The sequence below is a fragment of the Sulfuriferula plumbiphila genome (assembly GCF_009938015.1).
In the GTDB taxonomy this organism is placed as follows: domain Bacteria; phylum Pseudomonadota; class Gammaproteobacteria; order Burkholderiales; family Sulfuriferulaceae; genus Sulfuriferula; species Sulfuriferula plumbiphila.
This window is the reverse complement of the sequence record NZ_AP021884.1, coordinates 2790414-3019578: the sequence shown is the minus strand read 5'-3', so window position 1 is coordinate 3019578 and position 229165 is coordinate 2790414. Positions and strand designations below refer to the sequence as shown.

Sequence of the window (229165 nt, the reverse complement as noted above, 5' to 3'; positions counted from 1 at the left end):
CTGCGCACTGTGTCGCCCTGGGTATCCCGGCGCTGGCGCTATTCCCGGTAATCGATCCGGGATTGAAAACGCCGGGTGCGGAAGAGGCGTTTAACCCCGACGGCCTGGTGCCGCGCACTGTGCGTGCACTCAAGCAACAATTTCCCGGACTGGGCGTCATCACCGACGTCGCGCTCGATCCCTACACCAGCCATGGCCAGGACGGCCTGATCGACACACAGGGTTATGTGATGAATGATGCGACCATCGCCGTGCTGGTGCAGCAAGCCCTGGCTCACGCCGAAGCCGGAGCCGATGTGGTGGCACCATCCGACATGATGGATGGCCGGGTGGGCGCCATCCGTAATGCTCTCGATGCTGCGGGGTACATCCACACGCGTATTCTGGCGTATGCTGCCAAGTATGCTTCCAGCTTTTATGGGCCATTCCGTGATGCGGTGGGGTCCACCGCCAATCTGGGTGCGGGCAGCAAGGAAACTTACCAGATGGATCCCGCCAACAGCGACGAGGCACTGCGTGAAGTGGCGCTGGACATTGCGGAAGGGGCGGACATGGTCATGGTAAAACCGGGTATGCCCTATCTGGACATCGTGCGCCGGGTAAAGGATACCTGCGGTGTGCCGACCTATGCTTATCAGGTGAGCGGCGAATACGCCATGCTCAAGGCAGCCGCCGCCAATGGCTGGCTGGATGAAAAAAAATGTGTACTGGAATCTCTGCTATCCTTCAAGCGTGCCGGGGCGGACGGCATCCTCACCTACTTTGCCATGGATGCAGCAGCGTGGTTAAGGCAGGCCCAATCCAAATAGAAGGAAGCATGGCGTCAGACGCGGGTTGGGTCGCCAGCATGCGCTGCTAACTTTTTGTTCCATTGCCGGTTTTTCGCTAAACAATCTACATTTTTATCCGTTAAGCTCAATAGGCATTGGTAATTTGTGTTTCGTCAATCGGCAGTTGGTACCACGGATGGTGGAATGATGGCTATTCAACGCAGAAAACCGGCAGATGAGTGGTCCAGGACCATCGTGGAGTTTCAGTCTCCCCACAAACTCAGAGAGTTGTGCATCCCGCAAAGCGGTGACCGGGTCGGTGCCCAAAATATCCCGGTTGACCAGCAGAAATTCAAGATTAGACTGGCAGCCAACGAGGACAGGGTGCAGTCAGCCAGCCTGCTGATTCAAAAAATGTATTCCTGGCGCGGTTATCAGGCCGGCGAGATGGGCCAGGACCCGAATCGCATCACGCTGCTTGCATTCGATATTGACAAGATCGTCGGAACGCTCACCCTGGGCCTGGATTCCCAGGTTGGCTTGCTGGTGGATGAGCTGTACAAGCCGGAAGTGGATGGTCTGCGTGCCCAGGGGCGGCGTGTATGCGAGATCATCAAGCTTGCCCTGGATGAAGGACTGGGTTCCAAGCCCGTTCTCGCTGCGCTGTTTCATATCTCTTTCATCTATGGCCACAATATCCACCAGGGAACTGATTTTGTGATCGAAGTGAATCCCCGCCATGTGGGATTTTACCGGCGCATGCTGGGTTTTGAACTGTTAGGCGGGGAGCGCATGTGCAATCGCGTCAATGCGCCGGCAGTGCTGCTGCGACTGGATTTGTCCTATGCCAGGCAGCAGATCGAAAAGCTGGGGGGGGTGGCGCACAAGCCGCCCGGCGAAAAATCCTTGTACCCGTATGGATTTTCAAAGCTGGATGAAGAGGGAATCACCCAGCGCCTGTTGCACGGAACCGATAGCTGACACCCGGGCGGGCGCACTCTATACTGTCCCGTTATGCAACGGTTCTGGCTATGTCCGGCTTCTCCTATCAAACTGCATTTTCACGCAATATCGGCTGGGTTACCCCTGATGAACAGCAGCGCTTGCGGCACAAGCGGGTAGCCATCGCCGGTATGGGTGGCGTCGGCGGTTTCCATCTGTTGACCCTCGCCCGGCTAGGCGTCGGAAAATTCAATATCGCCGACCTCGACACGTTCGAGCTTGCCAACTTCAATCGCCAGGCCGGCGCCGGCATGAGCAGCCTGGAACGTCCCAAAGTTGAAGTCCTGGCCGCAATGGCGCGGGACATCAACCCCGAATCCGACCTGGCCATTTACCCGCAAGGCGTGAACGAGGACAATCTCCAGGCCTTCTTCCGGGACGTGGATCTCTATATCGATGGCCTCGACTTCTTCGCCTTTGACGCGCGCGAGCGGGTTTTCGCGCATTGTGCCCAACACGGCATCCCTGCGGTTACCGTCGCCCCCCTCGGCATGAGCGCCGCACTGCTCAATTTCCTGCCCGGCGGCATGAGCTTCGAAGACTACTTCCAGCTGGACGGTCGATCCGAACTGGAAAAAGCCGTGCGCTTTCTGGTCGGCCTTGCCCCCGCCCTGTTGCACCGCCATTACCTGGCGGACAAGACCCGCGTCAATCTCAAGGAACGTCGCGGCCCCTCCACCATCATGGCCTGCCAGCTCTGTGCCGGCGTGGCTGCCAGCGAAGCTCTCAAGATATTGCTCGACCGCGGCAAGGTCTGGGCGGCTCCCCACGGCATCCAGTTCGATGGCTACCGCAACAAGCTGGCGCATACCTGGCGGCCGGGCGGCAACCGCCACCCTTTTAACCGGCTGGCCATTGCCATCGCCCGTCATCAACTGGGAATCTAGGATGAATGCCATTGCGCAACACCTTGAACGCATCCTGGATCTGGCACGCTGGGCACCCAGCGGCGACAACACTCAGCCGTGGCGTTTCGAGATTCTCGGCGACGAACACATTCTGGTACACGGTCTCGATACCCGCGACCATGTGGTTTATGACCTGGATGGTCACGCCAGCCAGCTGGCCATCGGTGCGCTGCTGGAAACCATGGCCATCGCCGCCAGCGCCACGGGGCGCTCAGCCACCATCCAGCGCCGGCCCGACACGCCGGAAACCCACTTGTTGTTCGATGTGCGCTTCCGGCCAGAAGCGGGCATGACGCCCGATCCCTTGCTGCCCTGCATTGAAACGCGCGTGGTCCAGCGCCGCCCCATGTCCACCCGGCCCCTGAGCGGCGAGCAAAAACAGGCCCTCGCCGGTTCCTTGCCTGAAGGCTATTCCGTGATCTGGTATGAAGGTTTTGCCCAGCGTTGGCGCCTGGCCAGGCTCATGTTCGACAACGCCAAGGTGCGCCTCACCATCCCCGAAGCCTACGCAGTCCACAAGTCCGTCATCGAATGGGGAGCCCAATTCAGCACCGACAAGATTCCCGGCCAGGCCGTCGGGGTTGACCCGCTGACAGCACACTTCATGCGCTGGGTCATGGCCAGTTGGACGCGTGTCGGGTTTTTTAACACTTATCTATTCGGGCATCTGCCGCCCCGGCTTCAGCTGGACCTGCTTCCCGGTCTGCGCTGTGGTGCCCACTTCGCTCTAATCGCTCCCGCGCCACTCCTCTCCGTGGACGACTACATCGCCGCCGGCCGGGCCATGCAACGCTTTTGGCTAACTGCTACCCGCCTCGGCTGGCTGATCCAGCCGGAGATGACGCCGGTGATCTTTACTCGCTACCACCGTCAGGGTTTGATCTTTACCGAGACACAAACCGCACTGGGGGAGGTGGGGTGGTTGAATGAACGCTTGGATCGGTTGCTCGGGACAGGGAGGATTGAGCGGGTATTCTTCATGGGACGGATAGGCGCGGGGCCCAGACCTTGGGCGAGGTCGACGCGCAAAAAAACGGACGACCTGATATTGAACAGTGGCTGAATCTTGCGCAGATCATGCCTGTCGATAATTTTTACATAAACTTTTTTGTTTCATTTAAAAAGCGGAAATTTACGCCAAGAATATTTATAACTATATGTATTGTATATTGTATCTGCATTTGTTGTTTTGATGGCATGAGTCGTGCTTTATGCTGACTAAGTTTGATGCGAGAGAAAAAATGCTCTGAAAGTCGTGTCTGACCAAAATTTTCCCATTCGCTTACGGAGATTTATCATGAAAACAATCAAAAGCACTCTTGCAGCTCTGGCAGCCGTATCTGGCCTGGCTGTTGCAGGTAACGCAAATGCAACGCTGACCAACTGGTATCTGGACACCGATGGTGCCGGTGGCCATGCGCCTACCCTTGTCAAGGACTGGGTCGATCTGACTGGCTCCGCGTACGTTCATAACACCTTCACTGGTGGCACTGCATTCTCTTTCAATGAAGTTGGCAGCTTTACGGCGTTTTCGACTGATGGTGGATCAAATGTAGGTGGTGTAGATCTCAGTCCTGTCTTGACTGCCAATTTTGTTGGCTCGGGTACCGGAAATACGGGGGGGCAATTGACCTTTGCCCCTGGCGGTACACTGGATGTTTTTTCGGGTGCAACCAACATCGCGGCGTTTAACCTGCAAACTGGTAGCGCCAACCTGAATGCAAACAGTACGCTGCCGAATGGTACGGTATCGCTAATTTTCAAAGCAAGCAACATTTTACCCGGCTACTTCTTTGACAGTGGCATGACCGACTTGTCCACTCTTTTATCCGCCCCGGGTGGCTTTGTCCTCGGTTTTGCGACTACCAACGCGCTTCCTCTTTCCGGAACGGTCCCCGCTAAATACGTGACCGCATATAACAACGCATTCACCCCCAGTGTGGGGCCTACAGTCACCGCGAACAGTACCACCGACCTCTATTTTTCGAACAATGGTCAATACCGTTTGTCTGTTCCAGAACCTGGCTCACTGGCTTTGATCGGCTTGGGATTGGTCGGTCTGGCTGCTTCGGTTCGCCGTCGCAAAGCGTAATAGATGGGCGGACGAGTAGTTTTTTAAACGCGACTACAGCAGTAGAGGCAGGATTAAGCCCCATGGAAACATGGGGCTTTTTATTTATGGCAACAGACTGGATAAATTGTGTTCACAAACTGTTTAATAACCTGCTGGCTGCCATCGCCTCCCGGAATTTCGGATGATCTGCAAGCAGTTGTGTCAGTTCTTTGCGAGCTTGGGCTTTATCTCCAGTGTTCACTAAAGCCGTTGCGTAATGATAACGCACGTTGGGATCGTCGGGCATTTTGGCCAGGGCCTTGCGTAATAGATCCAGCCCGCGCACCGTTTGGCCTTGTGTCACAAGTATCCAGCCCAGGGTATCCTGTATGGCGGGGCTGTTTGGGGAAAGTTTGAATGCTTGCTCTGCGGTCGGCAGTGCACGGGTATCTTGTTCAAGCTGGAACAAGTTGGCAAGGTTGTTGAGAATTGAGGCGTTATTAGGAATCTGTTTTCGGATTTCCTGGTATTCAGCTATAGCGTCTTTATTTCGGCCCGTGCTCATGTAGTATTCGGCAGCGTAGGCGCGTACAGCGTTATCCCCGGGATGTTGTTTGAGCCAGTCGCGAAGACGCTGCTCCGCTACTTTGATCGTTCCCGACTCGAATTGAGTATTCAAAAGCTTGATAAACGCCGTGGATCCTGCGCCTTTTTCAAGTGCCTGCGCATAAGCTTCGATGGCTTGTGGCAGGCGCTTCTGCGCGACCAAAATGTCCGCCTCACGTTCATAACCCAAGGGCATCTCTGGGTGCCTTGCTTCGATTTGCCGGGCAATTTGCACGGCGGGTTCAAGTTTCTTTTCAGCCAGATCCAAACGCAGCAAGGTGTCCAGTATCTGTATGTTGCCCGAATCGAGTTCCAGCCCTGTCTGCAATGCGGTGCGAGCCTGGTCTGGGTTCTTGTTTGCGATTTGGGCAAGCGCCAAGTGCAAGTAGGCATCTGCGGTGGGTTGCCCTTTAGCTACCAGCTTCGTGTAAGTGCTGATTGCGCCGGCTCTGTCGTTAATGGCCAATTGTGTGGCGCCTAACAGGGTAAGCGCAGCAGGATTATCCGGGTTGATATTGACGGCATCATTTGCCAAATCCAGCGCTTTCTGGGATTCGTTTTCGGTAAGGTAAAGACGAGCGAGGGCAGTGCGTGGCGGGATGGCTTCAGGGTGTGTTTTGACTGCTTTTTCCAACCAAGTGACGTAGTCCTTTTCCTGTTTGTTGATGGAGGCCAGTTCGGCTAGGGCCATCATGGCTGGTAAGTTGTTCTTGTCTATGTTGAGGATGCTCTCGAAGCGTTTGCGTGCGGCGGCGGGGTTGTTCGCCTGCAGATCCAGCTGCGCCAGATTGGCTGCCGCGGGGAAAAAATCCGGTTTGATTGCCAGCGCCTGCTCGAAACTCTTGCGCGCATTGGCCAGATCATTTTTTCCTACATAAGCGCCCCCCCGGAAATTGTAGGTGAGAGGGTTGTCAGGTTGTTTCCTGTCCAGATCGGCGATGGCCTGCAGGGCGCGGTCAAATTGTTTGTCGCGTAGCAGCGTCAGGATCAGCAGCGTGTCTGCATTGCGCGCGCCGGTGCCGGTATCCAGCGCTGCAGCGGATTCCAGGTCGGCCAGCGCGCGCGCTGTTTCGCCGCTGGCGAGGAGGCTTATGCCCAAGCCGGTACGGATCGCAGCATTTTTTGGGTCGATCGAGGCGGCTTTCTCCAGCAGCTGATTGGCCTTGGTGTATTCCTTGGTGTGCAGATAAATATCACCCGCCAGCCCCAGTAATTGCGCGTCGTTGGACTGCTCCGGATTAAGTGGTTGCAGGGTGGCCAACGCCTGTTTGTCCTGGCCGAGCTTGGCCTGGGTGGCAGCTAACAGCTTGCGTGCATATGCGCTGCCGGGTGCTTTTTCGAGTGTTTTTCCAAGTTGGCTGGCGGCTTGCTCATACGAACCCATTGAATAATTCACAGCACCAGACAACAAAAGGCTGGGTAGGTGATCCGGTGCAATTTGAAAGACTTCTTGAAGCGAGTCACGGGCTGCAGAAAAGTCACCTTGTTTGAATGACAATAATGCGTGAGAGTAATTGGCTAGCAGCGAATGGGGCGCAAGCGAGCTGATTTTTTCAATATCTGTTTTGGCCGAATCCAACTGACCGAGGCTAATGTCAAGAGTGGCGTGCTTGTTGAGTGCTTCCAAACTGTTCGGATCGGATTTCGCTGCATTTGAATATGCAGCAAGGGCAGCTTGCGGGTTGTTATTCAGTTGTTGCCAATCGCCCATAAATATCCAGGTTCTGGCTTGCTGGTTGTTGATCTTGAGTGCGGCATCCAGCCATTCTCTGGCTTTGGTCATGTTGTGATCCGCTGCAGCGCATTGCGCCAGGCCCCAATAAGTAGGTGGGTTATTGGTATCGGTATCGAGCGATTGCTGAAACAGATTGCACGCCTCCTGCAATTTACCCGTTTTGAGTAAAGCATCGGCGCGCATTTGATAGATACGCGCCAGGTTTGGCCTGGAGGTTTGCTCGCTGGGCTGAATTTCATCCAGCACTCGTTTGTATTCGCCCATCAGCAACAAGGCCTCGCCCAGTGGGGGTTTGACGATTTCCTGATTTACACCCAGTTTTTGAGCTTTTCTGAGTTCGCTTTCAGCTTCTGCGCCCATGCCGGCTTTTAGATAAATTTGCCCGAGTAGCAGCCTGGCTTGAGGACTGTCAGGGTTTTTCTGGAGCGCGTTTTTCAATTCTATGACGCCCGCCTTGATATTGCCCTTATCCTCAAAATCCTTGGCGCGCCGGATGAGCTCCTGCTCGGTCAGGTTGGCGTTATGGTCGCAGCCTTGCAGGGAAGATGTGGCCAGTAATGCAAGGATCAAGGCGGAGCGGATTGGTTTGAGTAACATGGTTATTCCCTGAAAAGGTGCTTGAATCTCGGAGGTTAATGTCCCTTGTCCTGCAATTGCTTGAGTAGCGCACGTGCTTCAGCTTCCTGGGAAAACGCGGCACCACCAGCGAGCAGGCGCTCAAGCTCGCTGCGGGCGCGCGTGTTGTCGCCGGATTTTGTCAGTGCCTGCGCGTAGTGGTACTGGATTTCGGCGTTGTCTGGCGTCCTGGATAGCGCCTGCTGGAGCAGTTGCAGACCGCGCGAGGTCTTGCCCTGCGCGACCAGGATGCCGGCCAGCGTGTCCAGCACTGCGGGATTGTCCGGCGCCAGCCTGTAGGCTTGCTCTGCATAGGTCAGCGCGCGGGGATCGCCGGCGCGTTGCAGGCTCCATGCGTAGTTGTTGAGGATCATCATGTTGTTGGGGGATTTTTGCAGCAGCACGGCGTAGTTTTCGTTGGCCAGTGCGTAGTTGCCGCGTTGCATGGCGCTCTGTGCCAGGTAGAGACGGCTTGCGGCATCATCGGGGTGCGCCTTGAGCCAGTCAAGCAGCCCGGCATCCGCTTCGGCGGCTTTGCCGGACAGCACTCTGGCGTTATGGAGTTTAACCGCCAGCGGACCACTGTTTTGCAGGCGCCAGGCGGTTGCGTATTTTTGTAGCGCGTGAGCGGGTTGTTTTTGCATCAACAGCGTATCGCCTTCCAGGATCCAGCCGACAGGGGCTCGCGGCAGCTGCTGTTGCACTGTGTGCGCCATCTGGATGGCCTGGTCATAGTGTCCACTTTGAGTATCGAGGGCAATCAGTGTGGCCTGGGCATCAAGGAAATCGGGTTTGAGCTGGAGTGCGCGCTTAAGCGATGCCCGTGCCTTATCGGTCTGTTTGAGTGCGAGCTGTGCATTGGCGAGCCGGATCTGAACGGCGGGTGATTGCGGCGCCATTTCGGCCAGTTTCTGAAAGCTGGCGAGCGCGTTGTCTTTGTCGCCTGCCGCCAGTTGGGCGCTGCCCAGCATGTCCAGCGCGGCGGGATTGTCTGGGTTGGCGGTGCGGGCTTCTCTGGCCAGCACCAGGGCTTTGGCGAAGTCGTTTTTGCGCAGGTAGTAACCGGCCAGCAGCAGACGCGGCTGCAGCGCAGCGGGCGCAGTCTTGGCAGCCCGTTCCAGCCAGTCCAGGTAATCCTTTTCCCGGCCTGCACAGGCGGACAGTTGAGCCAGCGCCAGCATCGCCTGGGTGTTGCTGGGGTCGTGCTGGAGCAGCGTCCCGAAGCGCTGGCGTGCGGCGGCGGGGTTGTTCGCTTGCAGGTCGAGTTGGGCGAGATTGGCGGCAGCCGGAAAAAAATCCGGTTTGATTGCCAGCGCCTGCTCGAAATTCTTGCGTGCATTGGCCAGGTCTTTTTTGCCCAGATACGCGCCGCCGCGGAAATTGTAGGCGATCGGGCTGTTGGGCTGTTTTCTGTCCAGCTCGGCGATGGCCTGCAAGGCGCGGTCGTACTGCCTGTCACGCATCAGTGTCAGGATCAGCAGCGTGTCGGCCTGGTGCGCGCCGGTTCCCGTATCCAGGGTCGCGGCGGACTCGAGGTCGGCCAGCGCGCGTTCGGTGTCGCCGCTGGCGAGACGGCTCACGCCCAAACCGGTGCGGATGGCAGCACTCCTGGGGTCGATCGAGGCGGCTTTTTCCAGAAGCTGGTTGGCTTTGGTGAAATTATTGGTATGCAGGTAGAGGTCGCCGGTCAGAGCCAATAGCTGCGGGTCATTCGATTCCTCGGGCCGGAGTGGCTGCAGGGTTGCCAGTGCCTGCGCATTCTGGCCCAGTTTGGCCTGGGTGGCGGCAAGCAACTTACGTGCATAAGCGCTGGCAGGGGCTTTTTCCAGCGCTTTGCCGAGCTGGTTTGCGGCCTGTTCGTATGAGCCCTGCGCGTAGTTTAGCGCCGCAGACAACAGCAGACCTGGCGGGTACTCTGGCGCGGCTTTCAGCACCTCTTGCAGGTTGTCGCGCGCCGCGTTGAGCTTGCCGCCACGGAAGTCCGCCAGCGCCTGCATATAGCGTACGGCAAGATTGTTGGGACTGAGTGTGCGCGCCGCTTCGATTTCCTGCCGGGCTTGCGAGAATTTATTGTTTGCCAGATAAATTGAAGCAATGCTGAGATGAGCGGCGGAGTTGGCGGGATCGTTTCTGAGCACCTCGCGGTAGGCAGCGAGCGCGGCTTCGGGCTGGTTTTTCAGGCGCAGCAGGTCCGCTTTCATCAGCCAGGCGTCCCGATCTGTGGGTACCAGCTTCAAGGCATTTTCGATTTCACTGAGGGCGCTATCCAGGCCACCTTTGGCAGCAGCGAGGCGAGCCAGCCCCAAATGCGCCGATGCGGAGTTGGGTGCCGCCTTGAGGGCTTCATTGAACAGTTCGGTGGCTTTGTCCGGTTCATTCAACCCCAATTCCGCGTTGCCGCGGGCGACGAAAATCTGCGCCCGGAGTTGCCCGGAGGCGCCAGCAGGCAGGGTGATTTCCTCAATCACGCGCTGGAAAGCGCCTTGTCCCTGCAGCGCTTCGGCCAGCGCCACCACCACCTTGTCCGGGGCGTAGCCGGCAGCGCGCGCGCGGCGCAGCTCTTTTTCCGCTGCGGCGTAATTGCCGCTGCGGTTGTAGGCAATGCCTAGCAGATAGCGTGCCTCGGCGTTCTTGTCATCTTTTTGCAGGGCATTCTTGAGCTGAATGATGGCGGCTTTGGCGTCGCCCTTTGCCTGCAACTGTTTGGCTTCGGACAGGTATTTTGAGGCGGAATCGCCGCAGCCTGCTGTTGCGCATAGGGCCACCAGCAGGGCAATAGGGAGGCGAGGTATAGAGGGCACGCTGATATCTCCTGGTTTTTTGTTTTTGAATGCCGTGTGGCTACCAGTGCTGTGAGATGGGCTGCACGAATTGGCTGATTGGTGTGGGCAAAACAGCAGGCCGCTGCGCCCCGATAATGCAGCGCGGGCAAATAACAACAGCGAGGTCACCTGCAGCGCACGCATGATATCCCTTCAAAAACCCAGATTATGCTACCACGCGCCAACAAACAGCGTTATCGGCCAATCTGGATGAACGTCGGCTGATTTATTTCAGGCCACAGCGATTGATCAGGTCATACAGCGTGGGCCGGCTCACGCCCAATAGCTCAGCGGCCTGCACGATATTGCCATTGGTACGGCCCAGGGCGCGAATCACTGCACGGCGGTCGGCTTCTTCACGCACCTGGCGCAGGTTGAGGGGTTCGGATTCGGCGCTGCCGGCTTTCAAGCCCAGATCCTGGGCGGTGACCTGCGCGCCCTCGGCCATGATGACCGCGCGTTTGATGACATTCTCCATTTCGCGCACGTTACCCGGCCACGAGTGGGCTTCGATGGCTTCGATGGCGTCGGTGGTGAAACCTTTCAGGTTGCGGTTTTGCTGAGCGCAGAATTTTTCCAGGAAGGCATGGGCGAGCAGGGCGGCGTCGCCTTGACGGTCACGCAGCGGCGGGATCATCACGCTGATTTCACTCAGCCGGTAGTATAGATCCTGGCGGAAACTGCCGGCCTGGATCAGGCCTTCGAGATTCTGGTGAGTGGCGCCGATCACCCGCACATCGACTGGCACCTCGCCGCGTCCGCCCAGGCGCTCGATGACGCGCTCCTGCAAAAAGCGCAGCAGCTTGGCCTGCAGTGGCAGCGGCAGGTCACCGATTTCGTCGAGGAACAGCGTGCCCTTGCTGGCGTATTCAATTTTGCCGATAGTCTGCTTGGCAGCGCCGGTAAATGCACCTTTTTCGTAGCCGAACAGTTCCGATTCGAGCAGGGCGTCCGGAATGGCCGCGCAGTTGATGGCGACAAAACGTTCACTGGCCCGGGTGGAGAGCTGGTGCAGGGCGCGTGCCAGCAATTCCTTGCCGGTGCCGGATTCGCCCAGTAGCAGCACGGTCGCGCCGGAAGGGGCGATTTTTTCCACGGTACGGCACACGCGGACCATGTCAGGTGCGCTGGTGATAATGCCGTGCATGACTTCACTTGGCCGCTGCTGCTGGAGCGCGCGGTTCTCCTGCTCCAGGCCATGCACGCGGAACGCGCGCGCGATGATCATGTCCAGGATTTGCGGGTCGAACGGTTTCTGGTAAAAATCGTAGGCGCCCAGACTGATGGCTTTGACTGCGTTGACGCGATCCTGATTGCCCGTCACCACGATCACCTTGGTGGAGGGCGCCATGGACACGATTTGCTGCAACGTGGCGAGGCCTTCTTCGGCGCTGTCCGGGAAAGGCGGAAGGCCGAGATCAAGCAGCACCACGGATGGTTCAAAGCGACGAATCTGGTTGAGTGCGGATTCACGGTCGGCCGCCAGTTGCACGTCATAACCGTGCAGGCTCCAGCGTATCTGTTTTTGCAGCCCGGGATCGTCTTCGACCACGAGCAGGGTGGGTTTGCTATCGCTCACGCGATTTCTCCTTGCGTCAAATTGCCTGTTGTCTGCCGGCCGCTTTCCACAGGGATATGGATGCCGAAAGTAGTGCCCTGCCCTGGCGCGCTGGCCACGTCGATTCTGCCGCCCAGCTCGCGGATGTATTCGCGGCATTCGTAGGCCCCGATACCCATGCCCGAGCCTTTGGTGGAGTCGAACGGGCGGAACAGCCGCTCGCGGATGAAGGCGTCATCCATGCCGCAACCCGTATCGGTAATGTCTATCACCGCGTCGTTGCCCTGGCGCGACAGGCGCACCTCGATGTGGCCATCGTAGGGTGTGGATTCCAGCGCATTTTGCAGGATGTGGCCGAGCACGCGTTTGAGGCGTTCGCGGTCAGCACCCACTTCAATCGAAGCGGCATCCAGCTGCAGCGCGGGTTTGAGCCGGTAGACATGTTTCTCGCCGATAATCTCGGAAAGCAATCCGCCCAGCTCGATTTTCTGCTCGGCCAGCACTGCCGGCTGGCCACCCTTGAGCTGTTGCAGCAGCCGATTCATGCGCGCCACCGAGCTTTCCACGGTGCTGATCATGTCGTCCACGAACTCCGGGTTGTGCTTGTATTTCCCGGCATTGGACACCAGCAAGGATTGCTGCGCGATGAGGTTTTTCAGGTCATGCACGACAAACGCCGCCATGCGGTTGAACGATTCGAACTGGCGCGCAACGGTAAGCGCTTCCGAGGCCTCCATCTGTGCCAGGTTGGCAGCGGCCTGGCGCGCGGCGGTCTTGACCAGGTCGCTGACTTCCCAATTGAATGAAATCTTCCCCAGCGAGTGGCCGATAATCATGAAACCGATCAGCTTGTCGCGCACCAGTAGCGGCGCCACCAGCCAGGCATCGGGGATGGCGCTGATCCAGGCAGGCAGTTGCAGGTCTTCGTAGAGCTCGGGCTGGCTGCGATATTCATCCAGATTGATGACCCATTCGCGCTCGGTAAGAAATTCCGCCAGCGCGCCGTCGGCGGGTTCTTCGCCATCGGCGTGGTGCAGGTTCCAGCTGACGATGCGGGTGAAACGGTGCGGATCGCGTGCCAGCCACAATGCGCCGGACTGGCTCTCCACCAGCCCGGCGACTGCCTGGATGGCGCGCGTGCACAACTGTTCGCCGGGGTTCCCCTGCGACAGGATGCGGGTGAAATTGAGCCATTCGTCGCGATAGTCGTAGGTGTAACTGAAAAAATGCTTGCTCAAAAACACCCGCACCCGAGCCCGCAGTGTGCCGGAGAACAGAATCGACAGCAGCATCACGAACGCGCCGAACAGGAATGCCGCCTGCAGGATGCTGCCCCATTCGCCACCAAAGGCGCGGATGTAATAGCCTGCGCCCGCCATGATCAGCAGATACACGCCGGCACCGAGCAGGGCAGCGGTATGGAAGAACAGCCGGCGCGATACGGTCACGCGCAAATCCCAGTTGGGATTGCGCTTGGCGGAAATGGCGATAAGCGGTACCGCCAGGGCGTTGACAATGCCGCGCCCAGCCCATATTTCCGCATCGATATGCTGGAACAGCATGGCGTCGGAGTACAGGTAAAAATCATAGACAAACACACCGCCCAGACCAAAGCACAGGTATTTGATGCTCCAGCGATCCTCGCTGCGGGTGCTGCGGAACAGTTGCTCCACCAATGCCATGCCCAGCACCGCCAGGATAACCCGGCTCACTGCGCCGCCGGCCAGGGTATCCAGTATCGATACGCCGACGGGGCCGGGCAAAACAGTAAACATATCTGCCACGATACGTATTATCAGCAGTGCACAGTATGCCAGCATCACATATCCGGCCACGCGCAGCATGAACAGGATTTTAGGCTGCATGCCCTGGCGCTGGGCCACCAGGTCAAGCAGGAAATACAGCCAGGCAGCGTTGCGCAGCAGTTCGGCAATCGCAGTGAGCGACGAAATATGCTGGCCGTAGTGGTAGGCATCCAGCGCGGCCAGCCCTGCCCACAGCGCAGACACCAGGCTGGCAGCCACGAGCATGCCGGTGCGGCTGGGTCCGCGCCGCGACAGCAGCATTGCGCACAGTGCTGCGAAGGCAACAGTTGCGAGACTGTAGCTGATCAGGGTGGCATTCATGCTGGCAGCAGGCGCGCGTTACCGGCCCTTGCCCCAGAGTACGACCTGAACTGTCTGAAACAAGACCATCATGTCAAGGAACAGGGTATGGTTTTTGACGTAATACAAATCATATTGCAGCTTTTCCACGGCATCCTCGACGCTGGCGCCATACGCGTAGCGCACTTGCGCCCAGCCGGTAATGCCGGGTTTGACGGTGTGACGGCTATTGTAATAGGGAATCTGCCGGATCAGTTCGCCGACGAAATAGGGTCGTTCCGGACGCGGGCCGACAAAGCTCATATGCCCCATGAACACATTAAATAACTGCGGCAGTTCATCCAGACGCACGCGCCGGATGAACTGCCCGACACGCGTGGTGCGGTCGTCGTCCTTGCCGGCCCAGCGCGGCTTGCCGTCCTGTTCCGCGTCGCAGCGCATGCTGCGGAATTTCATGATGGTGAATGGCTTGCCATGCTGGCCGACGCGTTCCTGGCGATACAGCACGGGGGCGCCGCTTTCCAGATAAACTGCCAGCGCAGTCAGCGCCATGGCGGGCAGGGAAACCAGCATGATGACCAGGCTTACCACCAGATCGAAGATGCGTTTGACGGTGTCACGCGCGAGTCCCTGCTTGAAGCCTTCCGACAGGATGATCCAGCTGGCGTTGAGCGACTCCAGCTGCAGCTGGCCATTCTCGCGCTCGAAGAACGACGACAATTCCATGATATTGATACCGCGCAGCTTGCATTCCAGCAGCTCGCCCACCGGCAGGCCGCCATCACGGCGGTCGCGCACCGCGATGACGATTTCATGGATATTGTATTTGGTGACGATTTCACTAAGGCTGGCAGTGTCATGCAGTACGCGCGAATGCTCCACATAGTGGTGGCTGCCCTGCAGGGGCAGATAACCCACTATCTGCAGGCTGCGTGCCGACGACATCGACTTGATCAGGTGATCCACCTTGGCGGCACGACTGCCGCTGCCCAGCACCAGGACGCGCTTCTTGAAGGCGTCGAGATTGGACCATTTGACGAACGCAATGCGGGTAAGCGTTACGCCAATCAGGGCGAACAGCAGTGAAAACAGAAATGCGCCGCGCCCCAGCAGTATATCCGGGAACAAATAAAACAGCTGGCTCATGACCACGAAACCCAGAGCAAAACTGGCAATCATGCGGATGGCAACGGCGCGCGCCCCCGCCATCCATTCGCCGCTATACATGCCAAATGCCGTCATGATCAGCATCATCACCAGTGCAAACAGGCTGGCTTTGGGCAGTATCGGCCCGAGCGAAGAAGGCAGGTTGCTGTCGCTCTCGATGAAGCGCACGGAGATACCCAGGTAGATGGATGCGATCATGACGGCAATGTCCAGCCCCATCATCAAGATCAGATGTGCGGGTATGTAATGTCTGAAAAATCGAATCATGTCGTGCCTGTCGCCCTCGGATTGTTGCGTTTATAGTGTGTCGGGCTGCCGATTGGTCTGTGCAGTACGTTGGCTTTCCAGGCTGACTACGCAGAATGTGTGCCAGGTATCAAAAATTGTGGCTTGATCTTGTCCTATAGGGTGTTCAGGAGGCCTGGTAATCTTGTCACGGGCAGAAGTCTAGCGGTCTGGCGTCGTGTTCTCAACTGCGTGTCGGATTTTTTGACACTGGGTGGCGGGGCCAGGAGAGGGGCGTGCCCCATGTTGGGCTATTCAATGGCGGGCAAAACAGGGGTTGCGTCGTCCAGCAGTGCCTGTACCTGTGCCAATTTGGCGCGTCTTGGCGAGCGCCCTTCGGCTTGGCCACGTGGCACGCTGCGCAATTCGTCTTCAGGATAAATGGCGATTTCCACATCCGTGGCGTCCAGGTTGAGCGTGAAGCTGGGGATGTTTTTCGTCCCCCCCTGCCGGTGCACCTGGCGTTGGCCCTGCTTGAACGGGATGTTGCGTTGCATCAAATACAGCTCGAATTCTTTTTCGTTGTCGGTGAATAGCTGCAGATTGATGTCGGAGTGCGGCCCGGCAGTGCCATTGAGTACCGAACCGGTTAAATAGGGATGGTAATCGGCGAGCATGCGCATGGTGTCCAGCGCGATTTCACGCAACAGCCGCAATCGCGCCGGGTGCGACTCGCCATGGTAGAGCGCCTGATACGATTTGAGCGCCAGCTCGATTTCCTGATTGCCCGGCAAATTGTGTCCGTCTTCCACGCCCATCTGGCGTGCAGCTTTGCGTTTGGCCAGACCGAAATCCTGAATGCCGTGCTCGGCCATCAACTGGGCAGCAAGTTGCGCCACGCGTTCACGCAGCTGATTGCGTCGGCTACTCATCATGCTTAAAACACCGGGCTGGAGTTGGGTTGTTGGGAATCGGGCTGTTGTTGGGCGTCCGGTGTGGCAGGGGCCGCATCCGGTACGGCAGGGGCGGTGGAGAGCACCGGCACGGTCTCCTGATAAAAATATTCGTTGTAGCCTTGCTCGCCGTCTGCAACCGGCAGGCCGGTGAGCGGATTGATGGTGGCAGTGACAATACCATTGGGCATGGTGTAGCCGGTTTGCGGTACATCACGCAATACCGTTCCCATGTATTTCATCCAGATCGGCAGTGCGGCCTGGGCGCCGGTTTCACCTCTGCCAAGCGAGCGCGGCTGATCAAAGCCGATCCAGGCGACGCCAACCACGCTGGGCTGGTAACCGGCAAACCACGCGTCGCGCTGGTCGTTGGTGGTGCCGGTTTTGCCAGCCAGATCGCTGCGCCCGAGTTGCATGGCGCGCGCTGCGGTGCCACGCCGCACTACGTCCTGCATCAGACTGGTCATGATAAAGGCGTTGCGCGGGTCGATCACCTGGTGCGGTTTTTCCGGGATGGCCTGGCTTAGTACCTGCCCGTGCTGATCCACCACGCGGGTAATCAGATAGGGTGTGACCAGCTGGCCGCCATTGGCAAACGCGGTGTAACCCGTGGCCAGTTGCAGCGGCGTGACCGAGCCCGCACCCAGTGCCAGGGTGAGGTAAGGCGGCTGGCGCGCGGGGTCGAAACCGAAGCGTTTGACGTAGTCACGCGCGTAATAAGGACCAATCGCCTGCAGGATGCGAATGGTGGGCAGGTTGAGTGATTTGGTCAGCGCCTGACGCACGCTGACTATGCCCGCATAAGTATCTTCATAGTTTTTGGGCGTCCACGCCACACCGCCGGCCTGGTCGGCGGGTATCGTGAGCGGCGTGTCTTCCACCAGCGTGGCGGCGGTAAAACCTTTTTCCAGCGCGGCAGAATAAATGAAGGGTTTGAAGCTGGAGCCGGGCTGGCGCCAGGCCTGGATGACATGGTTGAATTTGTTGTGGTTGTAGTCGAAGCCCCCAACCAGTGCGCGAATCGCGCCGGTTTTCGGGTCAATCGAGATAAACGCGGCTTCCACGGCGGGTAATTGGACAATACGCCAGGCGCCGGTCTTGGCATTTTTCTGTACCCGGATCAACGCGCCGCGCCGGATGTCCAGGCTGGCGGGGAGGCCGCCGGTCAATGCGCGCTGGGCGAATTTGAGTCCGGCGCCGGTGATGGCAAGCGTGCCGGAATCCTTGCTATAGGCACGCACCAGCTTGGGGCTGGCTGCCAGCACCACGGCAGGCTGCAGGTCGTGGATGACGGCGATGTTCTGTAGCGCATCATCGAGTGCGGCTTGCGGATTCTGGCTGTCGGCAGGCATCGGCACGCTCCCTTCCACACCGCGATAGCCGTGGCGCTGGTCGTAATCCATTACGCCCTGCCAGAGCGCCTGATTGGCGGCTTCCTGATCGTGTTTTCGTATCGTGGTATAGACCTTCATGCCACTGGTGTAGATGGCGTCCTGATAGCGGTCGTACATGGCCTGACGCACCATCTCGGCGACGTAGTCGGCGCTGACATTGGTCGCGTTCTGCAGCGTATTGCGGATTACCAGACGCTGGTTTTTGGCCTGCTCGTATTGTGCGTCATCAATGTATTTGAGTTCATGCATGCGGTGCAGTACATATAACTGGCGCTGGCGCGCACGCTCAAAATTGACCACCGGGTTGTAGCGCGATGGCGCCTTGGGTAGCCCGGCCAGCATCGCCGCCTCGGCAATGCTGACTTTTTGCAGCGGTTTGCCGAAATAGGCATAAGAAGCGGCACCGAAGCCATATGCGCGCTGGCCAAGGTAAATCTGATTGATATACAGAGTGAGGATTTGATCCTTGGACAGGGTATGTTCAATCTTGATTGCCAGCAGCGCCTCATTCAATTTGCGTGTGAACGTTTTTTCACTGGACAGAAAGAAATTGCGTGCCACCTGCATGGTGATGGTGGAAGCCCCTTCCTTGGCGCCACCCGATAGCACGTTACTCAGCGCTGCACGCAATATGCCCAGGGTGTCCACTCCGCCGTGCTGGTAAAAGCGTTCGTCCTCCGCTGCCAGAATGGCCTGCGGCACAAAATGCGGAATGTTGGTGAGGCTGACCACGGCGCGACGCTCCTCACCGAATTCGGCAATCAGCGAATTGTCGGCGGTATATATCCGCATCGGTACTTTGGGACGGTAATCGGTGAGCCTGTCCAGACTGGGCAGGTTGGGGTAAATCAAAACGGCAGCGAGTACTCCCAGGGCGGCGAAGAGCAGAAAAAAAGCGACGAGCGCAACGACGAGGTAGTGCCAACGAGATTTGAACATTTTGGGATGAGGTAAAAATCTTGGGTGAGGAATCTAAAGTTCCCGACATTATAGGCGTTATCAGTATGCAAGATAAAATGCGCCCGGTCTGTATACCGGTTTGGATTGCTGGTGGCGTAAAAATCTTTACAGCATAAAAACTTGTTGTTAGCATTTAACGCGAATTGTGTATTTGGTTCCTAACTACTACATTAAAAAAGGGATTTCCGTTGCAGTTCGATTTCTTCAAAGCGAAGTCTCCCCCTCTGATTGGCGTCGATATCAGCACCAGTGCCGTGAAGATGGTGGAAGTCAGCGATGCCGGACGTGGCCTGTTTCGCATCGAGCGCTATACGATCGAGCCCTTGCCCAAGGAGGCCGTGGTCGATGGGAATATCGCCAAACTCGACGAAGTGGCCGATGCCATCCGGCGCGCCTGGAAAGACATGGGCAGCCGCGCCAGGCATGTTGCCCTGGCGTTGCCGGCGGCGGCGGTCATTACCAAGAAAATCATCCTGCCTGCCGATCTGCCCGAGCTTGAGCTGGAATCGCAGGTCGAGGCAGAAGCCAACCAGTCCATACCGTTTGCGCTGGATGAGGTGAATCTGGATTTCCAGATACTGGGTGCGGCGCCCAATAATCCTGGCGAGGTGGAGGTGCTGCTCGCCGCCAGCCGCAAGGAAAAAGTCGAAGACCGGGTGGCCGCAGCGGAAGCAGCCGGCCTCAAGGTGCTGGTCATGGATATGGAATCCAACGCCAGCCAGACAGCATACGAAGCCATGACCCACATGCTGCCCGATGATGGACGCGGGCAGACCGTCGCGCTGATTGACATTGGTGCGGCAACCATGCACATCATGGTGTTCGTGGACGGACACATGATGTACCAGCGTGAACAGTCGTTTGGCGGCAACCAGCTTACCCAGGAAATCCAGCGCCGCTATGGCATGTCCGCCGAGGAAGCAGAAAAAGCCAAGCGTGGCGGTGGCCTGCCGGAGAGTTATGAACCGGAAGTGCTGGAGCCATTCACCGATACCGTCGCGCTGGAAATCAGCCGCGCGCTGCAGCTATTCTTTACTTCCACGCCGTATAGCAAGGTTGATCACATCGTGCTTGCGGGTGGTTGTGCGGCCATCCCCGGTCTGGATGAAACGGTCGCCGGGCGCACCCAGGCCAGCACCATGGTCGCCAATCCGTTTGCCAATATGGCGGTTTCAAACAGAGTGCAGCCGGGCCGGCTGGCACTCGACGCGCCTGCCCTGATTGTGGCCTGCGGTCTGGCGATGAGGAGGTTTGACCCGGCATGATACGCATCAACCTTCTCCCGCACCGTGAAGTCAAGCGTGCAGCACGCCAGCGCCAGTTCAATCTGTTGCTGGGGGCGGTTGCCCTGCTGGGCATTGCAATCGTAATTCTGGGCTATTTGGCCCTGGATGCGCGTCAACAGACCCAGGCAAAGCGTAATGAGTATTTAAAAGTAGAAATCGCCAAGCTCGACAAGGATATTGTTGATATCAAGAAGCTCAAGGAGCAGACCCGGTCGCTGCTGGCACGCAAGCAGGCAGTGGAAACCCTGCAAACCAACCGTTCCAACGAGGTGCATCTGCTCGACCAGCTGGTGCGGCTGTTGCCCGAGGGCCTTTACCTGAAGTCCATCAAGCAGACCGGCAATACCATCAATCTGCAAGGTTATGCCCAGTCCAGCGCACGCGTTTCCACCCTGATGCGCAATCTGGAGTCATCACCGTGGCTGGAATCGCCGGTACTGATTGAGATCCATGCGGCTACCGTACAGGGCCTGCGCGCCAATGAGTTCAATCTCAATGTGCAGCAAAAACAGCCGCGGGACAGCGCCGATGAGCAGGAAAAAAATGGCGGAAAATCATGACCCTGGATGACCTGAATAACCTCAATCTCAAGGATCTGGCCAATGCGCAGATGAGCGTAAAGGTGGCCATCCTGGCGGTGCTGTTTGCGGCTATCGTGTTCGCCGGATACTGGTTCGCCTGGAGTGGGCAACTGGCTGCACTGAACACCGCCAAGCAGGAAGAAATGTCCCTGCGTGACACCTACCTTAGCAAAAAGCGTCAGGCCATCAACCTTGATGCCTATAAACAGCAGCTCAAGGATATCGAGCGCTCGTTCGGCGCGCTGCTCAAACAACTGCCAAACAAGTCGGAGATGGACGCGTTACTGACTGACATCAATCAGGCTGGACTGGGGCGCGGTCTGCAATTCGAATTGTTCAAGCCGGGCACAGAAAAAATCGGTGATTTCTACGCCGAATTGCCGATCAGCGTGCGCCTTACCGGCAGTTATCATGACCTCGGCGCCTTTGCCAGCGACATCGCGCAACTGCCGCGTATTGTTACCCTGCACGACATTGAAATCGGCCCGGAAAAAGACGGCACCCTGTATATGAATGCCATCGTGAAGACCTATCGTTACCTGGACGATGACGAAATCGCGGCGCAAAAGAAAAGCGCCAGGGAGGCGGCTAAAAAATGAAACGGCTCGTTTCCCTTATCCTGTTGTTGAGCCTCGCCGCGTGCGGCGGTAATGGCTACGAAGACCTGGAGCAGTTCGTCAAAAACTCGGGCAACAATCTGCGTGGCAAGGTTGATCCGCTGCCTGAGGTCAAGCCTTACCAGCCGTTTACCTATGCGGCGTTTGACCTGCCCGACCCGTTCAAGCCGCGCAAGCTCAGGCTTACCCAGGGTGGCGGCGGTCTGCAGCCAGATATGAACCGCCCCAAAGAACCGCTTGAATCCTACTCATTGGAAAGCCTGAAAATGGTGGGTGTGCTCAAGCAGAAAGGGAAGACTTTTGCGGTCATTAAAGCCCCGGACAACGCTATTTACCGGATCCACAGCGGCAACCATATCGGGCAGAATTTCGGCCTGGTAACCGCAGTGAATGACACCGCGGTGAAAATAAAAGAAATCGTGCAGGACAGCGCAGGCGACTGGGCCGAGCGCGAAAGCAACCTTACCCTGCAGGAACAGTAAACATGAGGTCCACCATGAAAAACAAACTGGCTCGTTTACCCCAACAATTACTTGCCTGTATCGCTCTGGCCATGTTGCTGGCAACGGGTATGCAGACTGCACGCGCAGCCGGCAGCGACGCCAACAGTGTAGAGACACTGGATTATTCCACCCTGGAAGGCGGCAAGCTTCTGATCAAAGTGGGCTTGAAACAGACCCTCAGAGCCAGCCCGGCCGGATTTACCATCAACAACCCGCCGCGTGTGGTGCTCGATCTGGCCGGAGCCGCCAATGGCCTTGGTAAAAATACTGTAAACGTCAATCAGGGACCGCTACGCAGCATCAATATCGTGCAGGCAGGCGACCGTACCCGCCTGGTGATGAACTTGTCCAAGGCGGCTCAATATACCACGCGCATCGACGGCAATGCCCTGCTCATCACCCTGCAGGAATCCGACAGCCAGACCACCAGCAACGTGACGCCGCGCTTCGCCGAGGGTGCGCCGAGCGCAGCCAAACACAGCGTGCGCGACATCGACTTCCACCGGGGTGCCAGTGGCGAAGGACGCATCGTCACCACCTTGTCCGATACCACCACCGGCATTGATATCCGCAAGCAGGGACAGCAGCTGGTTGTGGATTTCCTCAATACCGACGTGCCACGCAGCCTGCAGCGCCGCCTGGACGTCAATGATTTCGCCACGCCGGTGAAATATATCGAAACTCAGGGCAGCGGCAGTAACGTGCGCATGACCGTCGAGCCTAAAGGCGACTACGAATACTCCGCTTATCAGGCTGACAACCAGTTCACCATCGAAGTGCGCGCCAAGCCGGAAGACACCGGTAAGGCCGCCGCAGGCAAGCCAAAATATACCGGGGAAAAACTCTCGCTCAACTTCCAGAACGTGGAAGTACGCTCTGTGCTGCAAGTGATCGCTGACTTTACCGGTCTTAACATCATCACCAGCGACACGGTGAACGGCAACCTTACCCTGCGCCTGAAAGATGTGCCCTGGGATCAGGCGCTCGACATCATCATGCAAAGCAAGGGGCTGGACAAACGCGTCAATGGCAATGTGATCTGGGTGGCACCCAAGGATGAGCTGATCGCCAAAGAAAAAAGCGAGCTGGAGTCGCGCCAGGCTACGCAGGCACTGGAGCCGCTGGTCGTGCGCAGTTATGTGCTCGACTACATGCGCGCTGATCAGGCTGCCCGGGTACTGCAGGGGCTGGCGGCAACATCCGGCGATAACGGTGAAGACGTGACGTGTTCGGCACAGGCTCAAGGCGTCAAGGCGACCCCGGTGGCAACCACCGCTGCGCCCATCTCGGCAGCGCCTGGTTCGCTTGGTACGCTGACCCGGATACTTTCCGCACGCGGCAGCGCCTCGTCCGAGCCGCAGACCAACAGCCTGATTGTCAGCGACACGCCCAGCAAGCAGGACGAAGTGCGCGAATTGCTCAAGTTGATCGATATCCCTGCCAAACAGGTCATGATCGAAGCGCGCGTGGTGGTGGCGGATGACGGGTTCAGCCGCCAGTTGGGCGCGCGCTTTGGTGTCCAGCATGGCCGGAAAAACGACAGCGTGGGTTTTTCCAATACCGCAGCTAACGCAGCGAACGGGATAGTCTCCGGCGTGAATGGTGCGGCGCCATTTAATGTGGACCTGCCTGTTTCCGGTGCAGCCGGCACGCTCGGGTTGTCGCTTATCAATCTGGGCAGCGGCAATCTGGTGAGCCTCGAGCTGTCCGCATTGGAAGCGGACAATCGCGGCAAGATCATCTCCAATCCGCGTGTAGTGACTTCCAACCAGAGACCTGCGGTCATCTTGCAGGGCACGCAGATTCCCTACATTACGCCTGGCACCGCGAACTCCCCGGCCACAGTGACGTTCAAGGATGCTTTCCTGTGTCTTTTGGTTAACCCGCAAATCCTGAACAACGATTCCGTGATCCTGAATGTTGAAGTTCAGAAAGACGCGGTTGGTGCGTCTACAGCGGGGAATCCGGCCATTAATACCAAACGGGTTAAAACGCAGATACGCTTGAAGAACGGTGAAACGGCAGTGCTGGGTGGTATCTTCGAACAAAGCACCCGCAATGATACTAACAAGGTGCCCCTGTTAGGGGATATCCCGATCTTTGGCAATCTTTTCAAAGACAATTCCAGGGTTGATCAGAAAACTGAATTGCTGATATTCCTCACTCCGCGCATTATCAAGGACAATCTGGAGTTGCATTAAAGGTCTCATCCAGCTATACAAAGGCGGGCATTGCCCGCCTTTGTTTTGTGCGCTGGTTCAAAAGCGCCGGGCTAGGTGGCAGCACCAGCTTTCGCTACAATCTCGCCCATGACTGATAAACATACCAATATTATTCTGGTCGGCCTGATGGGCGCGGGCAAGACGACGGTGGGCAAGTTGCTGGCCAGGCACCTGGACAAATGCTTTTATGATTCCGACCATGAACTCGTGCGCCGCAATGGCGTAACCATCCCGGTGATATTTGAGGTGGAAGGTGAGGCGGGTTTTCGCAGGCGTGAAGAAGCCGTGATTGACGAATTGAGCAGCCTCGACAACGTGGTGTTGGCCACCGGCGGTGGTGCGGTGTTGAGTGCGCAAACCCGGGCCTTGCTCAAGTCGCGCGGTACGGTCGTGTATCTGCGTGGCACGGTGGAGGAATTATGGCAACGCACGCGTCATGACCGCAATCGACCGTTATTGCAAACCGCCGACCCCAAAGCGCGCTTGCGCGAACTGTATACCCAGCGCGACCCGCTGTATCGCGAAGTGGCCAACGTGGTGATCGACACCAGCCGCCAGAACGTCAATACCCTGGTCCGCCAGCTTGAGCAGAAACTTGCCGGCATGCCGGATTAGCATCGTGACTGTGGCCTGGCGCTATGCGTGGCAGGTGGTATTCAACGTCTGGGCGGGACTGGCAGGCACGGCTGATGCACGAATAATCAGCGCCAATCCTGTCAATGATCACGCTCTGGTGCACACCCTGAAGTCCGGCGCGCGACTATGTCGGACAACGCCGCAACCCGGATGATATGGGCGCATTGTCCAGTGTGCAACCACCTGCCGGCGCGCCGCTGCTGCTGGCACGCCCACGCCGCAAATAAGGGGAGATTCATGAACAACAAGCCCGAGCGCAGTACATCGATCACCTATGCGGCGCTGGCCTACCTGTGCTTTGTGATTTACGGCAGCCTGGTGCCGCTGGATTTCCATGCCGTGCCGTGGAACCTGGCGTTACAGCATTTTGGCGCGATTCCCTGGCTGGCGATGGACAGCATTTCGCGTGCCGACTGGGTTGCCAACCTGGTGCTGTATGTGCCGCTGGCGTTCCTGCTGATGTGGGCGCAGCGGCCGCGCAGCAGTGCCGGCTACTGGGCGGCGGGCAGCGTCACCCTGGCGGTGTGCGTAGCGCTGGCGCTGGGCATCGAGTTTACCCAGATGTACTTTCCACCACGCACGGTGTCGCTCAATGATATCGTCGCCGAGATCATTGGCAGCGTGCTGGGTGTGGGGCTATGGCTGCTGATCGGGGAGGGCATCGCGCGCCGCTTTGCGCATCTGGGTGAGCGGGGCGATGGGGCGCTGGCTGCGGCGTTTGTGCTGTACCTGATGGGCTACCTGGCGGTCAGTTTTTTTCCGTACGATTTTGTGCTGGCGTCGAATGAACTGGCCGCCCGGCTTGCCAATGGCCGCGATGGCTGGCTGTTATCGCCTGCTGTCTGTAGCGGTGCAGCACGTTGCACCGCCAAGCTGGTGGAAGAGGCGCTCGCGGTGGTGCCGCTGGGCGCATTACTGGCGTGGCGTTGGCTACGCGTGCCGGGTACGGCACGGGTGGTGGTTGCCATGGGCGCAGGCGCGCTGTTGGGAGTGGCGATCGAACTCACCCAGCTGTTTCTGGAGTCCGGTATTTCGCAGGGCGCATCGGTATTGACCCGCGCGCTGGGCATGGGGTTGGGCGTAGCGGTGTACCAGCGCGTGCTGGCGCAGCCCATGAGTGCCCGGGCGTGGCGCTGGACCCGCGTGTTGGCGGTGCTGGCGTTACCGTTTTATCTGCTGGCCCTGGCGGTGCTGCTAAATGGGCATCGCGCCCACTGGCTGAGCTGGCATGACGGCCTGGCGCGATTGCAGGAGGTGCATTTCCTGCCGTTTTACTACCACTACTACACCTCGGAGGCCGTCGCGCTGACCAGCCTGCTGTTTGTGGTTGTGGCTTATGCGCCATTCGGCATGCTGGCGTATTTGTGGCGGCTGGGCGCCGTGCGCCGCATGGGCGCAGCCATCCCGGCATTGCTGGCCATGCTTGTCGCAATGGTGGCCGAGTTCAGCAAGCTGTTTCAGCCCAGTGAACACCCCGACCCAACCAATGTGCTATTGGCAGCCCTGGCGGCTGCGGCGGCGTATCGCGTGCTGGCCTGGATGAGCGCATTGAATGCGCCTTCCACGCAACTGCATAGCGCGCGGCAACGGGCGCCCGCAGCGCTGGCAACGGTCTCCGCGGCCGAGTCACAACCCCAGCCGGGCGTTGCACGCGCGCGCAGCCGCATCAATCCGCTGGCGCTGGTGAGCGCCGGCATCCTGGCATGGGCGGTGTGGCGCTATCCACTGGGCAGCCTCTGGCTGGCCGGCGCCTTGCTGGCGTATGCAGTGCTGTTGCGGCGCTGGCCGCAGGCATGGCTGGTGGCGCTGCCGGCGATGTTGCCGGTGCTCGACCTGGCACCATTCAGCGGCCGCTTTTTCTTTGATGAATTTGATTGCCTGATACTTGCCACGTTTGCCGTTGTGGGCTGGCGCCGCAGGGGCGGCAGATTGGCATGGCGCCTGAGTGCCGCCGCATGGTTGCTGTTGGCACTGTTTACACTATCGGTGGCCGCTGCCGCGCTGATCGGTGCGTACCCGTTCCCCGCGCTGGATGCCAATTCATTCAGCAATTACTACAGCCCATACAATGCGCTGCGCGTTGCCAAAGGCTTGCTGTGGTTGCTGTTATTGCTGCCTCTGCTGCGCCTGGAGCTGGACCAGGATGCCGCCCGCAGTCAGCGCCTGCTCACCCTGGGTATGACGCTGGGCGTACTGGCAGCGGGGATTTCGGTGCTTTGGGAGCGTGCCGCGTTTACCGGGCTGCTCAATTTCAGCAGCGACTATCGTGTGGTGGGCATGTTCTCCGGGATGCATACCGGCGGCGCATATATCGAGGGTTATTTCGCCACCGCGCTGCCGTTCGTGGCCTGGTGGGCGTTATACAGCCGGGGTACGCTGGCGCGCTGGTTCGGTATGGGCGTGTTTGCGCTGGGTGTATATGCGCTGATGGTGACATTCGCGCGTGGCGGCTACATTGCGCTGCTGCTGGGTATGACGGTGCTGGGGGCAGGGATGTTGTTGCGGCGCAGCGGGTCGCTGCGCACCACCCGGATAATGGGCGGATTGGCGCTGCTCCTGGTACTGGGCGGGATTGCCTGGCCGGTGGTAGAAGGCAGTTACATGCAGAGCCGTTTTGCCACCGTGCAGCGGGACGTCCACATCCGCACCGCGCACTGGCAAGAAGCTATCGGCATGATGAATGACGGTATCGCCACGCAGCTATCCGGCATGGGGCTGGGGCGCTACCCGGAGACCTATTTCTGGCGCAACACCCAGGGTGTGCGGCCTGCCAGCTACCGATTCGTTACGCAAAATGACAACACCTGGCTGGAACTGGGTGGGGGCGACGCGCTGTATTTTGAACAAATCGTTGCCGTGCGGCCGGACCAGCACTATCAGTTGCGTTTCGCCGCGCGCGCGCGCCAGGACCAGGCGGAGCTGACCGTGCCGGTGTGCGAGAAATGGATGCTGTATTCATCTGCCTGCGTGTGGCAGACCGTGCATGTCGGCAATACCGGCGGACAGTGGCGGCATTTTGTACTGGATGTGGATACCGCCAGATTCTCGAAGCATCCCTGGTATGCACAACGTAGCGTGAAACTGAGTTTTTACAACCCGAACCTTGGCACGCGGCTGGATGTTGACGATGTGTCCCTGCGCGACGCAGCCGGGCGCGAATTGGTGCATAACGGCAGCTTTAGCGCCGGCATGGACCACTGGTTCTTCGCCACCGACAACCATTTACCCTGGCATTTCAAGGATCTGTGGCTGCAGCTGTATTTCGAGCAAGGCGGCATCGGGCTCGCGCTGTTTGCTGCGCTGGTGGTTTATGCCTTCATTGCACTGGCGCGGCGCTGGCGCGAAGCCGAGTTTCCGGCGCCCGCGCTGGCAGCAGCGCTGGTGGCATTCCTTACCGTGGGCGTGGTGGACAGCCTGTTTGATGTGCCGCGTATGGCGCTGTTGTTTTACCTGTTGTGGGCCTGGACGGCGTTGCGAGAACGGCACCACTTACGGCGCTCTGTGCGCGCCAGCCAGCGGGCGCAGCCATAGCAGCATCAGTACCAATAGCGGCCACACCAGCGCCACCCAGGCTGCGAGCGCGGTAATGTTGAGGGGGACAGCCCCGCTGCCCCCTGAAAAAGTGCGCATTGCGCTGCTGTGCAACAGGAATTGCAGTACCCCTGCCAGCGTCAGCAGCAAGGCCAGAAGCTGTGTATGCAGACCAGCGGGTTCGCGCCTTGCCCAGATAATCAGCAGCACCGCCAGCACCATGCCGCTCATCATCTCCACAGATAAGAGTCGTGGCAGCACCCAGCCCTTTAACAGCAGAGCAGCGGCGAGCAGTTTACATACCAGTACAAAACCAAAAATTCCCGCCCAGCCAGCAAATTGCCTGGGCGGGTGGCGCATCAGACTGGCAATCAACAAGCTCGCCAGCGCACCTTCCGCGCCAAATATCAGCACCTGCAACGGGTGAAACCGGTAGCCGTCGCCGGGTAGCTCCCAAAATGGCACAAAGTGGGTCTTCAGATTACCTGCCACCAGTGAGGGCACATCCAGGCTCAGTTGCGATAGCCCCCACAGCGCCAGCACCAGCAGGCCGAAATTGCTCCACAGCCCAGCTGCCAGCCAGCGTCCGCGCCAGCCGGGCAGCAGCCGCCCGGGCCACTTGCTGCCCTGCAACAGGCGGTAGAGCAGCACGCCCAGCATGGCACCGGCCGCATTGGCCGCAATATCCAGGGTTGCCGCAATGCGGCCGGGCAGGAAAGTCTGCGCCCATTCCATCAACAGGCTGAACAGGGCGGCAGCCAGGATTGCCCACAGCGCGGCGCGCCAGCGTGGCAGGTATTGGCGTAGCCATGATGCAAGCAGATAGCCCAACGGCAGATAGGCCAGCAGGTTGGTAATCAGGTCGGTGCGGGTAATGTGGCGTGGCCAGGGTGCCGACAAAAACGCCAGGCTGCCATTCAGCGGCGCGCGCCAGCCGCTGAATGGATACAGGCTGCCGTAACCAATCAGCAGCAGGTACAGCAGCGCCGCGCCGAGGCGCATCAGGCGGGTCAGGGTTGAGGATGAAATGGCGTCAGGCATGGGGTGATGGTAGCAGAAGCAGGTATGATATAGCGCTGCTGTAGCGTTCCAGAACAACTCAGGGAGACAGCAAAACGTGGCACAGTATTTCGATGTATTCAACGGTGATGCCGACGGTATTTGTGCTTTGCACCAGTTGCGTCTGGCACAGCCGCTGGACGCTACCCTGATTAGCGGGGTGAAGCGCGATATCGCGCTGCTCGCACGGGTGCGCGCAGCAGCCGGGGATGAAATTACCGTGCTCGACATCGCCATGAGCAAAAACCGCACGGCGCTCGTCGCCCTGCTGGAAGCCGGTGCGCATGTGCGTTATTTCGATCATCACATCCCCGGAGACATTCCCCGCCATCCGCATCTGGATGCGCACATCGATACCGACGCCAATGTCTGCACCAGCCTTCTGGTGAACCGCTATCTGGGCGGCAGCCAGCTGGTCTGGGCGGTGGTGGCCGCGTTCGGCGACAACATGGCCGGCGCCGCGCGTGCGGCTGCCGCAGCGCTGAATTTGAGCGAAGCGCAGCTGGATGAGCTGCGCAGCCTCGGTGAATGCATCAACTACAACGGCTACGGCGACGCACTGGCGGATTTGTTCTACGCTCCTGTGGCGCTCTACCGCATCGTGCATGGTTACGCCGATCCATTCGAGCTCATCCATGCCGAGCCGGCTTACCGCGTGCTGCGTGACGGTTACGCCGAGGACATGGCACGGGCGCAGGCGCTGGCGCCCATCCAAGAACGCAGCAGCGGTGCTGTTTACCTGTTACCCGATGCGGCCTGGAGCCGGCGCGTATCCGGGGTGTTCGGTAACCGCCTGGCAACCGACCATCCCGAGCGCGCCCATGCTGTGCTTACCCACAAACCCGGCGGCGGTTATGTGGTGAGCGTGCGCTCACCGCAGGCAACCAGGACCGGTGCGGATGTGCTGTGCAGCGGCTTTGCCACGGGCGGCGGCCGGCGCGCTGCGGCGGGCATCAATCACCTGCCCGAGGCGGAGCTGGATGAGTTTGTGAGGCGTTTTTATAAGCTGTTCGGGAATAATTAAGGGGGGTGCTGTGGAGCAGTTAATCACGCCTTACGGCGGCGAGCTGGTGAATTTATTGGTGGGCAGCACGCGTGCCACTGAACTCAGGCGCGATGCTTTTCACCTGCCGTCGCTGGATTTGAACTGGCGTCAGCAATGCGATCTGGAATTGCTGTTGAATGGCGGCTATGCGCCGCTTACCGGCTACCTCGGACAGGCCGATTACCTGAGCGTGCTGCACTCCATGCGCCTTGCTGATGGCCGTGCCTGGGCACTGCCGGTGGTGCTGCAAATCAGCGCAGCGCTGGCACACAGCCTGAAACCCGGAGAGCGACTGGCATTACGCGACGCCGAGGGCTTCATGCTGGCGGCGGTCGCGGTGAATGAAATCTGGCAGGCGGATACGGCGCTCGAAGCCGCGCAACTGGGCCTGGCAGCCGACGCACCGGCCAAGTGGTATGTGGGCGGCGCGGTTGAGGGCTTGTCGCTGCCGCTGCGCCACGACTTCATGGCGCTGCGCCTTACCCCGGCCGAACTGCGCGCCGGGTTCATGCGGCGCGGCTGGCGCAACGTGATCGCCTATCCGGCGCGCACCCAGCTGCAGCGTGCCCAGTACGAGTTTATTCTGCGCGCCGCAGTACAGAATGAGGCCAACCTGCTGATCCATCCGATGGCGGGCGGCGACCCGGTGGAGAGCGCCGATTATTTCGCCCTGGTGCGGAGTTATCAGGCGGTGATCGGGCGCTTCCCTTCTGCAACCAGCCAGCTAGGGTTGTCGCCGGTGTATGCACGTGACGGCGGCGTGCGCGACACCCTGGCGCGCGCCATCATCCAGCGCAATTACGGCTGCTCGCACCTGATTGTCGGCGGTGAACACGACGCACACGGCCAGCGCCGGCGTGGTACCGACATCGTGCAACACGCGGACTATCAGCGCGTCGCCGACCACATCGCTGAAATCGGCGTGGGACTGATCCCGTTTCCGCGCATGGTGTACGTGGAAGAACGCGCCCAGTTCATGCCGCTGGAAGAACTCCCAAAAGGCGCGCGGGCGCTGACCCTGAGCGGTGCAGAAATTCAGCGCAGACTGCAGGCGGGCGTGAATATTCCGGACTGGTACACCTTCCCCGAAGTGCTGGCGGAGATGCGCCGCAGCTACCCGCCGCGCGACCGGCAGGGTTTTACCGTGTTTTTCACCGGCCTGTCCGGGGCTGGCAAATCCACCATTGCGCGTGCGCTGAGCACGCGCCTGATGGAGTTGGACGGGCGCTCGGTCACCCTGCTTGATGGCGATATCGTGCGCCGCCACCTGTCATCCGAACTCGGCTTCTCGCGCGAGCATCGCAACATCAATGTGCGCCGCATCGGCTACGTGGCGTCGGAAATCACCAAAAACCGCGGTATCGCCATCTGTGCGCCGATTGCGCCTTATCGCAATACGCGCCGCGATGTGCGCGCCATGATCGAACCCCTCGGTGGCTTCTTTGAAGTCTTTGTCGCCACCCCTATCGAAACCTGCGAAGCGCGCGACCGCAAGGGGCTGTATGCCAAAGCGCGGGCGGGGCTGATCAAGGAGTTCACCGGGGTGTCTGACCCCTACGAGGTTCCGGAGCGGCCGGAATTGTCGATTGATACCACGGACTTGACAGTGGACGAAGCGGTGCAGCGGATATTGCTCAAGCTGGAGCATGAGGGGTATTTGCGCTAATCGGATGAGTGGTGATGCCATAAGGGCAATAAAAAAACGGCGGCCTCGGCCGCCGTTTTGCTGTCAATTAATCCGACAGATCAGGTTGTTGCCTTGCGCCGGCGCACAGCCAGTCCAGTCAGACCGATGCCGAGCAGCGCCAGGGTGGCGGGTTCGGGCACGGTGTTGCCGCCTCCTGTAACAGGGGGCGGTGCGGTGAAGCTGATCTGATCTTCCAGCACGAACCAGGCGCGGCCACCATCGGTCAGCCCGGCGAAATCAACCGTACCGGTCTTTTGATCGAGACTGATGGCCGAAAAGGAGGTCGTGCCGAGCAGCGTATTGTTAGCGTCAAAATACTGACCAAAATAGGTATCGCCGGGACCAGTACCAGGATTGGTGATAGAACTCTGGCCATCGCCATCAAAAGCGAAAAGCGGAGTGCCATTAATCCCTACGCCACTCAATGTGATGAAATCTATGCTATGCCCGGATAGATTCATTACGCCTGCCAGCGTATCTTCGATGTTGTCCGTCGATTTAATGGAGGGATCAACAGAAGTAGAAACAGAGCCGTCAGCGTTGAATGTGTACAGCACGGCACAGCTGTTTGCATAACCGACAACCGGGCACTGGTTAAATGGCACTGCCTGCGCGGCGCCAGCGGACAGCAAAACTGCGGCGGCTGCCAAGCCACTTAATTTAGGCAAATAGCTTGATTTCATTTGTGCTCTCCAATAAATGGGGTCAAATAAAAATAAATGGGCCAGACACGATTTCTGTATTTCCCTAAATCTCTATCGTAGCGCCCTTGCCAATTGGGCATGCATTAGCCATGCCAGCAGAAAACATAAAAATAAAATTACATTTAACTTCATTATGTTAATGAATGCATGGCAAGGGGGGAAGCAGCGCGTGTGGAAAGTTCCCCGGCGCGACTGTAAAAATTTTCGACATTCAGGCGCTATGCTTCCGGCTTATCAAGGACCCCACCAGCATCCCCGCCAGACTCATCAGCAAGCCGAACAATTGTGGCGGCCATAGGCCATCCGGGTGGAAGATCTCCAGCAGCAGCCAGGAGGATACGCCCGCCACAATGGCGAACAGCGCGCCCCGGGTGTTGGCACGTTTCCAGTACAGGCCGAACACCAGCGGGACGAACGCTGCCACCAGGGTGACCTTGTAGGCGTTTTCCACCATCTTGTAGATGCTGGCGCCGGAGTTGAGCGCGAATACGGTGACGATGCAGGCAAAGCCGACCACTACGGCGCGCATTGCCCACAACAGGTGGCGGTCGCTGAGATGGCCGATAAAGGGCTTGAGGATGTTCTCGGTAAAGGTGACCGAGGGTGCCAGCAAGGTGCCGCTGGCGGTGCTCATGATCGCCGACAGCAGTGCGCCGAAGAACATGACCTGGGCGAATACCGGGGTGTGGTTGAGGATCAGGTCGGGCAGGATGTGCTGCGGGTCTGTGCCGAGCAGCGCGCTGACCGAAGCCGGATCAATCAGCAGGGCGGAGTAGGCCAGGAAGATGGGGATAAAGGCGAACAGGAAATACAGGCTGCCACCCAGCACGGCGCCCGTCACCGCGATATTTTCGCTGCGTGCCGACATCACGCGCTGGAATACGTCCTGCTGCGGGATCGAGCCGAACATCATGGTCACCCAGGCGGCGCTGAAAGCCAGTATGTCGCGCGTTTCCAGCCTGGGCCAGAACTGGAATTTGCCCGCCGCCTGCGCGTGGCCGACTACGTTGCCGACGCCGCCGGCGTAGCCGCTCACCACCCAGCCGATGTAAAGCATGCCGACAACGATGATGATCATCTGGAAAAAAACGGTGAACGCCACCGACCACATGCCGCCGAACAGGGTGTACACCAGCACGATGCCGGCGCCGATGATCATGCCGTCATGGGCGCTGATGCTGCCGTGGGTGAGCAGCGAGAACACCAGCCCCAGTGCGGTGATCTGCGCCGAAACCCAGCCCAGGTAAGACGCCACAATCGCCAGGCTGGTCAGCAGTTCAACCGTCCGGCCATAACGCTGGCGGTAATAATCGCCGATGGTGAGCAGGTTCATGCGGTACAGCCTGCGTGCAAAAAACAGCCCGACCAGCACCAGGCACATGCTGGCGCCGAACGGGTCGGCGACAATGCCCTTGAGGCCGCCCTGCAGGAAGGTGGCGGAGGTGCCGAGCACTGTTTCCGAGCCAAACCAGGTAGCGAACACGGTGGCGGTGACAATGTACAGCGGCAGCGAGCGCCCGGCGACGGCATAGTCTTTGGCGCTATGTACGCGGGTAGCGGCGTATAGGCCGATGCCGATGGAGATGAGCAAATACAGCATCACGAACCAGATCAGCATAGGCGTCCCTCAATTTAATGTCTGAATAAGCTATACCCGGCCAGCACGGCCAAAATGGCGAGCAGCAGCGCAATCAGCGCCAGAATTTTTTGCTGGCGCGCCTGAGCGGCAGCCAGCTGTCTGGACAGTGCCGCCAGATCAGCGCTGCGGTTGTGCCCGAGGTAGGCGTGCGCCAGACGCGGCAATTGCGGCAACAATACGGCCCAGCGCGGCGCTTCCTGTTTGATGGATCTGATTGCGCCGCGCCAGCCCACCTGCTCGTTCATCCAGCGTTCCAGAAACGGCTTGGCCGTTTTCCACAAATCCAGGTCGGGATCGAGCTGGCGACCGAGGCCTTCGATGTTGAGCAGGGTTTTTTGCAACAGCACCAGCTGTGGCTGGATTTCCATGTTGAAACGGCGCGAGGTCTGGAACAGGCGCAGCAGTACCTTGCCGAAGGAGATTTCCTTCAGCGGCCGGTCGAATACCGGCTCGCACACGGCGCGGATGGCCGCCTCGAATTCGTCCACGCGGGTGTCAGGCGGCGTCCAGCCCGCATCCACGTGGGCCTGCGCCACGGCACGATAGTCGCGCTGGAAAAATGCGAGGAAATTTTGCGCGAGGTAGTTTTTGTCCACCTCGGTAAGCGTGCCCATGATGCCGAAATCGAGTGCGATATATTGCCCGCGGGCATTGACCTGGATATTGCCGGGGTGCATGTCGGCATGAAAAAAAGTGTCGCGGAAAACCTGGGTGAAGAAAATTTCCACTCCGGCCATGGCGAGCCTGGGGATGTCCACGCCCATCGCGCGCAGCGTGTCAATCTGGCTGATGGGCACGCCTTTCATGCGCTCCATCACCATCACCTCGGGCTCGCAATAATCCCAATAAACTTCCGGCACGATGAGCAGCTCGGAGTCTTCAAAATTGCGCCGCAACTGCGAGCAGTTGGAGGCCTCGCGCATCAGGTCGAGCTCGTCGGCAAGGGTTTTGCGGAACTCCGCCACCACTTCGCGCGGATGCAGGCGCGGGCCATCGGCAAACAGTTTTTCCACCAGCAGGGCGCCGGCTTCCAGCAGGCCGAGGTCATGCTCGATCACCGCGCCGATGCCGGGACGCAGCACTTTGACGGCGGCCTCGGTGCCGTCCTGCAATACGGCAAAATGCACCTGCGCCATGGAGGCGCTGGCCACCGGCTCGGCTTCGAACTGCGCGAACACCTGCTCCACCGGCCTGCCGTAGACGCGCTGCAGGGTGGTGCGCACCAGCCCGGCGGGGAAGGGCGGTACACGGTCCTGCAGGCGTGCCAGTTCGTCAGCAATGTCCGGCGGCATCAGGTCGCGGCGGGTGGACAGCATCTGGCCGAATTTGACAAAAATCGGGCCGAGTGCTTCCAGCGCCTGGCGCAGCCGCACTGCGCGCGGCTCGGACAGGTTGCGCCAGAACAGCGTGGTCTTGACCAGCCAGCGCAGCGCACGCACGCGCTCGTGGCCGAGAAAAAATTCATCCAGGCCAAAGCGCAGCGCGACCCAGACGATGGTGATCAGACGCAGGATTCGCATCAGTTCGGGTTGCGGCGCGCGGCGCACAACTGCAGGCGTTTTTCCAGGCGCGCCACATCGTCGCGCACTGCATCCACCTCAGCGATAAAAGAAGCGACATGACGGCGACCGGCAAGCAGCGGGCGTTCCTCGATGGCATATTCGGCAAGGGTTTGCAGCGTGCTGTCTGCGGCGTGGCGCTGCCACTCATGCCAACCGCGTGCGCCACGCACGATGCGATGTGCGGCAACGTCACCCACCACGCGCGCCAGCTCCGCCTCCACATCCCAATCCAGTTCACGGAAAACGCTGCCCAGCGTAGCGGCAAACTGGGCATCGCCTTCGATGACTACAGTGCGGAATACTGCCGGGTCTTTCATCGCCAGGCGCGCGGCCTGCAGCGGGGTAAGCCGGATACGGGCGTCGGGCGCTGCGCTGGCCTCGGCAGCGGCAAACGTGCCCGCTGCAGTGACAGCCAGGGTGAGGCGCAGCGGGAATAGCTCGATGCTGACGGTTTTGCCCGCCCACGCCAGCAGGCGCTGGCGCGCCCACGGTGCGCCGTGCAACAGGTGATTGAGCAGCGGCAGGCCCGCGCTGGCAGCCAGACCGGACAGCATTAAAACTTGTAGCCTTTGTGCAAGGCAACCACGCCGCCGCTGAGGTTGTAGTAATCCACTTTGGCAAATCCGGCGTGTTCCATCATGGTCTTGAGTTCTTCCTGGCCGGGGTGCATGCGGATGGATTCAGCCAGGTATTGGTAGCTGTCTGCGTCCCTGGCGACCAGCTTGCCCATGAACGGCAACAGCTTGAACGAGTAAGCGTCGTAGAGCGGCGCCAGCGGTTTCCATACCTTGGAGAACTCCAGCACCAGCAGCCGCGCGCCGGGGCGCAGCACGCGATACATGTCGGCCAGCGCGAGGTCTTTGTGGGTCATGTTGCGCAGGCCGAAGGCCACGCTCACGCAGTCAAAATAGTTGTCCGGGAACGGCAGTTTTTCGCCGTCGCACTGTGCCACCGGCACCGCCTGCCCTTCGTCCAGCATCCGGTCGCGTCCCACGCTGAGCATCGAACTGTTGATGTCGGTAAGCCAGACCTGGCCCGAGCCGCCCACTTTTTTCAGGAACAGCCGGGTGAGGTCGGCGGTGCCGCCTGCCACGTCAAGCACGCGATTGCCGGGCCTTACACCCGAGGTCTCGACGGTGAAACGCTTCCAGGCGCGGTGCAGTCCGGCTGACATAAGATCGTTCATGACGTCGTAGCGCTGTGCGACGGAATGAAAAACCTCGGCGACCTTGCCGGCCTTTGCGGATTCGGCAACCGTCTTGAAACCAAAGTGGGTGGTGGTGTCCATGGCGCGAAAACAATCAGAGAAAACAGCCAGAATCATAACCGACACGGGGGTTAAACAAAAGGCGATGCGCTATGTCCCGTTGTCATGAGTTTGTCACAAGGCTGTCATAACATGCATTAATATTGAACATGCTAAATGGGAGCGCATATGGCTGCGACGATATTGTTGGTAGAGGACGAACCCGGCATTCAGGAACTGGTGAAGTTCAATCTGACGCAGGCCGGTCACAGCGTGCTGTGTGCCGATTCGGCCGAGATGGCGGCAGGTATGGTGAAGCACAGCTTGCCTGATCTGGTGCTGCTGGACTGGATGTTGCCCGGCATGAGCGGGATAGACCTCGCCCGGAAATTTCGCGCGGACGGGCGCATGAAAAATGTGCCCATCATCATGCTCACTGCCCGCGGCGAAGAGCGTGACAAGGTGCTCGGCCTGGAAACGGGCGCCGACGACTACATCACCAAGCCGTTTTCCCCGCGCGAATTGTCGGCGCGCATCAAGGCCGTGTTGCGCCGCCGCGCGCCGCAGATGACCGAGGACAAGGTGGAGATTCGCGGCCTGAGTCTGGACCCGGTGAGCCATCGCGTCACCGGCAACGGGACGCCGGTGGAACTGGGGCCGACCGAGTTTCGCCTGCTGCATTTTTTGATGACCCATCCGGAGCGCGTGTATTCGCGTTCACAGCTGCTCGATCAGGTATGGGGCGACCACGTGTTTGTGGAGGAGCGCACCGTGGACGTTCACATCCGCCGTCTGCGTCTGGCGCTGGAGCCCACCCGGCATGAAACCTTGGTTGACACGGTGCGTGGTGCGGGCTATCGCCTGTCGGCGCAGCCTGCGTGATCGGGTTGCGCCCGGCACTGTCTGATTTCAAGCATAATTGACCCCTTTTAAACGACGGGGATTGCCTTGTTTGATTTCTGGTGGCGACCGGTGCTGGTGCTGGGGGGAAACCTGTTTGCTGCTTTGCTGGTGGCGGTCATGTTCAGTGTCACCGCTGGCATCATCCTGTTCATGCTGGGAGTGCTGGGCTATCTGATTTACAACCTGCGCCAGATGGCTGCGCTGATCCATTGGCTGGAACGCGGTGAGCGCGGCGGCATTCCCCAGGCGCGCGGCGCGTGGGACGACATTTTCTATGGCCTGGAGCGCCTGTTGCGCCGGCAAAAGCGCAGCGCGACCAAGCTGTCTGCGCTGCTCGATCGCTTCGAGCATGCCGCCCAGGCCATCCCCGATGGTATCGTGATGCTCAACGGCACCGACCAGATCGATTGGTTCAACCCCGCAGCCAGCCGCCATTTCAGTCTGGATGACGCAGCTGACCGCGGGCAATTCATCGGTTATCTGATCCGCCAGGCACCGTTTCATGAGTATCTGGCGGGGCACGATTACAGCGAGCCGCTGGTGATGAAATCCCCCGCCAGCCGCGATGTGACCCTGTCGGTACAACTGGTGCCGTTTGGCGACAAACGCAAGATGCTGATCTCCAGGGACATTACCCAGATCGAGCTGGTTGACGCGATGCGCCGCGATTTTGTCGCCAACGTTTCGCACGAGCTGCGTACCCCGCTTACCGTGGTAGGTGGTTTCCTGGAAACTTTTGCCGACATGGAGCACATCAATCCGGTGGATTTCCGCCGCTACAGCGATTTGATGCAGCAGCAGACCGAGCGCATGCGCATGCTGGTGGAAGACCTGCTCACCCTGTCGCGTCTGGAGAGCCCGCAAAACCGTCTGCAGGAATCCGCGACAGACGTGCCTGCGCTGGCGCGGCTGTTATTTCAGGATGCGCAGAGCCTGAGCGGCGAGCGCCACCGTATCGAACTGTTCATCGATTCTGACCGCTGGGTTAAAGGCAACCCTGATGAACTGCGTAGCGCCTTCGGCAATCTGGTCAGCAATGCCGTGCGTTACACTCCCAAGGGCGGCAACATCAGCCTGCGCTGGGCTGCGCGCGCGGGTGAAGTGTGTTTCAGCGTGAGCGACACCGGCGAAGGCATTGAGCCGCACCATATCCCGCGCCTCACCGAACGCTTCTACCGGGTCGACCGTGGCCGCTCGCGCGAAACCGGCGGCACCGGCCTCGGCCTCGCCATTGTCAAGCACGTGCTTACCCGCCACCAGGCGCGGCTGCTGATAGAGAGCCAGGTCGGCAAGGGCAGCTGTTTTGCTGCGTGTTTTCCGGCCAGCCGGGTGATTGCGCCGCCGGCAGCTTGATTGTTTCCCCCCGGGCTCCCCATGGGTAAGCGATTTTCCCGGGGTTACAGCCGCTGCGCCAGCGCAGATTTCAGAATTCCGGCGATCAGGTTGAGCTGGCCTTGCGGGCGCGATTCGCGCTGCGGCGCGCCCCAAATCGGGTTGGGAAAATGGCGGTCGCCGGCAAAACGCGGGATGACATGCCAGTGCAGGTGCGGCGTCATGTTGCCGAGACTGGCGAGATTGATCTTGTCCGGCCTGAGTACCTCACGCAGCACCGTTTCGGTGGCAAACACCGCGCGCATCAGCTGCGTCTGGCGCGCCTCGCTCAGATCACTCATCTCCTTGACATGCGCATTCAGAATCACCCGGCAAAAGCCGGGGTAGTCCACGTCGTCTATCAGCACCACGCGGCATAGGTCATTGCGCCAGAGCACCTCGCCGCCGGGGGTGTCGCATAATTCGCAAGGGTTCATGCCGGGTATCGGGATTGCCGGACGGATGCAATCAGGCGGCTGCGCGCATGCATGCTGTGCGGTGTCGCCATGTCAGAAATCCTCCTCTTCCATCTCCCTGAAAATAAAGTTTGAGTTGGGCCTGTGATTCAGCCCATACAGCGGATCATTCTTGAATTCGGGCAGTTCCGACTGGTTCACCGCATCCTGCAAGCCCAGATTCCGCTCCCTGGCGGATTTTATTTTGGCTTCCAGCGCCTGGATGTAATGCATGGTGCGCGCGACCATCGGGAAAGGCGGCGTCTGCGGGGCGCCATGCCCCGGCACCATCAGACGTGCATCGGGAAACGTTTGCAGCAGCCATTTTTGCCCCTCAAGCGCGCTCTTGTAATGGCCATCGCCCATGAAGGTGATGCGGCCGTTGAATGCCAGGTCGGAAATCCACACGATGTTGTCCTCTGCCTGATGCAGCACCAGGTCGCCATGGGAATGCTGGTAGTCCACATTGTAAAGATCGAAGGTTTTTGCGCCGAGCTTGAATGTCGTCTTGCCGAAACGGGGCGCATCGATCAGCACGTTCGGCACCACTGCCTTGAATCCCTTCATGTCCGTGGGAAGAAACACCTTGCGGTAGGCTACGGAGCGCTGGATCGTGGAGGAATAGGCATAATCCACCGAGCCCTTGTGGCTGATCACCTTGATATCCGGGAAGGCTTCCACAAAAGCCTGGGCGCCGTAATAATGATCGGGGTGGGTATGCGTCAGGATGAGATAACGGACGGGCTGCCTGGTGACTTTGCGGATGGTTGCGATCATGCGCCGGCCCAGCGTCGGCGTGCCCAGCGCGTCGATCGCCACCACCCCGTCATCGGTCACCACAAAGCCCGCATTGCCGTTGAAACCACGGTTATTGCCATCCACCTCGGCGATGTTGGCAAACAGGAAATAGGTATCCGGGCCGATGGCGTAATAGGGCAGCGGTTCGTTGTCCCCGGCATGCCGGGATATCGTCAGATGGGGTGGGCGAGGACTGTCGACTGCCTTTTCAGGCAGATATTTCTTGCCGGGCTGGGTGCCAAACAATTGTGGGCCCACGCCCTCGAGCGGCGGCGGGTCAATCTCGACCATTTCCACGGCATGGCCGGAATTTGCAAGAGCAAACGCTAAAAGAAAAGTCAGGTTTTTCATGCTTACCTTCCATGGAAATTCAAGAATCGGAAAGTCTGTTCATCGGCCGGCCGGGGAAAATCCTGTCCAGGCCATGGCGCGGTCATAACAATACACGCTCGATGCCGCCGTTGCTGGCCTTGTCGATGTAATTCGCCATCCAGTCCGGCCCCAGCAGGTGCCTGGCCATTTCCACCACGATGTAGTCCGCAGAGGTTGCAGCGTCGTCATCGTAGCGGGATAAGCCCTGCAGGCACGACGGGCATGAGGTGAGGATTTTCACCGGGGCAGCTTCGCCCGATCCGGCGCGCAGTTGTCCGGCCACCTTGCGGATTTCTTCTTCCTTGCGGAAGCGGATCTGAGTGGAGATGTCCGGGCGCGACACCGCCAGCGTGCCGGATTCGCCGCAGCAGCGTTCGGACAGTTTTACCTCATCGCCCATCAACTGGTTCACTACCTTCAGCGGCTGGTAGGTCTTCATCGGCGTGTGGCACGGGTCGTGGTACATATAGCGCGTGCCGTTCACTCCTTCCAGTTTTACACCTTTCTCCAGCAGGTATTCGTGGATGTCGAGCAGGCGGCAGCCGGGGAAGATTTTCTCGAACTGGTACTTCAACAGTTGATCCATGCAGGTGCCGCAGGACACGATCACGGTCTTGATGTCGAGGTAGTTGAGGGTGTTGGCCACGCGGTGGAACAGCACCCGGTTTTCGGTGGTGATGGCCTCGCCTTTATCCGCCTGCCCGCTCGAGGTCTGCGGATAGCCGCAGCACAGATAGCCGGGCGGCAGCACGGTTTGCGTGCCGAGTTCGAACAGCATGGCCTGCGTCGCCAGCCCCACTTGCGAGAACAGCCGCTCCGAACCGCAGCCGGGGAAGTAGAATACCGCGTCGGAATCCTCGCTGAGTTTGGCCGGGTTGCGGATCACCGGCACAATGCTGGCATCTTCCAGCCCCAGCAGCGCGCGCGAGGTTTTCTTGGGCAGTCCGCCGGGCATGGGCTTGTTGATGAAGTGGATGATCTGCGCACGCATCGGGGCGGTGCCGAGAGTGGCAGGGGGGTGAGCGGTCTGCGCTTTGACCAGACCGAGTTTCTTCGCGCCCTGGTAAGCCCAGCGCTGCGCACTGTAGCCCCAGTCTATCATCACTTTGCGGGTGAGCTTGATGGTGGCCGGGTCGGTGGCATTGAGGAAGAACATCGACGCTGTCGTGCCGGGGTTGAACTTTTTCTTGCCCTGCTTGCGCAGGAAGTTGCGCATGGCGATGGAAACGTCGCCGAAGTCGATGTTGACCGGGCACGGGTTGAGGCACTTGTGGCACACGGTGCAGTGGTCGGCCACATCGCCGAACTCGTCGAAGTGCCGGATGGAAACCCCGCGCCGGGTCTGCTCCTCGTACAGAAAAGCCTCGATCAACAGCGAGGTGGCGAGGATCTTGTTGCGCGGGCTGTACAGCAGATTGGCGCGCGGAATATGCGTGTTGCACACCGGCTTGCACTTGCCGCAGCGCAGGCAATCCTTGATCGAGTCGGCGATCTCGCCGATCTCGGACTGTTCCATGATCAGCGACTCGGTTTCCAGCAGCGAGAAGCTGGGGGTATAGGCGTTGCGCAGATCCGCGCCGGGCATCAGCTTGCCCTTGTTGAAGCGGCCTTCCGGGTCAACTTTGGTTTTATAGCGCACGAAGCTCTGGATCGCTTCATCTTCCAGGTATTCCAGCTTGGTGAGGCCGATGCCGTGTTCGCCCGAAATCACCCCGCCCAGATCCCGCGCCAGCTGCATGATGCGCGCCACGGCGGCGTTGGCTTCCTGCAGCATGGTGTAGTCGTCGGAGTTGACCGGCAGGTTGGTGTGCACGTTGCCGTCGCCGGCGTGCATGTGCAGCGCCACGAAAACGCGGCTTTTCAGGGTTTGTTTGTGCAGGCGGTCGCACGCGTCCAGTACCGGCTGGTATTCGCGGCCGACGAAAATGCGCTGCAGCTCCCTGCGCAGTTCACGCTTCCACGACACGCGCAGGGTGTGATCCTGCAAGGCCTGGAACACCGTGGTGTGGCCGTTGGACGCGACCAGACCGGTGTTGGCGATGGCGAGTTCGGCGCGGGCCGGCGCGGCGTCGAGATTGTCCAGCAGCCAGCGCCAGCGCGCACGGGTTTTTTGCAGCAAGGCCAGCGCCCGGCTACGGCGTTCCTCGGTCATCTGCGGATCGGCCACCGTATCTTCATCCTGGAACAGCGGCAGTGCGGCGCGGAAAAACGGCTCCAGTGCATCCAGCAATTTCAGCTTGTTGGCGATGGATAGTTCGATGTTGATGCGTTCCACGCCGTCGGAATAATCCGCCAGCCGGTCCAGGGGGATCACCACGTCCTCGTTGATCTTGAAAGCGTTGGTGTGGGCGGCGATGGCGGCGGTGCGGGCGCGATCCAGCCAGAATTTCTTGCGCGCTTCGGCAGTCACGGCGATGAAACCCTCGCCGCCGCGGGCATTGGCGAGCTGCACGATGTGCGAGGCCGCTTCGCCGCAGGCGGCCTCGTCATCCGACACCACGTCGGCCAGCAGGATCATTTTCGGGCGTTCGTTGCGGTGGGCCTTGGTGGCGTAGCCCACCGCCTTGATGTAGCGCGCGTCCAGATGTTCCAGTCCGGCGAGGATGGCGTGGGGGTGGGCATCCAGATAATCCTTCACTTCGACGATGGCAGGCACTGCGTCGCGCACCTGGCCGAAGAATTCCAGGCACACGGTGCGCGTGAATGCGGGCAGCTGGTGCAGAATGAAGCGGGCGGAGGTGATGATGCCGTCGCAGCCTTCCTTCTGGATGCCGGGCAGGCCGGCCAGGAACTTGTCGGTGACGTCCTTGCCCAGCCCCACCTTGCGGAAATGCTGGCCGGGGATTTCCAGAACCTCCGGCCTGGCGATTTCGGCTGTGCCGTCAATGGCGTAGCGCCGAACCTCGAACCGTGCCATTGCGGCATCGTGAATCTTGCCCAGATTATGGTCGAGGCGGGTGACTTCCAGCCATTCCGCGTCCGGTGTCACCATGCGCCACGACACCAGATTGTCGAGCGCCGTGCCCCACAGCACGGCCTTTTTGCCGCCGGCGTTCATCGCCACGTTGCCGCCGATGCACGAGGCGTCGGCCGAGGTGGGATCGACTGCGAACACAAAGCCCGCTTCATCCGCCGCGTCCATCACCCGCCGCGTCACCACCCCGGCGCCGCAGTGGATAGTGGCGTAGTCGCGATCCACGCCGGGCAGGCGCGTCATCTCGGGCGCGGACAGCGCCTCCAGTTTTTCCGTGTTGATGACGGCGGAATGCGGTGTGAGCGGAATCGCACCGCCGGTGTAGCCGGTGCCGCCGCCGCGCGGAATGATGGTCAGCCCCAGTTCGATGCAGCCTTTGACCAGGTGGGCGATTTCCGCTTCGGTGTCCGGGTTGAGCACGACGAAGGGGTATTCCACGCGCCAGTCGGTGGCGTCGGTGACGTGGGAAACGCGCGCCAGGCCGTCGAACTGGATGTTGTCCTTGCGTGTGTGGCGGCCCAGTTTTTTTAGCGTATCGCGGCGCAACCGGCGCGTATGGGCAAAATCCGATTCGAAATTTGCCACTGCCCGGCGCGCGGTTTCCAGCAGCGGCGCAACCAGCGGATTGTCCTGCCGGCGCGCGTCGATTTCATTCAGCCGATGATTCAGCGCCTCGATCAACGCCGTCTGGCGCCTGGGGTTGGCGAGCAGGTCATCCTGCAGATAGGGGTTGCGCGATACCACCCAGATATCGCCCAGCACCTCGAACAACATGCGTGCCGAGCGGCCGGTGCGGCGTTCGGCGCGCAGCTGGTTGAGGATTTCCCATGCTTCCCCACCCAGCAGGCGGATGACGATTTCGCGGTCGGAAAACGAAGTGTAATTGTAGGGAATTTCGCGTAGGCGGGGGGTGTCCATGAGCGGCACGGCGATTACCAAAGCGCCATTTTATCAGTAACTACCCCGGGAAATAAGCCTTTACTTTTTCGGGATTGATGAAGCAGGGAAAATACGACGCCAAGGAGAAGACTGATACCCGGCTGGTACATTTGGATTTGAATCAGGCGCAGGGGGTGCCGCAGACATCCTTGTCCAGGCTGCCCATTTTTTTGAGCCGGCGCGCCATGGCAAAAGCCAGTTTTTCGACTGAGGCCGGATTCTGGCCGGTATGGAGCTGGCGGTCGATGACGACATGCTCGCCGCCCGGCGCGCCAAAACGCAATTCCCCGCCCAGGCTGGCGAGGCGCTCTGCCAGCAGGAAGGGCAGCGCGTCGGCGAGTCCGGCGTGCTGTTCTTCCTGCGGGCTGAAGCAGGTCAGCTGATACCCTGCAAACAGCCAGTGTCCGTCCTGCTGCGCCGTTACCAGACCCGCCGGGCCATGGCATACCGCACCGATCAAACCGCCGCCTGCCAGGGTGCGCTTGACCAGATTGCCTGCCGCCGCGGAGGTGATCAAATCGACCATGGGGCCGTGTCCGCCAGGAAAAAATAGCGCGTCGTATCGGGTCCCGGTCAGCGCCAGCCGCTCCAGTGACAGCGGTGTGTGCCAGGCTTCGATCCCGGACAACTGCTCGCGCAGGTTGGCGATGCGGCCGGCGTCTTGGTTATGAAACGCCGGGGAAAAGCAGTTTTCGTCCAGCACGGCGGGCTTGCCTTTGGGTGTGGCGATGTCGATCGTGTGCCCGTGTTCGAGAAAGATATGGTGTGGCGGAACCAGCTCCTGTGCCCAGAAGCCGGTCGGAATCCGGGTGCCGTCCTTGAGCGGGAGCTCGCTGGCGGCAGTGAGGATGAACAGGACTTTGGCCATCAGTAGGCCTGTTCGCCCAAGGCGCCGAATACCGATTTCGGCAGCGCACTCCCGAGGTGCGGATTATCGAGAAAGCGGTTGGCTTTACCCGGCCTGGCCAGGGCATTCAGGGAACCTTGTTCCAGCGTTTTTTTCAAACCGCAGCTGGCCTGATGATCGGTAAAGCCGTCCAGCGCATCTGCGTGGGCAGCGGCGCTAATGACAAGGGCAGCGAAAAACATGACAATCCCGTGCATGGCGGTTCCCGGATGGAAAGAGGAAAATGGGCAACAAACAATATCACAAGTATGTTCTGGTTGGTGTAGTGCTGATCGCGCTGGCAGGCGCATTGTTCCTGGGTTTGACGCAAAAATCCCCGGCCCCGCAAGTGACCTTCACCGACCTCACCGGCAAGAAAATATCCATGCAGAGCCTGCGCGGGAAAATGGTGCTGGTGAATTTCTGGGCGACAACCTGCCCGGGCTGCGTGGAAGAAATGCCGCATATTGTTGAAACCTACAAGCAGTATCATGACAAGGGTTTCGAAGTGATTGCGGTTGCCATGAGTTACGATCCGCCCAGTTATGTGCTCCAGTTTAACCGGCAGCGCGCTTTGCCGTTTCCGGTGGCGCTGGATGTGCAGGGTGATCTGGCGCACCAGTTCGATGATGTAAAACTCACCCCCACCTCATTTCTGATCGACAAGGATGGCAACGTGGTGGAACAGACCATAGGCTCGCTGGATTTCGTCAAGCTGCGCAGCCGTCTGGATAAGGCGCTCATTCAAAAAGGTTGATCATGCAAAACCGCTATTCGTGGAAAAGCTATTTCGTGGTGCTGTCGGATTACCAGCAGTGGGCGAACGACCGGCTGTTCGCAGCTTTGGGCGGGATTGACCACGCTTTGCTGCAAAGCCCGCAGGGCCTGTTTTTCGGCACTATCCACCACACGGTGGATCACATCATGCTGGTTAACCGCTTGTGGCTGGGGCGGCTGCGTGGCGACATTCCGGAGGTTGATTTCCAGGCGGTCACTTATCCCGACTGGAACCAGTTGATCGAGGCTACCCAGCGTCAGGCCGAGGAACTCACGCTGTGGCTGGAAGCATGCACGGAAGACTGGTTTGATGGCCGTCTGGATTATGTGTCTTCCAAAGGCGAAGCACGCTCGATGTGGATGCGCGATGTGCTCACCCACATGATGAACCATCAAACCCATCATCGCGGCCAGATTTCTGCCGTCATCACCCGCCTGGGCGGTGCGGCGCCAGAAATGGATTATGTCTATTACAAGCGCGAGATGGAGGGTTACATGGAAACCATCCGTGACGATCAGTCCTTAAGCAGCGGCGCCACCAGCCCCTCCAGCCTGGCGTAATAAACCTGTCCGCTGATTTCCTGGCGGATCACGCCGTGCTTGTCGACGATGAATGACTTGGGCACGGTGCTGACGCCACCGAACGCCTGCCGGGTTTCTGCTGAGGCAATGCCGGCGGCAAAGGTATAACCCTCTTTTTTCATGAATGCTGCGATCAGTGCGGGGTTGTCCTCGATCGACAATGCCAGGATTTCAAAGCCGCGCTCATGCCAGTCGCGGTAGAATGACTGCATTTCCGGCATTTCGTGGCGGCAATAGGGGCACCAGGTTGCCCAGAAATTGACCAATACCACCTTGCCGCGCAATTGCGAAAGTTGCAGCGTGCGACCATCGGTGAGCGTCACCTGAACATCCTGGACGGCGCGGTTTTCATCAGATACCCAGGCTGGCGGACGGAACCACACGTAAACAATCAGTCCCAGCAACAACAGTGTAATCGGACTCGGCGTCAGTTTTTTCAGCCAGACTCGGGCGGCGGGACTCAGGTTGATTTTCATTCGGATAGATACATGCTGTGGATTAAGGCATTACACATTATTTTTGTTACCAGCTGGTTTGCGGGGTTGTTCTACCTGCCGCGATTATTCGTCAATCACGCCATGATCAGTGATGCCGCCACTTCGGAGCGGTTCAAGCTGATGGAGCGCAAGCTGTATCGTTTCATGACGCCGCTCGGCGTATTGGCGCTGCTATTCGGCACTTGGCTCTGGCTGGGCTACGGCTACGCGGGCAGCTGGCTGGAAATCAAGCTTGCCCTGGTGGGCGTGCTGGTGGCCTACCACCTCTATTGCGGCCATCTGGTCAAGGTGTTTGCCGAAGACCGCAACCGGTTGGGCCACGTATTCTACCGCTGGTTCAATGAAGTGCCGGTGCTGGTATTGTTTGTTGTGGTGTTTTTGGTGGTACTGAAGCCTTGAGTGTTATGGACAAGAAAAAACAACGATTTTTTGCACCTTGCCCGCGCGGTCTGGAGGCTTTGCTGGCCCAGGAATTAACCGGGCTGGGCGCGCAGGATATTGCCAGCGGATTCGGGGGTGTCGCCTTCGCCGGTGATTTCACCCTGTGCTATCGCGTCAACCTGCATTCGCGCATGGCCAGCCGGGTGCTGTGGCGGGTAGGCGGCGGCGCGTATCGCGACGAGGAAGATGTCTACCAGGGCGCGCTGTCCTTCAACTGGCCGGATTTTTTCAGTGTCGACCGCAGCATCGTGGTGAAAATGACGGCGCAGAAATCGCCGCTGAAAAGCCTGGAGTTCACTACCCTGCGCATCAAGGATGCGGTGTGCGACAGCTTCCGCGCGGCCACCGGCGAGCGCCCCAACGTCGATATCCGTGAACCCGACGTGCGCATCTACGCTTTTTTGACCAGTGACACTTGCACCCTCTATCTCGACACGTCGGGCGATTCCCTGTTCAAACGCGGCCTGCGCAAGCAGGCCGGCGCTGCACCGCTGAACGAAAATCTGGCGGCGGGCATGCTCATGCTGTCCGGCTGGCAGCCCGGTACGCCCCTGTTCGACCCGATGTGCGGCAGCGGCACCATCCTGATGGAAGCCGCGCTGATGGCGCTGAATATTGCGCCAGGCAGCCGGCGCAGCTTCGGCTTCATGAAGCTCAGCAACTTCGACGCTGCGGCCTGGAACCGGCTGCGCGACGCCGCCCTTGCGGCCCAGCATCCGGCACAGCCGCAAGCGATTTACGGTCGCGACCTGTTCGGTGATTCGCTACGCGATGCCCAGGTAAACCTCGAAGCAGCCGGGCTCTCCGGTGTGGTGCAACTGAAACAGGGCAACGTGCTGGAAGTCCCGGCCCCGGCTGAATCCGGCACCATCGTTACCAATCCGCCGTACGGCATCCGTATCGGCGAACAGGCCGAACTGGCCGAGTTTTATCCCCGGCTGGGCGACTGGCTCAAGCGCAAATGCGCCGGCTGGAACGCCTACATTCTGTCTGCCGACATGCAGCTTCCCAGGCTGATCCGGCTCGCCGCGAGCAGGCGCACGCCGCTGTTCAATGGTGCGCTGGAATGCCGCCTGTTTGAATATAAAATCGTGGCGGGGTCGGCGCGTAAATAGACGAGATTGGCTTGACCTGACGCTTTTGGCATTTTAGTGCGATCACCTTACAGGCGTCGTTCTTGTTGCAGGAGTCTTTCCATCTCTTCGGCTGGCAGCGGTCTGCTGAAATGGTAGCCCTGGATTTCGTCACATTGCATCTCGCGCAATAACGCCAGTTGTTCTGCAGTTTCCACCCCCTCGGCAATCACGTTCAATTTCAGGCTGTGCCCCAATGTGACGATGGTGGCGGCAATGGCGGCATCGTCGGCATCGGTCGTGATGTCGTGGACAAAGGACTGGTCGATTTTGAGCGTATTGATCGGAAAACGCTTTAAATAGCTCAGGCTGGAGTAGCCCATGCCGAAATCGTCAATGGAAAGACGCACCCCCATTTCATGCAGTTTGTTGAGTGTGTTAATGGTTCCCTCCATGTCCTTCATGATGACGCTTTCGGTCACTTCCAGCTCCAGACTGTCTGAATAGGGGTCAAGGCCCGCATCCTCCATGGCCTTGGCCACCACTACCCGCAGATGGGGCTGCCGGAATTGGCGTGCGGACAGGTTTACCGCCATGCGGATATGCGGCAAACCCATATCCTGCCAGACTTTGTTTTGCCGGCAGGCGGTGCGCAATACCCATTCCCCGATGGGCACGATCAGGCCGCTTTCTTCCGCCACCGGAATGAATTTGTCGGGCGGGATCAGGCCTTTTTCAGGATGCGCCCAGCGCAGCAGTGCCTCCACGGCGACCATTTTCCCGCTCCCGATATTCACTTGTGGCTGGTAGTGCAACACCAGCTCGTCTCTTTCCAGCGCATGGCGCAGCCCGTTTTCAATTTCCATGCGCTCACGAATGCGCAGATTCATTCCCGCCGTGTAAAACTGAAAATTGTTTTTTCCGTTTTCCTTGGCGCGATACATGGCGGTGTCGGCGTTGCGTAACAGATTCTGGATATCGGTGTCATCAAACGGAAATATGGTGATGCCGATGCTCGCCGTCATATGCATTTCATGGTTGTCTGCGATGAAAGGCCGGGAAACCGCAGCAAGTATTTTCCCCGCGATCTGGATAATGTTATCCACGACCGAAATGCCTTGCAGCAGGATGGTGAATTCGTCGCCGCCCTGGCGGGCGACAAGGGCATCGTCGCGCGCGATCAAATCATCCCTGCGCAATGTCGCAGTCAGCCGTTGCGCCATTTCCTTCAGCAGGATGTCGCCGTATTCGTGACCGAGCGTGTCGTTAATGTTTTTGAATTCGTCCAGATCAAGAAACAGGATCGCCAGCAGTTTTTCCGTGCGCAGGGCGCGGGTCATGGCGTGAGCAAGAATGTCGTGGAACAGGATACGGTTGGGCAGGCTGGTCAGCGGATCATGGGTCGCCTGGTGTAGTATGCGGGTCTCGAATTGTTTGCGCTCGCTGACGTCGCGTACCGCGCTAATCACGAAATAGCCATCTTCCGTCTTTAAGGGGCCCAGACTGATTTCAGTGGCAAATTCGGTGCCGTCCTTTCTGCGGGCGAACAGTTCCCGCCCTTCTCCCATGATTCTCACTGCGGGCGTTGCCAGCGTTATATATGCGCTGCGATGAGCGGTGTGTGCGGCGCGGAAGCGTTCCGGCACCAGGGCTTCGATCGATAGTCCGATCATTTCACTGCGGGTATAACCGAATAATTTTTCGGCCTGGGCGTTGACCGTCACGATCTTGCCGCTGCTGGCGGAAACAATGACGGCTTCCGGCATCACCTCCATGACGTGCTGGCTTTGCTGGAACAACAGCTCCAGTGACTGCGCCATGCTGTCAAAAGTCCGCGCCAGTTCGCTTAATTCGCCTGATCCCTGGATTTGGGTGCGCGTGCTGAAATCGCCGTGTGCAATCCGTTTGGTGGCGTGAATCAGCGCCTTCATTTTGCCCAGTACCAGAATGTTGGTGCCAAACCATACCAGGATGAATATCAATGCGGTTGCCAGCCCCAAAATGACTATATCTCTGGCAAACAGGCGATTGCTTCGGGCAAACAGGATATCGGTCGGGGTGGTGACACTGACGTAAGCGGAAGCTGTCGCGGGGTTTTCGAACAAACGATGATAGGCAAACAGCCGGGTGATGCCGTCTATCCCCTTTCCCTGGCCGATGCCCTCTTCTTTCCTTGCCAGGATAGCCAGAACCAGCGCGCCTAGCGGATTGAGCTTGCCCGCGAATTTCTGTCCATCCGGGTGCCGCGCCAGGATGACGCCATTGGCATCCATCACGCTGACTGCCGTGCCTGCGGGTAGCCTGACCTGTTGCAGGAGGTGCTCGAGCCATCCGATATCGATAGAGGTGAAAATGATCCGGTGCGCCGCCCCTTGCGTATCGAATATCGGCAGGGCGGTTACGATGACGGGTTTGCCGGTGGTCCTGCTGATGGTGAGAGTGCCGATGACAAAGCGCCGGGTTTTGAGTGCCTCACGGAACCAGCCGCGGTCGCTATAATTGATCGGTTTCCGGGTCGCTATGGCGTCACACAACAGGTCGCCGTGCGCGTCTGCTACGCCGATATTGGCGTAGCTTTGCGTGCTGTCGAGCATGTGTGCCAGCCGCAGCCGACACTCAGCCGGTGCGCCATCCCTGATTTCCGGAAAAGTGGATAATGCCTGCAGAAGGCCGCGCGAACGGCTAATGGTTTCCCGCTGGTCGAAGGAAATGAGACGCGCCAGCTGCAGTGCGTTTTCCTGCGCGGCATCGACCGCAAGGCGGCGTTCTTCAACAGCATGGTAAATGGTGATCGCCAGCCATGGCGCAACCGCGAGTGCCACCAGGAGCAGTACCCGTGCCCGAACTCCGGAAAACGTAAATTTTCCCAATGTGATATTCCTTGTTAATCGTGCAGAGGCTTAAACCTAAAAACCGTAGTTGACCGCTCATTTCCCTCATGAGAGCCGCATGAATACTGAGTGTTCCGCCTTCGTTCGCATTCACCTTCTGGGTGACATCGCTACGCGCCCGCCGGTACGTCCGGTCGCGCGCCTGCCTTTGTCGCGCCTCGTTGCAGGCCCCGGCCTGCCGCCTCGTTGCTTCGCGGCAGCCACACGCCCAGACGCACCATCGGGCGCGTCCAACTGCGGTTTCTAGGTTAAATCAGCAGCTATGCTATCCACTGCTTTTCACTGATGCCTGTGTGCCAAGTCTTGTATTGCAACATTTTTATCCTGCCATGTGATGACTGGCGCTGCCTCACGGCTCGAGACAAACATCCGTTATAGCAGTCTATCGAACACCAGTGTTCGCCAGGCGACACCCGAGGATGGCGCGGGAGCATCGCCACAAAATTTCCAACACAGGATTTGCAATAGCGGCTGGCTATACGATGTCCAGGTGATCCAGTCCCGACATAATGTCGCGCTCTCTGGATTCCTGGCCTTGCAGCTTGATCTTCAGCCTGAGGTCGTTGAGGGAATCGGCGTTGCGCAGGGCATCCTCGTAGCTGATCATGCCCGCCTCGTAGAGGTCGAACAGAGATTGGTCGAAAGTCTGCATGCCCAGTTCGCGCGACTTTGACATGATCTCCTTGATCTCGTGAACCTCGCCTTTGAAAATCAGTTCCGAAATCAGCGGGGAGTTGAGCAGAATCTCGACTGCGGCGACGCGTCCCGGCGTGCCTTTTCGGGCGATCAGGCGCTGCGAGATAAACGACTTGAGGTTGAGCGACAGGTCCATCAGCAACTGCTGGCGGCGATCTTCCGGGAAGAAGTTGATGATGCGGTCCAGCGCCTGGTTGGCGCTGTTGGCGTGCAGCGTGGTCAGGCACAGGTGGCCGGTTTCGGCGAAGGCGATGGCGTATTCCATGGTTTCCCGGTCGCGCACCTCGCCGATCAGGATTACGTCGGGTGCCTGGCGCAGGGTGTTTTTCAATGCGGTAAACCAGTTATCGGTATCCACGCCGACTTCGCGCTGGGTGATGATGGATTTCCTGTGTTCATGGACGTATTCCACCGGGTCTTCGATGGTAATGATGTGATCCTGGGCGTTCTCGTTGCGGAAGCCGACCATCGCCGCGAGCGAAGTGGATTTGCCCGAGCCGGTGCCGCCGACAAAAATCACCAGGCCGCGCTTGACCATGGCCACATCCTTGAGCACCGGCGGCAGGTTGAGTTCCTCGAACTTGGGAATCCGGGTGGTGATGGTTCGCAACACCAGCCCAACCCGAGCCTGCTGGACAAAGGCATTGACGCGAAAGCGGCCGATTTCCGGCGGTGAAATGGCGAAGTTGCTCTCATGGGTCGCTTCAAAATCTGCCCACTGACGATCATTCATCAGCGCGCGGGCAAACTCGCGCGTGTGTGCCGGGGTGAGGGTCTGGTTGGATACCGGCGCGATCCTGCCGTCCACCTTGATGGCGGGAGGAAAGCCCGCCGTGATGAATAAATCCGAGGCTTTTTTGCTGAGCATCAGGCGCAGCAGATCGTGCAAGGCTTTGAGGGCGTCCATAATATTTATCCTGCGTTATCGAGAAAAAGCAGTTAGCCACGGAGAGCACGGGGAATGCGTATCAAATCTGGGTGTTGCCAGGTTTGCTCATATCCCCAGTCGGGTGCGGTACTGATTCAATTCATCGGTTTTGCGAGTTGGGCGACGCGTCACCCATCCCTGCGAACCCCATTTCCCCGTGCTCCGTGGTGAGTGCCGTTTTGGGGCTTATCCGGCAAACATGTCTTTATTCGCGGCGCGGGCACGCGCTTCACCCACTGATACCGTGTTGCGCCGTACCAGGTCCTGCAGGCACTGGTCGAGGGTTTGCATGCCGACGTTCTGTCCGGTCTGGATGGAGGAATACATCTGTGCGATTTTGTTCTCGCGGATCAGGTTGCGGATGGCCGGGGTGCCGATCATGATCTCGTGCGCCGCCACGCGGCCATTGCCGTCCTTGGTTTTGAGCAGGGTTTGCGCGATCACCGCGCGAATCGATTCGGACAGCATGGAACGCACCATCTCTTTTTCTGCCGCCGGGAACACGTCCACAATACGGTCGATGGTTTTGGCTGCGGAACTGGTATGCAGCGTGCCGAACACCAGGTGACCGGTTTCGGCGGCGGTGAGTGCCAGGCGGATGGTTTCCAGGTCGCGCATCTCGCCCACCAGGATCACATCCGGATCTTCGCGCAGTGCCGAGCGCAGCGCGTTGGAGAAGCTTTGCGTGTGTGTCCCCACTTCGCGCTGGTTGATCACGCATTTTTTGCTCTGGTGGAGGAATTCAATCGGGTCTTCCACGGTCAGTATGTGGCCGAACTGGGTTTCGTTGACGTAGTCCACCATCGCCGCCAGCGTGGTGGATTTGCCCGAGCCGGTGGGGCCGGTGACCAGCACGATGCCGCGCGGCTGGTCGGAGATTTCCTTGAAAATTTTCGGTGCGTTGAGTTCTTCCAGCGTCAGCACCTTGCTGGGAATGGTACGGAACACGGCGCCCGAGCCCCGGTTCTGGTTGAAGGCGTTGACGCGAAAGCGCGCCAGCGTAGGGACTTCGAAGGAAAAGTCCACCTCCAGCGATTCTTCGTAAATTTTGCGCTGGCCATCGTTCATGATGTCGTACACCATGTCGTGCACCATGTTGTGATCCAGCGGCGGCAGGTTGATGCGGCGGATGTCGCCGTGCACCCGGATCATCGGCGGCAGGCCGGCTGACAGATGCAGATCGGATGCTTTGTTCTTGACGGCAAAGGCCAACAGTTCGGAGATTTCCATTTGTTATAATTCCGCGATGAATTTCAGGCCATTATGGACACACTAAAAAACGCTTTGCAAGCCGTGCGGACACGCATTGCCGCGGCGGCCTGCGCTGCCGGGCGGACGCCGGATGCGGTCGAATTGCTGGCAGTCAGCAAAACCTTTGGCGTCGACGCGATACGCGCAGCGGCAGCCGCGGGGCAGCGTGCATTCGGGGAGAGCTACGTCCAGGAAGCGCTACTCAAAATAGCGGCGCTGGCTGACTTATCTTTAATCTGGCATTTCATCGGGCCGCTGCAGCGCAACAAAACACGCGCTGTGGCTGAGCATTTCGATTGGGTGCATGGTGTGGATCGTGCCATCATTGCGCAACGTCTGAACGATGCCCGGCCGGCTACGCGGCCTCCGCTGAATGTGTGTGTGCAAGTGAATGTCAGTGGTGAAGCCAGCAAGAGCGGTGTGGCGCCGGCAGATTTGCCGGCACTGGTGCAGGCGGTGGCGCAAATGCCCCGGCTACGTTTGCGCGGCCTGATGGCGATTCCAGCGCCCGGCGCAAACCCTGACCGGCAACGCAGCCAGTTCCGGTTGCTGCGACGGTTGCGGGATGGTCTGGATATCCCGCTCGATACGCTGTCCATGGGCATGTCGGATGATCTGGAAGCCGCCATTGCCGAGGGGGCAACCCTGGTGCGTGTGGGGTCAGCCATTTTTGGGTGGCGCCAGGCCAAAACCTAACTTCTTGGGAGTACAAATGCGTATTACATTCATCGGTGGCGGCAACATGGCGACCGCCCTGATTGCGGGCCTGCTGCGCCAGGGGCAGGCAGCTGAACAGATATCGGTGGTCGAGCATAATGCAGACGCGCGCGCGCGGCTGGAGGCAGATTATCGGGTGAACACCTATGCTGAACTGGGTCCTGATGCAGTGATCGCGGATGCCGTGGTACTGGCGGTCAAGCCGCAACAGCTCAAGGAAGTGGCACAGGTACTGTCGCCGCTGCTTGCCATGCAGCTGGTGGTATCTATTGCTGCCGGGGTGCGCGCGCGCACTTTGTCGGCGTGGTTGATGGGTTATGCCAATGTGGTGCGCGCGATGCCCAATACTCCGGCCATGATCGGAGCGGGTGTCACGGCGCTGTATGCATTGCCTGCAGTGCAGCCGTCCCGGCGGCAGATGGCGCAGACCATTCTTGAATCGGCGGGCAGCGTGCTGTGGGTGGAAGACGAGGCGCTGATGGATGCGGTCACGGCAGTGTCCGGCAGCGGTCCGGCCTATGTATTTTATTTTATCGAGGCTCTGCAGCAGGCAGCACTGGAACTGGGGTTGAATGCAGACGCCGCGCGCCAGCTGGCACTGGAAACCATGCTGGGTTCCGCGCAACTGGCTGCCAGTAGCAGTGAGGACGTCGCCACCCTGCGTGCGCGCGTCACCTCCAAAGCCGGTACCACCGAACGCGCCCTGCAGCGCATGGATGAGGCCGGCGTAAAAGCCGCCATTGTCAGCGCCATTCATGCAGCGGCGGCACGCTCCAAAGAGCTGGGCGAAGCGCTGCAATAATATCCGCCTCTCGCGTCCAAAAAATGCAACAATAACAAGGTGTTTTTACGGTAAATCATCATGTTGAACCAAGCCTTGCAGTTTGTCCTGCAAAACCTCGTCAATCTGTTTTTGATCGCCCTGTTGCTGCGCTTTTACATGCAATGGGCGCGCGTTCCATTCCGCAATCCGTTTGCCCAGTTTGTGGTCAAACTTACCGATTTTGCCGTGCGTCCGTTGCGTCGTGTCATACCGGGCCTGTTCGGCGTGGATATGGGTACGCTGTTGCTGGCACTGGCGCTGGAATTCGTATTGCTGCTGGCGCTGTTCGGCCTGGATGGCTATCCGTTCGCAGCGGCAGGGAGCAAGGTGCTGCCGGGGTTTGTGCTGTTGGCAGCGGTGCGCTTGTCCAGCCTGGCGGTATACACCTTGATCGGGCTGGTGGTGGTGATGGCGGTATTGTCCATGGTGAATCCGTTATCGCCGCTGATGCCGGTGTTCGCGGCGCTGGCGGCACCGCTGTTGCGGCCGTTCCGGCGCCTGATTGCACCGGTTGCCAATTTCGACCTCTCCCCCCTGGTTTTTCTGCTGGTGTGTCAGCTTGTCATCATGCTGCCGCTGGCGTGGCTGGAGCGCGTGGCGCGCAGCATGATGTAACGGCGCAACCACATGGCTTTGACCTGGTTCAAAACGAGTGGCGACTCGGTACAGCTTTTTCTGCATATTCAACCCGGCGCAAAAACCACTGAAATAGCGGGTGTGCATGGCGACGCGCTCAAGATTCGCATTGCCGCCGCCGCTACTGAAGGGAAGGCGAATGCGGTATTGCGCACTTTTATTGCCAGAACACTCGGTGTATCCGTCAGGTGCGTGCAGATTCGGAGCGGTGAAAAAGGGCGCCGTAAAATACTGGAAATCGCATCGCTGGATGACGCGGCCATTCAAAAACTCGAGCAAATGGGAAGTGGACATGGCGAATCGGCTTGAGCAGGAAATCGTGAATTATCAGCAGCGCCGCGATGTGGTGCTTGGCGCGCTGGAAGCCTATCGCGGCTGGCTGGATCGCTATGCCAGTATTGAGGCACAGCAGACCCTGCGTCTCTACGACCTGGCCGAGAGCCTGAAACAGGATCGGCTGGTGCTGGCGTTTGTGGCCGAATTTTCGCGTGGCAAGTCGGAACTCATCAACGCACTGTTTTTTGCTGACCTCAAACAGCGCCTGCTGCCCTCTGACGCAGGCCGCACGACCATGTGCCCGACGGAAATTTTCCACGATGTCGACAGCAAGCCCTACGTCCGCCTGTTGCCCATCGAGACGCGCTTGCGCGACGCAAGTATCGCCACTCTGAAACGCATGCCCATCGAGTGGAGCACGATTAGCCTCGATCCCTCCAATGCCATGCAGATGAGCGCTGCCTTGCGCTCGCTGGCAGAGGTCAAGCGTGTGTCGGCGGCCGAGGCGCGCGCCATGGGCTTGTGCGATGAAGATGATGCCGGGCTCGCGCGGCAGGGTGCGGCTGACGGCAGGGTGGAGGTGCCGGCCTGGCGTTATGCCCTGATCAATTTCCCGCATCCGCTGTTGAACGGGGGACTGGCAATTCTCGACACGCCCGGGCTTAACGCGCTTGGCAACGAACCCGAGTTGACTCTCAACGCCATTCCCAATGCCCACGGCGTGTTTTTCTTACTGGCGACCGATACCGGCGTTACACGTTCCGATCTGGATATCTGGGAGAACACGGTGTACCGCCGTGTGCACCATCACATTGCGGTACTCAACAAGATTGACATGCTGTGGGACGAACTCAAATCCGAAGCAGAGATCGACGCCATCATCCAGCGCCAGATCGAGCAAACCGCGCAGCAGCTCAGAATTCCGCGTCACCAGGTGTTTGCCGTCTCGGCACAGAAAGCGCTGGTTGGCAAAATCCGGGAAGACCCGGCGCTACTCGAACGTTCCGGGATTGCTGCGCTGGAGACCTTGCTCGCCGATAAAATCATTCCCTCGCGCCAGGCGCTGCTGCACCAGTCGGTGCATCGCGAGGTATTGGCCATGCTGGAGACCTCGCGTCACGGGGTGGTGTCCAGACTCGAAGCCATCAGGGGCGATGCCGAACAGCTCGGCGCTTTCACCGGCAAAAACCGCGAAGTCGTCACCAAGCTGCGCGACAGGCTGGTGACCGAAAAGCGGGGTTATGATGCGGTTGCGCTGAATTTCAAGATTACCCGTAACCTGGTACAGCAGCAGGGACGTTCCCTATTGTCCGAGCTATCGGGCGACGTGCTTGACGCCTTGTTGGAAAAAAGCCGCGCACACCTGGATGAGAGCTGGACCACGGCCAGCCTTACACGTGGCATGAATCACCTGTTCGGGCGCATCAATGCCCAATTCGCGAGGGTAGACACGGCTGCCGCTAATATCCTGGCGCTGCTCGACTCGGCTTATCGGCGTTTTCAGGAGCAGCATGGATTCCCGCAATTGAACCCGCCCCGGCTGGATCTGGAGCGCCATCGTGAACGCCTGGCGGGTCTGGCCCGGAGTACCGGGATGTTTTGTCGTGATCCGCTTAATCTGATGCTGGAAAAGCGCTTTATGGTGAGCAGGTTTTATCAAAGCCTGGTGGCCGAGGCGCGCACAGTATTCGAGATGGCGCGCATGGAGGCCGATGCCTGGCTGCGCATGACACTGGATCCGCTGGTCATACGCATCCGCGACCATAAAACCCAGCTGGAGCTGCGCGTCGAAAACATCCGCAAGGTGCACGACAACCTGGATAGCCTGCAGGCCAAAGTGGCAGAATTAAAACAACAGTTTGATGACCTGGGGAAACAGCATCAGGAAATCAACGCAATCCTGCGCGCGCTCGCACCCGATACAGCCGGCGCAAGCGCGGATAAAACGTCACCGCCTGCGTTGCGCGTGGTTCAGGCTGTGGCCTGATCCTGATCGAAAGCTGGAGATGAAATCCCAATCATCCTCGCAATGGCTGTTAACCACTGCCAGGCTCTAAATCAGAATCACGTCGTATTGCTCCTGGGTATACAGGCTTTCCACCTGTAGCGATACCGGTTTGCCGATGAAATCGCCGAGCTGGGCGAGGCTCTGCGACTCTTCATCCAGAAACAGATCAATCACTTGCTGTGACGCCAGTATCCTGAATTCGCGCGCATTGAACTGGCGCGCTTCGCGCACGATTTCGCGCAGGATTTCATAACACACGGTTTGCGCGGTTTTGACTTCGCCCCGTCCCTGACAGGTCGGACAGGGCTGGCACAAAACGTGGGCCAGGCTTTCGCGGGTACGCTTGCGCGTCATCTCCACCAGCCCCAGCGGGGAAAAATCATTCACCGTCATGCGCGTATGGTCACGCGCCAGCGCCTTTTTAAACTCGGAAAACACTTCGTCGCGATGACCGCGATTGTCCATGTCGATAAAGTCCACGATGATGATGCCGCCCAGGTTGCGCAGCCGCAACTGACGCGCAATAGCCTGCGCGGCCTCCAGGTTGGTCTTGAAAATGGTGTCGTCGAAATTGCGGACGCCGACGAAACCGCCGGTGTTCACGTCCACCGTGGTCAGTGCTTCGGTCTGGTCGATAATCAGGTAGCCGCCGGATTTCAGATCCACGCGCCGCGCCAGCGCCTTCTCGATTTCATCCTCGATGGCATACAGGTCAAACAGCGGACGCTCGGCAGCGTAGTGGCTGAGCTTGTTGACCACAGCTCCGCTGTAGCTCTCGGCAAAGCTCAGCATTTTCTGGTAGGTTTCACGCGAATCCACCAGAATGCGGTCGGTTTCCTCGTTGGCGAAATCGCGCAGCACGCGCAGCGACAGGTTCAGTTCCTGATACAGCAGCGATTTCAGCGGCGCGGTTCTGGCCTGTTGCTGAATATCCGCCCACAGTTTGCGCAAGTACCCGATATCCGCCTGCAATTCGCGCTCTTCAGCCTGTTCCGCCATGGTGCGGATGATGAAGCCGCCGTGTTCATCCTCGGGCAACAGCTGTTGCAGTTTCTGGCGCAGCGACTCGCGTTCGGCTTCATCCTCGATTTTTTGCGAGATGCCGATATGCGTTTCCTGCGGGAGATACACCAGAAAACGCCCGGCAAAACTCACCTGGGTAGACAGCCGCGCGCCCTTGGTGCCGATTGGATCCTTGATGACCTGCACCAGTACACCCTGTCCCTCAAACAGGATGCGTTCAATCGGACGTTCCTCGCCCCCGGCATGGCGTTCTTCCCAGATGTCGGCGATATGCAGAAACGCCGCGCGCTCCAGGCCGATGTCAATAAACGCCGACTGCATCCCCGGCAATACCCGGCACACCTTGCCGAAGTAGATATTGCCCACCAGGCCAAGCTGGCTGATGCGTTCGATGTGGAGTTCCTGCACCACGCCCAGATGCATCACCGCGACGCGGGTCTCCTGGGGAGTGACGTTGATGAGAATTTCTTCGCTCATGGTGTGCGGTTTACCAGTAGGGCTTATTCGAATAATTTCATGTTGTAGCGTTCCAGCAGCTGCGCAGTTTCATACAGCGGCAGGCCCATCACGCCGGAATAGCTGCCCTCCAGATGCTCGATGAAAGTCGCTGCGCGTCCCTGGATGGCATAACCGCCAGCCTTGTCGAAGGGCTCGCCGCTGCTTGCGTAGGTGTGGATTGCGCGTTCACTGAGGGGTTTGAACCTGACCGTCGACGTGCTCAGCAGTACCTCGCAGCGTGTTTCGCATGCCAGTGCCACTGCCGTCATCACCTGATGGCTGCGCCCCGCCAGCTTGGCGAGCATGGCAATGGCAGCGTCCAGACCCAACGGCTTGCCGAGGATTTCGCCATCCACGGTCACCGTGGTATCGGCGCCGAGCACCGGGTAGCGCGGGATATGGCGTTCCATTACACATTGCCAGCCGGCGGTGGCCTTGCCACGCGCAATGCGCAGTGCATATTCCTGCGGTGGTTCGCCGGGCTGCGGCGTTTCATCTACGTCCAGGCGATCGCCGGATTCACGTAACAGTAGCACCTCGTGGCGCACGCCAATCTGGCGCAGCAACTCGCGGCGACGCGGCGAGCGTGAGGCCAGATAAATGCGTGGATCGGTATGCGCCATGTTGGTTTATTCCCGGTGGTAGGGGTGGTTGTGTGTCACGCTCCAGACGCGATATAGCTGTTCGACCAGCATCACCCGCACCAGGCCGTGCGGCAAGGTAAAGCGTGACAGTGCAAGCAGTTTATCGGCACGCTGTTTGACATCTTGATGCAAGCCATCGGCACCGCCGATGACAAAAGCCGTGTCGCGCCCTGTCCCCTGCCATTCACGCAGCGCGCCGGCCAGTTCCAGGGTGGTGAGCTGGCTGCCGTGCTCATCCAGTGCCCACACTGTGGCGTGTCGCGGTAGCGCGGCGAGGATGCGGTCGCGCTCGGCTTCCTGGATCTGCCCGCTGGTTTTGCCGCCGCCGCGTTTCTCCGGCTTGAGCTCGACCAGCTCGATACTGTTCTCGCGTGGCATGCGCCTGGCATATTCGCTAAACCCGGCCTCGATCCACGCCGGCATTTTTTTCCCTACCGCGATGATGCGCAGCTTCATGGGGGAGATTCAGCCGGTTGCGTTGCGTTTATTGCGCTGATCCTGCGCCGCGCTCCATAGTTCTTCCAGGTTATAATACTGGCGCACTGCAGGCTGCATCACATGCACTACCACGCTGCCCAGATCAAGCAGCACCCATTCGCCCGAGGCCAGGCCTTCAATGCCCTGGTCGGGCACGCCTTTTTCCTTGAGTTTTTCCTGCACGTTGTGGGCCAGTGCCTTGGTCTGGCGCGTGGAGTCGGCGCTGGCGATGACCATGCGGTCAAACATGGACGTGAGCGGACTGGTGTCCAGGACCACGATGTCCTGGCCTTTGATGTCTTCCAGCGCGTCCACGACAGCGGCGGTGATTTCGTTGATATCCATTAATTTTCCGGTAAATACAGTTGGTTGGCCTGAATATAGTCGAGAACCGCGTTAGGCAGCAAATAACGTGGGCTACGTGCGGCACGCAAGGTGTCGCGGATGTGCGTGGCGGAGATGTCCAGCGCGGTGATCGGGCGGGTTGCAAGCAGCCCCGCCGCAGCGCTGGTGAGGTCGTGCGGATGTGCCATGCGTGCTTCCAGTTCGGCGCGTAATGCTTCGGGCATGGCGTCCTTCCAGGCGCTTTGCGGAAAACCGGGACGGTGCGCCACCGCGATATGCGCCAGCGTGAACAAGTCCTGCCAGCGGTGCCAGGTGGTCAAGCCCAGAAACGCATCGGCACCCAGCAGCAGGCACAAGGGCTGCCTCGCACCCAGTTCGTCACGCAGTGAGGCGAGCGTTTCCACTGTGTAAGACAGACGCGGCAAACCCACTTCGCGGTCATCCAGCACAAAGCGCGGATTACCGGCGATTGCCAGCCGCACCATCTGCAACCGGTGGTGCGCGTCGGTGCGCGGGCGCGTGCGATGCGGCGGCGTGCCTGCCGGGATGAGGCGCACCGTGGTGAGCTCAAGCGCCTCGGCCATTTCCTCCGCCAGTCGTAAATGGCCGAAGTGGATCGGGTCGAAGGTGCCGCCGAAAATGCCGATAGGTTTCAATGCGTTGCCAGAGGCTTATTCCCGGAATTATCCGCGCACATGACCATCGCCTAACACGACCCACTTTTGCGACGTGAGCCCTTCCAGTCCGACCGGGCCACGTGCGTGGATCTTGTCGGTGGAAATGCCTATTTCAGCACCCAGGCCGTATTCGAAGCCGTCGGCGAAGCGGGTGGAGGCGTTCACCATCACGCTGCTGGAATCCACCTCGCGCAGGAAGCGGCGCGCGCGCGCATAGTCCTCGGTGACAATCGCGTCGGTATGCTGCGAGCCATAGGTATTGATGTGCTCAATCGCCGCATCCATGCCGTCCACCACGCGGATGGAAATGATGGGCGCGAGGTATTCGGTGACCCAGTCCACATCCGTCGCCGCATTCATTGCCACAATCTGGCGCGCTGCGTCGCAGCCGCGCATTTCTACGCCCTTGGCGGCGTAGATATCGGCGATCCTGGGTAATACTGCCGGCGCGATGTTGTTTGCCAGCAGCAGGGTTTCCATGGTGTTGCAGGTGCCGTAGCGGCTGGTTTTGGCGTTGTCGGCGATGCGCACCGCCTTGTCCACGTCGGCGCGGTCATCGATATACACATGACATACGCCATGCAGATGCTTGATCACCGGAATGCGCGCATCGTTCATCACGCGCTCGATCAGCCCCTTGCCGCCGCGCGGTACGATCACGTCCACATAGCCCTGCATGGTAATGAGTTCGCCCACCGCCGCGCGGTCGGTGGTTGCTATCACCTGTAGCGCGGTTTCCGGCAGGCCGGCCGCGGCCAGCCCTTCGCGCACGCAGGCGGCAATCGCCTGGTTGGAGCGGATCGCCTCGGAACCACCGCGCAGGATGGCGGCGTTGCCGGATTTCAGGCACAGCCCGGCGGCGTCGGCGGTCACGTTGGGACGCGCTTCATAAATGATCCCGATCACGCCCAGCGGCACGCGCATCTTGCCCACCTGGATGCCGGACGGGCGGTATTTTAGATCGGTGATTTCGCCCACCGGGTCGGGCAGCGCGGCGATTTGCAACAGCCCTTCTGCCATGCCGGCGATGGATTTGGCATTCAGCGCCAGCCGGTCGAGCAGCGCTGCGTCCAGTCCGGCGGCGCGCGCGGCGGCCATGTCCTCAGCGTTGGCAGCCAGCAGCTTGTCGGCATCGCGCTGGATAGCCGCAGCCATGACGTTGAGCGCCCTGTTCTTGGCGTTGGTATCGGCGCGTGCCACGGCGCGCGAAGCGGCGCGGGCAGCGCGTCCCCTGTCCTGCATGTAGGTTTTGATGTCCATATCAAATCCAGTGGTGAAATTGTTAAAGTCGGATTCTAACCCGGAACGACGGCAGGATGCTTGCGTGGCTTGGACATGGGCAGAGCCTGAGGACGTGCACGCTGCGCCGGATCGTGCCGGGTTACTCAAGCAAAAATACGGGTTCCTGATCGGCGGGCATCTGTGCGAGTTCCGCGGGTGTGAGCCGTGCATAACCACGGAGTTGCTCGGGGCCAACCTGCTTTTTCCAGAATTAACGGACAGAGGAGGGGTGCGCCGTGCTGCCCGGCAGCGCGATTTTCAACGCCAGTTGACTGAGTGCATCCCATACGTCGCCGGTTTGCAAACCCTTGATGGTGCGGTCTATCCCGGCCGCATCGCGCAGCGCCTGGGTGAGCGCGCTCAGGCTGACGCGGGCGAGCGCTTTTTCCACCAGCGTCTGGCGCGACTCCCACACCCCGGCTTCGCGCATCAGTTGGGCGGCGGGCTGGCCGCTGGCCTGGCCGGCTTTGATGCGGGTCAGGATGCGCAGTTCGCGGGTGAGTGTCCACAGGATCAGTACCGGGGTTTCGCCTTCATTGCGCAGGCCGTCGAGCATGCGCATGAGGCGCGGCACATCGCCGGTCAGCAGTGCGTCGGCAAGCTTGAAAACATCGTAGCGGGCGACGTCGAGTACCGCTTCGCGCACGTTGTCGAAGGTGATTCTGCCAGGCGGGAACAGCAGCGCGAGCTTGCGGATTTCCTGCTGGGCGGCGAGCAGGTTGCCTTCCACGCGTTCGGTCAGAAAGCGCAGGGTCTGGCTGTCGGCTTGCAGGTTGTGTGCGGCCAGCCGCGCGCCGATCCAGCGTGGCAACTGGTCGATGGCAACCGGGTTAACGCCAATCACGATACCGCTGGCTTGCAGCGCGGTAAACCATTTGGCGTTGGTGGCCTGGCGGTCGAGCTTGGGCAGGGTGATGAGCGTGACGGTGTCTGCGGGCAGCCTGGCGCAATAGGCCTGCAGTGCCTTGCCGCCTTCCAGCCCGGGTTTGCCGGAGGGAATGCGGATATCGGCCAGGCGGCGGTTGCCGAACAGGGAGAGGTTGTCGCCGGCAGCAAGCAGCTCGTTCCAGTTGAAGCGTGCTTCCACGGTGTGGACTTCACGCTCGCTGTAGCCCGCGCAGCGGGCGCTGGCGCGCACCAGATCAGCGGCTTCCAGAGCCAGCAGCGGCTCGTCGCCGTACACGGTATAGAGCGGCTGGATACCGCGTGCCAGGTGCTGGGCGAGTTGCTCCGGCTTGATGCGCATGGGTTAATGGGCGCTGGCGATGCGCCGCAAAATCTGTTGCGCGGCGTCTTTCTGCATGTCGCGGTAAAGCAGCTGTTCTTCTTCCCCTTTGGCCAATACCTGGGCATCGTTGTAGGTCATGTCGCGCGCCAGCAGCAGGTTGGCCGGGGCGAGGATGACTTTGCCCTTGGGCGTGATGAGCTGGTATTGCACCCGGTATTGCAGCTGGTATTCACGCACCCTGCCGATGCCGGACAGGGACAGGATCACCTTGCTGTTCTGCTCCGACAAAATCTGAATCACGCTCTCGGCTTTCGCGGCACTGGGAGCCAGGCGCCCGGCATGTCCGAGACGCAAGGCGGCTTGCAGCGCAGTCGTCAATCCACCCTGACCGCCTTCCACATAAACGGATCGATACGGCAGTTCGACCTGCCCGCGCAGGTGAAAGCCGCAGCCTGCGGTGAGTGTGACGCCAATGAGTGCCAGCCATAGCCAGTGGGTGAGGATGTTTTTCATGTTGTCTCCGTTGTGTTCAGACCACGATATTGACCAGTCGCCCAGCTACCACCACGATTTTTTTCGGAACCTGTCCGGCCATGAATTTTTGTGCAGCCTCGTGAGCCAGCGCCAGCTGTTCGATAAGCTCGCGGCTGGTGGATTGGGCGACGGTGATCTCGCCGCGCAGCTTGCCGTTGACTTGCAGCATCAGGGTGATTTCATCCTGCACCAGCGCGCTTTCGTCCACCTGCGGCCAGGCCTGATCGAGTAGCTGCGTATCCGGCCGGAGTGCTGTCCACAGCGCTTCGCACGCATGCGGGACAATGGGCGCGAGCATCAGCACTGCGCGCTCCAGCACTTCCTGCGCCACGCTGCGTGCGGCCAGGCTGGTGTCGCTCATTTTGCTCAATGTGTTGAGCAGTTCCATCACCGCGGCAATCGCGGTGTTGAAAGTCTGGCGGCGGCTGTAATCATCGCTGATTTTTTTTACTGCAGTATGCAGCTGGAAGCGCAGGGCCTTCAACCCGGCGGATAACTCGCCGCCCGTATACGCCGGCACCACGCCGGCGCTGACGTGATCGTGCACCAGCTTCCACAGCCGCTTCAGAAAACGGAACGCGCCCTCCACCCCGGCATCCGACCATTCCAGGCTTTGCTCGGGCGGCGCCGCGAACATCATGAACAGGCGCGCAGTATCGGCGCCGTAGCCGTCGATCAGGAGTTGCGGATCGACGCCGTTGTTCTTGGATTTGGCCATCTTTTCGGTAGCGCCGATGGTCACCGGCAGGCCGTCGGCCTTGAGCAATGCATCGAGCGGACGGCCGCGCTCGTCCATGCGCACATCGACCTCGGCCGGGTTGAACCAGTCTTTCTTGCCTTCCCCGGCGTCGCGGTAAAACGTCGGTGCGACGACCATGCCCTGCGTGAGCAGGCGCACAAAGGGCTCGTCAAGCCGGTTTTCTCCCCGCCCAGGGTCACCGAACAGCCCTTCGTCGCGCATCAGCTTGTGGAAGAAGCGCGCGTAGAGCAGGTGCAAAATGGCATGCTCGATGCCGCCGATGTACTGATCCACCGGCAGCCAGTGAGCCGCGCGCTGGTCCACCATGGCGCTGCCGCAGTCGTGGCTGGCGTAGCGCGCGTAATACCAGCTTGACTCGACGAAGGTGTCCATGGTATCGGTTTCGCGCCGTGCCGGCTGGCCGCATTTCGGACAGTCGCATTGGTAAAACCCGGGCATTTTCGCCAGCGGCGAGCCCGCGCCGGTGACCACCACATCTTCCGGCAGCACCACCGGCAACTGGTGGTCAGGCACCGGCACATCGCCGCAGGTGGCGCAGTGAATGATGGGAATCGGGCAACCCCAGTAGCGCTGGCGCGAAATGCCCCAGTCGCGCAGGCGGAACTGGGTGCGTTTGCTGCCCAGTCCTTTGGCCTGCAAATCGGCGGCGATGGCTTCCAGCGCGGCATCGAAATCCAGGCCGTCGTATTTGCCTGAATTGATGCACACGCCATGCTCGGCGTAAGCATCCTGCCACGGTGCAGCTACGGTTTCATAAGCGCCGCTGCTGGATGCGATGACGGTTTTCATCGGTAGCCCGTATTGCGCGGCGAATTCGAAGTCACGTTCGTCGTGCGCCGGTACCGCCATCACCGCGCCTTCGCCGTAGCCCATCAACACATAGTTGGCGACCCATACCGGGAGTTTTTCGCCGGACAGCGGATGCGAGACGAACAGGCCGGTGTTCATGCCTTTTTTGGCTTGTGTGGCGATGTCGGCCTCGGCCACGCCGCCGCGCTTGCATGCGGCGATGAACTCGGCCAGCGCCGGGTTGTTGGCAGCAGCCCGGGCGGCGAGCGGATGTTCGGCGGCGACCGCCACATAAGTCGCGCCCATCAGCGTGTCCGGGCGCGTGGTGTAGACCTTGAGCGCGCCGGCCGCACCGATGCTGGCGGCATCGTAAGGGAAATGCACTTCGCAGCCGAAGCTCTTGCCGATCCAGTTGCGCTGCATGATTTTGACCTGCTCCGGCCAGTGCGGCAGGGTATCCAGACCGCCCAGCAACTCGTCGGCGTAGGCGGTGATGCGCATGAAGTACATCGGGATGTCGCGTTTTTCCACCAGCGCGCCGGAACGCCAGCCGCGCCCGTCGATCACCTGTTCGTTGGCGAGCACGGTGTTGTCTACCGGATCCCAATTGACCGAAGCGGTTTTTTTGTAGATCACGCCTTTTTCAAACAGCCTGGTGAACAGCCACTGCTCCCAGCGGTAATACTCGGGCCTGCAGGTGGCGAGTTCGCGATCCCAGTCGATCGCCAGGCCGAGGCTCTTCAACTGGCTGCGCATATGGTCGATGTTGGCATACGTCCACGCGGCGGGCGGCACGCCATTTTTCAGCGCAGCGTTTTCCGCGGGCAGGCCGAATGCGTCCCAGCCCATCGGCTGCATCACGTTATAGCCCTGCATGCGATGAAAGCGGGCCAGCACGTCGCCGATGGTGTAGTTGCGCACGTGTCCCATATGCAGCCTGCCGGAAGGATAGGGGAACATCGACAGGCAGTAGTACTTGGGCTTGTCCGTGGTCTCGACGGCTTTGAATGCGGCGGATTCAATCCAGCGGCGCTGGGCATCCGCCTCGATTTTCTGGGGTTGGTATTGGGCTTCCATGAGGTGCGATAAACGGCGCTGGCAAAAGCCCGATTATACTCTGCTGCACAGGCGGTGCGTGGACAGCCGGACTGCTTAAAAGTTATACTGCCGCGATTGTATTTCGGCTTTTTATGGTTCTTAACTGGAGCGCATCATGTCCAAGAAACACCCCGTTATCGCCGTGACCGGTTCTTCCGGCGCCGGCACCACCACTGTCAAGCGTGCGTTTGAGCACATTTTCCGCCGCGAGAACATCAGCGCCGCCGTGGTTGAAGGTGACAGCTTTCACGGCCTGAACCGTGTGGAATTCAAGGAGGCAGTGAAAAAGGCCGAAGCCGTCGGCAATAACCATTTCAGCCATTTCGGCCCGGAAGCCAACCATTTCGACAAGATCGAAGAACTGTTCAAGAGCTACGGCAAGAACGGCAAGGGCAAAAAACGCTTCTACATTCACAGCGACGAAGAAGCGGATTTCCACAACAGGCGCCTGGGGACCCAGCTGTCTGCCGGTGAGTTCACCCCATGGGAAGAAGTGCCTGCAGGTACCGATCTGCTGTTTTACGAAGGACTGCATGGCCTGGTTTCGCACGGCAAGATAGACGTGGCCAAATACGTGGATCTGGGCGTAGGCGTGGTGCCCGTGGTCAACCTGGAATGGATCCAGAAAATCCACCGCGATGCCGCCGAGCGAGGCTATTCCGCCGAAGTCATTGTGGACACCATCATGCGCCGCATGCCGGACTACGTGAACTACATCACGCCGCAGTTTTCCCGCACCCATGTCAATTTCCAGCGTGTGCCCACGGTGGATACCTCCAACCCGTTCATCGCGCGCGACATCCCGACCCCGGACGAGAGCCTGGTCATCATCCGCTTCAGCGAGCCCAGAGGCGTGGATTTCCCGTACCTGATCAACATGATTCCCAACTCCTTCATGTCGCGTGCCAACACCCTGGTGGTGCCCGGCGGCAAGATGGGTTATTCGATGGAGCTGATCCTGGGGCCGATGATCGAAGACATGATTGCTGCCAAGAAAAAAGCCTGATTGGCTTGATTAATCGCAATAATAAAAAAGCCGGGTGAGCCCGGCTTTTTTATTGGGATGGTGAAGGTGCCTAACAACGCCCGCTGGGTTGGCCGCGGGTGTGTCCAGGTTGAAGCGGGTGAGCCTGGCGGATCCGTAACGGACGGTCGCATTCCCCGATAGCGGACACTCGACATTGCGCATCAGCGGCGTGGCTGGCCCATGTCCGCCGCATGCCATTGTTATGTGTGGTCAGGCATGAATTAGCGCTGCAGCACAATGCGATAGTGTGCCTGGCCACTCCTCAATCTTTTGATAGCCTCATTGATGTCATCAAAGCTGAATTTCTCGATGACCGGCCTGACGTTGTGGCGCTTGGCGAATTCCAGCATCCTGGCAATCGTTAATGGGCTGCCGACCGGAGAGCCGGATACCGCATGTTGACCCATGATGAGTGAAAACACATTGATATCGAGCGGATCCAGTGTCGCCCCGACAAAGTGCAAACGGCCGCGCGGCTTCAGTGTGCCGAGATAGAGATTCCAGTCCAGCTTGACGTTGACCGTGGAAATGATCAGGTCAAAACGTCCTGCCGCCGCCTCGATTCCTTTCTGATCGCGGGAGTTCAGCGTATGGTGGGCGCCCAGGCTCAGCGCTTCTTTCCTTTTATCTTCGCTGCTGGTAAATGCCGTCACTTCGCAGCCCCATGCATTGAGGAACTGCAACGCCATATGGCCCAGACCGCCGATGCCAATCACCGCCACTTTGTCGGTGGGTTTGGTATCAAACTGGACCAGCGGATTGAAAACGGTAATCCCGCCGCAAAACAGGGGGCCGGCGGACTCCAGGTCAATCCCATCGGGAATGGGAACCACACTGTTGGCAGCCGCACGCACCTTGTCGGCAAAGCCGCCATGATGGCCGATGATGGTCGCCTGCGCATTGGCACACAGGTTGTGGTCGCCTGTGTGACAAGGGGTACATGCGTTGCAGTAGCCGGAATGCCAGCCCAGCCCGACTATTTGACCGACCGTCAGATGCTTGACGTTATCTCCCGCCTTGGCAATCGTTCCTACCACTTCATGCCCGGGAACGACGGGATACTGGGTCATTCCCCATTCATTGTCGAGCACGCTCAGATCACTATGGCAGATACCGCAGTACTGAACATCAATTTCTACCTCATGGGGCCTGAGCGGGCCCGGATCATACTCGAACGGTTTAAGCTCCCCCCCGGGTTCAAATGCAGCAAAGGCTTGTATCATGCTTGATCTCCTTATGGTAGCGTTGAGTACCGGTGTTAAGGTTTTTGCTTAATGTCGCATAGTGGATATTCACCAGACTGGCCGGTCAGGTCTGTCAAAATTCTCAGAACATGCCAGTGCGCAATAACTGCTTGATTCGTTGTGGGTGCTCTGAGGTTGTCTGTCCGCATATGCAATATTAATACGGATTGATGATCGAGTGACTGCCATGGGAGAAATACCCGACCGCCTTCTTCTGGCGTGCGCCGTCCTGGATGTTCTCTTATGCCCGCCGGCTTGCATCCGACCCGCTCCGCGCCAGCATGAACACCAGCGTCACCAGCAGCGCCGCTGCGCCGCCGTTGTGGACGACGGCGATGGGGAGCGGCCATTGCAGCAGGATGTTGGATAGCCCGCTGGCGAATTGCAGGGCGATCAGCGCCAGCAGCACGAGGGCGGGCCGGGACAGCGTCAGATTGTGGCGGGCGCGCAGGCCGAGCCAGCCCAGGTAGGCGATGACGACGAAGGCGAACACGCGGTGCGTCCAGTGGATGGCAACCAGTGCGTCGTGACTGAGCAGTGCGCCGCTGGCGGTTTTGCCGAGGGCGCGCCACAGGGTGAAGCCGTGCCGGAAGTCCATGGTCGGGATCAGCTGGCCGTTACATAACGGGAAGTCGGTGCAGGCGAGTACCGCATAGTTGGTGCTCACCCAGCCGCCCAGCGCGATCTGTACTGCGAGCAACACGATGCCGAGCATGATCCACGGCCTCAGCCGGCTGGCTGCGGCATCGTGCGAAGCTGCCGGCTGGCTGCGCGCGGCCAGCCAGGCCAGCGCGCCCAGCAGGGTCAGCCCCAGCAGCAGGTGCAGGGTAACGATTACCGGCTGCAGTTTGAGCGTGACCGTCCACGCGCCGAACGCGCCCTGCACGCACACCAGTACCAACAGCGCAGTGGCCGGCCACGGCGATTGGCGCAGCTCGCGCCGCTTGAACCAGGCCAGCCCCATCAGCGCGATGATCAGCACACCCACCATCATCGCCAGGTAGCGATGAATCATCTCGATCCAGGCCTTGGCCCAGGTGACCGGCCCGCTCGGCATCAGCGCCTCGGCGGCGTGGATGCTGGCATGGGCAAGGGAGGGATTGGCGGTGCCGTAGCAGCCCGGCCAGTCGGGGCAACCCAGGCCCGAGTCGGTGAGCCGGGTGAAGCCGCCGAACAGGATCAGATCGAAGGTGAGGAACAGGGTCAGCCACACCAGCTGGCGGTAGCGGTTGCGGCGGCCCTTGACCCAGGCGTAACTCAGCGGCAGCGCAGCAATCATGAGTCCGGTGAGTGCCAGTTGCAGCCATTGCAGATCCGATGCCATGCCCATGCCTGAGCCCATGTTCAACCTACCATAAAAGCGACAAAGGCGACTTCGTCACCGTCCTTGAGCAGGTTGTCCGTATCGACGAACTGTTTGTTGACGGTGATTTTGAGCGATTTGTTGCCGATCAGTGCTTCATGCCAGACGGCGCCACGCTCGGCCAGGATGGCGCACAAGCCCGCCACGGTGGTTTGGGTTTGCGGCAGTTCGAAATCTTCAGAGGCGGTGCCCAGCGCATCGACCAGATGACCGAAATAAAGAATGTGCAGCATGTTATGTCTCCAGTTCCAGGCCTTCGGCCTCCCAGCATTCCAGTCCGCCCGCCAGATTATAGACGTGGGCATAGCCCATCTGCTTCAATACCCACGCCGCCATCGCCGAGCGTCCGCCGGACTGGCAGTAGAGCAGGATGGTTTTGTCGCGGGCGTTGCACAGGCGCGGGTCGCGGTGCTTGTAGCCGGGGTCGGCAGCGCCTTCGAGAATGCCGCGCGGGATATTGATGGCGCCCTGCACGTGGCCTTGCTTGAATTCGTCGGCTTCGCGCACGTCCACCACCAGCACGTCGCCGGCTTGCAGGTTTTCATGGGCGGATTCTGCATCCCACTCTTCGATATGACTGCGCGCTTCTTTTATAAAACAGCCGAGTTGCCTGGGCATATATAATCCTTCGTTACTGAATGAAGCTGAAACGGCTTTGGCCACGGAGAGCACAGAGAACGCGGAGAAAACATTCTTCCCCGAACCGGTGTCCGCTCCGTGTTCTCTGCCCTGCGTGGCGAATTTTCCAGAATAATTGCCATCTGAAAGTTTAACATGACCTCCCTACTCGACGGGCTCAACCCCGAGCAACTTGCCGCCGTCACCCTGCCGGGCCAGTCGGCGCTGATCCTGGCCGGGGCCGGCAGCGGCAAGACGCGCGTGCTCACCACGCGCATCGCCTGGCTGATTCAAACCGGACAAGTCTCGCCGCTGGGCATCCTCGCGGTGACCTTCACCAACAAGGCGGCGAAGGAGATGCTGACCCGGTTGACCGGGATGTTGCCGATCAACACGCGCGGCATGTGGGTGGGTACCTTTCACGGCCTGTCCAACCGCCTGCTGCGCACCCATCACCGCGAGGCCGGGCTGCCGCAGTTGTTCCAGATTCTGGATAGCGCCGATCAGCTCTCCGCCGTCAAACGCCTGCTCAAGGCGCTCAACGTGGACACCGAGAAATTCGAGCCGAAGAAGGTGCAGTACTTTATCAGCGGCAACAAGGAGGCCGGCCTGCGTCCACAGCAGGTCGAGGTGTTCGACCCCTACACGCGGCGCCTGGTGGAGTTTTACGCCGCCTACGACGAGCAGTGCAACCGCGAGGGCGTGGCCGATTTCCCGGAACTGCTGCTGCGTTCCTACGAGTTGCTGGCGCGCAACGACGCGTTGCGCGCGCATTATCAGGAGCGCTTTCGCCATATCCTGGTGGACGAGTTCCAGGACACCAACCGTCTGCAGTACCGCTGGCTGAAACAGTTCGCCGGGGCACAATCGGTGCTGATGGCGGTGGGTGACGACGACCAGTCGATCTACGCCTTCCGTGGCGCGCATACCGGTAACATGAATGAATTCCAGCGCGACTACGCAGGTGACAACGTCATCAAGCTGGAGCAGAACTACCGCAGTCACGGCAACATCCTCGATGCCGCCAACGCGCTCATCACACAGAACCAGTCGCGCCTGGGCAAGAATCTGTGGACGGCAGAAGGCAAGGGCGAACCGATCCGCGTGTACGAGGCATACAATGACCAGGAAGAAGCCGGCTTCATCGTCGAGGAAGTGAAAGCGCTGCAGCGCGAAGGCACGGCGCTGATGGACATGGCGCTGCTGTACCGTTCCAACGCGCAATCGCGCGTGCTGGAGCACGCCCTGTTCAGCGCCGGGGTGGCGTATCGCGTGTACGGCGGGCTGCGCTTTTTCGAGCGCCAGGAGATCAAGCACGCGCTGGCCTATTTGCGCCTGCTGGCCAATCCGGATGACGACGGCGCGTTTAGCCGTGTGGTCAATTTCCCCACCCGCGGCATCGGCGCGCGCACGCTGGAACAGTTGGCCGACGCCGCCCAGGCCGGCGGGACGAGCCTGTGGCAGGCCGCCCGCGCCAAGGCCCCCGCCAGCAAGGACAGCGCCAAAGGCTTGCCCGGTTTCGTCGCCTTGATGCAGGCCATGCAGGACGCCACGCAGGGCTTGCCGCTGCCCGAAGCCATCGAACATGTATTGCATATGAGCGGCCTGGCCGCGCATTACCAGGCCGAAAAAGAGGGCGCCGACCGGCTGGAAAACCTGAACGAACTGATCAACGCCGCCACCGTCTTCGCCAACGACCCGGAAGCCATGGCCGAGCTCGACGAAGCGGGCGGGCCGCTGGCCAGCTTCCTCGCCCACGCCGCGCTGGAAGCGGGCGACCATCAGGCCGGCGCGGGCAGCGACGCGCTGCAACTGATGACCGTGCACGCCGCCAAGGGGCTGGAATTCCACGCCGTGTTCCTGGGCGGACTGGAAGAGGGCCTGTTCCCGCACGAACAATCCATGAACGAGCAGGACGGCATCGAGGAAGAACGCCGCCTGATGTACGTCGCCATCACCCGCGCGCGCCGGCGGCTGTATTTAAGCCATGCGCAAAGCCGCATGCTGCACGGCCAGGTACGCTACGGCATCCCGTCGCGCTTCCTCGACGAACTGCCCAGCGCCTTGCTCAAACTGGTCAACGCCAGGCGCATGGCCACAGCCTCCAGCGCTTACCACGGTGATGCAGCGCCGGCTTCAGCCACGCGCCAGCGCAACACCTCGCCGTGGCGCATCGGCATGAACGTGCGCCACGCCAAGTTCGGCGTGGGTGTGGTGGTCAGCGTGGAAGGGCAGGGCGACGACACACGGGTGCAGATCAACTTCGGCGGCGCGAACGGAATGAAGTGGCTGGCGCTGGAGTATGCCAGGCTGGAACCGGCCTGAATTTAACGGGCACCGCCAGTATCAGTGGTTATGCAACTTCTCCTGCAAGCACGCTTTGATTAGCGACTGGGGGGCACATCACGGGAGTTGGCAGCGGCCTTGATCGAGCCCAGACGATGCTGGGAAAGTCGCAGGGAAATGGTTTTTGTCGTGGGCCTCAGGTTGGGCAGCACAATGCGCTGGGCTTTCGTTCAGTCGAGATGATCTGTGGAATCGTGTTTTTCCCAGAAGGCCTGTTCTTCCGCTTCGTAGATGAACTGCGGAACCACTTTAAGCTGTTTGCCCATAAATCGGACGCTCCTCTCGGTACATGTCTCTGGCCGAGATCACGCGAATCTTCTCACCATCATTACGCAGAGTGAAAGTGACATGTAACGTTGGCCTTTCGTCTGTCTTGCCTAATGCGTGAAAGCGGAACTCACCCTGAGGCATTTTTGTATGTGATGAAAATATACATCAGTAAGCAAGCCAGGAAGGTGTAGGAAGGAAAAAGCAAACCGCGCATTCCACGGTTCTTGATTTTGTCTTTTGCCTTGTTCTTCACCGTGGCCTAACTTTTCAAGTTTAAGCCACGCACAACGCCGTCATACAAATGCAGCCCAGCCGGGTTAAAATGCTTCTTTTACCACCTTTCAGGGAATCACAATGAGCGAGCAAGACCAGCAACAAGCCGTTTTCGCGATCGAAAAACTCTACGTCAAAGACATGTCGGTCGAAGTGCCCAATGCGCCGCAGATTTTCCTCGAGCGCGAAGCGCCGCAGATCGACGTGCAGCTTGCCACGCAGCACAGCAACGTGGGAGAGGGTGTATTCGAAGTCATCCTCACCACCACCATAACCGCCAAGCTTGGCGAGAAGACCATGTTCCTGGTGGAAGCCGCGCAGGCGGGGATTTTTCGTATCGAAAACGTGCCCGCTGACCAGATGGATACAGTGCTGGGTATCGGCTGCCCGAATATCGTGTTCCCGTATTTGCGCGAGACCATCTCCGACGTGGTGAGCCGCGCCGGCTTCCCGCCGGTGATCCTCAATCCGGTCAACTTTGAAGCCATGTACATGCAACAGCAGCAGGCACCCGCTCCGGGCACGCCGCTTAACTGAACATGACAGCACTGCGCCTGCTACTGGCCCTGTCTGCGCTGATTGCGCTGCCCGCGCAGGCGCTCGACTATCGCTCGGTTGCCGCACCGGCAGCGATCCTGTACGACGCGCCCTCCACCCTGGCCAAGCGGCTGTTTGTCATCGGGCGCGGCTATCCGGTGGAAGTGGTGGTGAGCGTGGACAACTGGCTGAAAGTGCGCGACAGCAGCGGCGCGCTGGCCTGGGTGGAGGCTGCCAGGCTGGCTGACAAACGTATGCTGGTGGTGACTGCCGCGCAGGGTGAGATCCGTGCCGCCGCACAGGGCAGCGCCGCAATTAGCGCACGTGTCGAAAAAGGCGTGCTGCTGGAATGGCAGGAAACCCTGCCGGGCGGCTGGGCGCGGGTGCGCCTGCCCGACAACAGCAGCGGCTACATCAGGCTCAGTCAGGTGTGGGGCGCATGAATATCGTCATCCTCGGCGCGGGTGCCTGGGGTACCGCGCTGGCGGTGACGCTTGCCTCGCGCCATGCAGTGACGCTATGGGCACGCGGTGCCGATCAGATCGCCAGCATGAATGCAGCACGCAGCAATCCGCGCTACCTGCCCGGCGTGACGCTGCCTGACCATCTCGCCCTGAGTGCCGACCTGCCTGGCATTGTGGCACACGCCGAACTCATTCTGGTTGCAACGCCCAGCGGTGCATTTCGCAGCGTGCTGAAGCAACTGGCTGCACTCAATAATCGCGTGCCGGTGATCTGGGTATGTAAAGGTTTTGAAGCGGGAACCATGAAGCTGCCGCATCAGGTGGCGCAGGAAGAGCTGCCCGACTATGTGGCGCGCGGCGTGTTATCCGGTCCCAGCTTTGCTCAGGAAGTCGCCGCCGGGCTGCCGGCTGCGCTCACCCTGGCGGCAAGCGACACGGCTGCGTTACGTGAAGCGGGTGCCGCGCTGCACGGCGGCCGTTTGCGCGTGTATACCAGCAACGATGTGATTGGCGTGGAGCTGGGCGGCGCATTGAAAAACGTCATCGCCATCGCCGCCGGCATTTCCGATGGACTGCATTTCGGCCATAACGCCCGCGCTGCGCTGATTACCCGCAGCGTGGCCGAAATCACCCGCCTCGGTGTGGCGCTGGGCGGCAGGATGGAAACCTTCATGGGGCTCACCGGCATGGGCGATCTGATCCTGACCTGTACCGGCGACCTGTCACGCAACCGCCAGCTTGGCTTGCGCCTGGCCGCAGGCGAGAGCCTGGAAGCCATCCTGGGCGCCCTTGGTCACATAGCGGAAGGCGTCACTACTGCACGCGAAGTGGACAGGCTGGCCACCACGCTGGGCGTCGACATGCCCATTACCCACGCAGTGTGCCGGGTACTCTACGAAGGTGTACAGCCGCGCACCGTGGTGGAGGATTTGCTGAACCGCGACCGCAAGGCAGAAAGCTCGCAGTAAATGAGTGTACTGTCTGCGTCATGGCAGCCAGGTCGAAAGCATGGCGCGCTCCGGAGGTCTGGCCGGCTGCCGTGGGTTATTTCATAGGATGGCGACAGCTGCGCGACGCCCGGTCCTGCTATCCGCCCATTTATTTCTCTGCCAGTCCCTGACGTTTGAGAAACCCCAGCAGGATTTGCAGGCGCGTCGTGCTGTCGTTCATTTCCAGCAAATCCTGCCTGGCGGAGGGCCTGATCGGCAGGACTTCGGCCAGCCGGTAGCCGACCCAGGCGGCATCCTCCATTTGCAATGGGGCAAAGTGTGATTCGCCCAGTTCTTCGATAATGTGGCGTAGCACGTCCTGGCAGGGGGCATATTCGGAGGGCACGGGTTGCGCTGTTTCCGGCGTGATCAGGCGCGCCTGGGCATGCACCAGGCCATTGGCACCGGCCTCACTATCCTCGATCAAGAAGCGTTGTCCGCCGCGTGCGGTAATATGCAATATCCCCAGTTGCGGCATATCCCAGTCGATGATCCGGGCAAGCGTGCCGACGGCATGGGGCGCAGCCGGCGAGCCGACTTCCGCGCCGCTCCGGATCAGGCACACACCAAACGGCAACTGGTCTTTCATGCAGGCCTTGGCCATGTCCATATAGCGCTGTTCGAAGATTTTCAGCGGCAACAGGCTGTCAGGATAGAGCACCCTATTCAGGGTGAAGATGGGGATTTCCAGTGTTTGCACGTTGTGTATCCGATCAAATATCAGCGGCAGACTTTTCTTGAGCCAATTCACACTGGATCACCGTTCCTGTCTCCCCATCGTGCCATCAGTTCGTGCGCGATATGGAGATGGTCGAGGATACGCGCCACCACGAAATCCACCAGGTCTTCGATACGGCGTGGATGGTGGTAGAAGCCGGGATTGGGCGGCAGGATGACCGCGCCCAGCCGGGCCAGCTTCAGCATGTTTTCCAGATGCAGCGCGGAGTAAGGGGTTTCGCGCGGTACCAGGATGAGTTTGCGCTGCTCCTTGATGGCCACGTCGGCAGCGCGCCCGATGAGGTTGTCGGCCAGCCCCTGTGCAATCGCCGCCAGCGTGCCCATGGTGCACGGGCACACCACCATGGCATGCGCCGGATTCGAGCCGGAGGCGACCGGCGCAAACCATTCCTCGCGGCCAAATGCGCGCAACTGGCCGGGTCTGGCCTGATAGCGCTGGCTGAGAAACGCCTCCAGTTCGGCAGTGCGCGCGGGCAGTGTGAGGCCCAGCTCCTGTTTGGCGACGATATGCGCGGCGCTGGAAGCTAGCAGGTATACCTGTACATCCGCCTGCAGCAGGCACTCCAGCAGACGCAGGCCGTAAGCCATGCCCGAGGCGCCGGTCAAGGCAAGAGTGACGGTGCGCGGTGGGTTCATGCGGAATCCTGAGTGACGGTGGCAGTGAGAGGAGCAGCCAGCAGGTGTGCCGCAGCCAGCCCGTTGACCAGGCCGAACACCAGTGCGGCGGTGCCAAACAGCGGGGTGAGGTAGAGCACGCCAGGCGTGGGGATCAGCCAGAAATAAACAATCCCCAGCTGCCCGGCGATGTGCGCGAAGGCGGCGAGCACGCTCAGGCTGACCGTACCGAACAGTTGTTCAGGCAGGTGTCGTGCCAGCCACAGCAGAGCCAGGCTGGCAATCGCACCGCCCGCGCTGAGGAAAAATCCGGGTGTCAGGAAGCTGCCCAGCAGCAGGCTGCCAGCCACCACACGCAACGCAGAGACCCACGCAGCAGTGCGCATGCCATGCTGTTTGAGCACCAGCAGCGTGACGATATTCGCCAGTCCGGGTTTGACGCCGGGCAGCGGGGAGGGCAGCGCCGCTTCCATCAGGGTCAGCCCGATCGCCAGCGCCGCCATGCGCGCGATGCGGTGATCCTCCGGGCTGGCCTTGAGGCTAATAGTTGAGACTGTCATAGCGTTTTACGCGCCCCGCGATTTCCACACTGACCTGATTGGGCAGGCAGATGGCGGCCTGGCCTGCGCGGCTCAGCCAGCCCTGGTGCACGCACAGCTGGCGCGGGCCGGGGTCAGACAATACGCGCGCGCGGTGGTCGGCGATCTCGACGCGCGTGGTGCCCAGCGGGCCGGGCACATCGACGGTGCGCGGGTAGTTGAGGGAGGTTTCCAGAAACAGCTGCCCGCCGCGCTTGATGACCAGGCGCTGCCCCGGCGCGCCAGACCAGAAGGTGAGCGCCAGGCCGGCTACGGTGATGCCGCCCGCTGCCAGCACCAGCCAGTCGCCGGGGCGCAACAGGTGATGATATTTCACGCCAGCTCCCGATGGCGTACCAGGGTTTGCCGGGTGGCGACAAAATGCGCGGCGAGGCGCTCGGCAAAATACACCGAACGATGCTGGCCGCCGGTGCAGCCAATGGCCACGGTGAGATAGGCGCGGTTGTCGCGGATGTAGCAGGGCAGCCATTTGGCCACGTAGGCGCGAATGTCGGCGAGCATGTCGGCGACTTCGGGAACGCTATCGAGAAAGGCGATGACATCGGCATCGCGCCCGGTTTGCGGGCGCAGTTTGAGATCGTAGTGCGGATTGGGCAGGCAGCGCACGTCGAACACCAGGTCGGCGTCGAGCGGGATGCCATGCTTGAAGCCGAACGAAGTGAACAGCAGGGTGAACCCGGCGTTTTCCAGCGCAATAATGTCCTTGATCCAGGCGCGCAGGCTGTTGGCGGAAAGGTCGCTGGTGTCAATGCGCTGGCCGAGTTCGGCAATGTCGCCGAGCAGGTCGCGCTCATGCACGATGGCCTCGCGCAGCGAGCGCGCGTCGCTGCTCAGCGGGTGGCGGCGGCGCGTTTCGGAAAAACGCCGCACCAGGGTTTCGATTTTGGATTCCAGAAAAATCAGGCGCAAGTCCACCTGCTTGCGTAATTCCGTTACCAGGCCGGGCAATTCGCGGAACGACTCGCCGCTACGGGCATCCACGCTGATACCCGCCCTGTCGTAACCATGCCCGGACAGAAAGCGTATGGTTTCCGGCAACAGGTTGGCAGGCAGGTTGTCGATGCAATAATAACCCGCGTCCTCCAGCACGTTGAGCGCAATGCTTTTGCCGGAGCCGGACAGGCCGCTGATCAGGACAAGGCGCATCAGGTGTTTCCGTCCAGGAACTGTTGCTGGCGGGCGATGAACTGCTCGGCACTGTTGATGCCGCGCATGCGCAGAATGTGATTGCGCGCAGCGACTTCCACCAGCACTGCCAGGTTGCGTCCGGCGGCAACCGGAATGCGCACCTTGGGCACGGTCACGCCGAGGATGACTTCGCTCGATGCGTGCATGTCCAGCCGCGAAATGCCTTCACGCGGCTCGTCTTCCGGGGCCTTCAGGTGCACGATGAGCTTGAGGTTCTTTTGCAGCTTGACGGCGGTTTCGCCGAACAGGGTGCGGATGTTGAGGATACCCAGGCCGCGCACTTCCAGAAAATCCTGCAACAGCGGTGGGCAATGGGTCTCCAGGGTTTCGGGTGCGACCTTGTACATATCCACCATGTCGTCCGCTATCAGGCGGTGGCCGCGCGTGATCAACTCCAGTGCCAGCTCGCTCTTGCCGACCGCAGCGTCGCCGGTAATCATCACGCCGAGGCCAATGACTTCGAGCATTACACCGTGCACGCTGACGGATTCAGCCAATACCTGGGTGAGGTAGTGTGACAGCACCGACATTAACTGCGGGCTGGCCTGCGGTGAGGTGAACAGCGGCGTCTGGCTGGCTTCGGAAGCCGCCAGCAGATCCGCCGGCACCGGCTCGCCATTGGCCACGATTACCGCGGCCAGCTCGGTGGAAAACAGGCTGCGGATGGCCTGGGCCATGGCCTCATTGCCGAGACTGCGCAGGTAGTCCATCTCCGCGCAACCCAGTACCTGCACGCGGTTGGGGTGGACGAAATTGAGATGGCCCACCAGTGCCAGCGATGGTTTCTGCACGGTGTCGCCAGCCAGTTGCTTGCTGCCCCCCTGTTTGCCGGATACCCAGTTGAGTTCCAGCGTCTGGCGCATTGCCTCATACATCCGGCTGACCGGAATCGAGGTGGTCATCAGGCGCTCCAGGCAGCGATCAGGGCGTGCACAGCCGCTGCATCCGGTGCGCTGATCAAGGCTTCGCGCAGGCGTTTATCACTGAACATCTGTGCCAGTTCGCCGAGGATTTGCAAATGCTGGTCGGTGGCTTGCACGGGTACCAGCAGGATGAACAGCAGCGCGACCGGAGCGTTGTCGGGGGCGTCAAACGCAATCGCTGTGCGCAGGCGCAGCAGCGCGCCATTGGCCTGTTTGAGACCCTTGATACGGCCATGCGGGATGGCGATGCCATGGCCGAGTGCAGTTGAGCCGAGTTTTTCGCGGGCCAGCAGGCTGTCGAAAACCGTGTCATGCGACAGCGCAATGCGTGTTTCAAACAGTTCCGCCACATATTCGAACAGGCGTTTTTTGCTGCTGACTTCCACATCCAGCAGGATATGGGCCGGTGGCAGCAGCGGGACAATCAGGTTCATGTTGTCGCGTTTATTCGGACGTGTCCGCAGCCTGATGTTTGACGGCACCTTGTGCCTGGTGCACATTGCCGTGTTTTTCCTTGTGTTTGACCACCTGACGGTCGAGTTTGTCGGTGAGGCCGTCAATCGCGGCGTACATGTCGGCATCTTCAGCCTGCACGAAAATATCCTTGCCGCGCAGGTGTACGTTGGCTTCCACGATGTGTTTGAGTTTTTCCACGGTCATGATGACGTTGATGTCGATGACGTGGTCGAAATGGCGTTTGACCCGATCCATTTTGGATACGATATAGCTGCGAATGGCGGGGGTGATTTCCAGATGGTGGCCGGTGATGGTGAGGTTCATGTTGTTCCTTTCTTGCGGTTAGAGCGACTTGCGCTGACTGGCGGGCGATATTTGCAGGGATTCCCGGTATTTGGCGATGGTGCGGCGTGCCACCACGATGCCTTGCTGGCCAAGCAGGTCTGCAATCTGCCCGTCAGATAGGGGTTTCTTGCTGTTTTCTGCGGCTACCAGTTGTTTGATGAGTGCGCGGATGGCAGTTGCCGAACAGGCGCCACCCGTCTCCGTACTGACGTGACTGCCGAAAAAGTATTTAAGTTCATAAATGCCGCGCGGCGTCATCATGAATTTTTGCGTGGTGACGCGCGAAATGGTGGATTCGTGCAGTTCCACGGTCTCGGCAATCTCGCGCAGCACCAGCGGGCGCATGGCCACCTCGCCGTGCTCGAAGAAATGGCGCTGGCGGTCAATAATGCTTTGCGACACCTTGAGAATGGTTTCAAAACGCTGCATGACGTTCTTGATCAGCCATTTGGCTTCCTGCATCTGGCTGGCCAGGTGCTGGTGGCCGCTGTCGCGGTTGCGCGACAGGATGTCGGCGTACATGCGGTTGATGCGCAGCTTGGGCATGGCGTCAGGGTTGAGGCTTGCCACCCACAGGCCCTTGACTTTTTTCACGATGACATCCGGCACGATGTAGCGCGTATCGGATTCGCCAAAACCGGCACCCGGCTTGGGGTTGAGGTGGGTAATCAGGTCACGTGCATTGCGCAGTTCGTCATCATCGCAGTGCAGTTTGCGTTTGAGCCCAATGTAATCGCGCGTCGCCAACTCACTCAAATGGGTGCCCGCTATGGTCAGTGCACAATCGCGATGGGGGGTATCCGCTGGCAGCGCCAGCAGCTGGAGGGTGAGGCATTCGGACAGATTGCGCGCGCCGACGCCGGTGGGTTCCAGATTTTGCAAATGTTTGAGCGCGATCTGCAAGTCGTCGAGCTCGATTTCCAGCTCCGGCGGCAACATTTCCACGATGTCCTGCAGGCTTTGCGACAGGTAGCCGCCTTCGTCCAGCGCATCGATCAACAGCAGAACCAGACGCTTGTCGCGCTCCGACAGCGGGGTGAGATTAAGCTGCCAGACCAGATGATCGCGCAGCGAAGTGGTCTCGGTGGAGGGTTGCTGATACTCGCGGTCTTCGTCGTCATCGTCGGGCGAGCCGTAGCTGCCTTCGCTTTCCCAGTCGATGTCGGCCAGTTCGCGTGCCTCTGGCTCCGGGGAGCTATCGGCCACGCTGCTGGTTTCGGTGGGCGCTTCGCTGCGCAGCTCGGGGTCGCTGCCATTGATGTGAGTCTCGCCGTCATCCAGATTGTCCACGCGTTCCAGCAACGGGTTGTCCTGGAGTATCTGCTCCAGTTCCTGGTTCAACTCAAGCGTGGACAACTGCAACAGCCGGATGGACTGCTGCAGTTGCGGCGTCAACGTGAGATGCTGTGAGAGCTTGAGTTGTAAACTGTGTTTCATGTTTGGGTGCCAGGTCCCAAGCTTGCTATGCGCGCGATGAGATTATCTACGGAACAGTTGCTGTTTACTTGAGGACGTAAAAATTACAGGCGGAAATGTTCGCCCAGATAAACCTTCCTTACGTTTTCATTGTAAATGATTTCCTCCGGCTTGCCAGCGGCCATCACCGTGCCTTCGTTAATAATGTAGGCGCGGTCGCAGATGCCCAGGGTCTCGCGTACGTTGTGGTCGGTGATCAGTACGCCGATGTCACGTTCGGTCAGAAACCGGATCAGCTTCTGGATGTCCAGCACGGCAATCGGATCAATCCCCGCGAACGGCTCGTCGAGCAGGATGAAGCGTGGATTCATCGCCAGCGCGCGAGCGATTTCCACGCGCCGCCGTTCCCCCCCGGACAGGCTGATGGCGGAGGCGTCGCGCAGATGGGTGACGTGCAGGTCTTCGAGCAGATTGTCGAGATGGGTGTTGATGTCCGCTTCGCCATAGTCCTTGAGCTCGAGGATGGCGCGGATGTTTTCCGCTACCGTAAGCTTGCGGAAAATGGAAGCCTCCTGCGGCAGATAGCTCAGGCCCAGTGCTGCACGGCGGTGGATGGGCATGGTTCCCAGATTATTGCTATCCAGACTGATGTGCCCGGCATCCAGCCGCACCAGGCCGACGATCATGTAAAAACAGGTGGTCTTGCCTGCGCCGTTGGGACCGAGCAGGCCGACGACTTCGCCGCTACGCACTTCCAGTGATACATCCTTGACTACCAGGCGCGACTGGTAACTCTTTCTGAGGTGTTCTGCCTTGAGTTCGCTCATGGGGTCTTCGGTACGCCGTTGATCGGTTTGGGTGGCAGGGGCGGTGCAGTGGGCGCTGCCTGGCCCGGTTTGGCCGGTTTCGGCTGGATCACCGCGCTTACCCTGCCTTTGCGGCCAGCCGGAGAGGTGGCCGTATTGTTGCCGCCTTTGACCTCAAAAAATTCCGTGTTGGCATTATAGGAGATATAGCTGCCGCGCAATTCGTCCGCGCCGCGCTTGAGACGGGCGTCGTCAAACAGCTGCAGCGTCCCCGGTTTGCCGTCGTATTGCATGCGCTTGGCAAAGCCTTCGATGTATTCATCCACGCCGTCGCGCTTCTGGCGAAAGCTGACCGGGTTGCCATAGGCGGTGGCACTGTTGAAGCCCGCCGCGTCCTGATGCACCTCGATCTTGTCGGCATGCAAGGTCATGGTGCCCTGCACCAGCACCACATTGCCGAGATAAATGCTGACCTTGTGCAGGTCGTCCACGGTGACGCTGTCTGCCTCTATATTGACTGGCTTGCTGCGGTCGGCCTTTTCAGCCAGCACGGGTGCGCCCGCCAGGAGCAGCGGAAACAGCAGCAACAGGGCTGCCAGCCGGGGTTTAATGGTTGGGTTCATAGTGGGTTTTGACGTGATGGGTGAGCAGCAGTTCGCGGGTTTGGCTATTCATTTGCAGGGCGCCGGCATGGATTACGATGTTTTTGCCCTGTATCAGGGCGGGACGATTGGTGAGCATCAGGTGCTGTTTCGGGATGACTTTGAGGTAGTCCGTCGTCAGGGTGAGCGGGCCTTGCGCATCGTGCAGGTCGCGCACCAGCACCACTTTCCCGGTAAAGATGATGACGTCGCCCTTGCTGGATACGTAGCCACGCGCGGAGCGGATATTCACGCTGCCGCCCTGCTTGTCGAATGCGGTAAAGTCGGGCGCTTCCAGCTCGGTGGTGTCGTCGTCGAGAAAATGCTGGGTCTTGTGCGCGCTCAGGGTATTTTCCGTTTTCCCGGTGATATCGGTACGCGTGGCATGGAAATTCTCCACGATGTAATCGGCGATGTGTTTGCTGCCGCCTGGCCCGCCGGTACTGGGTGCCTGCACCGCGTATTGCAGCCACAGCGAGAGACCCGCGAGCGCCGCAAGCAGGCCGATGGGGAACCAGAAAGCAGCGCGGTAATTCATTGCAGATAATGGGCGATGACTTTTGCGTAAGTATCCTGTGCCTGCATGATGAATTCGCAGGCTTCGCGCACCGCGCCGCTGCCGCCGTCCAGGGTGGTGGTGAAGTGTGCATGCTGCTTGACCACGGCAGGTGCTGCCGGCACCGAGATGGCAAGACCGCAGCGGATCAGCACCGGCAGGTCAATCACGTCGTCACCCATATAGGCGGTTTGTGCAGCGGACAGGCCGAGCTTTTCCAGCAGGTGCAGGTAGGCTTCCAGTTTGTTGTCCACGCCTTGATAAACATGGCCGATGCCCAGGTTGTGCGCACGGTGTGTCACCACTTGCGAACTGCGCCCGGTGATGATGGCCGTCTCCACGCCGGTACTTTTGAGCATTTTCAGGCCGTGGCCGTCGAGCGAGTTGAAGGCTTTGTATTCCCGCCCGTCATCGTCAAAAAACAGGCTGCCATCGGTCATCACCCCGTCCACGTCGAAGATGACCAGCTTGATTGCCCGGGCGCGCTGGTGTGCGTTTTCCATCGTGCTTGACCCCACCTCAAACCACGCCGGCGCGCAGCAGGTCGAGCATGTTGAGTGCGCCGATGAGCCGGTTGTCGGCATCCACCACCAGCATGCCGTTGATGTTGTGGCTTTGCATTTTTTCCACGGCGGCAACTGCCAGTGCGTCGGCACCGATGCTGCGCGGGTTGGCGGTCATCACCTGGTGTATGGGTGTGATGCGGATGTCGATGGCTTTTTCCAGCACGCGGCGCAGGTCGCCGTCGGTGAAGATGCCGATCAGCCGGCCGTGCTCGTCTTCCACCGCGGTCATGCCCAGCCCCTTGCGCGTCATTTCCAGCAGCGCTTCGGGTAGCAATGCGCTGGCGGCCACATGCGGCAGCGCTTCTCCCGCGTGCATCACGTCGCGCACATGCACCAGCAGCTTGCGCCCCAGCGAACCGCCGGGATGGGTGCGCGCGAAGTCGTCAGCGCCGAAGCCGCGCGCCTGCAGCAGCGCGACCGCCAGCGCGTCGCCCAGCGCCAGTGCCGCGGTGGTGCTGGCGGTGGGGGCGAGGTTGAGTGGGCAGGCCTCCTGCGCCACGCTGGCGTCGAGGTGCACGTCGGCTTCGCGCGCCAGGGTGGAGTTGGGGTTGCCGGTCATGGAAATGAGCCGGGCGCCGCGCCGTTTGATGAGCGGCACGATGCTGGTGAGTTCGGCGCTCTCGCCGGAATTGGACAGCGCGATGCATACGTCGTCATGGGTAATCATGCCCAGATCGCCATGGCTGGCTTCGCCGGGGTGCACGAAAAACGCCGGGGTGCCGGTACTGGCCAGGGTGGCGGCAATCTTGTTGCCGACGTGCCCGGACTTGCCCATGCCGCTCACCACCACGCGGCCCCGGCATGCCAGAATCAGCGTCATCGCTGCAGTGAAGCTGGCGTCCAGACGATCGCGCAGGGCTTCCACGGCGCTGGCCTCGATGCTGAGTACGCGGCGTGCCAGCGTCAGGGCGGCGTCCTGGTCGAATGTGGGCGGGGAGGTGTCGGGCATGGCGGTCGTCGTGTTTTTGGGCTGCGTTTCGGATACTTGGGGAGTATACAAGACGCCCCTGCTATTGCGGTAGCTGCGCGTAGCCCTTACCCTTCGGAGCATGCACACCACACTTGGTTTTGTCCTGATCCTCCTTGCTGCTGCCGTGATTGTTTCGGCGCTGTTTCGCGCGTTACGCCTGCCGTCCATGCTCGGCTATCTTCTGGTAGGCATCCTGGTGAGCCCGCACGCCTTCGGCTGGATACCCGATAGCCAGGACACGCGCCACCTGGCCGAATTCGGCGTGGTATTCATGATGTTCAGCATCGGCCTGGAGTTCAGCCTGCCCAAGCTCAAGGCCATCCGCACCACGGTATTCGGTTTTGGCGGCGCGCAGGTGGTGGCGTCTATTTTGCTGGTGATGGCAGTGGCCTGGGGCGCCGGTCTGCCATGGGCAGCCGGGTTTGCGCTGGGCGGTGCGCTGGCGATGTCGTCCACCGCCATTGTCAGCAAGATGCTGGCGGAGCGGCTGGAGCTGCAATCCCAGCATGGCCGCCAGATGATAGCCGTGCTGCTGTTCCAGGATCTGGCGGTGGTGCCGCTGCTGATCCTGATTCCCACCCTGGCGGCGGGCAGCGAAAACCTGTGGGTGGACCTCGGCTGGGCTGGTGCCAAGGCTGCCGTAGTGCTGTTCCTGCTGTTGGTCGTCGGGCAAAAGCTGATGCGCCCGTGGTTCAGCATGGTGGCCGGCCACAAATCCTCCGAGCTGTTCATGCTCAACGTGCTGCTCATCACCCTGGGGCTGGCCTATCTCACCGACCAGGCCGGATTGTCGCTGGCGCTGGGGGCGTTTCTGGCGGGCATGCTGATCTCCGAAACCGAGTTCCGCTATCAGGTGGAGGACGACATCAAGCCGTTCCGCGACGTGCTGCTGGGGCTGTTTTTTGTCACCATCGGCATGCTGCTCGACCTGCACGCAGTGTGGGTGCATCTGGGCTGGGTGGTACTGGTGCTGGCCGCGCTGGTGTTGCTCAAGGCGGCGCTGGTATGGGGGCTGGGGCGCATGCTCGGCAACGAAGCGCCGGTGGCCATGCGCACCGCACTGGGCCTGGCGCAGGGCGGTGAATTCGGATTCGTGCTGCTGGCGCAGGCGGGCAGCCTGAACCTGATTCAGGGCACCGCCCTGCAAATCGTGCTGGCCGCGATGGTGCTGTCGATGATGATCGCACCCGTAGTGATTCAGTATACCGACGCGATTACCCGGCGCTTGTGCGGCGGCGAATGGGCAGGCCGTGCCAGGGAACTGCACGACATCGCAGTGAAAAGTTTTGCTGCCGACGCGCACCTGATCATTTGCGGCTATGGCCGCAGCGGGCAAAGTCTGGCGCGCCTGCTGGAATCCGAAGATATCCCCTACATTGCGCTGGACGTGGATACCACCCGCGTCAAGGCGGCCGCCGCAGCGGGCGAGAACGTGGTGTTCGGCGATGCGGCGCGGCGCGAAGTGCTCAAGGCCGTCGGGCTGAATCGTGCGCGTGCGCTGGTGGTCACCTTCGCCAATCTGCCGGGAGCGATGAAAATCCTTGCCGTGGTGCAGGAGCTGCGTCCCGACCTGCCGGTGATCGTGCGCACCGTGGACGACACCGACCTGAATGCGCTGAAACAGGCGGGCGCCGCAGAAGTGGTGCCGGAGGTGCTGGAAGGCTCGCTGATGCTGGCTTCCCACGCCTTGCTGCTGCTCGGCGTGCCGCTTACCCGCGTGCTGAAAAAACTGCGCGGCGTACGCGAACAGCGCTATGGCCTGTTGCGCGGATTCTTCCGCGGCGCGACCGACGAAGAAGCAGAGCTGTCGGAAACCGCCCAGCCGCGCCTGCTGTCGGTGCTGATTACCGAGCAGGCAGCGGCGGCCGGCAAAACCCTGGCCGAAACCGGCGTGCTGGAACTGGGTGTGGAAGTCATCGTCGTGCGCCGCCGCAATATTCGCGGCCTCGATCCGCAGCCGGAAACGCAAGTGCTGGCGGGCGATGTGCTGGTGCTGCGCGGAATACCCGAGAATCTGGCGGCGGCGGAAATACGCTTGTTGCAGGGGTGACTAAGTAAGTCTGGAAAAGCATTTAGCCACGGGGAACACGGAGGAATGCGTTGTGGGGGTAAAATTTATGCGCACTTCTGCGAGAGACTGCAATAAAAAGCCGCCGAAGCGGGCTTGGGTCACGCCGGAGTTTTGTTAGACACCCATGCAGACGGTATATGAAGTGGCATCATCCAGCGCACCGGACACCAAAGTTGGCGCGCTAAGTGTGGATGGCCTTACGGTAGTATTATTATATGCCCGCATTGATCCAGAGACAGGATCACCGTTGTCCATCTGGATATCCAGTTGCTTGGCATATTTTCCCAATATACCAGCCGAGCAAATGATGTAAGTACCAGATATTCTAGTGGCTGGGGGCGCCGGATCAGGGTTATCGACACCACCGTTAGTAATGCCGATCACCCCTCCCACAGAATTGGTTGGCAAATAATCAGCGGCATTCGTTACTCCCGCAGCTAAGCCAGCAAGGCGAACATGTTGCCAAAACAACTGGGTTTCATCGGTTGCGGTTGTGGAATCCCATTTACCATCAATTACACCATTGCCTGTCTTACCGGAGGATGAAACAGTTCCACCCACATGGCTGGCCGCATTCTGATCATCCCCTGGCAGCGCCCTGAACTTGTCCTGATAGCCGTAGATGTACACCGGGATGTTCCTGAAGTCGGTGGCGAGGTTCTTCACCCTGGCGCTGTTGATCAGTTCCTGACCCTTCAGCACACCGCCCAGCAGAAGGCCGATGATCACCAGCACGATGGCAATCTCGATCAGCGTGAATCCGTTCTGTTTTTGCAGATTTTTCATTGGTATATATCCCGGCTATATGATGGGTGATAATTTTTCGCGCAAGAATCACGCCATATTTTGACTAACAAGATGTTTTTAACAGGCTGTTTTGAAATAGTATTTATTTGTAATTTTAAGAGTGGCTCCGTATGGATGAGTGCGATTGCCGAGTTCTCGACAGGGATGGCGAAAAATTGTCAAAAATTTAACGCATCCGTCCTGCCCATTCCCCTGCTGTACGCAGTCATCCAGAAGTCATGCCGATAAGGTTTGCGGTGATAGAATGCGTGTGCCACCGACTGCTGGAAGCAGTGTGCATGCACAACGTGTATAGCTCAGAATCTAAGGAAACTCTGCAAAACTCCCCCACCCAGAGCGCATTGTTCAAGGCAAGTATGGCAATATTGAGCCTATGAAACAAACCACACTGGATATCAACCTGAGCCTCAAGAAGACCCGCAAGCGCGAGTTTCTGGAGCAGATGGAACAAGTCGTGCCCTGGGCAGCGCTGGTCGGGCTGATTGCCCCGTACTATCCCAAAGGCACCAATGGCCGCCCGCCGTTTTCTCTGGAAACCATGTTGCGCATCCACTTCATGCAGCAATGGTTCACCTTGTCCGACCCGGGCATGGAAGAAGCCTTCTTCGACATCCCTCTATACCGCGAATTTGCCCGGCTTGAAGACTACGCCCGCCTGCCCGACGAGAGCACCATCCTGCGTTTCCGCCATCGGCTGGAAAAGCACCAGCTCGCAGACCGCATTCTATCCACCATCAACGAACTGCTGATCCAGCGTGGCCTGCTGCTCAAAGCGGGCACTGTGGTAGACGCCACCCTGATTGCAGCGCCCACCTCCACCAAGAACGCCGACAAGGCACGCGACCCCGAAATGCACTCCACCCAGAAGGGCCGGCAGTGGTACTTCGGCATGAAAGCCCACATTGGCGCCGATGCCGAGTCCGGGCTGGTGCACACCGTGCGCGGCACTGCCGCGCATGTGAACGACGTGACCGAAGGCAACGACCTGTTGCAGGGCCTGGAGACGGATGTCTTTGCCGACGCAGGCTACCAGGGCGCAGACAAACGCCCGAATGCCCAAGCCCGCGTCACCTGGCACGTGGCCATGCGCCCGGGCAAGCGCCGTGCGCTGGACAAGGACAAACCCACAGACGCGCTGATTGACCAGGTCGAGAAACTCAAGGCCGGCATTCGAGCCAAGGTAGAGCACCCGTTCCGGGTGATCAAGCGCCAGTTTGGCTACGTGAAGGTGCGCTACCGCGGCCTCAAGAAGAACACAGCGCAGCTTGTCACGCTGTTTGCGCTGTCCAACTTGTGGATGGTACGAAGCAAGTTGATCGAGACTCAGGGATGAGTGCGCCTGAAAACCGGGCAAAAGCCCTAAACGGGGCGAAAAACGTCCAAAACAGCGTCGGAAACAGTATTGTTTGTGCGTTTCACGGCACCCATTCTACGATTTGAAACAGGATGGCCTGCTGCTGTACTTCGGGCGGGGTTGTTCAGAGCATCCTTAAGGGACACGCCGCTTTTGGCGCGTTTCGCTTGTTGAACGCGGGGTTGGGCCGGTTTGCGGTTCGACAAGACGCCCTGTGACGTATTTGTGAAGGACGCTGGCCATCAGTGTTTGATAAGGAATCGCTTCTTCTGCGGCCTTTGCTTGAATATCCTCAAGGTCTCGGGAGGAGATGCGAATGTTGACTCGCTTGTCTTTTGCCAGAGACGCAGAAGCCATTGCCGCAAAACGTGCAATTTCACTTTTGCCTTTTGGAGAAGGCTGCCATTCTCCTCTCTCAAAAGAGGCCAGAATTTCTTCCTCGAGTTTACTTTCTTTGTCCATTTCAACGCTCCTCATCAAGATAGATACGAGTGGCTTTTCGGCTCGGGATGATCGTTTTCAGGAAGACCTCATGCTTCGTCTCCACAAACGGCACCAGATAGGCGTAGCCACGAATACGAACTACAAACATGTGTTGGTTCGGATATTGAACTGTGTTCGGATGATCCAGCACGACAAGCAGGCCGCCATTCGACATGGCCGACACAACTTCCTCAAAAGATACGCCGCGCTCAGCCTTGAGGCGGATATTTTTATCGGTGCTCCAGTTCACAGGTTTCATGCGGAGAATCTTACACCTGTGTGCCTTATGGCATCAATAGGCCTAACAACGTTCTTTACCAGTCACCGCGTCTGTCTGCGTTGATGAGTCGATGCGGGGATGATACTTTTTCTACAGTCTCGTTGGGTCCGGTGATTACCGGAGGCCCTGATATGAAGAATTATCGTCCTGCCAGGAAACGAGTGGAAGTTTCTGTCGGTGAGTCCGTCCGTATCCTGCGCGAACTCCAGGAACTGAGCCAAAGTCAGCTCTCCGAACTCACGGGAATTCCTCAAGCCACCATTTCCGCTATTGAGAACGGCCGGGTTAATCTCGGCGTCGAGCGCGCAAAGGTTCTTGCCCGCGCCCCCAAATGCCATCCCGCAGCCCGGTAGGGCGCAATAACCAGCGGGCATTGCGCCGCATGCATCTCCCCGTGATACTGCCGGCATGCCTGATTTCATGCCCTTTGGTTATTGCGCCCTACGCGCTCTACGCCCCATAATTCAGACATTGGGCATCCGCACATCCGCATAGGAGGGTTGCTACACTTGACGCATGGCGCCTACTATTTTTCCTCAAGGAGCATTTCGTTTTTTCTTTTTTCACGCGAAGAGACGCGGATGCATGTTCATGCCACTCACACTGACGGCGAGGCCAAGTTTTGGTTGGAGCCGAAAATTGAATTGGCCTTGAACCAGGGTCTTTCCCAGAAACAGATCAATGAGGCCTTGGCTTTGGTTCATGCACACCACGAGGAGATTGCCCATGCTTGGCGTATCCGCTTCGGAGATTGAGGTTTCCTTGGTCTCAAGTAAGGGTTTCTGGCTGCTCTTGGACAATGAAGAGCTGTTTGTCTCGTATGCAGAGTTTCCGTGGTTCAAGCAAGCCACGGTTGAGCAAATCGCCACGATCGAGCGTCCATCTCCCAATCACCTTTACTGGCCAATGCTTGACGTTGACCTTGCGCTTGAGTCTATCCGCGATCCGGCTTTGTTCCCATTGATTTCCAAACCCAACCCATCATTCCAGCCCGGATAGGGCGCAATAACCGAAGGGCATTGTGCCGAATGTCTCACCCCGCGATACTGCCGGCATGCGAGAACGGGGTCGGAACAATCAGGCATAGCCTGAAAAAATTAGTTAGCCACAGAGAACATGGGGTTCACAGGAAGGGGCCTTTTGTCGCCCAACACGCAAAAAATATTCTCTGAGCCCTCTGCGGCTTGAATTGCGGTTTTCAGGATGAATGGTCTCAAGATTATGGTGTTCCTAATTGAATGAACAAGCCGCAAAGCCGATGTTGAGGCGTTTCCGCCTCGCCGCGCAGCTGCCTGACGTCCATCCCAATCGCTGGCTCGGGCTGATGCTGCTGATGCTGCACTTTTCTGCAGTGTTCGGTAACGACGCTTACTGGACCCGTCCCTTTTTGCTCGCGCATTACGGCCTGTTCCTGCTCTGGCAACCCCTCGTCGGCGGCAATGAAAAGCTTGATCCGCGCATGGCCGCGCTGATTTTCGCGGCAGCGGTGTTGCTGGTGTTCTGGAGCTGGTGGGTGCTGGCGCTGTGGCTGGCAGTGCTGATCGGGCTGGTGGGGACCAATACCGCCAGCGTTGAGTCGCGCCGCCAGCGCGTGGTTTATCTGCTGGCGCTGGCCTATCTGCTCGCCCTGTTGCTGGCCTGGGTGATGCCGCACGTGTTCAGCGCCGACCAGTTACACGCGACAATGACGGTGGTCGTGCGCTACGGTCTGATTCCGCTGCCGCTGGCGATCGTGCTGATCCGCCCCGGTGCGCGTCAGTTGCAACAGATCAGTGTGGTGGATTTTTTCTATGGCTTGATGCTGTTTCTGATGGTGCTGGTGTTGGTGCTGGGCAGTTTCGCGGTGGTGGCGGTGACGCATGCCGATTACCTGATGGCGCTGGCGCAGACGCTGTTTGCGATGGCCTTGCTGCTGGTGGTGCTGAGCTGGCTGTGGAATCCGCGCGCCGGGTTCGGCGGACTGAGTCAGTTGCTGTCGCGTTACCTGTTATCGGTGGGGCTGCCGTTTGAACAATGGATACAACACCTCGCGCGCCAGGCCGAATACCAGGGCGACCCCGAGGCGTTCATCCGTGCCGCCGTGGCCAGCCTCGACGATCTGCCCTGGCTGGCAGGCGGAAGCTGGGCAACAGTCAAGAGCGGCAGCAGCTTCGGCACGCACACCGCGCATGTACTCAGCTTCACTTACCACGGGCTGGAACTCAACTGGTACACCCAGCGCCCGATTTCGCCCGCGCTGCAAATCCATGCGCGGCTGCTGTCGCAGTTGCTTGGCTATTTCTACCAGGCCAAACTGCGCGAGCAGCAATTGCAGCACAACGCCTACACCCAGGCCATCCATGAGACCGGCGCGCGGCTGACCCACGACGTAAAAAACCTGCTGCAATCCATGAAGGCTCTGGTGGCCGCCGCGCAGAACAGCGGCCCGGAACAAGCCGACGCGCTGCAGGCCCTGATGCAGCGCCAGTTGCCGCAAATGACCCAGCGCCTGCAAGGTACCCTGGACAAGCTCAAGGTCCCGCAGCAAACCGGCGACAGCCTGATCGCCGCCACCCTGTGGTGGGAGCGCGTGGTACAGCACTATGCGCGCGACAACATCGAATTCGCCATGCAGGCTGCCGCTCCCGGTTGCGCGCTGCCGCAGGACCTGTTCGACAGCGTGCTCGACAACCTGGTCGGCAATGCCCTGCGCAAGCGCCAGGAAGATCAATCGGTCAGCATCAGCGTGCGCCTGGAATGCGCGGGGCAGGTCACGCTGAGCGTGTGCGATAGCGGCGAGGCGGCGTCCGATGCGGTGGCGGCACACCTGTTCGATGCGCCGGTGGGCTCGGAACATGGCCTGGGGATCGGCCTGTATCAGGCGGCCAGGCAGGCGGCGCAACTGGGCTATACGCTGCGGCTGGCGAGCAACCGGGACGGCGAAGTGTGCTTCACGCTGAGCAGCCAGCCTGGATGAAGCTACGGCAACTTGCCGGCAGCAACCATGCGGTTGTAGAGGATGTTGGGGGAGATCCAGGTGACGATGTCATCGAATTCGCCGCCGATGGTTGTGGCGGTACCGGGCGGTGCAGGGGTGTGGCTGAAAAATAGACTGCTGCTGTTTTTTTGATTTTGATATTCGTCCGGATCGTTGGTGCTGAAGGCTGTTGGCGTGAACTGTAATACCCCGCCAGCACTCATTGCACCATAGCTATTCTTGCCCAGTGACAATACTACTGCCGGGATATTTGAACTGATCGCGGGGGTTGACCCGTCGGGGTTGTGCGTTGCAATGGTGATGGAGCCGGTTGTTTGCAGTGTAAATGTAGTTGTAAATTGAGTATCGACGGCATATCGGATCAGATTTCCCCAGGCATCCTGGTTATTTACGCCCAAGCTTACCCACGGTATATAACCAGTTGCAACGCCTGTGGTAACCGTGCAGTTTGCATTACCGTCCGGAATGCCCCCGGTTACATTGGATGGACAGGGTAGTACGCCCCGACTCAAAGCATAGCCAATCAGTGCCTCCTTGATTTCGTCCAGTGTTTTCTGGGTTTGTGCACGTTTACGCTGTTCGATTTGCGCACCGAGCGGCACCAATGCGCCCCCCACCACCAGCGTGATGATAATCAGCACGATGGCCATCTCGATGAGGGAGAAGCCCTTGTGATGGTTTTTTAATAAGGGCCGAAAAGTGTCACCAAAATTGTTTAAGCCGGAGGTGGCTAACATTGTTTTGGGCTCCTTGTCATGTCTATCGGACCTGGTGATGTCCAAGTGAAAATAAATATGCTTGCACAGTTATCAAAACTGATCGTGGCATGGTCCCCATCTGTTTGGGTGTAGTGCGTAATACCACTCCAGTCGTTTGTATACCAGCTAGGGTAGGACGATGTGTCAAATGTCGACGTTGTTGGAAATGGATGGGGTAAACGCCGACGTATCTCACCCGCAACACGATCAACCAGCCTGTTGGCAAGCTCGGAGGCCGTGACATAGAGCAGCCGGTCATTAAATTGATTAGTGCTGTTATTGATTGGTGGCGCCGAAATGAAGCCGAAATCAATGTCCCAGTTTTTGTATGTGATGCCATTTACCGTGTAGTTATCCAGAAAGTTTTGAGCTGTGGGCGTGGCGCCAGCACGATTTTGAGTTGCCAGTGCAACGTCCGGTGCCATGATGATGAACGCCGCCTGATTCGATAAGACATTTCCGTTTTGATCGCGTACGGTGAGCCAGTATTGGGATGTCGCCAAGGTATGGGTGTTAATCGTTAGAAAGTTGCCACCTGCCCTTTTCACCAGATTCTGTGACACGGCATACCAAACACGCTCGCCTGTGGCATCACGTGGATCTGTTTCGAATGCCGGGATGCCGGGATTTGTGCAGCCATCTTCAACCAAAGTTGGAAATTTCCCCAAAAGTTGACTGTTGCTGAAATTGTATGTAACGCAATCGCCATGACCGTCGTAATTCCCATCCTTGGCACGATCAGGATAGGGAAGTCCGCCGGGTGTATCCTGATTTGCCAGGGCAAACCCTATCATCGCCGCCTTCGCTTCTGCCAACGCAGCTGCTGTTGTCTTATTCTGCTGGTTCTGAATATCCGAACTCGACAGCATGCCGACGAACGCGGTCACGGCGAGGATGCCCAGCGCAATCACCAGCAGGATCAGCAACGCGCCGCGTTGCTGTCTGGGCAGGGAAGGCGGGGGGCGGCGCATGGCTAGCGTTCGCTGGCGGCGGGCGGCAGGGCTGAGTCGCTGTCGCGGGGTGTGTCGCTGGATACGTCGCCGCCATCCGGCAGCGGGTTGCGCTGCGGTTTACGCGTGGCGGGTGCCGGTGCGGCTGGCACGGGCGGATCCGGGCGCTCGTATGGCTCGAATACGCGGCCATACCGGGTATTGAATTCCTGGCCGGGTTTGAGCGCGGGGGTGGCGGGGAGCCTGAGCGTGCCGGGCGTAGCGGGCGCACGCTGTAACCGGCGTGGCTGGCCGTTGATCCATAGCGTGACACGGCCGTCGCTGCGCAGCACATAGCCGTTGTAGGTGGTGTCCTGCGCGCCGGGGGTGTCTGCGGGCGCCGGCGTGCCGCGATTGCGCCCGGCTTCGATCTGGGCGCGCTGGGCCGGGGTGTAGAACAGGCGTCCCGACAGGCTGGCGGCGTATGCCGTACTCACCAGGCCGAACAGCAGCAGACTGAATATGCACTTCTTCATGGCGTACTCCCGCTGGGTACGGTGGGGCTCAAGGTGTACCAGACAAAGCTGCATTGCGTTTGCAATAGCGGTTCGACCAGGCTGGGTAGATGGGTGTTGCTGCGCTGCAGGGTGCAGTCGCGCACGCCAAGAATGCCGCCGGGTTGGCTGGCCAGGATGTCGATCAGCCGGTCCAGGTCGTTTTCGTCGAATAGCTGGCCGGTCAGATTGACGGGCGCCTCATGCAATACCATCTTGCCGACATCGACCGGCACCACGCCGGTGTAGGTCTGCTGCGGGCCGATGCTGAATTTCAGGTCGCGGATGGCAAGACGGCGCCCGGCATCGGCCAGTGCGTCGCGCCACGCCAGGCGTTGATCCGGGCCGATAAAGCCGCGTCGTTGCAGGGTGTGGTAGGCGTCCAGATATTGCTGTACCAGGTCTTTTTCGCTGCCCGATTGCGACAGCTTGCGCTGGGCTTCACTGAGCGTCACTTGCAATTGTCCCAGGCGGTGCTGGGCGGCCTGTTTGGCTTGCAGCGCGTAGTGCACCAGCCATACGCCCAGCACAGCGGCAATCATCAACGCGAGCAGCGCCAGGCGTGCGGCCTTGAGATTTTCCAGCGACGCTTTCATCGCGCAGGCCTCATCAGCAGTTTGAGCCTGAAACGCGCGCGGGGGGCGCTGTTGCCGGTGTGTTGCGATTCATCCAGCGTGGCAGTCGGGTCGGTGTTGATCGGCAGCGCCAGCACGCGCACTTCGGCCACACCAGGGTCGTTGCGCAAAGTGGCGGCGAAATGCTCGATGCTGGCCAGTGCGGTTTTGTAGTCGCCCTGAAACGGGCTGACTTCGCCGTCAAAATACAAGGCGCGCACAGCGGCACCCGGATTGTCACTGACGGCAGAATGGGTTGCGGTGGTGTCGGCGGCGTCGTGATCGAGCCAGCGCAGGCGCAACACGGCAATGTCAGGAACTGTTTCCAATGCCTGGCTGACACGGGCGAAATCGCTCATGGGTTGGGGCGCGGCGTACAACGCACGCGCGGTCTCTACGACGCGTTTGAGGTTTTGCGGCGAGGTGGGTGCACGCGGCAACGCGAGCTGCACTGCGCGATACAGGCTGGCTTGTTGCTGGATGCGGTCCTGGGTGACAAGACGTTGTTGTTCGAGATCATGCTGGCGCGAGAACAGATAGCCGCTGATGGCGAGTGCGGTAGCCAGCACAGCGAATGCACCCGTGTAGAGTTTATGCCGCAACATCAGTTGCACGTAACCACGGGTGTACGCGGCAGGGGCCAGATTGACCGCAGCGCGGCTACGCCCCAATACGGCCAGATAGGCAACGTCTGCTGTGCGGTGCAGCAGCGGCTCATCCACGCCCACCAGCTTTGCCAATGCGACTGAACCAACCGCCTGACAGATGAGGTTTTTGTTCTCGGCGCTGATTTCACGGCACAGGCCAGCGTAGGCATTTTCCGGGTCGAGCACATATACCGCAAGCTGGGCGTCGCGCGGCATCAGACGCTGGCTGTTGAGATAGAGGTCGGTTTTGTTAATCTCGCTGGCGAGGTCGGGCGCATGGCCCTCGGCCAGGCTTTCCGGTGCAGTGAGGCGCGAGAAACGCAGATTGCCGTGCTCGAAATAGGACAGGCGCAGACCGCCGCAGTGCTCGGATACCAGCAGCACGTGAGGCTCGGTGGGCTGGATGCGCTGTAACAAAACGTGGCTGATGGCGGGTAGCACGGTGAGCTCTGCCAGATGCACGCCGTGCTGGTGCAGCAGGTCCAGCCATGGGCGCACGGCGTCGTGGTTGCTCAGGCTGATGAACAGGTAACGGTCATCACGGCGTCCGCTGGCCTCGCGCCCCTGCGGCCACGCTGCACTGAACAGCGCGTTGCGGCTGATCTGGCGCAGGCGGCGCTCCAGCATCTCGCGTCGTGCATTACCCAGCACGTGGGGCAGGGTTTCCAGACGGTAGTCTTCGTCCACCCCGTCCACCATCACCGACACCGGGCTATTTTTAAATGCCTGCAGTACAGCGGCAAAGGCGCGGCGTCCGCCTTCGTCTGCGTTGAATTGTCCAACCAGGCGTATCTTGCCCGCACGGCGGCACGCCACCGTGATGCTCCAGGCGCACACGTAAACCAGCAGTTGCGGCGCGAACATCATGGTTTTAGGGTGCCGATCACATCGTACATCGGCAACAGCACCGAGCCGACGATGACCGCCATGACCAGACCGAGCACCACGGTTAATGCCGGTTCCAGTATTTTCAGGGATTTCTCTATGGATTCGGAGACTTCGCGGGTATAAAAATAGCTCACGTTTTCCAGTGCGGTATCCAGTGCGCCGGTGGTTTCGCCGACGCGCAGCATGCGGATCACCAGCGGCGGAAACACGGACAGGCTCTGGAAGCTTTCGGTCAGTCCCTCGCCATTGCCGATGCGTCCCCCGGCGCGGCGGATGGCGTCAGCGATGACGCGGTTGGCGGCGATATCCTCGCCTGCCCGCAAGGCATCGAGAATGGTGATGCCGGAACGGTACATCAGCGCGAAGAAATTGCTGAAGCGCGCCAGCGCGATTTTTTGCAGGATGGGGCCGATTACCGGCAGGCGCAGCTTGACGTCGTCGGCCACGAAACGCGCGCGTTCGCTGGCACGCAGGGTGACAACCAGGGCGCTGCCGATGGCCACGGGCAGGATCAGGAATAGCGGCCACCAGGTGCGCAGGGTCTCGGATAGCCACAGCAGGACGCGGGTCTGGATGGGCAGCGCGATGCCCATGTTCTTGATCAGATCGGCAATCTGCGGCACCAGGAACAGCAACAGCAGCAGGATGATGATGCCCACCATGCTCAGCACCAGGGTTGGGTAGATCAGCAGGCGCCTGGTTTGCGCAGCGAGCTCGTCCTGGCGCTTGAGGCTGGCGCCGAGGTTTTCAAACACTTCGCGCATCAGGCCGGTCTGCTCGCCGGCCCTGACCAGATTGACGATGACCGTGTCGAACACGGCCGGATGCGCGGCCAGCGCCTGCGACATCAGTCTGCCGCCTTCCATGTCCTCCAGCAGTGCGGTGAGGATGTCGCGGAAACGCGGATTGTCCATGCTGTCGCGCAGGTCGCGTACGCCGTCCAGAATGGGAATGCCGGCGCGGCTGATTTGCTCGAGGTGAAAGCAGAAGGTGATCAGGTCGCGGCGGCTGGCGGCACCGCGGGCAAAGCCGCTGGCGCGGCTGTCCATCTGGCGCAGGGTGATGAGATCGAGCCCCATGCGGCGCAGGCGCAATTCCAGATCGACTTCGTTGGCCGCAGACAGGCTGCCGCGATTGGTGCGGCCTATCTGGTCAACGGCGCGATAGCTGAAGTAGGGCATGGCGTTATGGCTTTTAAGACAGTATGCGTTGCGTCAAATCAACCACGCGCGACACTTCGGCCAGGCTGGTCTTGCCTTCCAGCACACGGCTGATACCGTCTACGGCCAGGCTGCGATAGCCGCGCATCAGGGCGGCGTTGAGGATTTCGCGGTGGGTGGCGCGGCGCGCGACCAGGTCGTCGAGTTCGCTATCCATGCGTAGCAGCTCCATTAATGCCATGCGTCCGCGATAGCCTTTGCCATTGCATGCCGGGCAGCCCACGGCCCGATAGACGGGGCGGCGGTCAGTGGCCTGCCAGTCCAGCAACTTTTGTTCGTCGGCGTCGGGAGTGTAAGCCGCGCGGCAGTGCGGGCACAGCACGCGCACCAGGCGCTGCGCCACCACGCCGATGATATTGCCGGCCATGATGTCGGGCACGATGCCGATGTCCAGCAGGCGCGGAAATGCGCCCAGCGCGGAGTTGGTATGCAGCGTGGTGAACACCTGGTGGCCGGTCATGGCGGCGCGGAACGCCATCTCCGCGGTGTCGCGGTCGCGGATCTCGCCCACCAGGATGATGTCCGGGTCTTGCCGCATGATGGAACGGATGCCGTTGGCAAAATCCAGCTTGAGGGTTTCATTGACCGAACTCTGGCGCATCAGGGTGACCGGGTATTCCACCGGGTCTTCCAGGGTCATGATATTCACCGTCTCGTTATTGAGATGGGTGAGCAGCGAATACAGGGTGGTGGTTTTGCCCGAGCCGGTCGGGCCGGTGATGATGAGGATGCCTTCCGGGCGCGCCATCATGCGCTGTAGCGCGGTGTGGGTGTCCGTTGGCAGGTCCATGTTGGCCAGCGGAATAATGGATTTTTCCCGGTCCAGCACGCGCAGCACAATGTTCTCGCCGTGGATGGTGGGCTGGCTGGAAACCCGGAAATCAATCGGCCGCCCATGCAGGGTGAGCGACAGGCGCCCGTCCTGCGGGGCGCGGTTCTCGGCGATGTTCATGCCGGAGATGACCTTGAGACGCACCGCGATGCCCGGCCAGTAGCTCTTGTGCAGCGAGCGCACCTGCTCCAGCACGCCGTCGATGCGGTAGCGGATGCGCAGGAACGCATGCTCCGGCTCGAAGTGGATGTCCGATGCGCCGCGCTTGACCGCGTCCACCAGCAGCGAGCCGACCAGCCGCACCACCGGCTGGGTGTATTCCTCGGTGTCCATGGCGAGACTCTGGTAGTCCACCTCGCCGGTTTCGATTTCGCGCAGGATGCCGTCCACCGACAGCTCGAAACCGTAGAAGTTATCGATCGCCTCCAGCAGCTGCGCTTCGCCCGACAGTACCGTGTCCACCTCGACACCCGCGCCCAGCAGCGCCCGCAGGTGATCCAGCGCCACCACGTTGAACATGTCGGTAATGGCGACCACCAGCACCTGGCGCTGCGCATCAAAGGCTATGGGCAGCAGGTGATGGCGGCGCGCGAAATCTTCCGATATCAGCTTGAGCGCTTCCGGGTCGGCCACCACGTTGGCGAGATCCAGGCTGGTCTGGCCGATGGTGTGGGCGAGCTGGTCGCGGATCACGGCTTCGGTGATGAAACCGAGTTTGACCAGCAGGCGTCCGAGCGGGAGGTTGGTGTGTTGCTGTTCCTTGAGCGCGATGCGCAGCTGGTCCAGGGTAATCAGCCCCTGCTGTACCAGCATTTCACCCAGACGCAGGGTTTTACGTGCTTCCACCAAGCTTATTCCTGCCGCGCTTTGAGTTGGTCGATACGCGCTTCCAGGCGTAGCGGGTCAAACTGCACGTTGCCCGGTTGCATCAGATCGCGCGCTTTCTGATAGTAATTGAGCGCGGCCCTGCTCTGGCTGATGTGTTCCAGGCTCACCGCCAGGTTGTAGGCGTAATCGGCATTGGCGGCGTTCTTTTGATACGCCTCGAAGTATGCCTGCTCGGCATCCGGCCAGCGGTTCTGTCCGGCATACAGATTGCCCAGCGCAAAATACAGCTGGGATGAAGGTTGACTGGCGATCAGTGATTTCAGGCGCGTCTCGGAAGCGTTCGGATCGGCGTCGCCCATCATGCCGATCAAGGCGCTGTTGGCGGTGCTGTTGCGCGGGTCAAGCTCCAGCACGCGCTGGTAATGCCGGGCCGCCGCAGGGGTGTCGTTGTCGCGCAGGGCGATGGCGGCCAGGCCGAGCTGCACATCCACATTGCGCTCGCCGTCAGGTATTTGCAGATACAGGTTGCGCGCCTCGCGCGTGTGCCCGGCCTGGTATGCCTGATAGGCGGCCTCCAGTTGCGGGTTGATGTGCGTTGTGGCGGTCTGCATGGAAAACGGGAGCGCGCTGCGTGTTTCGCGCCTGCCCGGCTGAGTGCGCGCACGCCTGGGCGGCGGCGCTTCGCGTATCAACTCGCCACTACCCCACTGCGGTGTCGGGTCGGCTTGAACCGGGGGGGGCGGGAGGGCGGCAGGCGCATCCGGCACGGCGCTGTTGATTTCAGGCAAGGGGGGGCCGGATTCTTGGCTGGGGACGGCAGCGAGTTGGGCGGGCGCGGCCGCAGGGGGAGCGGCTGCGGGCGCAGCGCTGTGCGGGGTGGGGGTAACCACCAGCGCTGCCGGCGTACGGGTTTGCCAGTACACGAATACGCCGTAAATCAACATGAACAAGGCAGCCACTACTGCCACTGCCGGCACCAGCCAACGCTGGCCAGAGAGCCAAGGCGTGTACCAGGCAGCGCGTGCTGTGCTGCGCTTGAATGGCGCTGCGCCATCCCAGCTGGTATAGGCTGTGCCGTCAGGTGCGGAACCGCTGATCGGTTCGAGCGACAGCGAATCGGCCAGCGTGGCGGACGGATTGCGCGCGCCGGCGGCGGACTTGTCGCCGGCCTGTTTCAATGCCTTGAGCAGCAGGCTCACTGTGGATCTCCGGCGGCGTCTGCGCCGTTATGCCATTGTTCAGGGGCAGCATTGGCGCGCGGCAGGTAGCGTTTATAGAACTTGAGTTCATCGCTGTCCAGCGAGGGGTTGGTAATGACCGTCGGGCGCAGGAAAATCACCAGCTCGGTTTTCTGCACATTGTGTTCGTGCTGGCCGAAGATTGCGCCGAAACCTTGCGGTCGCGACAGCACCGGGATACCGTCGCGGGCACGATCACTGTCATCCTGCATCAGCCCACCGAGGATCACGGTCTGGCCGCTGCCGACCTGCAATACCGATTCCATTTCGCGTACCTGGATCACCGGGATTTTGTTTGGTGTACTAACAGGCAGTCCGGGATTGGGGTCGCTCACATCGCCGATCTTGCGCGAGATGGTGGGGCGCACATCCAGCGTGACCATGCCGCTTTCGGAAATCTGCGGTGTCAGGCTCATCACCAGACCCACCGGTACCGTTTTGGCCGTGGTGGTGAAGGTGGTTGGCTGCAGCGGCGTGCCGGTCGAGGACAGGGTGCCTTGCTGGGCTTGCACGGTGAAATAGACCAGGTTATCCACTACCTTGAGCAGTGCAGTCTGGTTGTTAAGCGCCATCAGCTTGGGGCTGGATAGCACCCGCAGATTGCCGAAAGACTCCAGCAGGTTGAGGGTGGCGGTCAGGTTTCGATCCCTGTAACCGATGTTGAAAAACGGCAACAGGGAATTCGCCAGATTGGTGGTGGCAGCCGGCATGGTATTGAAAAAAATCCCCTTGCTACCGTTTGCCAATCGAGACCAGTCGATACCCGCGCGGTATTGATCCTTGAGGCTGACCTCGACGATGGTGGCTTCGATCAGCACCTGGCGCTGTGAGGACTGGCTTACTCCGTCCAGATATTGCTGCACCACTTGTTGCTGGCGCTCATTGCCCAGTACGCTGACGGTACCGGCGACCGGGTTGACGATCACTTCGTTTTTGCTGTCCTGCAACAGCGATGAGGAGGTATTGCCGAAAGCTTCCCTATACAGGGTGGGTGCGGCTGCACCGGCCCGCGCCACGGCTTGCGCCTGCTCCAGCCGGTCGGCGCGGGCATTGCGCTCCGCATCGAGGCGGGCGGATTTGTCCTCGGCACGCTGGGTAGAGGCGCGGGTGGAAGTCAGGATGGCGCGCACGTTTTCCGTCAGCACCTCCCAGAAATTGTTGTTGGATTGGCTGTCCACGGTAGTGGATGAACTGTTGCCGCCCTGAGCGCTGCCGCTCGCCGCCGCACCGACGGCGCCGCTGCCGGTGCTGGCAATCTGCGCGGCCACGCCGATGCTGGAGCTGGTGTTGCGCGACAGGTTGACGTAGTTGACCTTGTAGGTTTTCAGATACGGCGTATCCGGCATGATGGACAGGGTGTCGCCCTCCATCCGGTAGCGGATGCTGGCCTGCCGCGCAATGCGTTCGAGGATGGCAGGCAGCGGTTCGTTAACGGCGTTAAGCGTGACGTTGCCGGTGATGCCGGTGCCGATATCGATATTTTTTTTAGTATCGCGCGCCAGTGAAAACAGCAGGTCTTTCACCGGTACGTTGTCCACCACGATGGTGTAAGTGGGCACCTGGGTCTCGGCCCTGGGCGACGGCAGGTAGGGGATGGTCTTGACCAGCGGCGGGATGTCGGCAAGCCTGGTGGCGGGCTGTGACGATTGCTGGATGTGCCCTTGCGACGGCTGGATCATGGCAGCGGGCACGCAACCCGCCAGCAGGGGGACGGCAAGCATTGGCAGCCACATCCGTCCCACGGTATTCGTTGTCTTGCGCGGACCTTCCTGCACTGGTATCCCTCTCATCCGGCTCTTTCCAGAAATGGTATCACGACTGTTCGCCAACTTGTTGAATTTGACGGGTTTCATTGCGTATCCCACCGACTGTTCTCAGGTAGGGATGACGCTTGCGCACAGCTTCCGGCAGGGCCAATAACGCCCGGTTGGCAGTTTGTCGAGTAGGGTAGCTTCCATAAATAACGGTCCAACTGGGATGGCCTTGAGCCTGAGTGCGGAAAATCCGCAACTGATCCGGCGCCAAACCCCCACCTTCGCCTCTGAGATAAGCCGCGAATTCGCTCGGACTGTTGAGCAGGGAAAGCTGGATGGTGCGGGTATCCGCCGGTTGCTGCATCAGCCAGGTGCGGGTGGCGGCGAGGCGCTGCTGGAATGGATCGGCGGATAGCGGCGCAACGGGGTCTGGTGCTGCGGCGCTCGCACGGCCTGGCAGACCAGCCGCTGGCCTGGTTTGGGTCTGCCGCGAGGGCGCAGCAGCGGGTTTCGACCGCCAGTAAAAACTGGCCAGCACGGCGACCATCACGCCCATGGCGATGACAGGTAACAGCCAGCGTTGCGGTTTGTTCGCGTCATCGTTGAACGCGCTGTCGCGCAGGGCGATGCGGATGTGGCGTGGCTGGATAGTGCGGGTGTTGTCGGTGTAGGCGGCAAGCAGGCTTTTGTCGGCCAGGATATTGACGCGCCGGGTCAGGCCGCGCGATGCACGGGCGATGCTGCGCACCGCGCGCCGGTCAAACAGGTCGGGTCCGCGATAGCCTGCGGTGGTGAGGCGGAACGCCAGGTAAGCGCGGATAGCGTCGGGCGTGAGCGGCGCCAGGGTAATTGCCGTGGTAATGCGCTCGCGCAACTGGCGGATGCGCGGGTCGGCGAGTTTTGCGTCGAGCTCGGGCTGACCGAACAGGACAATCTGCAGCAGCTTTTCGCGTTCTGTTTCCAGATTGGACAGCAGGCGAATTTCTTCCAGCGTGTCCAGCGTCATGCCCTGCGCTTCTTCGACAAACATGACGACCTGCTTGCCCGCATCGTGACGCGCCAGCAGGTAGTCGTTAAGCGTGCGCAGGTGTCCGGCGCGGCTGGCGTCTGCCGGGCGTACCAGTTCCAGTTCGGCGAGGATGGACGGCAGCACGTCCTCCGGTTTGACATTGGGGTTGGCGAGGTAAACGGTTTCGATGTGGTCGGGTAAATGCTGCTCCAGCATCCAGCACAGCATGGTCTTGCCGCTGCCCACCTCGCCGGTGACCTTGATGATGCCTTCACCCTGGCGGATGGCATATGCCAGTCCCTGCAGAATCGCGCCGCGTTCCCCGCCGGAAAAGAAAAACCCCGTGTCCGGCGTGATGCGGAACGGGGCTTCTTTCAGGCCAAAGAATTCGTGGTACATGGGGGCGGGCTGTCCTTGAAAACTTTAGCCACGGAGGACACAGAGAGCGCAGAGAAAACCACGACATTATGCATCCCTACCGTTCTCCGTGCTCTCCGTTCCCTCCGTGGCGGTTTTGAATCGGCGATTTCACGCTTCGTTAGTATACGTCTGCATCCGGCTGTACAGCGTGGTGCGGTTGATGCCGAGGATTTTTGCCGCCTGCGAGAGGTTGCCGTGGGTGAGGTTGAGCGCGGCCTCGACGTAGCTTTTTTCCCACTGTTTCATGGTCTGGTCGAGACTGAAATTGGCCAGGGTCTGCAGGTGCCTGCGCGCGGTATCGTAGAGTGCCTTGCCGTCATTCGGCAGCGGAATTTCCGACGGGAAGGCAGTGTCGGTATCCAGTTCGGTTTCCAGTTGTTCCGCAGTCACATTTTGCCCGGCACACTTGGTGGTGAGACGAATGACGATGTTGCGCAGCTCGCGCACGTTGCCGGGGAAGTGGTAATCCTCCCACATCTGGCGGGCGCGGTTATCCAGCGCGAATGGTTTGACGCGTGCCTCGCGTGCGTAGAATTCGCGGAAGTGTTCGAGCAGACGTACCTTGTCCTCGCCCAGTTCGCGCAATGGCGGCACCGCGATGCCAAACACCGAGAGGCGGTGATAGAGGTCGGCACGGAAGCGCCCGGCCTTGATTTCCTGGCGCAGGTCGCGGTTGGTGGCGGTCACCACGCGCGCATTGGAAAAGCGCGACTGGGTTTCGCCGACGCGCTGGAATTCGCCATTTTCCAGCACGCGCAGCAGCTTGGCCTGCAGCTCCAGCGGCAGCTCGCCGATTTCGTCGAGGAACAGCGTGCCGTCGCAGGCGTCCTCGAAATAACCGGCGCGGTTGCTGGTGGCACCGGTGAATGCGCCCTTGCAGTAGCCGAACAGGGTGGGCTCGACCAGGGTGGGCGAGATCGCTGCACAGTTGAGCGCCAGGTAGGGCTTTTTGGTACGGCCGGAGAGCTTGTGCAGGCTGGCGGCGACCAGTTCCTTGCCGCTGCCGGATTCGCCCTCTATCAGTACCGGGAATGGCGCGTTGGCGTATTGGGTGATCTGCTGGCGCAGGCGGTCGAGGTTGAAACTGGTACCGACGATGAGGTTTTCCGCAGCCGGGGCCTCGGTTTCCGCGCTGCGCTCCACATCCTGGATCAGCAACGCGTTGAACAGCAGTGATTTGATCTGCGCCGGCTCACACGGTTTGCCGACGAAATCAATCGCCCCCAGGGCGCGTGCGTGGCGGGCGTTGGTTTCGTCATTCTGTCCGGACAGCACCAATATCTTGATGCCGGGCGAGTAGCCGAGCAGCTCGCTGATGAGATGGAAGCCTTCGTCCGGCTTGTGCGGCAGCGGCGGCAGGCCGAGATCCACCAGGGCGAGCTGCGGCGGTGTGTCGAGTTGGGTCAGCAGGCTTTTGACCTGGCTGCGCGAATCCGCCACGAATACTTCAAAATCCCTGGACAACACGAAATTGAGCGTATCGGTGATGAGCGGGTCGTCATCCACGATCAACAGACTGGGTTTGGCGCTAATGCCTTGTAAGCTCACGTTGGTCCCCTCTTTTGCATTATTGGCATTCTGTCCTGATTGTGCCAGATTGCCAGCCGTGCGGGTAGCGCTCCGTGCGCGGACTGCCCTGCGTGTGGTGTGGTAGTATTTACGCCAGTTTGCGCGTATTTGCGCGCGCATGGGCTCTATTAATCCTGGCAAGGCATTATGAAAGATTTTATCGCGTTACTGGTGGAACAAAGCCGACTGCAGAGCGTTGCAATTAACCCCGCACTGGATGATGCGCTCACCCATCTCGATCATGCGCTGGCAGGGCTGTGTGCGGCAGTGCAAGTGGAATACCGGGGGCCTTATGTGGGTGTGGAAACACCGCTGGCACATCAGATGGTGGTGCGCCGGCACGAGTGGAAGATTCACCAGCCAGCCTGGAGCATGAAAATATGCGTGGCCGCCCCCGCGGCAAACTGCCGCGCAGAATGGCCTGTCCAGGGCGTGGGCCGGCTCCGCAAGGCGCTGGTGGTGAAGGCGTTGCCGGCATTTTTTGCGGGGTTTGCCGAAGCCATCAAGCAGGCGGGCAAACAGGATAGCAGCGCTGGCCTGCGCGTGCTGGAACTGTCGCGGCGTTTTAATCTTTAATAGTTAGCTCCTGTGGACATGCGCCGCATCCCGTTGGTTGGCAAGCTGCTTCCCGCTGCGGGAGAAGCGCTGGCTGTGCCGGTCAGGGATGACCCGGCAAGTTATAGCGCGCATGAAATCTGTGAGTCCATCGAACAACTGATCGAGACGCTGCTATCGGCACGCAAAAAGAACCTGGACTGGCAGCGTCACAGCATTGACAGCCTGCACCGTCAGGACAATTTCTCTGCGCCATTCATGACGCGGTTGACGCAGCATTACCTGGCGTTGCCGCCGTTCGTTTCCAGTGTGAGCGGGCGCTTCCTGGCGGCCATCAGCGGCTACTGGGAAGAGATGAGCGCAATTCATCTGCAGTGCGTGACTTACCTGCTGGGCCATCCTGAATCCAGACTGGGTGCCTTGTTGCCCTTGCTCATCCAGCGCGCGCTTTACCACCATGCCATGCAGATGAAATGGCGGTGGTTGCGCTACCAGCTTATCCCGTCCTGTTTCTGGGCGCGCTTGCACAGACTCTACGCAGTCGCCGAAAAGCACGAGTTTGCCCGCGTGCCGTTGCCGTTGCCGGGCATGGAGCGTGCTGATAGCTGCTGCGAAACACTGTATCTGCGCCCGCAGATGCTGCACAGCCTGCGCCCGGATACGCTACTGCCGTGCGAGATCGAACAGGTGGATGAGTGGATAGTGCGCTGGAGCAAGAGCGTCTTGCTGGAACCCATGCTGCTATCCGGAAAACACCGTTACGGTGTCAACCTGAAAGGCGCCAGTCCGCCCAGGCCGCTGGCGATGCTGAACGAGCCCGGCAGCTATCGCTATTGGGGTCCCGGACTGATGCTGGCCGCCCTGCATGCCGAACATGATGAAGCGGATGCGGGCGCGCATGCTGGCTGGCGCCAGGCGCTGTGGCGCAGGGTAGTGAATGACTGGTCAGGTATCCCGCCCCTGCGCCATCATCCGCGCCAGATGATCGGCAAGCAGACCGAGCTGTTTCTCGGGTTCAACGAAATCCATACCCGGATTGATCACCACCCGTCACGGCGGGCGCACGACTTGCCGTATTGGCGACGTTGCCGGGTACGCGACGAGAGTGCGGAGGGCCTGGGCCTGGCGCTGAATACGTCGGATGGCGTGCCGGTGGCGATCAACAGCCTGATCGGGATTAACTCTGGACGTCATTTTCTGGTGGGCGTGGTGTGCCGCATCCGCCGGCATGAGTCGGGCTGGACCGAGATCGGCATTCGCCGCCTGGCGGCAAATGCGGTGCCGGTCAAGCTGGAAAGCGTCAATGTAAATTTGGCCGGGCAGGTGGTGGACGCGCTGTATTTGTCCATGGCAGGCGCATTCGGGCAGCGTCGCTGTGTGTTGATACCCGCCAGAATCAGTTGGCAGGACGGCCAGTGGCAGCTATTGTGCAAAGGCCGGCGTCACTTGATCCGCCTGCGTGCGCCGCTCAAGGCCACCGAGGATTATGTATTGGCGGATTTTGACGGGCTGGCGCAGTCGGAGGCAATTGCATCATGACCGCTTTCGCGCCACTGGAATTCGTTGCCGGCAGCCAGGCTGTCCAGGCCAGCGTGATTTGGCTGCATGGGCTGGGCGCGGACGGACATGACTTCGCGCCGGTGGTGCAGGCGCTGGATCTGCCCGGGGTGCGTTTCATATTGCCCCATGCGCCCACGCGCCCGGTGACCATCAATGGTGGCCATGTGATGCCGGCCTGGTATGACATCCGCAGCACCGGGCTGGATGCGGACGAGGATGCAGCAGGACTGGCCCAATCCAGTCGGGTGGTCGAAGACCTGGTCGCGCACGAGCTGGCACGCGGCGTTGCATCAGCGCGGATTATCGTCGCCGGATTTTCCCAGGGCGGCGCGCTGGCGCTGTATGCGGGGCTTGCGCCGGGACGGGTGCTGGGGGGGATCATGGTGTTGTCCGCTTATCTGCCGCTGATGGCAGGCTTTAATGAGTGGTGTGCTGCTGGCACCCATACCATCCCGGTATTCATGGCGCACGGGGTGCAGGATAGGGTGGTGCCGTTACAACTTGCCGAACGCAGCCGGCAAAAGCTGGTGGCTTGCGGCTTTGACGTGGAATGGCAGATATATCCGATGGCGCACAGTGTGTGCGAGGAAGAAATCGACGCTATCCGCGGGTGGCTGATCCGGGTATTGCAGTTGCATGTCTAGGCGCCGGGTTCAGCCACGGCAACATCCGCTGCCACGCGCATCCAGCCATCGCCTTTTTCGATCACGTCGCGCAGACGAATCGTACCCTTCTGCGCGCCGAAGCTTGCCTGGAAGCTGCGGCCAGAAGCGTATTGCGCAGCTTCCAGAAGCAATTCGCCCGGGCCGCTGGCGGGCAACGTGGTAAAAATTACCGGCACCGGTGGCGTTGCGTCAGTCGTCTCCACGCCGCCCACGGCATAACCCTGTAATGCGTTGACTGATTGAGGGCGTAGCAGCAGCATCTGCGGCTTGTGGCTGAGCACTTCGATACCGACCTGGAGCAAGCCGTCACCGCCATGCAACAAGCGCCGCATCACGCCGATTTTCCAGGAAGCGTCGCGTTCGACCTTGAGGGCCACCATATTGCCCAGCCGCACCCAGTCGTTGGAATCGCAGCATGACCAGACAGGATATTTTCCAAAGGTGGCTGCCATACTGCCCAGCCGCACCCAGTCGTTGGAATCAGCCGGTACGCAGGCGCCCAGGCCATGCTCGCTTATGTCCTCCATCACCCAGCGCTCATGCGGCGGAATTTTCTCGCCGGGTACAGGTGTGGCGTGGCGGCTGCGCATGCGCGCGCGCGTGGATTCGGTCACGAAACCATACAGCTTCAAGTCAATCATCTCGTCATACTTGAGTTCCGCGTCCATTTCGTGGAGTATGTCGGCGCCGTTGCCGCCCTGTTTCACCAGTGCGCAAATTTCGTTGAAGCCATGTACCACGTCAATGATTTCCTTGGCCGGGGTACGCGGGCTTTTGCGCTGCTCGCGCTTGTCGAGAGGGCCCCATTGGCGTTCCGCGTAGTCGAGTATTTCAAGGCAGTCCGGCAGGCGGCAATCTTCACCCAGGCCCAATAGTGCGGGTGACTCCCCATTCTGCAGTGCGCTGCGGGTCAGCTGTATTTTTTCATGCAGCCTGGCGGTCGTCAGGAAACGGCAGGACGCTGAAAATTCCGTGTTGCGGATGCGGCGTGCACCCACGCCCTCCGACAACGCCACATACAGCGTATGGGAATCGGGGTTGAATTGCGACGCGTGTCCGATCAGATGTGACCACTCGCAGAGCCATCGATCCGCCATTTCGATTTGTTTCGGATGCAGCGTGCTGGCGTCAAGTTGACCCAGCAACAGGGCGCGGTTGTATTGATCCATGCAGCGTGTGGTTCTGCCGTTCTGTGGATACAGGGTGAGCTCGGTTTTACTGAAACCTTCGAATTCGGCCACGCGATACAGGTTGTGCAGTCTCAGCCAGAGCTTGTGTTCCGGTTTCTCGTAGCGGAAATAGTGCCATTTGAAGGCATTCCCGAAATTGTGCACGGTGCGCAGGGTGATCTGCGGCATGGAGGCCCGCAGCGGGTTATCCGCCGGGTTGGCAACGTAGCTCATGATGAAGCCATGATAGGCGTGCGCTACTTCCCGGTAAAACTTGTAAACGGCATGCCACAGGCGGCTTTCCATGACGCGCGACATGCGCGGGTTGCGCAGATATTGCTGGCTCAGCGAAGCTTGCAGTGGGCGCGCATGTTCATCTACCAGCAACAGCACATCCAGGCGCTCCTTGCTGTATTGGGCGTTTTGGGCGTTGAATTCACCGAGCTTGTGCAATACCTGTTCATGCGCTTTAAAGACATTCCCTGCAGGCAGGTCATTTATCCAGCGCGCGATCGTTTTCAGGCTACCCAGCGGATCCGGCTCGGCGCTGTCTTTGCGCAGCATGGACAGAATGTTGAACATGACCATTTGCTCCGGCTAAGTTCCTGTTGGGGTGCTATTTGCCATTCGTTTATAGCAAAATATGTGCCATTCTCCTGCGGTGCCGGGCGCGCTGCCCGCGCACAGAATCCCAAGGGCCGCGGCAGGTGCCTGTCCGGCTGCTGACCAATAGGTCGAAAAGCCGGCTGGTATGCGGGGGTTATGCCCGTTTATTCCAGGCGCTGCGCCACCCAGCCCGCAACGGATTGCAAGGCAGCGGGCAATTGCGCGGGCTCGGTGCCGCCGGCCTGAGCCATGTCCGGGCGCCCGCCACCCTTTCCGCCTACCTGGCTGGCAACAAAGTTGGCTAATTCGCCTGCCTTCACTTTGCTGGTCAGGTCGGCGCTTACGCCGGCAACCAGGGTTACCCGCCCGTCACTGCAACTGCCCAATACCACTGCGCATGATTTGAGCCTGTCCTTGAGCTTGTCCACGGTTTCGCGCAGCGTTTTGACGTCTGCGCCTTCCAGCATCGCGGCAAGCACTTTCGCGTTGCCCACCGCGGTAGCCTGGCTGACGAGGTCATCACCTTGCGCTGCAGCCAGTCTGGATTTGAGACGATCCAGTTCTTTTTCCAGATTTTTGACGTTGTCTACAATCTGCGCGATTTTTTGCTGCAACTCCTGCGGTGGCGCTTTGAGCAGGGCGGCAGCTTCCAGGATTTGCCGCTGCTGCGCCTGTATCATGGCCAGTGCCGCCGGCCCGGTGACGGCTTCGATGCGGCGGATGCCTGCGGCCACGCCGGATTCGGATATGATCTTGAACAGGCCGATATCGCCGCTGCGGCTGACGTGCGTGCCGCCACACAGCTCGGTGGAAAATTCACCCATGCCGATGACGCGTACCTGGTCGCCGTATTTTTCGCCGAACAATGCCATGGCGCCGTGGGCGATGGCTGCATCGTAGTTCATCAATCGGGCTTCGACGATTACATTGCGGCGGATTTCGCGGTTCACCAGGTCTTCGATCTGCTGTAGCTGGGCTGCGCTGACGGCCTCGCTGTGGGCGAAGTCAAAGCGTGTCCTGGCTGCATCCACCAGCGAGCCTTTTTGCGTGACGTGAGTGCCCAGAACCTGGCGCAACGCAGCATGCAGAAGGTGCGTGGCGGAGTGGTTGCAGGCGGCACGGCTGCGGGCGTCAGCATCCACTTGCGCGCTGACGGTATCGCCCAGTTTGAGGCTGCCGGATTGGAGCAGGCCGGTGTGGCCGAACACGTCGGGCTGGATTTTCTGGGTGTCGTCCACCACGAACACGCTGCCGCTGCCGTGCAACTCGCCGCTGTCGCCCACCTGGCCGCCGGATTCGGCGTAGAACGGGGTGCGGTCGAGCACGATGACGGCGGCTTCGCCGGCGGCGATGCTGTGCACCGGGCTGCCGTCCTGGTACAGGGCGAGAATGCGGCTATCCAGGCTCAGCGTGTCGTAGCCACGGAATTCTGTGGGCGGACCGTCGAAGCGCATGCCGGCCTGCATGGTGAATTTGCTGGCGGCGCGCGCGCGCTTGCGCTGCGCTTCCATGGCGGCTTCAAAACCGGCCATGTCTACCGTGAAGCCGCGCTCGCGTCCCACATCGGCGGTCAAATCCAGCGGGAAGCCGTAGGTATCGTAAAGCTTGAACGCGGTGGCGCCGTCGAGTACGTTGGCGCCCGACTGCAGTGCCTGTTCGAGGATGTCCATGCCGTGTTCCAGGGTTTCGGCAAAGCGCTCTTCTTCCTGTTTGAGCACGGCGGTCACGCGTGCCTGGGCGGCGACCAGCTCCGGGTAGGCTGCGCCCATCGCCATGGCCAAGTCGGCCACCAGCAGGTGAAAGAAGGGTTGTTTCTGGCCCAGCTGGTAGCCGTGGCGAATGGCGCGGCGGATGATGCGGCGCAGCACATAGCCGCGCCCCTCGTTGCCGGGGATGATGCCGTCGGTGATGAGGAAGGCGCAGGCGCGAATGTGATCGGCGATGACCTTGAGCGAATTGTCGGTTAAATCTGCGCTGCCGGTAACGCGCGCCGCAGCGTGAATCAATGCCTGGAACAAATCAATTTCATAATTGCTGTGGACGTGCTGCATCACCGCCGAAATACGCTCCAGCCCCATGCCCGTATCCACAGAAGGCCTGGGTAATGGCTGCAAGTTACCCGCCTCGTCGCGGTTGAATTGCATGAATACCAGGTTCCAGATTTCGATGTAGCGGTCGCCGTCTTCATCCGCCGAGCCGGGCGGCCCACCTGCGACTTCGGCACCGTGGTCGTAGAAAATCTCGGTACACGGCCCGCACGGACCGGTGTCGCCCATCTGCCAGAAGTTGTCCGAGCCCCCGCCTGGCTTGTCGCCAATGCGAATGACACGCTCATCCGGCACGCCCATTTCTGCTGTCCAGATGGTGTGCGCTTCGTCGTCGGTGTGGTAGACGGTTATCCATAATTTGTCTTTGGCTATGCCCAGCTCCTGGGTAAGGAATTCCCAGGCGAACTGGATGGCGTTGCGTTTGAAATAATCGCCGAAGCTGAAGTTGCCCAGCATCTCGAAGAAGGTGTGGTGGCGCGCAGTGTAGCCGACGTTTTCCAGGTCGTTATGCTTGCCGCCCGCGCGCACGCAGCGCTGTGAGCTGACCGCCCGCGCGTAGGGCCGGGTTTCGCGGCCGAGGAATACGTCCTTGAATTGCACCATGCCCGCGTTGGTGAACAGCAGGGTGGGGTCGTTGCCCGGCACCAGCGGGCTGGAAGCGACCGGGGTGTGCCCGTGGCGGGCAAAAAAATCGAGGAAGCGCTGACGGATTTCGCTACTTTTCATGGGCTATTTTTCGTGGAGAGACGCAGGATCAGTTGGATCGGCACATTTTAGCCCGGATGCGGCATAAATTCACGTGTAAGCGGTTGAAAACAAAAAAGGCCGCACACGGCGGCCCTTTTTGGAACGCGAAAACTCAGGCGATGCCGGGAGCAATGCCGGGATTTTTGCCGATGCCGACAATTTTCGGCTCATTCAGCTTGCGTGGCTTGACCACCTTGATGTCACGCAAATATTCAGCGACCACATCCCAGATCGGGGTGCCGGATACGCCTTCGCCCACCGGCGCCCAGCCTGCCACCTTGTATTTTTTGCTGGCCATGACCGGCTTGCCTTTCAGGGTCATGTTGCTGATGCGGTTGCCGATCTTGTTGTTGGGCGCAACGGCATACTGGATGCCGCCCACGCGCACCATATCTCCGCCCTGCTGGTAGTATGGGTCGGCGTTGAACAGGTTGTCGCACACGTCCTCCATGATGCTCTTGATGGTTGCGCCGGTCATCTCGGTGAGCGTTGTGGACGGGTAGGTGATGGCGGTCTGGTCCATCAGGTGATCCATGGTGATGACATCTCCCGACAGCAATGTGGTACCCCAGCGGAAGCCGGGCGAGAACGCCGCATCCGCGCCTTTGACCGCCATCAGCGCATCCAGGATGAGCTGGTCGAAGGTGCCGTTGAAATTGCCCCTGCGGTAGAGCAGTTCTTCCGTGACGGCAAGCTTTTCATTGAGCTTGGATGCATAGGGGGCACGCACGTCCTCGATGAGCTTGGCCATTTTGGCATCCGGTTCGAGCAGGTTGGAGAATACCGGCAGCAGGCGGTATTTCCAAGCAGCAATCTTGCCGTTTTTCACGTCAAAGTCCATCACGCCGAGGAACTTGCCGTTGGAACCGGCGTTGGTGACCAGCGTGGTACCCTTGGCATTTTTGACTTGCGTCGGTTGTGGCACGCCATCATGCGTGTGGCCGCCGAAAATGGCGTCAATGCCAGTGACACGCGTGGCCATTTTCAGATCCACGTCCATGCCGTTGTGCGACAACACCACGACAACCTGCGCGCCTTTGGCGCGTGCCTCGTTGACGACTTTCTGCATGTTGTCGTCATTGATGCCGAAGCTCCAGTCCGGCACCATATAGCGCGGGTTGGCGATCGGGGTATACGGGAAGGCCTGGCCGATGATGGCCACCTGTACGCCGTTCATGGTTTTGATCACATAAGGCTTGAACACCGGGTCGCCGAAGTCGTTGGTTTTGATATTCTGGGCAACGAAATCAATGTGCCCCTTGAAATCGTTATCGACAACATGTTTGACGCGCTCGGCGCCATAAGTGAATTCCCAGTGGCCGGTCATCACGTTGACGCCGAGTAGTTTGGCTGCATCCACCATATCCTGGCCGTTAGTCCACAGCGAGGTGGCGGAGCCCTGCCAGGTATCGCCGCCATCCAGCAGCAGCGAGCCGGGACGCGAAGCGCGCACTTTGTCCACCAGGGTTTTCAGATAGGCGAACCCCCCTACCTTGCCGTAGGTGCGGGCGGCGGCAGCGAAATCGAGATAGGTAAAAGCATAGGCCTCGCGCGTACCGGGACGGATGCCGTAATATTTAAGCAGGTATTCACCCACCAGATGCGGCGGCTGGCCGATGGCAGCGCCCACGCCAATATTGACGTCCGGCTCACGGAAGTAAATCGGCAGCAATTGCGCATGGCAATCGGTCATGTGCAGCAGCGATACGTTACCGAATTTGGGCAGGTCGTAAAAGCCGGAAGGCGCGTTTCCGGCCAGTGCCTGTTTGTTGTCAATCGCCATGCCGGAGGCGGCGGCGACGGCAAGTATCTGTAAAAATTCGCGGCGATTCATCATCTCGTGAGTTCCTCAATGCATTGTTGCGGCTGGTTCAGGGGTGCGCCTATTCTAGTGTGCTGGCGGATGAAGTAAATGGTAATAATCATCCAAGCAGGCGCTGATGAATGTTTTTCCGGGCATAAAAAAAGCGAAGCAGGCGCCGGCCGGGCTTCGCTTGGTGATGATGTATCAGTGGTTTATTTGCGGAATACCGAAGCCTTCAGCGGCAAGCCGTTGCTGATGTAGGAATGGAAGTATTCCAGATTGTTGTATTCCTCGCTGCCCGGCGCAAATGGCACCGCACGAACTTGCTTGTTGCAACCGACGTAACGTTCCTGCAGTGTCACCAACTGCTCACCGCCGCGGAACACTGGCCAGTGCGTAGCTTGCCCCACGGCGGGGGAGAGTAATTCGGAGCGCAGGTGGTTGCCGGCGTTGGCCACGTGGCAAGAGGCGCAAGAGAAGTTGAGCTGGCCGCGGCGGCTGTAGAACTGGCTCTTGCCGGCCTCATAGGCGGCAGTGGCGGCAGCGCCCTGCACCTTGATGTTCATCGGCATCCCGTCCGACAGCGTGCGGGCGTAGGCAGTCAATGTGCCCATGGTCTGCATGTCGTTATATTTGAATGCTTCTTCGCCATTTGCGGTGCGGCAGGCATTGATGGCCATCTCGAAGGTGACCACCTTGCCAGCCTTGTCATCGAAGTAGGGATAGTTGCCGGCTACGTTTTTGCCGCCATTGGGAAAGCAGTCGGCGTATTTCTTGCCGTTCTTGAACGGCGTTTCCCACATCTTCTTGCCATGCTCGATCACCGAGCCGAAGGGTGGAAAATCCATGATGCTGTTGTACTGTTCCATGGCATCCGGGTCGAATGCCAGCGCACCATAAATATAGTTTGCGACTTTGATGTCCGGGTATTTGCTGCTGTAAAACTTGAGCAGACTCTGGCGGTCCTGTTCCGGCGTGGCGCTTGCATTCAGTGCGCCAAGCAGGAGTCCAGCCCCGGCCAGAGCCAGCAGGATTTTTTTGCCGTGTGCCTTGGGCGACTGCGCCTGTGGCTCGCGAAACGTCGTTTTCATGCCGTCCTCCGTTTGGTGTTTGTTTGAGTGGCGCCAGGGCGTTTGCCCTGGCAGCTGGTTCAGCCTGGTTGAGACTCAGGCGACCACGCCATCCACTTTATTGGATTCACCCTTGTTATCCTTCCAGCTGACCTCCACCTTGTCGCCGGCTTTGGCACCCTTGACCTTGAATCCCAGGTACGGGTTTTTCGATACGCCGCCGCCCCACTGGGCGTCGAGCACGGGCTTGCCATTAACCGTGGCGTGCACTTCATTAATGAAATGCGCCGGGATCAACTGGCCGGTCTTGGCGTCCTTGCGCAGCCCGGTTTCCATCGGATGATTCATCAACACTTTAATATCGGCCACATCGCCACTGACGGATGCGCGCATTTTCATTGGTTCTGCCATTTTGAATTCCTCTAAGCTAGATATTGAGACACAGATGCCGGACAGGATGCGCGTCAGTTAACCGCCGCAACCACCGATCGTTACCTTCACTTCCTTGGCGGCGGTATACGTCTTGCCACCCGCAGTCACCACGGCACGCACCATGGCCGTCTGTCCCATCTTGATACGGGTGGAAATAAACCCCTCGGCACCGTTGGACAGTTTGAAATCGGTAATCAGGGGCGTAGCATTTTTCTCGGCGAAGATGGCGATGCCCGTGGTACCGGCGATACTGCTGGTCACTTCGACAGGAACCACCGCGCCGTTCTCGGCGATGTCCGGGGCCTTGATGCTGATGGCCTTGCTGTCTGCGGGTGTGGACAAACCCAGATCCTTGATTGCTTCGGGCACGGTCTTTGCGGCAAACGCGCTGCTGTTCCAGGCAGCCAGAACGTTACCGGACTTGAGCAGCCCGGCGGCAGCCGCCATGGCAACTATGCCGGTCGCGCCAGCGCTTTTCAGGATGTTTCTACGCAATGCATTCATTCATTTCTCCTTGGTGATATTTGAGCCTGGATTACAGGCCGTATACGAAATCGGTTACTTTATCAATTTCCTGTTCGGTCAACACCTTGTGTTTGCCGAACGGAATCATCACTGATTGGGGGTTGGCCACAGTGGCATCCCATATCTGGGCGCGCAGCTTGGCCTTGTCCGGGTAGCGCGCGCTCATGGCGATCAGCGGCGGTCCAATGGTGCCGGCGGCTACTGCATCCGGCACGGTAGGCATGGCATGACATGCCAGACAGTTGCCTTTGGTTTTGTCAAAGGCAATGGACTTGCCGGTTTCTTCTTGTTTGGGGGTGTCTGCCGCCACCGCGTAGTTGGCCATAACGAACATGCCGACCATGCTTGCGGTCAAGATTAGTGATGCGCCTGCACGCATGTCATCCTCCTAGTCTAATTTTGTGGGTGCAACTGAATGATTTTCCGGTTCACCGCGACGGCTTTCCGGTCTGCCTATCCAAACTAAGGATGCGGCAAGCATAGTGCAATTTTTTTGCTTGTCCAAGCCCCGGACAGCGTTTTTTTGCAAAATCAGGGCATTCGGTATGTTTGTACCAAACCCGCGTCTGATGAATGTTTCAGGGGGGTGGCTAAGGCTTGGCCGGCTGGTTGAGCGCCACGAGTTCTTTCAGGCGCGCTTCGGCAATGGACATCTGATAGAAGTCACCGTCGCGGCTTTTCAGACCCAGCTTCAACTGCTCGATGGCGGCATCAAGATTGCCTTGACGCACATAGGCTTCAGCCTGGGCATGATGACGCAAAAAATCTTTGCCCTGCATGGCGTAGGCACGTGACTGCAGCTGGTACAGGCGGTAATCGTCCGGATACAGCGCGAGATGATCGGTGACGAGCGCCAGTGCGGCATCGGCTTTGCCTGCCTGCAGCAAGGCATTGGCATCTGCGTAGAGCAGTGGCCGATAACCCGGAAAACGCGCGCGTCCAGCCTGGTAGCGGGCGAGTGCAGTGTTGAGGTCACCCGCCTCCTGTCTGAGCCGTGCACCCAGCATGGCGATCATCGGACTGCTGGCACCCGACTGGTTGAGCCTGTCCAGTTCCTGTTCGGCGCGGTCGAACTGGCGTGTGCGCAGCAGCGCCACGACCAGCCCGTAGCGTTCGGCCGCGAGGCTGTTGTAGCGGGTATCGCGGATGGCTTCAGTGAAACGTCTGACGGCTTCTTCGGGACGCCCTTCGCCTGCCAGCAGTTTGGCGCGTAAGAGTTGGAACTCCAGGCTGTCCGCCACTTGTTTGACCGGCATGCTGGCCGCACGGTTTTGCATATCGGCAATCCGTTCCGAGGTGAGCGGGTGGGTAAGCAGATAGGCCGGTGCGTTGTTTTCATACAGGCGGCTGTTTTTTTGCAGGCGCTCGAAGAAAGTCGCCATGGCGCGCGGGTCAAACCCCGCGCCGCGCATGATTTGCATACCGATGCGGTCTGCTTCGCGTTCGTTAGCGCGGGAAAAATTGAGCTGTTTCTGGATGGACGTGGCCTGTACCGTGGCAATGGCGGCGCTGGCTGCCTGCGGGTTGGAACGCGCGGCGAGTATCGCCACTGCCAGTGCGGCTAGCGACGGCAGTATGCCCTGGTTCCGGCTTTCGATCATGCGCGCCAGGTGGTGCTGCGTGACGTGGGCGATTTCATGGCCGAGCACACCTGCCAGCTCGGATTCGCTTTGTGTTGCTTCGATCAGGCCAGTATGCACGCCGATAAAACCACCCGGCAGGGCGAACGCGTTCAGGGTGTGGTCGCGCAGCACAAAAAACTGAAACGCGAGGCGGTTTTCCGGGCTGGCCGCCACCAGTCGGTAGCCGAGGTTGTTGAGGTAATCAGTGAGTTCAGGGTCGTCGTAATAAGCCGGCTCCGCGTAGATGTCACGCATGATTTCATTGCCCACACGGGCTTCGTCACGCGGCGAAAACGCGCCCTGCGAAACATCGCCGAGATCCGGTAATTCGCTGGCCGCCAGTTGCTGGCTGGCCAGGCACAGAGCCAGGAATAGGGAGGCTGATTTCATGATGCTATGATAACTGCTTCCGTTTTCCAGTTCCTGACTATGAACCAACTCACTCATTTTGATGATCGTGGCCGTGCCCAGATGGTGGATGTGGCCGATAAATCCGACACCCGGCGCGTGGCGGTGGCCGCCGGGCGCATCGTGATGCAGCCCGCCACGCTGAAAATGATCCTTGACGGCAGCGCCAGGAAGGGCGATGTGCTGGGCGTCGCGCGCATCGCCGCGATCGCGGCATCCAAACGTACTGCTGACCTGATCCCGCTGTGCCATCCGCTCGCACTCACCCGCGTGGCGGTTGAGTTTCTGGCGGAGGAGGCGGATTCAGCGATTGAATGCCGCGTGACGGCCGAAACCGTCGGCAAAACCGGGGTGGAGATGGAAGCGCTCACTGCGCTCAGCGTCGGGCTGCTCACCATCTACGATATGTGCAAGGCGGTGGACCGGGGCATGCGCATGGAAGGCCTCCGGCTGCTGGAAAAACAGGGGGGGAAATCCGGTCACTGGCGCGCGCCCTGATGCCGCGTTGCAGGCTGTTGAAAACTACTGCTGGAGCACCGGTGCGCTTGCCAGGTTGATGTGGTCCAGCGGCTGCGGCCTGGCAATGGCATAACCCTGTGCGTAGTCCACGCCCATGGCCGTGATTCTCTCCAGAATTTCTTCATTTTCGACGAATTCCGCAATGGTTTTAATGCCCATGATGTGACCGATCTGGTTGATGGCCGCCACCATGGCGTGGTCGATTTTGTCGTGGATGATGTTTCTGACAAAGCCGCCATCTATCTTCAGGTAATCCACGGGGAGCTGCTTGAGATAGCCGAAGGAACTGACCCCGCTGCCAAAATCGTCGAGCGAAAAACGGAAGCCCGCTTCCTTGAGATCACGGATGAGGGCGATGGTTTTGCCGAGATTGGATATCGCTGCGGTTTCCGTGATCTCAAAGCAAATGCTGCGCGCCGGGACCCCATGGCGGCCGGTCATTCCACAGATGAAGCCGGCGAGACTTTCATCCGCCCAGGAAGTGCCGGAAAGGTTGATGGCGCAGGTATGGAGCCGCTTTTTTGCGTCGCCGCGGTAAAGCCTGCCGAGCGTGGCGAAAGTGTTTTCGATTACCCAGCGGTCGATGGCAGGCATCAGGCCATAGCGCTCGGCGGCCGGGATAAAGGTCCCTGGCGGCACGATCCGGCCTTCCTCGTCTAGCATGCGCAACAGGATTTCATAATGAGCGCCTTGTGTGCCCGCGAGCGGCTGGATAGTCTGGTAATAGAGGCGCAGCCGCCCCTCATCGATGGCCCTGGTGATGCGCGCTACCCATTGCATTTCTCCGCGCCGTTGCGCAACTTCCTTGTCGTCGGGCTGGTACACGTAAATGCAGTTACGCCCCCGGTCTTTTGCCGCGTAACAGGAAGAATCCGCAGCGCCCATGATTTTCGCCAGATCGCCGCAACCGGCATTGATGCCGACCAGGCCGATGCTGACGCCCACAGCGCAGGTGTGCTCCTGCCAGTGGAAGCGAAACTCCTTGACGGTTTGCAGCAATGTCGCGGCGACATGCTCGGCCTGTTGCACGGTGCAGCCTTCCAGCAGCAGACCGAACTCGTCTCCGCCCAGGCGGGCCAGACAGTCCGAATTGCGCACCTTGGTGCGCAATTCGCCGGCCAGTTGCCGCAACAGTTCATCGCCGGCCCTGTGACCGCAGGTGTCGTTGACGATCTTGAATTGGTCCAGATCCATGTAGCACAAGGTGTGATGGGAATTTTCCCGCCGCACATTGTCGAGCGCCTGCTGCAGGCGGGATTCAAAAGTATGGCGGTTGATGAGGCCGGTCAGGGGGTCGTGGCTGGCCTGGTGGCTGAGTTTGGTCGCCATTGCGCGGGCGTGGCTGACATCGTGAAACACCAGCACGGCGCCGATGATCTGTCCCTGGCTGTCACAGATGGGTGCGGCGCTGTTTTCAATCGGGATGATTTTGCCGTTACGCTTGACCAGCCCTGCATGATTGGCGAGCGGTACGATGCGGTTTTCCTTTATGGCTTTTTCCGCCGGACTGTCCAGGGGGGCGCCGGTGCTTTCGTTGATGATGTTAAATACCCGCCAGGAAGGCAGCCCGCGCGCCGCTTCGTTTGTCCAGCCGGTAAGCTGTTCGGCGACAGGGTTGAGGTACTCGATATGTCCACTGGCGTTGGTGGTGATGACCGCATCGCCGATGCTGTGCAAGGTGACTTCGGCACGCTCTTTTTCATTGGCCAGTGTGTTCAGTGCCCGCTTCAGGATGCGCAAGGGGTAAGCGCGAAAAATCACCATGGCCAGACTGCCCAGCAACAGGCCGAGCAGGCTGGCCATGGCGGTTTTGAGCAGCAACGGACGCAGGGAACGGATAATTTCAACGCGCCCGGCCACGCTGCCGGAATTCCGCAGGTCGGCAGTGCGCAACAGGTACGGGCGGGCGGATTTGCCCTGGCTTTGCGCAATGAGCCTGCCATTGACATCGACAATACGGCGCGATTCGGGAAGCTCTGTTTCGGTCTGGTCTTGGAGCAGTTCCTGGAGCCGGGATTGTTCAAATGGCCACAATTCAGGGTTGGCGTTGATCAGCCGTGCAATGCGGGCTGCCTCGAATTCCGCTTCCGTTTCCATTGATGCAGCCTGGTGCTCGTAGCTCAGGCTAAAATAAACCAGCGGAAAAGCGAGCGCGATTAAACCGGCAAGTGCGCCGGCTAACCAGGTGGCGGTGGATATCAGTCTGGTGTCGATCTGGGTCATGGTGGATTTTATCTGGCGGGTGCTGAGCGTAGGCCGTTTTGTGCAAGAACCTGCCGTCCTGCCGAGCGCACGCAAGCGGAAATCGTCTGCCTCACCCGATCTGGGTTCGGGCTGGCAACTATGCGCAAGAGTTTAAGATTCCAGTGAATGCGTGGCGGGAGATTTGCATCGTGGCCAGTGCACCGCCGCAACCACCGATGCGGCTTCCTGTGGGCGCGATCAGGCCGGTGCTGTTGGTACTGGCGGAAATCACCCCCGCCAGGAAGAGTGCGAGGGCTCTAAAATGCAGCGTGAGAAGGTTCTTGGTTTGGGTTGGTCTTGCCATTTGGTGCCTGTTAAAACTCGTGATCAAATTCAAACCTTGGATGTGACAGTCATATCGGTCAGTCCACGAAAATCTTAAATGGGTTCAGGGGGTGCGATGCAGGCGGCTGAATATGACGCGTGGTACCAGACGCCCCGCGGACGCTGGGTCGGGGAAACTGAATCCGATCTGTTGCGACGCATGCTCGGGCCACAATCCGGAGAGAGCCTGCTGGATGTCGGTTGCGGTACCGGTTTTTTCACCCGTCGGTTTGCGCGAGGGAGCCGGTCTGCCGTTACCGGACTGGATCCGAACCGGGACTGGCTGGCGTTTGCCGAACGCCATGCTGTGAGTACGGAAAATTATGTAAACGGCAGTGCGCTTGCATTGCCTTTCGATGCTGGCGGCTTTGACCTGGTGATGGCGGTCACTGCGTTGTGTTTTATTTCCGACCAGCGCCTTGCACTCACGGAGATGCTGCGGGTGGCCAGGCGCCGGATTGCGCTGGGCTTGTTGAACCGGCATAGTCTGCTTTATTGGCAAAAGGGTCGCGGCGGCGGACAGGGCGCTTATCGCGGCGCACATTGGCATACCGCGGCACAGGTACGCGAACTGTTCGCCGGCCAGCCGGTGCGGAATCTGCGTATGGCGTTTTCGATTTTTGTACCGGGAGGCGGCTGGATTGCACAGCAACTGGAAAGTGTATTGCCTACCAGTCTGCCGCTGGGTTCGTTTTTTGTAGTGACCGCGGATGTAGTCTGAGCATTGCCTGTAAATTATCAATCACTGTTCGTTTTTAAGCGCCTAATTTTTATATGTCTGTGCCTATTTCTCCTAAAAAGAAGCTTTATGAGCATTTTGCCAAGGTGGCCAAATCCATGGCCAGTCCCAGTCGTCTTGAGTTGCTTGAGGCGCTGGCGCAGGGTGAACGCAGTGTAGAAGGGTTGGCGAATGCCACCGGGATACCGGTGGCAAATACCTCCCATCACTTGCAAATCCTGCGTGACAGCGGCGTGGTGCAATCTCGCAAGGAGGGATTGCAGGTCATCTATAGCCTCAATGATTCCGAGATTCCCAACATCTTGAGTGGATTGCGTCGTTTAGCTGAACGCCATCTTGCCGAAGTCGAGCGCATAGTCCGGGAAAATTTTGACCGCCTGGATGACCTGAAACCCGTCAAACGTGAAGAATTGTTGCAACTGGTCAGCAGTGGCGAAGCGGTGGTGGTGGATGTCAGACCGGCAGGAGAATACCAGGCAGGCCATATCGCAGGCGCAATCAGTATCCCGCTGGACAGCCTGTCCAAGCATCTGGCCAAGTTGCCTACGAACCAGGAGGTGGTTGCCTATTGTCGAGGGCCTTATTGCATGTTCGCGTATGAGGCGGTCTCCCAACTGCGCAGCCAGGGATACAAGGCGCGCCGCCTGGAAGATGGATACCCGGAGTGGAAAGCAGACCTGTTGCCGGTGGAAAAAAACTGAATACTTTTTGATCTCTTCCGGTTTACCTTCTTTTTTTGGTTGACTTGGGTATATTTTTTGTCCATTATTCAAATATTCGTTTGAATACTAATTTTTGATCAGAAATATTTCACGGAGGAACCCATGTTTTTCAAACAGCTTGCCACCAAGGAATCGTCCCTTTCCTATTTCTTCGGCTGCGGCACCCTGGGCAAGGCAATTGCGGTGGATGTGGTGGCGGGCGACGAGGCATGGTTCATCGAGGAGGCCAGCAAGGCCAATGTCACGATCAGCCACGTGATCGATACCCATGTTCACGCCGACCATTATTCCGGCGGCAGGAAGCTGGCCGACATGGCAGGCGCGCATTACTGCCTGCACGAGAGCGATGCTTCCGTGGTGCAATTTCCGTTTCATCCCCTCGGCGATGGTGACCTCATTGAGGCCGGCAACGTGGTGGCCAAAGTGCTGCATACCCCGGGCCACACCATGGACAGCATCTGCCTGGCGGTGACCGACAAGCGCCGCGGCGAACAGCCCTGGTTCGTGATCACCGGCGATACCCTGTTCGTGGGCAGCGTCGGCCGCCCCGATCTGGCCGGGCGCGAAAAGGCGATGGCCGCCATGCTGTTCGACAGCCTGCACGCCAAGCTGCTGACCCTGCCGGACGAGACCGAGATATTCCCCGGCCACCAGGCGGGCAGCGCGTGCGGCGCGGGCATTTCCGGCAAGCCGTCTTCCACTATCGGCTTCGAGAAGCGCTTCAATCCCGGCCTGCATATCACCGCCAGGGATGAGTTTGTGAGTTATCTCACCAGTGACATTCCGCCGCGGCCGGCGCAGATGGACAGGATGGTGGCAGCGAACATCGCGGCCTGATGAAACAGGGATGATCTGATGCACGATTCTGCTTCGCACCTGGAAACTTACCAGGACTACCGCCACGGCATCAGCCACAATCGGTCACAGTTTTTGCACCAGTTGTTCCAGGTGTTGCTGGTGGGGCTGACGCTGGGCATGATGCGCACCGTGGTGCCTGCCCTGGCGGAGCACGAATTCGGCGTGCCGAAGGGCTCCTTCATGCTGCTCATGGCGTTTGTGGTGGCGTTCGGTTTCGTCAAGGGCCCGCTTAACTTTGTGGCGGGGCGCCTGTCCGAACGCGTCGGGCGCAAGCAGGTATTGTTGTTGGGCTGGTTGTCGGCGCTGCCTATCCCGTTCATGATCCTGTATGCCCCGAGCTGGGGCTGGATCGTTGCGGCGACGGTGTTGCTGGGCGTCAACCAGGGACTCACCTGGTCCATGACCCAGACTTCCAAGCTGGACATCACCCGCCCCGACCAGCGCGGCCTCACCATCGGCCTGAATGAATTTTCCGGCTATGTGGGCGTAGCCATCGCCGGCATTATCACCGGCTACATGGCCGGCGCATTGGGTGCGCGCCAGGGGCTGTTTGTTTTTGGTATGGTGGTGATTGTGCTGGCGATCGTGCTGACCTGGTTCTGGGTCAAGGATACCTTGCCCTGGGCCAGGGCAGAGGGCGCGCGCTATGCGGCAGGCCAATCCAGCGGGCCGAAACCGCGCTTCCCGAACAATATTTCCGACCACCCCACCACCTGGGAGGTGTTCACCCTCATGTCCTGGCGCGACAGGCGCATGGCCGCCATCAGCCAGGCCGGGCTGGTGGAAAAGTTCGTGGATGCCCTGGTCTGGGTGTTCTACCCGCTCTATCTCTATCAGCATGGTTTGAGCCTGGCCAGCATCGGCTGGGTGGTGGGCGTGTACGGGTTTGTCTGGGGCGGGTCGCAGCTTGTCACCGGCAAGCTGTCCGACCACATCGGCCGGCAGAAACCCATCGTGTGGGGGATGTGGATCTGCGGCGCAGGCGTGGGCATGATGCTGCTGGGCGAGAGCGTCGCATGGTGGTCGTTCTCGGCAGGGGTGACCGGTTTCGGCATGGCCCTGTTGTATCCCAATTTGAGCGCGGCAGTGAGCGACATCGCGCATCCCAACTGGCGTGGTTCGGCTATCGGCATCTACCGCTTCTGGCGCGACCTCGGCTATGGCATCGGTGCGCTGGCACTGGGGCTGGTGGCGAACCTGAGCGGCGCCCTCAACTCCGGATTCTGGTTCGTCACGATTGCCATGCTGGTTTCAGGACTGGCTGTCTGGATATGGGGTGAGGAAACGCATCCGCGCCTGAATCCTGCCCCCTGACAGGTCAGGAATCCGGCCGCTGTGGTGGCAGGTCCATACGGCGCGCCACCACTGCGGCGTGGTCCAGGGCACGGCCGCCACTTTACGGGTTGGGGTGGACGAAGTATAGTTTGCCGATCAATGAAAAAAACCTGGATGCATGTTCATTTTCGGCTTGCAATGCTGTTGGCGTTGCTTTTCCCGCTGGCGGCGCTGGCTGGGTCGCCTAAAGGCATTGCACAAACCAGCCACCTGCCTGGTGGAACCGATGTGCCAGTGACCGTTTTTCCAGCCAAAGGGCAGACTTTGCTGCTCTGGCTGCCGTCGGAAAGCGGGCTGGCGGCGGCGGAGTACAGGGCTGCTGCGGCTTTGGCGAAAACCGGCACTGAAGTTTGGCTGCCGGACCTGCAAGGCGCGTATTTCCTGCCCGTCGTGCCCAGCAGCTTGCAGAAAATTCCGGTTGCGGATGTTGTGCGCCTCATTACAGTGGCGCAGCAGCGCAGTCGCAAGGCCGTTTATCTGGTGACGGAGGGGCGCAGCGCAGCACTCGCGCTACAGGCTGCAGCCGGCTTGCACAAAAGCCGGCAAAAATTGCGTGGCGCGATTCTGTTGTCTCCCAATCTGTATGTGGAGACACCCGCGCCGGGCGAAGAGGCGGAGTACCTGTCCGTCGCATCCCGGACAAAACTGCCGGTTGTTATTCTGCAGGCTGAAAATTCTCCGTGGAAATGGCGTGTTGAACAGCTGCGTTCACACCTTGAACAGGGTGGCAGCAAGGTGAAGGTTGTATTGTTGCCCGGCGTGCGCGATCGATTTTATTTTCGTGACGATGCGTTGCCGCCGGAGCAGGCGCTGGCCGCACGCTTGCCCGAGCTGGTGCAGAATGCAGAGAAGACGCTGGAGGGAAAACGCTAATGAAAAAATTGCTTCTGCTGGTTGTGCTGGGATGGGTTGTATTGCTTGGAACTGCGCAGGCGCGTGAGCTGCAGCCCTACAAGGGTGCTGCCACACCGCCGCTGGTGCTCAAGGACTTGAGCGGGAAAACGCATAATCTCAAGGATTATCGCGGCCAGGTGGTGCTGATTAATTTCTGGGCAACCTGGTGCCCGCCGTGCCGTGCCGAGATGCCTTCCATGCAGCGCCTGAAGGAAAAAATGGCGGACAGGCCGTTTGTCATTCTGGCAGTGGATATGGGAGAGACGGAAGACGCGGTCCAATCGTATATCCGCGAGATCAAAACGGATTTTACCGTGCTGATGGACAAGGATGGCCATGCGCTCAAGGCATGGAAAGTATTCGCGTTTCCCACCAGCTATGTGGTGGATGCGCAAGGCAAAATTCGCTATGGCCTGTTCGGTTCCATCGAATGGGACGAAGCCGATAGCGTTGGGAAAATTACCGGATTATTGCCGCCCGTCGCCAACTGAAATGCCGGGTGCCTGTCCTGCCGGGCGCCAATTGTGGGTCTCGCTTTGCAATTTCTGGCACCACGCATAAAGGGCATCATACAAGACTATGCCATGCTTTAGCATTTCATGGTCATTCGGAAAATTGTGTGACAGCCCTAATGAGATGGCGAGCAGGCCTGCTGCCTGGGGGGCAAGGTCGAGACGCGAAGTATCAGCGCCGCGTACGATGCCGGCCAGTTGTTGCAGGGCAGGGTCGGTCAGCCTGTATTTTTTCAGGAATGCGTCAAAGCTGCACAATTCGCCATCATGGCCCATTTCTACGCCAGATATGTCATAGGGTATCGCACCTGTTTCGCCAGCGACCTTTAGCACATCAGCAGAGGGCACATAAAGAAATTCGGCATGCCTGTCGATGAAGCGCAGGATCAGCCACGGGCAAGCAATGCGGTCTATTTTTGGACGTTCGCGAGTAATCCATTTCATGGTTGCCTCCTTGATATTTCGTAAGTGTGGACTTAGCCCGGATATTTCCTGTTTTTGTATCACTCCGCCACCCGCATCTTTCCAGGCAGCAATGCCACCTTCAATGTAAAGGGGCCTTCAAGCCTGTTGCCTGCAGCACAACGCGCCCTCAGCATCGCCCCCGCCCAGACCGTCAAAGTAAAGTTCATGCAGGAACATGGATTTAACTCAGAAGAGGTTTGATGAATGAGTAAGCAAGACCGGTTGCGGCGCAGGCGCCGATTACCTGCATGATGCCGGTTTTGTAGCGGAACAGGGCAATAAACGCCGCAATTCCCACTAATGCGCTGAACCACTCAAACCCGGACAGCAAGCTTGTTGTGCTGACGGGCAGCGTCAGGCCATTTGGCCAAAGTACGTGATAGGCGAAGAACACGGCAAGGTTCAGGATCACCCCGACGACTGCTGCTGTAATGCCAGTGAGCGGCGCGGTGAACTTGAGGTCGCCGTGGGTGCGCTCCACCAGCGGCCCGCCGGCAAGGATGAATAAAAAGCTGGGCAGGAAGGTGAAGAAAGTCGCCACGCTGGCGCCAGCCACGCCAGCCCAGAACAAGGTGTCTGGCCCGAACAGCGCCTTGCTCCAGCCGCCGATGAAGCCGACGAAAGCCACCACCATGATGAGCGGGCCGGGTGTGGTTTCGCCCAGCGCCAGGCCGTCTATCATCTGGTGGGCGGTGAGCCACTGGTATTGCTCCACGCCGCCCTGATACACGTAAGGCAACACCGCGTAAGCGCCGCCGAAGGTCACCAGCGCGGCCTTGGTGAAGAATCCACCCATGGTGAACAGGGTTTGCTGGCCGGACAGCAGCGCCATCACGCTGCCCCAGAGTACCAACCCAATGATTGCCAGTGCTGACAGTCGCGCCCAGGAAAAGCGTGCATGGCCGGGTGTGGGCGTGTCGTCGTCAATCAGCGCCGCGCCATAGTCCTTGTCGGATGTGCCATGACCACCCGCGGCCTTGAATTTGTCCGGCATGATTTTGCCACCGACCATGCCCAGTACTGCCGCGCCCAGCACGATGTAGGGGAAGGGAATGTTGAGCGCAAAAATGGCGACAAAAGCGGCTGCCGCAATCGCCCACAGCACGCCATGCTTGAGCGCACGCGAACCGATGCGGTAAGCCGCGAACACGACAATGGCGGTCACTGCGGGTTTGATGCCGTACAGAATCCCTGCCACTGCGGGCAGGCTGCCGAAAGACACGTATATCCAGGTGAGCGCAACCAGGATGAATAGCGACGGCAGCACGAACAGCACACCGGCTGCGATCCCGCCTTTTACCCCGTGCATCAGCCAGCCGATGTAAGTGGCGAGCTGCTGCGCTTCCGGGCCGGGCAGCAGCATGCAGTAATTGAGCGCATGCAGAAAGCGCTGCTCGGAAATCCAGCGGCGCCGTTCCACCAGCTCCAGGTGCATCATGGCAATCTGCCCGGCCGGGCCGCCGAAGCTGATGAAACCGAGCTTGAGCCAGTATTTGAGCGATTCGCCAAAGCCTACTGGCGCGGGCGCAGTGTCAGGGATGGTTTCAGGGAGCATGGCGCACCTTAGTTATCAGAGGGTGAATGCCGCATACAGGTCGTCAAACAGCCTGGAGGCTTCTACCAGCAGGGCGTCGTCGTCCGGGCAGCGCGTCTGCATGGCCTTGAGCACGATTTCCAGCCCGGCGGCTTCTGCCACCGGAATGCCGCCCACGTCCAGGTAATGCACCAGCGCGCCAATGCGGATGAGGGCCGGGTCGTGTTCCAGACCGAAACTGGCGAGCAGGACTTCGAATGTGACCCGATTGCCGACATGGGTGAAAGCGCCGCCGTCAAAATCGAAGCCGAGGGCGTCCTGCGGACAATCCTGCGGCCGCTCCAGCCATATGAATACAGGCTGGCGATCGATAAATCGGTGGATCAGCCAGGCGCTGGCCATACGATCCACCCACAGCTGCCTGCGCGTGGCCCAGGTGCGGTTCTGGTATTCGGCATTGGGCAAGCGCTGGATGCTGCCTGTCGCTGCATGCGGTTCGTCCGGGTTGATGTGTGCCTGATAGGCCGCTTCCGCCTGCGCCAGTTCGGCGGCGACTTGCGCGCGCGCAGCGGCCGGGAAATAATCGATGGCGGCGATAGCCTCAAAATCACGCCGCAAGCGGCCAAGTGTGCGTTTGGCCGCAACCGCATCGAGCGTGGCAAGCGTGTGTATGAAAGCGTCAACCGCGTTTTTCAATTGCGTGTATTCTGCGCTGCGATCAAACAGCGCGCGGAACGCGGCAGCTTGCTGCGGGTCGGTCGCGCTGATCCCGACCACCTGCGCAGTGCCGCCAGCAGCAAGTGTCTCGGCGGCCTGTGCCTGTAGCGCCGGCCTTGCGGATAGATGATCCGGAAGCAGATACACGCCGTCGCGCAGCACGGCGCAGCCCAGGGCTTTGAGCGCGCGCCAGATGCGCATGCGGACGGTAGCGTTGCGGGTGGGCAGGCTGGTGATCAGGGCCAGCCAGGCATCGTTGTGGTTCATATTAACTATTCTACATATATGTAGATATGATTACACTATCATAATCATCCCGCGTGACGGCGCGCTGTCCAAAATTAGGAACGAATGATGCTGAATCAGCCAAAAATCATCGCGCTGCGCCAATCTCTGGAAACTATCATAGTCGGTCAGTCAGCCTTGCTGGACCGGCTGGTGATCGGTTTGCTGGCGGGCGGCCATCTGCTGCTGGAAGGCTTGCCCGGTCTGGCCAAAACCACGGCGGTGAAGGCACTGGCCAGCGGCGTACACGCCCGCTTCCAGCGCATCCAGTTCACCCCCGATCTGCTCCCGGGGGATCTGACCGGCACCGATATCTACAATCCCCAGGCGGGCAGCTTCTGTTTTGTCGAGGGGCCGCTGTTTCATGAAATCATTCTGGCGGACGAAATCAACCGGGCGCCGGCCAAAGTGCAGTCCGCCTTGCTGGAAGCCATGCAGGAACAGCAGATCACGGTGGGAGGCGTGACCCGGCCGTTGCCGCCCCTGTTCATGGTCCTGGCCACGCAAAACCCGCTGGAGCAGGCCGGCACCTACCCCTTGCCGGAGGCGCAGCTTGACCGCTTTCTGTTGCATGTCGAGCTGACCTATCCCAGTGCGGAGGATGAGTTGCGCATACTGCAACGCGACCGTATGGGCCATGCCGCCGGTACGGAATCCGGGATTAAAGTGGATGTGCAGACCGTGCTGGCAGCGCGCGCGGAAGTGAGAAAGATTCATCTGGACAGTGAGCTGGAACGCTATATCGTGACCCTGGTCGGGGCGACGCGCGATATCGCCCACTGGCTGCCGGAGCAGGCCGGCATGATCGAGGTCGGCGCCAGCCCGCGCGCTTCCCTCGCCATCGCCCATGCGGCCTGCGCCCATGCCTATTTGCAGGGCAGGGAATATGTCATCCCGGACGACATTCATGCCATTGCCGCAGACTGCCTGCGCCATCGCATCATCCCGAGCTTTAACGCGCGCATGGAAAAAGTGTCGCGCAATAGCCTGCTCCAGGCTTTGCTGGATGCGGTAGCGGTACCTTAGGTGCAAGCATTATTGGCTAAGCTGGCCTCACTGGGGCAGCGCCTGGTTGCCATAAGCGTTGGCCAGCCCGATGCGGTGGATACGCACGCGCCGTTGCTGGATGCGGGAGAGCTTGCCCAGCTCATGCAGCGCACCCGGGCGCAGCAGGGAGCGCCCCATGTCAGGGAGTCACTGCACCGGCAAGCCGGGGACTTCCGCTCGGCGTATCTGGGCAGCGGGCTGGATTTCGAGGAAGCGCGGCCCTATCAGCCTGGCGACGACGTGCGCGGCATGGATTGGCGCACCACGGCGCGCACCGCCCGGGCGCACATCAAGATTTACCGGGAAGAACACCAGCCTGCCCTGCATGTGGTGATCGACCGCGGCCCGAGCATGCGTTTCGGCACTCGCTCGCGCCTGAAAGTAACGCAAGCCGCGCGCATTGCGGCCACCCTCGGCTTTGGCGCTGCGGGTGCGAACACGTGTATCGGCGGCACGATCTGGCAGCCCGGCACGATGACGCTGCCCGGTCGCAATGGCGCAGCGGGCGCGATGCAGCTGGCGCAGGCGGCGATTGCGCCGTGCCCGCCGCTGGCGGATCCGGTTGCCGCGGCAATGCCGCCCTTTGCAGAATTGCTCATGCAGCTGGATGCGCTGTTAGCGCGTGGCTCCAGGGTGGTGTTGATCAGCGATTTCCATGCACTGTGCGAGGCTGATTTGCCTGCCCTGCTGCGCCTGGCCAGCCGCCACCAGGTACAGGCGATACAGGTGCTGGATGTAGCCGAGCAGGCGCTGCCCAATGTCGGGTTGGTTGCGTTTCAGGATGCGGCCTCTCCGGCGCGGTGCTGGCTAGATACCGGCAGGCGCGAGGTGCGTGCGGCATATCAGGCGCAGGCCAGCAGCAGTCATGCTGCGCAGCAGGCGCTGTTTCGACGCATCGGCGTGCGCCTGCAATGCCTGCTGGCCGACGCCGACCCGTTTGCGCTGCTGCAGCAAATGCGCCTGTCATGAACGATCCGACCAGCGGTTTGATTGACATCATCGGGCCGGTCGGGCCGGTGCTCGACGCTACCAGCTACAGCGCGTGGTGGCTGGTTTTGGGGGTGGCGACGCTGGTGCTGCTGGGAGTATGGATGCGCTGGCGCGGACGCTGTGTCCGCGCTTGCCGCAAGCGTCTGCAGCAGCTCAGGCAAGCGTGCGCTGCGGGCCGTGTGAGCCAGCACGAGGCTGCCTATCGCCTGGCGTTCGAGCTGCGGCAGGGATTGCAGCTGCAGCAGCTAAACGCCGACCAGCCGCCGCCTGCCCTGCCTATAGCCGAGCACCCAGACTGGGCAGACAGCGTAACCCGTCTGGATACGCTACGTTATCAGGCCGGAGCCAGCCTGGATGACAGTCAATGGACGCGCCTGTTTAACCAGGCCGACATCTGGCTGCAGCGAGCAGGCCGATGCTGAGCCTGGCGCATCCCGCCTGGCTGGGGTTGCTGTTGCCCCTGCTCGTGCTTGCCGTGCTGCGGCGGCGTGGGCGCGTCAGCCAGGAGACGGTCAGCGTGGCGCTGGTGCATCCTGATTTCGATCGGTTGCCGCAAGGCCGCGACGCGGCACCGGCTAACGCGCGTCTGGCGTTTTGGCTAAATTTTCTGGCCTTGGTCTGCCTGATTCTGGCGTTGTCGCAGCCGCAATGGATCGGTGACTGGATACCGGAGACGCCGCAAGGGCGCGAAATCGTGCTGCTGGTGGATACTTCCAAGAGCATGGGCATCACCGATTTTGAGCTGGATGGCCAGCCGGTGGAACGTCTGTCCGTGCTCAAGGACATCGTGACCCGCTTTGTGGCCGGGCGCCAGGGCGATCGTTTTGGCCTGATTGCGTTTGGCAGCGTGACCGGCACCCTGGTGCCGCCGACGTTTGACCTCGACCTGGTACGCGCCATGCTGGCGCGCCTGCAGGTCGGCATTGCCGGTGACGACACGGCCATCGGCGACGCCATCGGACTGGCGCTCAAGCAATTGCGCGCGCAGCCGCGCCTGCGCCCGGCGCTGCTCCTGTTTACCGATGGTGACAGTACCGCAGGCGATATCACCCCCGGCGAGGCAGTCGCGCTCGCGCGCCACATGGGGGTGCCGATTTACACCGTGCAGATTGGCGGCGACCTGTTTGCCGCCGGGCGGCCCGGTGCGCCCGCCCATACCCTGGCCGACGCACCGGGACTGGCGCAAATCGCCGCAGCAACCGGCGGGCATTATTATCAGGCGGGCAATCGTGGTGCGCTGCAAAGCGTCATTCACGACATCGGCCAGCGTGAAAAAACCGTCGTGCGTCCCGCCACCCGCCGGGTGGTGCAGGCATGGTATCTGTTGCCGCTGTTGCTGGCCGGGGTGCTATTCAGCCTCGGGCGTGTGAGCCAGATACGCAGGGTAGCAGCATGATCAGCCTGGGCGAGCTCGCGCAACTGGACTGGCGCAACCCGTGGTGGCTGGTGCTGGCCTTGCAGCCGCTGTTGATGGCGGCGCTGCTGCGCTGGCGCCGGGGCCGCGTGCTGCATTATGCCGATGCGCATTTGCTGCCGTGGGCAATGCGCGGGTCGTTCGGCGTTGCATCCGGGAAATGGCGCAGCTTAGCCAATGTGCTGGCCTGGGGGCTGCTTGCCTGCGCCGCTGCCGGCCCACGCCTGCCGCTGGTCACCACGCCGGAACAAAGGGCCGCAGTATTGCACCATGAGCTGAATGTGATGGTGGTGCTGGATGTATCGCCTTCCATGCTGGCGCAGGATGTGTCGCCGCAACGTTTGCAGCGCGCCAGATTGAAGTTGCTCGATTTATTGCCGCGTCTGCATGGCGAACGGGTCGGGCTGATCGTGTTTTCCGGCAGCGCCGGGCTGTTGATGCCGCTCACCCGTGACATGGATGCGTTGCGCGCCTGTGTGCCGCTGGCGCAGCCGACCCTGTTTGATACACCGGGCAGCAATATCGCCGCTGCGCTCAAGCTGGCGCGGCAAACGCTGCTGGCGCAAAGCGCGGGCAAACGCGGCGCGGTGCTGCTACTCACCGATGGCGATGCCAGCGCACTCTCCGGCAGTGCGGGTGCCGCCGCACTGGAGGCCGCGCGCAGGCTGCAACGGGCTGACCTGCCGCTGTATGTGCTGGGTGTGGGAACACCCGCTGGCGCAACCATTCCCCTGCCCGATGGCGGCGTTGTCAGGCAGGACGGCAGCGCGGTGACCAGCCGCCTGGATGAGAATGGCTTCGCCGCGCTGGCGCGTTTGGGTGGCGGCGCTTACCAAACCGTGCAGGATGGCGATGCCGACTGGGGGGCATTGTATGACCGCGGCATTTTGGGTTTGCCGGGCAATCCACACCCGGTTGATCCGGCGCAAACCTGGCGCGAGCTGTACGCATGGTGTTTGCTGCCGGCATGGTTGCTGCTGGTATTTCTACATTTCCCGCTGTGGCAGCGCGCCATTCGGCCTGAGGCCGCGGGCTGGTTATTGGTGGGCGTGGTGGCCTGGGGCGGGGTGGTGCCGAACGTCCGCGCAGCAGACGCTGACACCGCGCAGGCTGCCTACGCTGCTTACCGCAGCGGCAATTATGTCGAGGCGCAGGCCCTGTATGGGCGTATGCAGGGCTACCCGGCAACCATGGGCGCGGGTGCGGCGGCGTATCGGCGCCGCGATTATGCCGCGGCGGTCAGCCAGTTCACCCGCGCCATGCTGACGGCGAGCAGCGCGGAACTGCGCGCCGATGCGCTGTATAACCTGGGCAACAGCTATTTCGCGGCAGGCAATTTTCGTGCGGCAGCGGATGCGTATCAGGGCGTGCTCAAGCTACGGCCCCGGGACGCCAATGCGGGCGCCAATCTTGCCTTGACCGCAGGGAAATTGGTGGCAGCGGGAAAGCAGAACGCATCCGGCATACTCGGGCGGCATGGTAGCCAGGTCGGCGGCGAACTGAACCAGGAGATCGGCAATCAGCCGGTCTTCATTCTGGATGCGGACAAAAAAACCGCGGCCGAAATTGATCTGTCCGATAGGCAGCTGGCGGCGCACCAGGCCTCTTTGGACAGCCGAATCGCTGCGCCACCTGCAGTGCCGGAGTCGGGGCAAGCGCTGCGCGCGGCACTGAAAAAGCTCGAACTGACCACTGACAAAAGCGCAGCCATCCAGAGGCAGTTGCTGCAACTGGATACGCGCTCCGATAGCCAGGATTACGGAGTCTTACTGCCGTGGTGAAGTGGCTGCGCTGGGGATGCTTCATGCTGCTGGCCCTGCCGGCATGGGCCAGCGCCGCATTGGAGGCGCGCGTGGACAAATCCGAAATTGCGCTGGGCGAGCCCGTTACCGTTACCTTGCGTGCCGAGCATGCCAAGGCGTCACTGGATGGATTGGCACTCGATGCGCTGCAAGCGGACTTCGATATTTATAGCCGTTCCACCGCTACCCGGACCCAAACCATACGCGGCAGACAAGTCACCGCTCAAACCATGACGCTGGTGCTGTACCCGCTGCATATCGGGCGCGTACTGTTTCCCGCCCTGCGTTTTGCTGGTGCCAGCAGCCGCCCGCTGGCGCTGCTGGTGCACGCCTCCAGCAGCGATGTCCCGCGCGTGCAGTTCAAACTCACCCTTGATCCTGCGCGACTGCTGGCGCGTCAAAGCGCCAGGCTGGAGCTGGACATCTACGACGACGGCAGCCTGCAATGGTCGCCGCTCAGGTTGCAGCCACCCGCAGCCGTCCATGTCCGCCAGTTGGCGTCGGCACAGCACGAGGAAACGCTCAATGGCACGCCAGTGACCGTGCATCGCCGGGCCTGGGCCATCATGCCGCTGCGTGCGGGCAGCAGCGTGGTGAATTTGCCGATGCTGGAAGCGCTCAAATTCGGCAATCGACTGCGTTATGCGCTGCCGCCGCTGCAATTCGACACCAGTCCGGCACCTGCTTACCTGCCGGTGTATGTGCCCATCGGCAAAATCGAGGTGAACTCCCACCTGCCCACCGGCGCGCTGGTGCTCAACCGCCCGGTAAACTGGATACTGACCGTGCGCGGCACCGGTCTGAGTGCAGAAGGTCTGGCCAGATTGTTGCCCGCGCTCACGGACAATGGCACATCGCACTTTTATCCAGCGCAAATTGAGCAGGCTGGCGACGCCAACATCCTGCTCCAAACCTGGCGGCTGACCCTGCCGTTTCAGCCGCTACACGCCGGCAACATGCGCCTGCCGACGCTGGCGTTGCCGTATTTCGATCCGCTTAGCGGCCGCCTCGAATCCGTTGTTATCCAGCCGCCAGTCATGACAGTGATCAATCCCCTGTGGCACAAGCTCGCCCGGTTTGCGGAGATTGCTATGCTGCTCGCCGTGCTGGCGTGGCTGGCATATATTTGCTGGCGGCAATACCGGCGTTGGCAGGTGCGCCGCGCGTCGTTGCGGCGGATAGAGACTGCCGCTAATTGCAGCGAGTTGAGTCAGGCGTTGCGTGATTTTGATTCGGGCGATGGCGGCTTGCGCGCTGCCACATTAAACCAGTGGCTGACGGCCATGACGCAGCGCCATGAGGAAAATGCGGGATTGCGGCAACTGGTGCGGCAATTGCAGGCGTGTTGCTATGGAGTGAGTCGTGATGGGGAACATTACCAGGATCTGCATCTGTCCGCCATAACGATGTTGCGCACTGTCAGGCACAATAAAAAACGGAGCGCCAGGCTCCGTTTTCGTAAACACTCAAACTGACTTACTTGCCCATGTGCGGGGAAGAAGAATAACGCTCCATCACGGAACGATCTTTCCACACCTTTTCATCCAGCACGGCGGCGGGAATGGAAAACTGGTTTTCCTTGTCCACGGCCTTTTCCTTGACAATCTTGATGACATCGGCATAAGCAATTTTGTGCAGAAGGCCGCCGCTGTCAGTCATGCGCGCAATCATGGCGGTCTCGAACATCTTGTAAACGTAGATATTGGCGGGACGCATTTTCCCGTCCGGTGCACGCCAGGTAATGGTATAACGGGTGTTTTCCTTGAAATTGCTCTTGTCCACTGCAAAACTCCTGTAATTGCTGAGCGAGTGCTCGGTTGGAACCCAAGTGCTAATGCGGCCTAGCACAGAAGAATATAGAAATTGCTAATACTCTAACATGTAATTTCTGGCCTCACAATGCGCGGCCAGGGCCATTAAAGCCAAATAAAATTTACCAAAAATATTTTATGGGGCTATAAAATGAACGGTTTGCCTAGTGAGTGGAATGTAAGCGACAATATTAGAAGAATATAATACGCTACTATTTAATCAATCAAGAATAATCAATCAGTTAATGAACGCTATCGTCAAAATCGAAAATCACGACAAGCAGGAAATCAAGTTCACCACCTGCTATATGTGTGCCTGCCGCTGCGGTATCAAAGTCACGCTGGAGGAGGACAAGGTCCGCTTCATCCAGGGTAACCGCAACCATCCAACCAACCAGGGCGTGCTGTGCGCCAAGGGCTCGGCGGGGATCATGAAGCAGTACTCCGCCGCCAAGCTGCGCAAGCCGCTGCTGCGCAAGCCGGGATCCGAGCGCGGCGCCGGCGAATTTGTGGAAATCGAGTGGGATGAAGCGCTGGATATGCTCACCGAGCGTCTGGGCAACATTCGTGCGACGGATCCTTCCAAATTAGCCTTTTTCACCGGGCGCGACCAGATGCAGGCGCTCACCGGCCTGTGGGCGCAGCAGTTCGGCACACCCAACTGGGCGGCGCATGGCGGCTTTTGCTCGGTTAACATGGCGGCTGCCGGGCTCTATTCCATCGGCTTTTCGTTCTGGGAATTCGGCGCGCCGGACTGGGATTACGCCAAGTATTTCATCATGTGGGGGGTGGCAGAGGACCATTCCTCCAACCCGATCAAGATCGGCCTGGAAAAACTCAAGCGCCACGGCGGCAAGTTCGTCTCGGTGAATCCGGTGCGTACCGGCTACTCCGCCATTGCCGACGAATGGGTCCCGATCAAGCCCGGCATGGATGGTCTGCTGGCCTTGTCGGTGGTGCATGTGCTGCTGTCGCGCGAGTTGTTCGACTGGGAATTCCTGATCCGCTATACCAACTGCGCCTGGCTGGTCGTCGATACGCCGGGGCAGCAAGGCAACGGGCTGTTTCTGCGCGATGAGGCGGGCAACCCGCTGGTGTGGGATATGGAAAAGGAAGCCTTCGTCAACGCTCTGGACAAGGACATCGCGCCGGCGTTGTTCGGCGATTTCGTCGCGCCTGATGGCCGCCCGGTACGCACCGTGATGAGCCTCACCGCCGAGCGCTATCTGGACGATCGCTACGCGCCGGAAAATGTCGCCGAAGAGTGTGGCGTGGCGGCCGAAACCATCGAACGTATGGCGCTGGAAATGGCGCATGTGGCATTCAAGGAAACTGTCGAACTGGATATCGAGTGGACCGACAGCTGGGGCCGCAAGCATGACAAGGTAATTGGCCGGCCGGTGGCGATGTATGCCATGCGCGGCATTTCCGCGCACTCCAATGGTTTCCATGCCTGCCGCGCAGTGCATTTGATCCAGATGCTGCTGGGCGCGCTGGACGGTCCGGGCAATTTCCGTGCACGGGCGCCTTATCCCAAACCGGTGCCCCCGCATCAGTTGCCGGAAAACAGCCTGGACGTGATCAATGCGCCCAACACGCCGCTGTCGCGCACACCGCTCGGCTTTCCGATGCGTCCGGAAGATCTGGTGATAGACGCCGACGGCAATCCGCTGCGCATCGACAAGGCATATTCCTGGGAGATTCCCATTGCTTCGCACGGCCTCATGCACATGGTGATTACCAACGCCACCAACCATGACCCGTATGCGATTGATACGTTGATGCTGTTCATGTCGAACATGGCGTGGAATTCCACCATGAACACCAAAAATGTCCAGGACATGTTGCGCGAGAAAGACCCGGAAGAACCCGGCCAGCACAAGATTCCGTTCCTGGTGGTGGTGGATGCGTTCCATTCCGAAATGGTCAACTTTGCCGATCTGGTACTGCCGGATACCACGTATCTGGAGCGCCACGACACCATCTCGTTACTGGATCGCCCGATTTCCGAGCCCGATGCGGCGGCCGACGCAATTCGCTACCCGCTGATCAAGCTCGATCGCGACGTGCGCCCGTGGCAAGAGGTATTGGTGGAAATGGCCTCGCGCCTCAAATTCCCGGCATTTACCAATGCGGACGGTACGCGCAAGTTCAAGAATTATCCCGATTTCATCGTCAACTACGAGCGCTCGCCTGGTGTCGGCTTCCTTGCCGGCTGGCGCGGCAAGAACGGCGAGAAGTCCCTCAAGGGCGAGCCGAATCCGAAGCAGTGGGAAAAATATATCGAGAACGAATCGTTCTTCGCTCACCACTGGCCGGACAGCCAGAAATATAACCGCTTCGCCAATAAGGAATATCTGGACGTCGCGGCGGAGGTGGGTTTCATCGGCAAGTCCGAGCCCATCATCATGCAGGTTTATTCCGAGCCGCTGCAAAAATTTCGCCTCGCCGGACAAGGTTTGTACAACGGCCCGCAGCCCAACAACCAGACTGACCGCGAGCGCCTGGCCAAGTATTTCGATCCGCTGCCGCTGTGGTACAAGCCGCTTGAGCAGGAGCGTGTGGACGAGAACGAATATCCCTTCTTCGCCCTGACTCAGCGCCCCATGCTGATGTACCATTCCTGGGATTCGCAGAACGTGTGGCTGCGCCAGATTCTGGCGCAGAACTACATGTACATGAATCGTGGCCAGGCTGCCCGTATGGGGTTGCAGGACGATGACTGGATCTGGGTCGAGTCGCACAACGGCAAGATTCGCTGCCAGATGCGTACCATGGAAGGCACCCAGGAAAACACCATCTGGACCTGGAACGCCATCGGCAAGCAAGGTGGCGCATGGGGTCTGAAGCCGAATGCCTCGGAGGCTACAAAAGGCTTTCTGCTCAACCACCTGATTTCCGAGTTGCTGCCTGCCAGGCAGGGCGAACGCCGCATTACCAATTCCGATCCGGTTACCGGGCAGGCTGCGTGGTTTGACCTGCGTGTCAAGATTTCCAAGGCCCTGCCTGGTGAAACCGGCAGCTGGCCGGAATTCCCGGCCCTCAAGCCGTTGCCGTGGGACGATGGTGCGCGTCCGGATGTGTTGCGCTACAGTACCCGCAGCGACGACAAGCCCGGCGAATAACAATCAGCCCGATCCCTAATTCGCCGGGTGGCACTGCCGCCCGGCTTGATTAATTTGAAAGTATCAACATGAGACTAGGCCTCGTTATTGACCTTGACGTATGCGTGGGTTGCCATGCCTGCGCCATCGCCTGCAAGGAGTGGAACGCCTCCGGCACCACCGCGCCCTTGACCGACTACCAACCCTATGGCGCGGAGCCTTCGGGCGTCTGGTTCAACCGCATTCGCAGCTACGAAGTGGGTGAGTACCCCAACAACAAAACCATCAATTTTCCGATGTCGTGCATGCATTGCGAGGACGCCGACTGCGTTACCGTGTGCCCTACCGGAGCTTCTTACAAGCGCGCCGAAGATGGCATCGTGCTGGTGGATCAAAACAAGTGCATGGGCTGCAATTATTGCTCGTGGGCGTGCCCTTATGGTGCGCGTGAGCTGGATCGTGAATCCGGCACCATGAAAAAATGCACGCTGTGCGTGGATCGCATCTATGATCAGCAAATCCCGATGGAAGAGCGCCAGCCGGCCTGTGTGCTGACCTGCCCGGCGCACGCGCGCATGTTTGGCGATCTGGATGATCCCAATTCCGCAGTCAGTAGCGTGGTGCGTGAACGCGGCGGCTATCAATTAATGCCTGAATTGGGCTATAACCCGACCAACCATTATTTGCCGGTACGTAAGGCCAAGCCGATTCCGACAGAAAACCTGGGCAAGCCCGGTTTCAAGGATAAGATCAAAGGCATCGCCAACCGTATTGTAAAGCGTTAATTTCGCGCACTCGTCATAAGGGAATTCGAATGCATCCCGCATTTTCTGTCATATTTTTCACCGTCAGCTCTGGCGCCGGCTTTGGTTTGTTTGCATTGCTGTATCTGACCGATCTGTTTGGTTTGAGCGGCGGCCTGCCAATCGAGCAAAAACTGGTGGCGGGCGCGCTGGCCCTGGTGCTGGTGGCGGCGGGCCTGGCTTCGTCCATGTTCCACCTTGCCAACCCTAAAAATGCCTGGCGTGCCTTCAACCGTTTCCGTACCTCCTGGTTGTCACGGGAAGGCGTGTTCGCCATGGCGTTTTACCCATTTGCGATAATTTACCTGGGGCTGACCTGGCTGGTGGTGCCTGAACTGGAAGTGTTGCGCCTGACGGCTGGTGCGCTCGCTACATTGTTGGCGTGGATCACCCTGTTCAGCACCGGCATGATCTACGGCTGCCTGAAAACTATCCGGCAGTGGAATTCACCACTGGTGCCAGCCAATTACCTGACGCTAGGGCATTTTACAGGCGCGTTGCTGTTGCTTGCCGTGGCAGGCCATGGCAGCGTGGTACTGACGGGCTATGTGTCACTGGTGCTGGCCTTGCTGGTGGTAGCCGCTTCACTCAAGGCAATCTATTATTTCTGGATTGCCGGTCCGGGGGCAGGTCCTACCATCAAGACCGCCACCGGTTTTACGCGAGGCACGGTCAGACTGCTGGATACGGGGCACACCCATGGTACCTTTCTGACCCAGGAGTTCGGTTTCCAGGTGGCGCGCCAATTTTCTCTGGTGCTAAAAGCCTTCGTGTTCGTAGCCGGTTTTGTTATGCCGGCACTGATTCTGACACTGGGTGGCGACGTCAGCGTCGCGATTTACGCTGCTGCGGTGACGGCATTGCTGGGAATGGTGGCTGAGCGCTGGTTGTTTTTTGCCGAGGCGCGCCACGTGATTAATCTGTATCACGGCGCCCAGCATTGCTGAAACAAAACTTTAACAGAGTATTTGCAGAACAGTAGTATTTTGCTATATTAGCATTCTTTAAACTGTAGCAGCGGAGCAGGCGACTATGTACGGCTTCAAGGAAGTGGATGCGGCAGGACTCGAAACGTTGAAAACCTCGGGCGCATGCGTGCTGATTGACGTGCGCACGGATGCCGAAGTGTCACGCGGCATGATTGACAACGCCATGCACCTTCCGCTGCATTTATTGCCCATCAAGGCGCAAGATATACCGCAGGACAAGCCGGTGGTGTTTTATTGCCAGTCTGGAGGCCGTTCGGCGCAGGCATGTGCATTTATGGCGGCTAAAGGTTTTGGGAACGTCTATAACCTGCAGGGCGGGATTATGGGCTGGATGCGTTCCGGAAAGCCGCTGGCTGCTGTGGCATGAGGATCGTTGGGCAGGAAGTGCGGGTGGTTGCAATTATCGCCTGACTGGTTTATGTTTCAGCGCTTTCCATTTTTTAGACACTAAGGAGATTTTAGGATGAATTTCGATAAAGAACTCGACGCCCGTGGTTTAAACTGCCCATTGCCGATTCTGCGCTGCAAAAAATCGCTGGCTGACATGCCAAGCGGCCAGGTGCTGAAAATTGTCGCAACCGACCCGGGGGCGATTAAGGATTTTCAGGCTTTTTCAAAGCAGACCGGCAATGAATTGTTGTCTTCTGCCGAGGCGGGTGGCGAGTATACTTTCTTCATGAAAAAGAAATAATTAAAACAATTATAATTGGCCGGTTAGGGTGGCAGGGCGTTGGGTATTTAGGCGCAGAGTCTAAACCTTAAACATTATAGGAGGCAGGCATGGATCAGAAGAAACTCGCTATCATCGCAACCAAAGGTACTCTGGACTGGGCATATCCGCCGTTTATTCTGGCGTCGACCGCAGCGGCGCTGGACTACGAAGTGCAGATTTTCTTTACGTTCTATGGTTTGCAGTTGCTGCGCAAGGACATGTCTGTTCTCAAGGTAAGCCCGCTGGGTAACCCGGGTATGCCGATGAAGATGCCTTTCGGTCCCAAGTGGTTCCGTGGCATAAACTGGAATATCCCTAACGCAGTGCAGTCTTTGGTGCCTGGCTATGAGTCTGTGGCAACCAGCCTGATGAAGCAAACCATCAAAAACAACGGCGTGGCTACTATCCCTGATCTGCGTGAAATGTGCCAGGAGGCCGACGTTAAATTCATTGCCTGCCAGATGACGGTTGAGCTGTTCGGTTTTGAGCACGGCGACTTCATTGACGGTTTGGAATACGGTGGTGCTGCCACGTTTTTTGAGTTTGCCGGTGAATCGGATATTTGTTTGTACATTTAATGTTCTGGGTTGTCGCGCAGGGAACGATGTGCCGCAACGGGTAGTTAAGGCCGGGGACACAATCCCCGGCTGTTCGCCTCAACGGTTTGGTTGACCATGCCAGGCTGTCACTTCGACGGAACGTCTGCGTGCGCCGTCTGTCATATTCGAGTATGGCCTATGATCAGGCTTTGTGTGGCTTTGGCTTGAAATTTTATATACTTGGCGTAAGGTAATACCTTACCAGTTTTGTCAACTATTTGGCATGGTTAACCGAAGGGGTGCATATGGCAACTTACGCTGAAATGCGCGAAATTTATGACGATATTCGTAGCGACTTCCGCTACGATCATGAGTTGAACGGCTGCCTGAATTGCGGTATTTGCACCGCTACATGTCCGTCCGCTCAATTTTATGATTACAGCCCGCGCGAAATCGTTCAGCTGCTCTGGACCGAGAATGTTGAGCAAATTTATGACGCGATGCAGGAAAAAATCTGGGCGTGTGCCCAGTGCATGACTTGCGCTGCGCGCTGTCCGTTCAAGAATTCCCCGGGCGGCCTGGTGATGATCATGCGTGAAGTGTCCATCAAGCATGGAATGCAGTCTGCCAAGGACGTGCTGCGCCCATTTGGTCGTGTGATGCTGAAGCTTATCACTACTGGCAATCAGCTCTCGCCAGACATGATTCAGCCGGATCACTTCCCTGACTGGGGCCCCAATATCCAAAAAGTTGAGGGCGATCTCAAGACGCTGCGCAAGGCAATTCCGGTGCGCACGCTGCAGACCACCGATACCGCCTGGGAAGTCTCGCTGAAAACTTCGGTTGAGATGTATACCATCTGGGAAATGACCGGCGTATTGTCCTCGCTGGAAGCAATGGACGAAAACCTGTTTGACGTAATCGAAGATTTCATCGACGAGAAGCGCGAAGAGTACGAAGAGTGGCTGGAAGAGCAGGAAGACAACTGATTGTTCGGCTCGACCTTAAGACTAAGCACATTTAATTCAGGAGCTTGACCATGAGCAATATTGTGGATAGCAACGAAACCCAAGGCATAGCTGGACACGGTTCTTTCTTCCAGCAAACCAGCCTCTCCGGAGCCGAAGCCGCAAAAGCGACCGAGTGGGTGCGCAAGCACGTAGACAAGCGCACCGTCGATCTCGGTGAGCGCATGGATGACATTCGCGATCACATGTGGGAGCTGGAGAAGGATGGGCAGATCATCGTTCATCGCATCACCGATGCACATAAACCGGTTGAAGTGCAGACCCTGTTCGGCTGGACCAAAAAAGTGCCAACCATGCAGCTGTGGCACCACAAATCCTGCGGACAGTGCGGCAATATTCCCGGCTACCCGACTTCACTGCTGTGGTTCATGAACAAGTTTGGTTTCGAGCCCGGCAAGGACTACCTCGATGAAACCGACCAGACCTCCTGTACCGCCTGGAATTACCACGGCTCCGGCATCGGCAACGTCGAATCCCTGGCCGCCGTGTTCATGCGCAACTTCCACCAGGCCTACATCTCCGGCAAGCAGCATGGTTTCGAGGCAGGCCACTTCTTCCCGCTGGTGCATTGCGGCACCTCCTTCGGCAACTACAAGGAAATCCGCAAGTACCTGGTCGAATCCGCCGAACTGCGCGAACGCGTCACCAAGATACTGGGCAAGCTGGGGCGACTGGTGGACGGCAAGCTGGTGATCCCGGAAGAAATCATCCATTACTCCGAGTGGGTGCACGTGATGCGCAACCGTATCGCTTCCGAACTGCAGACCATCGACGTGTCCAACATCCGCGTCACCATGCACGCGGCCTGCCACTATTACAAGATGGTGCACGAGGATGCGATTTACGACCCCAGCGTGCTGGGTGGCAACCGCACTGCTGTGGGCAGCTCCGTTGCGCTGGCCCTTGGTGCGCAGCTGATCGACTACTCCACCTGGTACGACTGTTGCGGCTTCGGCTTCCGTCACATCATTTCCGAACGTGAATTCACCCGTTCCTTCACCATGGATCGCAAGATTCGTGTGGCGCGCGAAGAGGCCAACGCAGACGTGATGCTGGGCATCGACACCGGTTGCATTACCACCATGGACAAGAACCAGTGGATCGGCAAGGCGCACGACAATGATTTCGCCGTGCCTATCATGGCTGATGTGCAATTTGCTGCGCTCGCCTGTGGAGCCGATCCGTTCAAGATTGTGCAGCTGCAATGGCACGCTTCCCCCTGCGAGGAGCTGGTGGAGAAAATGGGCATGTCCTGGACCGAAGCCAAGAAAACCTTCGAGGCATACCTCAAGGAAGTCGAGGCCGGCAATATTGAATACTTGTATAACCCTGAATTGGCACTAGGAGCGAGCTAAATGTCTGATACTGTTTTGGTTGTGGGCGCAGGCCCCACGGGCCTGTCCGCCGCGGCTGGCGTAGCCTCTATTGGCAAGAAGGTTGTTCTGGTTGAAAAAGAGGCTGTTCTGGGTGGCGCGCCCATCCTGTCCGGCTACGCCAAGCTGGTGCCATCCGGCGAATGGGCCAAGGACGCCATCGGTCGCATGGTCAAGCGTGTTGAAGACAATGCCAATGTGACCATTCACAAGTCCACCAAAGTGGTGAAAGTGGAAGGCGAAGCAGGTAATTTCACCGTGACCCTGTCGAATGGTCAAAGTGTCAATGTCGGTAGCATCATTCTCGGCACCGGCTTCACCCATTTTGATTCAATTAACAAGCCTGAGTGGGGCTTCGGCACCTACGAGGATGTGCTGACCACCACCCAGATGGAACAAATGGTGTCCAGCGGCAAGATTGCCTGCCCGTCCGATGGGCGTGTGCCCGAACGCGTGGCGATCCTGTTGTGCGTTGGTTCGCGTGATCGCCAGATCGGTCGCGAGTGGTGCTCGAAGATTTGCTGTACCGTATCCACCAATCTGGCCATGGAAATCAAGGAAATCTCCCCGCAAACAGACGTGTTCATCTATTACATGGATATCCGGACTTTTGGCTTGTACGAAGACAAGTTCTACTGGAAATCCCAGGAAGAATACAAGACCAAGTTCGTCAAGGCGCGTATCGCCGAGGTTACCAGATCTGCCGATAACCGTCTGCTGGTCAAGGGTGAAGACACGCTGGTAAAGCGTCCTATCGTCATCCCGATGGACATCGTGGTTCATGCCATTGGCATGGATCCAAGCGAGGAAAACCCTGAGCTTGCCAAAGTGTTTGGTATCGGCCTGGAAAAACACGGTTTCGTTGAAAAAGGCGAACAGTACACCAGCAGTTTTAGCAGCACGCGCCGCGGTATTTATGTGGGCGGCGCAGCGTTGGGCCCGGAAGATATTGATACCAGCATCTCTCATGGTCTGGCTATGGCCATGCGCGCTGTTGGTGACATGAATGCTCTGGTTCAAAAAGCAGCCTGACAGCGCGGTTCCTGCCGGTGAGGCTGACGCGATTGTGCCTGCCGCGCTGCCAGTTGCGCTTGATCCCGGGCAGTTCCAGCAGCACTTTGCGCAACTAGGACGGCAGGCAGAAGAAGGCGTGGAGCTGGAAGCCCTGCTGGCCAGCCTGCGGATGAAGAGCCAGCTGTTTTCCGGTTTGCTGAACGCACAAGCCTTGCCGTCGTTGTCGATGGATGGCATCGAAGCGTTGCTGGAAACGGTGTTTTCCGCCCGGCGCCGGGTATTCCCTGCGCTGCAGGCTTTGGGTGTTGAAGTTACGCGCGGAGCGATTCAGGAACTGCTGTACGGAAATATGGCGCTGGCTGAACGGCTGCAGAAATTTTCCGGGATCGTGCCGCTAGACGAAACGGCAGACAAGGAAACGCGCAAGCAGGCTGCAAAAAATCGGCGTGCGGCATTTGATTTCGGTGCGGAGATGCTTCACTTCAATAATCCGGTGAAGTATCCGCTGATGACGCGCTGGGTGTGGGACCAGAATACGGTAAGTGGCGCATTACGCGAATTTATCCGGGGTAATGACTCCCTGCCTGACGTGCCGCTGGGTAATAGCCCGGAAATGTTCGAGGGTGCGCGAGCCTGGCTGGCGGAGCAGATTGCCGGGCAGGGCCTGTACAAAGATGTGCCGTTCTGGATTGATCTGATACTGGCACAGGCTTACTCCGAATATTTCCGCTCGATGGCGGAAGGTATGCTGAGCGCAGATTTTGGCCGGGGTATAACCCCGCAGGAGCAGTTGAAAAAGTTTCTCGGAATAGATGCAGAACGCAAAGCCGGACAGTCCAGGGTCAAGCGCGACATGGCCCGGTAGGTCCATGCTTGCGCGAAATTAAAATGGGGCAGCTGGTGCTCCCGGGTTTTAGATTTTAGGAGAAACTTCGATGGCAATTCACGAAAAAACACTGATCGACGCCGATCGCCTGATTACCAGCGACAAATTAGTGGTAGACGGTGTGGACGTGTCAGGTCACTGGAACACCATGATCCTGCCGCGCACGCTGAAGGATTATGATGATGATTTTGAAACAAAAATCAAAACGTATTCCGGTGCCGAGAACGTTCACCGCTGCTGGCAGTGTGGTTCCTGCACCAACTCCTGCACGATGTATGCGCAGAATACCGACTTCAACCCGCGCTACTGGATTTATCTGGTCCGTCTCGGCCTCAAGGATGAGCTCCTCAAGGACAAGGACATCATCTGGCAGTGCGTGTCCTGCAACAAATGCACCAATATCTGTCCGAAAGACGTGCGTCCGGAAGGGGTAATGAAAGCCCTGGCGCACTGGATCGAAGAAGAGGGTTACGGCAGCAAATCCAATTCCAGCATTTTTGACGAGGAGTTTACCCGTCAGTGTCTGGAACGTGGTCGCATTGAAGACTCTGAAGTCATGAGCAATTTCTTCAAGAATTCCAAGCAGGACATGATGCAAATGGCGCTGCATGGCTGGCTGGGTATTTTTGTTGCGCGCATGAACAAATGGACTGAATTGCGCCAGGGCAATGTGATCAGATTCCTGTCCCGCACCCCCATCATGCATTCGCTGCATATGGGGCTGTCGATGTTCTTCAAGCCAAAAACGAAGTCCTGGGGTCGTACCGGTGACGTATTGAAACAGTATGTGAAAGAACAGAAGGAGTTGGCACATGGCTAAAGTTGCCTACTATCCGGGTTGTGCGCTGGAAGGTTCCGGCGGCCCTTATGATCGTTCCACCCGTGCGCTGGTCAAGAGCCTCGGTCTGGAAATGGAAACTCTGCAGGACTGGAACTGCTGTGGCGCGATGGAAGTGAAAAACGTTCACCCCATGCTGCAAACCTACATGTCCGCCCGCAACATGGCGATCGCCAGTGAGCAAATGGGTTACGACACGGTCATGGCTCCCTGCAACGGCTGCTATCACAACCTGAAAAAGGCCGAGTACGAACTGGCCACCTCGGATGAATCACTGAAAACCCTGCAGGGTTTGGCTAAAAAATCCGACGATCCGGTATACAAGGGTGATGTGCGGACCATTCACCTGCTCGAGTGGCTGATGGAGGATCTGGGTACCGAAGGGATCAAGCAGAAAATCTCCAAGAGTCTGAATGGTATCAAGATAGCTAACTACTACGGTTGCATGTACACGCGTCCGCGCCAGATTTTTCCTGAAAAAGATCAGGGGCCCGGTTCCGAGTCCAGCTACAAACCGCACTTTATGGATGACCTGCTCGGTGCGGCTGGAGCAATCAATGTGGACTTCCCGCTGAAGACCGCATGTTGTGGTGGTGCGCATACCCTGTCCGATGCGGATACGTCTACCCAGCTGGTGCTGAATATCATCCAGGCTGCGGAAGACGCCGGTGCGGAAGTGATTGCTACTGAATGCCCGACCTGTCACTCCGGCCTGGAAATGCATCAGGTGCGCGCCGAAACCGAATTCGGCATCAAGACCAACGTGAAAATTCTGTACTTTACCCAGCTGCTGGGTCTGGCCATGGGGTTGTCGGCACGCAAACTGGGTGTGCATGAAAACGTCAGTGACTCCCTGGATTTCCTCCATGCCAAGGGCGTAGTCTAAGCACCAAGCGCGGCCTGCGCCGCAATCCGCGGGCCGGTAATAATTGGGCGCGTACACCGCGCCCAAGTTATTTTAGCCTGTTATTTTAGCCAACCAAATAAACGCGCCATAACACAACAATATGGAATGCAATGGCTGCGAGTTCCGCCCGGAACTCTACTATGATGACCAATACCAGATTTGGGCACGCCGCGAGGAAGACGGTAGTCTGACGGTGGGCATGACGGATATTTCGCAAACCGTGGCGGGAAAAATTCTGCATGTGCGCGTGCGCCGCCCAGGTACCTTGCGCCCTGTCGGTAAACCCGTCGCCACCATAGAGAGCGGCAAATGGGCAGGTCCCGTGCCTAACGTATTCGATTGCGTAATCGAAGCAGCCAATCACAGCGTGCTGGAAGACCCGAATCTGCTGAATATCGAACCCTACGAAGCATGGATTGCGCGTGTAAGGCCTTCTGGCACCGTGGAACAAGCCCTGTCCGTCATGTTGACAGGGGATGCAGCGCAAGCCGGGTACTGCGAGCGTACCCGGCGTGAAGACCTACACTGTGAACGAGGTGCACGCTGATGGCAGACCAGCATTATCTGGACAACGAGGAAAAATCCGTTGTCATCGTCATGACCAGCGGTCCATCAACGCCGCACCGATGCGCCACGCCGTTTTATATCGGCTCAATACTCGCTTCGATGGATTCCGATGTGCACATCTTTTTCACCATGGAAGGCGTAATGCTGGCCAAAAGAGGTGTGGCAGAAAATCTTTCGGCGATGAAAGGTGGCAAAACCATCCTTGAATTTATTCGCGATGCCAAAGCGGCTGGGGTAAAATTGCACCTGTGCAAGCCGGCGATGCCTGGCTACGAGCTCGATGTCAGCGATATCATTGCTGAGATTGATGAGGTATCCAATGCGGGTGCACTTGCCGATTTGATTTTGAGTAGCGACAAATCCATGTACTTCTGATTTGACGCTATGGACCAGAATTTCGCTTGATTTTGCGGAACCGTTTGCAAAAAAACGTTGCAGACACTAAATGTTTGACTGAATTTCATTCTGAGGAGAAATGAGCATGGCAACAGTACGCGGTTGTAACCTTCCTGACGATCTTTTCTATAACGTTGACAACAACGTCTGGGCGCGGCGTGAAGCGGACGGCACCCTTACTATCGGCATGACCGCCTACGCCTGCTCGCTGGCGGGCGAGATTGTGTCGTATACCCCGAAAAAAGTGGGTAAGGAAATCGAACAGAACAAATCGGTTTGTACGGTTGAGTCCGGCAAATGGGTAGGTCCGGTGAAAGCTCCGGTGACCGGCGAAATCCTTGCCACTAATCCGGATGTGGCTGGTAAACCCGGCACCATCAACGCTGACCCCTACGGCAGCGGCTGGCTGGTAAAAATGAAACCTACCAACTGGGATGGCGAATCTGGTGCACTGATCACCGGTGGTGCAGTCGCCGGCGCGTTCGAAACCAAGATGGGCGCCGACGGCTTCGGCGGCTGCTAAACGCAGTCGCATTTGATTCAGTAGGGGCGATGTCAAATCGCCCCTATTGTTTTCTGAGGTTTTCACCCCTGCAGTAAATGGGGTTTCAGGTAAACACCAATGAGTGATTGGCTGGAAGTCGTTGAACGTGTTGAGCCGCTGGATGGCATCGAGCTGGATGCCATCCTGGTTGGTCAATTACAGCAAAGATTTGCGCAGGTACGCGGCGAGGGTGTCGGGCGCGTGAATTTTTACACGCCCACTTTCAAAGCGTTTGCAAGTTCGGAAATTACCGGTTGTGGCAAAAGCGCCTGGCCTGCGGTATCCATTACCGGTGGTGATTGCAAGCTGCAATGCGACCATTGCAAGGCCAAAATTCTCGAGCCAATGATTGCGGCGCGCAGCCCGGAAGACTTATGGCGCGTGGTCAACGAGCAGATCAATGGGGGCGCCCAGGGCATGTTGTTGACGGGTGGCTCCAACCACCGCAATGAAGTCGAATACGGCGACTACTACGCAACCATTCGACGTATCAAGGATGGCTTCCCCGAATTCAAGATTGCCATGCACACCGCACTGGTGGACATGGATATCGCACGTCGTATGGAAGACAGCGGCATTGACGCGGCGATGATGGACGTGATCGGTTCGCAGGACACGATTACCCAGGTCTATCACCTGCGCCGTAGCGTGGATGACTTCGAGAAAACCCTCGAATACCTGGTTTCGACCAAGCTCAAGGTAGTACCCCACATCGTGATTGGCCTGCATTATGGGCATCTGCTGGGCGAATGGAATGCGCTGGAAATCATCCGGCGCCACCAGCCGCAAGCGGTCGTGCTGGTGGTGGTGATGCCGTTCTATGCGCCGGAGAATCGTCCGTTCGTCACCCCGGACAGCCGCGAAGTCGGGCGTTTTTTCATGGACGCACGCGCTGCGCTGCCAGATTTGCCCTTGCTGCTGGGCTGTGCGCGCCCGCCCGGCCGCACCAAGGTGGAAATTGACAGCTACGCTGTGATGGCCGGTCTCAATGGCCTGGCGCATCCGTCTGATGGCATGGTGGAACTTGCCGTGCGTCTGGAACGCGATGTGCGCGTCACCCCGGCGTGTTGCTCCATCGCGATTGGCGATGAAGTGATGGCGATTGAAACCGCAGACGCCGGCCTGCAGGTGGACATCCAGAAAGTCATCGAACACGAGCGCATGAAGCGCCCGGCTTTTGCCGCCGCCGGTTCGCTCGGCGGCATCAAGGTGGTGATGGCCGGCCAGCCCGAAGCCGTGGGCGGCTGCTGCAGTTGAGCGGGGATCAAAGACGTGACCACCTGGCGCTTACTCGATACCGGCCTGCGACCCGCAGCGCAAAATATTGCGCTCAATCGGGCCCTGCTGGAAGCGCGCCAGGAAAATGCCAGCCCCAGCACGCTGCGTTTTTTGCGTTTTGAGGCGTGCGCGTTACTGGGTTATCACCAGAGTGCCGAGCAGGAGCTCAACCTGGACTATTGCCGCGAACACGGCATTACCATCCAGCGCCGTATTACAGGCGGCGGCGCAATCTATTTCGACACCACCCAGATTGGCTGGGAGCTGTACCTGCACAGGCACGAACTCGGCACTGCAGACATGACCGCAATTTCACGCCGCATCTGCGAGGCCGCAGCGCGCGGAATCTCGGCGCTGGGCGTGGATGCCCGGTTCCGTCCGCGCAATGACATCGAAGTGGATGGCCGTAAAATATCCGGCACCGGCGGGGCGTTCGACGGCGATGCGCTGATGTATCAGGGCACGCTATTGATCGAGTTCGACGTGGAAAAGATGCTGCGCGTGCTCAAAATCCCGGCTGAAAAACTTTCCCACAAAGCCATCGCCTCGGCACGTGAGCGTGTTGCCAATCTGGCCGATTTGTTGGGTCAGGTGCCACTTATGGCGCAGGTGCAGGCTGCGCTGGCGGGCACCTTTGCTGAAGAATTCGGTGTGCAATTCGCCCCCTCACCGCTCACGCTGCATGAGGAGGCGCTCTACCAGGCCGCGCTGACCGAAATTGACCATCCCGACTGGATCAACCTGCTCGCTCGTCCAGCGACCGACCAACCCACGCTGGATGCGGTGCGCAAGTTCTCCGGCGGTCTGTTGCGTGCCAGTGTGGCGTTTGACCGCAGTCATGGCCGCATCAAACAGGTGTGGTTCTCCGGCGATGTATTCATCAGCCCGCGCCGCACGCTTGCTGATCTGGAGGCCGCCCTGCGCGACACGCTTGCCGAACAGCTGGCGCACAACGTGAAGCGGTTTTTCGCCGGGCACGCAGTCGATATGCTCACCTTGACGGCGGATGATTTTGTCAGTGTGCTGCACGAAGCCCTGGCGCAAGCCAATAGCGAGGCCGCAACATGATGCGCCAGGTCGACCTGCTGATTATTGGTCTGGGACCGGCGGGTGCTGCCGCCGCCGCAGCGGCCGCGCAAGGCGGGCTGAGCGTACTGGGTGTGGATCGTCGCCACGAAATCGGCCTGCCGGTGCAGTGCGCAGAATTCATCCCGCTGCCGATGGGCAAATACGCCACGGCCGGCGGCGTACTGTTACAGCGCATCAAAGGCATGAAGAGCTACCTGCCCTCGGGCGCCGTAGCCGAGACCGATTTCCCGGGCCTGATGATAGACCGCGCCGCGTTTGACCAGTCCCTGGCGCACGCGGCCGCGACGCAGGGCGCCGAGCTCTTGCTCGATAGTCGCATGACCAGTCTCGATGCCGCGCGATCCGTGGCGCAAATCAAAACGCCGGCAGGCGGGATGGAAGTCACGTACAGGCTGCTGATCGCCGCCGATGGCCCGCATTCGCCAGTGGCAGAGGCGCTGGGGCTGCCCGACATGGAAGTGGTGACCACGCGCCAGTACACCGTTCCACTGAAACGCGCCTATGTGGATACCGACATCTGGCTCTCGCCCGCCTACCCGGGCGGCTATGCCTGGCTGTTTCCCAAGGGCAATCTGGCGAATCTCGGGCTGGGTCTGGATAAACGTTTCGCGGGTGACATGAAGGCGCCACTCGATGAGCTGCATCAGCAATTGATGGCGCAGGACCTGGTCGGTGCCGAGATCAGCTACCGTACCGGCGGCGCGATCCCGGTGGGCGGCCTGCGCGGGCACCTGGTGGTGGGCAAGGTGTTGTTTGCCGGCGATGCGGCCGGCCTTACCCATCCCATCACTGGCGCGGGCATAGCAGCGGCGGTGATCTCCGGCGAACGTGCCGGACAAGCCGCTGTGGCGTGGTTGAAGCATAACGACAGTGCCGCGCTGGAAGATTTTGAAGAAGACATCCGCGACCAGTTTGAGGTCGCGCTAAGCCGCGCGGTGGAACGCCGCCGCTGGCTGGACAAGTTCTGGAACACCGAGGAAGCGCGCGCCGATCCCTTGCACCGCAAGAGCTGGATTGCCTTCCCGGACTATTTTGCTGCTTGAGATTGACAGGATTTCTCAGGATTGACAGGATTTCTCAGGATTGACAGGAAAAGTTCTGTGGAAAATGAGGAATTGACTGAGCGCATCATCGGTTGCGCACTGCAAAGTGCACGGAATCCTGGGGGCTGGGTTTCTGGAGAAAGTTTACGAGAATGCAATGATGGTTGAATTGGCTCCGGCGGGCTTGCTGGTTCAGCAGCAGCTTTGTTTGCCGGTGTTTACCAGAGAGAAAAAGTTGGTGAGTACTATGCTGATTTGTTTGTTGAAAATCAGATTGTGTGCGAACTGAAAGCCTGTGAATCCCTGTCGCGCGAGCACGCAGTTCAATTGGTGAATTACCTTGCAGCAACCGGACTGGATACGGGTTTGCTAATTGATTTTGGAAGAAGTGTCGTGGTCAAACGGAAGTTTAGACAATACCAACCTAATGAAGTGAATGTTCCTGTTAATCCTGTCCATTAAGATTCGGAGAAAAAAATGAGTGCAGTGCTAGATCAACCCCAAGTCGTACAGTTCTATCGCCCCAACTACCATGTCAAAACCCCGGACATGCGTTCGCCCGAGTATGTGCAAATGAGTACCGCTGCTGCGATCACGCTGGGTCTGGTGCCGGGCAACATGCACCGCACCGCCTGCACTCACTGCCTGAACCTGCTGGTGACTTATCCGGAAGGCTGTCGCGCCAACTGCACTTATTGCGGCCTGGCACGGCATCGTGAAGAATCGCGCGATTACGCGGATCGCAACTTTATCCGCGTGGACTGGCCTACCGCCCGCTACGACGAAGTCATTGAGCGCGTGAAGCAGGGTAGCGACAAAGGCCAGTTCCAGCGCATGTGCATCTCCATGATCACCCACCCCAATTCCGATGCCGACACCTTCGTGCTACTGGATAAGTGGATGAAAGCGCTGCCGCACATTCCGGTTTCCATTCTGTCCAATCCCACCACCATGGAAAAAGACGACCTGGTACGCCTGCACAGGATGGGTGCCGATATCTTTACCGTGGCGCTGGATGCGGTCACCCCGGAAATTTTCGAGCGCACCCGCGGCAAGACCGTGGATAGCCCGCACCGCTACAGCAAATACTGGCAAGCCATCGAGTGGGCAGCAGAAGTGTTCGGCCCGGAGAAATTCGGCGCCCACCTGATTTGCGGCATGGGTGAGACCGAGCAGGAGATTCTCGAGGTCTGCCAGAAGATCAAGGACATGGGCGGCCACAACCACATGTTCGCCTTCTTCCCCGAGCAGGGCTCGATGATGGAAGACTGGCCCGCTTGCGACAAGGGTCAGTGGCGCCGCGTGCAACTGGCGCGCTTCATCATTGACTACGCCGGCGGTCACGTCAGCAAAATGCTGTTCGATGCGGACGGCAAGGTGATTGATTTTGGCGTGGCGGAAGACGAACTGGCGGATCTGGTGAATTCCGGCAAGCCATTCCAGACCTCCGGCTGCCCCGGCAAGGACGACGAAGAAGTGTCCGCCTGCAACCGCCCCTACGGCGATTCCAGCCCCTCCGACATCCTCTCGTTCCCGTTCGCGCTGGCGCGCAAAGACGTGGAAATCGTCAAGCGCCAGATGGCCGGTGAAGAGATTGGCGCAGGCCTGATTTGAATAATCCGCCTCAAATTAAAACCGGGTGTCACAACACCCGGTTTTTTTTGTTGCAGAAATGCGACATGGACCTAAAATCCCCACACAATGGGCTTGTGCAGGTCAATGTGACAAGTGTACTATGCGTCAAAATCATAATAAATCCAAAGTCAGCGTTGTTCCTATTTTTTAATAATCCTTGGAGACTACATAAATGAAACTCAAAAAATTGATTGGCCTGATGACAGTTGCCGGCTTTGCTTTGCCTGGCGTCGCAATGGCAACCAACGGTTATTTTTCACATGGCTATGGCATGAAAGCCAAAGGTATGGGCGGCGCAGCGACAGCGATGGCTGATGATGCATTCGGTGGTGCCAACAACCCGGCCAGTATGGTTTTTGCGGGTGACAGGCTGGATCTGGGGGTTGACCTGTTTTCTCCCAAGCGTTCGGCGAGCCGGACGGGCACGGCTGCGGGCGGAACATTGAATGGCAATGAAAATAGCGACAGCAATTACTTCGCCGTACCTGAGTTCGGCTACAACAAATTGTTGAACAAGGATCTTTCGCTGGGCGTGACCGTGTATGGCAACGGCGGCATGAACTCTGATTATGCACCTCTCGCTAATGGATCAAACTTCATGGGCGGGGCAGGTCGCCTCGGTGTTGATTTGATGCAGTTGATTGTTGCCCCTACCGTAGCATTCAAGATTGCTCCCAACCACTCTATCGGTATTTCACCCTTGATTGGCTATCAGCGCTTCAAAGCCGAAGGTCTGCAAGGGTTTGGTGTGGGTACAGGTACAAACAATCTTGGTTATGACCATTCCTACGGCTATGGTGTGCGCGTTGGATATATGGGAAAAATCACACCAACGATCACCATTGGTGCTGCGTATGCCACGAAAATGAATATGCAAAAGTTCGACAAGTACAAAGGTTTGTTTGCCGAACAGGGGGCGTTTGACATTCCGGAGAACTACGATCTGGGTATTGCTTTCAAAGCCACGCCCGATTTGACCCTGGCACTGGACTATCAGCGTATTAACTACAGCGGTGTGAAATCAATTGCCAATCCCAGCACGAATATTCTTCTTGGTTACCCATTGGGCGCGTCCAATGGCCCAGGCTTCGGCTGGCAGGATGTGGATGTGTGGAAACTGGGCGCGGCCTATCAGTACAACAAGCACTGGACCTTGCGTGCAGGTTACAACCACGGCGACAACCCAATCCAGGCGCGTGACGTGACCTTCAACATCATCGCCCCGGGTGTGGTCAAGGATCACGCTACACTGGGTGTAACTTACTTGACTGATTCAGGCAATGAGTTGACGGTGTCTTACATGCACGCGTTTGAAAACACGGTGAGTGGTTCGACGATCGCCGCTTTTGGCTCGGGCGGTACAGACACCATCAAGATGTACCAAAATTCGTTTGGCGTGGCTTACGCCTGGAAGATGTAAGCGCCGATCTGGGTTAGTCTGTTTCAAAAGCAGTACAATCAGGCTGAGGGTTAATCCCCTCAGCCTTTTTGTTTTTTCACCCGGTTAAAACAGCAGTGTGACAGCAATGAAACGTGCATTCGGAATGTTGTGGTTCTTGCTATGGTCGCCATGGGCGCTGGCGCTAGCGCCCTACATTTCCGGGGACAGGGTAAGCGGCGGCGACGTGGCGCAGGTGCTGGCTGCCGTCGAGAAAAAAACCGGAGCCGCCGGGTTTGCCACGCTGGGTAAATATCAGGTGCAAGGCTTGCCGCAGTATGCCGTGCTGGTGGTCAGCGACAAGGGCATTCTGGACGCCATCCACCGCATCGGTGGCAGCAATATTGTCGGCGCCGGGATACGCATTGGCGTGCAGGCAGATGGCACGGTTTCATACATGAATCCGGACTACTGGTACCGCGCATTTTTCCGCAACCATTTCACTCGCGAGCAGGCGGCTGTCAAAGCCGTGCAGGCCAGGCTGGGACAGGCGCTGGGTGCCGGCATCGGGTTTGGCGGTGACGAACGTGCTGCGGAGTTGCCCCATTATCGCTATATGGCTGGCATGGAGCGGTTTGATTCGGACAAGAATGAACTCAATACCTTGCCTGACTTCAACACCGCAGTGACGACGGTGCGCGACAATCTTGCCAAAGGCGTCAATCATACCGCCGAGGTGTATGAGGTGGTCATGCCGGACAAAAAAATCGCCGTGTTCGGTGTCGCCATGAACGATGACAACATGGGCGACGGCCGCTGGGTGTACAAAATTGATGGCACGGATTACATTGCCGGCCTGCCCTATGAAATCTATGTCGTGGGCAACAAGGTGTACGCCCTGTATGCACGCTACCGCATTGCACTGGGCTGGCCGAATCTGAGTATGGGACATTTCACGCGCATAGCCGATATTCCGGACGAAATCCGCGAAACCATGATCGGGGTAGCGGGCGGCGTATACCAACGCTGATGCATTCGTGGGCACCGCTATAAAGCATGTAAAGCAATGGACCGGATTAGCAGGATTGCTTGCAGGATTAACAGGACAATTCTTCGCTTTACAATACCCCAATCACCTGCCCCATAATGCTTCTTCATGTAAATTCTGCTAATCCTGTCCATTGTTTTCCTTCTTGTTTTCCCCGTGTTCCCCGTGGTTCAATAGCTGTTTTTAGGATGACCGGAATTTCCATGAAATCGATTAAAGTCACCGATGTTGGTTCGTTGAAAAACGAACTGAACAAGTACAAAAAGGGCAAAAAGCTCGATATACGCTATTTCAACCAGGCCGCGCGCCTGGCCTGGCTGGGTAAAATCACCATGAGCCCGGTGGATGCGGAAGACCCGGATTGCAAGTCCTGGCTGTTGCATGTGCATGCGCCCGAGGGGTTTGTGGCGCATTTCGTGGATGTGGATGATGACCTCATCAACGAAATCCATATCCTTGATGCCGAGCAGGGGCAATACCTGGCCGAGATCATGCGCGCTGGCCTGTCTGCCCGTGCCGAAGAATTGCAGGCGCTGAATCGGCGCGATTTCTATTTCGGCAAGTTTTTCAAGGAAAACAAACCTGCCGAGGGGGGCGAACCATCCGGCTCCTGAGGGCGCGCTGGATTGATTTGGGCTGCTGCGACCCGTGGGATTACCACGCCACTTACGCAGGTGTGGCAGAAGCCATGCAACCCGGCGATTTACCCGCCGTGGTATGGGGCAGACCGCAACCGCATGTTTGCCTCGGGCAGCACCAATCCGCGTCAGTTGAATTGAACGCCGCCTACGCGGATGTGCCCATTGTGCGGCGCCCGCTGGGCGGCGGCGGGGTGTGGGTGGATCCCGACCAGGCGTGTGTGGTGCTGGTCGCGCCACTGGATTTTTTCCCGTTTCGTTCTGCCGGCTGGTACGCCCATGCTTTGCAACCCATGGTGCAGGTTTATCACGAGGCAGGCCTGCCGGTCACGCTGACGGCACAGGATATCTGGCTGCATGGCAGCAAGCTCGCGGGCAGCGGTGCCGCCACCATTGGCCGCGCCGGGGTGGTGGGATCGAGTTTCATGCTGGATTTCCCGGTGGAGCAGTTTGCCGGACGCGTGGCGGTGCCGTCTGGCGGTTTTCGCCAGTGGCTGATCGAGGCCTTGCGCGCATCGCTTACCTGCTGGTCGCAACATGCCAGCGTGCCTGATTGGGAGTGGTTATCCATGGTGTACCGTCGGGCTGCCAATGGCCAGTTCGGCTGGCGCTGGGAGCAATCGCGATTACGCGAGGACGAACGCGCAGCACGCGATGACTGGCGTGCAGAACTGATCCCCGATCACGAGGGCAGCGCACGCATGGTACCGCATGGCATCAAAATCAACGCCGCCTGTTACCTGACCGAGCGCCAGTACGGCATTGACTGGGTGCGGGTACTCACTCAGGGACGGCGCCTGGCGCGGGTGGCGCTGTCCGCCGCACCCGGTTTGCCGGAGACGCTACTGGCAGCCGAACCCCGCTCGATCGCTGCTGAATTGGCGATCCATCTCGATAGCGCAGCCGCCCATCTCTGGGCGCAGCGTATCACCGAGACCGCTTATTTCAATCCGGAGGCCATATGAGTCAACCCACCATCGAAGCGCGTCTGCAGCGCAAATTCATCCTGATGAGCAACGATGCCGGCATTGCTGCGCAACTGCGCGCGCAATTGCCGCAACGCTGGCAGATGGTGGAAACCCTGGATCTGGGCAGTCTGGGCGGGTTCCAGGACATCCTGCTGCACCGCTTCATTTTTCTCGATCTCGACACGCTGACCGATGCCTTCGACCCGCAGGACGCGATACGCCAGGTGCGCATGGAGTGGATGCTCAACGTGCCGATATTCTGTTTTGGTGGCAGCCAGGACGAGCGCGATCAGGCCAGGCTGAACCGTGCTGATCGCTTCTTTGAACGTGACGAAGTGGTGGAGCGGGTAGGGCAGTTCTGCCACCAGTACCGCTGGGGAGAGTAGCCGTTGTTATTCCGCGCCTGCCGCTGAATCCAGGTAAACCCGAAAAGCAATTAGCCACGGAGAGCACTGAGGTCACGGGGAATAAAGCTTGAATTAGAGAATTACATGATTTCCTCATTTTACTTATTGGATGAGGTACTGATTCAAATTCGTTGGTCTTCTCCGTGCTCTCCGTGACCACCGTGGCTAACTGCTTTTCCAAGCCGCCAGCCGGATCAGCTGGTCTTGCAGCTTGTCCAGCGTGTCCTTGAAATCCGCCAGGCGCTGTTTTTCCTGATCCACCACGGCAGCCGGGGCGCGATCCACGAAGCTGGCGTTGCCCAGCTTGGCTGCGCATTTCGTGATTTCGCCTTGCAGGCGCGCGATTTCTTTTTCCAGCCGGGATTTTTCCGCGTCCCGGTCTATTTCGATCAGCAGCATCAGCCTGGTGTCGCCGACGATGGCGACGGGAGCGTCACCGGGCGGCAGCCCGGCGCTGATTTTGACCTCGCTCAATTTGGCCAGCGCTGCCAGGTAAGGTGCGAAGCGGGCGAGTGCGGTGGCATCGCCGCTGATGGCCATGGGCACTTTCAGCGCCGGAGACAGTCTCATTTCACCGCGCAGACCACGGGTGGCGTTGATGAGGTCTTTAAGCAGGGCGATGCGTTCGCAGGCGCCGGTGTCCACTTTTGCTGCGTCGGCCAACGGGTAAGGCTGGGTCATGATGCTCGCGCCGTGTTTGCCTGCCAGCGGCGCCACGGTTTGCCATAACTCCTCAGTAATGAACGGGATGATCGGGTGCGCCAGACGCAGCGCGGCCTCCAGCACGCGCACCAGGGTGCGGCGCGTGGCGCGGACGGCAGCGTCATCGCCACTATTGATCTGCACCTTGGCAAGCTCCACATACCAGTCGCAGTACTCGTCCCAGACGAACTCGTAAACGGCGCGCGCAGCCATGTCGAAGCGGTAGTCGGCGAATGCGCTGGCGACCGCGGTTTCGGCCTGTTGCAGGCGGCTGATGATCCAGCGGTCGGCATCGGAATGGGTGAGCGGCAGGCTGTCATCCAGTCCCACGTCCTTGCCTTCACAGTTCATCAGCACGAAGCGCGTGGCATTCCATAACTTGTTGCAGAAGTTGCGGTAGCCGTCGGCGCGCTGCAGGTCGAACTTGATGTCGCGGCCGTGGGTGGCGAGGCTGGCGAAAGTGAAACGTATTGCATCGGTGCCGAAAGCCGCCAGGCCATTGGGATAGTCGGCGCGGGTTTGCCGGGCGATGGACTGCGCCTGGCTGGGATTCATCATGCCGGTGGTGCGCTTGGCGATCAGGCTGTCCAGGTCGATGCCGTCGATCAGGTCGAGCGGGTCTATCACGTTGCCCTTGGACTTGGACATCTTGTTGCCGTGGGCGTCGCGGACCAGGCCCGTCACATACACTTCGCGGAACGGTACTTCACCGGTGAAGTGCAGCGACATCATCACCATGCGCGCGACCCAGAAAAAGATGATGTCAAAGCCGGTGACCAGTACCGAGCCGGGCAGAAAAGCGTTCAGCTCGGGCGTTCTTTGCGGCCAGCCCAGGGTGGAGAACGGCCATAGCGCGGAGGAGAACCAGGTGTCGAGCACGTCCTCGTCGCGGGTCAGCGGCCGGCCGGCGGCGAGTTTGCGCGCTTCGGCTTCGCTGCGAGCGACGTAGTGGTTGCCGTCCTCGTCGTACCAGGCGGGGATGCGGTGTCCCCACCACAGCTGGCGCGAGATGCACCAGTCCTGGATGTTTTCCAGCCACTGGTTGTAGGTGGCGGTCCAGTTTTCCGGCACGAATCTGAGCTTGCCGGATTTGACCGCGTCGAGGCCGCTGGCGCCCATTTGTTCCATCGCGACAAACCACTGGTCGGTGAGCATGGGCTCGATCACGGCACCGCTGCGGTCGCCGCGCGGCACCATCAGCCTGTGCGGCTTGGCGGCGGCGAGCAGGTTTTTGGCCTGCAGCTCGGCGAGCAGTTTTTCGCGCGCCACGTAGCGATCCAGCCCCTGGTATGCGATGGGGCAGAGATCGTTCATTTTGGCGTCGAGCGTCAACACGCTGATCGGCGGCAGCCTGTGGCGCGTGCCCACGGCGTAGTCGTTGAAGTCGTGCGCCGGGGTGATTTTGACCACGCCGGTAGCGAAGGTCGGGTCAACGTAGTCATCGGCAATCACCGGGATGCTGCGCTCGGCAATCGGCAGCCGCACATGGCGGCCAATCAGGTGCTGGTAGCGCGTGTCGTCCGGATGAACGGCAACGGCAACGTCGCCCAGCAGGGTTTCCGGGCGGGTGGTGGCGACTTCGACAAAGCCGTCCTCGCCTTCGATCGGGTAGCGGATGTGCCAGAGGAAGCCGTCCTCTTCTTCGGATACCACTTCCAGGTCGGACACCGCCGTGCCCAGCACCGGATCCCAGTTGACCAGGCGCTTGCCGCGATAAATCAGTCCTTCGTTGTAGAGCGAGACAAACACTTCAGTCACCGCTTCGGACAGGCCTGCGTCCAGGGTGAAACGCTCGCGCGACCAGTCACACGAGGTGCCCAGGCGGCGCATCTGGCGGGTGATGGTGGAGCCGGAGTGCTCCTTCCATTCCCATACTCTTTTCAGGAAAGTCTCGCGTCCGAGCGCATGCCGCGATTCGCCCCTGGCGTCGAGCTGGCGCTCCACCACGATCTGGGTGGCGATGCCGGCGTGGTCGGTGCCGGGCTGCCACAGGGTGTTGTCGCCCTGCATGCGGTGGTAGCGGATCAGCGCATCCATCAGCGTGTGCTGGAACGCGTGCCCCATATGCAGCGTGCCGGTGACGTTGGGCGGCGGCAGCATGATGCAGTAGGCGGGGCGGCTGGCGTCCATGCTGGGACGGAAATAGCCGGACTGTTCCCAGTGCTGGTACCAGCGTTGTTCGATGTCGCGGGGTTCGAAGCTTTTGGCGAGTTCCATGATGCGTGTTGTTGAGGCTTGAAACGCGCGATTATACCGGATTGGACGGGTTCTCCGGGGTATTGGCAGGATGGATGCCATGACGCGCCAGCTCTTCGGCGACCGCCTCGCGCACGATGGATTCAATGTCGAGTGCGAGCTGGGTGAGCAGAGTGGATAAAGTGTCGTCCACTACGCGGCGCAAGCGCTGCGCCATCACGGTGTTGACTTCGTACATGAGGTGGCCGTCGATCATGCCGAGTACATGGGTGGCGACCGCGGTGGCAAGCAACTCGGCTTGCTCGGGGCTGGTGAACGCCTCGGGGATGCCGTCCGCCGTTGCGGCCAAATGGGCAATTTGCGCGGGGGTGCCAGGCGCAGTAGCCTGCAGGGCGTCGGGCGATGTCTCGGCCAGCACTTCGCCGTACCGCACGATGTCGGTCAAAACCGGCGTGGCGAGCGCGGCGGTAAATGGCCCGGACTGCCCGGTGCGGGTGAATGCTTCAGGGAAGTTAACCGTCACCCCGGCTGGAGAGGCGATTTCCGCTGTGAAGTCAGATAGGGGCTGCGGGGTGACGGGGGGGGCATCTGCCAGTATTTCGCCGCGCCGTACGATGTCGGTCAAAACCGGAAACGGGGTTGCCTCGGACACTCCGTCGGTGGATGGGAGTGGAGCGGGTTCAGCTTCAAGCATCACCGGCGCATCACGATGCTTGCCCATGAGGGCCTGCATTTTATCCAGCAATTGATGCATCGGATCAGTCATGCTTGTTATCACGCAGGTCATGACTGTGCATCTCGTAGCCCCGCTGTTTGTAAAAACGCCAGCGCAAACGCGCCGCATCCTGGTCGGCGCCGTCCAGCGAAACGATTTCGATCAGGCGTTCAAAGCGGCTGAAAAATGTCGGCGTGGTATCGTGCAGATTGATCAGCACGTTGTCGTGCGGCAGGTGGTCGGCGGCCTCGCCCAGCACCACGGGCGTGGCGCTGGCGTGCGGTGCGGTACAACCACAGTGCGGCAAAAAACTGTTGGCTGGTACTTCCCACAGGCGTCTGTCCATATCGGCTACCACTCGGCTGTCGGGCGAGTAGAGCATGACCCTTAGTCCTTGCCGATAGGCCTTGCCGGTGAGAATGCGTGCCAGGTCGAGCTTGTCCGGCGCGTGCGTGTAAAAATCCACGCGCGTCATTTTGCCCGGCTGGCGCGGTTCACCAGGAAGTGCACCAGGAGCGGTACGGGTCGCCCGGTGCTGCCTTTGTCCTTGCCGGATTTCCACGCAGTGCCCGCGATGTCGAGATGCGCCCAGTCGTATTTTTTGGTGAAGCGTGACAGGAAACAGGCGGCAGTGATAGAGCCGCCAGCGCGACCGCCGATATTGGCCATGTCGGCAAAATTGCTGTCCAGCTGCTGCTGATAGTCATCCCACAGCGGCAGGCGCCATACGCGATCTTGCGCGGCTGCGGCGGCGTGTTCGATTTCGCGCGCCAGGCCGTCGTGATTGCTGAACATGCCGCTGGCGTGGTGTCCCAGCGCGATCACGCAGGCGCCGGTGAGGGTGGCGATGTCGATCACGGCGGCGGGCTCGAAACGCTCGCTGTAGGTCAGTGCATCGCACAGGATCAGGCGACCTTCGGCATCGGTATTCAGGATTTCGATGGTCTGGCCCGACATCGAGGTGACAATGTCACCGGGCTTGTTGGCGTCGCCATCCGGCAGATTTTCGCAGCTGGGGATGACGCCGACGACGTTGAGCGGCAGCTTCATCTCGGCGGCGGCACGCAGCGTACCCAGCACGCTGGCGGCGCCACACATATCGTATTTCATTTCATCCATTTCGGCGGCGGGTTTGAGCGAGATACCGCCCGCGTCAAAGGTGATGCCCTTGCCGACCAGTACTACCGGCCTGTCGCCTTTTTTACCGCCGTTGTGTTGCAGCACAATCAGTCTGGGCGGCTGGCGGCTGCCTTTCGCTACCGACAGGAACGAGCCCATGCCGAGTTTTTCCATGTCTTTTTTGTCCAGCACCTCGCATTTGAGCTTGTGCGATCTGGCTAGCGCCTGCGCCTGCTCGGCGAGGTAGGTGGGCGTGCACACGTTGCCAGGTAAATCGCCCAGCGCCTTGGCCAGGCTCATTCCTGCGCCTATCGCCATGCCCTGCGCCAGGGCGGCTTCGGCGCTTGCCTGCTGTTCCGGGCCGCTCACGCACAAAGTCAGCTTGCGCAGTCTGGACGGAGATTTGTCGTGTTTGCTTTTGAGCTTGCCGGGCTGGTACTGGCTGGCCTCCGCGGCAATCACCAGCTGCTCGATATTCCACGCCAGGTCGCGGCCTTTGACGCCGGTCTGGATCAGATAAATTGCCGCGTCGGCTGCACCGCTGGCAGCGAGTGCCTTGAGCGCGGCGCTGCTGGCATCGGCGTAGGCTTTTTCGCCCACATCGCGCTCGCGCCCCAGTCCGACCAGCAGTACGCGCTCACATAGCGTGCCTGGCACCTTGTGCAGCAGGCAGGTGCTGCCCAGGCGGCCATCCATGTCACCGTGGCGCAGGATGTCGGTCAGATAGCCCGCAGTCTGCTGGTCGATCTGCGTGGCGGCAGGCGAGAGTTTGCGCGATTCATACACGCCAACCACGACACAGGCGGCGCGTTGTTTTTCAGGGCTGGTACTTTTTATGCTAAATTCCACCGATGCACTCCTTGTAAGATTTTGTGCTTGATTCTTAAACTGCGAGCCTGATTGACCCGAAACACATCAATGCATTATTTGCAGTGTTCAGGTAAAAGTCAAAACAACTACCCATTCCTCCGCAAAAATGATCTTTCGCCGCGCGCTGTTGCGCGAACTTGTTTATAACTGTCTGGCGGTGTTTCTGGTGCTCATCGCGATCACCCTGAGCACGCTGTTCATCCGCCTGCTGGGCGATGCGGCGCGCGGCAAGCTGGCGGTGGACGCGGTGTTTGCCTTTCTCGGTTTTGGCCTGCTCGGTTTTCTGCCCGTGCTGCTGTCGCTGGCACTGTTTATTACCGTCATGATGACCGTGTCGCGTGCCTACCGGGATAGTGAAATGGTGGTGTGGTTCAGCGCCGGGCAGGGTTTGCTCACCTGGATCAGGCCGGTGCTGTATTTTGCCTTGCCGGTGGTGTTTGCCATTGCGTTGCTCAATCTTGCGGTGATTCCGTGGGCATTGCAGAAAAAGGATGTGTACCGTGCAGTGCTGAACAGCCGCGACGACATGTCGGCGATTTCGCCGGGCATGTTTATCGAGTCCAGACGCGCGGACAAGGTTTATTTTGTCGAAAGTCTGTCGCAGATTGGTACGCGCGTGAAAAACGTGTTCATGCAGTCGCTGGACAACCACCAGCTGGGGATTGTGGTCGCCAAAGAAGGGTTTCATACCGAATTGCCCAATGGCGAGCGCTACCTGGTACTGGAAAATGGCCGCCGCTACGAAGGCGTGCCGGGACGCGCCGATTACAAGACGGTCGAGTTCGGACGCTACTGGATGCGCATCGAGCCAGCGCGCTTTGTTGAACAGCAGACCTTCGAGCCCAAGGCATTGTCCACCGGCAAGCTGATGCGGGACCCCACGCCAGCCAACATGGCGGAACTGGTATGGCGCTGGAGCTTCCCGATCAGCGCCGCGATCCTGGCGCTGCTGGCGATTCCGCTGAGCTTCGTGAATCCGCGTGCGGGGCGCTCGTTCAAACTGATTTTGGCATTGCTGATTTATGTGATCTACAATAACCTGCTGGGTATTTCCCAGGCTTGGGTGGCGCAACAAAAAATCTCGCCGTTGGCGGGCATGTGGGCGGTGCACCTGCTGATGGCAGGTGTGCTGGTGTGGATGTTCTACCGGCGCATTTCAATGCGCCCATGGTGGCGCTGGCGCCGATGAAAATCCTGGCGCGTTATCTGGCGATGGAAACCCTGGTCAGTTCGCTGTTTGTGTTTACAGCGCTGATGACCTTGTACGCATTTTTCGACTTGCTCAACGAGCTCGGCTCATTGGGACAGGGTGGCTATGGCCTGCTCAACATCCTGGCTTTCGTTGCCCTGAGTGTACCGGGTCACGTCTACGAACTGCTGCCGGTGGCGGCGCTGATCGGCACGCTGTTCGCGCTGGCGCGGCTGGTGTCCAATACCGAGTTCACCATCATGCTGGTGTCGGGCATGTCGATCCAGCGCGTGGCCGGCTATCTGATGGTCGTCGGGCTGCTGTTTACGGTGTTGACGTTTGTGTTTGGCGAGCTCATCGCGCCTGCCTCCGAACGCTATGCGCAGCAAGTCAAGCTTACCGCTACCCACGCGCTGGTGGCGCAGGCATTCCGTTCCGGGCTATGGGTACGTGATGGACAGAGTTTCATTAATATCCGTGAAGTGACCCCCGAGAATGAGTTGCGTGATGTGAACATCTATGCGTTTGATGATGCCTTCCGTTTGCAGAAAATCAGCCATGCCGGGCAGGGGGATTATCTGCGTGATAACCGCTGGCGCTTGCAGGATATTACCGAGACCCGGTTTGGCGGTGGCGGCATCAGCGTCAGCCACATGCCAGAAGAAGTTTGGCGCTCGGTGCTGACCCCGGGGATCATGAGTGTGCTGCTGGTGGCGCCGGAAAAAATGTCGGCATCCAATTTGTGGTCATACATCCAGCATCTGCGTCAAAACAAACAAAAAACCGAGCGTTATGAAATCGCGTTGTGGTCCAAGCTGTTTTATCCGCTGGCAGCACCGGTGATGATGCTGATTGCATTGCCGTTCGCCTATCACCGGCCGCGCTCGGGCGCGGTGGGTGCCCGTGTGTTTGCCGGGATCATGCTCGGGCTGGGATACCACCTGCTCAACCGCCTGTTTGCCTACCTGGGGCTGCTCAATGACTGGCCGCCGCTGCTTAGCGCCGTATTGCCGACGCTGGTATTCCTGCTGGTGGCGATTGCGATGATACGCAAGGTGCAGAAACAATAGGCACCTATGCCTAAGCGTCGGTTCTCACCAGGCGCGTGCCGGCAAGACGGTCATGCAGAAACTGCTTGTCTCGATCAAACAGTGCCCAAATCAGGCTGATGCCAAAAGCGGGGATGAGCACCATGGCCAGCACGAAACGTAGCAGAGCCTGTTGCAACGTGAGTGCAGCGCCTTCCCGATTGACCACGCGAATGCGCCAGGTTTTCATCGCCAGTGTTTGTCCGCGCAGCCACGACCAGCTGAAATATCCCGCCATCATCAGTAACAAATAGGCCTGTAATAGCGCCTTAAAAAGTGGCGAAGAGGCATTATGCGTCAGCGCTAAAAACAGATAGTCTGCAATGAATAACAATGCCAACAATAGGAGCGATTCATAAATCATTGCCGAAATACGACGCCATAAACCAGCTGTTGGCAGCGAAGGAGTTGCACTTTTTTCCATAATCTCTATTCTATTCCAAAAGGCATTAAAACCACGCTCATAGTTTCGTCGCAAGCATAACAACGGAGGAGGGGAGATGCATCTAGCAAAACAGCTCATGGCCATCCCGGGCGTAATCGCAGCAGGAGAATACGCCTACCGGGGCGATCGTTACACTTATGAAGGCGGGCTCACCGATGAATACGCCCGCATGGCATCCATTCTGTGTCGCGCCAATACCCTCAACGCCAGTATGCAGGCTGAAATGTTCAGCTCGTTTGCCGAGCACTGCGGTTGCCGCCCGCTACAGGGCTGGGTGGTGCGCGGCAAGCAGGTCAGCGTGTGCGCTGTGGGCAATTTTTTCTGCCTGCTGGAAAATCGCCAGGGCGTGCTCAACGACGTGATGACTGTGTTGCGCGCAAAAGTAGGCGATATCAGCGACGACGTGATGAAAGTCATGTACTCCAAAATCGGTGGCGATGTCACAGAGCAACTGGTTTAATCTAAAAATTCTGAATCGCAACAGGAGGTAACAATGGAACTGGCCAAACTGATGGAAGTCCCCGGCGTAATGGCGGCGTTCACTTACACTGACAAAGGTGATCTGACCAATCAGATGATCAAGGAAGGTAACGAACTGACACCGCAAGTGCTGGATCTGCTGGCGCACACCTGTGTTGCCAACATGGCGGTTGCCACCATGGAGGCCCGTGGCTGGGAAGCGCTCACCGGGCAAAAAGGTTTTGAGCCGCTGCAGGGCTTTTCCCTGGTTGGGCTGGACTGGACGGCGGTGGTGAACGGCAATTGCGGTGTGGTGGTAAAAAACCGCGATGCCGATTACGAGGTGGCCTTCGCCGCTATTTCTGCCTGTGCGGCATAGGGGCGGATATGTCGCTCAAACGGATTTTAGTGCTGGATGGTGTGGTTGCGGTGTGTCGTTTTCAGGACGATGGCAGGATCCTCGAAGGCGAAGGCGTGATCCCGGCAGAGATGCAGGGGCGCCTGGCGCAGTTTGCGCAATGGTACCGGCGCATGGTATCGGGCAATGCCGACCTGTTTTCGCTGTTTTCCCAGATGCGCGGCTGGACTCCCGCCAAAGGCTGGATTGTGCATGGTACCAACCTGACCGTGTGCAATGTGGCCAACCTGGTGGCGATGGTGGACAACCGGGAAGCTGCCATCAATGAAATCATGGCGGCGCTGGAAGACGCCTCGCACCAGTAAATCCGGGGCCGCCACCCGAAAAAACGCCGCCACTGTGGCGGCGTTTTTGCTTGTTTGTTACATTGATGCTTTTTTGAATCCATTTGTCCATGCAAAGCGATCTCAAGGCGCTGGAATTCGACGGCATCCGCCGCATTCTCGAACGCCTGACTTTTTCCCCCTACGGTGCCGACGCGGCACGCAACCTGGAACCCGCACCCAGTCTCGATATTGCGCGCGAAATGCAGCGCGCCGTGAGTGCCGCGCGCGAGGCAGCGGATGCCTACAAGCTGCCGCGTTTTAATCAGGTGCCGGATATCCGTCCGGCACTGCGCCAGGCCGCACAGCCGGGCGCCGCGCTGCCCGCCAGCGGATTGCACAACTTGCGCCAGGTGATGCAGACCGGCCTGATGCTGCGTGAGCTGGTGGGCGCTTACCCTGCGCTCTTCGCGCGTATCAACGAGCTCAAGGCGCCCGCAGCGCTGGTCGAGGTGCTGGACAAAACCATCAGCCATGCCGGGCGTCTGCGTGAAGATGCTACGCCAGCACTCGACGCGCTGCACAAGCAATACCACCATGTGCGGCAGGAACTGGAGACGCAGCTCAAGGCGCGCATGGCGAGCCCGGATGTGGCAGGCATGTTCGACGACAGCAGCCGCGTGCACTGGCATGGCACGCGCGCAGTGCTGGCGGTGCGTGCCAGCCACGCCGAGCAGATGAAGGGCGTGCGGCGCGGCTCGATTGGCGGCGGACGCGACATTCTGGTCGAGCCGATCGAAGCGGTGGCGCACAACAATCGTCTGGAAGCCTTCAATGGCCAGATCGAGGGGCAGAATCAAATCGTGCTGCGCGCGGTGACCGACACAGTGCGCACTCACCTCGACGACCTGAACCGGCTGGTGGATGCGATTACCTGGCTGGACCTGGCGCTGGCCGCCGGCCAGTTCTCCGCAGCGCTCAACGCCAGCGCGCCGACACTGGTGGATGAGGCCAAAGTGGTGCTCGAGCAGGCCTATCATCCGCAGTTATTGCTGCAATTCCGGGAAAAAAATATCGCCCGTCTGGTGCCGCTCAGCATCCACCTGGGCGACGGGCAGTCCATGATGGTAATTACCGGGCCCAATACCGGCGGCAAGACGGTGGTGCTGAAAACCGTCGGGCTGCTGGTCACCATGGCATACTGCGGCCTGCATCTGCCGTCTGAAGGCAATTGCATCATCGGTCATTTCAACCGGGTGATCGTGGACGTGGGCGATAAACAAAGCCTGCACAATCACCTGTCCACGTTTGCCGGGCATGTCGAGGTGCTGAAAAGGCTGCTGCACGAGGCCGACCAGCGCACGCTGGTGCTGATGGACGAGCTGGGCACCGGCACCGACCCCGAGGAAGGTGCGTCGCTCGCCATGGCGGTGCTGGACGAACTTGCCACGCGCCGCGTGCACGGCATCGTGACCACTCACCTCACCCCGCTCAAGGCGTTTGCGGATGAGCATGACTATCTGTGCAATGCCTCGATGCGCTTCGACCATGCCAGCCTGTCGCCCACTTACGAGCTGGAGTTCGGCAAGTCCGGGCAATCCCTGGGTTTGATTATTGCCGAGAAAAACGGCTTGCCCGGTGATTTGATCAATCGTGCGCGCAGCTATTTGGCCCGCATTCATGCCGCAAAACAAAAGCCCGAATCAGGCCGGATTTGACCATGGTTTTTTTGACCTGCCAGGCGATAACCATTAGTATTGAAGGTTCTACAAATTAGGCAGATTGGCCATAGTTATGGAATTGACGGGCGCCGAAATTACCGTGCGCTGCCTGGCCGAGGAGGGGGTCGAATTTGTATTCGGCTATCCGGGCGGGGCGGTTCTCAATATATACGACGAGATTTTCAAGCAGGATAAATTCAAGCACGTCCTGGTGCGCCATGAGCAGGCTGCCGTGCATGCGGCAGACGGCTACGCGCGCTCCAGCGGCAAGGTGGGTGTGGCACTGGTCACTTCCGGTCCGGGATTGACCAATGCCGTGACCGGCATCGCCACGGCCTACATGGATTCGATTCCGGTGGTGGTCATCAGTGGTCAGGTACCCACGCATGCCATTGGCATGGATGCTTTCCAGGAGGTGGACACAGTCGGTATCACGCGTCCCTGCGTCAAGCATAATTTCCTGGTGAAAGACATCAAGGATCTGGCGGCCACGATCAAAAAGGCTTTCTACATCGCCGCCACCGGCCGTCCGGGTCCGGTGTTGGTGGACATCCCCAAGGATATCACCCAGCAAAGCCACGAATTCGCCTATCCGGAAACGGTGTCCATGCGCTCCTACAGTCCGGTGGTCAAGGGGCATGCCGGACAAGTCAAAAAAGCCGTGCAAATGCTGCTCGAAGCCAAGCGCCCAATGATCTACGCGGGTGGTGGTGTGGTGTTGAGCAATGCTTCAACCCAGCTGACCCAGCTCGCCAAACTGCTGGGCTACCCCATTACCAATACGCTGATGGGGCTGGGTGCTTATCCCGCTACGGATGCCCAGTTTCTGGGAATGCTCGGGATGCACGGCACTTACGAGGCCAACATGGCCATGCAGCATTGTGATGTGCTGCTGGCCGTGGGGGCGCGTTTCGATGATCGCGTGATCGGTTCGCCCGAGCACTTTGCCCGGGACGCGCGCCGCATTGTTCACATCGATATCGACCCGTCGTCCATCTCCAAGCGCGTCAAGGTGGACGTGCCGATTGTCGGGGATGTGGCAGGCGTGCTGGATGAGATGATCAAGCTCATCAAGGCCGGCAAGGAAAAGTCCGAGGCCAAGGCGATCAAGGCCTGGTGGACACAAATCGAATTGTGGCGCGCCAAGAATTGCCTCAAGTACAATCACGCCAGTCCCATTATCAAACCCCAGTTCGTGGTGGAAAAGCTGTGGGAAGTCACCGGTGGCGACGCTTTCGTGACCACCGACGTGGGTCAGCACCAGATGTGGGCGGCGCAGTTCTACAAATTTGACCAGCCGCGCCGCTGGATCACCTCGGGTGGCCTCGGTACCATGGGCTTCGGCCTGCCTGCCGCGATGGGGGTGCAACTGGCCCACCCGCATGCCGATGTGGCTTGCGTGACCGGCGAGTCCAGCATCCAGATGTGCATCCAGGAGCTTTCCACCTGCAAGCAGTACCACCTGCCACTGAAGATCGTGAATCTGAATAACCGCTACATGGGCATGGTGCGCCAGTGGCAGGAATTCTTCTACGGGAACCGTTATGCCGAGTCCTACATGGATTCCCTGCCGGATTTTGTTAAACTTGCCGAGGCTTACGGTCACGTCGGTATGAAGATCGACAAGCCCGAGGATGTGGAGCCTGCGCTGCGCGCGGCGTTTGCCATGAAGGAACGGCTGGTGTTCATGGATTTCATCACCGACCAGACCGAGAACGTGTTCCCGATGGTGCCGGGCGGCAAGGGTATCAGCGAAATGATACTGGCGGAGGAGCTGTAACATGCGCCATATCATTTCCCTGCTGATGGAGAACGAAGCGGGCGCCCTGTCGCGCGTGGCCGGACTGTTCTCCGCGCGTGGCTACAACATCGAATCGCTTACCGTCGCGCCTACCGAAGATGCCACGCTGTCGCGCATGACCATCGTCACGCGCGGCTCGGAAGATGTGATCGAGCAGATCATCAAGCAGCTCAACAAGCTGATTGATGTGGTGAAAATCCTCGACCTGTCCGACGGCAGCCACATCGAACGCGAGCTGATGCTGGTAAAAGTGCGCGCCTTCGGCAAGGATCGTGAAGAAATGAAGCGCATGGCGGAGATTTTTCGCGGGCGCATCATCGATGTGACTGAAAAAACCTACACCATCGAATTGACAGGCCCAGGCTCCAAGCTGGACGCCTTCATCGAGGCGCTTGACCAGGCCTCCATCCTGGAAACGGTACGTACCGGCGCTTCCGGCATCGGACGCGGCGAACGCATTCTCAAGGTTTGACTTTTTAAAAAGGAACATGCAATGAACGTTTATTACGATAAGGACGCCGATCTTTCCATCATCAAGAAGAAAAAGGTCGCCATCATCGGCTACGGCTCGCAAGGCCACGCCCACGCCAACAACCTGCAGGATTCCGGTGTCAAAGTCGTGGTCGGCCTGCGCAAGGAAGGCGCTTCCTGGAACAAGGCCAAAAAAGCCGGGCTGGTGGTGAAAGACGTGGCCGAGGCGGTCAGGGGCGCGGATGTGGTGATGATTCTGGTGCCGGATGAACAGCAGCCGGAGGTGTATCGCAACGACATTGAGCCAAATCTGAAGAAAGGTGCGGTGCTGGCGTTTGCCCATGGTTTCAACGTCCATTACGGTCAGATCAGCCCGCGCAAGGATGTGGACGTGGTGATGATCGCCCCCAAAGGTCCGGGTCACCTGGTGCGCTCTACCTATACGCAGGGTGGTGGCGTGCCTTCACTCATCGCCGTGCACCAGGATGTGTCCGGCAAGGCACGCGACCTTGCGCTGTCCTACGCGGCAGCCAACGGTGGCACCAAAGGCGGCGTGATCGAGACCTCGTTCCGTGAAGAAACCGAGACCGATCTGTTCGGCGAGCAGGCCGTGCTGTGTGGCGGCTGTGTGGAACTGGTAAAAGCGGGCTTCGAAACGCTGACCGAAGCGGGTTACGCGCCTGAAATGGCCTACTTCGAATGCCTGCACGAGCTCAAGTTGATTGTTGACCTGATGTATGAAGGCGGTATCGCCAACATGAACTACTCCATTTCCAATAACGCCGAATATGGTGAATACGTTACCGGCCCGGCGGTGATCGCCGATCAGGCGCGCGCTGCCATGAAACAGGCGCTGGCCAACATCCAGAATGGCGAATATGCCAAGAGCTTCATCCTGGAAAACAAGGCCGGTGCCGCCGGCATGCATGCCAAACGCCGTCAGAACGCCGAGCATCCGATTGAAATCGTGGGCGCCAAACTGCGTGCCATGATGCCCTGGATTGGCAAAAACAAGCTGGTGGATCAAGCCAAGAACTAATCGCACGCACTGACCAGGAGGCACGGAGACGTCATGATATTGTCGCTCCGTGCCTTGTTCATTTATCAAGCCGGCTCAAAATTGAAAAATTATCCCCATCCCATTATTGCCCGTGAAGGTTGGCCGTTTCTGGCGATAGCCACGCTGGTTTCCATGCTTGTAAGCGTATTCGCAGGCTGGCTGTGGGCACTGCCGCTGTGGATGATCACGCTGTTTATCCTGCAGTTCTTTCGTGACCCGCCACGCCTTATCCCACCAGGCGACAATCTGGTGTTGTGCCCGGCAGACGGGCGTGTCGTCAAGGTGGAACGCGTTACCGACCCCTATCTCAAGCGCGAGGCGCTGATGGTGAGTGTGTTCATGAACGTGTTCAACGTGCACTCCAACCGCAGTCCGGTGGATGGCACCATCAAAAAGATGTGGTATTTCCCCGGCAGCTTCGTTAATGCCGCGCTGGAGAAAGCGTCGGTCGCCAATGAGCGCAATGCCTTGTGGATCAGGACGAAATCCGGCCACGATGTCACTTGCGTGCAGATCGCCGGGCTGGTGGCGCGCCGTATCCTGTGTTACGTCAAAGCCAAGGATAAGCTGACCCGCGGTCAGCGCTACGGCTTTATCCGCTTCGGGTCGCGCGTGGACGTCTATCTGCCGCTGACCGCACGGGTCAAAGTGGCGCTGGGCGACAAAGTCAGTGCCAGCAGCGATGTGCTGGCTGAGCTATAAAGCGAGCATGGCAGACAATCGTCCTCTCAAATCGCTGACAAGTGACCGCATGCAGCGGCGCGGCATATATCTGTTGCCCAACCTGTTTACCACGGGTGCCTTGTTTGCAGGGTTTTACGCGATTGTGCAAGCAATGAATGGCGCTTATGAACTGTCTGCCGTGGCGATTTTCATTGCCATGGTGCTGGACGGGCTGGATGGCCGTGTGGCGCGGCTTACTCATACCCAGAGTGCGTTTGGTGCGGAATATGACTCGCTGTCGGACATGGTGTCATTTGGTGTGGCGCCTGCGCTGGTGGCCTATGTGTGGGCACTCAAAGGCATGGGCAAGCTGGGCTGGATCGCCGCTTTCATCTACTGCGTGGGTGCTGCGCTACGCCTGGCGCGTTTCAATACTCAGTCGGAAGTGGCCGACAAAAGTTATTTTCAGGGTTTGCCAAGCCCCGCTGCGGCTGCACTCATCGCCGGACTGGTATGGGTGATGAATGAGTACGGCATTCAGGGAGCGGATGTGCGCTGGCTCACCTTTGCGGTGACCCTGTTCGCAGGCTTGACCATGGTAAGCAATATCCGCTATTACAGCGGCAAGGAAATCAACCTGCGGCGCAGCGTGCCATTTGTCGTGATATTCCTGATTGCAATGGCATTTGTGCTGGTAGCGTATAGTCCGCCAGACGTGTTGTTTGCGATTGTCGGGCTGTATGCCTTGTCGGGCTATGCGATGTGGGTATGGCGATGGCTGCGCCGCAGACGTACCAGGATTTCCGGCCTCAACAAGTAAGAGCGAATGCCTGCCCAGAGCAGGATGGAGTAAGCCATGAGCCAAGACCATTTAATCATTTTTGATACCACCCTGCGCGATGGCGAGCAAAGCCCGGGTGCCTCGATGACGCGCGAAGAAAAGGTGCGTATCGCACGCCAGCTCGAGAGGATGCGCGTGGATGTGATCGAGGCGGGATTCCCGGCCGCCTCCAATGGCGATTTCGAATCGGTCAAGGCAGTGGCGGATGCCATCAGGGACAGCACCGTATGCGGCCTGGCGCGGGCGCTGGAGCGTGACATCCAGCGTGCCGGGGAGGCGCTGCGCGGTGCGCGTTCTGCGCGCATTCACACCTTTATCGCCACCAGTGCCATCCACATGGAAAAAAAGCTGCGCATGACCCCGGACCAGGTCATCGAGCAGGCGGTCAAAGCGGTCAAATGGGCGCGTCAATATACCGATAACGTGGAGTTCTCTCCCGAGGACGCGGGGCGCTCCGATCCGGATTTCCTGTGTCGCGTGCTGGAAGCGGTGATCGATGCGGGTGCCGCTACGCTGAATATTCCAGACACCGTGGGTTATAGCCTGCCCGGCCAGTTTGGCGAACTGATCCGCAACCTGCGCAACCGTATCCCCAATGCCGACAGGGCGGTGTTCTCGGTGCACTGCCACAATGACCTGGGTCTGGCGGTGGCGAATTCACTGTCTGCGGTATTGAATGGCGCGCGTCAGGTGGAATGCACGGTCAATGGCCTGGGCGAGCGGGCCGGCAATGCTGCGTTGGAAGAAATCGTCATGGCGGTGCGCACCCGTCAGGATGTGTTTGGCTGTGAAACGCGCATTGATGCGACGCAGATCGTTCCTGCCTCGCGCCTGGTGTCCGGCATTACCGGCTTTACGGTACAGCCGAACAAGGCCATTGTCGGCGCCAATGCGTTTGCCCACGAATCCGGCATCCATCAGGATGGCGTACTCAAACACCGCGAAACCTACGAAATCATGCGCGCCGAAGATGTGGGCTGGAGTGCGAACAAGATGGTGCTGGGCAAGCACTCCGGACGCAATGCATTTCGTACGCGCCTGACCGATCTGGGTATTGAACTGGATTCGGAAGAGGCGCTCAATGCCGCATTCGCCCGGTTCAAGGAGCTCGCCGACAAGAAGCACGATATTTTCGACGAAGATCTGCATGCGCTGGTCAGCGACGAGGCCGCCGCCAATACCCCCGAGCTATTCAAGCTGGTATCGCTCAAGGTGTGTTCAGAAACCGGCGAGATACCCAGCGCGCGCGTGGTGATTGCCGAAAACGGCCAGGAGAAAAACGGCAGCGCCGAAGGCAGTGGGCCGGTGGATGCAGCATTCCGCGCGCTGGAATCCATCGTCAACAGCGGTGCCGAATTGCAACTCTACTCGGTGAACAATATCACCACCGGCACCGATGCGCAGGGCGAAGTCACGGTGCGGCTATCCAGGGGCGGGCGGATCGTGAACGGGCAGGGTGCGGATACCGATATTGTGGCCGCCTCGGCCAAGGCTTACTTGCATGCGCTGAACAAATTGCACAGCAAGCTGGAACGGGCGCATCCGCAGGTGTGACGGGCTGGCTGGGAAAGCGCGTGTCAGGCCTGGGGGGTGGCGAGCTCAATGTGCCGAGCGGACAGAAGCGCCGGCATATTGAAAAACGCCCACCCCAGCAAGAAAAAAAAGATAGCGGGTGAAAAACTGAATGCGCTGTTCGCTGAACGTGGGGAAACGCATACCCGTATGGCGCGAATGATGGCCGCGCCGCTCCAGTTCACGCCGGTCATCGGGCTCGCGACGGTCACTGGTGCGGCGCTGCAGTGGGGGTTCCATCCCGAACCGGCCTTGTTTTGTGAATTATGAGTGCGAAATCATCCCACTAATGACGGTTAGGGGCAAGGCGCCCCAGATCGCGCGCGTAGTAAATGGCGCTGAAGAAAAAAATGGCTGAAAGGATGATTTCGCCCGCGGCGAGCTGGGCAGAGGCGCCCTGATCTGACCATGCACGCACCACGCCCTCGGTGAAGTAAATCAGGATCAGCATGGATGCCCACTGGTAGGTATAACGCCTGCCGTGCAGGATGCCGAACAGAGGCAGCAGCAGGGGCAACACTTTAAGAATCAGCATCGAGCCGCCGGGCCTGAGCGGCGCGAGCCAGCCCTCCCACGCCACCAGTAGAAATATCAGCGCGATCAGGCTGGCAATGCTGGTGTAATGCAGCACGACGGTGCGCTTCATGAGCGGCATGCCTCGGCCATGGCGACCAGTGCGCGGCGCGCGTCCTGCGCATCCAGCACCGGCTGGCTGAAATCAAAGCGCAGCAGTTGTGCGTCGGCACGCACGTCGAAGCCGTCGGTATCGATTCCGAGCATCTGCGCCGAGCTCGTGTTCACGCCATGAAAATGGCGGCAATAAGCCATCAGGTTGTGTTGGTGATCCGTATTCATGTGCGCGATGATCGCGTCCTCCTGTGAGGCCAGCTGGTTATCTGGCGCGACAAAATGGGCGGCTTCGACCCAGTGGATCGCGCCAAAGCCGCCGATAAAACGGATGTGCGTGGGCTCAATCCGGTAAAAGAAAAAATCGTGTGTGGAAAAATAGTCGGCAGCACCCGGAAAATAGCGCAAATAGCGTGCCTTGGGCGCAGTCTGGTCTTCCATGCGGGCGCAATTGCCAACTACCGTCACGCGCGCGCTGGCTTGTATGTCGGCACCGGGATGGTGCGCCAGCAGGCTGACGCGCGGGTCGGCTTCGATGTTCTTGGTATGCTCGGCCAGCGTGCTAATCAGAATCACCGGGCGTGCCTGGTGGTCCAGTACAAACGGGGTTACCGAACCGAATGGATAGCCATCGAGTTTTTTCGACAGCGTAGACAATACCCCATGCTGTTGCTGGCGTAGCAAGCGTCGTGCGTCGGCGCTACTCATGCGGCCAGCTTCAATGCTGTTTGCGCCAGGCGTTTGCCGAGGGCAAATGCGAGTTTGCGCTCCTCTTCGCTGATCGGTTGATCATCTGCCGCTCCGGCCACATGGCTGGCACCGTAAGGCGTGCCGCCACCGCCGGTAGTGGTGAGCTCGGGTTCGGTATAGGGAATGCCGAGCAATACCATGCCATGGTGCAGCAGCGGCATCATCATCGACACCAGCGTGGTCTCCTGGCCGCCGTGCATGCTGGCGGTGGATGTAAACAGTGCCGCAGGTTTGCCCGCCAGCGCACCTTTCATCCAGAGCCCGGCGGTACTATCCCAGAAATATTTCATGGGCGCTGCCATGTTGCCAAAACGCGTCGGGCTACCGAGCGCGAGGCCGATGCATTGCTCCAGATCATCCAGTTCGACGTAGGGCGCGCCGGCTTCCGGCACCGGCGGGGCTGCCGTCTGGGTGGCGGGCGCAACTTTGGGTACGGTGCGAATGCGGGCCTGCGCGCCGGGTACGGATTCGATGCCGTGCGCGATAATCTGCGCCAGCTGTTTAACTGCGCCGTTCTGGCTGTAATAAAGTACGAGGATGTCTTGCATGGCATGTGTCCCTTTTCGTAGCTGCATTATATCGTCTGAAGTGTGCCTTGACGTACACGTCAGCTTCGGCAACACTCAAACGAATTCGTTCTAACCGGATCAGACTCATGCTGCGTTATTCAAATGTGCTGGCTGTCAGTGTGATATTGATGCTGGCGGGGTGCGCGACCGTGCCCAGCCAGGAAATGGCTGACGCGCGTACCGAGTTGCGCGCGGCAGAGGCTGTGGGCGCGGCGCGTTATGCGCCAGCGCAGCTCGCGGTCGCGCGCAGGCACCTGGCGGATGCAGAAAGCCGCCTGGAACTGGGTGACTACGCAGAAGCCCGGCGTAATGCCGAGCGTGCACGTATGGACGCCATTAGCGCACGCATCCAGGCACAGGCACAATGCAAGGAAGGCCTGCGCGATGCCGCCGCGTCGGAGCATTGAATTTGCTCAAAACTGCGCCTAACTGATTTCCTTGAACTCAAACAGATCGAAGTTGTGGGTGTGTTCCAGCATTTTGACCGGCAGTATGCTGCGGTTGGTTACAGCACTTAATTCGAGCGGAATGCCCGGTACATAAATTCCATGTGGCACCAATAGTTGCTGCGGCAGTTGCAGGATGGGGCTGGCTGGCAGCAGCAGGGCGGGCTGATTGGTGCGGATTCTGCCGGCGGCATTGCGTATCCATACCGGTTGCGGATTGGGTGACAGCATTTGCAGGCCGAATTCAATCCGGTCTGCCGGGGAATTACGCAACCAGCGCACCACGCCGATATTCCAGCACTGCAGCAGGGGCGAGCGTACCGCAACCACCTCGCCCACTTTCAGATTGACACTGGTGCTGTTTCTTTTATGCAGGGCCAGTCCGCTGGCGCTGTCATTGACCACTGTCCAGTGCGTTGCGATGGCGTCGGTACGATGATTGCGACCGAGAGCCGAGATGGTGCTGATGCTGATTTCGCCGCTGTCAAATGCGCTACGATGGGCTGTATCCGGGTCGCAGTCTGCTGCCAGCAGAAAGGTGTGAATTGCACGGATGCCTGTGCACAGTTCCACTGCGTCGTGGGCGCCACCGCGCCGATTGAAATAACGGGTCGGCGCGTGGCCCCAGTTGCGTACCAGACGCTGCAACAAACCCTGATAAGTGGCCTCATCTGCATAGCCCGGCAAGCCCAGCTGTGCAGCGGACTCGCCTGCCTTGAGGCGGGTGAGCAGCTGGTGTAAGCGGCGGGCGAGTTCCATGGTATTGAAAAAATAGTCATGGACGGGATCAGTTGTGCCGGTGTGGCGGAACAATGGCAGCGGCGGCTGGTCTGCATCCGGACTGATAAAAAACAGGCCGTCGGTCTGTAACGGCGGTGTCGGTGGCTGGATTTGTGCCACATCCCCATACAGCCGCAGCAGATCGAGCACCTTGCTGACCTCACCCTGGGTCAGGCGATATGGATCCGCCGTGGCAATCAGCAGACACAGGCGATAGAGCTGGCTGACGCTGGCGGGAGGCGTGTCGGCAATGACGTCATCCTGCACATTCTGGTGAATGGCATAACGGTAGATTTGGTGTATTTCTGACCACAACCCGGCGGGCACATCAGCATAACCTTCGTAACACAGGGTCAGCAGGCGTGAATTGGCAGACAAAATGCGCTGCATGGTCTGCGCCTGGTCTGGTTTGCCACGAAAGCTGAGGAGGCGGCCGCTGCTCGTCTGCAACACAATCTTGTAGCCATTGGCCAATTCGATCAGCAGCTCGCGTGCCAGCGTTGCCAGCTGGTGCTGCTTCTCTGCCAATGGCAAGGCTGCGCCACTGATTTGCAGCTTAATGGTGCTGGCCAGGCTGTGCACCGTGAGGCGATAAAGTTCCAGTAACTTCTGGCGCGTGTCCTCCGCCAGTACCTGGCGGTTTTGCGCAGCCAGAGACAGCAACAGCGCCTGCGCCGACGCGTGCAGATTGGCGACGGGTAAACGTTCCAGCCATGCCTGCAAGTGCCTGGGGCGCGTTTCGGCCAGGTGACTACGGCTCGGATCGGGCGCAGGAAGCGCAAGATTGAGGTGCATGGGCGGTCGATATTGTTTTAGGTGGGGTGCGAAAATTCTAGGGCTTATCCGCCGCTTTGTAAAACCGGCAGGCCACCTAATTGGCGGGGTCAGACAGGTATAATGCCACTGATGAGACAAACAAAGCGTTTTGAATGGTTGATTGGCGTGGTCGTATGGGCGCTGCTGCTGTATGCCATCCACCACTGGCTGGTGTTGCAGACGGTTTCTGTCGGCAGTCTGCAATGGAGCTATGGCCTGGGTTATGCCGTTTTGGCTGCGCTGGTGCTGGGTGCAGTCGCGCGCCTGCGTGTGACCGCGCATGCGCCGCTGTGGCGCATGCTGGCATTGCTGGTTTCGACTGCGCTGGCGGCACTGGAAATCAAACTGCAAGGCCATCCTCGCCAAGATGTTGTGATGTTGCTGGCGGCTGCGGTGGTGGGCGCGTCCGCGATAACAATCATTGCCAGGTATTTGCCGCGCAAGGTTTTGCGCCGCTGGTTTGGCATAGGGGAGCAAGTGTGAAATTCCTGGAATTAATGTTCGAAGCTGCATTGTGGCGCAGCCGGTATATGGTGGTGCTGGCTGTGGTGGCGAGTATGGCTGCCGCGGTCGCGGTCATGTACATGGCGACGGTGGATGTAGTGTATCTGGTCGGCCATGTCATGCATTACGCTGATCCGGGTCTGTCGGCTGAAGCACGCAAGCTGATCCACGACGAGACGATTACCCATGTGGTGGAGGTGGTGGATGGATACCTGCTCGCCACCTTCATGCTGATTTTTTCACTCGGGCTGTACGAGCTGTTCGTCAGCGACATTGACGAGGCACACGGCAGCCGCGCGTCCAGCAAGATTCTGGTGATCAACAATCTGGATGACTTGAAGCAGCGTCTGGCTAAAGTCATCCTGATGATTCTCATCGTCACCTTGTTCGCGAAAGCGTTGCAAATACAGATGAACAGTCCTTTGGACTTGCTCTATCTGGGTGCCGGTATTGCGCTGATCGGTGTGGCGCTGTACTTCACCCATGCTGCGGAATCGCGTGGCAAGGGGAGTGATGAGGCCGATGAAAAAGCGGGCTCCGGGCACTGAGCAAGAGGCTAAAAAACGGCCAGCGATTTTACCTGGCCGTCTTTATCGTTCCCGTGAAACGGAGGCTCAGCCTCCCCCGCCCGCGCTGCCCACACCGTTTGCCGCGGCCAACACCAGGGCATTGAATTCGGCCTCGCTCATCAGGTTACGGGCGGTGACAATCTCGCGTACCGGCTTGCCGGTTTGCTCCGATTCCTTGGCGATTTCTGCTGCCTTCATGTAGCCGATGCGGGTATTCAGCAGGGTTGCCAGTGCGACGCTGTCGTGGATGAAACGCGCGCAGCGCTCGCGGTTGACCACCAGCCCCTTGAGATTTTTCTCGGTGGCGGCGTTTATCGCGTTGGTGAGCCAGTCCATGGCATCGAACAAGGCTGAGCCGAGGGCCGGCATCATCACATTCAGCTCCAGTTGCCCGGCCTGGGTCATGTAGGCTACAGCGGCGTCCTGCCCCAATACCTGATAGCACACCTGGTTCAACATTTCGAACATCACCGGGTTGACCTTGCCGGGCATGATGGATGAGCCGGGCTGCACCGGCGGCAGGGTGATCTCGCCCAGCCCGGTGCGCGGGCCGGAAGCCAGCAGGCGCAGATCGTTGGCGATACGGGTCAGCTCCAGGGCAAGCCCGCGCAGCGCGGCGGACAGCGTCTGCATGTCAAACATGGATTGCATCTGCGCAGCCAGATCGCCCACGCCGATGGTTTCCCCGGTCAGCGTGGCAAGCTCGGCGGCCACGCGCCGGGCGTAATCGGGCGAAGTATTGAGCCCGGTGCCCGCAGCCGACCCTCCCAGCCCGGTCTGGCACAGCAGCGGGCGCACGGCGCCAAGGTTGGCCGCGGCGCGGCGCAGGGTCCAGGCGTAGGCGGCGAACTCGCGGCCAATGGTGGTCGGCACCGCATCCTGTAAATGAGTACGGCCGCTTTTGACCGTGTCATGCTCGCGCTCGGCGATCTGTTCAAACGCGGCTGCCATGGATTCGCTGGCCGCCAGCAGGCGCGGCAGCTTGGCCAGCAACGCCAGGCGGATCGCGGTGGGAATGGTGTCGTTGGTGCTCTGCCCCATGTTGACATGGTCGTTGGGGTGGATCGGTGCGTACAGGCCTTTTTCACCGCCCAGCGCCACGTTGGCAAGGTTGGCGATGACTTCGTTACTGTTCATGTTGTGGCTGGTGCCGGCGCCGGCCTGAAAGCGGTCCACCACGAACTGATCCAGCAGTTCGCCCGCCAGGATGCGCTCACATGCGGCTACGATGGCATCGCGCTGCGTGACTGTGAGCCAGTCCGGCTGGCAGTTGGCGCGCGCGGCAGCGAGCTTGATTTGCACATGGGCACGGATGAAGTCGGTATCCGGCATGCGCCCGGAGATGGGGAAATTTTCCACTGCGCGCGCAGTCTGGATGCCATACCAGGCGCGGGCTGGAACTTTAAACTTCCCCAGCGAGTCTTGTTCAATGCGATAGTCGGTCATGGTTCAATGGCGGGCAATTTAAACAAGTCTGGAATTATAGGAGTTTATGCATGTTGAAACGAATTTTGCTGTTGCTGGCCATGCTGGCAGTGACCACCACTGCCTCGGCATTCAGCCTGACCGACAGCAAGGGCAGGGTGCACACGCTGGACAGCTACAAGGGGAAATGGGTGCTGGTGAATTTCTGGGCGACGTGGTGCCCGCCTTGCCTGGACGAGATTCCTGCCCTGATCGCACTGTACGACAAGTATAAAAACACCCGCCTGGAAGTGATCGGTATCGCCATGGAATACCAGAATCCGAAACAGGTTCTGGACTTTGCCGATAGTATGTTTATCAGCTATCCAGTTGTGTTGGGAAACTCTAAGATTGCCGCACAGTTCGGTCCCCTCCAGGGCTTGCCAACCACCTATCTGTTCAATCCGGCGGGTAAACTGGTCGCCTATCAGGTGGGCGGGATTACCCAGCAGGCTGTGGAACGCTATATTGATAGCAAAGACGTCACACAAAAATAACCACCCGCAACATGCGGGGGATGAAGGAGACGGTGAATGTTACGTATTCTAGGATTGGCCTTGCTGATGTTCGCCACGACGGCTGTTGCAGAAGTGCGCGATGTGCAGACCTATTTTTTCCAGCCCAAGCTGGGAGATTTCAAGAGTGAACTGCAAACCGCGCGCCAGGAAGGCAAGACGGGCGTGCTCATCATGTTTCAGATGGCGGACTGCCCGTTCTGTGAGCGGATGAAATCCACCGTCCTCAACCAGTCCAGCGTGCAGGATTATTACCGCAAACATTTTCTGGTGTTCGAGCTGGATGTGAAAGGTGATACCCCCATGGTTGATTTCAAGGGCGCCAATACCACGGAGAAAGACTTTGCGCTTAAAAACCGCGCCCGTGCCACACCCACTTTCCTGTTTTTTGATACCAGTGGCGATCTGGTTACCCGCTACATTGGTGTGACCAAGGACGCGGACGAATTCCTGTTGCTGGGGCACTATGTGGTGGATGGCGTCTACAAGGACAAGCCGTTTGCAGTATACAAGCTGCAAGCACGGCAATGATTCATATGCGTCATCTTCTGGCGGCCCTGATGCTGGCCGGCACGCTGGTCATGACAGGCTCTGCCAATGCGCTGACCCTGGCCGAAGCGCTCGCCGCGGCCGATGAACCGCATCCCGACTTGCGCAGTGCCCAGGCCGATCTCGCTGCTGCCCAGGCCGACGAGCAGGCAGCGGCAGCGCGCCGGGATCTGACCGTCAACTTTGAAGGCATACTGCGCCAGGGGCGGCCTACCGTAGGACCGGATGCATGGAACGCCGACAACAGCGTACGCATCGTGGCGCGCAAAAACCTGTATGACTTTTCGCGCACAGAATATGCCCTGGGTGCGGCGCGAGCCGAGGCGAATGCGCGCCAAGATGCGCTGCTCGATACGCGCGACCAGCGCCGTCTGGACATCATGGCGCGTTACTTCGATGTGCTGCTCGCCGATCAGCAATATGCGGCCGACAACGAATTCATGGCGGTGGCTTATGTGGCCATGGACAACGCGCGCGACCGGGTCGAAGTGGGACAAATGTCGCGCCCTGATTTTGCCGTGCTGCAGGCGCGTTACCAGGATCTGCGTGAAATGCGCAACGCCAGCCTGGCACGCCAACGCGTCACGCGTGCGCTGCTGGCAAATGCGCTTAACCGTCCCGGCGTGTTGGCCTCCGACCTCGAAGACCCCAAGTTGCCCAACAACAACACCAAACTGCCCGAGTATGAAACGCTGTTGCCCTGGGTGCTGGCGCACAATCGCCGGATGCTCGTCCAGCAACAGCTGCTGGCCGCCGCACAGCAGCGCCTGGCCGGCCTGCGTCACGAGTCTTCGCCGAGTCTGGATGCGGAAATGGTGGCGGCAGACTACAGTCGCACTGCCATTACCCGTGATAGCGTCAGTGCCGGGCTGATCCTGTCCTGGCCGCTATACCAGGGCGGCCGTGTAGATGCCCGCATCGCGCGCGAGCAGGCACAATTTCAGAAACTGCAGGCTGGTGCTGACAGACTCAATATGCAAATTGCCCAGAATTTGCTGGAAACCCTGCTGGAAATCCGGCAACTTCAGGGTAGCAGCCGGCCTGCAGCCGAGGAGCAGATCAAATACCGCGACGTGGCACTGGATCGCAGTCGTGCAGATTACGAACTCGAACTCAAAACCAATCTGGGCGACAGCATGGCGCAGACCATGGTCGCTGCATTGCGTGCGCGGCGCGTGGAATATCAGCTGGCGCTGGCGCTGGCGCGGCTGGAGGCATTGGCGGGCAAGCCGCTGGCTGACATCGTGGCGCTGGCGGATAAACAACCAAGAGGATAAGCGTGATGAAAGCTCTATGGGCACTGGTATTTTTACTGGGCAGCGTGTCTGCATCAGCGGGGGAAGCTACCCGAATACAGGGCGTTCCGCTTACCACGCCGGTTTCGGGCGTGGTCAAAAGCGTGTTTGTCAGCGTGGGACAGCGGGTCAAAAAAGGCCAGCCACTGCTGGCGCTGGATGACACCATTTATCAGGCGCGGGTAATGGAGGCCGAAGCAGGTGTCGCACGCGCCAAGGAAGAAGGCCTGGATGCCGGACGCGATCTGGCGCGCGCCAAAGAGTTGTACAGCCGTGCAGTGAGCTCGACCACTGAACTGGATGCGGCCAGGCTGCGCAGCGCGCGTGCCGATGCCGTGTCAAAAGAAGCGCAGGCGCGCCTCATCATCGCACGTAAAAATCAGCAGGACAGTGTGTTGCGTGCTCCGTTTGATGGTGTGGTGAGTGCGCGCATGGCTGAACCCGGCATGTATGTGGCAACTGCGCTGCAGCCACCGACGCTGATTGTGCTGGAGAAGCGCTAAGACTAGCTGCGCGGAAGGGTAGTGTTCTGCGCGGTTTTGGTGAAGGGGCGGAAGGTCCAGTGTTTTTGCCAGGCGGATAGCACCATGGCTGGATATCCGGGCTTGCCCAAACTGCCATTGTAGCGACCCAGTGCGCGGTATAGATTGCCTTTTTCGATATCCAGATAGAGCCGCAGGATGTTACAGCCATAGCGCAGATTGGTGCGCAGGTGAAACAAATCCTGGTTGGGTGTGCCGATGGTCTTCACCCAGAAGGGCATGACCTGCATGTAACCGCGTGCTGCCACGCTGGAAACGGCATATTTCTTGAAGCCGGATTCCACTTCGATCAGCCCCAGCACCAGTTCCGGATCGAGTCCGGCGCGGGTGGCTTCGTAATACACCGTATTCAAAAAATCCACACGCTGCTCAGGATCAGGCATGCGTTTGCTGAGGCGTTGTGACATTTCGGCCAGCCAGGCTTGGCCATGCGGGTTGTCGAGAAAACTGACATGGGTGACGGGGGTATCCGCGACCGCTTTGCCAAGAGCAGCACGCACGCTGGCGGACATCGGCTCATAAATCTGGCCGCCTGCGTGCGCTGATAGCGCCCCCAGAAGGGCGCTGGCAGCGATCAGGATTTTGCCAAAAATAGTGAGTGTTTTCAAATTCATGTTGCCAGCATGTTGGTCAAAAATACGCCAGTTTCGGCTACCGGGATAGTGCGGGCCGCTTCATCGCGCCGTCCCTGGTATTCAATCAGGCCGTCTTTCAGGCCACGTTCACCGATCACCACACGATGAGGAATGCCGATCAATTCCATGTCGGCAAACATTACACCCGGGCGCTCGTTGCGGTCGTCCATTAATACGTCAATACCTGCCTGAAGCAATTCCCTGTAGAGATTATCGGCAGTTTCGCGCACAACTTCACTTTTTTGGTAACCGACAGGCACAATTGCCAGCAAGAATGGTGCCATTGTTTCCGGCAGCGTCATGCCGCGCGCGTCGAAATTCTGCTCGATGGCGGCGCCAACAATACGCGATACGCCGATGCCATAGCAGCCCATTTCCATGGTCTGCGCTTTACCGGACTCATCCAGATAACTGCACCCCATTGCTGCGGAATATGTGGTGCGCAGCTGGAAAATATGGCCGACTTCGATGCCGCGACAGATGTCCAGCGCGCCTTTGCCGTCCGGGCTGGGGTCGCCAGCGACGACATTGCGGATGTCCGCCACGGTGGGTTCAGGCAGGTCGCGGCCAAAGTTGGCTCCGCTCAAATGAAAGCCGTCCTCATTGGCGCCGCACACAAAATCAGCCATCGCTGCCACCGCGCGATCGGCAATGACCGGGATGCTCAATCCCACCGGGCCAATCGAACCAGCGCTGCAACCCGCTACTGCGCGCACCTGAGCCTCGCTGGCGAAACGGATATCCTGGCCGATGAGCCGGGCGGCTTTCACTTCGTTCAACTGATGATCGCCGCGCAACAGGAGGGCCAGTGGCCCTTCTGTGCCTTCCACGATGAGGGTTTTTACTGTCTGGGTTGGGGATATCTTGAGAAAGTCCGCTATTTCTTCGATGCTGTGTTTGCCCGGCGTCGGAATTTTTGACAGTGCTTGTAGGGCTGCTGGACGAGGTGCAGCCGGTGCCACTGCTTCCGCCAGTTCCACGTTGGCCGCATAGTCCGAATCCGGATTATACGCAATCGCGTCCTCGCCCGAATCCGCCAGCACGTGGAATTCATGCGAGCCGGAACCGCCAATTGCGCCGGTATCCGCAGCCACGGCGCGAAATTTCAGCCCGAGTCGGGTGAAAATACGCGTATAGGCCTCATACATGGCCTGGTAAGTCTGCTCCAGGCTGGCAAAATCGGCATGAAAAGAATACGCGTCCTTCATCATGAACTCGCGTGCGCGCATCACGCCGAAACGCGGGCGAATCTCGTCGCGGAATTTGGTCTGGATCTGGTAAAAATTCAGCGGCAACTGACGGTAGCTTCTGATCTCGCGGCGCGCGATGTCGGTAATGACTTCCTCGTGAGTGGGGCCGAAGCAGAAATCGCGCTGGTGACGGTCCTTGATTTTCAGCATTTGTGGGCCGAACACATCCCAGCGACCGGTTTCCTGCCACAATTCGGCAGGCTGCACCGCGGGCATCAGCAATTCAATCGCACCGGCCCTGTTCATCTCCTCGCGCACCACGTGCTCCACCTTGCGCAATACGCGCAAGCCCAACGGCATCCAGGTGTATAGTCCGGAGCCCAGGCGCTTGATGAAACCTGCGCGCAGCATCAGGCGGTGGCTGATGAGTTCGGCTTCGGATGGCGCTTCTTTCAGGGTGGAGAGGAAAAATTGTGAGACGCGCATGGTGTAAGCAGTCCAGTTGTTCGTAAAATGGTGGCAATTTTAACAGTTACGTCTGCGCCGCGTTTACAAATAGGATTTTCATGCGATTTTTCCAGCGACGTATCCACAAGGCGGTATCCGATCTCGATACCGTCGAAATCAGCGAGCAGGATGGCGTGCGCTTTCTGCATCTGGGCAATGACACGGTGCAATCGGCCATGCGGCTGTCCGACCCCAACGGCCTGGAGCTCTCCTATACACGCGCCATGCTGGGTTTTCTGCTGCTTGTGGCGCCGCCAGAGAGCGCGCTGATGCTGGGGCTGGGCGGTGGCTCGCTGGCGAAATTCCTTTATCATCGGCTGCCTGCAATCCGGCTTACCGCCGTGGAAATCAACGCGCAAGTGATCGCCGCAGCCAGATCATTTTTCCAGCTGCCGGCAGACGATGCGCGCTTGCAGGTAGTGCACGGCGACGCGGCAAATTATGTGATCGAACATCCGGGGTGGGACGCCATTCTGCTGGATGGTTTTGATTCCGGTTGCCAGGTCGAATCCCTCGCCACCCAGGATTTCTACGACCACTGCGCGATGGCGCTCACGCAGCATGGCGTGCTGTCGGTCAATCTGTGGGGCAGCGATCCCAACTTCGATGTTTACCTCAAGCGCATCGAAACCGCCTTCGATGGGCGCATCCTGTGCCTGCCTGCCGAGCGGCGCGGCAATATCATCGTATTTGGCTTCGCCGGCAAGCCTCGCTACACCGAGTGGGAAGCACTGCGCAATCGCGCCGCGCGGCTGGAAGCGCAACTTGGTCTGGAATTCACCAATTTTGTTGAGGGTTTGCGCGTGATGAATGCGCATGACCGCAGGGGGCTGGCATGAGCGCCATGGACGAAATCAAGCCGGGTCAGTCCATTGCGCTGCTCAAGGAGCTGCACATCCTGACCCGCGATGGCAAGATGAATCAGGACAGCCGGCGCAAACTCAAGCAGGTGTATCACCTGTACCAATTCATCGAGCCGTTGCTGCACGCCGTCCAGCAGGAACACGCCGCTATTCGGCTGGTGGACCACGGCGCGGGCAAGTCCTATCTCGGTTTTATTCTGTACGACCTGTTTTTCAAACCGCGCAGTAACGCCTCGCATATTTACGGCATTGAAACCCGTGACGAGCTGGTGAAAAAATCGCGGGAACTGGCAGCCACGCTCAATTTCCCGGGTATGAGCTTCCTCAACCTGGCGGTGTCCGAGTCCATTACCTCCGACCTGTTGCCGGCCAGAGTGGATATCGTCACGGCATTGCATGCGTGCAACACGGCTACCGACGACGCCATTCGTTTTGCGCTGAAAAAACAGGCGCAATTCATGGTGCTGGTGCCGTGTTGCCAGGCTGAAGTAGCCGCGGTGTTGAAGAAAAACAAAAGCAACAGCAACAGGCTGGTTAAAAACGCCCTCACCGAAATCTGGCGGCATCCCTTGCATACCCGTGAATTCGGCAGCCAGATTACCAATGTCCTGCGTTGCCTGCAGCTGGAGGCGCACGGCTACCAGGTCAGCGTGACCGAACTGGTGGGGTGGGAGCACTCCATGAAAAACGAACTTATCATTGCCAGCTATAAAAATCTGCCGCGCAAACGTCCGGCGCAGCGATTGAATGAAGTGCTGGAAACACTGGGGCTGGAGGAAATGCGCGCGCGTTTTTTTACTGAGATATGAGTTCGGCGTTATTCAAAACAAAAAGGGTGGCTTGCGCCACCCTGATGTTCAGTAAAGCTGAAGGGGATTGGTTGAAAACCCTTATGCAGCCTTAAATACCCAGTTCTTTTTTCCAGTAGCCTTCAATCAGGCTGACAGTATGCCTGGGCAGAGGTACATAGGCCAGTTTTTCGGCGGCAGCCTGGCCGTGTTCGAGGAACCACTTGGTGAATTTCAGCACTTTCTGATTTTCGGCCTTGGGGTAATCCTTGCGCATGAGAATGTAGGTGGCGGCAGTGATGGGCCAGCTCTTCGCGCCCGGCTGGTTGGTCAGGATGAGGTAAAAATCGCTGACCTTGGAGAAGTCGGCATTGCCAGCGGCAGCCTGGAAACTTTCCATGCTGGGCGTAACCACTTTGCCGTCAGCATTTGTCATGCGGGTGTAGACCAGTTTGGTTTCCATGGTGTAAGCATATTCCACATAGCCAATCGAACCGGGAAGCTGTTTCACAAATCCTGCCACACCCTCGTTGCCCTTGCCACCCACGCCATTAGGCCAGGATACCGAGGTGTCGGAGCCCACTTTTTCTTTCCATTCCGGGCTGACTTTGGCCAGGTAGTTGGTGAAGTTAAAGGTGGTGCCGGAGCCGTCTGAACGATGCACGGTGGAAATCGCCATGTCGGGCAGTTTCAGACCCGGGTTGAGCGCATGGATAGCCGGGCTGTTCCAGTTGGTGATCTTGCCCAGGTAAATGTCTGCCAGAACGGAGCCATTCAGGACCATCTCGCCGGGTTTCACGCCAGGCAGGTTTACCACCGGCGTAATGCCGATAATGACAGCAGGAAATTGCGCCAGATCAGATTTGTTCAGCTCGCCGGGGGTAAGGGGTTTGTCGCTGTTGGCGAAAGCCACGGTCTTGCTCTTGATTTGCTTGATGCCGCCGCCTGAGCCAATGGACTGGTAATTGACTTCGGTACCGGTTTCTTTTTTATAGGATGCAGCCCATTCGGACAGTACGGGGTAGATGGCGGTGCCGCCGGCTCCCGTCAGCGTGTCAGCCGCTACAGCAGCGTGGGTGCTGAGGATCATGGCGGAGGAAATGAAGCCTATTGCGAGGGGTTGGTAAAAACGTTTGAGTGCTGCAGATAGCATCATGAACTCCTTGAAAAATGGGGAACTGAGGTATTTGGAAATACCAAAACCACGCTCAGTTTGAGCCATGTTTGTGACAGTGTTGTGACAAAAAGGAGATATAGTCCGAACCGGATTGCCTGCAATAGACAAGACAAGCCAGGCCGGTTCATTTGATGAGCCTGGATTGCCCCGGTCTTTGCCGGTATTGCGTTTCCTTCGCGCCTTTGGCAGCGGCCCGGGCCACCAGCGGGTCTTCGTCCTGCCTGAGCTGTGCGCGCTGCGCCTCACTAATCAGCGCATTGCGCGAGATGGCGTGGCGTACGTTGGGGTCGCGATCCTTGACGCATTTTTCCACCATGGCCGGGGTGAGGTCGGGGCGCTTGGCGATGCACAGGCGGATGACGTGATCCTGATCTTCAATCAGCGCGGCGACTTCGTCCTGGCTGAGGTCGGCGCGGCGGGCGAAGTAGCATTTGATGACCATCCACTGCTCGCGCACCATGAACGGACGGTAAGCCGCGGGCAGTGTTTCGGACAGGGCAAGGTCGAGCCTTTGGTCCAGCGGGAGTGCCTTGTAGTGTTTTTCCAGATCGTCCATTACTCGGATTCCTAAGGCAAGCCATCAGCGTTCAAGCCTATGCCATGTCCCAGTCAAGCTGTGAATGGTGTGCTGCAGATTGGTGCAACCGTCCAGGTACAGCGCAATCAGCTTCAAGAACAAGTTGGCAGGCAAGCGCATCGCGGCTTTCCAATGTTTGCGAACTATGAAAAAATGGGTCCAATTGTAACGGATTAATTTTGGTGGCGGATATGATCGACAAGGACGGATATCGCCCCAATGTCGGCATCATTCTATGTAATTCCCGGAATGAGGTTTTTTGGGGTAAGCGCATACGGCAACATTCCTGGCAGTTTCCGCAGGGTGGTATCAACCACGGCGAGACCCCGGAGCAGGCCATGTACCGGGAATTGATGGAGGAGGTCGGCCTGGCGGCGCAGCACGTGCGCATCCTTGGGCGTACCCGCGACTGGCTGCGCTACGACGTGCCGAACCAGTGGGTGCGGCGCGACTGGCGCGGCAATTATCGCGGGCAGAAGCAGATCTGGTTTTTGCTGCGGCTGACCGGACGCGACTGTGACGTGTGCCTGCGCGCATCTACCCATCCGGAATTCGATGCCTGGCGCTGGAATGATTACTGGGTGGCGATGGAATCGGTGGTGGAATTCAAGCGTGATGTGTACCGCTCTGCGCTGACCGAACTGGAGCGCTACCTCGAGCGTGATGCGCCGCGCAAACATGGCGCCGCCCGGCTCTATGGTCATGCCCATCATCACGAATAGGATAGGCAATGCAAAAACTTTACGAATCTTTTGATCGCAGCGTGTACTACCTGCCGGGCACCCACCCGGCAGTTTTTTTTCTGGCGGACCAGGAGGGTGGCGGCATTCTGGTCAACTCGCCGGTGTTTTCCGCAGAAATATTGGCACAGATCAATGCCATCATGCCGCTCAGGTTCATTTTTTATCCCAGCCATCTCGGCGCGCAGGATGTTGACGCCTGGCGTGGCGCATCCGCAGCGCAGACCATGGCTTATGGCCACGAAGCCCGGCGCATTGCGGGCAAGGTGGATATCGTGCTGGAACGCGAAAACCGGTTTTCCCGCACCATTGATTTTTTGCCCATGTCCGGGCGCACCGAGAGCAGTTGCGCGTTGCGCTGCAAGAATAAGCCGGGACTGATATTTTTCGGGCCGATATTGTCCTGCGGCGCATCGGGCTGGCCCACCATTATTGCGCAGCCGGATGATTACTCATTCGAGAACCGCCTGTTCGGCGCACTGGGTTTGCAGGACGTGAAATTCGACTATGCTTTCACCGACGATTTCGATCCGCTCACCAGCCGCTTTGGGCCAGGGGCAGATATAGCCATCCGGGATGAAATCGAGCACGCGCTGGCTGATTGAGGTTTTGTCTGCGAAGGTCTATATTTGTCTGGACCTGCCTGTTACCGGGCGGGAGATACCAGGATAAAACACGACAAAATCAGACAAGGCGACAACCATGAGCGAACCCTATCACCTGCTTCCTTCCGGACGGCTTGAGTCCGGTGCAACCTTTCATAAACCCGTGCAGAACCTGCCCGAGCGGGTCACACTGAACAGCCCCGCTCTGGACGTGATGACCGATTTCAAGGTGGTGACCGCGTACACTATTTTTCCGCTGGAAAGCATCGAGGATGCGCAACACAAAATGATTCACCGTGGGGTGCGCATGTTGCTGGTGGTGGATGCAAAAAATACGTTACTGGGATTGGTCACCTCAACCGACCTGATGGGCGAGAAGCCGATGCAGGTGATCCAGAATACCGGCTGCACACACGCGGAAGTGTTGGTGCAGGACATCATGACGCCTGGCGACAAGCTCGAAGTGATCTGCATGAATGATGTGGAGGGAGCCAAGGCAGGCAATGTGCTGGTCACCCTCAAGGCGAGCGGACGCCAGCACGCGCTGGTGGTGGATCGCCCGGCGCCAGGGCAGCCACAAAAGGTGCGCGGCATCCTGTCGCTGTCGCAGCTTACCCGGCAGCTTGGTGTCACTGTGCAGACAGCGGAAATTGCGCAGACTTTTGCAGAAATTGAAACCCAGTTGGCACACTGAGCGGTGACCCCCTCCGCAGCACGCAAGCGCTCAGCCGGGAGGATGTGGCCGTGAAACCGGTACGCTTCACTACCCGCGCAGCACTCACCGTGCAAACCATCAAGCCGGCGTTGCCGATGTGGAAACTCGTGCCTACACACGATGAAAATGGCAAAATGCTGACCGATTTCATGATGCTGTTGCCCAAGCTTCGGCAGCAGCCAAAGGACTACATCGAGCGTACCGTGCTTAGCATCGAGGCCGTGCTGGCGTGTTATCGGGAGGTGGTGTTTGCCGATGTGAACTTGTCCATCAACGTGCTGTGGGTGTCGCTGCGGCACCGTTCTGGCGCAGTGCTGGAAATTGCCGGTGCGATTCGCAGTCGCGTGCCCGAGGCTTTGCTGGTTGGCCACCATACAGGGCGAGAAGCGTAAACCTGCGCGATGTGTTAATTTGATGTCGGCACACAAATGTAGTGGCGAAACAAGCTGAACCTGCGGTCCCGCCATTATCGTACCTGCTCGACCCGTTAAACAGGGTGTTGCTGCCGTCAAAGCATAACCGGGGTTCCGTACCCCGGTTTTTTATTTTGACATGCATGGATGCAGCAGGTCAGATTGTTTAAAATTGAACACTTCGCCGCACAGCCAAAGGAGTCAAGGTAATGCCCATATCCGAGTTGCAAGTCCAGACCGCACTGAAAGAAGTGATTGACCCCAACACGCACAAGGACTTCATCACCAGCAAATCCGCGCGCAATATCAAAGTGGATGGAAACGACGTGACCCTGGACGTGGTGCTGGGCTATCCCGCCAAAAGCCAGCTGGAAATGATCCGCAAGCTGGTGGCCGACAAGTTGGGCGCGCTGGCGGACGTAGGAAAAATAACCGTCAATGTCAGCTACAAGATCGTGTCGCACAGCGTGCAGCGCGGGGTGAAACTCATCCCCGGCGTAAAAAACGTGATTGCCGTGGCGTCGGGCAAGGGGGGGGTGGGCAAATCCACCACGGCAGTAAACCTGGCGCTGGCGCTGGCGGCAGAAGGCGCCAATGTGGGTGTGCTGGACGCCGACATCTACGGCCCGTCCCAGCCCACCATGCTGGGTATCGTTGGCCGCCCCGAATCACGCGACGGCAAGAGCCTGGAGCCGATGGAGGGTCACGGTCTGCAAGCCATGTCCATCGGTTTTCTGATTGATGCGGAAACGCCCATGGTATGGCGTGGCCCGATGGTTACCCAGGCACTGGAGCAGTTGCTCAACGACACGCGCTGGCGCGATCTGGATTATCTGGTGGTAGACTTGCCGCCCGGTACCGGCGACATTCAGCTGACACTGGCGCAGCGCGTGCCCGTCACCGGCGCGGTGATCGTCACCACGCCGCAGGACATCGCCCTGATCGACGCGCGCAAGGGTTTGAAAATGTTCGAGAAGGTTGGCATCCCCATCCTCGGCATCGTGGAAAACATGAGCATCCATATCTGCAGCCAGTGCGGTCATGAGGAGCATATTTTTGGTGAAGGCGGCGGCGAGCGCATGTCAGCGGATTACGAAGTGGAGTTCCTCGGTGCGCTGCCGCTGGACATGCGTATCCGCAAACAGGCCGATTCCGGCACTCCTACCGTGGTGGCGGCGCCGGATAGCCGCATCGCGGAAATCTACCGCGACATCGCGCGCCGGGTGGCAGTGAAAGTGGCCGAGCAGTCGCAGGATCACAGCACCGCTTTCCCCAAGATTGTCATTCAGAACACCTGAACACCGGAACCCATACAGATGAGCATCAAGTCAGACAAATGGATCCGCCGCATGGCGGAACAGCACGGCATGATCGCGCCGTTCGAACCTGGCCAGGTGCGCGAGATGAACGGCCAAAAAATCGTTTCCTATGGCACCTCCAGTTACGGCTACGATATCCGCTGCTCGAACGAGTTCAAGCTGTTCACCAACATCAATTCGACGATCGTGGATCCCAAACATTTCGACTCCAATTCGTTCGTGGATGTGGTGAGCGATTCCTGCATCATCCCGCCCAATTCGTTCGCGCTGGCGCGCACCGTGGAATATTTCCGCATCCCGCGCAACGTGCTGACCATTTGCCTGGGCAAATCCACCTATGCGCGCTGCGGCATCATCGTCAACGTAACCCCGTTCGAGCCGGAATGGGAAGGCTATGTCACGCTCGAGTTTTCCAACACCACGCCGCTGCCTGCGCGCGTCTATGCCAATGAGGGTGTGGCACAGGTGGTTTTTTTTGAAGCAGACGAAGAATGCGAAACCTCGTACCGTGATCGCGGTGGCAAATACCAGGGGCAGACTGGCGTCACACTGCCGAAAATATAGATCAATATCTAGCCCGGCCAGCGCCAAAACCGCCAGGGCAGCCTCGCGCGAGGCTGCCCTGGCGGTTTAATTGTTTATGTCCGTGCCGTTGTTAAGCAGCCGGCCTTGAGGAGCCAGTAATGAAATTCCGTTTTCCCATCGTCATCATAGACGAGGATTTCCGTTCCGAGAACGCCAGCGGACTCGGTGTCCGGGCGCTTGCCAAGGCCATTGAGGACGAGGGCACCGAAGTGCTGGGGGTGACCAGCTTTGGTGACCTGTCCAGCTTTGCCCAGCAACAGAGCCGTGCATCGTGCTTTATTTTGTCGATAGACGACGAGGAATTTTCCTCCCCCAATGCGGCCGACCAGGCCGTTGCCCAGTTACGCACCTTTGTGGAAGAGATACGTTTCCGCAACAGTGAAATCCCGATTTTCCTGTACGGCGAAACGCGCACCTCGCGGCATATCCCCAACGATGTGCTGAAAGAATTGCACGGTTTCATTCATATGTTCGAGGATACCCCCGAGTTCGTCGCGCGCCATATCCTGCGCGAGGCAAAAACCTATCTTGATTCACTGGCACCGCCGTTCTTCCGCGCGCTCACCCATTACGCTTCGGATGGCTCGTATTCCTGGCACTGCCCCGGCCACTCGGGCGGTGTGGCCTTCCTGAAAAGCCCGGTGGGGCAGATGTTCCACCAGTTCTTCGGCGAAAACATGCTGCGCGCCGATGTCTGCAACGCGGTGGACGAACTCGGCCAGCTGCTTGACCATACCGGTCCGGTAGCGGCTTCAGAGCGCAATGCAGCGCGAATTTTCAACGCCGATAATCTGTTCTTCGTCACCAACGGCACCTCCACCTCCAACAAGATGGTGTGGCATTCCACCGTTGCGTCCGATGATATTGTGGTGGTGGATCGCAATTGCCACAAGTCCATCCTGCACGCCATCACCATGACCGGCGCGATCCCGGTGTTCCTGACGCCGACGCGCAACCACTACGGCATCATCGGCCCGATTCCGCTGGAGGAGTTCAGGCTTGAAAATATCCAGAAAAAAATCGACGCCAACCCGTTCGCCCGTGCCGCCAAAGGCAAGCCGCGCATCCTCACCATCACCCAGAGCACCTACGATGGCGTGCTCTACAACGTAGAGACCATCAAATCCATGCTCGACGGTCAGATCGATACCCTGCACTTCGACGAGGCCTGGCTGCCGCACGCCACCTTCCACGATTTTTACCAGGGCATGCACGCCATCGGCAAGGACCGGCCGCGTTGCAAGGAATCCATGATTTTTGCCACGCAGTCCACCCACAAGATGCTGGCCGGATTGTCGCAGGCTTCGCAAATCCTGATTCAGGACTCCGAGACGCGCACTCTGGATCGCGACATCTTCAACGAAGCCTATCTGATGCACACTTCCACCAGCCCGCAATACGCCATCATTGCCTCCTGCGACGTATCGGCATCGATGATGGAGCCCCCGGGAGGCACTGCGCTGGTGGAAGAGTCCATCATGGAAGCGCTGGATTTCCGCCGCGCCATGCGCAAGGTGGACGCCGAATTCGGCGACTCCTGGTGGTTCAAGGTATGGGGGCCGGAACACCTGGCCGAAGAAGGGGTGGGCGAGCGCGACGACTGGGTGCTGCGCGCCAACGAACGCTGGCATGGCTTCGGTGACCTTGCCTCGGGCTTTAACATGCTCGACCCGATCAAATCCACCATCATCACCCCCGGCCTCGACGTGGACGGCGACTTTGCCGACTCCGGCATGCCTGCCGCCATCGTGACCAAATACCTGGCCGAGCATGGCGTCATCGTGGAAAAAACCGGCCTGTATTCGTTCTTCATCATGTTCACCATCGGCATTACCAAAGGCCGCTGGAATACCATGCTGACCGCGCTGCAGCAGTTCAAGGACGAATACGACCGCAACCAGCCGCTATGGCGTGTGCTGCCGGAATTTATCGCCAAATACCCGCGCTACGAGCGCATGGGCCTGAAGGACTTGTGCGATGCCATCCACGGCATCTACAAGGCCAACGACATCGCCCGCCTTACCACCGAGATGTATCTCTCCAACATGGAGCCGGCCATGAAACCCAGCGATGCCTTCGCCCGGATGGCGCATCGTGAAATCGACCGGGTGGAAATCGACAAGCTCGAAGGCCGAATTACCAGCGTACTGCTGACCCCCTATCCGCCGGGCATTCCATTGCTGATTCCGGGTGAGCGCTTCAACGCCACCATCGTGCGCTACCTCAAGTTCGCGCGCGACTTCAACGAACGCTTTCCTGGCTTTGAGACGGATATTCACGGGCTGGTGAAGGGAGAGGTGGGCGGCAGGCCGGTTTATTACGTGGATTGTGTGCGGTAACGCCGGGATCTACGCGCTGATTCCGACGGGAAAAGCCTGAATCTTGTGCAGAACCTGTTGCAGGCTGTGGCTTTCCAGAAATATTTAGTCCGACGACTGCTAATTGTAATCGGCGCGTCACCGGCTACCGCCATGGCGATTTTTCCATCGGTTGCTCCACAATAGCGGCGCACAAACGCCAAACCCTGCCGAAGCAGGGCTGGTCTCGTGGCGGAGTGTTTATCTCAACCGAGCCGACGTCGACTAAATCCGAGTCCCGCGAATCCGAGTCCCAGCAGTGCCAGCGTGGCCGGCTCGGGAACGGTCTGGCCACCGCCGTTGCTGAAGCCGGCGCTGCCGTAGTCGTTGCGTCCGCTGCCGATGGCGCCGGCGCCGATGCAATCGTTGGAGATGGTGTTGGTATCCATTGTCACCGCAGCATTGAGTGCGATGGCCCTACCGCACAGAATCTTTGCAGTGGTATTCAGGGTGACGCTCTGATCCGCGAGAATATTTCCTGCGAACAGCGTGCTGGTACCCAGAGTCGCGGAGCTGCCGACCTGCCAAAACACGCCGTCGTTTGCACTGCCATTGAGCACGCTGACAACCGAGCTGCTTGCGGTCGTGAGCGCGCTCCCGATCTGGAACACGAAGAGTGCATTGGGATCGTTTTGGGCGTCGAGTGTGAGGGTTCCCGTCAACTGAGCCGACGAGTTGAATTTATAGACGCCTGGCGCCAGCGTACCCACTGTACCCAGATCCTGGCCAGTCAGGTTGCTGGTGAACGGCAGATTAAAAAGAGTCGCGTACGCAGTGAGGGAATCACTCTGAGCCTGCTGCGCGACCGCATCAGTCTGGTGTACCGTTCCTGTGAGGGTGATGCTACCCAGCCCGGTGATCGAACTGCCTGGGTAGAGACCGAGATCTCCGTTGATGGTAGTCGAACCGGTATTGGTCACCGTCGATGCACCCAGTACCGCGAAATTTTGCGCCGAACCCAGAAATGGTGCCGCCCATGCCGGGGAGGCGCCGTACAGCGCTCCGATCACTGCCAAGGACAGTACCGGCAGGTATTTTGCTGTTTTCATCACATACACTCCTAAATCGTTATGCGTTATGCATCATTAAGGTTTCGCCCGGCAGCGGAAGATTACTAACGTGCTGCCAGGGCAAGTTAAAGCACAGGTGCAAGAACCGCACTACTGTTATTGAGCTGACTCTGGATGTCTACGCAAGAATCGTGCAACTTGTATTATGTTGCTGATTTAATGATAATTTGCTGTTGCTTACAGGCAGATATGGGCACCAGGTGTAAAGATTTCCGACGTGCGTGCTGTGCTCGTCGCGGCACTATTCCTTGGACTGCTCTAGCGGACAATCCGGGATTAAATAATCATCCGCGGCGGGCGAAAAATCCGGGTATTGGCGTAAAAATCCGGATGCTCGCTGGCCGGCGTCACGCCAGGAATACCCAGTAGCGGCAGTGGCGGAAACTGCGCCGGTGTTTGCGGCGGGGCTGCCAGTAGCTGCTGCGCCAGCATGGCGTCCAGTTGTGTGCGCTGCTGCATGGTATCCAGCGCAAAAAAATCCTCCGTCACCGTTATCTGCACGCACTTGCCGGTCATCGACGGATAGGGGGCGAGCGCTTTTTCATGGAGTGCATGGCCAATCAGATAGAAGCGCATGGCGGCGCGCACTTTGGCGCGTTGCAGGACAAACAGGGTGTGCCAGTCGGCACGCGTCAAATTATCCCACAATGCAGGCTCGGCGCAGGCTACCACCACACCACTCTCGTCGAGCAGGGTGAGGGTGTCACGCAAACGGCTGCGCACGGCTGTCACTCCGGCGCGGATGTGCAATGCATTGAGCGCAGCCTTGGTGTGCGGCCAGCCGAGCCACACCAGCGCGTTGAAGAAGTCGTGCCAGTTGTCGCTGCGGGTGGCGACAGCGCCGCTGTTGTGGATATTGATTTCGTAAGCCAGTGCCGGGTCGGTGGCAGGCCCGGATACAAAGTGAACGGGCAGCCCGCTGGCGTTGACCACGCCGCGCACGGCAGCGTGCCGGGTGAGTGTGGCCGCGTCCGGCCAGCACCTGGCCGCGCTTAGCTCCTTCGGCAGCGGCAGCAGCGAATCAAATAGCGCTGAACTGGCCGGCCAGTCCGGCAGCCAGGGCAGCGTGTTATTTTCGATAGTGGTACTTCAGTATCAGGATGACAAGTGCCAGCACCATGGTGACAGCGTTGGCCAGCGTGACTGGCAGCGAGCCGGTCTGAATGCCGAATACCATCCACAGCGCCACGCCCGCGGTAAAAATCAGGAACATGCTGATGGAAATGTCGTCGGCTTTTTTGCTGCGCCAAATTTTGATGACTTGCGGGATAAAGGCGATGGTAGTAAGCGTACCGGCCAGCAGGCCGATCCAGTCATGTGTGCGCATGATTTCAGTGCAATGCGTTGACGAGCAGGGGGCGGTATTGTGCGGTGAGCGGATGCGTGGCACCCAGCAGATCAAACAGACTCACCAGGCCGCGCCGGCCAATATCCTGACGAAAGCTGCGGTCGCGGCGGACGATTTCCAGAAGCTCGGCCATGGCGGGATCCATATCGTCCGCCACCAGGCGCAATGCGGCGAGCTGGTAGCGTGCTTCCAGGTCATTGGCGTCATGTTGAATGCGTTGCATCAGATCAGCGGGCGCGGGGGCAGCGTGTGCAGCGAGGATGAAACCGAGATGGGTAACCAGCCGGCTGATTTCAGTATCCTCGCGCAGCGCCAGGGGTAGCGCGGTGAGCAGGTCGTGCGCCTGTTGCAACTCGCCACCGGACATCAGCAGCTTTGCCAGATCAGCAGGAATGCGCGGGTTGTCCGGGTCGGCAAGTGCTGCCTCCACCAGCAACATGCGCGCGGATTGGACGTCGCCTCGCTGCTGGCTGGCGAGGGCACGCACGTGGATGGCGTCGTTGTCCCTGGCGATGAAGCGGTCCAGCACCTTGCGGAATTCGGCATCAGGATCAGCGCCGTGGATGGTGTGGACGACCTGGCCATGGCGGAAAAACTTCACCGTGGGTACGCTGGTGACGCCGTATTGGCGGGTGATGTGAGCGAGTTCGTCGGTGTTGGCCATGACCAGCAGGAATTTGCCGCTGTACTCAGCGGTGAGCTTGACCAGGCGCGGCATCAGCAGCATGCAGGGGCCAGCCTTGGGTGTCCAGAAATGCACCATGACCGGGCCTTTTTCAGAATTACCCAGCACCAGTTGGGGGAAATTATCGCGGCTGGCGTCAAATACAAAACGGGAGTCTGTCATGATCGTCTACACACGCTTCAACACTACGCCATTGTTGAGCCAGGTCGCCCACTGCGCGTGGTGGGATACGTCTACGTCAGCTGCGCCAGCCATCCGTTGCAGATGGGTTTGCAAGTCCTGTAGCAATTCGGAATCCATCAGTTGCAGGTTGCCTGGCAGCGCGGCGTGCAGGCAGAGGTAGACAAGTTTGAGTTCGTCGAGGTCGTATTGATCGAGCGGTTTCATAGTGAAGGCAGCAAACAGGGAGAGGGCAATAGCCTACCACCAATAGGCAGGGTGGTGTGGGTACCAGGAACCGTACCAGGGATCGCGCCAATATGGCCGGGGTGGCGGCAACGGGCGGCTGGTGAGCACTAATTGCGCGCCCAGCACCAGCGGCAGGCCCACCCGCACAGCGCCTGCCTGCAGGGTGCCGGTGATTTTCAGCCAGCGCCCCGGCGCAAATATGGCGGGATCATAGTAACCGAAAGCGCAGGTCCTGAACTGGCCTGTTGCGTCTGCCTGCAATGTGCCATAGGCGTCGTAAGGACCGTTCAATTCAAAGCAGGTATCGGTATCCGCGCGATAATGGGCAGTGATCTGGCCAAACCATTCCACTCTGGGGCCAGTGGGGTCGAAGTCGGCGGCCATTGCTGGTACGACTGTCAGCATGAACAGGGCAACGCGCAACAGGGATATGGGTTTATCCAGCATCATGGTTATATGGACCACCCGCGGCCGAGCTTGTTCATGCCCGCGCTTTCACGCACACTTGGCAGGTGTTTATACTGGCCAGTTTCAAGCATCATGCACAGTGCGCGACAAATCCTGTCTTTCTGGTTCGGGGGCGATGCCCGGGCGCAGCAGCGGCGCTGGTTCGGCAAGGATGAACCGGTCGATGAGCTGATGCGCGATGAATTCATGGAGGATTATCAGGCAGCGGCGGCAGGGCAGCTCGCTGACTGGCTGGAATCCGCCCCAGCCAGTCTGGCGCTGGTGCTTCTGCTCGACCAGTTCCCGCGCAACCTGTTTCGCGCAACGCCCCAGGCTTTTGCCACCGATGCGCAAGCGCGGGAAATCGCCCGCGGGATCATTGCGCAGGGCCTGGATCAGGCGCTGACTCCGCGCCAGCGCATGTTTGTCTATCTGCCTTTCGAACACAGCGAGATGCTGGAAGATCAGTTATATTCGATTTCCCTGTTTGAAACCCTGCGCGACGCCGAAGACATGGCGGAAGGGGTGCGCTATGCGTACCTGCACCATGACGTGATCGCCCGCTTTGGGCGTTTTCCTCATCGCAATGCCGTTCTTGGTCGCGCCAGCACAGCAGAAGAGCTGGTTTTTTTGCAGCAGCCGGGGTCTTCCTTCTGACGCGTTATAGTGACATTATTTTCAAACTGCACGGTTAACAATGACTATGAGCGATACCCCTGTTTCCATCACTTTCCACCCCCGAGAAGATAACGGCCCGGTGCTCAGGCACTGGCAGACTTATCCGGGTAATTTCAGGGGGCTGGCGACCCAGTCCGGCGAGCTCGATTGCGGCGACTATGATCTCGGCGGCGGCGTGGTGGTGGAGCGCAAATCCGCTACCGATTTCAGTCTGGCGGTTATGGACAAGCGCCTGTTTGGCGAGGTGGGCAAGCTCAAATCCAGCTTCGATCAGCCGGTTTACATTATCGAGGGCGACCTCTACGGCGGGCGTTTTCATACCGACCCGCTGGTGATTCGCGAGGCCATCGCCTGGCTTACCATAGGCGCAGGCGTGCCGCTGGTGCCCAGCCCCGGTGCCGAATTCAGCGCCGAGCTGATGTACACCATGGCCAGGCAGGCACAGCACGGCATCGGCCATCCGATTGTGATGCGCAACGGCAAGCCGTTTGATCCGGTGAATGGCCAGCGCTACCTGGTGGAGGGCTTGCCTGGCATCAACGAGGGTATGGCGCGCGCACTGCTCGATCGTTTTGGCAGCGCGGCTGCAGTATTTGCCGCCAGCGTGGATGCCCTGGCCGGGGTTGCAGGCATCACGCCGCAGGCGGCCGGGCGTATGCGCCGGGTGCTCGACGCGCACTGGCCGGGGACGCGGGCATGAGCACCCCGTTCCGTTATGCCCATTCCGGTCTCGGGCAATGGATGGAGGCTGCCGAGGCGTGTTTGCGTGGATTGCAGCCAGTGCCGGCAGCAGCCAATCTGGGCTTTGTGTACGTGACCGACCTGTATGCCAACCGGCTGCCGGATATTCTTGACTATCTGCGTGTGCATAGCGGTGTGGCGCACTGGGTGGGATCGGTGGGGATTGGTGTGTGCGCGACGGCGCAGGAATATCTGGACGAGTCGGCCATGGCGGTGATGCTGGGCGAATTTCCTGCGCACAGCTTCCGTGTGTTCGGCAACGTGACCGAACTCGCGCAGCTAAGCGAACAGGCAGGCGGATTCGAAGTGGGGGGGCGGCCTGCGCACTATGCGCTGGTGCATGGCGATGCACGCAATATCGAGGTGCCCGATCTGGTCGAGGCGCTGGCGGCGCGAATGCAGAGCGGCTTTGTCACTGGCGGCATTACCAGCTCGCGCTTTCAGTCGCAACAGGTGGCGGATGCCGTGGTGCATGGCGGCTTGTCCGGGGTGATGTTCGGCGACCAGGTTCCGGTGATGACGCGCCTCACCCAGGGGGTTACGCCGATTGCGGCGCCGCATCAGGTCACGGCCAGCCACGAAAACATTCTTATCTCCCTGGATGGCCGTCCCGCGCTGGATGTGCTCAATGAAGATATTGGCGAAATCCTGGCACGTGACCTGAGTCGTGCCGCGGGCTATATTTTTGCTGCACTCACGGTTTCCGGCTCAGATACGGGCGACTACCTGGTGCGCAACCTGATTGGCGCTGACACGAATGAGCGCCTCGTCGCTATCAGCGAGGTGGTGCCAGCCCAGGGCGAGGTGGTATTTTGTCGCCGTGATGCCAGCGCCGCGCGCGAGGACATGCTGCGTATGCTCAACGAGCTTAAACAGGCATTGACAGCAACACCCCGCGGGGCAGTGTATTATTCCTGTCTGGGACGTGGCGCGGGTTTGTTCGGCGCAGATTCGGTTGAGCTCAAGCTGATCCGCGAGGTGCTGGGTGAGTTTCCGCTGGTAGGTTTTTTTGCCAATGGCGAGATTTCGCATGACCGTCTGTACGGCTATACCGGCGTGCTGACATTATTTTTATAAAGGGATGACATGCTGAACACACAAAACCATCAGGAAGTCGCCATGTTGCGTGACGAGGTTGAAATGCTCATGCGCGAGCGCGATACCCTGCTACGCGTGACGGGTGCCGCCGCCGCATTCGTCGCCGAGATCGACAGCGCCAGCCTTGCGACAGAAACCCTGCAAGCCGCAGAAATGCTGGCGGAAAGCCTCAATCACCTGTCCGAAGACACGCTGCGCGAGTCGCTGGAGGCGGTTAAAGCGCATATTGACGCGTTGGCGTAGCGTGGCTTTGATTTAAGCCGCCGCTACACAATCGCCAACTCCCTATCCATGCATCCGCAAGTGCCCGGCATGGGCGCTTGACAAGCCATGCAGGCATTCTGGATACAGGCCGGTTTTATTCCCCGTGCACGCCAGCTGGCAGCGCTGCTGGGGCTGGCTGTTGCCTATATTGCAGCAGCGCGGTTTGGTCTCTGGCTGGCGGCATTCATGCACCCCAGCGTCAGTGCAATCTGGCCCGCCAGCGGGTTGGCGCTGGCGGCGCTGGTACTGTTTGGCAGGCGCCTGTGGCCAGGTGTTTTGTTGGGCGCATTTATTGCCAACTGGGTGGACCTGGATTGGCACACTGCCCTGACAATTGGTGCAGGGAATACGCTGGAAGCCGTCACAGCACTGTGGTTGCTCAATCGCTTCGACAAGTTTCACTCCCGCCTGGAGCGCATGCGCGATGTAATCAAACTGGCCCTGTTCGCCGCACCCGTTGCCAGCCTGGTGAGTGCGGTGGTGGGGGTGGCCGCGCTGGTGATGAGCGGTCTGCTGCCTGCTGAACGGTTCGCGCAGGCAGGATGGAGCTGGTGGCTGGGTGACATTATCGGCTGCCTGTTATTTGCCCCGCCGCTCATGGTGTGCTACCACTATTGGCAATCGGGTAAATATGCGGCTCCAGCTGTCGAGGTGTGGGTGGTGCTGGCACTCATGCTGGTATTGACCGGGTTACCCATAACAGGTTTGGATATTCTGCCCGGCCGCGACGGCGGACATTACCAGCTGTTTGTATTTGTGATCTGGGCAGCGTTGCGCCTGGGGCTGCCTGCCACCACCCTCGTCATCCTGTGCGCTGCGGCGCTGGCCACTGCGTCTACCCTGATGGGCAGTGGCACGCTGGTCCACCACGTCGCCTATCCGGTACTGGTGAACTTGCAAACCATGCTGGTGATGATTGCGCTGTCCGGCCTGCTGGTGGCGGCGGCGATCGCCGAGCGCAAGCATACCGAGTGGCAGCTGGATCAGTTGGCGCGCTTCGATACCTTGACCGGACTCGCCAACCGTGCGGCATTCCAGGAATATCTGGATCGCGCCACTGCCCACGCCCAGCGTCATGGCGGCAACGTGGCGCTGCTTTATCTCGATCTCGATCACTTCAAGAATATCAATGACACGCTTGGCCATCAGGCAGGCGACGAGCTGTTGCAGATCGTTGCCGCGCGCATCAAGGCCAGCGTACGCAACGAGGACTATGTTGCCAGACTGGGCGGGGATGAGTTCACCGTATTGGTCATTGGCAATCAAGCCGCCCGCGCCGCTGCTGCTGTGGCGCAGAAGATACTGCAAACCCTGAACGAGCCGGTTAGCCTGCTCGGGCGGGATTACATCATGTCTGCCAGCATCGGCATCAGCGCGTTGCGTGGTTCGATTACCACCACGGGCGGAACGGTGATTTTGGATGACGCTCAGGAGTTGATGCGCCAGGCCGATACCGCCATGTACCGCGCCAAGCAGCAGCACTGTGGCTTCCTGTATTTCAATTCGAGCATGAATATCGCCGGCAAGCGCCAGTTGTTTCTGGAAAGCGGCCTGCGCCGCGCGCTGGAACATAACGAATTCGAGCTGTATTACCAGCCCAAAATTCATGTTACCAAGGGCCATATCACGGGTGCCGAAGCCCTGTTGCGCTGGCGCCACCCGCGTAGCGGCATCATTGGTCCGGATCGGTTCATTGCGGACATCGAGACTACCAGCCTGATCGAGCCGGTCGGTGAGTGGGTGCTGCGCGAGGCCTGCCAGCAGATGGTGGCATGGTGCCACGCCGGGCTGGCCGGACAGCGTGTAGCGGTGAACCTGTCCGCGCGCCAGTTTTCCCAACCCGATCTGTTGCTGGTGGTGGATCAGATCCTGCAGGAAACCGGTCTGAAAGCCGGCAATCTGGAACTGGAGATTAGCGAAACCACTGCCATGAGTGACGCCGGGCAGACACTAAAAATCCTGACTGCACTCAAACAGCGCGGCGTGCATTTGTGCATTGACAGCTTCGGCACCGGCTACTCCAGCCTGGGTTATCTCAAACGTTTCCCGATCGATGCGATAAAAATCGATCATTCCTTTATCCAGGAACTGGGGCGCGACAATGACGCAGCCGCCATCGTCACCGCCATTATCCAGCTCGCTCACAGCATGAGTATTGCTGTGATTGCAGAGGGTGTGGAAACCACAGCGCAACGCGATTTTCTGGTGCAGCATGGCTGCGACGAGATTCAGGGGTTTTTGTACAGCATGCCGCTGCCGGCAGAAGACTACGCGGAATTATTCGGACAGCACGCCTAAGCCCGCCGCCTGTTTATGCGCCTGTTTATGCGCCAGCCGTGAACAGACAGGCGCCTCATCCGGTTTGTCCTGGAAAAAGCGGTTAAACACAGTGAAGGCAAGAGGCAAAGATCAAGCCCGGCGAGGGGTCCTGGATTTTGCCTTCCTGTTACTTCCGTGTTCCCCGTGACCACCCGTGGCGAATGGCGTTTTCTGGTCTATCCAAGCTCTGCCCAGCCGCATTCACCACCGCCAGTATGCCTGCGCCGTAGGCCTCCAGCTTGCGCGCGCCGACGCCGGAGACGCTGCCCAGTTCGTCCAGCGTGGCCGGACGGAGCTGTGCAATCTGCGCCAAAGTGGAGTCGTGAAAAATGACATAGGCCGGGACGTTGTGCTCGCGGGCGGCGGCCTGGCGCCATATGCGCAGTTTTTCGAACAGCGCGTCGTCCACCGGGTTTTCCGGGGCGGCGATGGGACGGCGCGATTTGCGCGAGGTTTTACTGGCGATTTCCTGTCGCATCCAGACCTGCTGCTCGCCTTTCAGCACCGCACGGCTTTTGTCGGTCAGGGTGAGCGCGCCGAAGGCGTCGTGATCCACGCCCATCAGGCCCTGTGCCACTAACTGGCGAAACACCGCGCGCCAGCCCTTTTCGTCGATCTCCGCACCCACACCGAATACCGTGAGTTTGTCATGTCCCCACTGCTGCACCTTGTCGGTGGCGTGGCCGCACAGCACGTCGATCAGGTGCACCGCACCGAAGCGGCTGCCGGTGCGGTACACGGCGGACAACGCCTTTTGCGCCGCCACGGTGCCGTCCCAGGTGGCCGGCGGGCTGATGCACACGTCGCAGTTGCCGCAGGGCTCGGCGTCCTCACCGAAATAGTTGAGCAGGCGCACGCGCCGGCAGGTGGTGGCTTCGCACAGCGCGAGCAGCGCGTCGAGCTTGGCCAGTCCGACGCGCTTGAATTGCAGGTCGGCGTCACCGGACTCGATCATGCGCCGCTGCTGCACCACGTCGGTGAGACCGTAGGTCATCCAGGCATCGGCAGGCGCGCCGTCGCGCCCGGCGCGGCCGGTTTCCTGATAGTAGCCTTCGATGCTCCTGGGCAGGTCGAGATGCGCCACGAAACGTACGTCGGGTTTGTCGATGCCCATGCCGAACGCAATTGTTGCGGCCATGACTATGCCATCTTCACGCAGGAAGATGTCCTGATTGCGCTGGCGTGTTTGTACGTCCATGCCAGCGTGGTAGGGCAGGGCGCGGATGCCGTGTTTTTCCAGCCAGGCCGCAGTTTCTTCTACCTTCCTGCGCGACAGGCAATAGACAATGCCCGCGGCGCCGCTGTGTTCGGCCTGGATAAAGTCGAGCAGCTGCTTGCGCGGGTCGGCTTTCTCCACAATCTGGTAGCGGATATTGGGGCGATCGAAGCTGGAGACGAACTGGCGCGCGTCTTCCAGTTGCAGGCGGGTGACAATCTCGGCGCGGGTTTGCGCGTCCGCGGTGGCGGTGAGCGCGATGCGCGGCACCTTGGGAAAACGCTGGTGCAGCAGCGAAAGCTGAATGTATTCCGGGCGGAAATCATGCCCCCATTGCGATACGCAGTGCGCCTCGTCAATCGCGAACAGCGCCAGTTCGGCCCGCTCCAGCAGATCCAGAAAACGCGGCGTGACCAGCCGTTCCGGCGCGACGTAGAGCAGATCCCACGCGCCGCGCAGAAAGGCTTGTTCCACTGCGGCAGCCTGCTGCGCCGACAATGCGGAATTCAGATAGGCGGCGCGCACGCCGACTTCGCGCAGCGCTGCCACCTGGTCGTGCATCAGCGCAATCAGCGGCGACACCACCACCCCAGTCCCTTCGCGCAGCAGCGCGGGAATCTGGTAACACAGCGACTTGCCGCCGCCGGTGGGCATCAGCACCAGCGCATCGCCGCCGCCCGCCACCTGCTCCACCACCTCGGCCTGGCGCCCGCGAAACGCCGGGTAGCCGAATACCGTGTTGAGCAGGGAAAGCGCGTTCAGCGCAGCCAATTGCGCCGCCAGAATATTGCCACCATGATCAGCGCAATCGTGGCCATCAGACCCAACGCCAGGCCGAAGCCATGCGGCAGATCGAGCACGGGCATGTGTTTGAAATTCATGCCGAAAATTCCCGTCACTAGCGTGGCCGGCATGAACAGTGTGGTAATCACCGTGAGCGCGCGCAGTTCAATGTTAAAGCGGTTGCTCAGACTGGACAGGTAAATGTCCAGCATCCCCGCCTGCAGGTCGCGCAGCGCCTCGATGGATTCGACGATGTGCACGGTATGGTCGTACACGTCGCGCAGATACACACCGGTGCCGGGCTGGAAAAATCCTTCCTCGTTGCGGATCATCGTATTCAACACTTCACGCAGCGGCCACACCGCACGCCGCAAATTATGCGTGGCGCGACGCAACTGGTGCAGGGTTTGCAGCGAAGCCTGATTCGGCTTGTCGAGCAGCGCGTCTTCCAGTTCCTCGGTGTTCACGCTCAACTGTTCCAGCACTACGAAGTACTGATCTACGAGCGCATCGAGCAAGGCGTAAGCCAGATAGTCTGCGCCCAGTTTGCGGATCTGCCCGCGCGCGCTGCGCAGGCGTTCGCGCACGGGCTCGAAGGTGCCGGATGATTGCTCCTGAAAGCTCAACACCGTGTTGCGCGCCAGCACCAGGCTCACCTGATCCGAGCTCACGCTCAAGGTGTCGGCGTCATAGCTCAAATAGCGCGCCACCACGAACAGATAGTCTCCATACGACTCAACCTTGGGACGCTGGTCGGTGTTGAGAATATCCTCCTGCACCAGCGGGTGCAGCTGGTAACGGGTGCCGATTTCGCGCATCACCGTTGCATCCTGCAGGCCATACAGATTCAGCCATCGCGTGGCATGAGCAGACTGGTGCGCACGCCACGCGGCCAGATCGGGAAAATGCGTTTCCGCCAGGCCGGTGTCATCGTATTCGATCACTGACAGCGCAGGCACAGGTGTCTTCACCTCACCCACGTATACCAGCGAGCCCGGCGGCAGCCCGGCTTTTTTGGCGCGATGCCTACGCGGGCGGTGATGATTGGTGCGCTGGGTTTTGAACATGGCGGATGACCTCAATGTTTAATCTGCGGCGCCTGTACCGGTGCCACCGCCACAAACAGCTGTGCCGCGTCCACCGGATCGAACTTGTATTGCCGGTTGCAGAACTCGCAGCGCACTTCAATCTCGCCGCGCTCCGCCAGTACCGATTCCACTTCATCACGGCCCAGCATTTTCATCATCTCACCCACTCGTTCGCGCGAGCAGGTGCAGCGGAAGCTGACCAGCTCGGCTTCGAACACGCGGACATCTTCCTCGTGAAACAGGCGCTGCAGGATGGCATCGGCTGGCACAGTGAGCAACTCTTCCGGTTTCAGTGTGGCAGCCAGATGCATGGCGCGATTCCAGGCATCCGCATCAGTGGTTTCCACCCCCGGCAGGCGCTGGATCAACATGCCGGCGGCGCGCCGACTATTGGCAGCCAGGTGAATTTGCGTGTCGAGCTGTTCGGAGCTTTGCATATAGTGCGTCAGCGCCTCGGCCACGCTCGCGCCTGCCAGCGGAACGATGCCCTGATAGTTCTGTTTGCCGCTGGCGGATTGGTCGAGGGTGATGACGAAGCGGCCTTCTCCCAGCAGCACATCCAGACTGCCTGCCGGCACTTCCCCTTCCCACTTGGCCGTGGCGCGCAGGGTGCGGTCGGAGGTGGCTTCCACCACCACCAGCTTGACCGCGCCGCTGCCCTGCATTTGCAGAATCATGCTGCCGTCGAATTTGAGGATGGCGCTAAGCAGCGCGGCGGCGGCCATCAGTTCGCCCAGCAGGGTTTGCAGCGGTAGCGGGTAAACGGCGTGTTTCAGCACTTCCTGCCAGGTGGCGTCGAGGCTGACCAGTTCGCCGCGCACCGGGGCGGATTCGAACAGGAAACGGGTGAGGGTATCGGTTGTGGGCATCGATTTTGTCTTTAAAAAGGCGTTTGCCACGGAGGGAACGGAGAACACGGGATTAAAAAACAAGAACTGCCTGCCTGGATTTTCCTCCATGTTCTCCGTGCCCTCCGTGGCTAAATAGGTTTCAAGATTATACCTTGCCAGCCTGACGTGCTTTCTGCATAGTTGCAGGCTTTCATTTGCCATTGCCCGACATGCTGCCTTCCATCGAACACCGTATCGCCACTGCGCTCAACGCCCGTCCCAGCCAGGTCGCCGCTGCCATTGCCCTGCTCGACGAAGGCGCCAGCGTGCCGTTCATTTCGCGCTACCGCAAGGAAGCCACCGGTGGGCTGGACGACACCCAGATGCGCAATCTGGAACAACAGCTGGGCTATCTGCGTGAGCTGGAAGACCGGCGCAGCAGCATTCTTGCCAGCATCACCGGGCAGGGCAAGCTGACGCCGGAACTGCAACGCGAGATCGCCCACGCCGATACCAAGCAATTGCTGGAAGATCTTTACCTGCCGTACAGGCAGAAGCGCCGCACTAAAGCGCAGATTGCCAAAGAGGCGGGGCTGGAGCCGCTGGCCGAGCGCCTGCTGAACGACCCGACGCTGGCACCCGACGCGGAAGCCGCCCGCTATGTAAACATCGACAGGGGCGTGGCCGATATAAAAAGCGCGCTGGAAGGCGCACGCCACATCCTGATGGAACGCTTTGGCGAAGACGCCGTGCTGCTCGGCCAGCTGCGCGCGCATCTTGAGGAAAACGGCGTGCTGGTGTCCAGTGTGGCCGAGGGCAAAGAAGAAGCGGGCGCGAAGTTCCGCGACTACTTCGACTACCGCGAGCCGCTCAGGGCGGTACCGCCGCATCGGGCGCTGGCGCTGTTCCGCGGGCGCAACGAGGACATGTTGCGGATAGCGCTGAAGCTGCCGGAAGAGCTGGATGAGGCCGCACCTGCCAATCCGTGCGAGGGCATGGTCGCGACCCGTTTCGGCATCGCCAGCCAGGGCCGCGCCGCCGACAAATGGCTGGCCGAGACGGTGCGCTGGACCTGGCGCGTGAAGCTCGCGCTGCATCTTGAACTGGACTTGCTGGGAGGTTTGCGCGAGCGCGCCGAGGAAGAGGCCATCCGCGTATTCGCGCGCAACCTGCACGACCTGTTGCTGGCCGCGCCGGCCGGCCCGCGTGCCACCATCGGCCTCGATCCCGGCCTGCGCACCGGCGTCAAGGTGGCGGTGGTGGATGCCACCGGCAAGCTGCTCGATACTGCCACCATTTATCCTCATGTGCCGCGCAACGACTGGGACGGTGCGTTGCACACACTCTCCCTGCTGGCGCACAGGCACGGCGCGCAACTGATCAGCATCGGCAACGGCACTGCCTCGCGCGAGACCGACAAGCTGGCTGCCGAACTGATCAGCCAGCATCCTCAACTCAAGCTTGCCAAGGTCGTGGTGTCGGAAGCCGGCGCGTCGGTATACTCCGCCTCGGAATTCGCCGCACGCGAATTCCCGCAACTCGACGTCAGCCTGCGCGGCGCGGTGTCCATCGCGCGGCGCCTGCAGGATCCATTGGCAGAGCTGGTGAAGATTGATCCGAAATCCATCGGCGTCGGCCAGTACCAGCACGATGTCAGCCAGTTCAAACTCGCCAGGAGCCTGGACGCAGTGGTGGAAGACTGCGTCAATGCCGTGGGCGTGGATGTGAACATGGCTTCGGTAGCGCTGCTGGCGCGCATTTCCGGGCTGTCCACCGCGCTCGCGGAAAACATCGTGGCCTATCGCGATACCTACGGCGCCTTCTCCAGTCGCGAAGCGTTAAAACAGGTGCCGCGCCTGGGTGCGAAAACCTTCGAGCAGGCGGCGGGATTCCTGCGCGTGCGTGGCGACAATCCGCTCGATGCGAGCGCCGTCCACCCGGAAGCCTACCCGCTGGCGCAGCGCATCCTCACCGATCTGCTGGCGCGCCTGGACGGCAACGCCGACGGCCGCGCGCTGATTGGCCAGAGCGGCGTGTTCAATGCAGTGGATGCCAGGCACTACACCGACGACCGCTTCGGCCTGCCCACGGTGCAGGACATTCTGCGCGAACTGGAAAAACCCGGCCGCGATCCGCGCCCGGCGTTCAAGGCCGCCGCCTTCAAGGATGGCGTGGAAGAGCTCAAGGATTTACAGCCCGGCATGGTGCTCGAAGGCGTGGTCACCAACGTGACCAACTTCGGCGCGTTTGTGGACGTAGGCGTACATCAGGACGGCCTGGTGCACATCTCCGCGCTGGCAGACAAATTTGTCAAGGACCCGCACAGCGTTGTCAAAGCGGGCGATGTGGTGAAGGTGAAGGTGCTGGAGGTGGATGTGCCACGCAAGCGGGTGGCGCTGACCATGCGGCTGGGGGAGGCTGCACCGGCTGCCCGGGACAAGACCGGACACCAGGCCACGCCGAAACAGGCCAGGCAGGCTGCTGCTCCTGCAGCGGCGGGCGGGGCACTGGCCGATGCGCTGGCACGGGCGCTGCGCAATAAATAAGTTGCCGGGCGTCAGCGCACGAACAACCAGAAGCGCTCCTTGTCATCCCCGGGCCGCCCGCCCTGCCATACCTGTCGCCAGTCCGGTGTGAGCTGGCCGGGTGGATTGTCTACCGAGCCTTCCACCAGCAGTACGTCGCAATTCACGTTGGGGTGAATTTCACGGCGCAGCGTTTGCACGCCGATAAAATAATCCAGCATGCCGCGCTCGGATTCGCCCAGGCCGATACTTTCAACACAGCTGCGCTGCGCAGGCAGATGCGGTTGCATCGCCACAAATACACCGCGGTAGCTCTTGGCGTCGTCCAGCCACGGCAGCCACAGCGTGGCAAACAACACCCAGCTCAGCGTGAGGCCGGCGGCAAAACTCACGATAGCGCGCTCATACAGCCGGGGCAGCCCATACCAGGCGACGAGCCAGACCAGCGTCGCCAGCGCGGCCACGCTGACCGCCAGCGGCAGAAACGGCATGACAAAACCGGCGGGCAACACGCGTGTGAGGAACCTCCAGTGCGGCGCGTGACCGCTGACGATCATGCTGCCCCATACCCCCCAGAACAGCGCCGCCAACGCACCGAAAAACAGCCGTGCGCCCCAATCCAGCCAGCGGCTCAAACCAGCAGACAACGTCGCTGCCTGCGGTGCAGCCAGCAGCGCCAGCGCCACCAGCAGGGGCAGGCCGTAAGACGTGCGCGCCGAAGCCGAAGTCAGCAGCACCGCCAGATACACGCCAAAGCTGACCAGTCCCAGTTGCAGCGGTGCGCTGTGACGAATGTCATGACGCCGTTGCCAGACGCTGGCCAACGCCAGCAACAAGGCAGGAAAGGCAAACCACAGCAGCGTTTCCGGCCAGAACCAGGGCTCGTTGTTGGCACCCAGTTCAGCAACCGAAAAGCCCAGATAGCGGCCGATGTTATTGAGCCAGAACCACACATAAAACTCATGCGGCGCACGCAGATACAGGGCAATCGGCCAGATCAGCAGCCACGGCAGCGCCACCACGAACGCCACCCCGAGGCTGCGCGCGTAGATTCTGCTGCGCCAGGCGTGAAATAGCAGCGGCAACAGCAGCGCGGCCACGCCGACCGCGCCTGGCACCAGCACGCCTTTGCCGAGAAAGCCGACACCGGCGCCCACACCCAGCCAGACACCGGCTAAAAGTGGGCGCGCACGGCTGAGGAGAAAGCCATAGCTGGCGATGGCAAAACCGGCCAGCATCGGCACATCGGTGATCATGATGTGGCTCTCATAGAGCAGGCCAAAGCAGCTCATCAGCACCAGCACGGCGTGGCGGCCATGCCCCGCTCCCCAGGCATGCCGTGCCGCCAGCCCTGCAAACAGGAAAGTGATCGCCATGAATACGCCGGTAGCCAGGCGCGCGCCGTCATACAGCGGCAGCCAGCCTGAAAAACCGTGTGCCAGCAGCGCACCCAGCCAGTAATACAGCGGCGGCTTTTCCATGAAAGGCTCGCCCGCCAGCTGCGGCACGACCCAGTCATGGCTCTGCAACATCCGGTAGAGGATGTCGAAGACGTAAGTTTCATCCTGCTTCCACGGGTCGTGCCCGATCAGGCCGGGCAGCACATACGCCGTTGCCAGCAACAGAAACCAGCCAAAAGAGATGTGTAAACGGGGGGATGCGATGGCCTGATTCAGCCCACTGCTTGCAAGCCGGTCAGGCTGAAGGTTTTTTGCCATGATTTTTTTTCAGTCGTTTTTTATGGGCAGCAGTGCACCCGGAGAAAAATGCTCAGATTGGTAGCGCTGATTTATTCTCGGAGGGGCGCATTATTAACCAGCCAGGCTTACAAGTTGCTTAAAGGCGGCACATTAGGCCTGCACTGCAAGCGTCCCCGAGCGCCCCGCAATCTCGCCCTGGCGCACGGCAAGACGCGGCAGGGCGGTCACATCCAGCGCAGCAAAGTAGTCGGCCAGAGAAACCAGGGTGTAGCCCTGGCGCTGCCAGCCAGTGAGCAGGCGTTTGAACACCGGGGCGAGTTTCATGCCTTCGAGTTCGGCGTGCAGGGTGTAGACGTGTCCGGTAGGCGTGTCGGCCTGGGTCAGGGCCAGCACGGCATCGGCGACGTTATCGGTATCCAGGCCGTCGGCGCCGATCAACTCATCCAGTGTCGGCAGGGTAGTGGGCAGTTGTGGACAACAGGTTTGCCCGTTTGCCAGCAGCGGGATGAAGGGGTGGGTGCCACGTGTGTCGGAGCAATACGCCATGCCCCACAGTTGTTCCTGCACAAAGGCAGCGTCGTTCATCTGCCAGCCTGCCGCGCCATGGGTAGGTGCGGGCTGGCCGAAAACTTCGGTGTAACGCTGCATGGCGCGCGCCATTTCGCGCTGCGTCCAGGCGGCGTCCTTGCCGGTCACATGGTCCTGCCATTTGACGTGGTCGAAGGTATGAATGCCGGTCTCGAAGCCGGCGTCACGCACGCTGCGCAATATACCGGCGCAGTTGCGGCCGATGTCCGGCCCCGGCAGCAATGTTCCGTAGAGCAGCGTTTTCAGCCCATAGTGTTCCAGCACCGAAGTGCGCGACACTTTTTTCATGAAACCGGGCCGAAACGCACGGCGCAGCGCACGCCCGGTGTGATCGGGTCCGAGGCTGAACAGAAAGGTGGCGCCCGCCTGATGGGATTGCAGCATCTGCACCAGCTGCGGCACGCCTTCACGCGTGCCGCGGTAGGTGTCTACGTCAATTTTCAGGGCAAGCAGGCGCACGGTTTGATCCATTTAATAGAAGGTTGAAAACGCAGGGTGCAATAACGATTGGACACTATGCGGCCTACATGCGCAGTGCCGATTTTATCCCCTCTGCGCCGCCTCGATTTGCCGGTAAAGCCGGGCGGCTGCGGAACTCGCGCTACGCGCTCAGACAGTCCTCGCCGAAACCCCGGCTTGGCACAACTGGCGAAATGCTACATAGCTAGACACAACCTCGTATATCCAGATAGAGGGGAGCCTGGTACCGGAGCCTGGTCCCAGGTCTTGCCTTTTGCCTATCCTGACCCAGACGATGGCAGGTGCGCTTTTGCTGACAGATGCCGGCAAAGTCTTCATCCTGGGTGATAATCACCGCACTGTCTGCCAGGACGTAATCCCATATTTTGCTGTCACTCGCTTTGAGCAGATCAACATCGAGTACATGCTGGCCAGGGCGGGCGGCCACTGCGCATCGACCAGGAAGCGCGGCACGTCAGGCGGCTATCAGGACGGGGTGGTCGAATTGGCGCGCGGCGTACAGCAGCACTGCGGTAATGTCTTCCGCTTCGAGGTAAGGATAATCCGCCAGTATCTGTTCGCGGCTTTCACCTGCAGCCAGCAATTCAAGTATGTCGCTGACGCGTATGCGCATGCCACGAATGCAGGGGCGACCTCCGCATTGATCGGGGTTGCCCGGCAGCAAGTTCTTTCTTTGCTCGTGCAAAGAAATGAACCAAAGAAAGCACGCCCCACCTTGCAGGCCTTCGGTTTCCCCCTGGCGCCGGGAAATGGCTCGGGGTCTAGCCCCGCAACAACACATTTTGCTCGCATCATGCAGCCGCTTTATTGGCATGCGTCCTGTCACCAACGCCCAGCAGCAAATACTCCACGCTGATGTCTTCATCCAACTCATCCCAATGCAGGCCTGTGCCGCCACCGCTGATTTCATAATGAGGCAATTTCTCTGGCGCTGCATTGAGCAAGCGCGGAAAGTAGGCGAGCGGCACGCCCAATTTTCGCCCATCGGCCAGATCGACCCACATCATGTCTTTATCGAAATTGACCGCTCTAGCCAAAGAACTCATTCCAAGCCCTTTCTATGATTTCCCGATTATTGCGCACAAATTGTGCAATATCGTTCAGCTCCGTTGCTGACAAGCCATAGCTACTCGCAAGGTTTATATCGTGCGCAACCCAGAATTTTGCTACCGATTCGCCTTTACGCACATGGATATGCAGTGGCTCTAGCGGATTGCCTTCGTTGGAGTAGAAAAATAGCTTGTACCCTTTGTAGCGCAGGATTACCGGCATAGTCAACTCACCATGATTTACTCAACAACAAAACGTAGCCCGCGTACGCAGTCATTATTGCGCCGAGAGTAAGCATCCAGTGCAAGACATAACAGTGTGCACAAGCCCGGGAAATCTTGAAATTCGCCCAAGCTGCACACGAAATTCCGTCTTAATTCACCAGATCCCGTGCCGCTGCCACCTGATCCTTGTACGCATCAAACACATGTTTCAGTGCCTGCTCCATGGTGTATTCAGGTTTCCAGCCCAGGTCTTTCATGGTGTTTTCGATTTTCGGCACGCGGTTCTGCACGTCCTGGTAGCCTTTGCCGTAGTAGGCGGCCGAAGTGGTTTCCACCATCTTCACCTTGGCTGCGTTGTCCCGGTATTCGGGATAGGATTTGGCCAGTTCCAGCATCATGGTCGCCAGTTCCTTGACCGAGTAATTGTTGACCGGGTTGCCGATGTTGTAGATCTGGCCGCTAGCGACACCGTCCTTGTTTTCGATGATTTTCATCAGCGCGGAAATGCCGTCGGCAACGTAGGTAAACGCGCGTTTCTGGTTGCCGCCGTCCACCAGCTTGATGTCTTCGCCGCGCACGATGTGGCCGAGAAACTGGGTGATGACGCGCGAGCTGCCTTCCTTGGGGGTGTGGATGCTGTCCAGCCCGGCGCCGATCCAGTTGAACGGGCGGAACAGGGTGAAGTCGAGCGCGCCCTGCATGCCGTAGGCCCAGATGACGCGATCCATGAGCTGCTTGGAGCACGAGTAAATCCAGCGCGGCTTGTTGATCGGGCCGAGTACCAGCGCGGAATTTTCCGGGTCGAACTCGGCGTCGGTGCTCATGCCGTAGACTTCGGAGGTGGACGGGAACAGCACGCGTTTGCCGTATTTGACGCACTGGCGGACGATGGGCAGATTGGCCTCGAAATCCAGCTCGAACACCTTGAGCGGGTCGGTGACGTAGGTGGCCGGGGTGGCGATGGCGACCAGCGGCAGCACCACGTCGCACTTCTTGACGTGGTATTCGATCCACTCCTTGTTGATGGTGATGTCGCCCTCGAAGAAGTGGAAGCGCGGGTTGCCGGCAAACTCGGTGACGCGGTCGCGCATCATGTCCATGCCGTAGATTTCCCAGTCGGTGGTTTCCAGGATGCGCTTGGACAGGTGGTGGCCGATGAAACCGTTGACGCCGAGGATGAGGATTTTTTTCATGGGTTCGCCCTTTTTTAATAATGGAAAATTGAATCAGGTGCCGATCAGAGCGGGAAGGGTCCGGCTCCGTAGCGCTGGTAAAAATCAGCGGGACGGATGGCTTCATCGTCCAGCTCCAGTTCAAGAATACGCAGGGTGCCGCCGCCGCCGCAGAGGACATGGCAGGCATCCTGGTCACAATACAATGTCGGACTGGCGCGGGCAGCGGGATGGTCGCCCACTACCCGGCTGCGCAAAATACGCAGCGGCATTCCCTGCACCGTGGTGTATGCGCCCGGATACGGCGGCGCCACGGCGCGGATCAGGTTGTGGATGGTGCTGGCCGATTGCGACCAGTCGATGCGACCATGCTCGGCGCGGCGTGCGCCAAAGTAACCGCCCTGGCTCAAGTCCTGCGGGGTAGCGTGCGCAGTTCCTGCGATCAGGCCTGGCAAGGCACGGTGCAGGGTGATTTCAGCGGCACAGGTGACTTTGCGGAATACGTCGGCCGCCGTGTCATCCCCTAAAATCGGTACCGCCTGCTGATCCACGATATGCCCGGCGTCAGGTTTTACGGTCATGTAATGCAGGGTTGCGCCGGTCTCGCGCTCGCCGTGGATGATTGCCCAGTTCACCGGCACCCGGCCACGGTATTGCGGCAGCAGCGAGCCATGCATGTTCAATGCGCCGCGCCTGGGCAGCGCCAGCAACGGCGCCTTGAGCATCTGCCTGTAGTAGAACGAGAACAGAAAATCCGGTGCCAGCGCGCGGATTGTTTCCACGAATTCCGGCGTATTGGGGTCGTCGGGGGTGACGGCAGGGATGTCGTAGCGCGCGGCAACTTGCGCCACGCTGTCGAACCAGATGGTTTCGCCCGGCGCGTCGGTGTGAGTGACCACCAGCGCCACTTCCACACCCGCGTCGAGCAGCACCGACAGGCAGCGCACGCCGACGTCATGATAGGCAAATACCACGGCGCGGGTCACGGCTGACCGGCTCCGGGCTGCTCCAGCACGGCCTCTATCAAATAACGCGGGCGTTGCCGCACCTGCTGGTAAATGCGCCCGGTGTATTCGCCCAGCAGACCAATGCCGAACAGCACCACGCCTAACAGGAAAAACACAATGGCAAACAATGTGAACACGCCCGCCACTTCCGGGCCGACGAAAATCCGGCGCAGCCCGAGATACACCACAAACAGCGCGGACAGCAGCGACAGCCCCAGCCCGACCATGGAAAATATCTGCAGCGGCACCAATGAGAATCCCGTCACCAGATCGAAATTGAGGCGGATCAGCTTGTACAGCGAATATTTCGATTCGCCCGCCGCACGTTCCTCGTGCGCGACTTGCACCTCGCCGGGGTTGCGCGCGTAGGTGTAGGCCAGCGCCGGAATGAAGGTATTGACCTCTTGACTGTGATTGATTGCCGCAATCACCTCGCGGCTGTAGGCGCGCAACATGCAGCCCTGGTCCGACATCACTACGTGGGTGATGCGCTCGCGCACCTTGTTCATCGCCCACGAGCCGTAGCGCCGCCACGGCGAATCCTGGCGTTGCTGGCGCACGCCGCCGACGTAGTCGTAGCCTTCGTCCATGCGCGCCAGCAGTTTGCCGATTTCTTCCGGCGGGTTTTGCAGGTCGGCGTCGAGCGTCACCACGCGCTCGCCCCGGCAGCGCGAGAACCCGGCCATGATCGCCATATGCTGGCCGAAATTTCCGGCCAGCAGCACCACCCGCGTCACCTCCGGGCGACGCTCATATTGTTCGCGCAGCATCGCGGCGGAACGGTCGCGGCTGCCGTCGTTGATGAAAATGACCTCGTAACTCAGATTCAGCGCATCCAGCGCCGGATACAGGCGGGCGAACAGCACGTCGAGCCCGGCCTCCTCGTTGTATACCGGGATGACGACGGATAGCTGCATGGTGCTCATTGCACCACCTCGCTCAACACCTCGGCACAGGCGCCGCACACCCGTTCGACATCGGCTTCAGACATGGCCGGAAACAATGGCAGCGTGGCGATGCCTGCGCCCACGCGCTCGGCATGCGGGAACCGGCCTGCGCCAAAACCGAGGTTGCGGTACAGCTGGAACAGGTGAATGGGGGGATAGTGCACGCCAATACCCATATTGTGCGCCTTCATGCGCGCGATGAATTCGCCGCGTGTGATGCCCATGCGCTCCAGCGGCAGCACCACCTGGAACATATGCCAGTTGGAATCGGTGAAATTTTCCGGCGGCAGCTCGCAACCGAGGCTGCGGTCGAAGTGCGCGAAATAATGCCGCGCCAGTTCGCGCCGGCGTGCGGTGAATCCATCCAGGTGGCGCAGCTGGCCGAGACCGATGGCGGCAGCGATATCGGTGAGGTTGAATTTGCCGCCAGCCACGTCCACTTCCATGCTGCCATCGGGCAGGCGCACCACACCTTGCAGGCGCAGTTTTTCACACAGGCCGGTGAGGCTGGCGTCGGGCAGCACCAGGCAGCCGCCTTCGCCGGTGGTGATGTTCTTGTTGGCATGGAAACTGAAGGCCACCAGGTCGCCAAAACTGCCGATGGCCCGCCCGCCCCAGCTGGCGCCGAACGACTGTGCGGCGTCTTCGATGACGCGCAACTGGTGCTGGTTGGCGATGGCGTAGAGGCGGTCGCGATCCACCGGCAGCCCGGCCAGATCCACCGCGATGATGGCGCGGGTGCGCGCGGTGATCGCGGCTTCAATCAGGTCAAGGTCAATATTGCGCGTGACCGGGTCAATGTCCACAAACACCGGCGTCGCCCCCGCCAGCACAATTACGTTGGCAGTTGCCACCCACGACAGCGGCGTGGTGATGACTTCGTCGCCGGGCTGGATGTCGATCAGGCGCAAGGCAATCTCCAGTGCGGCGGTACCCGAATTGAGGCTGCGCACCACGCGTCCGCCCATCAGGGTGGCGAGCTGCGCCTCGAATGCCTGCACCTTGGGCCCGCTGGTAATCCAGCCAGAGCGCAGTACGTCGCTGACTTCGGCGATGGTTTGCTCGTCCAGTGACGGGCGCGTGAAAGGTAAGAAATCCATGTTCAGGTTCTAGCCAGCAAAAACACGCCGAAAATAATTACGCCGATGCCGGCGAGGCGCTCCAGCGTGAGCGCCTCGCCAAACAGCCACCACGCCGCCAGCGCGTTGACCACGTAGCCGATCGAGAGCATCGGGTAAGCCAGGCTGACCTCGACGCGCGACAGCGCCATGATCCACACCACTACGCTGATCACGTAACAAGCCAGGCCGCCCAGGATATGCGGCTCGGTGGCGAGCTTGATCCCTACCGGCAGCAGGTTGCCGGCATTGAAGGCAAATGTGCCGACGCTGTTGGTGCCGGCCTTGAGCAGCAGCTGGGCGCAGGCATTGAGCAGCACGCCCGACAGAACCAGTATCCAGCTCACCGCGCTCATGGTGTGGTCACCACTGCGCGGCGTGTATCGCGTGCAATCAAACGCATGGGCAGCCTTTCCTGAACGAACTGGTCATAAGTTGACGGCGACATCACCGCCAGCGCGTAAGGCTGTTGCATCCAGATTTTTTTCCATGCTTCTACGGTCGGTATCCATTTTTTGGGTTCCTGTTCCAGCCCGAATGCCATTTCATCCGTGTGTGCCACCAGCGTTACTGTGCGCTCGATGTACGGCGGCAGCGTTTGCTCGTACATCCCCACGCTGTAAAACGGCACACCCGGCCTGAGGTAAGGCTTGATTTGCTGGGCGATATTGTAGGCCGAACTGGCTGGCGCGAGTGCGTTATAGCCCATGAACGTCAATTGCCCAGCCAGCAATCCGGCCAGCGCCAAGGAAATGACCGCCGGGCGTACCCTGTGGTGATGCGAGAACCACAGTGCCAGCAGCGTGCCTGCCAGCCAGCTGGCCGCCGCCGCCTGGATCCAGGGTACAAAACTGGCATACAGGCTGGCCGGCACCTCGGCGCTGCCTGCACGCACCGCCAATGGTGCAGACACCAATGCGGCCACGGCAATCGGCAGCATGATGATGAGCTGCCAAAACAGCGTCCTGCCGGGTATCCGGCTGAGCCGATCACCGATCAGCAGCGCCAGCGCCGGGAAGATCGGCAGGATATACGGAACCAGCTTGGAATCGGACTTGGAAAAGAACAGGAAGATGAACACCACCCAGATCAGCAGCATGCGGCGCGGCGCAAACTGGCCGCGCGTGGGCGCCTCGCTGCGCCAGGCACGCCAGAGGCCGTCGAACATGGGCAGCAGCCAGGGCAGGATGCCCAGCATCACCACCGGGATAAAGGTATACCAGGGATGCACCCGACCATGAATCGTGGTCAGAAAGCGCATGAAATGCTCGTGCACAAAGAAGAACCACGGGAACTCCGGGTTATCGATGGACACCGTGATGAACCAGGGCGCTGCGATGGCCAGGAAAATCAGCAAACCCGCGCCCAGATGCAAACGCTTCCACAACGCCCAGTCGCGCTGGATCAGGGTATACAACACCAGCACCGCGCCCGGCAAAGCCACGCCGATCAGTCCTTTGCTGAGCATGGACAGGCCCATGCCGGCCCAGCAAACATACATCCACCCGCGAGTTTCCTGCGCGCTCACCCCGTCGCGCTGTGCCAGCAGCATTGCGGCCAGGGTCAAGCCCATGAAAAAGCTGACGCCCATGTCGAGGATATTGATATGCCCCAACATCACATAGAGAAAGCTGCTACCCAGCACCAGGGCGGCCATCAGTCCCGCTTCGCGCCCGAACAGGCGCATGCCGGTGAAATACACCAGCAGGATGCCGAGAAAACCGGTCAGCGCCGACCATAACCGGGCGGTCCAGTTGTGTTCGCCGAACAGCGTGTAAGCCGCCGCGGTGGCCCAGTATTGCAGGGCGGGCTTCTCGAAATACTTGATTCCGTTCAGCCGGGGTGTGTTCCAGTCGCCGCTGGACACCATCTCGCGCGGAATTTCCGCATAGCGGCCCTCATCGGGTCGGACCAGGGCGTTGTAATCGAGGGGAACGAACCAGGTGAACGCCGCAATGATCAGCAGCAACCAGAGCCAGGCGCGCGACAAAGGGGGATGAGCAGTGTTCAAGTAGGGCTTAAGTGTAAGTTTCGGAGCGAAGCGGATTATATCAAACCAGACTTACAGCCGTCTTAAGCGTTTATTCCGCTTTACGTCGCAATGCTGTATTCGTTTGCATGCAAAGCTGAACTAAACCAGTCCGCGTGCCATCAGCTCGTCTTTCAGATAAGCGTAATAAATCGGTGCCGCCACCAGGCCGGCCAGCCCGAAAGCCGCTTCCATCAGTAACATGGCTGCCAGCAGTTCCCAGGCGCGGGCG

227 protein-coding genes and 1 pseudogene (2 of these 228 only partly in view) are annotated in these 229165 nt (G+C 59.4%); 113 read left to right on the top strand and 115 right to left on the bottom strand.

The window, feature by feature from the left end:
- The 5 genes from hemB to pepA all read left to right on the top strand — a co-directional run.
- Window positions 1-809: the 3' portion of a porphobilinogen synthase gene (hemB, locus tag GZH91_RS15540; RefSeq protein WP_174861844.1), read on the top strand. 172 nt of this gene lie to the left of the window's left edge; the window shows 809 of its 981 coding nt (coding positions 173-981); its start codon lies beyond the left edge, outside the window; it ends in the stop codon at window positions 807-809.
- Window positions 810-974: 165 nt separating this feature from the next.
- Window positions 975-1751 (top strand): N-acyl amino acid synthase FeeM domain-containing protein, encoded by a 777-nt coding sequence (locus GZH91_RS15535; protein WP_223264550.1) that lies wholly within the window; start codon window positions 975-977, stop codon window positions 1749-1751.
- 50 nt (window positions 1752-1801) lie between these two features.
- A complete protein-coding gene (locus tag GZH91_RS15530) occupies window positions 1802-2659 on the top strand; it encodes a ThiF family adenylyltransferase (RefSeq protein WP_147072883.1) in 858 nt (285 codons plus the stop codon).
- A 1-nt stretch (window position 2660) separates the two neighbouring features.
- On the top strand, window positions 2661-3743 hold the full coding sequence (locus tag GZH91_RS15525) for a nitroreductase family protein (protein ID WP_147072885.1): 1083 nt from the start codon (window positions 2661-2663) through the stop codon (window positions 3741-3743).
- A gap of 234 nt (window positions 3744-3977) precedes the next feature.
- Complete coding sequence (gene pepA, locus GZH91_RS15520; protein WP_147072887.1) at window positions 3978-4772, top strand: flocculation-associated PEP-CTERM protein PepA; 795 nt, start codon at window positions 3978-3980, stop codon at window positions 4770-4772.
- A 112-nt stretch (window positions 4773-4884) separates the two neighbouring features.
- Here the strand turns inward: pepA and prsT (GZH91_RS15515) are convergent, their stop codons facing one another.
- The 7 genes from prsT (GZH91_RS15515) to GZH91_RS15485 all read right to left on the bottom strand — a co-directional run bounded on the left by prsT (GZH91_RS15515) (window position 4885) and on the right by GZH91_RS15485 (window position 18852).
- Window positions 4885-7671, bottom strand: a complete 2787-nt coding sequence (gene prsT / locus GZH91_RS15515) for an XrtA/PEP-CTERM system TPR-repeat protein PrsT (protein ID WP_147072889.1) — start codon at window positions 7669-7671, stop codon at window positions 4885-4887.
- Window positions 7672-7706: 35 nt separating this feature from the next.
- Window positions 7707-10490, bottom strand: coding sequence for an XrtA/PEP-CTERM system TPR-repeat protein PrsT (gene prsT / locus GZH91_RS15510; protein WP_161984297.1), 2784 nt, complete (start codon window positions 10488-10490; stop codon window positions 7707-7709).
- A 247-nt stretch (window positions 10491-10737) separates the two neighbouring features.
- On the bottom strand, window positions 10738-12090 hold the full coding sequence (gene prsR / locus GZH91_RS15505; RefSeq protein ID WP_147072893.1) for a PEP-CTERM-box response regulator transcription factor: 1353 nt from the start codon (window positions 12088-12090) through the stop codon (window positions 10738-10740).
- Entirely contained in the window at window positions 12087-14195 is a 2109-nt protein-coding gene (prsK, locus tag GZH91_RS15500; RefSeq protein WP_147072895.1) for an XrtA/PEP-CTERM system histidine kinase PrsK, read from the bottom strand. The genes prsR and prsK overlap by 4 nt, the downstream gene beginning before the upstream one ends.
- A gap of 18 nt (window positions 14196-14213) precedes the next feature.
- Window positions 14214-15560 (bottom strand): TIGR03013 family XrtA/PEP-CTERM system glycosyltransferase, encoded by a 1347-nt coding sequence (locus tag GZH91_RS15495; RefSeq protein ID WP_408646944.1) that lies wholly within the window; start codon window positions 15558-15560, stop codon window positions 14214-14216.
- A gap of 317 nt (window positions 15561-15877) precedes the next feature.
- The gene (locus tag GZH91_RS15490; protein WP_147072899.1) at window positions 15878-16501 is read right to left on the bottom strand and encodes a nucleotidyltransferase domain-containing protein; all 624 of its coding nucleotides are present in this window, start codon (window positions 16499-16501) and stop codon (window positions 15878-15880) included.
- Between the two features lie 2 nt (window positions 16502-16503).
- On the bottom strand, window positions 16504-18852 hold the full coding sequence (locus GZH91_RS15485; protein WP_147072901.1) for a penicillin-binding protein 1A: 2349 nt from the start codon (window positions 18850-18852) through the stop codon (window positions 16504-16506).
- A 209-nt stretch (window positions 18853-19061) separates the two neighbouring features.
- On the opposite strand from GZH91_RS15485, the gene GZH91_RS15480 reads away from it, so the two are divergent.
- The 8 genes from GZH91_RS15480 (at window position 19062) to GZH91_RS15445 (ending at window position 28249) form a co-directional block, all read left to right on the top strand.
- Window positions 19062-20138: a pilus assembly protein PilM gene (locus GZH91_RS15480; RefSeq protein ID WP_147072903.1), complete on the top strand. Its 1077-nt coding sequence runs from the start codon at window positions 19062-19064 to the stop codon at window positions 20136-20138.
- Complete coding sequence (locus GZH91_RS15475) at window positions 20135-20719, top strand: PilN domain-containing protein (RefSeq protein WP_147072905.1); 585 nt, start codon at window positions 20135-20137, stop codon at window positions 20717-20719. Before GZH91_RS15480 ends, GZH91_RS15475 begins: the two co-directional genes overlap by 4 nt.
- Window positions 20716-21339 (top strand): type IV pilus inner membrane component PilO, encoded by a 624-nt coding sequence (locus GZH91_RS15470; RefSeq protein ID WP_147072907.1) that lies wholly within the window; start codon window positions 20716-20718, stop codon window positions 21337-21339. The genes GZH91_RS15475 and GZH91_RS15470 overlap by 4 nt, the downstream gene beginning before the upstream one ends.
- On the top strand, window positions 21336-21839 hold the full coding sequence (locus GZH91_RS15465) for a pilus assembly protein PilP (RefSeq protein ID WP_147072909.1): 504 nt from the start codon (window positions 21336-21338) through the stop codon (window positions 21837-21839). Before GZH91_RS15470 ends, GZH91_RS15465 begins: the two co-directional genes overlap by 4 nt.
- Before the next feature lie 14 nt (window positions 21840-21853).
- The gene (pilQ, locus tag GZH91_RS15460) at window positions 21854-24061 is read left to right on the top strand and encodes a type IV pilus secretin family protein (RefSeq protein ID WP_147072911.1); all 2208 of its coding nucleotides are present in this window, start codon (window positions 21854-21856) and stop codon (window positions 24059-24061) included.
- A 108-nt stretch (window positions 24062-24169) separates the two neighbouring features.
- A complete protein-coding gene (locus GZH91_RS15455) occupies window positions 24170-24697 on the top strand; it encodes a shikimate kinase (protein WP_147072913.1) in 528 nt (175 codons plus the stop codon).
- Between the two features lie 4 nt (window positions 24698-24701).
- Window positions 24702-24872, top strand: a complete 171-nt coding sequence (locus GZH91_RS15450; RefSeq protein WP_161984296.1) for a hypothetical protein — start codon at window positions 24702-24704, stop codon at window positions 24870-24872.
- Between the two features lie 83 nt (window positions 24873-24955).
- Window positions 24956-28249: a VanZ family protein gene (locus GZH91_RS15445; protein WP_161984295.1), complete on the top strand. Its 3294-nt coding sequence runs from the start codon at window positions 24956-24958 to the stop codon at window positions 28247-28249.
- Here the strand turns inward: GZH91_RS15445 and GZH91_RS15440 are convergent.
- A complete protein-coding gene (locus GZH91_RS15440) occupies window positions 28208-29290 on the bottom strand; it encodes a VanZ family protein (protein ID WP_147072918.1) in 1083 nt (360 codons plus the stop codon). The genes GZH91_RS15445 and GZH91_RS15440 overlap by 42 nt on opposite strands.
- Window positions 29291-29366: 76 nt before the next feature.
- On the opposite strand from GZH91_RS15440, the gene GZH91_RS15435 reads away from it, so the two are divergent.
- Entirely contained in the window at window positions 29367-30332 is a 966-nt protein-coding gene (locus GZH91_RS15435; RefSeq protein WP_147072920.1) for a DHH family phosphoesterase, read from the top strand.
- A gap of 10 nt (window positions 30333-30342) precedes the next feature.
- Window positions 30343-32019 (top strand): bifunctional sulfate adenylyltransferase/adenylylsulfate kinase, encoded by a 1677-nt coding sequence (locus GZH91_RS15430; RefSeq protein ID WP_147072922.1) that lies wholly within the window; start codon window positions 30343-30345, stop codon window positions 32017-32019.
- A gap of 80 nt (window positions 32020-32099) precedes the next feature.
- On the opposite strand, the gene GZH91_RS18180 is transcribed toward GZH91_RS15430, so the two are convergent.
- From GZH91_RS18180 to ubiE, 5 genes are all read right to left on the bottom strand, one after another.
- Window positions 32100-32723 (bottom strand): PEP-CTERM sorting domain-containing protein, encoded by a 624-nt coding sequence (locus tag GZH91_RS18180; protein WP_223264551.1) that lies wholly within the window; start codon window positions 32721-32723, stop codon window positions 32100-32102.
- A 232-nt stretch (window positions 32724-32955) separates the two neighbouring features.
- Window positions 32956-34362, bottom strand: a complete 1407-nt coding sequence (locus GZH91_RS15420; protein WP_147072924.1) for a sodium:solute symporter family protein — start codon at window positions 34360-34362, stop codon at window positions 32956-32958.
- A gap of 14 nt (window positions 34363-34376) precedes the next feature.
- Window positions 34377-35903, bottom strand: a complete 1527-nt coding sequence (gene ubiB, locus GZH91_RS15415; protein WP_147072926.1) for a ubiquinone biosynthesis regulatory protein kinase UbiB — start codon at window positions 35901-35903, stop codon at window positions 34377-34379.
- Complete coding sequence (locus tag GZH91_RS15410) at window positions 35903-36499, bottom strand: ubiquinone biosynthesis accessory factor UbiJ (protein WP_147072928.1); 597 nt, start codon at window positions 36497-36499, stop codon at window positions 35903-35905. The genes ubiB and GZH91_RS15410 overlap by 1 nt, the downstream gene beginning before the upstream one ends.
- On the bottom strand, window positions 36499-37233 hold the full coding sequence (ubiE, locus tag GZH91_RS15405; RefSeq protein ID WP_147072930.1) for a bifunctional demethylmenaquinone methyltransferase/2-methoxy-6-polyprenyl-1,4-benzoquinol methylase UbiE: 735 nt from the start codon (window positions 37231-37233) through the stop codon (window positions 36499-36501). The genes GZH91_RS15410 and ubiE overlap by 1 nt, the downstream gene beginning before the upstream one ends.
- Window positions 37234-37380: 147 nt before the next feature.
- Between ubiE and phoB the strand changes: the two genes are divergently transcribed.
- Window positions 37381-38073, top strand: a complete 693-nt coding sequence (gene phoB, locus GZH91_RS15400; RefSeq protein ID WP_147072932.1) for a phosphate regulon transcriptional regulator PhoB — start codon at window positions 37381-37383, stop codon at window positions 38071-38073.
- A gap of 66 nt (window positions 38074-38139) precedes the next feature.
- The gene (phoR, locus tag GZH91_RS15395) at window positions 38140-39447 is read left to right on the top strand and encodes a phosphate regulon sensor histidine kinase PhoR (protein WP_147072935.1); all 1308 of its coding nucleotides are present in this window, start codon (window positions 38140-38142) and stop codon (window positions 39445-39447) included.
- 44 nt (window positions 39448-39491) lie between these two features.
- Here phoR and GZH91_RS15390 read toward each other — a convergent pair whose 3' ends face one another.
- The 5 genes from GZH91_RS15390 to GZH91_RS15370 all read right to left on the bottom strand — a co-directional run bounded on the left by GZH91_RS15390 (window position 39492) and on the right by GZH91_RS15370 (window position 46107).
- The gene (locus GZH91_RS15390) at window positions 39492-39902 is read right to left on the bottom strand and encodes an HIT family protein (protein WP_147072937.1); all 411 of its coding nucleotides are present in this window, start codon (window positions 39900-39902) and stop codon (window positions 39492-39494) included.
- A gap of 72 nt (window positions 39903-39974) precedes the next feature.
- Window positions 39975-41069 carry an MBL fold metallo-hydrolase gene (locus GZH91_RS15385; RefSeq protein ID WP_147072938.1) on the bottom strand — a complete coding sequence of 365 codons (1095 nt, stop codon included), beginning with the start codon at window positions 41067-41069 and terminating at the stop codon, window positions 39975-39977.
- Between the two features lie 82 nt (window positions 41070-41151).
- Window positions 41152-44982, bottom strand: a complete 3831-nt coding sequence (locus tag GZH91_RS15380) for a DUF3683 domain-containing protein (RefSeq protein ID WP_147072939.1) — start codon at window positions 44980-44982, stop codon at window positions 41152-41154.
- 142 nt (window positions 44983-45124) lie between these two features.
- Window positions 45125-45871 carry a type 1 glutamine amidotransferase domain-containing protein gene (locus tag GZH91_RS15375; protein ID WP_147072940.1) on the bottom strand — a complete coding sequence of 249 codons (747 nt, stop codon included), beginning with the start codon at window positions 45869-45871 and terminating at the stop codon, window positions 45125-45127.
- On the bottom strand, window positions 45871-46107 hold the full coding sequence (locus tag GZH91_RS15370) for a hypothetical protein (protein WP_147072941.1): 237 nt from the start codon (window positions 46105-46107) through the stop codon (window positions 45871-45873). Before GZH91_RS15370 ends, GZH91_RS15375 begins: the two co-directional genes overlap by 1 nt.
- 26 nt (window positions 46108-46133) lie before the next feature.
- On the opposite strand from GZH91_RS15370, the gene GZH91_RS15365 reads away from it, so the two are divergent.
- Together GZH91_RS15365 and GZH91_RS15360 are read left to right on the top strand one after the other, a co-directional pair.
- The gene (locus GZH91_RS15365) at window positions 46134-46646 is read left to right on the top strand and encodes a TlpA disulfide reductase family protein (RefSeq protein WP_147072942.1); all 513 of its coding nucleotides are present in this window, start codon (window positions 46134-46136) and stop codon (window positions 46644-46646) included.
- A 2-nt stretch (window positions 46647-46648) separates the two neighbouring features.
- Complete coding sequence (locus GZH91_RS15360; RefSeq protein ID WP_147072944.1) at window positions 46649-47227, top strand: DinB family protein; 579 nt, start codon at window positions 46649-46651, stop codon at window positions 47225-47227.
- Here the strand turns inward: GZH91_RS15360 and GZH91_RS15355 are convergent.
- Window positions 47182-47724, bottom strand: a complete 543-nt coding sequence (locus GZH91_RS15355; protein ID WP_147072946.1) for a TlpA disulfide reductase family protein — start codon at window positions 47722-47724, stop codon at window positions 47182-47184. The two genes, GZH91_RS15360 and GZH91_RS15355, sit on opposite strands and share 46 nt — an antisense overlap.
- Before the next feature lie 12 nt (window positions 47725-47736).
- On the opposite strand from GZH91_RS15355, the gene GZH91_RS15350 reads away from it, so the two are divergent.
- Both GZH91_RS15350 and GZH91_RS15345 read left to right on the top strand, forming a co-directional pair.
- Window positions 47737-48144, top strand: a complete 408-nt coding sequence (locus GZH91_RS15350; RefSeq protein ID WP_147072948.1) for a CopD family protein — start codon at window positions 47737-47739, stop codon at window positions 48142-48144.
- 5 nt (window positions 48145-48149) lie between these two features.
- Entirely contained in the window at window positions 48150-49301 is a 1152-nt protein-coding gene (locus GZH91_RS15345; RefSeq protein ID WP_147072950.1) for a THUMP domain-containing class I SAM-dependent RNA methyltransferase, read from the top strand.
- A 47-nt stretch (window positions 49302-49348) separates the two neighbouring features.
- Here GZH91_RS15345 and GZH91_RS15340 read toward each other — a convergent pair whose 3' ends face one another.
- The 3 genes from GZH91_RS15340 to GZH91_RS15330 form a co-directional block, all read right to left on the bottom strand.
- Window positions 49349-52129, bottom strand: a complete 2781-nt coding sequence (locus GZH91_RS15340) for a bifunctional diguanylate cyclase/phosphodiesterase (protein WP_147072952.1) — start codon at window positions 52127-52129, stop codon at window positions 49349-49351.
- Between the two features lie 496 nt (window positions 52130-52625).
- Entirely contained in the window at window positions 52626-53753 is a 1128-nt protein-coding gene (locus GZH91_RS15335) for a PilT/PilU family type 4a pilus ATPase (protein WP_147072959.1), read from the bottom strand.
- Between the two features lie 207 nt (window positions 53754-53960).
- Window positions 53961-55004 carry a type IV pilus twitching motility protein PilT gene (locus tag GZH91_RS15330; protein WP_147072961.1) on the bottom strand — a complete coding sequence of 348 codons (1044 nt, stop codon included), beginning with the start codon at window positions 55002-55004 and terminating at the stop codon, window positions 53961-53963.
- 33 nt (window positions 55005-55037) lie between these two features.
- Between GZH91_RS15330 and GZH91_RS15325 the strand changes: the two genes are divergently transcribed.
- The 5 genes from GZH91_RS15325 to GZH91_RS15305 are packed head-to-tail and all read left to right on the top strand — an operon-like array spanning window position 55038 to window position 59464.
- Window positions 55038-55721 carry a YggS family pyridoxal phosphate-dependent enzyme gene (locus GZH91_RS15325; protein ID WP_147072963.1) on the top strand — a complete coding sequence of 228 codons (684 nt, stop codon included), beginning with the start codon at window positions 55038-55040 and terminating at the stop codon, window positions 55719-55721.
- Window positions 55722-55737: 16 nt separating this feature from the next.
- The gene (gene proC, locus GZH91_RS15320; protein ID WP_147072965.1) at window positions 55738-56544 is read left to right on the top strand and encodes a pyrroline-5-carboxylate reductase; all 807 of its coding nucleotides are present in this window, start codon (window positions 55738-55740) and stop codon (window positions 56542-56544) included.
- Window positions 56545-56604: 60 nt separating this feature from the next.
- Entirely contained in the window at window positions 56605-57180 is a 576-nt protein-coding gene (locus GZH91_RS15315; protein ID WP_147072967.1) for a YggT family protein, read from the top strand.
- 12 nt (window positions 57181-57192) lie between these two features.
- The gene (locus tag GZH91_RS15310; RefSeq protein WP_147072969.1) at window positions 57193-57510 is read left to right on the top strand and encodes a DUF167 domain-containing protein; all 318 of its coding nucleotides are present in this window, start codon (window positions 57193-57195) and stop codon (window positions 57508-57510) included.
- Window positions 57494-59464 (top strand): dynamin family protein, encoded by a 1971-nt coding sequence (locus tag GZH91_RS15305; protein ID WP_147072971.1) that lies wholly within the window; start codon window positions 57494-57496, stop codon window positions 59462-59464. Before GZH91_RS15310 ends, GZH91_RS15305 begins: the two co-directional genes overlap by 17 nt.
- 66 nt (window positions 59465-59530) lie before the next feature.
- Here the strand turns inward: GZH91_RS15305 and rng are convergent, their stop codons facing one another.
- From rng to leuS, 9 genes are all read right to left on the bottom strand, one after another.
- Window positions 59531-60985, bottom strand: coding sequence for a ribonuclease G (gene rng / locus GZH91_RS15300; protein ID WP_147072973.1), 1455 nt, complete (start codon window positions 60983-60985; stop codon window positions 59531-59533).
- Window positions 60986-61008: 23 nt separating this feature from the next.
- Window positions 61009-61629, bottom strand: coding sequence for a Maf family protein (locus GZH91_RS15295; RefSeq protein WP_147072975.1), 621 nt, complete (start codon window positions 61627-61629; stop codon window positions 61009-61011).
- Window positions 61630-61635: 6 nt separating this feature from the next.
- Entirely contained in the window at window positions 61636-62106 is a 471-nt protein-coding gene (rlmH, locus tag GZH91_RS15290) for a 23S rRNA (pseudouridine(1915)-N(3))-methyltransferase RlmH (RefSeq protein ID WP_147072977.1), read from the bottom strand.
- A gap of 9 nt (window positions 62107-62115) precedes the next feature.
- Window positions 62116-62472 (bottom strand): ribosome silencing factor, encoded by a 357-nt coding sequence (gene rsfS / locus GZH91_RS15285; protein ID WP_147072980.1) that lies wholly within the window; start codon window positions 62470-62472, stop codon window positions 62116-62118.
- Entirely contained in the window at window positions 62472-63128 is a 657-nt protein-coding gene (gene nadD / locus GZH91_RS15280) for a nicotinate-nucleotide adenylyltransferase (RefSeq protein ID WP_147072982.1), read from the bottom strand. The genes rsfS and nadD overlap by 1 nt, the downstream gene beginning before the upstream one ends.
- Window positions 63129-63155: 27 nt before the next feature.
- On the bottom strand, window positions 63156-64409 hold the full coding sequence (locus GZH91_RS15275) for a glutamate-5-semialdehyde dehydrogenase (protein WP_147072984.1): 1254 nt from the start codon (window positions 64407-64409) through the stop codon (window positions 63156-63158).
- A 232-nt stretch (window positions 64410-64641) separates the two neighbouring features.
- A complete protein-coding gene (gene holA, locus GZH91_RS15265) occupies window positions 64642-65676 on the bottom strand; it encodes a DNA polymerase III subunit delta (RefSeq protein ID WP_147072986.1) in 1035 nt (344 codons plus the stop codon).
- Between the two features lie 3 nt (window positions 65677-65679).
- Window positions 65680-66171, bottom strand: coding sequence for an LPS-assembly lipoprotein LptE (locus tag GZH91_RS15260; protein WP_147072988.1), 492 nt, complete (start codon window positions 66169-66171; stop codon window positions 65680-65682).
- Window positions 66172-66187: 16 nt separating this feature from the next.
- The gene (gene leuS, locus GZH91_RS15255) at window positions 66188-68818 is read right to left on the bottom strand and encodes a leucine--tRNA ligase (RefSeq protein WP_147072990.1); all 2631 of its coding nucleotides are present in this window, start codon (window positions 68816-68818) and stop codon (window positions 66188-66190) included.
- A 136-nt stretch (window positions 68819-68954) separates the two neighbouring features.
- Here leuS and GZH91_RS15250 point away from each other — a divergent pair, with 136 nt between their 5' ends.
- A complete protein-coding gene (locus GZH91_RS15250; RefSeq protein WP_147072992.1) occupies window positions 68955-69845 on the top strand; it encodes a phosphoribulokinase in 891 nt (296 codons plus the stop codon).
- A gap of 242 nt (window positions 69846-70087) precedes the next feature.
- Here the strand turns inward: GZH91_RS15250 and ahr are convergent, their stop codons facing one another.
- The 4 genes from ahr to GZH91_RS15230 all read right to left on the bottom strand — a co-directional run bounded on the left by ahr (window position 70088) and on the right by GZH91_RS15230 (window position 73091).
- On the bottom strand, window positions 70088-71089 hold the full coding sequence (gene ahr, locus GZH91_RS15245) for an NADPH-dependent aldehyde reductase Ahr (RefSeq protein ID WP_147072994.1): 1002 nt from the start codon (window positions 71087-71089) through the stop codon (window positions 70088-70090).
- 262 nt (window positions 71090-71351) lie between these two features.
- Window positions 71352-72434: a COX15/CtaA family protein gene (locus GZH91_RS15240; protein ID WP_223264552.1), complete on the bottom strand. Its 1083-nt coding sequence runs from the start codon at window positions 72432-72434 to the stop codon at window positions 71352-71354.
- Between the two features lie 20 nt (window positions 72435-72454).
- A complete protein-coding gene (locus GZH91_RS15235; RefSeq protein WP_161984294.1) occupies window positions 72455-72706 on the bottom strand; it encodes a MoaD/ThiS family protein in 252 nt (83 codons plus the stop codon).
- Window position 72707: 1 nt separating this feature from the next.
- Window positions 72708-73091, bottom strand: a complete 384-nt coding sequence (locus GZH91_RS15230; protein WP_147072998.1) for a rhodanese-like domain-containing protein — start codon at window positions 73089-73091, stop codon at window positions 72708-72710.
- A 156-nt stretch (window positions 73092-73247) separates the two neighbouring features.
- Between GZH91_RS15230 and GZH91_RS15225 the strand changes: the two genes are divergently transcribed.
- Window positions 73248-75416, top strand: coding sequence for a UvrD-helicase domain-containing protein (locus GZH91_RS15225; protein WP_147073000.1), 2169 nt, complete (start codon window positions 73248-73250; stop codon window positions 75414-75416).
- Window positions 75417-75475: 59 nt separating this feature from the next.
- On the opposite strand, the gene GZH91_RS18460 is transcribed toward GZH91_RS15225, so the two are convergent.
- Genes GZH91_RS18460 through GZH91_RS18455 form a run of 3 tightly spaced genes read right to left on the bottom strand, consistent with a single transcriptional unit; the run spans window position 75476 to window position 75848 of the window.
- Window positions 75476-75592 carry a CopG family antitoxin gene (locus GZH91_RS18460; RefSeq protein ID WP_371860364.1) on the bottom strand — a complete coding sequence of 39 codons (117 nt, stop codon included), beginning with the start codon at window positions 75590-75592 and terminating at the stop codon, window positions 75476-75478.
- Between the two features lie 15 nt (window positions 75593-75607).
- The gene (locus tag GZH91_RS18175) at window positions 75608-75703 is read right to left on the bottom strand and encodes a CopG family antitoxin (RefSeq protein WP_223264553.1); all 96 of its coding nucleotides are present in this window, start codon (window positions 75701-75703) and stop codon (window positions 75608-75610) included.
- A complete protein-coding gene (locus GZH91_RS18455; RefSeq protein WP_147073002.1) occupies window positions 75687-75848 on the bottom strand; it encodes a BrnT family toxin in 162 nt (53 codons plus the stop codon). Before GZH91_RS18455 ends, GZH91_RS18175 begins: the two co-directional genes overlap by 17 nt.
- A gap of 213 nt (window positions 75849-76061) precedes the next feature.
- Between GZH91_RS18455 and secB the strand changes: the two genes are divergently transcribed.
- The 3 genes from secB to GZH91_RS15200 are packed head-to-tail and all read left to right on the top strand — an operon-like array spanning window position 76062 to window position 77949.
- The gene (gene secB, locus GZH91_RS15210) at window positions 76062-76517 is read left to right on the top strand and encodes a protein-export chaperone SecB (protein ID WP_147073004.1); all 456 of its coding nucleotides are present in this window, start codon (window positions 76062-76064) and stop codon (window positions 76515-76517) included.
- Between the two features lie 2 nt (window positions 76518-76519).
- Complete coding sequence (locus GZH91_RS15205; protein WP_147073006.1) at window positions 76520-76960, top strand: SH3 domain-containing protein; 441 nt, start codon at window positions 76520-76522, stop codon at window positions 76958-76960.
- Window positions 76957-77949 (top strand): NAD(P)H-dependent glycerol-3-phosphate dehydrogenase, encoded by a 993-nt coding sequence (locus tag GZH91_RS15200; RefSeq protein WP_147073007.1) that lies wholly within the window; start codon window positions 76957-76959, stop codon window positions 77947-77949. Before GZH91_RS15205 ends, GZH91_RS15200 begins: the two co-directional genes overlap by 4 nt.
- A gap of 130 nt (window positions 77950-78079) precedes the next feature.
- Here GZH91_RS15200 and GZH91_RS15195 read toward each other — a convergent pair whose 3' ends face one another.
- From GZH91_RS15195 to GZH91_RS15130, 14 genes are all read right to left on the bottom strand, one after another.
- Window positions 78080-78670, bottom strand: coding sequence for an LON peptidase substrate-binding domain-containing protein (locus tag GZH91_RS15195; RefSeq protein WP_198415332.1), 591 nt, complete (start codon window positions 78668-78670; stop codon window positions 78080-78082).
- Window positions 78671-78717: 47 nt separating this feature from the next.
- Entirely contained in the window at window positions 78718-79344 is a 627-nt protein-coding gene (locus GZH91_RS15190; RefSeq protein ID WP_147073010.1) for a flavin prenyltransferase UbiX, read from the bottom strand.
- Window positions 79341-79883, bottom strand: a complete 543-nt coding sequence (locus GZH91_RS15185) for a Gx transporter family protein (RefSeq protein WP_147073012.1) — start codon at window positions 79881-79883, stop codon at window positions 79341-79343. The genes GZH91_RS15190 and GZH91_RS15185 overlap by 4 nt, the downstream gene beginning before the upstream one ends.
- Complete coding sequence (locus GZH91_RS15180; protein WP_198415331.1) at window positions 79864-80238, bottom strand: NusG domain II-containing protein; 375 nt, start codon at window positions 80236-80238, stop codon at window positions 79864-79866. The genes GZH91_RS15185 and GZH91_RS15180 overlap by 20 nt, the downstream gene beginning before the upstream one ends.
- Window positions 80235-81068 (bottom strand): RNase adapter RapZ, encoded by an 834-nt coding sequence (rapZ, locus tag GZH91_RS15175; protein WP_147073014.1) that lies wholly within the window; start codon window positions 81066-81068, stop codon window positions 80235-80237. The genes GZH91_RS15180 and rapZ overlap by 4 nt, the downstream gene beginning before the upstream one ends.
- Window positions 81068-82012, bottom strand: coding sequence for an HPr(Ser) kinase/phosphatase (hprK, locus tag GZH91_RS15170; protein ID WP_147073016.1), 945 nt, complete (start codon window positions 82010-82012; stop codon window positions 81068-81070). Before hprK ends, rapZ begins: the two co-directional genes overlap by 1 nt.
- Window positions 82012-82467: a PTS IIA-like nitrogen regulatory protein PtsN gene (gene ptsN / locus GZH91_RS15165; protein ID WP_147073018.1), complete on the bottom strand. Its 456-nt coding sequence runs from the start codon at window positions 82465-82467 to the stop codon at window positions 82012-82014. The genes hprK and ptsN overlap by 1 nt, the downstream gene beginning before the upstream one ends.
- A 10-nt stretch (window positions 82468-82477) precedes the next feature.
- Window positions 82478-82813, bottom strand: coding sequence for a ribosome hibernation-promoting factor, HPF/YfiA family (gene hpf / locus GZH91_RS15160; protein ID WP_147073020.1), 336 nt, complete (start codon window positions 82811-82813; stop codon window positions 82478-82480).
- Window positions 82814-82831: 18 nt separating this feature from the next.
- A complete protein-coding gene (locus GZH91_RS15155; RefSeq protein WP_147073022.1) occupies window positions 82832-84271 on the bottom strand; it encodes an RNA polymerase factor sigma-54 in 1440 nt (479 codons plus the stop codon).
- Window positions 84272-84354: 83 nt separating this feature from the next.
- Window positions 84355-85077: an LPS export ABC transporter ATP-binding protein gene (gene lptB, locus GZH91_RS15150; RefSeq protein ID WP_147073024.1), complete on the bottom strand. Its 723-nt coding sequence runs from the start codon at window positions 85075-85077 to the stop codon at window positions 84355-84357.
- Window positions 85074-85679, bottom strand: a complete 606-nt coding sequence (gene lptA / locus GZH91_RS15145) for a lipopolysaccharide transport periplasmic protein LptA (protein ID WP_147073026.1) — start codon at window positions 85677-85679, stop codon at window positions 85074-85076. The genes lptB and lptA overlap by 4 nt, the downstream gene beginning before the upstream one ends.
- On the bottom strand, window positions 85663-86235 hold the full coding sequence (lptC, locus tag GZH91_RS15140; protein ID WP_147073027.1) for an LPS export ABC transporter periplasmic protein LptC: 573 nt from the start codon (window positions 86233-86235) through the stop codon (window positions 85663-85665). The genes lptA and lptC overlap by 17 nt, the downstream gene beginning before the upstream one ends.
- On the bottom strand, window positions 86232-86756 hold the full coding sequence (locus tag GZH91_RS15135; protein WP_147073029.1) for a KdsC family phosphatase: 525 nt from the start codon (window positions 86754-86756) through the stop codon (window positions 86232-86234). Before GZH91_RS15135 ends, lptC begins: the two co-directional genes overlap by 4 nt.
- Before the next feature lie 16 nt (window positions 86757-86772).
- Window positions 86773-87768, bottom strand: coding sequence for a KpsF/GutQ family sugar-phosphate isomerase (locus tag GZH91_RS15130; protein ID WP_147073031.1), 996 nt, complete (start codon window positions 87766-87768; stop codon window positions 86773-86775).
- A gap of 100 nt (window positions 87769-87868) precedes the next feature.
- On the opposite strand from GZH91_RS15130, the gene GZH91_RS15125 reads away from it, so the two are divergent.
- Window positions 87869-89839, top strand: a complete 1971-nt coding sequence (locus GZH91_RS15125; protein WP_147073032.1) for a monovalent cation:proton antiporter-2 (CPA2) family protein — start codon at window positions 87869-87871, stop codon at window positions 89837-89839.
- Between the two features lie 135 nt (window positions 89840-89974).
- Here GZH91_RS15125 and GZH91_RS15120 read toward each other — a convergent pair whose 3' ends face one another.
- Window positions 89975-90637 carry a prepilin-type N-terminal cleavage/methylation domain-containing protein gene (locus GZH91_RS15120; RefSeq protein ID WP_147073038.1) on the bottom strand — a complete coding sequence of 221 codons (663 nt, stop codon included), beginning with the start codon at window positions 90635-90637 and terminating at the stop codon, window positions 89975-89977.
- 403 nt (window positions 90638-91040) lie between these two features.
- Here GZH91_RS15120 and GZH91_RS15115 point away from each other — a divergent pair, with 403 nt between their 5' ends.
- Window positions 91041-92000, top strand: a complete 960-nt coding sequence (locus GZH91_RS15115; protein WP_161984131.1) for an IS5 family transposase — start codon at window positions 91041-91043, stop codon at window positions 91998-92000.
- Between the two features lie 156 nt (window positions 92001-92156).
- Here GZH91_RS15115 and GZH91_RS15110 read toward each other — a convergent pair whose 3' ends face one another.
- The gene (locus tag GZH91_RS15110) at window positions 92157-92483 is read right to left on the bottom strand and encodes a hypothetical protein (protein ID WP_198415330.1); all 327 of its coding nucleotides are present in this window, start codon (window positions 92481-92483) and stop codon (window positions 92157-92159) included.
- Between the two features lies 1 nt (window position 92484).
- Entirely contained in the window at window positions 92485-92763 is a 279-nt protein-coding gene (locus GZH91_RS15105; RefSeq protein ID WP_147070001.1) for a BrnT family toxin, read from the bottom strand.
- Window positions 92764-92915: 152 nt separating this feature from the next.
- On the opposite strand from GZH91_RS15105, the gene GZH91_RS15100 reads away from it, so the two are divergent.
- The 4 genes from GZH91_RS15100 to GZH91_RS15085 all read left to right on the top strand — a co-directional run bounded on the left by GZH91_RS15100 (window position 92916) and on the right by GZH91_RS15085 (window position 95740).
- The gene (locus GZH91_RS15100) at window positions 92916-93137 is read left to right on the top strand and encodes a helix-turn-helix transcriptional regulator (protein WP_147070002.1); all 222 of its coding nucleotides are present in this window, start codon (window positions 92916-92918) and stop codon (window positions 93135-93137) included.
- 156 nt (window positions 93138-93293) lie between these two features.
- Entirely contained in the window at window positions 93294-93539 is a 246-nt protein-coding gene (locus GZH91_RS15095) for a DUF4160 domain-containing protein (RefSeq protein ID WP_198415329.1), read from the top strand.
- On the top strand, window positions 93511-93783 hold the full coding sequence (locus GZH91_RS15090) for a DUF2442 domain-containing protein (protein WP_147070004.1): 273 nt from the start codon (window positions 93511-93513) through the stop codon (window positions 93781-93783). Before GZH91_RS15095 ends, GZH91_RS15090 begins: the two co-directional genes overlap by 29 nt.
- A 235-nt stretch (window positions 93784-94018) precedes the next feature.
- Window positions 94019-95740, top strand: coding sequence for a sensor histidine kinase (locus tag GZH91_RS15085; protein WP_223264451.1), 1722 nt, complete (start codon window positions 94019-94021; stop codon window positions 95738-95740).
- A gap of 2 nt (window positions 95741-95742) precedes the next feature.
- Here GZH91_RS15085 and GZH91_RS15080 read toward each other — a convergent pair whose 3' ends face one another.
- The 11 genes from GZH91_RS15080 to GZH91_RS15030 all read right to left on the bottom strand — a co-directional run bounded on the left by GZH91_RS15080 (window position 95743) and on the right by GZH91_RS15030 (window position 109000).
- Window positions 95743-96498 (bottom strand): type II secretion system protein, encoded by a 756-nt coding sequence (locus GZH91_RS15080; protein ID WP_147070006.1) that lies wholly within the window; start codon window positions 96496-96498, stop codon window positions 95743-95745.
- Window positions 96492-97490, bottom strand: a complete 999-nt coding sequence (locus GZH91_RS15075; RefSeq protein WP_147070008.1) for a hypothetical protein — start codon at window positions 97488-97490, stop codon at window positions 96492-96494. Before GZH91_RS15075 ends, GZH91_RS15080 begins: the two co-directional genes overlap by 7 nt.
- A 2-nt stretch (window positions 97491-97492) precedes the next feature.
- On the bottom strand, window positions 97493-97984 hold the full coding sequence (locus tag GZH91_RS17730; RefSeq protein WP_174861809.1) for a hypothetical protein: 492 nt from the start codon (window positions 97982-97984) through the stop codon (window positions 97493-97495).
- A complete protein-coding gene (locus GZH91_RS15065; protein ID WP_147070011.1) occupies window positions 97981-98598 on the bottom strand; it encodes a hypothetical protein in 618 nt (205 codons plus the stop codon). The genes GZH91_RS17730 and GZH91_RS15065 overlap by 4 nt, the downstream gene beginning before the upstream one ends.
- Window positions 98595-100130 (bottom strand): hypothetical protein, encoded by a 1536-nt coding sequence (locus tag GZH91_RS15060; protein ID WP_147070013.1) that lies wholly within the window; start codon window positions 100128-100130, stop codon window positions 98595-98597. Before GZH91_RS15060 ends, GZH91_RS15065 begins: the two co-directional genes overlap by 4 nt.
- Window positions 100127-101332, bottom strand: coding sequence for a type II secretion system F family protein (locus GZH91_RS15055; protein WP_147070015.1), 1206 nt, complete (start codon window positions 101330-101332; stop codon window positions 100127-100129). Before GZH91_RS15055 ends, GZH91_RS15060 begins: the two co-directional genes overlap by 4 nt.
- A gap of 13 nt (window positions 101333-101345) precedes the next feature.
- Complete coding sequence (locus tag GZH91_RS15050; protein WP_147070016.1) at window positions 101346-103049, bottom strand: GspE/PulE family protein; 1704 nt, start codon at window positions 103047-103049, stop codon at window positions 101346-101348.
- A 5-nt stretch (window positions 103050-103054) separates the two neighbouring features.
- A complete protein-coding gene (locus tag GZH91_RS15045) occupies window positions 103055-104230 on the bottom strand; it encodes a tetratricopeptide repeat protein (protein ID WP_147070018.1) in 1176 nt (391 codons plus the stop codon).
- A complete protein-coding gene (locus tag GZH91_RS15040) occupies window positions 104227-106059 on the bottom strand; it encodes a pilus (MSHA type) biogenesis protein MshL (RefSeq protein ID WP_223264453.1) in 1833 nt (610 codons plus the stop codon). The genes GZH91_RS15045 and GZH91_RS15040 overlap by 4 nt, the downstream gene beginning before the upstream one ends.
- Before the next feature lie 22 nt (window positions 106060-106081).
- Window positions 106082-107431: an AAA family ATPase gene (locus tag GZH91_RS15035; RefSeq protein ID WP_147070020.1), complete on the bottom strand. Its 1350-nt coding sequence runs from the start codon at window positions 107429-107431 to the stop codon at window positions 106082-106084.
- Window positions 107432-107560: 129 nt separating this feature from the next.
- Window positions 107561-109000, bottom strand: coding sequence for a sigma-54-dependent transcriptional regulator (locus GZH91_RS15030; RefSeq protein WP_223264454.1), 1440 nt, complete (start codon window positions 108998-109000; stop codon window positions 107561-107563).
- Between the two features lie 168 nt (window positions 109001-109168).
- On the opposite strand from GZH91_RS15030, the gene GZH91_RS15025 reads away from it, so the two are divergent.
- From GZH91_RS15025 to GZH91_RS15015, 3 genes are read left to right on the top strand one after another with little or no spacing between them, the layout of a single operon-like run.
- On the top strand, window positions 109169-109597 hold the full coding sequence (locus GZH91_RS15025) for a hypothetical protein (RefSeq protein WP_147070024.1): 429 nt from the start codon (window positions 109169-109171) through the stop codon (window positions 109595-109597).
- Window positions 109598-109615: 18 nt separating this feature from the next.
- Window positions 109616-111115, top strand: coding sequence for a hypothetical protein (locus tag GZH91_RS15020; protein ID WP_147070027.1), 1500 nt, complete (start codon window positions 109616-109618; stop codon window positions 111113-111115).
- Complete coding sequence (locus GZH91_RS15015; RefSeq protein WP_147070029.1) at window positions 111112-111780, top strand: alpha/beta hydrolase; 669 nt, start codon at window positions 111112-111114, stop codon at window positions 111778-111780. Before GZH91_RS15020 ends, GZH91_RS15015 begins: the two co-directional genes overlap by 4 nt.
- Here GZH91_RS15015 and GZH91_RS15010 read toward each other — a convergent pair.
- The 8 genes from GZH91_RS15010 to GZH91_RS14975 form a co-directional block, all read right to left on the bottom strand.
- Window positions 111777-113552, bottom strand: coding sequence for a hypothetical protein (locus GZH91_RS15010; RefSeq protein WP_147070031.1), 1776 nt, complete (start codon window positions 113550-113552; stop codon window positions 111777-111779). The genes GZH91_RS15015 and GZH91_RS15010 overlap by 4 nt on opposite strands.
- A gap of 188 nt (window positions 113553-113740) precedes the next feature.
- Entirely contained in the window at window positions 113741-116350 is a 2610-nt protein-coding gene (gene alaS / locus GZH91_RS15005; RefSeq protein WP_147070033.1) for an alanine--tRNA ligase, read from the bottom strand.
- A 133-nt stretch (window positions 116351-116483) separates the two neighbouring features.
- Complete coding sequence (soxB, locus tag GZH91_RS15000; RefSeq protein ID WP_198415328.1) at window positions 116484-118208, bottom strand: thiosulfohydrolase SoxB; 1725 nt, start codon at window positions 118206-118208, stop codon at window positions 116484-116486.
- Between the two features lie 179 nt (window positions 118209-118387).
- The gene (soxA, locus tag GZH91_RS14995; protein ID WP_147070035.1) at window positions 118388-119266 is read right to left on the bottom strand and encodes a sulfur oxidation c-type cytochrome SoxA; all 879 of its coding nucleotides are present in this window, start codon (window positions 119264-119266) and stop codon (window positions 118388-118390) included.
- Between the two features lie 75 nt (window positions 119267-119341).
- On the bottom strand, window positions 119342-119656 hold the full coding sequence (gene soxZ / locus GZH91_RS14990; RefSeq protein ID WP_147070037.1) for a thiosulfate oxidation carrier complex protein SoxZ: 315 nt from the start codon (window positions 119654-119656) through the stop codon (window positions 119342-119344).
- A gap of 57 nt (window positions 119657-119713) precedes the next feature.
- On the bottom strand, window positions 119714-120181 hold the full coding sequence (gene soxY / locus GZH91_RS14985) for a thiosulfate oxidation carrier protein SoxY (RefSeq protein WP_147070039.1): 468 nt from the start codon (window positions 120179-120181) through the stop codon (window positions 119714-119716).
- 31 nt (window positions 120182-120212) lie between these two features.
- Window positions 120213-120545 (bottom strand): sulfur oxidation c-type cytochrome SoxX, encoded by a 333-nt coding sequence (gene soxX / locus GZH91_RS14980; protein ID WP_371860350.1) that lies wholly within the window; start codon window positions 120543-120545, stop codon window positions 120213-120215.
- A gap of 247 nt (window positions 120546-120792) precedes the next feature.
- Entirely contained in the window at window positions 120793-122214 is a 1422-nt protein-coding gene (locus GZH91_RS14975) for a M48 family metalloprotease (RefSeq protein ID WP_147070043.1), read from the bottom strand.
- Window positions 122215-122253: 39 nt separating this feature from the next.
- On the opposite strand from GZH91_RS14975, the gene moaC reads away from it, so the two are divergent.
- Window positions 122254-122730: a cyclic pyranopterin monophosphate synthase MoaC gene (gene moaC, locus GZH91_RS14970; RefSeq protein WP_147070045.1), complete on the top strand. Its 477-nt coding sequence runs from the start codon at window positions 122254-122256 to the stop codon at window positions 122728-122730.
- A gap of 24 nt (window positions 122731-122754) precedes the next feature.
- On the opposite strand, the gene GZH91_RS14965 is transcribed toward moaC, so the two are convergent.
- Window positions 122755-124974, bottom strand: a complete 2220-nt coding sequence (locus GZH91_RS14965) for an EAL domain-containing protein (protein WP_147070047.1) — start codon at window positions 124972-124974, stop codon at window positions 122755-122757.
- Between the two features lie 421 nt (window positions 124975-125395).
- On the opposite strand from GZH91_RS14965, the gene GZH91_RS14960 reads away from it, so the two are divergent.
- The 6 genes from GZH91_RS14960 to GZH91_RS14935 all read left to right on the top strand — a co-directional run bounded on the left by GZH91_RS14960 (window position 125396) and on the right by GZH91_RS14935 (window position 130358).
- The gene (locus tag GZH91_RS14960) at window positions 125396-126040 is read left to right on the top strand and encodes a class I SAM-dependent methyltransferase (protein ID WP_147070049.1); all 645 of its coding nucleotides are present in this window, start codon (window positions 125396-125398) and stop codon (window positions 126038-126040) included.
- 53 nt (window positions 126041-126093) lie between these two features.
- Window positions 126094-126759 carry an ArsR/SmtB family transcription factor gene (locus GZH91_RS14955; RefSeq protein ID WP_124704880.1) on the top strand — a complete coding sequence of 222 codons (666 nt, stop codon included), beginning with the start codon at window positions 126094-126096 and terminating at the stop codon, window positions 126757-126759.
- A gap of 123 nt (window positions 126760-126882) precedes the next feature.
- The gene (locus GZH91_RS14950) at window positions 126883-127617 is read left to right on the top strand and encodes an MBL fold metallo-hydrolase (RefSeq protein ID WP_147070051.1); all 735 of its coding nucleotides are present in this window, start codon (window positions 126883-126885) and stop codon (window positions 127615-127617) included.
- Between the two features lie 18 nt (window positions 127618-127635).
- The gene (locus tag GZH91_RS14945; protein ID WP_147070053.1) at window positions 127636-128952 is read left to right on the top strand and encodes an MFS transporter; all 1317 of its coding nucleotides are present in this window, start codon (window positions 127636-127638) and stop codon (window positions 128950-128952) included.
- Between the two features lie 120 nt (window positions 128953-129072).
- On the top strand, window positions 129073-129846 hold the full coding sequence (locus GZH91_RS14940) for a hypothetical protein (protein WP_232522189.1): 774 nt from the start codon (window positions 129073-129075) through the stop codon (window positions 129844-129846).
- Window positions 129846-130358 (top strand): TlpA family protein disulfide reductase, encoded by a 513-nt coding sequence (locus GZH91_RS14935; RefSeq protein ID WP_147070057.1) that lies wholly within the window; start codon window positions 129846-129848, stop codon window positions 130356-130358. The genes GZH91_RS14940 and GZH91_RS14935 overlap by 1 nt, the downstream gene beginning before the upstream one ends.
- Here the strand turns inward: GZH91_RS14935 and GZH91_RS14930 are convergent.
- The 3 genes from GZH91_RS14930 to GZH91_RS14920 all read right to left on the bottom strand — a co-directional run bounded on the left by GZH91_RS14930 (window position 130335) and on the right by GZH91_RS14920 (window position 133362).
- Entirely contained in the window at window positions 130335-130886 is a 552-nt protein-coding gene (locus GZH91_RS14930; protein WP_443098180.1) for a chromate resistance protein ChrB domain-containing protein, read from the bottom strand. The two genes, GZH91_RS14935 and GZH91_RS14930, sit on opposite strands and share 24 nt — an antisense overlap.
- Window positions 130887-131025: 139 nt before the next feature.
- Window positions 131026-132399 carry a chromate efflux transporter gene (gene chrA / locus GZH91_RS14925; RefSeq protein WP_147070058.1) on the bottom strand — a complete coding sequence of 458 codons (1374 nt, stop codon included), beginning with the start codon at window positions 132397-132399 and terminating at the stop codon, window positions 131026-131028.
- Between the two features lie 15 nt (window positions 132400-132414).
- Window positions 132415-133362, bottom strand: a complete 948-nt coding sequence (locus tag GZH91_RS14920; RefSeq protein WP_147070060.1) for a chromate resistance protein ChrB domain-containing protein — start codon at window positions 133360-133362, stop codon at window positions 132415-132417.
- Window positions 133363-133446: 84 nt separating this feature from the next.
- Between GZH91_RS14920 and GZH91_RS14915 the strand changes: the two genes are divergently transcribed.
- From GZH91_RS14915 to GZH91_RS14890, 6 genes are read left to right on the top strand one after another with little or no spacing between them, the layout of a single operon-like run.
- Entirely contained in the window at window positions 133447-134406 is a 960-nt protein-coding gene (locus GZH91_RS14915) for an AAA family ATPase (RefSeq protein ID WP_223264455.1), read from the top strand.
- A 12-nt stretch (window positions 134407-134418) separates the two neighbouring features.
- Window positions 134419-135396, top strand: a complete 978-nt coding sequence (locus tag GZH91_RS14910) for a DUF58 domain-containing protein (protein ID WP_147070062.1) — start codon at window positions 134419-134421, stop codon at window positions 135394-135396.
- Window positions 135393-135839 (top strand): hypothetical protein, encoded by a 447-nt coding sequence (locus GZH91_RS14905; RefSeq protein ID WP_147070064.1) that lies wholly within the window; start codon window positions 135393-135395, stop codon window positions 135837-135839. Before GZH91_RS14910 ends, GZH91_RS14905 begins: the two co-directional genes overlap by 4 nt.
- The gene (locus GZH91_RS14900) at window positions 135833-136813 is read left to right on the top strand and encodes a VWA domain-containing protein (RefSeq protein ID WP_147070066.1); all 981 of its coding nucleotides are present in this window, start codon (window positions 135833-135835) and stop codon (window positions 136811-136813) included. Before GZH91_RS14905 ends, GZH91_RS14900 begins: the two co-directional genes overlap by 7 nt.
- Window positions 136810-138612, top strand: a complete 1803-nt coding sequence (locus tag GZH91_RS14895) for a VWA domain-containing protein (protein WP_161984292.1) — start codon at window positions 136810-136812, stop codon at window positions 138610-138612. Before GZH91_RS14900 ends, GZH91_RS14895 begins: the two co-directional genes overlap by 4 nt.
- Complete coding sequence (locus GZH91_RS14890; RefSeq protein WP_147070070.1) at window positions 138606-140108, top strand: BatD family protein; 1503 nt, start codon at window positions 138606-138608, stop codon at window positions 140106-140108. The genes GZH91_RS14895 and GZH91_RS14890 overlap by 7 nt, the downstream gene beginning before the upstream one ends.
- Window position 140109: 1 nt before the next feature.
- On the opposite strand, the gene GZH91_RS14885 is transcribed toward GZH91_RS14890, so the two are convergent.
- The gene (locus GZH91_RS14885) at window positions 140110-140415 is read right to left on the bottom strand and encodes a hypothetical protein (protein ID WP_147070072.1); all 306 of its coding nucleotides are present in this window, start codon (window positions 140413-140415) and stop codon (window positions 140110-140112) included.
- Window positions 140416-140689: 274 nt separating this feature from the next.
- On the opposite strand from GZH91_RS14885, the gene GZH91_RS14880 reads away from it, so the two are divergent.
- The 25 genes and pseudogenes from GZH91_RS14880 (at window position 140690) to GZH91_RS14760 (ending at window position 163607) form a co-directional block, all read left to right on the top strand.
- Entirely contained in the window at window positions 140690-143569 is a 2880-nt protein-coding gene (locus GZH91_RS14880; protein WP_147070074.1) for a molybdopterin oxidoreductase family protein, read from the top strand.
- Window positions 143570-143637: 68 nt separating this feature from the next.
- Window positions 143638-144333, top strand: a complete 696-nt coding sequence (locus tag GZH91_RS14875) for a 4Fe-4S dicluster domain-containing protein (protein WP_147070076.1) — start codon at window positions 143638-143640, stop codon at window positions 144331-144333.
- A gap of 29 nt (window positions 144334-144362) precedes the next feature.
- Window positions 144363-145298, top strand: coding sequence for a dimethyl sulfoxide reductase anchor subunit family protein (locus GZH91_RS14870; RefSeq protein ID WP_147070077.1), 936 nt, complete (start codon window positions 144363-144365; stop codon window positions 145296-145298).
- An 85-nt stretch (window positions 145299-145383) separates the two neighbouring features.
- Window positions 145384-145707 (top strand): rhodanese-like domain-containing protein, encoded by a 324-nt coding sequence (locus GZH91_RS14865; protein ID WP_147070079.1) that lies wholly within the window; start codon window positions 145384-145386, stop codon window positions 145705-145707.
- Between the two features lie 96 nt (window positions 145708-145803).
- Window positions 145804-146031, top strand: a complete 228-nt coding sequence (locus GZH91_RS14860; protein ID WP_147070081.1) for a sulfurtransferase TusA family protein — start codon at window positions 145804-145806, stop codon at window positions 146029-146031.
- Window positions 146032-146120: 89 nt separating this feature from the next.
- Window positions 146121-146630, top strand: a complete 510-nt coding sequence (dsrE2, locus tag GZH91_RS14855; protein ID WP_147070083.1) for a sulfur carrier protein DsrE2 — start codon at window positions 146121-146123, stop codon at window positions 146628-146630.
- A 266-nt stretch (window positions 146631-146896) separates the two neighbouring features.
- A complete protein-coding gene (locus tag GZH91_RS14850; protein ID WP_198415327.1) occupies window positions 146897-147580 on the top strand; it encodes a 4Fe-4S dicluster domain-containing protein in 684 nt (227 codons plus the stop codon).
- A 50-nt stretch (window positions 147581-147630) separates the two neighbouring features.
- Entirely contained in the window at window positions 147631-148974 is a 1344-nt protein-coding gene (locus GZH91_RS14845) for a heterodisulfide reductase-related iron-sulfur binding cluster (RefSeq protein ID WP_147070085.1), read from the top strand.
- A complete protein-coding gene (locus GZH91_RS14840; RefSeq protein ID WP_147070087.1) occupies window positions 148975-150024 on the top strand; it encodes a CoB--CoM heterodisulfide reductase iron-sulfur subunit A family protein in 1050 nt (349 codons plus the stop codon).
- Window positions 149999-150871, top strand: a complete 873-nt coding sequence (locus tag GZH91_RS14835; RefSeq protein WP_147070089.1) for a hypothetical protein — start codon at window positions 149999-150001, stop codon at window positions 150869-150871. Before GZH91_RS14840 ends, GZH91_RS14835 begins: the two co-directional genes overlap by 26 nt.
- A 70-nt stretch (window positions 150872-150941) precedes the next feature.
- A complete protein-coding gene (locus GZH91_RS14830) occupies window positions 150942-151712 on the top strand; it encodes a 4Fe-4S dicluster domain-containing protein (RefSeq protein WP_147070091.1) in 771 nt (256 codons plus the stop codon).
- Window positions 151705-152616, top strand: a complete 912-nt coding sequence (locus GZH91_RS14825) for a CoB--CoM heterodisulfide reductase iron-sulfur subunit B family protein (protein ID WP_147070093.1) — start codon at window positions 151705-151707, stop codon at window positions 152614-152616. The genes GZH91_RS14830 and GZH91_RS14825 overlap by 8 nt, the downstream gene beginning before the upstream one ends.
- A 121-nt stretch (window positions 152617-152737) precedes the next feature.
- The gene (locus GZH91_RS14820) at window positions 152738-153184 is read left to right on the top strand and encodes a glycine cleavage system protein H (RefSeq protein ID WP_147070095.1); all 447 of its coding nucleotides are present in this window, start codon (window positions 152738-152740) and stop codon (window positions 153182-153184) included.
- A complete protein-coding gene (locus GZH91_RS14815) occupies window positions 153184-153579 on the top strand; it encodes a DsrE family protein (RefSeq protein WP_147070096.1) in 396 nt (131 codons plus the stop codon). The genes GZH91_RS14820 and GZH91_RS14815 overlap by 1 nt, the downstream gene beginning before the upstream one ends.
- Window positions 153580-153685: 106 nt before the next feature.
- A complete protein-coding gene (locus tag GZH91_RS14810; RefSeq protein WP_147070098.1) occupies window positions 153686-154123 on the top strand; it encodes a glycine cleavage system protein H in 438 nt (145 codons plus the stop codon).
- Between the two features lie 99 nt (window positions 154124-154222).
- Window positions 154223-155401, top strand: coding sequence for a radical SAM protein (locus GZH91_RS14805; protein ID WP_147070100.1), 1179 nt, complete (start codon window positions 154223-154225; stop codon window positions 155399-155401).
- Between the two features lie 15 nt (window positions 155402-155416).
- Entirely contained in the window at window positions 155417-156490 is a 1074-nt protein-coding gene (locus tag GZH91_RS14800; RefSeq protein WP_198415325.1) for a lipoyl protein ligase domain-containing protein, read from the top strand.
- The gene (locus GZH91_RS14795; protein ID WP_147070104.1) at window positions 156487-157554 is read left to right on the top strand and encodes a geranylgeranyl reductase family protein; all 1068 of its coding nucleotides are present in this window, start codon (window positions 156487-156489) and stop codon (window positions 157552-157554) included. The genes GZH91_RS14800 and GZH91_RS14795 overlap by 4 nt, the downstream gene beginning before the upstream one ends.
- 106 nt (window positions 157555-157660) lie before the next feature.
- Window positions 157661-158016: pseudogene (locus tag GZH91_RS14790) on the top strand (GxxExxY protein).
- A 15-nt stretch (window positions 158017-158031) separates the two neighbouring features.
- On the top strand, window positions 158032-159168 hold the full coding sequence (locus GZH91_RS14785; protein WP_147070106.1) for a radical SAM protein: 1137 nt from the start codon (window positions 158032-158034) through the stop codon (window positions 159166-159168).
- Between the two features lie 193 nt (window positions 159169-159361).
- Window positions 159362-160609 (top strand): OmpP1/FadL family transporter, encoded by a 1248-nt coding sequence (locus GZH91_RS14780; RefSeq protein WP_147070108.1) that lies wholly within the window; start codon window positions 159362-159364, stop codon window positions 160607-160609.
- Between the two features lie 106 nt (window positions 160610-160715).
- Window positions 160716-161597: a hypothetical protein gene (locus GZH91_RS14775; protein ID WP_147070110.1), complete on the top strand. Its 882-nt coding sequence runs from the start codon at window positions 160716-160718 to the stop codon at window positions 161595-161597.
- A gap of 221 nt (window positions 161598-161818) precedes the next feature.
- On the top strand, window positions 161819-162229 hold the full coding sequence (locus GZH91_RS14770) for a hypothetical protein (RefSeq protein ID WP_147070112.1): 411 nt from the start codon (window positions 161819-161821) through the stop codon (window positions 162227-162229).
- 17 nt (window positions 162230-162246) lie between these two features.
- Complete coding sequence (locus GZH91_RS14765) at window positions 162247-163218, top strand: lipoate--protein ligase family protein (RefSeq protein ID WP_147070114.1); 972 nt, start codon at window positions 162247-162249, stop codon at window positions 163216-163218.
- Window positions 163215-163607 (top strand): hypothetical protein, encoded by a 393-nt coding sequence (locus GZH91_RS14760; protein ID WP_147070117.1) that lies wholly within the window; start codon window positions 163215-163217, stop codon window positions 163605-163607. The genes GZH91_RS14765 and GZH91_RS14760 overlap by 4 nt, the downstream gene beginning before the upstream one ends.
- 186 nt (window positions 163608-163793) lie before the next feature.
- On the opposite strand, the gene GZH91_RS14755 is transcribed toward GZH91_RS14760, so the two are convergent.
- Genes GZH91_RS14755 through GZH91_RS14740 form a run of 4 tightly spaced genes read right to left on the bottom strand, consistent with a single transcriptional unit; the run spans window position 163794 to window position 169209 of the window.
- Window positions 163794-166547, bottom strand: a complete 2754-nt coding sequence (locus GZH91_RS14755; RefSeq protein ID WP_147070119.1) for a valine--tRNA ligase — start codon at window positions 166545-166547, stop codon at window positions 163794-163796.
- A gap of 31 nt (window positions 166548-166578) precedes the next feature.
- Entirely contained in the window at window positions 166579-167292 is a 714-nt protein-coding gene (locus tag GZH91_RS14750) for a hypothetical protein (protein ID WP_147070121.1), read from the bottom strand.
- Window positions 167285-167716, bottom strand: coding sequence for a DNA polymerase III subunit chi (locus GZH91_RS14745; protein WP_147070123.1), 432 nt, complete (start codon window positions 167714-167716; stop codon window positions 167285-167287). The genes GZH91_RS14750 and GZH91_RS14745 overlap by 8 nt, the downstream gene beginning before the upstream one ends.
- Entirely contained in the window at window positions 167713-169209 is a 1497-nt protein-coding gene (locus GZH91_RS14740) for a leucyl aminopeptidase (RefSeq protein WP_147070125.1), read from the bottom strand. The genes GZH91_RS14745 and GZH91_RS14740 overlap by 4 nt, the downstream gene beginning before the upstream one ends.
- A 127-nt stretch (window positions 169210-169336) precedes the next feature.
- On the opposite strand from GZH91_RS14740, the gene lptF reads away from it, so the two are divergent.
- Both lptF and lptG read left to right on the top strand, forming a co-directional pair.
- Window positions 169337-170419 (top strand): LPS export ABC transporter permease LptF, encoded by a 1083-nt coding sequence (lptF, locus tag GZH91_RS14735; RefSeq protein WP_147070127.1) that lies wholly within the window; start codon window positions 169337-169339, stop codon window positions 170417-170419.
- Window positions 170365-171489 (top strand): LPS export ABC transporter permease LptG, encoded by a 1125-nt coding sequence (gene lptG / locus GZH91_RS14730; protein WP_307723865.1) that lies wholly within the window; start codon window positions 170365-170367, stop codon window positions 171487-171489. Before lptF ends, lptG begins: the two co-directional genes overlap by 55 nt.
- A gap of 10 nt (window positions 171490-171499) precedes the next feature.
- Here the strand turns inward: lptG and GZH91_RS14725 are convergent, their stop codons facing one another.
- Window positions 171500-171931, bottom strand: a complete 432-nt coding sequence (locus GZH91_RS14725) for an RDD family protein (RefSeq protein WP_147070275.1) — start codon at window positions 171929-171931, stop codon at window positions 171500-171502.
- Window positions 171932-172007: 76 nt separating this feature from the next.
- Between GZH91_RS14725 and GZH91_RS14720 the strand changes: the two genes are divergently transcribed.
- The 11 genes from GZH91_RS14720 (at window position 172008) to GZH91_RS14670 (ending at window position 181491) form a co-directional block, all read left to right on the top strand.
- Window positions 172008-172412 (top strand): DUF2173 family protein, encoded by a 405-nt coding sequence (locus GZH91_RS14720; RefSeq protein ID WP_147070129.1) that lies wholly within the window; start codon window positions 172008-172010, stop codon window positions 172410-172412.
- 33 nt (window positions 172413-172445) lie between these two features.
- On the top strand, window positions 172446-172790 hold the full coding sequence (locus tag GZH91_RS14715; protein WP_147070131.1) for a DUF2173 family protein: 345 nt from the start codon (window positions 172446-172448) through the stop codon (window positions 172788-172790).
- 8 nt (window positions 172791-172798) lie between these two features.
- Window positions 172799-173134 carry a DUF2173 family protein gene (locus GZH91_RS14710; RefSeq protein ID WP_147070133.1) on the top strand — a complete coding sequence of 112 codons (336 nt, stop codon included), beginning with the start codon at window positions 172799-172801 and terminating at the stop codon, window positions 173132-173134.
- Between the two features lie 89 nt (window positions 173135-173223).
- Window positions 173224-174810 (top strand): endonuclease MutS2, encoded by a 1587-nt coding sequence (locus tag GZH91_RS14705; RefSeq protein ID WP_147070135.1) that lies wholly within the window; start codon window positions 173224-173226, stop codon window positions 174808-174810.
- A 76-nt stretch (window positions 174811-174886) separates the two neighbouring features.
- Window positions 174887-176593, top strand: coding sequence for an acetolactate synthase 3 catalytic subunit (locus GZH91_RS14700; RefSeq protein ID WP_174861810.1), 1707 nt, complete (start codon window positions 174887-174889; stop codon window positions 176591-176593).
- A 1-nt stretch (window position 176594) separates the two neighbouring features.
- Window positions 176595-177086 (top strand): acetolactate synthase small subunit, encoded by a 492-nt coding sequence (gene ilvN / locus GZH91_RS14695; protein WP_147070137.1) that lies wholly within the window; start codon window positions 176595-176597, stop codon window positions 177084-177086.
- 21 nt (window positions 177087-177107) lie between these two features.
- Window positions 177108-178124, top strand: a complete 1017-nt coding sequence (gene ilvC / locus GZH91_RS14690; protein WP_147070139.1) for a ketol-acid reductoisomerase — start codon at window positions 177108-177110, stop codon at window positions 178122-178124.
- Between the two features lie 33 nt (window positions 178125-178157).
- Entirely contained in the window at window positions 178158-178847 is a 690-nt protein-coding gene (locus GZH91_RS14685) for a phosphatidylserine decarboxylase (RefSeq protein WP_147070140.1), read from the top strand.
- Between the two features lie 7 nt (window positions 178848-178854).
- Complete coding sequence (gene pssA / locus GZH91_RS14680) at window positions 178855-179628, top strand: CDP-diacylglycerol--serine O-phosphatidyltransferase (RefSeq protein ID WP_147070142.1); 774 nt, start codon at window positions 178855-178857, stop codon at window positions 179626-179628.
- Window positions 179629-179664: 36 nt separating this feature from the next.
- Window positions 179665-181203, top strand: coding sequence for a 2-isopropylmalate synthase (locus GZH91_RS14675; RefSeq protein WP_147070144.1), 1539 nt, complete (start codon window positions 179665-179667; stop codon window positions 181201-181203).
- 78 nt (window positions 181204-181281) lie between these two features.
- Window positions 181282-181491 (top strand): hypothetical protein, encoded by a 210-nt coding sequence (locus GZH91_RS14670; protein ID WP_147070146.1) that lies wholly within the window; start codon window positions 181282-181284, stop codon window positions 181489-181491.
- 16 nt (window positions 181492-181507) lie between these two features.
- Here the strand turns inward: GZH91_RS14670 and GZH91_RS14665 are convergent, their stop codons facing one another.
- The 3 genes from GZH91_RS14665 to wrbA are packed head-to-tail and all read right to left on the bottom strand — an operon-like array spanning window position 181508 to window position 183146.
- Entirely contained in the window at window positions 181508-181867 is a 360-nt protein-coding gene (locus GZH91_RS14665; RefSeq protein ID WP_147070148.1) for a DUF2069 domain-containing protein, read from the bottom strand.
- Window positions 181864-182556, bottom strand: a complete 693-nt coding sequence (locus GZH91_RS14660) for a HugZ family pyridoxamine 5'-phosphate oxidase (RefSeq protein ID WP_147070150.1) — start codon at window positions 182554-182556, stop codon at window positions 181864-181866. The genes GZH91_RS14665 and GZH91_RS14660 overlap by 4 nt, the downstream gene beginning before the upstream one ends.
- The gene (gene wrbA / locus GZH91_RS14655) at window positions 182553-183146 is read right to left on the bottom strand and encodes an NAD(P)H:quinone oxidoreductase (RefSeq protein WP_147070152.1); all 594 of its coding nucleotides are present in this window, start codon (window positions 183144-183146) and stop codon (window positions 182553-182555) included. The genes GZH91_RS14660 and wrbA overlap by 4 nt, the downstream gene beginning before the upstream one ends.
- Window positions 183147-183253: 107 nt before the next feature.
- On the opposite strand from wrbA, the gene GZH91_RS14650 reads away from it, so the two are divergent.
- A complete protein-coding gene (locus tag GZH91_RS14650; protein WP_147070154.1) occupies window positions 183254-183574 on the top strand; it encodes a DUF4398 domain-containing protein in 321 nt (106 codons plus the stop codon).
- An 18-nt stretch (window positions 183575-183592) separates the two neighbouring features.
- Here the strand turns inward: GZH91_RS14650 and GZH91_RS14645 are convergent, their stop codons facing one another.
- Entirely contained in the window at window positions 183593-185188 is a 1596-nt protein-coding gene (locus GZH91_RS14645) for a hypothetical protein (RefSeq protein WP_147070155.1), read from the bottom strand.
- A 111-nt stretch (window positions 185189-185299) separates the two neighbouring features.
- Between GZH91_RS14645 and GZH91_RS14640 the strand changes: the two genes are divergently transcribed.
- Together GZH91_RS14640 and GZH91_RS14635 are read left to right on the top strand one after the other, a co-directional pair.
- Entirely contained in the window at window positions 185300-185692 is a 393-nt protein-coding gene (locus GZH91_RS14640) for a hypothetical protein (RefSeq protein WP_147070156.1), read from the top strand.
- The gene (locus tag GZH91_RS14635; protein WP_147070158.1) at window positions 185689-186261 is read left to right on the top strand and encodes a YqhA family protein; all 573 of its coding nucleotides are present in this window, start codon (window positions 185689-185691) and stop codon (window positions 186259-186261) included. Before GZH91_RS14640 ends, GZH91_RS14635 begins: the two co-directional genes overlap by 4 nt.
- A 66-nt stretch (window positions 186262-186327) precedes the next feature.
- Here the strand turns inward: GZH91_RS14635 and GZH91_RS14630 are convergent, their stop codons facing one another.
- The gene (locus GZH91_RS14630) at window positions 186328-187728 is read right to left on the bottom strand and encodes an aspartate ammonia-lyase (RefSeq protein WP_147070160.1); all 1401 of its coding nucleotides are present in this window, start codon (window positions 187726-187728) and stop codon (window positions 186328-186330) included.
- A 50-nt stretch (window positions 187729-187778) separates the two neighbouring features.
- Here GZH91_RS14630 and GZH91_RS14625 point away from each other — a divergent pair, with 50 nt between their 5' ends.
- Genes GZH91_RS14625 through GZH91_RS14610 form a run of 4 tightly spaced genes read left to right on the top strand, consistent with a single transcriptional unit; the run spans window position 187779 to window position 190608 of the window.
- Window positions 187779-188243, top strand: a complete 465-nt coding sequence (locus GZH91_RS14625) for a TlpA family protein disulfide reductase (RefSeq protein WP_147070162.1) — start codon at window positions 187779-187781, stop codon at window positions 188241-188243.
- A 36-nt stretch (window positions 188244-188279) separates the two neighbouring features.
- The gene (locus GZH91_RS14620) at window positions 188280-188792 is read left to right on the top strand and encodes a thioredoxin family protein (protein WP_147070164.1); all 513 of its coding nucleotides are present in this window, start codon (window positions 188280-188282) and stop codon (window positions 188790-188792) included.
- 5 nt (window positions 188793-188797) lie between these two features.
- Window positions 188798-190087 carry a TolC family protein gene (locus GZH91_RS14615; RefSeq protein ID WP_223264456.1) on the top strand — a complete coding sequence of 430 codons (1290 nt, stop codon included), beginning with the start codon at window positions 188798-188800 and terminating at the stop codon, window positions 190085-190087.
- A gap of 5 nt (window positions 190088-190092) precedes the next feature.
- Window positions 190093-190608 (top strand): efflux RND transporter periplasmic adaptor subunit, encoded by a 516-nt coding sequence (locus tag GZH91_RS14610; RefSeq protein WP_147070168.1) that lies wholly within the window; start codon window positions 190093-190095, stop codon window positions 190606-190608.
- Between the two features lie 2 nt (window positions 190609-190610).
- On the opposite strand, the gene GZH91_RS14605 is transcribed toward GZH91_RS14610, so the two are convergent.
- Together GZH91_RS14605 and GZH91_RS14600 are read right to left on the bottom strand one after the other, a co-directional pair.
- On the bottom strand, window positions 190611-191261 hold the full coding sequence (locus GZH91_RS14605; protein WP_147070170.1) for a lytic transglycosylase domain-containing protein: 651 nt from the start codon (window positions 191259-191261) through the stop codon (window positions 190611-190613).
- Window positions 191258-192958, bottom strand: a complete 1701-nt coding sequence (locus GZH91_RS14600; protein ID WP_147070172.1) for a proline--tRNA ligase — start codon at window positions 192956-192958, stop codon at window positions 191258-191260. The genes GZH91_RS14605 and GZH91_RS14600 overlap by 4 nt, the downstream gene beginning before the upstream one ends.
- Before the next feature lie 80 nt (window positions 192959-193038).
- Between GZH91_RS14600 and GZH91_RS14595 the strand changes: the two genes are divergently transcribed.
- A complete protein-coding gene (locus GZH91_RS14595) occupies window positions 193039-193818 on the top strand; it encodes a polyamine aminopropyltransferase (RefSeq protein WP_147070174.1) in 780 nt (259 codons plus the stop codon).
- Complete coding sequence (locus tag GZH91_RS14590) at window positions 193815-194651, top strand: class I SAM-dependent methyltransferase (protein ID WP_147070176.1); 837 nt, start codon at window positions 193815-193817, stop codon at window positions 194649-194651. Before GZH91_RS14595 ends, GZH91_RS14590 begins: the two co-directional genes overlap by 4 nt.
- Window positions 194652-194742: 91 nt before the next feature.
- Here the strand turns inward: GZH91_RS14590 and pstS are convergent, their stop codons facing one another.
- Complete coding sequence (gene pstS / locus GZH91_RS14585; RefSeq protein WP_307723866.1) at window positions 194743-195786, bottom strand: phosphate ABC transporter substrate-binding protein PstS; 1044 nt, start codon at window positions 195784-195786, stop codon at window positions 194743-194745.
- Window positions 195787-195931: 145 nt separating this feature from the next.
- Window positions 195932-196363 carry a hypothetical protein gene (locus GZH91_RS14580; protein WP_147070179.1) on the bottom strand — a complete coding sequence of 144 codons (432 nt, stop codon included), beginning with the start codon at window positions 196361-196363 and terminating at the stop codon, window positions 195932-195934.
- A gap of 212 nt (window positions 196364-196575) precedes the next feature.
- Between GZH91_RS14580 and GZH91_RS14575 the strand changes: the two genes are divergently transcribed.
- From GZH91_RS14575 to GZH91_RS14545, 7 genes are all read left to right on the top strand, one after another.
- Complete coding sequence (locus GZH91_RS14575) at window positions 196576-197106, top strand: RNA pyrophosphohydrolase (RefSeq protein WP_147070181.1); 531 nt, start codon at window positions 196576-196578, stop codon at window positions 197104-197106.
- Between the two features lie 8 nt (window positions 197107-197114).
- Window positions 197115-197729, top strand: a complete 615-nt coding sequence (locus GZH91_RS14570) for a hypothetical protein (RefSeq protein ID WP_147070183.1) — start codon at window positions 197115-197117, stop codon at window positions 197727-197729.
- 97 nt (window positions 197730-197826) lie between these two features.
- Window positions 197827-198423 (top strand): CBS domain-containing protein, encoded by a 597-nt coding sequence (locus GZH91_RS14565; protein WP_147070185.1) that lies wholly within the window; start codon window positions 197827-197829, stop codon window positions 198421-198423.
- A 50-nt stretch (window positions 198424-198473) separates the two neighbouring features.
- Window positions 198474-198836 carry a hypothetical protein gene (locus tag GZH91_RS14560; protein WP_147070187.1) on the top strand — a complete coding sequence of 121 codons (363 nt, stop codon included), beginning with the start codon at window positions 198474-198476 and terminating at the stop codon, window positions 198834-198836.
- 230 nt (window positions 198837-199066) lie between these two features.
- Window positions 199067-200155 (top strand): iron-sulfur cluster carrier protein ApbC, encoded by a 1089-nt coding sequence (gene apbC / locus GZH91_RS14555; protein ID WP_147070189.1) that lies wholly within the window; start codon window positions 199067-199069, stop codon window positions 200153-200155.
- 18 nt (window positions 200156-200173) lie between these two features.
- The gene (dcd, locus tag GZH91_RS14550; RefSeq protein WP_147070191.1) at window positions 200174-200740 is read left to right on the top strand and encodes a dCTP deaminase; all 567 of its coding nucleotides are present in this window, start codon (window positions 200174-200176) and stop codon (window positions 200738-200740) included.
- Window positions 200741-200859: 119 nt separating this feature from the next.
- Window positions 200860-203100, top strand: coding sequence for an arginine/lysine/ornithine decarboxylase (locus tag GZH91_RS14545; protein ID WP_147070193.1), 2241 nt, complete (start codon window positions 200860-200862; stop codon window positions 203098-203100).
- A 224-nt stretch (window positions 203101-203324) separates the two neighbouring features.
- Here the strand turns inward: GZH91_RS14545 and GZH91_RS18165 are convergent, their stop codons facing one another.
- The 6 genes from GZH91_RS18165 to GZH91_RS14515 all read right to left on the bottom strand — a co-directional run bounded on the left by GZH91_RS18165 (window position 203325) and on the right by GZH91_RS14515 (window position 207079).
- Entirely contained in the window at window positions 203325-204167 is an 843-nt protein-coding gene (locus GZH91_RS18165; RefSeq protein WP_147070280.1) for an ice-binding family protein, read from the bottom strand.
- 297 nt (window positions 204168-204464) lie between these two features.
- On the bottom strand, window positions 204465-205130 hold the full coding sequence (locus GZH91_RS14535; RefSeq protein WP_161984291.1) for a DUF3025 domain-containing protein: 666 nt from the start codon (window positions 205128-205130) through the stop codon (window positions 204465-204467).
- 127 nt (window positions 205131-205257) lie between these two features.
- Window positions 205258-205515 carry a SemiSWEET transporter gene (locus tag GZH91_RS14530; protein ID WP_147070196.1) on the bottom strand — a complete coding sequence of 86 codons (258 nt, stop codon included), beginning with the start codon at window positions 205513-205515 and terminating at the stop codon, window positions 205258-205260.
- 4 nt (window positions 205516-205519) lie between these two features.
- A complete protein-coding gene (locus GZH91_RS14525) occupies window positions 205520-206383 on the bottom strand; it encodes a tetratricopeptide repeat protein (RefSeq protein ID WP_147070198.1) in 864 nt (287 codons plus the stop codon).
- 6 nt (window positions 206384-206389) lie between these two features.
- A complete protein-coding gene (locus GZH91_RS14520) occupies window positions 206390-206608 on the bottom strand; it encodes a hypothetical protein (RefSeq protein WP_147070200.1) in 219 nt (72 codons plus the stop codon).
- Window positions 206609-206641: 33 nt separating this feature from the next.
- Window positions 206642-207079, bottom strand: coding sequence for a Slp family lipoprotein (locus GZH91_RS14515; RefSeq protein ID WP_147070202.1), 438 nt, complete (start codon window positions 207077-207079; stop codon window positions 206642-206644).
- A 90-nt stretch (window positions 207080-207169) separates the two neighbouring features.
- On the opposite strand from GZH91_RS14515, the gene GZH91_RS14510 reads away from it, so the two are divergent.
- The 5 genes from GZH91_RS14510 to GZH91_RS14490 all read left to right on the top strand — a co-directional run bounded on the left by GZH91_RS14510 (window position 207170) and on the right by GZH91_RS14490 (window position 212155).
- Complete coding sequence (locus tag GZH91_RS14510) at window positions 207170-207733, top strand: DUF924 family protein (RefSeq protein ID WP_147070204.1); 564 nt, start codon at window positions 207170-207172, stop codon at window positions 207731-207733.
- Window positions 207734-207779: 46 nt separating this feature from the next.
- Window positions 207780-208454 (top strand): ERCC4 domain-containing protein, encoded by a 675-nt coding sequence (locus tag GZH91_RS14505; RefSeq protein WP_161984290.1) that lies wholly within the window; start codon window positions 207780-207782, stop codon window positions 208452-208454.
- Complete coding sequence (locus GZH91_RS14500; RefSeq protein WP_147070208.1) at window positions 208451-209572, top strand: FIST signal transduction protein; 1122 nt, start codon at window positions 208451-208453, stop codon at window positions 209570-209572. The genes GZH91_RS14505 and GZH91_RS14500 overlap by 4 nt, the downstream gene beginning before the upstream one ends.
- 9 nt (window positions 209573-209581) lie before the next feature.
- Complete coding sequence (locus GZH91_RS14495; RefSeq protein WP_147070210.1) at window positions 209582-209836, top strand: hypothetical protein; 255 nt, start codon at window positions 209582-209584, stop codon at window positions 209834-209836.
- An 87-nt stretch (window positions 209837-209923) separates the two neighbouring features.
- A complete protein-coding gene (locus tag GZH91_RS14490; protein WP_147070212.1) occupies window positions 209924-212155 on the top strand; it encodes a putative bifunctional diguanylate cyclase/phosphodiesterase in 2232 nt (743 codons plus the stop codon).
- A gap of 148 nt (window positions 212156-212303) precedes the next feature.
- Here GZH91_RS14490 and recQ read toward each other — a convergent pair whose 3' ends face one another.
- From recQ to hslO, 3 genes are read right to left on the bottom strand one after another with little or no spacing between them, the layout of a single operon-like run.
- Window positions 212304-214163 carry a DNA helicase RecQ gene (gene recQ, locus GZH91_RS14485; RefSeq protein ID WP_198415324.1) on the bottom strand — a complete coding sequence of 620 codons (1860 nt, stop codon included), beginning with the start codon at window positions 214161-214163 and terminating at the stop codon, window positions 212304-212306.
- Window positions 214151-215242, bottom strand: coding sequence for a magnesium/cobalt transporter CorA (corA, locus tag GZH91_RS14480; RefSeq protein ID WP_147070216.1), 1092 nt, complete (start codon window positions 215240-215242; stop codon window positions 214151-214153). The genes recQ and corA overlap by 13 nt, the downstream gene beginning before the upstream one ends.
- An 11-nt stretch (window positions 215243-215253) precedes the next feature.
- Window positions 215254-216132, bottom strand: a complete 879-nt coding sequence (hslO, locus tag GZH91_RS14475) for an Hsp33 family molecular chaperone HslO (protein WP_147070217.1) — start codon at window positions 216130-216132, stop codon at window positions 215254-215256.
- Between the two features lie 191 nt (window positions 216133-216323).
- Between hslO and GZH91_RS14470 the strand changes: the two genes are divergently transcribed.
- The gene (locus tag GZH91_RS14470) at window positions 216324-218639 is read left to right on the top strand and encodes a Tex family protein (RefSeq protein ID WP_147070219.1); all 2316 of its coding nucleotides are present in this window, start codon (window positions 216324-216326) and stop codon (window positions 218637-218639) included.
- Window positions 218640-218650: 11 nt separating this feature from the next.
- Here the strand turns inward: GZH91_RS14470 and GZH91_RS14465 are convergent, their stop codons facing one another.
- The 13 genes from GZH91_RS14465 to GZH91_RS14405 form a co-directional block, all read right to left on the bottom strand.
- Window positions 218651-220336, bottom strand: a complete 1686-nt coding sequence (locus tag GZH91_RS14465; RefSeq protein ID WP_147070221.1) for an ArnT family glycosyltransferase — start codon at window positions 220334-220336, stop codon at window positions 218651-218653.
- A 132-nt stretch (window positions 220337-220468) separates the two neighbouring features.
- Window positions 220469-221365: a polysaccharide deacetylase family protein gene (locus GZH91_RS14460; RefSeq protein WP_147070282.1), complete on the bottom strand. Its 897-nt coding sequence runs from the start codon at window positions 221363-221365 to the stop codon at window positions 220469-220471.
- Window positions 221366-221570: 205 nt separating this feature from the next.
- Window positions 221571-221813, bottom strand: coding sequence for a DUF5615 family PIN-like protein (locus GZH91_RS18450; RefSeq protein ID WP_198415322.1), 243 nt, complete (start codon window positions 221811-221813; stop codon window positions 221571-221573).
- A 27-nt stretch (window positions 221814-221840) separates the two neighbouring features.
- Complete coding sequence (locus tag GZH91_RS18445; protein ID WP_147070284.1) at window positions 221841-222167, bottom strand: DUF433 domain-containing protein; 327 nt, start codon at window positions 222165-222167, stop codon at window positions 221841-221843.
- 10 nt (window positions 222168-222177) lie between these two features.
- Window positions 222178-222432: a DUF2442 domain-containing protein gene (locus GZH91_RS14445; protein ID WP_147070223.1), complete on the bottom strand. Its 255-nt coding sequence runs from the start codon at window positions 222430-222432 to the stop codon at window positions 222178-222180.
- A complete protein-coding gene (locus tag GZH91_RS14440) occupies window positions 222416-222658 on the bottom strand; it encodes a DUF4160 domain-containing protein (protein ID WP_147070225.1) in 243 nt (80 codons plus the stop codon). Before GZH91_RS14440 ends, GZH91_RS14445 begins: the two co-directional genes overlap by 17 nt.
- Window positions 222659-222809: 151 nt before the next feature.
- The gene (locus tag GZH91_RS14435; protein WP_147070227.1) at window positions 222810-223853 is read right to left on the bottom strand and encodes a bifunctional UDP-4-keto-pentose/UDP-xylose synthase; all 1044 of its coding nucleotides are present in this window, start codon (window positions 223851-223853) and stop codon (window positions 222810-222812) included.
- A 44-nt stretch (window positions 223854-223897) separates the two neighbouring features.
- Window positions 223898-224818 (bottom strand): formyltransferase, encoded by a 921-nt coding sequence (locus tag GZH91_RS14430; protein ID WP_147070229.1) that lies wholly within the window; start codon window positions 224816-224818, stop codon window positions 223898-223900.
- Window positions 224815-225765 carry a glycosyltransferase gene (locus GZH91_RS14425; protein WP_147070231.1) on the bottom strand — a complete coding sequence of 317 codons (951 nt, stop codon included), beginning with the start codon at window positions 225763-225765 and terminating at the stop codon, window positions 224815-224817. The genes GZH91_RS14430 and GZH91_RS14425 overlap by 4 nt, the downstream gene beginning before the upstream one ends.
- Window positions 225762-226886 carry a DegT/DnrJ/EryC1/StrS family aminotransferase gene (locus tag GZH91_RS14420; protein ID WP_147070233.1) on the bottom strand — a complete coding sequence of 375 codons (1125 nt, stop codon included), beginning with the start codon at window positions 226884-226886 and terminating at the stop codon, window positions 225762-225764. The genes GZH91_RS14425 and GZH91_RS14420 overlap by 4 nt, the downstream gene beginning before the upstream one ends.
- Window positions 226887-226888: 2 nt before the next feature.
- Window positions 226889-227260, bottom strand: a complete 372-nt coding sequence (locus GZH91_RS14415) for an SMR family transporter (RefSeq protein WP_147070235.1) — start codon at window positions 227258-227260, stop codon at window positions 226889-226891.
- Window positions 227257-228915: an ArnT family glycosyltransferase gene (locus GZH91_RS14410; RefSeq protein ID WP_223264457.1), complete on the bottom strand. Its 1659-nt coding sequence runs from the start codon at window positions 228913-228915 to the stop codon at window positions 227257-227259. Before GZH91_RS14410 ends, GZH91_RS14415 begins: the two co-directional genes overlap by 4 nt.
- Window positions 228916-229035: 120 nt before the next feature.
- A protein-coding gene (locus tag GZH91_RS14405; RefSeq protein ID WP_147070236.1) for an AI-2E family transporter crosses the window boundary here: on the bottom strand, window positions 229036-229165 show its end. The gene runs 890 nt beyond the window's last position; the window shows 130 of its 1020 coding nt (coding positions 891-1020); its start codon lies beyond the right edge, outside the window; its stop codon occupies window positions 229036-229038.

Coding starts and splice junctions, on each gene's coding strand:
- GZH91_RS15535 (WP_223264550.1), top strand. CDS start 975: ATGATGGCTATTCAACGCAGAAAACCGGCAGATGAGTGGTCCAGGACC.
- GZH91_RS15530 (WP_147072883.1), top strand. CDS start 1,802: ATGTCCGGCTTCTCCTATCAAACTGCATTTTCACGCAATATCGGCTGG.
- GZH91_RS15525 (WP_147072885.1), top strand. CDS start 2,661: ATGAATGCCATTGCGCAACACCTTGAACGCATCCTGGATCTGGCACGC.
- pepA (WP_147072887.1), top strand. CDS start 3,978: ATGAAAACAATCAAAAGCACTCTTGCAGCTCTGGCAGCCGTATCTGGC.
- prsT (WP_147072889.1), bottom strand. CDS start 7,671: ATGTTACTCAAACCAATCCGCTCCGCCTTGATCCTTGCATTACTGGCC.
- prsK (WP_147072895.1), bottom strand. CDS start 14,195: ATGAATGCCACCCTGATCAGCTACAGTCTCGCAACTGTTGCCTTCGCA.
- GZH91_RS15495 (WP_408646944.1), bottom strand. CDS start 15,560: ATGGGGCTGGACATTGCCGTCATGATCGCATCCATCTACCTGGGTATC.
- GZH91_RS15490 (WP_147072899.1), bottom strand. CDS start 16,501: ATGATGAGTAGCCGACGCAATCAGCTGCGTGAACGCGTGGCGCAACTT.
- GZH91_RS15485 (WP_147072901.1), bottom strand. CDS start 18,852: ATGTTCAAATCTCGTTGGCACTACCTCGTCGTTGCGCTCGTCGCTTTT.
- GZH91_RS15475 (WP_147072905.1), top strand. CDS start 20,135: ATGATACGCATCAACCTTCTCCCGCACCGTGAAGTCAAGCGTGCAGCA.
- GZH91_RS15470 (WP_147072907.1), top strand. CDS start 20,716: ATGACCCTGGATGACCTGAATAACCTCAATCTCAAGGATCTGGCCAAT.
- GZH91_RS15465 (WP_147072909.1), top strand. CDS start 21,336: ATGAAACGGCTCGTTTCCCTTATCCTGTTGTTGAGCCTCGCCGCGTGC.
- pilQ (WP_147072911.1), top strand. CDS start 21,854: ATGAAAAACAAACTGGCTCGTTTACCCCAACAATTACTTGCCTGTATC.
- GZH91_RS15455 (WP_147072913.1), top strand. CDS start 24,170: ATGACTGATAAACATACCAATATTATTCTGGTCGGCCTGATGGGCGCG.
- GZH91_RS15445 (WP_161984295.1), top strand. CDS start 24,956: ATGAACAACAAGCCCGAGCGCAGTACATCGATCACCTATGCGGCGCTG.
- GZH91_RS15440 (WP_147072918.1), bottom strand. CDS start 29,290: ATGCCTGACGCCATTTCATCCTCAACCCTGACCCGCCTGATGCGCCTC.
- GZH91_RS18180 (WP_223264551.1), bottom strand. CDS start 32,723: ATGAAATCAAGCTATTTGCCTAAATTAAGTGGCTTGGCAGCCGCCGCA.
- GZH91_RS15420 (WP_147072924.1), bottom strand. CDS start 34,362: ATGCTGATCTGGTTCGTGATGCTGTATTTGCTCATCTCCATCGGCATC.
- ubiB (WP_147072926.1), bottom strand. CDS start 35,903: ATGCGAATCCTGCGTCTGATCACCATCGTCTGGGTCGCGCTGCGCTTT.
- GZH91_RS15410 (WP_147072928.1), bottom strand. CDS start 36,499: ATGCTGTCCGGTCTGGCTGCCAGCGCGGGCCTGCCGCTGCTCAATCAC.
- ubiE (WP_147072930.1), bottom strand. CDS start 37,233: ATGGACACCACCACCCACTTTGGTTTCAAGACGGTTGCCGAATCCGCA.
- phoB (WP_147072932.1), top strand. CDS start 37,381: ATGGCTGCGACGATATTGTTGGTAGAGGACGAACCCGGCATTCAGGAA.
- GZH91_RS15390 (WP_147072937.1), bottom strand. CDS start 39,902: ATGAACCCTTGCGAATTATGCGACACCCCCGGCGGCGAGGTGCTCTGG.
- GZH91_RS15385 (WP_147072938.1), bottom strand. CDS start 41,069: ATGAAAAACCTGACTTTTCTTTTAGCGTTTGCTCTTGCAAATTCCGGC.
- GZH91_RS15380 (WP_147072939.1), bottom strand. CDS start 44,982: ATGGACACCCCCCGCCTACGCGAAATTCCCTACAATTACACTTCGTTT.
- GZH91_RS15375 (WP_147072940.1), bottom strand. CDS start 45,871: ATGGCCAAAGTCCTGTTCATCCTCACTGCCGCCAGCGAGCTCCCGCTC.
- GZH91_RS15370 (WP_147072941.1), bottom strand. CDS start 46,107: ATGCACGGGATTGTCATGTTTTTCGCTGCCCTTGTCATTAGCGCCGCT.
- GZH91_RS15365 (WP_147072942.1), top strand. CDS start 46,134: ATGGGCAACAAACAATATCACAAGTATGTTCTGGTTGGTGTAGTGCTG.
- GZH91_RS15360 (WP_147072944.1), top strand. CDS start 46,649: ATGCAAAACCGCTATTCGTGGAAAAGCTATTTCGTGGTGCTGTCGGAT.
- GZH91_RS15355 (WP_147072946.1), bottom strand. CDS start 47,724: ATGAAAATCAACCTGAGTCCCGCCGCCCGAGTCTGGCTGAAAAAACTG.
- GZH91_RS15350 (WP_147072948.1), top strand. CDS start 47,737: ATGCTGTGGATTAAGGCATTACACATTATTTTTGTTACCAGCTGGTTT.
- GZH91_RS15345 (WP_147072950.1), top strand. CDS start 48,150: ATGGACAAGAAAAAACAACGATTTTTTGCACCTTGCCCGCGCGGTCTG.
- GZH91_RS15335 (WP_147072959.1), bottom strand. CDS start 53,753: ATGGACGCCCTCAAAGCCTTGCACGATCTGCTGCGCCTGATGCTCAGC.
- GZH91_RS15330 (WP_147072961.1), bottom strand. CDS start 55,004: ATGGAAATCTCCGAACTGTTGGCCTTTGCCGTCAAGAACAAAGCATCC.
- GZH91_RS15325 (WP_147072963.1), top strand. CDS start 55,038: ATGGACACACTAAAAAACGCTTTGCAAGCCGTGCGGACACGCATTGCC.
- proC (WP_147072965.1), top strand. CDS start 55,738: ATGCGTATTACATTCATCGGTGGCGGCAACATGGCGACCGCCCTGATT.
- GZH91_RS15315 (WP_147072967.1), top strand. CDS start 56,605: ATGTTGAACCAAGCCTTGCAGTTTGTCCTGCAAAACCTCGTCAATCTG.
- GZH91_RS15310 (WP_147072969.1), top strand. CDS start 57,193: ATGGCTTTGACCTGGTTCAAAACGAGTGGCGACTCGGTACAGCTTTTT.
- GZH91_RS15305 (WP_147072971.1), top strand. CDS start 57,494: ATGGCGAATCGGCTTGAGCAGGAAATCGTGAATTATCAGCAGCGCCGC.
- rng (WP_147072973.1), bottom strand. CDS start 60,985: ATGAGCGAAGAAATTCTCATCAACGTCACTCCCCAGGAGACCCGCGTC.
- GZH91_RS15295 (WP_147072975.1), bottom strand. CDS start 61,629: ATGGCGCATACCGATCCACGCATTTATCTGGCCTCACGCTCGCCGCGT.
- rlmH (WP_147072977.1), bottom strand. CDS start 62,106: ATGAAGCTGCGCATCATCGCGGTAGGGAAAAAAATGCCGGCGTGGATC.
- rsfS (WP_147072980.1), bottom strand. CDS start 62,472: ATGGATATCAACGAAATCACCGCCGCTGTCGTGGACGCGCTGGAAGAC.
- GZH91_RS15275 (WP_147072984.1), bottom strand. CDS start 64,409: ATGGACATCAAAACCTACATGCAGGACAGGGGACGCGCTGCCCGCGCC.
- holA (WP_147072986.1), bottom strand. CDS start 65,676: ATGCGCATCAAGCCGGAGCAACTCGCCCAGCACCTGGCACGCGGTATC.
- GZH91_RS15260 (WP_147072988.1), bottom strand. CDS start 66,171: ATGAAAAACATCCTCACCCACTGGCTATGGCTGGCACTCATTGGCGTC.
- leuS (WP_147072990.1), bottom strand. CDS start 68,818: ATGGAAGCCCAATACCAACCCCAGAAAATCGAGGCGGATGCCCAGCGC.
- GZH91_RS15250 (WP_147072992.1), top strand. CDS start 68,955: ATGTCCAAGAAACACCCCGTTATCGCCGTGACCGGTTCTTCCGGCGCC.
- ahr (WP_147072994.1), bottom strand. CDS start 71,089: ATGATACAAGCCTTTGCTGCATTTGAACCCGGGGGGGAGCTTAAACCG.
- GZH91_RS15240 (WP_223264552.1), bottom strand. CDS start 72,434: ATGGCATCGGATCTGCAATGGCTGCAACTGGCACTCACCGGACTCATG.
- GZH91_RS15235 (WP_161984294.1), bottom strand. CDS start 72,706: ATGCTGCACATTCTTTATTTCGGTCATCTGGTCGATGCGCTGGGCACC.
- GZH91_RS15230 (WP_147072998.1), bottom strand. CDS start 73,091: ATGCCCAGGCAACTCGGCTGTTTTATAAAAGAAGCGCGCAGTCATATC.
- GZH91_RS15225 (WP_147073000.1), top strand. CDS start 73,248: ATGACCTCCCTACTCGACGGGCTCAACCCCGAGCAACTTGCCGCCGTC.
- GZH91_RS18175 (WP_223264553.1), bottom strand. CDS start 75,703: ATGGGCAAACAGCTTAAAGTGGTTCCGCAGTTCATCTACGAAGCGGAA.
- GZH91_RS18455 (WP_147073002.1), bottom strand. CDS start 75,848: ATGCCTCAGGGTGAGTTCCGCTTTCACGCATTAGGCAAGACAGACGAA.
- secB (WP_147073004.1), top strand. CDS start 76,062: ATGAGCGAGCAAGACCAGCAACAAGCCGTTTTCGCGATCGAAAAACTC.
- GZH91_RS15205 (WP_147073006.1), top strand. CDS start 76,520: ATGACAGCACTGCGCCTGCTACTGGCCCTGTCTGCGCTGATTGCGCTG.
- GZH91_RS15200 (WP_147073007.1), top strand. CDS start 76,957: ATGAATATCGTCATCCTCGGCGCGGGTGCCTGGGGTACCGCGCTGGCG.
- GZH91_RS15190 (WP_147073010.1), bottom strand. CDS start 79,344: ATGAACCCACCGCGCACCGTCACTCTTGCCTTGACCGGCGCCTCGGGC.
- GZH91_RS15185 (WP_147073012.1), bottom strand. CDS start 79,883: ATGACAGTCTCAACTATTAGCCTCAAGGCCAGCCCGGAGGATCACCGC.
- rapZ (WP_147073014.1), bottom strand. CDS start 81,068: ATGCGCCTTGTCCTGATCAGCGGCCTGTCCGGCTCCGGCAAAAGCATT.
- hprK (WP_147073016.1), bottom strand. CDS start 82,012: ATGACCACCTCGATTCCGGTCAGCCGGATGTATGAGGCAATGCGCCAG.
- ptsN (WP_147073018.1), bottom strand. CDS start 82,467: ATGAACCTGATTGTCCCGCTGCTGCCACCGGCCCATATCCTGCTGGAT.
- hpf (WP_147073020.1), bottom strand. CDS start 82,813: ATGAACCTCACCATCACCGGCCACCATCTGGAAATCACCCCCGCCATT.
- GZH91_RS15155 (WP_147073022.1), bottom strand. CDS start 84,271: ATGAAACACAGTTTACAACTCAAGCTCTCACAGCATCTCACGTTGACG.
- lptB (WP_147073024.1), bottom strand. CDS start 85,077: ATGAGCGAACTCAAGGCAGAACACCTCAGAAAGAGTTACCAGTCGCGC.
- lptA (WP_147073026.1), bottom strand. CDS start 85,679: ATGAACCCAACCATTAAACCCCGGCTGGCAGCCCTGTTGCTGCTGTTT.
- lptC (WP_147073027.1), bottom strand. CDS start 86,235: ATGAATTACCGCGCTGCTTTCTGGTTCCCCATCGGCCTGCTTGCGGCG.
- GZH91_RS15135 (WP_147073029.1), bottom strand. CDS start 86,756: ATGGAAAACGCACACCAGCGCGCCCGGGCAATCAAGCTGGTCATCTTC.
- GZH91_RS15130 (WP_147073031.1), bottom strand. CDS start 87,768: ATGCCCGACACCTCCCCGCCCACATTCGACCAGGACGCCGCCCTGACG.
- GZH91_RS15125 (WP_147073032.1), top strand. CDS start 87,869: ATGCACACCACACTTGGTTTTGTCCTGATCCTCCTTGCTGCTGCCGTG.
- GZH91_RS15115 (WP_161984131.1), top strand. CDS start 91,041: ATGAAACAAACCACACTGGATATCAACCTGAGCCTCAAGAAGACCCGC.
- GZH91_RS15110 (WP_198415330.1), bottom strand. CDS start 92,483: ATGGACAAAGAAAGTAAACTCGAGGAAGAAATTCTGGCCTCTTTTGAG.
- GZH91_RS15105 (WP_147070001.1), bottom strand. CDS start 92,763: ATGAAACCTGTGAACTGGAGCACCGATAAAAATATCCGCCTCAAGGCT.
- GZH91_RS15100 (WP_147070002.1), top strand. CDS start 92,916: ATGAAGAATTATCGTCCTGCCAGGAAACGAGTGGAAGTTTCTGTCGGT.
- GZH91_RS15090 (WP_147070004.1), top strand. CDS start 93,511: ATGCTTGGCGTATCCGCTTCGGAGATTGAGGTTTCCTTGGTCTCAAGT.
- GZH91_RS15080 (WP_147070006.1), bottom strand. CDS start 96,498: ATGTTAGCCACCTCCGGCTTAAACAATTTTGGTGACACTTTTCGGCCC.
- GZH91_RS15075 (WP_147070008.1), bottom strand. CDS start 97,490: ATGCGCCGCCCCCCGCCTTCCCTGCCCAGACAGCAACGCGGCGCGTTG.
- GZH91_RS17730 (WP_174861809.1), bottom strand. CDS start 97,984: ATGAAGAAGTGCATATTCAGTCTGCTGCTGTTCGGCCTGGTGAGTACG.
- GZH91_RS15065 (WP_147070011.1), bottom strand. CDS start 98,598: ATGAAAGCGTCGCTGGAAAATCTCAAGGCCGCACGCCTGGCGCTGCTC.
- GZH91_RS15060 (WP_147070013.1), bottom strand. CDS start 100,130: ATGATGTTCGCGCCGCAACTGCTGGTTTACGTGTGCGCCTGGAGCATC.
- GZH91_RS15055 (WP_147070015.1), bottom strand. CDS start 101,332: ATGCCCTACTTCAGCTATCGCGCCGTTGACCAGATAGGCCGCACCAAT.
- GZH91_RS15040 (WP_223264453.1), bottom strand. CDS start 106,059: ATGAGAGGGATACCAGTGCAGGAAGGTCCGCGCAAGACAACGAATACC.
- GZH91_RS15035 (WP_147070020.1), bottom strand. CDS start 107,431: ATGTACCACGAATTCTTTGGCCTGAAAGAAGCCCCGTTCCGCATCACG.
- GZH91_RS15025 (WP_147070024.1), top strand. CDS start 109,169: ATGAAAGATTTTATCGCGTTACTGGTGGAACAAAGCCGACTGCAGAGC.
- GZH91_RS15020 (WP_147070027.1), top strand. CDS start 109,616: ATGCGCCGCATCCCGTTGGTTGGCAAGCTGCTTCCCGCTGCGGGAGAA.
- GZH91_RS15015 (WP_147070029.1), top strand. CDS start 111,112: ATGACCGCTTTCGCGCCACTGGAATTCGTTGCCGGCAGCCAGGCTGTC.
- GZH91_RS15010 (WP_147070031.1), bottom strand. CDS start 113,552: ATGTTCAACATTCTGTCCATGCTGCGCAAAGACAGCGCCGAGCCGGAT.
- alaS (WP_147070033.1), bottom strand. CDS start 116,350: ATGAAAAGTAGCGAAATCCGTCAGCGCTTCCTCGATTTTTTTGCCCGC.
- soxB (WP_198415328.1), bottom strand. CDS start 118,208: ATGATGAATCGCCGCGAATTTTTACAGATACTTGCCGTCGCCGCCGCC.
- soxA (WP_147070035.1), bottom strand. CDS start 119,266: ATGAAAACGACGTTTCGCGAGCCACAGGCGCAGTCGCCCAAGGCACAC.
- soxZ (WP_147070037.1), bottom strand. CDS start 119,656: ATGGCAGAACCAATGAAAATGCGCGCATCCGTCAGTGGCGATGTGGCC.
- soxY (WP_147070039.1), bottom strand. CDS start 120,181: ATGAATGCATTGCGTAGAAACATCCTGAAAAGCGCTGGCGCGACCGGC.
- soxX (WP_371860350.1), bottom strand. CDS start 120,545: ATGGTCGGCATGTTCGTTATGGCCAACTACGCGGTGGCGGCAGACACC.
- GZH91_RS14975 (WP_147070043.1), bottom strand. CDS start 122,214: ATGAAATCAGCCTCCCTATTCCTGGCTCTGTGCCTGGCCAGCCAGCAA.
- moaC (WP_147070045.1), top strand. CDS start 122,254: ATGAACCAACTCACTCATTTTGATGATCGTGGCCGTGCCCAGATGGTG.
- GZH91_RS14965 (WP_147070047.1), bottom strand. CDS start 124,974: ATGACCCAGATCGACACCAGACTGATATCCACCGCCACCTGGTTAGCC.
- GZH91_RS14960 (WP_147070049.1), top strand. CDS start 125,396: ATGCAGGCGGCTGAATATGACGCGTGGTACCAGACGCCCCGCGGACGC.
- GZH91_RS14955 (WP_124704880.1), top strand. CDS start 126,094: ATGTCTGTGCCTATTTCTCCTAAAAAGAAGCTTTATGAGCATTTTGCC.
- GZH91_RS14950 (WP_147070051.1), top strand. CDS start 126,883: ATGTTTTTCAAACAGCTTGCCACCAAGGAATCGTCCCTTTCCTATTTC.
- GZH91_RS14945 (WP_147070053.1), top strand. CDS start 127,636: ATGCACGATTCTGCTTCGCACCTGGAAACTTACCAGGACTACCGCCAC.
- GZH91_RS14940 (WP_232522189.1), top strand. CDS start 129,073: ATGAAAAAAACCTGGATGCATGTTCATTTTCGGCTTGCAATGCTGTTG.
- GZH91_RS14935 (WP_147070057.1), top strand. CDS start 129,846: ATGAAAAAATTGCTTCTGCTGGTTGTGCTGGGATGGGTTGTATTGCTT.
- chrA (WP_147070058.1), bottom strand. CDS start 132,399: ATGCTCCCTGAAACCATCCCTGACACTGCGCCCGCGCCAGTAGGCTTT.
- GZH91_RS14920 (WP_147070060.1), bottom strand. CDS start 133,362: ATGAACCACAACGATGCCTGGCTGGCCCTGATCACCAGCCTGCCCACC.
- GZH91_RS14915 (WP_223264455.1), top strand. CDS start 133,447: ATGATGCTGAATCAGCCAAAAATCATCGCGCTGCGCCAATCTCTGGAA.
- GZH91_RS14905 (WP_147070064.1), top strand. CDS start 135,393: ATGAACGATCCGACCAGCGGTTTGATTGACATCATCGGGCCGGTCGGG.
- GZH91_RS14900 (WP_147070066.1), top strand. CDS start 135,833: ATGCTGAGCCTGGCGCATCCCGCCTGGCTGGGGTTGCTGTTGCCCCTG.
- GZH91_RS14895 (WP_161984292.1), top strand. CDS start 136,810: ATGATCAGCCTGGGCGAGCTCGCGCAACTGGACTGGCGCAACCCGTGG.
- GZH91_RS14880 (WP_147070074.1), top strand. CDS start 140,690: ATGAACGCTATCGTCAAAATCGAAAATCACGACAAGCAGGAAATCAAG.
- GZH91_RS14875 (WP_147070076.1), top strand. CDS start 143,638: ATGAGACTAGGCCTCGTTATTGACCTTGACGTATGCGTGGGTTGCCAT.
- GZH91_RS14870 (WP_147070077.1), top strand. CDS start 144,363: ATGCATCCCGCATTTTCTGTCATATTTTTCACCGTCAGCTCTGGCGCC.
- GZH91_RS14865 (WP_147070079.1), top strand. CDS start 145,384: ATGTACGGCTTCAAGGAAGTGGATGCGGCAGGACTCGAAACGTTGAAA.
- GZH91_RS14860 (WP_147070081.1), top strand. CDS start 145,804: ATGAATTTCGATAAAGAACTCGACGCCCGTGGTTTAAACTGCCCATTG.
- dsrE2 (WP_147070083.1), top strand. CDS start 146,121: ATGGATCAGAAGAAACTCGCTATCATCGCAACCAAAGGTACTCTGGAC.
- GZH91_RS14850 (WP_198415327.1), top strand. CDS start 146,897: ATGGCAACTTACGCTGAAATGCGCGAAATTTATGACGATATTCGTAGC.
- GZH91_RS14845 (WP_147070085.1), top strand. CDS start 147,631: ATGAGCAATATTGTGGATAGCAACGAAACCCAAGGCATAGCTGGACAC.
- GZH91_RS14840 (WP_147070087.1), top strand. CDS start 148,975: ATGTCTGATACTGTTTTGGTTGTGGGCGCAGGCCCCACGGGCCTGTCC.
- GZH91_RS14835 (WP_147070089.1), top strand. CDS start 149,999: ATGCTCTGGTTCAAAAAGCAGCCTGACAGCGCGGTTCCTGCCGGTGAG.
- GZH91_RS14830 (WP_147070091.1), top strand. CDS start 150,942: ATGGCAATTCACGAAAAAACACTGATCGACGCCGATCGCCTGATTACC.
- GZH91_RS14825 (WP_147070093.1), top strand. CDS start 151,705: ATGGCTAAAGTTGCCTACTATCCGGGTTGTGCGCTGGAAGGTTCCGGC.
- GZH91_RS14820 (WP_147070095.1), top strand. CDS start 152,738: ATGGAATGCAATGGCTGCGAGTTCCGCCCGGAACTCTACTATGATGAC.
- GZH91_RS14815 (WP_147070096.1), top strand. CDS start 153,184: ATGGCAGACCAGCATTATCTGGACAACGAGGAAAAATCCGTTGTCATC.
- GZH91_RS14810 (WP_147070098.1), top strand. CDS start 153,686: ATGGCAACAGTACGCGGTTGTAACCTTCCTGACGATCTTTTCTATAAC.
- GZH91_RS14805 (WP_147070100.1), top strand. CDS start 154,223: ATGAGTGATTGGCTGGAAGTCGTTGAACGTGTTGAGCCGCTGGATGGC.
- GZH91_RS14795 (WP_147070104.1), top strand. CDS start 156,487: ATGATGCGCCAGGTCGACCTGCTGATTATTGGTCTGGGACCGGCGGGT.
- GZH91_RS14785 (WP_147070106.1), top strand. CDS start 158,032: ATGAGTGCAGTGCTAGATCAACCCCAAGTCGTACAGTTCTATCGCCCC.
- GZH91_RS14780 (WP_147070108.1), top strand. CDS start 159,362: ATGAAACTCAAAAAATTGATTGGCCTGATGACAGTTGCCGGCTTTGCT.
- GZH91_RS14775 (WP_147070110.1), top strand. CDS start 160,716: ATGAAACGTGCATTCGGAATGTTGTGGTTCTTGCTATGGTCGCCATGG.
- GZH91_RS14770 (WP_147070112.1), top strand. CDS start 161,819: ATGAAATCGATTAAAGTCACCGATGTTGGTTCGTTGAAAAACGAACTG.
- GZH91_RS14760 (WP_147070117.1), top strand. CDS start 163,215: ATGAGTCAACCCACCATCGAAGCGCGTCTGCAGCGCAAATTCATCCTG.
- GZH91_RS14755 (WP_147070119.1), bottom strand. CDS start 166,547: ATGGAACTCGCCAAAAGCTTCGAACCCCGCGACATCGAACAACGCTGG.
- GZH91_RS14750 (WP_147070121.1), bottom strand. CDS start 167,292: ATGACTGATCCGATGCATCAATTGCTGGATAAAATGCAGGCCCTCATG.
- GZH91_RS14745 (WP_147070123.1), bottom strand. CDS start 167,716: ATGACGCGCGTGGATTTTTACACGCACGCGCCGGACAAGCTCGACCTG.
- lptF (WP_147070127.1), top strand. CDS start 169,337: ATGATCTTTCGCCGCGCGCTGTTGCGCGAACTTGTTTATAACTGTCTG.
- GZH91_RS14725 (WP_147070275.1), bottom strand. CDS start 171,931: ATGGAAAAAAGTGCAACTCCTTCGCTGCCAACAGCTGGTTTATGGCGT.
- GZH91_RS14720 (WP_147070129.1), top strand. CDS start 172,008: ATGCATCTAGCAAAACAGCTCATGGCCATCCCGGGCGTAATCGCAGCA.
- GZH91_RS14715 (WP_147070131.1), top strand. CDS start 172,446: ATGGAACTGGCCAAACTGATGGAAGTCCCCGGCGTAATGGCGGCGTTC.
- GZH91_RS14710 (WP_147070133.1), top strand. CDS start 172,799: ATGTCGCTCAAACGGATTTTAGTGCTGGATGGTGTGGTTGCGGTGTGT.
- GZH91_RS14705 (WP_147070135.1), top strand. CDS start 173,224: ATGCAAAGCGATCTCAAGGCGCTGGAATTCGACGGCATCCGCCGCATT.
- GZH91_RS14700 (WP_174861810.1), top strand. CDS start 174,887: ATGGAATTGACGGGCGCCGAAATTACCGTGCGCTGCCTGGCCGAGGAG.
- ilvN (WP_147070137.1), top strand. CDS start 176,595: ATGCGCCATATCATTTCCCTGCTGATGGAGAACGAAGCGGGCGCCCTG.
- ilvC (WP_147070139.1), top strand. CDS start 177,108: ATGAACGTTTATTACGATAAGGACGCCGATCTTTCCATCATCAAGAAG.
- GZH91_RS14685 (WP_147070140.1), top strand. CDS start 178,158: ATGATATTGTCGCTCCGTGCCTTGTTCATTTATCAAGCCGGCTCAAAA.
- pssA (WP_147070142.1), top strand. CDS start 178,855: ATGGCAGACAATCGTCCTCTCAAATCGCTGACAAGTGACCGCATGCAG.
- GZH91_RS14675 (WP_147070144.1), top strand. CDS start 179,665: ATGAGCCAAGACCATTTAATCATTTTTGATACCACCCTGCGCGATGGC.
- GZH91_RS14665 (WP_147070148.1), bottom strand. CDS start 181,867: ATGAAGCGCACCGTCGTGCTGCATTACACCAGCATTGCCAGCCTGATC.
- GZH91_RS14660 (WP_147070150.1), bottom strand. CDS start 182,556: ATGAGTAGCGCCGACGCACGACGCTTGCTACGCCAGCAACAGCATGGG.
- wrbA (WP_147070152.1), bottom strand. CDS start 183,146: ATGCAAGACATCCTCGTACTTTATTACAGCCAGAACGGCGCAGTTAAA.
- GZH91_RS14650 (WP_147070154.1), top strand. CDS start 183,254: ATGCTGCGTTATTCAAATGTGCTGGCTGTCAGTGTGATATTGATGCTG.
- GZH91_RS14645 (WP_147070155.1), bottom strand. CDS start 185,188: ATGCACCTCAATCTTGCGCTTCCTGCGCCCGATCCGAGCCGTAGTCAC.
- GZH91_RS14640 (WP_147070156.1), top strand. CDS start 185,300: ATGAGACAAACAAAGCGTTTTGAATGGTTGATTGGCGTGGTCGTATGG.
- GZH91_RS14630 (WP_147070160.1), bottom strand. CDS start 187,728: ATGACCGACTATCGCATTGAACAAGACTCGCTGGGGAAGTTTAAAGTT.
- GZH91_RS14625 (WP_147070162.1), top strand. CDS start 187,779: ATGTTGAAACGAATTTTGCTGTTGCTGGCCATGCTGGCAGTGACCACC.
- GZH91_RS14620 (WP_147070164.1), top strand. CDS start 188,280: ATGTTACGTATTCTAGGATTGGCCTTGCTGATGTTCGCCACGACGGCT.
- GZH91_RS14615 (WP_223264456.1), top strand. CDS start 188,798: ATGCGTCATCTTCTGGCGGCCCTGATGCTGGCCGGCACGCTGGTCATG.
- GZH91_RS14610 (WP_147070168.1), top strand. CDS start 190,093: ATGAAAGCTCTATGGGCACTGGTATTTTTACTGGGCAGCGTGTCTGCA.
- GZH91_RS14605 (WP_147070170.1), bottom strand. CDS start 191,261: ATGAATTTGAAAACACTCACTATTTTTGGCAAAATCCTGATCGCTGCC.
- GZH91_RS14600 (WP_147070172.1), bottom strand. CDS start 192,958: ATGCGCGTCTCACAATTTTTCCTCTCCACCCTGAAAGAAGCGCCATCC.
- GZH91_RS14595 (WP_147070174.1), top strand. CDS start 193,039: ATGCGATTTTTCCAGCGACGTATCCACAAGGCGGTATCCGATCTCGAT.
- GZH91_RS14590 (WP_147070176.1), top strand. CDS start 193,815: ATGAGCGCCATGGACGAAATCAAGCCGGGTCAGTCCATTGCGCTGCTC.
- pstS (WP_307723866.1), bottom strand. CDS start 195,786: ATGATGCTATCTGCAGCACTCAAACGTTTTTACCAACCCCTCGCAATA.
- GZH91_RS14580 (WP_147070179.1), bottom strand. CDS start 196,363: ATGGACGATCTGGAAAAACACTACAAGGCACTCCCGCTGGACCAAAGG.
- GZH91_RS14575 (WP_147070181.1), top strand. CDS start 196,576: ATGATCGACAAGGACGGATATCGCCCCAATGTCGGCATCATTCTATGT.
- GZH91_RS14570 (WP_147070183.1), top strand. CDS start 197,115: ATGCAAAAACTTTACGAATCTTTTGATCGCAGCGTGTACTACCTGCCG.
- GZH91_RS14565 (WP_147070185.1), top strand. CDS start 197,827: ATGAGCGAACCCTATCACCTGCTTCCTTCCGGACGGCTTGAGTCCGGT.
- apbC (WP_147070189.1), top strand. CDS start 199,067: ATGCCCATATCCGAGTTGCAAGTCCAGACCGCACTGAAAGAAGTGATT.
- dcd (WP_147070191.1), top strand. CDS start 200,174: ATGAGCATCAAGTCAGACAAATGGATCCGCCGCATGGCGGAACAGCAC.
- GZH91_RS14545 (WP_147070193.1), top strand. CDS start 200,860: ATGAAATTCCGTTTTCCCATCGTCATCATAGACGAGGATTTCCGTTCC.
- GZH91_RS18165 (WP_147070280.1), bottom strand. CDS start 204,167: ATGAAAACAGCAAAATACCTGCCGGTACTGTCCTTGGCAGTGATCGGA.
- GZH91_RS14530 (WP_147070196.1), bottom strand. CDS start 205,515: ATGCGCACACATGACTGGATCGGCCTGCTGGCCGGTACGCTTACTACC.
- GZH91_RS14525 (WP_147070198.1), bottom strand. CDS start 206,383: ATGACAGACTCCCGTTTTGTATTTGACGCCAGCCGCGATAATTTCCCC.
- GZH91_RS14520 (WP_147070200.1), bottom strand. CDS start 206,608: ATGAAACCGCTCGATCAATACGACCTCGACGAACTCAAACTTGTCTAC.
- GZH91_RS14515 (WP_147070202.1), bottom strand. CDS start 207,079: ATGATGCTGGATAAACCCATATCCCTGTTGCGCGTTGCCCTGTTCATG.
- GZH91_RS14510 (WP_147070204.1), top strand. CDS start 207,170: ATGCACAGTGCGCGACAAATCCTGTCTTTCTGGTTCGGGGGCGATGCC.
- GZH91_RS14505 (WP_161984290.1), top strand. CDS start 207,780: ATGAGCGATACCCCTGTTTCCATCACTTTCCACCCCCGAGAAGATAAC.
- GZH91_RS14500 (WP_147070208.1), top strand. CDS start 208,451: ATGAGCACCCCGTTCCGTTATGCCCATTCCGGTCTCGGGCAATGGATG.
- GZH91_RS14495 (WP_147070210.1), top strand. CDS start 209,582: ATGCTGAACACACAAAACCATCAGGAAGTCGCCATGTTGCGTGACGAG.
- GZH91_RS14490 (WP_147070212.1), top strand. CDS start 209,924: ATGCAGGCATTCTGGATACAGGCCGGTTTTATTCCCCGTGCACGCCAG.
- corA (WP_147070216.1), bottom strand. CDS start 215,242: ATGTTCAAAACCCAGCGCACCAATCATCACCGCCCGCGTAGGCATCGC.
- hslO (WP_147070217.1), bottom strand. CDS start 216,132: ATGCCCACAACCGATACCCTCACCCGTTTCCTGTTCGAATCCGCCCCG.
- GZH91_RS14470 (WP_147070219.1), top strand. CDS start 216,324: ATGCTGCCTTCCATCGAACACCGTATCGCCACTGCGCTCAACGCCCGT.
- GZH91_RS14465 (WP_147070221.1), bottom strand. CDS start 220,336: ATGGCAAAAAACCTTCAGCCTGACCGGCTTGCAAGCAGTGGGCTGAAT.
- GZH91_RS18445 (WP_147070284.1), bottom strand. CDS start 222,167: ATGTGTTGTTGCGGGGCTAGACCCCGAGCCATTTCCCGGCGCCAGGGG.
- GZH91_RS14445 (WP_147070223.1), bottom strand. CDS start 222,432: ATGAGTTCTTTGGCTAGAGCGGTCAATTTCGATAAAGACATGATGTGG.
- GZH91_RS14440 (WP_147070225.1), bottom strand. CDS start 222,658: ATGCCGGTAATCCTGCGCTACAAAGGGTACAAGCTATTTTTCTACTCC.
- GZH91_RS14435 (WP_147070227.1), bottom strand. CDS start 223,853: ATGAAAAAAATCCTCATCCTCGGCGTCAACGGTTTCATCGGCCACCAC.
- GZH91_RS14425 (WP_147070231.1), bottom strand. CDS start 225,765: ATGAGCACCATGCAGCTATCCGTCGTCATCCCGGTATACAACGAGGAG.
- GZH91_RS14420 (WP_147070233.1), bottom strand. CDS start 226,886: ATGGATTTCTTACCTTTCACGCGCCCGTCACTGGACGAGCAAACCATC.
- GZH91_RS14415 (WP_147070235.1), bottom strand. CDS start 227,260: ATGAGCGCGGTGAGCTGGATACTGGTTCTGTCGGGCGTGCTGCTCAAT.